Origin of the sequence: Cryobacterium sp. TMT2-42-4, from assembly GCF_004402645.1 — a bacterium.
GTDB lineage: Bacteria > Actinomycetota > Actinomycetes > Actinomycetales > Microbacteriaceae > Cryobacterium > Cryobacterium sandaracinum.
The window spans coordinates 1-165,255 of sequence record NZ_SOFT01000035.1; the positions used below are offsets into that span (position 1 = coordinate 1).

General features: G+C 67.8%; 157 protein-coding genes and 2 tRNA genes. 38 read left to right on the plus strand and 121 right to left on the minus strand.

What is annotated here, in order from left to right; translation table 11 throughout:
• Positions 1 to 136: 136 nt before the first annotated feature.
• The 5 genes from E3O18_RS11700 to E3O18_RS11720 all read right to left on the minus strand — a co-directional run bounded on the left by E3O18_RS11700 (position 137) and on the right by E3O18_RS11720 (position 4,085).
• Positions 137 to 1,039 (minus strand): tyrosine-type recombinase/integrase, encoded by a 903-nt coding sequence (locus E3O18_RS11700; protein WP_166784921.1) that lies wholly within the window; start codon positions 1,037 to 1,039, stop codon positions 137 to 139.
• A 119-nt stretch (positions 1,040 to 1,158) separates the two neighbouring features.
• Positions 1,159 to 1,512, minus strand: coding sequence for a helix-turn-helix domain-containing protein (locus E3O18_RS11705; protein WP_241976492.1), 354 nt, complete (start codon positions 1,510 to 1,512; stop codon positions 1,159 to 1,161).
• A 54-nt stretch (positions 1,513 to 1,566) separates the two neighbouring features.
• Positions 1,567 to 1,640, minus strand: a tRNA-Ile gene (locus E3O18_RS11710).
• A gap of 99 nt (positions 1,641 to 1,739) precedes the next feature.
• Positions 1,740 to 2,978 (minus strand): glycosyltransferase, encoded by a 1,239-nt coding sequence (locus E3O18_RS11715; protein WP_134394112.1) that lies wholly within the window; start codon positions 2,976 to 2,978, stop codon positions 1,740 to 1,742.
• A gap of 192 nt (positions 2,979 to 3,170) precedes the next feature.
• Positions 3,171 to 4,085, minus strand: coding sequence for a DMT family transporter (locus E3O18_RS11720; protein WP_134398439.1), 915 nt, complete (start codon positions 4,083 to 4,085; stop codon positions 3,171 to 3,173).
• Positions 4,086 to 4,125: 40 nt separating this feature from the next.
• Between E3O18_RS11720 and def (E3O18_RS11725) the strand changes: the two genes are divergently transcribed.
• Positions 4,126 to 4,692 (plus strand): peptide deformylase, encoded by a 567-nt coding sequence (gene def, locus E3O18_RS11725; RefSeq protein WP_134394114.1) that lies wholly within the window; start codon positions 4,126 to 4,128, stop codon positions 4,690 to 4,692.
• Between the two features lie 40 nt (positions 4,693 to 4,732).
• Here def (E3O18_RS11725) and E3O18_RS11730 read toward each other — a convergent pair whose 3' ends face one another.
• The 15 genes from E3O18_RS11730 to recO form a co-directional block, all read right to left on the minus strand.
• Positions 4,733 to 5,611, minus strand: a complete 879-nt coding sequence (locus tag E3O18_RS11730; RefSeq protein ID WP_134394115.1) for an ATP-binding protein — start codon at positions 5,609 to 5,611, stop codon at positions 4,733 to 4,735.
• Between the two features lie 88 nt (positions 5,612 to 5,699).
• Positions 5,700 to 5,772, minus strand: a tRNA-Asn gene (locus E3O18_RS11735).
• Positions 5,773 to 5,836: 64 nt separating this feature from the next.
• Positions 5,837 to 6,844 carry a D-isomer specific 2-hydroxyacid dehydrogenase family protein gene (locus E3O18_RS11740; RefSeq protein WP_134394116.1) on the minus strand — a complete coding sequence of 336 codons (1,008 nt, stop codon included), beginning with the start codon at positions 6,842 to 6,844 and terminating at the stop codon, positions 5,837 to 5,839.
• The gene (locus E3O18_RS11745; protein WP_134394117.1) at positions 6,828 to 7,739 is read right to left on the minus strand and encodes an ATP-binding cassette domain-containing protein; all 912 of its coding nucleotides are present in this window, start codon (positions 7,737 to 7,739) and stop codon (positions 6,828 to 6,830) included. The genes E3O18_RS11740 and E3O18_RS11745 overlap by 17 nt, the downstream gene beginning before the upstream one ends.
• A 4-nt stretch (positions 7,740 to 7,743) precedes the next feature.
• The gene (locus E3O18_RS11750) at positions 7,744 to 9,432 is read right to left on the minus strand and encodes an ABC transporter ATP-binding protein (RefSeq protein ID WP_134394118.1); all 1,689 of its coding nucleotides are present in this window, start codon (positions 9,430 to 9,432) and stop codon (positions 7,744 to 7,746) included.
• The gene (locus E3O18_RS11755) at positions 9,429 to 10,505 is read right to left on the minus strand and encodes an ABC transporter permease (RefSeq protein WP_134394119.1); all 1,077 of its coding nucleotides are present in this window, start codon (positions 10,503 to 10,505) and stop codon (positions 9,429 to 9,431) included. The genes E3O18_RS11750 and E3O18_RS11755 overlap by 4 nt, the downstream gene beginning before the upstream one ends.
• A gap of 1 nt (position 10,506) precedes the next feature.
• Complete coding sequence (locus tag E3O18_RS11760) at positions 10,507 to 11,586, minus strand: ABC transporter permease (RefSeq protein ID WP_241973423.1); 1,080 nt, start codon at positions 11,584 to 11,586, stop codon at positions 10,507 to 10,509.
• 119 nt (positions 11,587 to 11,705) lie between these two features.
• On the minus strand, positions 11,706 to 13,343 hold the full coding sequence (locus tag E3O18_RS11765) for an ABC transporter substrate-binding protein (protein WP_134418159.1): 1,638 nt from the start codon (positions 13,341 to 13,343) through the stop codon (positions 11,706 to 11,708).
• Positions 13,344 to 13,509: 166 nt separating this feature from the next.
• Positions 13,510 to 15,372 (minus strand): DNA primase, encoded by a 1,863-nt coding sequence (gene dnaG, locus E3O18_RS11770; RefSeq protein ID WP_134394122.1) that lies wholly within the window; start codon positions 15,370 to 15,372, stop codon positions 13,510 to 13,512.
• Positions 15,373 to 15,484: 112 nt separating this feature from the next.
• Positions 15,485 to 16,735, minus strand: a complete 1,251-nt coding sequence (locus E3O18_RS11775) for a deoxyguanosinetriphosphate triphosphohydrolase (RefSeq protein WP_241973424.1) — start codon at positions 16,733 to 16,735, stop codon at positions 15,485 to 15,487.
• A complete protein-coding gene (dusB, locus tag E3O18_RS11780) occupies positions 16,728 to 17,900 on the minus strand; it encodes a tRNA dihydrouridine synthase DusB (RefSeq protein WP_134394124.1) in 1,173 nt (390 codons plus the stop codon). Before dusB ends, E3O18_RS11775 begins: the two co-directional genes overlap by 8 nt.
• Before the next feature lie 45 nt (positions 17,901 to 17,945).
• On the minus strand, positions 17,946 to 18,071 hold the full coding sequence (locus E3O18_RS16805) for a hypothetical protein (RefSeq protein WP_255570036.1): 126 nt from the start codon (positions 18,069 to 18,071) through the stop codon (positions 17,946 to 17,948).
• Entirely contained in the window at positions 18,068 to 18,727 is a 660-nt protein-coding gene (locus tag E3O18_RS11785; RefSeq protein WP_134394125.1) for a DsbA family oxidoreductase, read from the minus strand. The genes E3O18_RS16805 and E3O18_RS11785 overlap by 4 nt, the downstream gene beginning before the upstream one ends.
• A 40-nt stretch (positions 18,728 to 18,767) precedes the next feature.
• A complete protein-coding gene (locus tag E3O18_RS11790) occupies positions 18,768 to 19,598 on the minus strand; it encodes an isoprenyl transferase (protein ID WP_134394126.1) in 831 nt (276 codons plus the stop codon).
• Positions 19,595 to 20,317 (minus strand): DNA repair protein RecO, encoded by a 723-nt coding sequence (recO, locus tag E3O18_RS11795; protein WP_134394127.1) that lies wholly within the window; start codon positions 20,315 to 20,317, stop codon positions 19,595 to 19,597. The genes E3O18_RS11790 and recO overlap by 4 nt, the downstream gene beginning before the upstream one ends.
• Before the next feature lie 78 nt (positions 20,318 to 20,395).
• Here recO and E3O18_RS11800 point away from each other — a divergent pair, with 78 nt between their 5' ends.
• Both E3O18_RS11800 and E3O18_RS11805 read left to right on the plus strand, forming a co-directional pair.
• Complete coding sequence (locus E3O18_RS11800; RefSeq protein ID WP_241973425.1) at positions 20,396 to 21,094, plus strand: TRIC cation channel family protein; 699 nt, start codon at positions 20,396 to 20,398, stop codon at positions 21,092 to 21,094.
• A gap of 110 nt (positions 21,095 to 21,204) precedes the next feature.
• Positions 21,205 to 21,945, plus strand: coding sequence for a hypothetical protein (locus E3O18_RS11805; RefSeq protein ID WP_174722036.1), 741 nt, complete (start codon positions 21,205 to 21,207; stop codon positions 21,943 to 21,945).
• Positions 21,946 to 22,082: 137 nt separating this feature from the next.
• Here E3O18_RS11805 and leuA read toward each other — a convergent pair whose 3' ends face one another.
• The 9 genes from leuA to hrcA all read right to left on the minus strand — a co-directional run bounded on the left by leuA (position 22,083) and on the right by hrcA (position 31,186).
• A complete protein-coding gene (gene leuA / locus E3O18_RS11810) occupies positions 22,083 to 23,855 on the minus strand; it encodes a 2-isopropylmalate synthase (RefSeq protein WP_134394128.1) in 1,773 nt (590 codons plus the stop codon).
• Between the two features lie 217 nt (positions 23,856 to 24,072).
• Positions 24,073 to 24,975 (minus strand): GTPase Era, encoded by a 903-nt coding sequence (gene era / locus E3O18_RS11815; protein ID WP_104099992.1) that lies wholly within the window; start codon positions 24,973 to 24,975, stop codon positions 24,073 to 24,075.
• The gene (locus E3O18_RS11820; protein ID WP_134394129.1) at positions 24,968 to 26,284 is read right to left on the minus strand and encodes a hemolysin family protein; all 1,317 of its coding nucleotides are present in this window, start codon (positions 26,282 to 26,284) and stop codon (positions 24,968 to 24,970) included. Before E3O18_RS11820 ends, era begins: the two co-directional genes overlap by 8 nt.
• Positions 26,281 to 26,748 (minus strand): rRNA maturation RNase YbeY, encoded by a 468-nt coding sequence (gene ybeY / locus E3O18_RS11825; protein WP_134394130.1) that lies wholly within the window; start codon positions 26,746 to 26,748, stop codon positions 26,281 to 26,283. The genes E3O18_RS11820 and ybeY overlap by 4 nt, the downstream gene beginning before the upstream one ends.
• The gene (locus E3O18_RS11830) at positions 26,745 to 27,761 is read right to left on the minus strand and encodes a PhoH family protein (protein ID WP_134394154.1); all 1,017 of its coding nucleotides are present in this window, start codon (positions 27,759 to 27,761) and stop codon (positions 26,745 to 26,747) included. The genes ybeY and E3O18_RS11830 overlap by 4 nt, the downstream gene beginning before the upstream one ends.
• Positions 27,762 to 27,810: 49 nt before the next feature.
• On the minus strand, positions 27,811 to 28,188 hold the full coding sequence (locus E3O18_RS11835) for an HIT domain-containing protein (RefSeq protein WP_134394131.1): 378 nt from the start codon (positions 28,186 to 28,188) through the stop codon (positions 27,811 to 27,813).
• Between the two features lie 22 nt (positions 28,189 to 28,210).
• Complete coding sequence (locus E3O18_RS11840) at positions 28,211 to 28,951, minus strand: 16S rRNA (uracil(1498)-N(3))-methyltransferase (RefSeq protein ID WP_134394132.1); 741 nt, start codon at positions 28,949 to 28,951, stop codon at positions 28,211 to 28,213.
• Between the two features lie 6 nt (positions 28,952 to 28,957).
• On the minus strand, positions 28,958 to 30,082 hold the full coding sequence (dnaJ, locus tag E3O18_RS11845; protein ID WP_134418160.1) for a molecular chaperone DnaJ: 1,125 nt from the start codon (positions 30,080 to 30,082) through the stop codon (positions 28,958 to 28,960).
• 66 nt (positions 30,083 to 30,148) lie between these two features.
• Complete coding sequence (gene hrcA / locus E3O18_RS11850; protein ID WP_134394134.1) at positions 30,149 to 31,186, minus strand: heat-inducible transcriptional repressor HrcA; 1,038 nt, start codon at positions 31,184 to 31,186, stop codon at positions 30,149 to 30,151.
• A gap of 167 nt (positions 31,187 to 31,353) precedes the next feature.
• Between hrcA and E3O18_RS11855 the strand changes: the two genes are divergently transcribed.
• Both E3O18_RS11855 and E3O18_RS11860 read left to right on the plus strand, forming a co-directional pair.
• A complete protein-coding gene (locus E3O18_RS11855; RefSeq protein WP_134394135.1) occupies positions 31,354 to 31,800 on the plus strand; it encodes a DUF4870 domain-containing protein in 447 nt (148 codons plus the stop codon).
• A gap of 36 nt (positions 31,801 to 31,836) precedes the next feature.
• On the plus strand, positions 31,837 to 32,214 hold the full coding sequence (locus E3O18_RS11860; RefSeq protein ID WP_241976493.1) for a DUF4870 domain-containing protein: 378 nt from the start codon (positions 31,837 to 31,839) through the stop codon (positions 32,212 to 32,214).
• 2 nt (positions 32,215 to 32,216) lie between these two features.
• On the opposite strand, the gene hemW is transcribed toward E3O18_RS11860, so the two are convergent.
• The 3 genes from hemW to lepA are packed head-to-tail and all read right to left on the minus strand — an operon-like array spanning position 32,217 to position 35,947.
• The gene (gene hemW / locus E3O18_RS11865) at positions 32,217 to 33,443 is read right to left on the minus strand and encodes a radical SAM family heme chaperone HemW (RefSeq protein WP_134394136.1); all 1,227 of its coding nucleotides are present in this window, start codon (positions 33,441 to 33,443) and stop codon (positions 32,217 to 32,219) included.
• A 4-nt stretch (positions 33,444 to 33,447) separates the two neighbouring features.
• A complete protein-coding gene (locus tag E3O18_RS11870) occupies positions 33,448 to 34,095 on the minus strand; it encodes a DUF1990 domain-containing protein (protein ID WP_134418162.1) in 648 nt (215 codons plus the stop codon).
• Positions 34,096 to 34,099: 4 nt separating this feature from the next.
• Positions 34,100 to 35,947, minus strand: coding sequence for a translation elongation factor 4 (gene lepA / locus E3O18_RS11875; protein ID WP_104100001.1), 1,848 nt, complete (start codon positions 35,945 to 35,947; stop codon positions 34,100 to 34,102).
• Between the two features lie 568 nt (positions 35,948 to 36,515).
• Between lepA and E3O18_RS11880 the strand changes: the two genes are divergently transcribed.
• Together E3O18_RS11880 and rpsT are read left to right on the plus strand one after the other, a co-directional pair.
• Positions 36,516 to 37,262 carry an alpha/beta fold hydrolase gene (locus E3O18_RS11880; protein ID WP_134394138.1) on the plus strand — a complete coding sequence of 249 codons (747 nt, stop codon included), beginning with the start codon at positions 36,516 to 36,518 and terminating at the stop codon, positions 37,260 to 37,262.
• Between the two features lie 118 nt (positions 37,263 to 37,380).
• Entirely contained in the window at positions 37,381 to 37,644 is a 264-nt protein-coding gene (gene rpsT / locus E3O18_RS11885) for a 30S ribosomal protein S20 (protein ID WP_104100003.1), read from the plus strand.
• A gap of 356 nt (positions 37,645 to 38,000) precedes the next feature.
• Here the strand turns inward: rpsT and holA are convergent, their stop codons facing one another.
• From holA to E3O18_RS11920, 7 genes are all read right to left on the minus strand, one after another.
• Positions 38,001 to 39,044: a DNA polymerase III subunit delta gene (gene holA / locus E3O18_RS11890; RefSeq protein WP_241973427.1), complete on the minus strand. Its 1,044-nt coding sequence runs from the start codon at positions 39,042 to 39,044 to the stop codon at positions 38,001 to 38,003.
• Between the two features lie 41 nt (positions 39,045 to 39,085).
• A complete protein-coding gene (locus E3O18_RS11895) occupies positions 39,086 to 39,796 on the minus strand; it encodes an MBL fold metallo-hydrolase (protein ID WP_134394140.1) in 711 nt (236 codons plus the stop codon).
• A complete protein-coding gene (locus E3O18_RS11900; protein ID WP_134394141.1) occupies positions 39,797 to 41,557 on the minus strand; it encodes a ComEC/Rec2 family competence protein in 1,761 nt (586 codons plus the stop codon).
• A gap of 352 nt (positions 41,558 to 41,909) precedes the next feature.
• Positions 41,910 to 42,629 (minus strand): helix-hairpin-helix domain-containing protein, encoded by a 720-nt coding sequence (locus E3O18_RS11905; protein ID WP_134418163.1) that lies wholly within the window; start codon positions 42,627 to 42,629, stop codon positions 41,910 to 41,912.
• 100 nt (positions 42,630 to 42,729) lie between these two features.
• Positions 42,730 to 45,312 (minus strand): leucine--tRNA ligase, encoded by a 2,583-nt coding sequence (leuS, locus tag E3O18_RS11910; protein ID WP_134394143.1) that lies wholly within the window; start codon positions 45,310 to 45,312, stop codon positions 42,730 to 42,732.
• A gap of 78 nt (positions 45,313 to 45,390) precedes the next feature.
• Positions 45,391 to 46,917 carry an anthranilate synthase component I family protein gene (locus tag E3O18_RS11915; RefSeq protein ID WP_134394144.1) on the minus strand — a complete coding sequence of 509 codons (1,527 nt, stop codon included), beginning with the start codon at positions 46,915 to 46,917 and terminating at the stop codon, positions 45,391 to 45,393.
• A 304-nt stretch (positions 46,918 to 47,221) separates the two neighbouring features.
• On the minus strand, positions 47,222 to 48,733 hold the full coding sequence (locus tag E3O18_RS11920) for a M20/M25/M40 family metallo-hydrolase (protein ID WP_134394145.1): 1,512 nt from the start codon (positions 48,731 to 48,733) through the stop codon (positions 47,222 to 47,224).
• 136 nt (positions 48,734 to 48,869) lie between these two features.
• Here E3O18_RS11920 and E3O18_RS11925 point away from each other — a divergent pair, with 136 nt between their 5' ends.
• Positions 48,870 to 49,526, plus strand: coding sequence for a DedA family protein (locus E3O18_RS11925; protein WP_134394146.1), 657 nt, complete (start codon positions 48,870 to 48,872; stop codon positions 49,524 to 49,526).
• Positions 49,527 to 49,567: 41 nt separating this feature from the next.
• On the opposite strand, the gene cydC is transcribed toward E3O18_RS11925, so the two are convergent.
• Genes cydC through E3O18_RS11945 form a run of 4 tightly spaced genes read right to left on the minus strand, consistent with a single transcriptional unit; the run spans position 49,568 to position 55,427 of the window.
• Entirely contained in the window at positions 49,568 to 51,325 is a 1,758-nt protein-coding gene (gene cydC, locus E3O18_RS11930) for a thiol reductant ABC exporter subunit CydC (RefSeq protein WP_134418164.1), read from the minus strand.
• Positions 51,318 to 52,982 carry a thiol reductant ABC exporter subunit CydD gene (gene cydD / locus E3O18_RS11935; protein WP_134396521.1) on the minus strand — a complete coding sequence of 555 codons (1,665 nt, stop codon included), beginning with the start codon at positions 52,980 to 52,982 and terminating at the stop codon, positions 51,318 to 51,320. The genes cydC and cydD overlap by 8 nt, the downstream gene beginning before the upstream one ends.
• Before the next feature lie 6 nt (positions 52,983 to 52,988).
• Positions 52,989 to 54,005, minus strand: a complete 1,017-nt coding sequence (gene cydB, locus E3O18_RS11940; protein ID WP_134396519.1) for a cytochrome d ubiquinol oxidase subunit II — start codon at positions 54,003 to 54,005, stop codon at positions 52,989 to 52,991.
• Between the two features lie 9 nt (positions 54,006 to 54,014).
• A complete protein-coding gene (locus E3O18_RS11945) occupies positions 54,015 to 55,427 on the minus strand; it encodes a cytochrome ubiquinol oxidase subunit I (RefSeq protein WP_134396517.1) in 1,413 nt (470 codons plus the stop codon).
• Between the two features lie 97 nt (positions 55,428 to 55,524).
• On the opposite strand from E3O18_RS11945, the gene E3O18_RS11950 reads away from it, so the two are divergent.
• Both E3O18_RS11950 and E3O18_RS11955 read left to right on the plus strand, forming a co-directional pair.
• Entirely contained in the window at positions 55,525 to 55,911 is a 387-nt protein-coding gene (locus E3O18_RS11950) for a BlaI/MecI/CopY family transcriptional regulator (protein ID WP_134396515.1), read from the plus strand.
• Between the two features lie 61 nt (positions 55,912 to 55,972).
• Positions 55,973 to 56,911 (plus strand): M56 family metallopeptidase, encoded by a 939-nt coding sequence (locus E3O18_RS11955; RefSeq protein ID WP_166784922.1) that lies wholly within the window; start codon positions 55,973 to 55,975, stop codon positions 56,909 to 56,911.
• Between the two features lie 138 nt (positions 56,912 to 57,049).
• On the opposite strand, the gene E3O18_RS11960 is transcribed toward E3O18_RS11955, so the two are convergent.
• The 5 genes from E3O18_RS11960 to E3O18_RS11980 form a co-directional block, all read right to left on the minus strand.
• Complete coding sequence (locus tag E3O18_RS11960; protein WP_134418165.1) at positions 57,050 to 57,976, minus strand: ABC transporter substrate-binding protein; 927 nt, start codon at positions 57,974 to 57,976, stop codon at positions 57,050 to 57,052.
• Positions 57,976 to 58,716 (minus strand): ABC transporter permease, encoded by a 741-nt coding sequence (locus E3O18_RS11965; protein ID WP_134418166.1) that lies wholly within the window; start codon positions 58,714 to 58,716, stop codon positions 57,976 to 57,978. The genes E3O18_RS11960 and E3O18_RS11965 overlap by 1 nt, the downstream gene beginning before the upstream one ends.
• Positions 58,713 to 59,399 carry an ABC transporter permease subunit gene (locus E3O18_RS11970; protein WP_134396508.1) on the minus strand — a complete coding sequence of 229 codons (687 nt, stop codon included), beginning with the start codon at positions 59,397 to 59,399 and terminating at the stop codon, positions 58,713 to 58,715. The genes E3O18_RS11965 and E3O18_RS11970 overlap by 4 nt, the downstream gene beginning before the upstream one ends.
• On the minus strand, positions 59,396 to 60,250 hold the full coding sequence (locus tag E3O18_RS11975) for an ATP-binding cassette domain-containing protein (protein ID WP_134398462.1): 855 nt from the start codon (positions 60,248 to 60,250) through the stop codon (positions 59,396 to 59,398). Before E3O18_RS11975 ends, E3O18_RS11970 begins: the two co-directional genes overlap by 4 nt.
• Before the next feature lie 99 nt (positions 60,251 to 60,349).
• Positions 60,350 to 61,003: a TetR/AcrR family transcriptional regulator gene (locus tag E3O18_RS11980; RefSeq protein WP_241973428.1), complete on the minus strand. Its 654-nt coding sequence runs from the start codon at positions 61,001 to 61,003 to the stop codon at positions 60,350 to 60,352.
• Positions 61,004 to 61,207: 204 nt separating this feature from the next.
• On the opposite strand from E3O18_RS11980, the gene E3O18_RS11985 reads away from it, so the two are divergent.
• Positions 61,208 to 62,236: a phosphatase domain-containing protein gene (locus E3O18_RS11985; protein ID WP_241976494.1), complete on the plus strand. Its 1,029-nt coding sequence runs from the start codon at positions 61,208 to 61,210 to the stop codon at positions 62,234 to 62,236.
• Positions 62,237 to 62,278: 42 nt separating this feature from the next.
• Here the strand turns inward: E3O18_RS11985 and E3O18_RS11990 are convergent, their stop codons facing one another.
• Genes E3O18_RS11990 through hisD form a run of 3 tightly spaced genes read right to left on the minus strand, consistent with a single transcriptional unit; the run spans position 62,279 to position 65,169 of the window.
• Positions 62,279 to 63,316 carry a quinone-dependent dihydroorotate dehydrogenase gene (locus tag E3O18_RS11990; protein ID WP_134396505.1) on the minus strand — a complete coding sequence of 346 codons (1,038 nt, stop codon included), beginning with the start codon at positions 63,314 to 63,316 and terminating at the stop codon, positions 62,279 to 62,281.
• An 8-nt stretch (positions 63,317 to 63,324) separates the two neighbouring features.
• Entirely contained in the window at positions 63,325 to 63,843 is a 519-nt protein-coding gene (gene nrdR, locus E3O18_RS11995) for a transcriptional regulator NrdR (protein WP_104100023.1), read from the minus strand.
• Positions 63,844 to 63,855: 12 nt separating this feature from the next.
• Positions 63,856 to 65,169: a histidinol dehydrogenase gene (hisD, locus tag E3O18_RS12000; protein ID WP_134396501.1), complete on the minus strand. Its 1,314-nt coding sequence runs from the start codon at positions 65,167 to 65,169 to the stop codon at positions 63,856 to 63,858.
• A gap of 72 nt (positions 65,170 to 65,241) precedes the next feature.
• Between hisD and E3O18_RS12005 the strand changes: the two genes are divergently transcribed.
• Positions 65,242 to 65,784 (plus strand): flavin reductase family protein, encoded by a 543-nt coding sequence (locus tag E3O18_RS12005; RefSeq protein ID WP_134396499.1) that lies wholly within the window; start codon positions 65,242 to 65,244, stop codon positions 65,782 to 65,784.
• On the opposite strand, the gene E3O18_RS12010 is transcribed toward E3O18_RS12005, so the two are convergent.
• Positions 65,781 to 66,563: a lysophospholipid acyltransferase family protein gene (locus tag E3O18_RS12010; RefSeq protein ID WP_134397072.1), complete on the minus strand. Its 783-nt coding sequence runs from the start codon at positions 66,561 to 66,563 to the stop codon at positions 65,781 to 65,783. The genes E3O18_RS12005 and E3O18_RS12010 overlap by 4 nt on opposite strands.
• Positions 66,564 to 66,873: 310 nt before the next feature.
• Between E3O18_RS12010 and E3O18_RS12015 the strand changes: the two genes are divergently transcribed.
• Positions 66,874 to 69,273: an excinuclease ABC subunit UvrA gene (locus tag E3O18_RS12015; protein ID WP_134418167.1), complete on the plus strand. Its 2,400-nt coding sequence runs from the start codon at positions 66,874 to 66,876 to the stop codon at positions 69,271 to 69,273.
• 231 nt (positions 69,274 to 69,504) lie between these two features.
• On the opposite strand, the gene dnaE is transcribed toward E3O18_RS12015, so the two are convergent.
• From dnaE to E3O18_RS12120, 21 genes are all read right to left on the minus strand, one after another.
• Positions 69,505 to 73,044, minus strand: a complete 3,540-nt coding sequence (dnaE, locus tag E3O18_RS12020) for a DNA polymerase III subunit alpha (RefSeq protein ID WP_166784539.1) — start codon at positions 73,042 to 73,044, stop codon at positions 69,505 to 69,507.
• A 35-nt stretch (positions 73,045 to 73,079) separates the two neighbouring features.
• The gene (locus tag E3O18_RS12025; RefSeq protein ID WP_134395432.1) at positions 73,080 to 74,000 is read right to left on the minus strand and encodes an RluA family pseudouridine synthase; all 921 of its coding nucleotides are present in this window, start codon (positions 73,998 to 74,000) and stop codon (positions 73,080 to 73,082) included.
• Positions 74,001 to 74,008: 8 nt separating this feature from the next.
• Positions 74,009 to 74,566, minus strand: coding sequence for a signal peptidase II (lspA, locus tag E3O18_RS12030; protein ID WP_241973256.1), 558 nt, complete (start codon positions 74,564 to 74,566; stop codon positions 74,009 to 74,011).
• Positions 74,556 to 75,176, minus strand: coding sequence for a DivIVA domain-containing protein (locus E3O18_RS12035; protein ID WP_134395433.1), 621 nt, complete (start codon positions 75,174 to 75,176; stop codon positions 74,556 to 74,558). Before E3O18_RS12035 ends, lspA begins: the two co-directional genes overlap by 11 nt.
• Before the next feature lie 144 nt (positions 75,177 to 75,320).
• On the minus strand, positions 75,321 to 75,617 hold the full coding sequence (locus E3O18_RS12040) for a YggT family protein (RefSeq protein ID WP_104099514.1): 297 nt from the start codon (positions 75,615 to 75,617) through the stop codon (positions 75,321 to 75,323).
• A gap of 8 nt (positions 75,618 to 75,625) precedes the next feature.
• Complete coding sequence (sepF, locus tag E3O18_RS12045) at positions 75,626 to 76,192, minus strand: cell division protein SepF (protein WP_134395434.1); 567 nt, start codon at positions 76,190 to 76,192, stop codon at positions 75,626 to 75,628.
• Between the two features lie 35 nt (positions 76,193 to 76,227).
• Positions 76,228 to 76,923: a YggS family pyridoxal phosphate-dependent enzyme gene (locus E3O18_RS12050; protein ID WP_134395435.1), complete on the minus strand. Its 696-nt coding sequence runs from the start codon at positions 76,921 to 76,923 to the stop codon at positions 76,228 to 76,230.
• 16 nt (positions 76,924 to 76,939) lie between these two features.
• On the minus strand, positions 76,940 to 78,124 hold the full coding sequence (gene ftsZ, locus E3O18_RS12055; RefSeq protein ID WP_134395436.1) for a cell division protein FtsZ: 1,185 nt from the start codon (positions 78,122 to 78,124) through the stop codon (positions 76,940 to 76,942).
• A gap of 141 nt (positions 78,125 to 78,265) precedes the next feature.
• Complete coding sequence (locus E3O18_RS12060; RefSeq protein ID WP_134395437.1) at positions 78,266 to 79,312, minus strand: FtsQ-type POTRA domain-containing protein; 1,047 nt, start codon at positions 79,310 to 79,312, stop codon at positions 78,266 to 78,268.
• A 13-nt stretch (positions 79,313 to 79,325) separates the two neighbouring features.
• Positions 79,326 to 80,723: a UDP-N-acetylmuramate--L-alanine ligase gene (gene murC, locus E3O18_RS12065; RefSeq protein WP_134395438.1), complete on the minus strand. Its 1,398-nt coding sequence runs from the start codon at positions 80,721 to 80,723 to the stop codon at positions 79,326 to 79,328.
• A gap of 87 nt (positions 80,724 to 80,810) precedes the next feature.
• Positions 80,811 to 81,881, minus strand: coding sequence for a UDP-N-acetylglucosamine--N-acetylmuramyl-(pentapeptide) pyrophosphoryl-undecaprenol N-acetylglucosamine transferase (locus E3O18_RS12070; protein WP_134395439.1), 1,071 nt, complete (start codon positions 81,879 to 81,881; stop codon positions 80,811 to 80,813).
• Positions 81,878 to 83,119, minus strand: a complete 1,242-nt coding sequence (gene ftsW, locus E3O18_RS12075) for a putative lipid II flippase FtsW (protein WP_134395440.1) — start codon at positions 83,117 to 83,119, stop codon at positions 81,878 to 81,880. Before ftsW ends, E3O18_RS12070 begins: the two co-directional genes overlap by 4 nt.
• Positions 83,088 to 84,659, minus strand: a complete 1,572-nt coding sequence (gene murD / locus E3O18_RS12080; protein ID WP_134395441.1) for a UDP-N-acetylmuramoyl-L-alanine--D-glutamate ligase — start codon at positions 84,657 to 84,659, stop codon at positions 83,088 to 83,090. The genes ftsW and murD overlap by 32 nt, the downstream gene beginning before the upstream one ends.
• Positions 84,641 to 85,735: a phospho-N-acetylmuramoyl-pentapeptide-transferase gene (gene mraY / locus E3O18_RS12085; protein ID WP_134395442.1), complete on the minus strand. Its 1,095-nt coding sequence runs from the start codon at positions 85,733 to 85,735 to the stop codon at positions 84,641 to 84,643. The genes murD and mraY overlap by 19 nt, the downstream gene beginning before the upstream one ends.
• Positions 85,732 to 87,144 (minus strand): UDP-N-acetylmuramoyl-tripeptide--D-alanyl-D-alanine ligase, encoded by a 1,413-nt coding sequence (murF, locus tag E3O18_RS12090; protein WP_134418169.1) that lies wholly within the window; start codon positions 87,142 to 87,144, stop codon positions 85,732 to 85,734. Before murF ends, mraY begins: the two co-directional genes overlap by 4 nt.
• On the minus strand, positions 87,145 to 88,689 hold the full coding sequence (locus E3O18_RS12095; protein WP_134395444.1) for a UDP-N-acetylmuramoyl-L-alanyl-D-glutamate--2,6-diaminopimelate ligase: 1,545 nt from the start codon (positions 88,687 to 88,689) through the stop codon (positions 87,145 to 87,147).
• 13 nt (positions 88,690 to 88,702) lie between these two features.
• Entirely contained in the window at positions 88,703 to 90,481 is a 1,779-nt protein-coding gene (locus tag E3O18_RS12100) for a penicillin-binding protein 2 (protein ID WP_241973257.1), read from the minus strand.
• 107 nt (positions 90,482 to 90,588) lie between these two features.
• On the minus strand, positions 90,589 to 91,191 hold the full coding sequence (locus E3O18_RS12105) for a hypothetical protein (protein WP_134395445.1): 603 nt from the start codon (positions 91,189 to 91,191) through the stop codon (positions 90,589 to 90,591).
• Complete coding sequence (rsmH, locus tag E3O18_RS12110; protein ID WP_134418170.1) at positions 91,188 to 92,141, minus strand: 16S rRNA (cytosine(1402)-N(4))-methyltransferase RsmH; 954 nt, start codon at positions 92,139 to 92,141, stop codon at positions 91,188 to 91,190. The genes E3O18_RS12105 and rsmH overlap by 4 nt, the downstream gene beginning before the upstream one ends.
• A 96-nt stretch (positions 92,142 to 92,237) precedes the next feature.
• Positions 92,238 to 92,669, minus strand: a complete 432-nt coding sequence (gene mraZ / locus E3O18_RS12115; RefSeq protein ID WP_104099528.1) for a division/cell wall cluster transcriptional repressor MraZ — start codon at positions 92,667 to 92,669, stop codon at positions 92,238 to 92,240.
• 264 nt (positions 92,670 to 92,933) lie between these two features.
• Positions 92,934 to 93,425, minus strand: a complete 492-nt coding sequence (locus E3O18_RS12120) for a DUF3040 domain-containing protein (protein WP_347232348.1) — start codon at positions 93,423 to 93,425, stop codon at positions 92,934 to 92,936.
• A 39-nt stretch (positions 93,426 to 93,464) separates the two neighbouring features.
• Here E3O18_RS12120 and E3O18_RS12125 point away from each other — a divergent pair, with 39 nt between their 5' ends.
• Positions 93,465 to 94,511, plus strand: coding sequence for a polyprenyl synthetase family protein (locus tag E3O18_RS12125; RefSeq protein WP_347232349.1), 1,047 nt, complete (start codon positions 93,465 to 93,467; stop codon positions 94,509 to 94,511).
• A gap of 13 nt (positions 94,512 to 94,524) precedes the next feature.
• On the opposite strand, the gene E3O18_RS12130 is transcribed toward E3O18_RS12125, so the two are convergent.
• Positions 94,525 to 94,869: an Rv2175c family DNA-binding protein gene (locus E3O18_RS12130; protein WP_134395449.1), complete on the minus strand. Its 345-nt coding sequence runs from the start codon at positions 94,867 to 94,869 to the stop codon at positions 94,525 to 94,527.
• A 190-nt stretch (positions 94,870 to 95,059) separates the two neighbouring features.
• Between E3O18_RS12130 and E3O18_RS12135 the strand changes: the two genes are divergently transcribed.
• Complete coding sequence (locus E3O18_RS12135; protein ID WP_241978180.1) at positions 95,060 to 96,328, plus strand: LysM domain-containing protein; 1,269 nt, start codon at positions 95,060 to 95,062, stop codon at positions 96,326 to 96,328.
• Between the two features lie 89 nt (positions 96,329 to 96,417).
• Entirely contained in the window at positions 96,418 to 98,367 is a 1,950-nt protein-coding gene (gene pknB, locus E3O18_RS12140) for a Stk1 family PASTA domain-containing Ser/Thr kinase (RefSeq protein WP_134418172.1), read from the plus strand.
• 74 nt (positions 98,368 to 98,441) lie between these two features.
• On the opposite strand, the gene E3O18_RS12145 is transcribed toward pknB, so the two are convergent.
• The 3 genes from E3O18_RS12145 to E3O18_RS12155 all read right to left on the minus strand — a co-directional run bounded on the left by E3O18_RS12145 (position 98,442) and on the right by E3O18_RS12155 (position 101,570).
• The gene (locus E3O18_RS12145) at positions 98,442 to 99,770 is read right to left on the minus strand and encodes a 3-deoxy-7-phosphoheptulonate synthase class II (RefSeq protein WP_134418185.1); all 1,329 of its coding nucleotides are present in this window, start codon (positions 99,768 to 99,770) and stop codon (positions 98,442 to 98,444) included.
• Between the two features lie 135 nt (positions 99,771 to 99,905).
• On the minus strand, positions 99,906 to 100,595 hold the full coding sequence (locus E3O18_RS12150) for a lysophospholipid acyltransferase family protein (RefSeq protein ID WP_134395452.1): 690 nt from the start codon (positions 100,593 to 100,595) through the stop codon (positions 99,906 to 99,908).
• 27 nt (positions 100,596 to 100,622) lie between these two features.
• The gene (locus tag E3O18_RS12155; protein ID WP_134395453.1) at positions 100,623 to 101,570 is read right to left on the minus strand and encodes an ROK family glucokinase; all 948 of its coding nucleotides are present in this window, start codon (positions 101,568 to 101,570) and stop codon (positions 100,623 to 100,625) included.
• Between the two features lie 175 nt (positions 101,571 to 101,745).
• On the opposite strand from E3O18_RS12155, the gene E3O18_RS12160 reads away from it, so the two are divergent.
• The gene (locus E3O18_RS12160) at positions 101,746 to 103,578 is read left to right on the plus strand and encodes an AMP-dependent synthetase/ligase (RefSeq protein ID WP_134395454.1); all 1,833 of its coding nucleotides are present in this window, start codon (positions 101,746 to 101,748) and stop codon (positions 103,576 to 103,578) included.
• A 250-nt stretch (positions 103,579 to 103,828) separates the two neighbouring features.
• On the opposite strand, the gene def (E3O18_RS12165) is transcribed toward E3O18_RS12160, so the two are convergent.
• The 3 genes from def (E3O18_RS12165) to E3O18_RS12175 are packed head-to-tail and all read right to left on the minus strand — an operon-like array spanning position 103,829 to position 109,062.
• A complete protein-coding gene (gene def, locus E3O18_RS12165; RefSeq protein WP_134395455.1) occupies positions 103,829 to 104,320 on the minus strand; it encodes a peptide deformylase in 492 nt (163 codons plus the stop codon).
• Between the two features lie 47 nt (positions 104,321 to 104,367).
• Complete coding sequence (locus E3O18_RS12170; RefSeq protein ID WP_241973260.1) at positions 104,368 to 105,621, minus strand: MinD/ParA family protein; 1,254 nt, start codon at positions 105,619 to 105,621, stop codon at positions 104,368 to 104,370.
• 36 nt (positions 105,622 to 105,657) lie between these two features.
• On the minus strand, positions 105,658 to 109,062 hold the full coding sequence (locus E3O18_RS12175; protein WP_134395456.1) for a pyruvate carboxylase: 3,405 nt from the start codon (positions 109,060 to 109,062) through the stop codon (positions 105,658 to 105,660).
• Positions 109,063 to 109,139: 77 nt separating this feature from the next.
• On the opposite strand from E3O18_RS12175, the gene E3O18_RS12180 reads away from it, so the two are divergent.
• The gene (locus tag E3O18_RS12180) at positions 109,140 to 109,946 is read left to right on the plus strand and encodes a ParA family protein (protein ID WP_134395457.1); all 807 of its coding nucleotides are present in this window, start codon (positions 109,140 to 109,142) and stop codon (positions 109,944 to 109,946) included.
• A 99-nt stretch (positions 109,947 to 110,045) separates the two neighbouring features.
• Here the strand turns inward: E3O18_RS12180 and E3O18_RS12185 are convergent, their stop codons facing one another.
• From E3O18_RS12185 to E3O18_RS12205, 5 genes are all read right to left on the minus strand, one after another.
• Positions 110,046 to 110,597: a MerR family transcriptional regulator gene (locus tag E3O18_RS12185; RefSeq protein WP_134395458.1), complete on the minus strand. Its 552-nt coding sequence runs from the start codon at positions 110,595 to 110,597 to the stop codon at positions 110,046 to 110,048.
• Between the two features lie 115 nt (positions 110,598 to 110,712).
• Positions 110,713 to 111,411, minus strand: coding sequence for a MerR family transcriptional regulator (locus tag E3O18_RS12190; protein WP_104171280.1), 699 nt, complete (start codon positions 111,409 to 111,411; stop codon positions 110,713 to 110,715).
• Positions 111,411 to 111,824, minus strand: a complete 414-nt coding sequence (locus E3O18_RS12195; protein ID WP_134395511.1) for an FHA domain-containing protein — start codon at positions 111,822 to 111,824, stop codon at positions 111,411 to 111,413. Before E3O18_RS12195 ends, E3O18_RS12190 begins: the two co-directional genes overlap by 1 nt.
• Before the next feature lie 67 nt (positions 111,825 to 111,891).
• On the minus strand, positions 111,892 to 112,527 hold the full coding sequence (locus E3O18_RS12200; protein ID WP_255570037.1) for a CDP-alcohol phosphatidyltransferase family protein: 636 nt from the start codon (positions 112,525 to 112,527) through the stop codon (positions 111,892 to 111,894).
• Between the two features lie 47 nt (positions 112,528 to 112,574).
• Positions 112,575 to 113,438, minus strand: coding sequence for a Ku protein (locus tag E3O18_RS12205; protein WP_134395459.1), 864 nt, complete (start codon positions 113,436 to 113,438; stop codon positions 112,575 to 112,577).
• A gap of 68 nt (positions 113,439 to 113,506) precedes the next feature.
• Here E3O18_RS12205 and E3O18_RS12210 point away from each other — a divergent pair, with 68 nt between their 5' ends.
• Positions 113,507 to 116,008 carry an ATP-dependent DNA ligase gene (locus E3O18_RS12210; RefSeq protein ID WP_134395460.1) on the plus strand — a complete coding sequence of 834 codons (2,502 nt, stop codon included), beginning with the start codon at positions 113,507 to 113,509 and terminating at the stop codon, positions 116,006 to 116,008.
• Between the two features lie 10 nt (positions 116,009 to 116,018).
• Here the strand turns inward: E3O18_RS12210 and E3O18_RS12215 are convergent, their stop codons facing one another.
• Both E3O18_RS12215 and E3O18_RS12220 read right to left on the minus strand, forming a co-directional pair.
• Complete coding sequence (locus E3O18_RS12215) at positions 116,019 to 116,465, minus strand: NUDIX hydrolase (RefSeq protein WP_134395461.1); 447 nt, start codon at positions 116,463 to 116,465, stop codon at positions 116,019 to 116,021.
• Positions 116,466 to 116,623: 158 nt separating this feature from the next.
• Positions 116,624 to 117,151, minus strand: coding sequence for an adenine phosphoribosyltransferase (locus E3O18_RS12220; RefSeq protein WP_104171284.1), 528 nt, complete (start codon positions 117,149 to 117,151; stop codon positions 116,624 to 116,626).
• A gap of 157 nt (positions 117,152 to 117,308) precedes the next feature.
• Here E3O18_RS12220 and idi point away from each other — a divergent pair, with 157 nt between their 5' ends.
• Genes idi through E3O18_RS12260 form a run of 8 tightly spaced genes read left to right on the plus strand, consistent with a single transcriptional unit; the run spans position 117,309 to position 123,422 of the window.
• Positions 117,309 to 117,848 (plus strand): isopentenyl-diphosphate Delta-isomerase, encoded by a 540-nt coding sequence (gene idi, locus E3O18_RS12225; RefSeq protein WP_134395462.1) that lies wholly within the window; start codon positions 117,309 to 117,311, stop codon positions 117,846 to 117,848.
• Positions 117,841 to 118,884 carry a polyprenyl synthetase family protein gene (locus E3O18_RS12230; RefSeq protein ID WP_134395463.1) on the plus strand — a complete coding sequence of 348 codons (1,044 nt, stop codon included), beginning with the start codon at positions 117,841 to 117,843 and terminating at the stop codon, positions 118,882 to 118,884. The genes idi and E3O18_RS12230 overlap by 8 nt, the downstream gene beginning before the upstream one ends.
• Positions 118,881 to 119,774 carry a squalene/phytoene synthase family protein gene (locus E3O18_RS12235; RefSeq protein WP_134395464.1) on the plus strand — a complete coding sequence of 298 codons (894 nt, stop codon included), beginning with the start codon at positions 118,881 to 118,883 and terminating at the stop codon, positions 119,772 to 119,774. Before E3O18_RS12230 ends, E3O18_RS12235 begins: the two co-directional genes overlap by 4 nt.
• Positions 119,771 to 121,375 carry a phytoene desaturase family protein gene (gene crtI / locus E3O18_RS12240; protein WP_134395465.1) on the plus strand — a complete coding sequence of 535 codons (1,605 nt, stop codon included), beginning with the start codon at positions 119,771 to 119,773 and terminating at the stop codon, positions 121,373 to 121,375. Before E3O18_RS12235 ends, crtI begins: the two co-directional genes overlap by 4 nt.
• Positions 121,376 to 121,405: 30 nt before the next feature.
• Positions 121,406 to 121,756, plus strand: a complete 351-nt coding sequence (locus E3O18_RS12245) for a lycopene cyclase domain-containing protein (protein ID WP_134395466.1) — start codon at positions 121,406 to 121,408, stop codon at positions 121,754 to 121,756.
• Positions 121,753 to 122,061 carry a lycopene cyclase domain-containing protein gene (locus E3O18_RS12250; protein WP_134395467.1) on the plus strand — a complete coding sequence of 103 codons (309 nt, stop codon included), beginning with the start codon at positions 121,753 to 121,755 and terminating at the stop codon, positions 122,059 to 122,061. The genes E3O18_RS12245 and E3O18_RS12250 overlap by 4 nt, the downstream gene beginning before the upstream one ends.
• On the plus strand, positions 122,054 to 122,956 hold the full coding sequence (locus tag E3O18_RS12255) for a prenyltransferase (protein ID WP_134418173.1): 903 nt from the start codon (positions 122,054 to 122,056) through the stop codon (positions 122,954 to 122,956). The genes E3O18_RS12250 and E3O18_RS12255 overlap by 8 nt, the downstream gene beginning before the upstream one ends.
• A 40-nt stretch (positions 122,957 to 122,996) precedes the next feature.
• Positions 122,997 to 123,422 (plus strand): RNA-binding S4 domain-containing protein, encoded by a 426-nt coding sequence (locus E3O18_RS12260; RefSeq protein ID WP_134395469.1) that lies wholly within the window; start codon positions 122,997 to 122,999, stop codon positions 123,420 to 123,422.
• Here E3O18_RS12260 and E3O18_RS12265 read toward each other — a convergent pair.
• Positions 123,394 to 124,833, minus strand: a complete 1,440-nt coding sequence (locus tag E3O18_RS12265; RefSeq protein WP_134395470.1) for a lipase maturation factor family protein — start codon at positions 124,831 to 124,833, stop codon at positions 123,394 to 123,396. The genes E3O18_RS12260 and E3O18_RS12265 overlap by 29 nt on opposite strands.
• Before the next feature lie 146 nt (positions 124,834 to 124,979).
• On the opposite strand from E3O18_RS12265, the gene E3O18_RS12270 reads away from it, so the two are divergent.
• From E3O18_RS12270 to E3O18_RS12295, 6 genes are all read left to right on the plus strand, one after another.
• Positions 124,980 to 126,056 (plus strand): LacI family DNA-binding transcriptional regulator, encoded by a 1,077-nt coding sequence (locus tag E3O18_RS12270; protein WP_241976497.1) that lies wholly within the window; start codon positions 124,980 to 124,982, stop codon positions 126,054 to 126,056.
• Positions 126,057 to 126,190: 134 nt separating this feature from the next.
• The gene (locus E3O18_RS12275) at positions 126,191 to 127,477 is read left to right on the plus strand and encodes an extracellular solute-binding protein (protein WP_134395514.1); all 1,287 of its coding nucleotides are present in this window, start codon (positions 126,191 to 126,193) and stop codon (positions 127,475 to 127,477) included.
• Between the two features lie 90 nt (positions 127,478 to 127,567).
• The gene (locus E3O18_RS12280; protein WP_241976499.1) at positions 127,568 to 128,437 is read left to right on the plus strand and encodes a sugar ABC transporter permease; all 870 of its coding nucleotides are present in this window, start codon (positions 127,568 to 127,570) and stop codon (positions 128,435 to 128,437) included.
• Positions 128,434 to 129,267: a carbohydrate ABC transporter permease gene (locus tag E3O18_RS12285; protein WP_134395472.1), complete on the plus strand. Its 834-nt coding sequence runs from the start codon at positions 128,434 to 128,436 to the stop codon at positions 129,265 to 129,267. The genes E3O18_RS12280 and E3O18_RS12285 overlap by 4 nt, the downstream gene beginning before the upstream one ends.
• A gap of 2 nt (positions 129,268 to 129,269) precedes the next feature.
• On the plus strand, positions 129,270 to 130,358 hold the full coding sequence (locus E3O18_RS12290; protein WP_134395473.1) for a glycosidase: 1,089 nt from the start codon (positions 129,270 to 129,272) through the stop codon (positions 130,356 to 130,358).
• 278 nt (positions 130,359 to 130,636) lie between these two features.
• Positions 130,637 to 131,773, plus strand: coding sequence for a DUF222 domain-containing protein (locus tag E3O18_RS12295; RefSeq protein ID WP_134418174.1), 1,137 nt, complete (start codon positions 130,637 to 130,639; stop codon positions 131,771 to 131,773).
• A 255-nt stretch (positions 131,774 to 132,028) separates the two neighbouring features.
• Here the strand turns inward: E3O18_RS12295 and csrA are convergent, their stop codons facing one another.
• The 32 genes from csrA to E3O18_RS12455 all read right to left on the minus strand — a co-directional run bounded on the left by csrA (position 132,029) and on the right by E3O18_RS12455 (position 159,800).
• On the minus strand, positions 132,029 to 132,289 hold the full coding sequence (gene csrA, locus E3O18_RS12300) for a carbon storage regulator CsrA (RefSeq protein WP_134395475.1): 261 nt from the start codon (positions 132,287 to 132,289) through the stop codon (positions 132,029 to 132,031).
• Positions 132,290 to 132,298: 9 nt separating this feature from the next.
• Complete coding sequence (locus E3O18_RS12305) at positions 132,299 to 133,321, minus strand: hypothetical protein (protein WP_134395476.1); 1,023 nt, start codon at positions 133,319 to 133,321, stop codon at positions 132,299 to 132,301.
• A complete protein-coding gene (locus tag E3O18_RS12310; RefSeq protein ID WP_134395477.1) occupies positions 133,296 to 135,347 on the minus strand; it encodes a flagellar biosynthesis protein FlhA in 2,052 nt (683 codons plus the stop codon). The genes E3O18_RS12305 and E3O18_RS12310 overlap by 26 nt, the downstream gene beginning before the upstream one ends.
• Positions 135,344 to 136,468 carry an EscU/YscU/HrcU family type III secretion system export apparatus switch protein gene (locus E3O18_RS12315; protein ID WP_134397828.1) on the minus strand — a complete coding sequence of 375 codons (1,125 nt, stop codon included), beginning with the start codon at positions 136,466 to 136,468 and terminating at the stop codon, positions 135,344 to 135,346. The genes E3O18_RS12310 and E3O18_RS12315 overlap by 4 nt, the downstream gene beginning before the upstream one ends.
• Positions 136,469 to 137,227, minus strand: coding sequence for a flagellar biosynthetic protein FliR (locus E3O18_RS12320; RefSeq protein WP_134395479.1), 759 nt, complete (start codon positions 137,225 to 137,227; stop codon positions 136,469 to 136,471).
• On the minus strand, positions 137,227 to 137,502 hold the full coding sequence (fliQ, locus tag E3O18_RS12325) for a flagellar biosynthesis protein FliQ (protein ID WP_104099307.1): 276 nt from the start codon (positions 137,500 to 137,502) through the stop codon (positions 137,227 to 137,229). Before fliQ ends, E3O18_RS12320 begins: the two co-directional genes overlap by 1 nt.
• Positions 137,502 to 138,296, minus strand: coding sequence for a flagellar type III secretion system pore protein FliP (gene fliP / locus E3O18_RS12330; protein WP_134395515.1), 795 nt, complete (start codon positions 138,294 to 138,296; stop codon positions 137,502 to 137,504). The genes fliQ and fliP overlap by 1 nt, the downstream gene beginning before the upstream one ends.
• A gap of 50 nt (positions 138,297 to 138,346) precedes the next feature.
• Positions 138,347 to 138,886 carry a flagellar biosynthetic protein FliO gene (locus E3O18_RS12335; RefSeq protein WP_134418176.1) on the minus strand — a complete coding sequence of 180 codons (540 nt, stop codon included), beginning with the start codon at positions 138,884 to 138,886 and terminating at the stop codon, positions 138,347 to 138,349.
• The gene (gene fliN / locus E3O18_RS12340) at positions 138,887 to 139,591 is read right to left on the minus strand and encodes a flagellar motor switch protein FliN (protein WP_134418177.1); all 705 of its coding nucleotides are present in this window, start codon (positions 139,589 to 139,591) and stop codon (positions 138,887 to 138,889) included.
• Positions 139,588 to 140,475, minus strand: a complete 888-nt coding sequence (locus E3O18_RS12345) for a flagellar motor switch protein FliM (protein ID WP_134395482.1) — start codon at positions 140,473 to 140,475, stop codon at positions 139,588 to 139,590. Before E3O18_RS12345 ends, fliN begins: the two co-directional genes overlap by 4 nt.
• A 61-nt stretch (positions 140,476 to 140,536) precedes the next feature.
• On the minus strand, positions 140,537 to 141,472 hold the full coding sequence (locus E3O18_RS12350; protein ID WP_134395483.1) for a flagellar motor protein MotB: 936 nt from the start codon (positions 141,470 to 141,472) through the stop codon (positions 140,537 to 140,539).
• Positions 141,469 to 142,317, minus strand: coding sequence for a MotA/TolQ/ExbB proton channel family protein (locus tag E3O18_RS12355; protein WP_134395484.1), 849 nt, complete (start codon positions 142,315 to 142,317; stop codon positions 141,469 to 141,471). Before E3O18_RS12355 ends, E3O18_RS12350 begins: the two co-directional genes overlap by 4 nt.
• Positions 142,317 to 142,628: a flagellar FlbD family protein gene (locus E3O18_RS12360; protein WP_134395485.1), complete on the minus strand. Its 312-nt coding sequence runs from the start codon at positions 142,626 to 142,628 to the stop codon at positions 142,317 to 142,319. Before E3O18_RS12360 ends, E3O18_RS12355 begins: the two co-directional genes overlap by 1 nt.
• A gap of 516 nt (positions 142,629 to 143,144) precedes the next feature.
• On the minus strand, positions 143,145 to 144,740 hold the full coding sequence (locus E3O18_RS12365) for an ABC-F family ATP-binding cassette domain-containing protein (protein ID WP_134395486.1): 1,596 nt from the start codon (positions 144,738 to 144,740) through the stop codon (positions 143,145 to 143,147).
• Between the two features lie 75 nt (positions 144,741 to 144,815).
• Positions 144,816 to 145,166 (minus strand): HPF/RaiA family ribosome-associated protein, encoded by a 351-nt coding sequence (locus E3O18_RS12370; protein ID WP_134395487.1) that lies wholly within the window; start codon positions 145,164 to 145,166, stop codon positions 144,816 to 144,818.
• Between the two features lie 93 nt (positions 145,167 to 145,259).
• Positions 145,260 to 146,432: a flagellar hook protein FlgE gene (locus E3O18_RS12375; RefSeq protein ID WP_134395488.1), complete on the minus strand. Its 1,173-nt coding sequence runs from the start codon at positions 146,430 to 146,432 to the stop codon at positions 145,260 to 145,262.
• 53 nt (positions 146,433 to 146,485) lie between these two features.
• A complete protein-coding gene (locus tag E3O18_RS12380; RefSeq protein ID WP_134395516.1) occupies positions 146,486 to 146,899 on the minus strand; it encodes a flagellar hook capping FlgD N-terminal domain-containing protein in 414 nt (137 codons plus the stop codon).
• Between the two features lie 97 nt (positions 146,900 to 146,996).
• A complete protein-coding gene (locus tag E3O18_RS12385; RefSeq protein ID WP_134418178.1) occupies positions 146,997 to 148,352 on the minus strand; it encodes a flagellar hook-length control protein FliK in 1,356 nt (451 codons plus the stop codon).
• Positions 148,349 to 149,038, minus strand: a complete 690-nt coding sequence (locus E3O18_RS12390; RefSeq protein WP_134395490.1) for a C40 family peptidase — start codon at positions 149,036 to 149,038, stop codon at positions 148,349 to 148,351. The genes E3O18_RS12385 and E3O18_RS12390 overlap by 4 nt, the downstream gene beginning before the upstream one ends.
• Positions 149,035 to 149,475 carry a hypothetical protein gene (locus E3O18_RS12395; protein ID WP_134395491.1) on the minus strand — a complete coding sequence of 147 codons (441 nt, stop codon included), beginning with the start codon at positions 149,473 to 149,475 and terminating at the stop codon, positions 149,035 to 149,037. Before E3O18_RS12395 ends, E3O18_RS12390 begins: the two co-directional genes overlap by 4 nt.
• Positions 149,475 to 150,806, minus strand: coding sequence for a FliI/YscN family ATPase (locus E3O18_RS12400; RefSeq protein WP_134395517.1), 1,332 nt, complete (start codon positions 150,804 to 150,806; stop codon positions 149,475 to 149,477). Before E3O18_RS12400 ends, E3O18_RS12395 begins: the two co-directional genes overlap by 1 nt.
• Before the next feature lie 2 nt (positions 150,807 to 150,808).
• On the minus strand, positions 150,809 to 151,453 hold the full coding sequence (locus E3O18_RS12405; RefSeq protein ID WP_134418179.1) for a FliH/SctL family protein: 645 nt from the start codon (positions 151,451 to 151,453) through the stop codon (positions 150,809 to 150,811).
• Positions 151,443 to 152,462 carry a flagellar motor switch protein FliG gene (gene fliG, locus E3O18_RS12410; RefSeq protein ID WP_134418180.1) on the minus strand — a complete coding sequence of 340 codons (1,020 nt, stop codon included), beginning with the start codon at positions 152,460 to 152,462 and terminating at the stop codon, positions 151,443 to 151,445. The genes E3O18_RS12405 and fliG overlap by 11 nt, the downstream gene beginning before the upstream one ends.
• The gene (fliF, locus tag E3O18_RS12415; RefSeq protein WP_134395494.1) at positions 152,459 to 154,054 is read right to left on the minus strand and encodes a flagellar basal-body MS-ring/collar protein FliF; all 1,596 of its coding nucleotides are present in this window, start codon (positions 154,052 to 154,054) and stop codon (positions 152,459 to 152,461) included. The genes fliG and fliF overlap by 4 nt, the downstream gene beginning before the upstream one ends.
• On the minus strand, positions 154,054 to 154,395 hold the full coding sequence (fliE, locus tag E3O18_RS12420) for a flagellar hook-basal body complex protein FliE (RefSeq protein ID WP_174722119.1): 342 nt from the start codon (positions 154,393 to 154,395) through the stop codon (positions 154,054 to 154,056). Before fliE ends, fliF begins: the two co-directional genes overlap by 1 nt.
• On the minus strand, positions 154,395 to 154,787 hold the full coding sequence (locus tag E3O18_RS12425) for a flagellar basal body rod C-terminal domain-containing protein (protein ID WP_104099363.1): 393 nt from the start codon (positions 154,785 to 154,787) through the stop codon (positions 154,395 to 154,397). Before E3O18_RS12425 ends, fliE begins: the two co-directional genes overlap by 1 nt.
• Positions 154,787 to 155,128 carry a flagellar basal body protein gene (locus E3O18_RS12430; RefSeq protein WP_134395495.1) on the minus strand — a complete coding sequence of 114 codons (342 nt, stop codon included), beginning with the start codon at positions 155,126 to 155,128 and terminating at the stop codon, positions 154,787 to 154,789. Before E3O18_RS12430 ends, E3O18_RS12425 begins: the two co-directional genes overlap by 1 nt.
• A 263-nt stretch (positions 155,129 to 155,391) precedes the next feature.
• Complete coding sequence (locus E3O18_RS12435; RefSeq protein ID WP_134395496.1) at positions 155,392 to 155,739, minus strand: hypothetical protein; 348 nt, start codon at positions 155,737 to 155,739, stop codon at positions 155,392 to 155,394.
• Positions 155,732 to 156,169 carry a flagellar export chaperone FliS gene (gene fliS, locus E3O18_RS12440; RefSeq protein WP_174722038.1) on the minus strand — a complete coding sequence of 146 codons (438 nt, stop codon included), beginning with the start codon at positions 156,167 to 156,169 and terminating at the stop codon, positions 155,732 to 155,734. The genes E3O18_RS12435 and fliS overlap by 8 nt, the downstream gene beginning before the upstream one ends.
• A gap of 2 nt (positions 156,170 to 156,171) precedes the next feature.
• Positions 156,172 to 157,554 carry a flagellar filament capping protein FliD gene (gene fliD, locus E3O18_RS12445; RefSeq protein ID WP_134395497.1) on the minus strand — a complete coding sequence of 461 codons (1,383 nt, stop codon included), beginning with the start codon at positions 157,552 to 157,554 and terminating at the stop codon, positions 156,172 to 156,174.
• Between the two features lie 155 nt (positions 157,555 to 157,709).
• Complete coding sequence (locus tag E3O18_RS12450; RefSeq protein ID WP_134395498.1) at positions 157,710 to 158,867, minus strand: flagellin; 1,158 nt, start codon at positions 158,865 to 158,867, stop codon at positions 157,710 to 157,712.
• 84 nt (positions 158,868 to 158,951) lie between these two features.
• A complete protein-coding gene (locus E3O18_RS12455; protein WP_134395499.1) occupies positions 158,952 to 159,800 on the minus strand; it encodes a sigma-70 family RNA polymerase sigma factor in 849 nt (282 codons plus the stop codon).
• Positions 159,801 to 160,241: 441 nt separating this feature from the next.
• Between E3O18_RS12455 and E3O18_RS12460 the strand changes: the two genes are divergently transcribed.
• From E3O18_RS12460 to E3O18_RS12480, 5 genes are all read left to right on the plus strand, one after another.
• Positions 160,242 to 160,727 (plus strand): flagellar protein FlgN, encoded by a 486-nt coding sequence (locus E3O18_RS12460; protein WP_134395500.1) that lies wholly within the window; start codon positions 160,242 to 160,244, stop codon positions 160,725 to 160,727.
• Positions 160,728 to 160,737: 10 nt separating this feature from the next.
• Positions 160,738 to 162,204, plus strand: coding sequence for a flagellar hook-associated protein FlgK (flgK, locus tag E3O18_RS12465; RefSeq protein WP_134418181.1), 1,467 nt, complete (start codon positions 160,738 to 160,740; stop codon positions 162,202 to 162,204).
• Positions 162,205 to 162,207: 3 nt separating this feature from the next.
• Positions 162,208 to 163,101 carry a flagellar hook-associated protein FlgL gene (gene flgL / locus E3O18_RS12470; RefSeq protein WP_134418183.1) on the plus strand — a complete coding sequence of 298 codons (894 nt, stop codon included), beginning with the start codon at positions 162,208 to 162,210 and terminating at the stop codon, positions 163,099 to 163,101.
• Positions 163,098 to 163,508 carry a flagellar assembly protein FliW gene (locus E3O18_RS12475; RefSeq protein ID WP_134395503.1) on the plus strand — a complete coding sequence of 137 codons (411 nt, stop codon included), beginning with the start codon at positions 163,098 to 163,100 and terminating at the stop codon, positions 163,506 to 163,508. The genes flgL and E3O18_RS12475 overlap by 4 nt, the downstream gene beginning before the upstream one ends.
• A 76-nt stretch (positions 163,509 to 163,584) precedes the next feature.
• Positions 163,585 to 164,217, plus strand: a complete 633-nt coding sequence (locus E3O18_RS12480; RefSeq protein ID WP_241978181.1) for an NUDIX domain-containing protein — start codon at positions 163,585 to 163,587, stop codon at positions 164,215 to 164,217.
• 118 nt (positions 164,218 to 164,335) lie between these two features.
• Here the strand turns inward: E3O18_RS12480 and E3O18_RS12485 are convergent, their stop codons facing one another.
• Positions 164,336 to 164,707, minus strand: coding sequence for a VOC family protein (locus tag E3O18_RS12485; protein WP_134418184.1), 372 nt, complete (start codon positions 164,705 to 164,707; stop codon positions 164,336 to 164,338).
• Positions 164,708 to 165,255 lie beyond the last annotated feature (548 nt).

Below are 165,255 nucleotides of genomic sequence, written 5' to 3' on the forward strand. Positions count from 1 at the left end.
CGCGCTTCGCGGCGGCGATCGGTCCGATCCCGGCAAGGATGAGTTTCCAATACTCGTCTTCGCGGTTGAGGTTTCTCTTGCGCCCACGTCTGGCCATCTTCACACTCCAAATCTTGGTGGAGTGTTGGGACGAGACCTAGAACTCGCCCGGAGTGATTTCCAGACCCTCGAGTCCAGCGTTCAGGAGTATCCCGCGGAACGAGCGCCTGACGTTGTACGGTGCGAGCGGCGTACCAACCCGCGAGAAAAAGAGCAGGTGCTCGGTGTCCTCCGGATCGAGTAGCGCCAAACGCTGGCGAATCACATCGGCCGCGAACTGCGGCACAGCGATGACCCTGTTCGACTCGTGTGTTTTGGGATGCTCTTGACGGTGCACGCCGGTGCCGTTGTGCACCACAAGCGTGCCGCTGATGTTCACCCACGGCGGATCCGCATCCATGTCGACGTCGCACTGCCGAAGCGCAAGCGCCTCGCCAATGCGCGTAGCAGTACCGAGCATCACCTCGATGATGTCTCGAACCTGCCCGTCTGACCGTGGCCCCATCCGGCCCTCCCCCATGCGCCATTCGCGTGCCGCGAGGCGGATGGCGGCTATCTGCTCCGTCGTCAGTGCCTTCGGGGTGTGTGGAGGCATCTTCATGCGTGAGGCCTCGTTCATGGGATTTCGCGGAATGATTTCCCGCCGTACCGCGAATGCCAAGATCATGCCAAGGATCGTACGGGAGTGCTTCGCTCGCGGATAAGCCATCTCGCGCTGCTTCTTCAAGAAGAGCTCGATGCGTCCGACGGTCACTTCGCGAACCGTGAAGTTCTCAAAATAGGGCAAGACGAGGAGACGCAGTTGACGCTGGTAGGTGTCCTTCGTCCCTTGGGAACGGTCGACATCGTTCATCACGTCGTCCATCCAGGCCGCAGCGAGGAGAGGGAACGGTGAGCCGGCCTGGAGCGAATCGCCGACGTCCCCGGCATGCATCCGAGCGGCCAATGCGACTTTGAGCGCTGCTTGCGCCGCGTTGCGGCTCGAGCGGGTCGCGCCCACCTGCCGTGACTGGCCGTCCCAGTCGCGGAAGACAGTCGTTGCCCGGTACCGGTCTGGACCGACCTTGGTCGTCTTAATAGCACCGAACGTGCTGATCGGAAGCCGTGGTCGTCCGACCATCAGTGCTCGCCACCTCGACTACTCAAGGATGATTCGGGCTCGTGGAGGCCGTCCAGCCATCGCCGCACGTCGGAGACTCGATAGCGGATCTCCCGTCCAACTCGAATGCCAGAAGGACCGCGCCCGTCGGTGCGCAGGTCATAGATGGCCTGCACCTGCACGCCGAGATACTCGGCGAGTTCACTTGTCGTCAGTACAGGCTCTAGACCGAGCCCGAAGAGTCGTTCAGTATCCATGATCAGCAGGTGCTCGAGGCCACTCCAGCTCAATCGAACCGGGTCGTGCACCTTCTTAGTGAGCGCCGGCATCAGGCGGTCACTTTCGAATAAACCATGGATAAACCATGTATACATCAAGTCTTGCCCTTTCAGTGAGGACAAGAAACCCTGATCAGATCTTAATTACAGTAGGGCGGCCGGGACTTGAACCCGGGACCGACGGATTATGAGTCCGCTGCTCTAACCAGCTGAGCTACCGCCCCAATCGACGCGACTGCTCTGACGAGTGGGCGACCGATTCTGTGGTGATCGGGTGGATCACCGGATCCAACGATACAGGTTCGAAAGGCGGGCTCGCCCGCCTACTCCGCGCCGCGGGCGGCCGCGTCGGAGGTGACCGCGTCGATAACCGGTTCCCCGCGATACAGGCACTCAAACGTGTTCAGGGTGCGGTTGATGTCGTGCATGCTGATGAGCCGGAGGGAGCTGTTTTTGAGCGCGATCAGGTCGTCGGGTGCGGCCGTCAGAACTGTTGTGAGCTTGTCGGCGAGGTCCTGAGCGTTACCGGGCTCGAACAGGTAGCCGTTCTGGCCATCGTGCACGAGGTGTGGGAGTGCCATGGCGTTGGCGGCCACGATCGGTAATCCAGACGCCATCGCCTCCATAGTCGCGATGCTCTGCAACTCCGCGATCGACGGCATCGCGAACACCGTCGAGCGGGTGTAGGCGGTCGCCAGTTCGGCATCCGTCACATAACCCGCGAACGTGACCCGACCACTAAGTCCGAGCGTCTGCGACAGATGTTCGAGGTTGCGCTTCTGGTCGCCCCCACCGACGATCTCCACCTGCACATCAAGGTCGGGCGACAGGAGTGCCACGGCCTGCAGCAACACGTCGATCTGTTTCTCACCCGTCACGCGGCCAACGAACAGAATGCGGTTTTCGGAGCGCGGCGCGAAACTGGACGAATAGTTGTGGGCGTCGATGCCGCAGGAGATCGCCAGCACACCCTCGAGGCCGGTATAGCGTTCCAGGAACTGAGCGGCCCGCAGCGTCGGGGTCGTGACGGCCTCAGCCCGACCAAAGGTGCGCCGGGCGGCCCGCCAGGCACCCTTGATGAGTCGGTCGTGCAGACCTTTGGGAACAAGGGTGAATTCCAGCATGTTCTCCGGCATGAAGTGATTCGTGCCGATGATGCGGATGCCCCGCTTCGCGGCCTCGATCGTGACGGCGCGGCCCACCATGATGTGCGACTGGAAATGCACGACATCCGGTTTGAATGTGTCGAGAATACGCCGGCTCTCCCTGGGGATGAACCACGGCAGCGCATACCGCAGCCAGTCGTGCGGGTACCAGCGCCAGCTCTTGAGACGGTGCACGACCATCGGCTGACCCTCGTGCACCTCGGTCCAGGTGCCGAACTTGCGTGACGCGGCCGGTGCCATGATCTGCACCTCGTGCCCGCGGGCCACCATCCCGGCGGCAAGACGCTCCGCGAACTTGGCCGCACCATTCACGTCGGGCGCGAAGGTATCCGCAGCGATCAGTATCCGGAGCGGCGACTTCGACACCGGCTCGATGCGGGTCGCCTCGCTCGGCATAACGGTCGAATCTGACAAAAGACACTGTCCCAACGTATGTGAGCCGGAGTTCGTCATCCGGCGATAATTCATGCTTTCGACAGCGCACACGCTGACGAGGTCTTGTAGAACCCTATTCTAAACCGTCCCGGCCACCGCGATACGGGTCGCGACGCGCCCGTGGGAACGCCGATCCCAGTGGCTCGGACCGTGTCAATCGTCGGCCAGTGGGTGAAACCGGGCCAACAGGAAGACCCCGACGATTGCGATGACACCCGCAACGAGGAAGGCGACCGTCGCCCACGGCGGCGCCTGCTCGATCTCGCCCAGGACGACGATGCCGATACCGACGGCGATCAGCGGATCGATCACTGTCAACCCGGCGATGACCAGATCCGGCGGTCCCGATGCATAGGCATTCTGAACGAAATAGGCGCCGAGCCCCGCCGCCAGCAGCAGCCCGACGAGGCAGGTCAGAGTCAGCCACTCGAAGTTGCCGTTCTGGGTGCGGTTGATGACGACCTTGGCCAGTGTGGCGACGAACCCGTAAAGGACTCCGGCGCCCACGATGTAGAATATCGCCTTGAACCGGGTGCGCAGTCGAACGAACAGGACCCCGAAGACGGACAGCACGACGCCGAGCACGACCAGGATCGTGATCAGGTTGCCATCCGTGACCGGCTTGTCTACCGCGGTGAAGGCGGCCACGGTGACGAAGAGGGCCACCCCGCCGACGCACATCGCGATTGCGATCTTGGAAGCTCGGTTGACGGGTACCCGGGTAATGCGGGAATTCAGGATCGACGTGATCACGAGGGCGACGGCGCCCAGCGGCTGAACCATGATGATGGGGGCGAACGCCAGGCTGGAGAGCTGGAACGCGATCGCCAAACCGAGCATAATCGTGCCGAACACCCAGGACGGTCGCCCCAGAAGCAACATCAGCTGGCGCGGGTTGAGCCCCCCGGTGACCTCCGCCGTCTTGGCCTCGACCTTGGTGACGCCCCGATGCTGGAATTGCGCTCCCAGGGACAGGAAGACCGCTCCGACCAGGGCGAGCGGTATACCGATGGCCTGACGAGGATTGATTGCGATTTCCGCAGTCAGGTCAGCCAGGGAGAGTGTCACTCGACGACTTTACCGAGAACCGGCCCGATATCCTTGCTGAATGGCCGTTCGCTCGATAGTTATTTCAGGAGACCCCGTTCTCCATTCCCCTGCCCTGCCAGTGACCGATTTCGGGAGTGTCCTGCGTGAACTCGTGCAGGACATGTTCGAGACCATGGATGCCGCGCCCGGCGTCGGTCTGGCGGCGCCGCAGGTCGGAGTGCCGCTGCGGCTCTTCACCTTCAACTACCTCGACGACGACGACCACCTCTGGCGTGGCGTGGCCATCAACCCGGAACTGTGGATCACCCCGGTTTCCGCGGGCGAGGCCGACGAGGACGAAGACGTCGAGGGCTGCCTGTCCTACCCGGGCGAGCGCTTTCCGCTGATGCGTTCTCCCTCCGCCATCCTGAGGGCGGTGGATCTCGAGCAGAAACCCTTCGAAATCCACGCCGAAGACTGGCTGGCCCGAATCTTCCAGCACGAGTACGACCACCTCGACGGCACCCTGTACGTGGATCGCCTCGAGCATTTCTACGCCAAGATCGCCTTCAAGGTGACCCGCAAGCGTGGCTGGGGCACGCCCGGGCTCGGCTGGATGCCCGGCGTCGACAACCTCGAAGATTGACCAGATAGGCCTGGCCTGATTCGCTGGCCCGGTGAAAGAGTCAGCCGCGGTCGAGGTCCACTCCATGGATGCCGTTGTGGAAGCGCAACGACGGGAAGATGGCCGAGACCGTGAACCCGACGCCGGGCACGGTCCCGGCGTTGAAAATGCCACCGAACATCGCGGTGCGCTCGCGCATCTGAGTGATGCCTGCCCCGGCTACGTTCGCACTCAGTGCCTTGAGGTCGTCGTCGATCGTGTACATCGTGCGCGCGGCGAAGTCGGCGGCGTCGGCACTGTCCCGGCGAGCCGCCGCACGGATGCCGTCATCGGCGACCAGCAGCTGCAGCCCGTCCTGAGTCCACGTGAACGTGACCCGAGCCTCCGTGCCTCGTCCGCCATGGGTGAGAGTGTTGGCCAGCGCGCTCTGCAGGATACGGAAGACGGCCAGTTCGGCGCCCTGCTTGAGCGGGAACCGCGCGCCTGACTCGGTGAAGACCACGGTGACGCCCGCGTCACGCATGACCCGGAACAGCTCGTTCGCCGACTGCAGGCCCGGTTGGGCGGCGGCGACAGATTCGCCCTCGCGCACGATCGTCAGCACGCGGCGCATGTCGGCCAGCGCCACCCGACCGTCGTCAACCAATGCCGTCGCCACCCGCACGGCGCTGGACGGGTCGCTCTCGGCCGTGTAGCGGGCACCTTCGGCACGGGTGATCAGCCGCGCAACGGACAGCACGGCCACGTCCTGCAGTTCCCGGATGATGCCGAGCCGGCCCTGTTGTTCGGCAAGAGACAGTTGCAGGTCAATGCGCATCCGCTCGGCCGCCGTGCGGTCGAAGACCACGCGCCGGGCCCGGACAAGGGTGACCAGCCAGAGGGCGAGCAACCCGACGACGAGCACGGACAGAACGGTGCTCACGGTGAGCCAGGACTCCACGGATGCCGCCTTTTCTGCGACCGCGTCGCACGGAAGTGAACGGGATACAAAAAAGGCCACCAGGGGTGGAGCCCTTGGTGGCCTTTCGCTCCCCGACTTGGACTCGAACCAAGAACCTGCGCATTAACAGTGCGCTGCTCTGCCAATTGAGCTATCGAGGAATGTTGCTGGAACAGCTCTGCTACTTTATCAAAAGTTGGCGATCTGCCAAATCGGCGTCAACCGTCAGTAACCGATTCGAGGGTCAACGACGCCGACGTACCGCCCATCCGCAAGGAAGGCAACCACATTCAGGCGAATCCGCTCGGCCAGGAGCGGGGCGGTCATCTCGGGCGTGTCGGCCGAATGCGGTGTGATCAGGCACCGCGCCTCGGCCCAGAGCGGATGCCCCTGCGGCAACGGCTCCGGATCGGTCACGTCGAGGGCAGCGCCGGCGATGGTTCCTGCGGCCAGCGCTGCCACCAGAGCGTCCGTATCGACGAGCGGGCCGCGGGCGATGTTGACGAGCACCGTTTCGGGCCGCATCAGCTCGAGTTCGGCCCGGCCGATCAGGTGGCGGGTGCCGCCCGTGAGCGCAGCCGCCACGACGACGACGTCGCTGGTCTGGAGAACGCCGGAGAGGGCGTCCGTCACCACCGTCTGAGCCGCACCGGGCACCGGCTCGGTGCTGCGGCGCACCACTGTGACGTGGGTGCCGAAAGGCTCGAGCAGGCGGATCAGCTCACGGGCGATCCCACCAGCACCGATGATGGTCACATTGAGGCCGTAGAGCGAGCGCCCCTCGGACAGCGTGCTCCAACCCTTGGCCCGGACGCGCTTCGGCAGCACCCGCAACAGCGCCAGGGTGAGAGCCAGGGCGTGTTCGGCGACGGGCTGCGCGTACGCGCCTTTCGCGCTGGTCCACAGAAGGTCCGGGCGGTCCAGGCCGGCCAGCACCCCGCTGAAGGCGTCGACGCCCGCCCAGGGGAGCTGCACCCACCCGATGCCGGGATACGCGTGCAGGGTGGCGCGCAGCTCGTCGGCCCTGCCGTAGTCCAGCCAGATCAGTCCGCGGGTCTCGCCGGAGAGCTCTGTCACGGTTCCCCCGGCAGCCTCGACCGCCCGGGAGAAGGCCGGTTCCGGCCGCGGCAGGATGGTGATCGGACCGGGGGCCGGCCGTCGGTGCGCCGGAAGGGGCGTGACCTCGTCGGCGAGAACGGCCTGGTGTTGCACGAATTCAGTTTTCGATGACATGTTCGTCGGATTCACTCTCGTAGTCGTAGTTGTCGTCGTCGTTCTCCTCGTCCGGCGCCTCCCCCATCAGAGCCGCAGCCAGGCCGGCGACATACGGGTGCCATGGGTCGTCGAACACCTCGTCGATCGTACCCAGCCCCACCAGCACGCCCTGGTGCAGCACGGCGATTCGGTCCGCGACCCGGCGAAGCACGCTGAGGTCGGAACTGATCACCATCGCCGAGAAGGCCCGCTCGCGCTGCAGCTCGCCGATCAGGTCGACCACGGCGTCCCGGACGGTGGCGTCGACGCCGGCCGTCGGCTCGTCCGCGATCAGGACCGACGGCCCGAATACCAGCGCCCGGGCCAGCGCCACCCGCTGACGTTGACCATTGCTCAGCTCGTAGGGGAATTTGGTGAGCACCGACAACGGAAGCCGCACCGCGTCGATCATGGTCGCCACTTGCTCGTCGAGGGTGTGCCGGTCGTAGCGCCGGTCTCGGTCGAGCACGGGCTCGGCCACGATCTCCGCCACCGTCAGAGTCGAGGGCAGCGTGTCGGCGGCATCCTGGGCGAGGTGCCCCACCCCGAAGGTGAGCCGGGCCAGCTTGCGCCGACGGATGCCACGGAGCCGGTACCCGAGCACCGTCGCCTCTCCCCCGGTGATCTCTGGTCGAACGTCGCCGGTGCCTCCGCCGCCGTGGCTGAACGCGGCGCCCGAGAGAACCCGGGCCAGCGTGCTCTTGCCCGAACCGCTCTGCCCGAGCAGTCCGAGCACCTCACCGGCCCCGATCTGCAGGGTAAGGCCACGCACGGCCGTGAATGCGCCGCTGGCACCGTGGGGCGGGTACTCGACCGTCAGGTCACTGGTGGAGATCGGACTGGTCGGACTTGTCGGTGCGGCGCCGCGGATCATGTGTCTATCCTGCCTCACGCAGCCGGCGCAGTCCCTCCCGGCGCAGGGCCTGCTCGGCCGGGTCCGGCACGGGCAGGGAGGCCAGGAGCCGCTGGGTGTAAGGATCCTTGGGTGCACCGAGAACCTCGGCGCTGGTGCCCTCCTCGACCAGTTTTCCGCGGTACAGCACCGCAATCCGGTCCGCGACGAGGTCGACGACAGCCAGGTCATGACTGATGAACAGCGCGGCAAAGCCGAACTCCCGCTGGAGATCGGCGAACAGCTCCAGCACCCGCGCCTGCACGGAGACGTCGAGAGCGCTGGTGGGCTCGTCGGCTATCAGCAGGGGCGGCTCCAGGGCGAGCGCCCGTGCCAGGCTCGCGCGCTGGCGCTGGCCGCCGCTCAGCTCGTGCGGGTAGCGGTCGCCGTAGGCACGCGGCAGCTGCACGGCCTCGAGGAGCTCGTTGACCCGCGGGCGGGCGTGGGCGGCGTTCTTCGCCCGACCGTGCACCACCAACGGTTCGGCGACGCAGTCGGCGATGGTCAGCAGCGGGTTGAAACTCGACGCCGGGTCTTGGAAGACGAACCCGATGTCGCTGCGGAACTTCCGGAACGCACGTTCCTTGAACCCGTTCATCTCGTGGCCCATCACGGTCAGGGAGCCACCGGTCACCCGGGTCAGGCCGGCGATGGCCCGCCCGATCGTGGTCTTGCCGGAACCGCTCTCCCCCACCAGACCGAGAACCTCACCGGGCCGGATCAGGAAGCTCACGCCGTCGACGGCGGTGAAACCGGACCGGCCGAGCCGGCCGGGGTATTCGATTCGGAGCTGGTCGGCGACGACGACCGGCGCCTGCTGCTCCCAGTCGGCCGCGCGGGCCGTGGCACGGGCGGCGGCGTGCACGACCCCCTGGCCCACGTGAGGCACGGCGGCGAGCAGCTTCTTCGTGTAGTCGTTCTGCGGCGAGCGGAAGAGGGTTTGGGCATCCGCCTCTTCGACGACCTTGCCCTGGTACATCACCGCGACTCGGTCGGCGAGGTCGGCGACCACGCCCATGTTGTGGGTGATGAGCACGATCGCCGTGCCGAATTCATCGCGGCAGCGGCGCAGTAAGTCTAGGATCTCGGCCTGCACGGTCACGTCGAGCGCCGTGGTCGGCTCGTCGGCGACGATCAGGCCGGGGTCGAGCACCAGGGCCATGGCGATCACGACGCGCTGCTTCTGGCCGCCGGAGAACTGGTGCGGGTAGTAGTCGACGCGGGTTTCCGCGTCAGGGATACCGACCCGCCCGAGGATCTCGATGGCCTTCTTGCGGGCTTCCTTGCGACTGAACTGGCCGTGCGCGCGGATGCCCTCCATGATTTGCCAACCCACCGTGAAGACGGGGTTCAGCGCGGTCGAGGGTTCTTGGAACACCATGGAGACGTCGGTGCCGCGAACCTGCCGCAGCTGGGCGGTGCTGAGCGCGATGACGTTGCTCTCGCTCGAGCCGTCTTTGCTGCTGAGGATGACGGCCCCGGAGGCGGTCGCCGTCTCCGGCAACAGCCCGAGGATGGTCTTGGCGGTGACGGTCTTGCCGCTCCCGCTCTCGCCGACGATGGCCAGGACCTCGCCGGGAGCGACCCGCAGGGTGACGCCGTCAACGGCCCGAACGGCTCCGGCGTCGGTCGCGAACGAGATGCCCAGATCGGTGATGGTGAGCACGTCGGTCATGGTCGGTCCTCGAGTCCTTCGGTGGGATGGGTTGCGGCGCCTTCCAGTCCGCCGAGCCCGCCGGGGCCGGCGACGAGGGTGCCGCCGGGAACGACCGAGGTCTGCGCGACGATCCCGGCCGACTGGCCGACTGCGCGGCGTCCGCGCAGGCGGGGATCGGCCAGGTCGTTGAGGCTTTCGCCGACCAGTGTGATGCCGAGCACGACGAGCACGATGGCCAGTCCGGGGAACAGTGACGTCCACCAGATACCACTGGTGACGTCCGAGAGGGCCTTGTTGAGGTCGTAGCCCCACTCGGAGGCGGCCGTCGGTTCAATGCCGAACCCGAGGAAGCCGAGGCCCGCGAGGGTCAGGATGGCCTCCGACGAATTCAGGGTGAAGATCAGCGGAAGGGTGCGGGTCGCATTGCGGAACACGTGCCGGAACATGATCCGGCCGCTGCCGGCACCCAGCACGCGTGCGGATTCCACGTAGGCCTCCGCCTTGATCCGCACCGTTTCGGCGCGGATCACCCGAAAGTACTGCGGAATAAAGACCACGGTGATTGAGATCGCCGCAGCCAGCACACCGCCGATCAGGTTGGATTTGCCCCCGGAGATGACGATCGACATCACGATGGCGAGAAGCAGCGACGGGAACGCGTAGACGGCGTCGGAGACGACCACCAGGATTCGGTCGAGCCAGCCGCCGAAATAGCCCGACACCAGCCCGAGGAACACCCCGGCGAAGATCGACAGCAGGACGGCCACTATGATCACGAACAGGGCGGTCTGGGCACCCCACAGCACCCGGGAGAGCACGTCGTAGCCGCTGACGGTGGTGCCCAGCGGATGCGCGCCCCCGGGCGGCTGCTGGGCTCCGAAGGCGCCGTCGGCGTCGCGCAGCTGGCTGAAGCCGTAGGGCGCGAGCACGGGGGCGAAAATGGCGGTCAGCACGAAGAGCGTGGTGATGATCAGGCCGGCGACCAGCATCCCGCGCTGGAGTCCGATGCTCTGCCTGAGCTGGTGCACGACGGGGAGGCGGGACCAGACGCTGCGCTTCTGCCGGGCGGAGATCGCGGTGGCGTCACTCATCTCAGTACCTCACTCTCGGGTCGATCAGTGCGGCGATGATATCGACGACGAAGTTGGAGAGGGCGACGATCACGGCGAGCAGGGCGACGATCCCCTGCACCGCCACGAAGTCCCGGGCCTTGAGGAACTCGGAGAGCATGAAGCCCAGGCCCTTCCATTCGAAGGTGGTCTCGGTCAGCACGGCGCCGCCGAGCAGCAGGGCGATCTGGAGGCCGATCACGGTGATGATCGGGATCAGGGCCGGCCGGTAGGCGTGCTTCCGCACCAGGCGGAACTCGCTCACCCCACGCGAGCGAGCGGCGTCGACGTAATCGGTGCCAAGGGTTCCGATCACGTTGGTGCGCACGAGGCGGAGGAAGACCCCCGCAGTGAGCAGCCCAAGCGTCAGCGCGGGGAGCACGGCATGCTCGAGCACGTCCCCGAGCACGGTCGGGTCCCCGGTCAGGATGGCGTCGATCGTGTACAGGCCGGTCTGGTTCGGCAACAGCTGCATCTGCAGCTCGGAACTGGTCGAGGCCCGCCCGGAGACGGGAAGCACGTCGAGGTAGACGGCGAAGACGAGTTTGAACAACAGCCCGGAGAAGAACACCGGCGTGGCGTAGCAGAGGATAGCGAAAACCCGGAGGAAGGCGTCCGCGGATTTGTCCCGCCAATAGGCGGCGACCATGCCCAGGGGAATCCCGACGATGAACGCGACGACCAGGGCGTAGAAGACGAGCTCGAACGTGGCCAGCCCATAGGTGACCAGGATCTCGGAGACGGGACGGTTGGTGCTGATGGTCGTGCCGAAGTTGCCGGTGAATACCTGGCCCAGGTACTCGATGTACTGCACGAAGATGGGCCGGTCGTAGCCGGCGGCCTGGATGCGCTCGGCCAGCTGCTCGGGCCCGAGACGCCCGCCGAGAGCGGCCGTGATCGGGTCACCGGTCGTGCGCATCAGCCAGAAGACCATGGACACGAGGATGAAGATGGTGGGAAAGATCAGCAGGAAGCGGATCAGGATGTACCGGCCGATCCCGCCGTCGGTTGCGGGACGTTTCTTGCGTCCCGTCGCGCGGGGCGACGGGGGGCGCGTGGTCACAGTGGTCATTCCTGCCTAACGATTGGACTGTGCGATTAGACCGTGACGGGGGCACCCAGCGCGCAAGCGGCTGGATGCCCCCGGGTTTCAAATTAGAGAAACTCTAACCGGTTGACGTACTAACCTTTGGCCAGCGCCGCGTAACGGAACTTGAACGACGCGTCGAGCGTGTCGCTGGTTCCGGTCACATCGGGGCCGGTGACGGCAACCTGGGCGCCCTGGAGCAGCGGCACGGTGGATAGCTGCGCGGCGACCTTGTCCTGGATCTCCTCGATCAGCTTGGTGCGCTCGGCGGGATCGGCGGTGACGGCCTGCTTCAGGATCAGGGCGTCGACCACCGTGTCGCTGTAGTGGTTCTTGAGGAAGCCGCCTTCGAGGAAGAACGGGGTCAGATAGTTGTCCGCGTCGGAGTAGTCCGGGAACCAACCGAGCTGGTAGACGGGGTAGACATCCGTCGTGCGGTCCTTCGAGTACTGAACCCACTCGGTGGTCTGCAGGTTGACGGTGAAGAGGCCCGAGGCTTCCAGCTGGTCCTTGACCAGGGCGTACTCGTCGCCGGACGACGGGCCGTAGTGGTCGTTACTGTACTGGAGATTGAGCTTTACCGGACCGGTCACACCGGCGGCCTTGAGGGTTGCCGCGGCCTTGTCGACGTCGGGGGCACCCTCACCGTCGCCGTAGAGGCCTTTGAGGGACTCGGTGGCGCCGGTCAGTCCGGCGGGAACGTAGGAGTACACCGGGGTGTATGTGCCCTTGTAGACCTGCTCGGCGATTTCGTCGCGGTCGACGAGGTCGGCCACGGCCTGGCGCACGGCAAGGGCCTTGGCCGGGTCGGCCTCGGCGGTCTTGGCACCGAACGGCTGGGTGTCGAAGTTGAAGACGATGTAGCGGAGTTCGCCGCCGGGGCCGTCGACGACCTTGACCTTGTCGTTGCCGCGCAGGTCCTCGATGTCGGTGGCCGACAGGCTACGGAACGCCACGTCGATATCGCCCTGCTGCACTTCGAGCTTCAGATTGGAGGCGTCGGCGTAGTACTTCACGTTGACGACGTCGGTCTTGGCCGCGCCCAGGAGACCCTCGTAGTCCGGGTTGGCCTTGTAGCCGACCAGGTTGTTGAAGTCGTAGCTGGTGATGACGTACTGGCCGGCGAACGCGTTGGCGTCGACGATGTCCTGGTCCGGCGTGAGCTTCGTGGCCGAGAAGGTGTCCTCGTCGACGATGGGGCCGGCCGGGCTGGACAGGATCTGCGGGAAGATCTGGTCGTCCGCCTGCTTCAGGGTGAAGACAACCGTGGTGTCATCGGGGGCCGCGACGCTGTCCAGATTATAGAGCAGCGAGGACGGGCCGTTGTCGTCTGCGATCGCCAACTGGCGATCGAAGGTGAACTTGACGTCGGAGGAGGTGAGCTCGTTGCCGTTGGCCCACTTCAGACCAGGCTTGAGGGTGACCGTGTACTCGGTGGGGCTGGTGAACGCGGCGGCCGTGGCGATGTCGGGCTCGACATCCGGGCTGCCGTAGGGCGTGTTCATCAGGAATGGGAAGACCTGGTTCTGCACCGCGAACGAGCCGTTGTCGTAGGAACCGGCCGGGTCGAGCGACGTGATCTTGTCGGTCGTGCCGATCGTGATGGCTTCGCCACCCGAGCTGGTCTCGTTGTCGGTTCCGACGGCGGAGCAACCCGCGAGGGTCAACGCGGTGACCGCGAAAACCGCTGCGGCGCTGAGCCCTCTCGCGCGTGAAGTGGATGAGAATGCCATAGCCGTGAGCCTCTTCCTCTAGAAAACCGATGCCGGGCGCAGGAATCGTGCGCGGCCAGCATTGCTGTAGGAAAAGAAGTAGCACAGAATGCGCGGTGTCCCGGCGCAATACGATGCATCTTTATCGAGCTGCAACCAAGGAGAAGCCGGGCGAGACGAGCCCGGTCTACTCCTCCCGGAGGTTGCGGCGCTCGGCCTCGACTCGCACCAGCTCTCGCTGGAGTGCCACGTAGACGTCGCGATTGGTCGCATCCGCGCGCTGGAGTCGGCCGAGCAGTTCGGCCTTCTGACGCAGCAGGTCCCGGTCGATCAGGGCCACAGTGATGTCGCGCACGTAGCGGCCGATTTCGCGTTCGGAGCGTTCGGGAAGGGAAGCCATCGCCAGCTCCTTGACCAGGTTTTCCAGCGTGGCCGGGACCTCGGCGACGATGCGGTCGAGCCAGTCGACGGCGTCGTGGTGGGGCGCGGTGGCCGCGATGGCGTCGCGCACCACCGCCAGGGAGGTGTTCACGAAGTTCGTCGCCGCGGCGCGCTGGATCAGATCCACCCCGACGACGGTAGGGCGCTGCAGCATGGCCATCAGGCCGTCGCGTTCCAGCCGGGTGACCGGGTCGGTCGCCAGGTCGATCATGGAGAACGGCTGCTCCCGCGGCGCCGGCTCGTTCTCCCCCGGCCGAGATCCCGGAGTGGCCGTAACGGTGCTCCGGGAGCGCGACAGGGCGGCGGAGACGGCCTTGCCGACCTCGCCGAGCTCCATGCCGAGCATGCGCGCCAGCTCGTGCGTGTAACCGGGTCGCAGGGTCGGGTCACGGATGTCGCCGACGATCGGCGCCGCGGCGCGAAGCGCGGCGACGCGACCCTCCACCGTGTCGAGGTTGTATTGGCCGAGCAACTGCCGGATCATGAACTCGAACATGGGCTTTTTCGAGTCGATCAGCCGGCGCACGGCGTCATCGCCGCGGTGCAGTCGCAGGTCGCAGGGGTCCAGTCCCTCGGGCGCGACGGCCACATACGTCTGGGCGGAGAAACGCTGCTCCTCGCTGAATGCGCGCACGGCGGCCTTCTGGCCGGCGGCATCCGGATCGAACGTGAACACGACCTCGCCGACCCCGCTGTCGTCGCCGAGCACGCGACGCAGCACCTTGATGTGGTCGACCCCGAAGGATGTGCCGCAGGTGGCGACCGCGGTCGTCACCCCGGCAAGGTGGCAGGCCATGACGTCGGTGTAGCCCTCCACGACGACGACCTGGTGGCCTCGGGAGATGTCGCGTTTGGCGAGGTCAAGCCCGTAGAGCACCTGGGACTTGTGGTAGATCGGCGTTTCGGGGGTATTCAGATATTTGGGTCCTTTGTCGTCGTCGAGGAGGCGACGCGCCCCGAAGCCGATGGTCTGCCCAGTGATGTCCCGGATCGGCCAGACCAGGCGGCCGCGGAACCGGTCGTACACGCCGCGGTCGCCGCTGGAGACGAGACCGGACAGCGTGAGTTCCTCGGTGGAGAACCCCTTGGCGCGCAGGTGGTTGGTGAGCTCGTCCCAGCTTTTCGGGGCGAAGCCGACCCCGAACCGGGCGGCCGCGAGGGAGTCGAAGCCGCGTTCGCCGAGGAAAGTACGCCCGACCAGGGCGCCGGGGCTGCCGAGGCGTTCCACGAAGAAGTCGGCCGCGGCCTGGTTGGCGGCGTACAGGCGGGCCCGATTGGTGTGGTCGGGAGCCTCGCCGGCGCCGCCCTCGTAGTGCAACTCGATACCGACCCGGCCGGCGAGCCGTTCGACGGCCTCACTGAAACTGACGTGGTCCATCTTCTGCAGAAAGGAGTAGACGTCGCCGCTCTCGCCGCAACCGAAGCAGTGGTAGAAACCGACCTGGGGGCGCACGTGGAAGCTTGGGCTGCGCTCGTCGTGAAAGGGGCACAGTCCCTTCATCGATCCCACGCCGGCGGACTTGAGACTCACGTAGTCGCCGACGATGTCGGCGATGTTGGTGCGGGCCTTGACCTCTTCGATGTCGTTTTGTCGAATCAGGCCTGCCATAGCTGAATGTTAGTCCTGCCCGTGTCGGTGTTCGGTGTGGTGTCGTCGTTCTGTGCGATGCTGTCCGTGCTGTCCGTGCTGTCCGTGCTGTCCGTGCTGTTGTTCGCGCAGGTCAGTGCTTTACCAGGCGTTCGTACCAGGCCAGCGCGGACTGGTCGGTCAGGCTGGCGACCTGGTCGACGACGACGCGTTTGCGGGCTGCGGCGTCGGCGGCCGCGTGCCAGTCCTCCCGGTATCCCGCGTCCAGGTGTTCGTCCCCCGTCGCGTGCAGCGTGCGCGCCAACAGGGTGAGCACCTGCCTCTGCTCCACGTAGATGGGCTTGCGGGTCTGTCGCGTCATCACGAAGGTCGCCACGATGCCCTTGAGCACGGCGATCTCCGCCTCGACCTCCCGCGGCACGACCACGTGGGCGCCGAACCGAATCAGGTCGCCTCCCGGGTTGGCGTCGCGGGTGGCGCGCACGGCGGCACCGCTGAAGCGGCCGATCAGCTGGCTGGTCAGGTTCTTCAGCAGGCCCTGGTCGCGGCGGCTGCCCGACCACGTCTCAAGCCAGGCGTTGAGCGAGTCGAGCCGGTCGAAGGCGTCGGCCAGGTCCCCCTCGGAGAGACCATCGCCGGTCCACTCGGTCATCGTGGCCAGAAGCGACTCGTGGTTGGTCCGGCTGCCGAGCTGGCCGACGTCGATGTAGCCGTTGACGACGGCGTCCTCGAAGTCGTGCACGGAATACGCGATGTCGTCGGAGAGGTCCATCACCTGCGCCTCGATGCAGCGCCGGCGCTCCGCGGCGCCGGAGCGCATCCACTCGAAGGCCTCCCTGTCATCCGGGTAGAAGCCGTACTTGGCGCGGCCGCTGGGATCGGCGACCGACGAGTCGGCCGGCCAGGGGTATTTGCAGCTCGCGTCGAGGCTCGCCCGGGTGAGATTGAGCCCATAGCTGCGGCCGTCGCGGCCGAAGACCTTGGGTTCGAGTCGGGTGAGCAGGCGGAGCGTCTGGGCATTGCCCTCGAAGCCGCCGATGTCCGCGGACCAGGTGTTGAGGGCCTTCTCGCCGTTGTGGCCGAAGGGCGGATGGCCGATGTCGTGCGCCAGGCAGGCGGTGTCGACGATGTCCGGGTCAAGGCCCAGCCGCAGAGCGAGTTCGCGCCCGACCTGGGCGACCTCAAGAGAATGGGTGAGTCGGTTGCGCGCGAAATCGAGGCCGGCGGCCGGGCTCAGCACCTGGGTCTTCGCTGCCAACCGGCGCAGTGCGCTCGAGTGCAAAAGCCGGGCCCGGTCGCGAGCGAAATCGCTGCGCCGGGAGCCGTGCTCCTCAGGCAGCCAGCGTTCCTCGTCGTGCCTGCTGTATCCGGTCTCGTTAGCCACCGCTTGTGTCCCCTTCACCTTCGGTCAGATTGGCGCGCTCCGCCGACACAAGCTCCTGGGAGTCGAGCCAGTGTTCAGGCAGTGAGGTTTTCTTCGGGCTGCCGGCCCGACCCCGGGGTCCCTCGGCGCCCTCGCCGGGATAGTCCTGATCGCCGTCGAGGGTGCCCAGCAGATCGTCGAGCTGCGCGAGCGAGACGACCGAGGCCAGGCTCGCCCGCAGGTCGCCGCCGACCGGGTAGCCTTTGAAATACCAGGCCACATGCTTACGGATGTCCCGACAGGCCCGCTCCTCGCTCTCGAAGAACTCGGTCAGGAGCACCGCGTGGCGGCGAAAGGCGTCGGCGACCTGGCCCAGGTTGGGCTGGATCCTGGCAGCCGGCGCGCCGGACTCGCCGCCGCGGAAGGCCGCGGCGAGGTCACCGAACAGCCAGGGGCGGCCCAAGCAGCCGCGCCCGACGACGACGCCGTCGCAGCCGGTCTCCGCGACCATGCGCAGGGCGTCCTCGGCGGACCAGATGTCGCCGTTGCCGAGCACGGGCACGCTGGTGACGGTTCTCTTGAGGGTCGCGATGGCAGACCAGTCGGCCTGGCCGGAGTAGTGCTCGGCTGCCGTTCGGGCATGCAGGGCGATGGCCGCGACACCGGCGCCCTCGGCCGCTTTGCCGGCCTCCAGATAGGTCAAATGGTCGGAGTCGATGCCCTTGCGCATCTTGACGGTAACCGGCACGTCACCGGCCGCGGTGACGGCACCCTCGACGATCTGGCGGAAGAGCCCGAGCTTCCAGGGCAGGGCGGCGCCGCCGCCCTTGCGGGTGACCTTGGGAACCGGGCAGCCGAAGTTGAGGTCGATGTGGTCGGCCCGGTCCTCGGCCACAAGCAGGGTGACTGCCTCGGCGACAGTCTTCGGGTCCACGCCGTACAGCTGGATTGAGCGGATTTTTTCGCTCGCGTGATGGTTGATCAGCCGCATCGACTCCGGCGTGCGTTCGACCAGCGCACGGGAGGTTATCATCTCGCTGACATAGAGGCCTGCGCCGTATTCACGGCACAGACGACGGAACGCCGTGTTGGTAATCCCGGCCATGGGAGCGAGAACGACGGGCACGTCGAGCGTGAGCGGGCCGATCGTGAGGTTCGCCGGGCTGGTCTGGGTTACGGAAGTCATCCGTTCAATTCTCCCCCACGCCGGGACGCCTACCTGACGACCCGGCTAGACGCCGCAGGAACCGCCGCCGCAGCATCCGCCGGCCGCGGTCTGGCCGAGAAGTTCGATCGTGGGAACGGACTCGGCCTCGGCGAGGGCGACCGGGGTGGTGGTGTCGGGTGCGTCGCTCATGTGTTCTTCTCCTCGGATTTTTCGGTCTGCGCCTGGCGGAGGGCCTGGGCGAAGGTGTCGGGGTCCTGGGCACCGGAGATCCCGTATTTGCCGTCGATGACGAAGAAGGGCACCCCCTGGATGCCGTAGGCGTTGGCCTGAGCGACGTCGGCCTTGACATCCGCGAGGAAGTCGTGGGCGGTCAGGGCGCGGATAACGTCGTCACGGTCCAGGCCGATTTCGGTGGCGAGGTCTGCGAGGTCGCCGATCCGGCCGACGTGGCGGCCGTCGACGAAATAGGCCTTCAACAGTCGTTCCTTCATGTCAAGCTGGCGGCCGTGCGCCTTCGCGTAGTGCAGCAGCTCGTGCGAGATGACAGTGTTGGTCTGATGCACGGAGTCGTAGTCGTAGTGCAGCCCGACGCTCTCGGCAATGCCGGTGACGCGCTCGAGCATCTGCTCGACCTCGGCGACCGGCAGGCCCTTGCGCTGGCTGAGGTAGTCGACGGGGCTGCCGTCGAAGTCGACCGGGGTATCCGGGGCGAGTTCAAAGCTGTGATATTCAACCTCGACGTTCCCGTCGAACAGGGCCGCCCCGGCCTCGAACTTGCGCTTTCCGATGTAGCACCAGGGGCACTGAACGTCGGACCAGATGTCTACTTTGATGGTTTCACTCACTGTGGGGTCAACCGATGGTGCCCCACGTTGTATTCCCGGCCTAGACGGTCGGTGCGTCCACGGCGCCGCCGTAGCGGCGGTTACGGGCTGCGTAGAGCTCGATTGCCCGCCACAGGTCTTCACGGCCGAAGTCCGGCCAGAGAGTGTCCAAAAACACCATCTCCGCGTAGGCGCTCTGCCAGAGCAGGAAGTTGCTGGTGCGCTGCTCCCCCGAACTACGCACGAACAGGTCAACGTCGGGGAGGTCCGCGGTGTACAGATACCGCTGGATCGATTTCTCGGTGATCCCGGCGGGCTTCAACCTGCCTGCGGCCACGTCCTCAGCCAGCGCGCGCACGGCATCCGCGATCTCGGTGCGCCCGCCGTAGTTCACGCACATGGTGAGGGTGAGCACGTCGTTTCCGGTGGTCAGCCGTTCGGCGAACTGCAGTTCCTTGATGACGGATGCCCACAGCCGGGGCTTGCGTCCGGCCCACCGCACGCGCACCCCCCATTCGTTGAGCTGATCGCGCCGGCGGTGCAGAACGTCCCGGTTGAATCCCATCAGGAAGCGAACCTCGTCGGGTGACCGCTTCCAGTTCTCGGTGGAGAACGCGTAGACGCTCAGGTGTTTGACGCCGATCTGGATGGCCCCGGCGACGACGTCGAGAAGCGCGGCCTCCCCCGCCTTGTGGCCTTCCACCCGAGGCAGCCCGCGCGCGTTCGCCCACCGGCCGTTGCCGTCCATCACGACCGCCACGTGCTCGGGAACGGCCTTCGTCGGCAGGGCGGGCGGGTACAGGCCCGTCCAGTCCAAGGGTTTGAACGGCACCGCATCCTTGTGGGTCAGGGGCTTCTGGCCGAAGGGATTGAGGAAGGGCGCAGGGGTCATCGACTCACGTGTTCCAACGATCGAAGGCCGCGTCCGAGGTGCCACTGAGTGTAGGCGGCGACGACCCCGGTGGCCTGGGCTCTGGTTTGGGGCGGGGTGGATTTGGTGTGCTCCCAGTCGCCGGTCAGGAGGGAGCCGAGCAGGGTGATGGTGGCCGGATCGAGCCTCGGCGAACCAGGCGCTGCGCAATCGTCGCAGACGATCCCGCCAGCCTGCACAACCATCGCGGAGTGGGATCCCCGGGCTCCGCACCGTGCGCAGTCCTGGAAACTGGGTGCCCAGCCGGCCATCGACAGTGCTCGGAGCAGATAGGAGTCCAGGGTGAGGCCCGCGCCGTGCTCACGGCGGGAGAGCGACCGGAGGGCACCCACGAGCAGCAGGTATTGCTGCAGCGAACCCTCCGCCTCGGTGAGTTTGTCGGCGGTTTCGACCATGGCGCTGGCCGCCGTGTAGCTCGGGTAGTCGGCCGTGATCAGGGCTCCGTAAGAAGCGATGGACTCCGCCTGCGTGATGACGTCGAGGCTCCGCCCCTCCCAGAGCTGCACGTCGGCGACCATGAACGGTTCGAGCCGGGCCCCGAATTTCGACGCGGTGCGGCGCACACCCTTGGCGACCGCGCGCACCTTCCCGTGCTGGCGCGTGAGCATGGTGACGATGCGGTCGGCTTCGCCCAGTTTCTGGGTGCGCAGCACGACGACATCATCACGGTAGACAGGCACCCTTGGATTCTCCCACCTGGCGGGAGCGCGGGGTCGTCAAGCGCGCCGATACCCACCGTTTCAGTGGTTTCATTAGGGGTGCCCTCCACCTCATTCTTCATTCCGCTCTGGCTCGACCTCACGGCCGTGGCCATCGGCGCCGTGCAGGGCGCCATGTTCGCCGGCCGTTTCACCGACCGCCGCTTCGACCTGCTCGGCATCGCGCTGATCGGCGTCACCGTGGGGCTCGGCGGCGGTTTGCTCCGCGATATCCTGCTGGGCGGCGTGCCGGCCGCGCTGCAGAGCAACTGGTACCTGCCGGTGTGCGCGGGGGCGGCTCTGCTCGGCATGCTGCTGCAGAGCCTGTTCAACCGGCTCGGCCCGTTCATCATCGCCCTCGACGCCGTGACCATCGGGCTGTTCGGCGCCCTCGGCACGAGCAAGGCACTCGCCGTCGGCCTGCCGGAGATCCCCGCCCTGTTCGTCGGGGTCGTCACGGCGGTGGGTGGGTCGGCCCTGCGGGACATGATGTTGAACGTGCCGATCGCCGTAATGCATGTCGGTTCGTTCTACGCCGTCGCGGCCGGGGTCGGCAGCGGCCTGCTCGTGGTGCTCTTCATGCTGCAGGTGCCCATCACCATCGCCGGGATCGCCTGCGTCGTGGTGACGACGGTCATCCGGATCCTCGCCGCGCGGTACGGCTGGAGCCTGCCGCAGCAGCGCGCGATCGGCAGTTGGCCCCGGTGGCGGCGCGACAATATCGTCGCCTTCCGGCGGCGCAGGAACCGCGGGGACTGAGGCACCGAACGGGCCCGAAACTGGTCCACAAACGACGGATTCCGCTCTCGCCTTTCATTGCCTCCCGGGTCAGACTGGTGAGAAGTTTTCACGTCGTTTGGAGGAACCTCATGAACATGATGAAGGGCACCGTGCCCGATTCGATGCCGGATTTGGTGCCGGTCCTGTCCCGAGGCAAGCACAGAAACCCGCGTTCCGGCGCCTGTTTCATGGAGTTCGCCTCCTATCTCGCCGGAGAGGCCTGGAGTGACCACCCGGCCTGCACTCATCCGTTACTCGCCTCCGCCGCTCGGATGGTGAACGACTGCACGTCGGACACTGCCCGGGCCCGCCTGGTCCCGCTGATCCCGTCGGTGATCGGTTTGCGCGGGGACAACGCACGGGTGCGCCTGCTGATCGCTCTGCGGGCGGCCACATCCGCCCTCCCGGTCACGAGTGCGGACCACCAACGGGCTCTTGCCGTGGGGATCCTCAACTGCGAACGGCACCTGACCGAGGCCAGCGGCACCATTCCCGACGACGTCGCCCTGCGCATCCGCAATTCGTTTGACGCGGCACCGGAGACCGAACGGTGGGCCCGAGAATTCATCGCCTCGATGGGATCCTGGTCTCGGAGCAAGTTCACGGACCGCACGGCGGAGACCATCATCCGGGTGTCCGTGCAGGGCGTCGCGGAAGCGTGCGTTCCCGACCCGGACGGTCAGCTCTACGACCTGCTCGCCGGCGCGATCGACGACTGCACGATGGTGTTGACCCCCGCGGTCAAGCCACGCGCTGCCAGGGTGACTGCCGACCCGACTCACGTCACTCCGACGCACCGGACGAAGACGAAGGACACGGCGCGGGTCTAGGGCCGGTTTGACAGCACGCAGCCGGGAATCGACGCTCCGGCCGAGCGCCCTCCTCCCCGGGGAAGGCACTCGGCCGGGCTGACGATTCTCTGCTCACGCGCCGACGGAGTCCACGTGCCGGCCGAGGCTACCCGAGGTCAGACGGTCGCGTCCGCCAGAGACCGCTTGCCGGCCTCGGCGCGGATGCCGCGGTTGACCGCCGACACCACCGACTTGAGCGAGGCGGTCGAGATGTCCGCGTCGATGCCGACGCCCCAGAACCGCGTGCCGTTGACGTCGAGTTCGACGTAGGCCGCGGCGAGGGCGTCGCCGCCAGCCGACATGGCGTGCTCGACGAAGTCGTAGAGGGTGATGGCGATGCCGCGTTCGGCCATCACGCCGAGGAACGCCGCGATCGGGCCGTTGCCCGCGCCGACGGCGCTGGACACGGTCGTGTCGTCGCGCAGGTCGACGGACAGTTCGACCGAACCGGAGAGGTCGCTCGAGGTGCGCGTGGCGTGCAGCTCGAATCGACCCCACTTGGCGTCGGGCGTGGTGTGGCTGGCCGGTAGGTACTCGTCGTTGAAGATTTCCCAGATCTGCTCACTGGTGACCTCGCCGCCCTCCTGGTCGGTCTTGGACTGCACGACGCCGGAGAATTCGATCTGCAGCTTGCGCGGCAGGTCCAGGGCGTGGTCGGTCTTGAGCAGGTAGGCCACGCCGCCCTTGCCGGACTGGGAGTTGACCCGGATCACGGCTTCGTAGCTGCGTCCGAGGTCCTTCGGGTCGATCGGCAGGTACGGGACCGCCCAGAGCAGGTCGTCGACGCCGCAGTCCTGCGTGGCGGCATCCACTGCCATGGCCTCGAAGCCCTTCTTGATGGCGTCCTGGTGCGAGCCGCTGAACGCGGTGAAGACCAGGTCGCCGGCCCAGGGACTGCGCTCGGGCACGGGCAGCTGGTTGCAGTACTCCGCGGTGCGCTTGACCTCGTCGATGTTGCTGAAGTCGATCTGCGGGTCGATGCCCTGGGTGAACAGGTTGACGCCCAACGCCACCAGGTCGACGTTGCCGGTGCGCTCCCCGTTGCCGAACAGACAGCCTTCGATGCGGTCGGCGCCGGCCAGGTAACCCAGTTCCGCGGCCGCGATGGCTGTGCCGCGGTCGTTGTGCGGGTGCAGGGAGATGAGCACGTTCTCGCGGTGGGCGAGGTGGCGGGACATCCACTCGATGGAGTCGGCATAGACGTTGGGTGTGGCCATCTCGACGGTCGCGGGCAGATTGATGATGACCTTGCGCTCCGGCGTAGGCTCGAGGACCTCCAGTACCTGGTTGCAGACGTCGACGGCGAATCCCAGCTCGGTACCGGTGTAACTCTCCGGGGAGTACTCGTAGTAGACCATGGTGCCGGGGACGGATGCCTCGGCGGCGCGGCAGAGACGCGCGCCGGCCAACGCGATGTCGACAATGCCCTGCTTGTCTTCGCGGAACACGACCTTGCGTTGCAGCACGCTGGTGGAGTTGTAGAGGTGGACGATGGCCTGCCTGGCGCCCGCGATCGACTCGTAGGTGCGCCGGATCAGGTGCTCGCGCGCCTGGGTGAGCACCTGGATGGTCACGTCGTCTGGAATGGCATTTCCGTCGATCAGGCTGCGCACGAAGTCGAAGTCGGTCTGGCTGGCCGACGGGAAGCCGACCTCGATCTCCTTGTAGCCCATCCGCACGAGCATGTCGAACATGATGCGCTTGCGCTCCGGGCTCATCGGATCGATCAGCGCCTGGTTGCCATCCCGCAGGTCGACGGCGCACCAGCGCGGGGCCGCGGTGATGTGCTTGTCCGGCCAGGTGCGGTCGGGCAACTCGATCGTGAACTGCTCCTGATACGGGCGATACTTGTGGATCGGCATCTGGGATGCGGTCTGATTGTTTTTCATGATCTGGGATCTCCTCGCGAGTGGTGGGTAGCCAACGACGAACTCCGCGACGAGGGAGGCCTCAGATTAGGACTCGTCGCGGCAGCGAAGAAGCAGCTCACCGAAAAACATAAATGCAGGCTACCACCCTCGGCTGCACCCTTGGCAGCGGATCGGGTCACGCCACCCGATCCGCTGCCGAGGATGCTGGCGGTTCGGGCTGCAGGCGGAACGACGGCTAGAAACCGAGGCGGCCCAGCTGTTTCGGGTCGCGCTGCCACTCCTTGGCGACCTTGACCCGGAGCGAGAGGAAGACCCGCTTTCCCACCAGCGGTTCGATCTGTTTGCGGGCGCGCACACCAACATCCTTCAACCGGCTGCCGGATTTGCCGATGATGATGCCCTTCTGGCTGTCGCGCTCGACGAACAGGTTCGCGTAGATCTCGACCAGTTCCTGGTCGTCGCGCTCGATGATGTCGTCAATGGTCACGGCGATCGAGTGCGGCAGTTCGTCGGTGACGCCCTCGAGCGCCGCCTCCCGGATGTACTCCGAGATGCGCGACTCGAGGCTCTCGTCGGTGACCGCGTCGGCCGGGTAGAGCGGGGCATCCGACAAGGGCAGCAGGCGCAGCAGCTCCGCGCTGAGGATATCGAGCTGGATGCGGCTGGTCGCCGAGATCGGCACGATCGCCTCCCAGTCACGCAGCTGTGACACGGCGAGGAGCTGGTTGGCGACACTGGTCTTGGAGGACATGTCGATCTTGGTCACGATGGCCACCTTGCGGGCCCGCGGAAAGTTGTCCAGCTGCTCGTTGATGAACCGGTCGCCCGGGCCGATCGGCTCGTTGGCCGGAATGCAGAGGCCCACCACGTCCACGCCGGACAGCGTCGACTGCACGAGGCTGTTCAGTCGTTCGCCCAGCAGGGTGCGCGGCTTGTGGATACCCGGGGTGTCGACCAGAATCAGCTGGCCGTTCTTCTGGTGCACGATGCCGCGGATGGCGCGCCGGGTGGTCTGCGGCTTCGACGACGTGATCGCGACCTTCTCCCCGACCAGCGCGTTCGTCAGCGTGGACTTGCCCACGTTGGGGCGTCCCACGAACGACACGAACCCCGCTCGGAATCCTTCTACTTCAGTCATGACCGTTCACTCTCTCATCGTCCGACACTCCGAGGAATGCGTTCTGCGCGTCTATCAGCGCTTGATCTCGTTCAACCAGCACGGTGCTGATTCGTTTGCGGCGGCCCTCGGTGCGTTCGGCGGTGAGGACCAACCCGCTCGCCCTGGCGACCGAACCCGCCACCGGCAAGCGCCCGAGGGCCTTGGCCAGCAGGCCACCCACCGAATCGACCTCGTCGTCGTCCAGTTCCAGGTCGAACAGTTCGCCCAGCTCGTCGACCGGAAGCCGCGCGCTCACCCGAAAGCGACCGTCGCCGAGGACCTCGACCTCCACGACGTCGCGGTCGTACTCGTCGGAGATGTCTCCCACGAGTTCCTCGATCAGGTCTTCCAGGGTGACCAATCCGGCGATTCCACCATACTCGTCGACCACCATCGCGAGGTGATTTGACTCGAGCTGCATCTGGCGGAGCAGCGCGTCGGCTTTCTTCGACTCGGGCACGAAGACGGCAGGTCGCTCGAGCTCCCGCACCGTGAGGCTCTCCACATTCGGCGGCCGCTCGTAAACGAGCCGAGCCACATCGCGCAGGTACAGGATGCCCGTGACGTCATCCACTTCGCCGTCGATGACCGGAACCCGGGAGAATCCCTTACTCAGGAACAGGCCCATCGCCGCGCCGATCGATGAGTCCGCTTCGATGGTGACCATGTCGGTGCGCGGAATCATCACCTCGCGCACGACGGTCTCGTTGAACTCGAAGATCGAGTGGATCAGTTCCCGGTCGTCCTCCTCGAGGACGTCGAGCTCGGTGGCCTCGTCGACCATGCTGAGCAGCTGGTCCTCCGACGTGAACGTGGCCAGCCGGGTGCGCCCGGGGGTGACCCGGTTGCCGAGGGCGACAAGCGCGTTGGCGATGGGGCCGAGGAGCACTCGGAGGAAGTGCACCAGCGGGGCGATCGCGGAGAGCAACTCCACGGGGTGGGCCCGGCCCACGCTGCGCGGGCTGGCGCCGACGAGCACGAAGGAGACCGCGGTCATCAGCAGGGACGACAGCAGCAGTGCCAGCCACAGCTCCTCGATCGTGGTCGCGAAGACGAGGGTCACCAGCACGGCCGCCGTGGTCTCGGCGATGATCCGTACAAAACTGATCGTGTTCAGGTGCGCCCCGGTGTCGGCGGCGATCGCCGTCAAAGGGCGCTTGGCACGGGACTTCTCGGCCAGGTCGAGAATGTCGGCCCGGGATTGGCTCGTGACGGCGGAGTCCACCGCGGCCATCAGGCCGCCGAAGGCGACCAACAGGATGGCCGCCGTGAGAAACCACCCGATCATCGGTCGCGGAGGCGTTCCTGCAGGGCGAAGCCGATCAGGATGTCTCGCTGGATGCCGAACATTTCCTTCTCCTCGGCGGGTTCCACGTGGTCGAATCCGAGCAGGTGCAGCACGCCGTGCGTGGTGAGCAGCAGGAGTTCCTCGAGGGTGCTGTGCCCGGCTGTCTCGGCCTGGCCCTGGGCCACCTGCGGGCAGAGCACGATGTCGCCGAGCAGCCCCGGCGGGGTCTCGGCGTCTTCGGTGCCTGGGCGCAACTCGTCCATCGGGAAGCTGAGCACGTCGGTGGGGCCCGGCTCATCCATCCATTGCACGTGCAGCTGCTCCATCGCACCCTCGTCGACGAGGACGATCGCCAGTTCGGCGTCAGAGTGCACGTGCATGGAGTCCAGAGCGTAGGCGGCCAGACGCAGGATGGCGGCCTCATCGACCGGGATAGTCGATTCGTTGTTGATTTCGATGCTCAAGAGGATCTCCGTTTCGGAAGGCGGTCGCGGGGAGTGCTGGGGCGGCCGGGTCCGCGACCTGCGAATTCCCGCGCCTGATCGCTTTCGTAGCGCTCGGCCTGCTTCTGCGCGTCGTACGCGGTCCAGGCGTCGACGATCCGGCCGACCAGCGAGTGCCGCACGACGTCGGCACTGGTCAGACGTACGAAACGGATGTCGTCGACCCCGTGGAGCACCCGGCTCACCAAGCGCAGCCCGCTCGAGCCCGCCGGCAGATCAATCTGGGTGATGTCCCCGGTCACGACCATTTTCGAGCCGAACCCCAACCGGGTGAGGAACATCTTCATCTGTTCGGGGGTGGTGTTCTGCGCCTCATCGAGCACGACAAAGGAGGAGTTGAGCGTGCGGCCGCGCATATAGGCGAGCGGGGCCACCTCGATGGTTCCGGCTGCGAGCAGTTTGGGCACGAGTTCCGGGTCCATCATCTCGTTCAGGGCGTCGTACAGGGGGCGCAGATACGGGTCGATCTTCTCGGTGAGGCTGCCCGGCAGGAAGCCGAGTCGTTCCCCGGCCTCGACGGCCGGGCGGGTGAGGATGATCCGTTCGACCTCCTTGCGCTGCAGCGCCTGCACGGCCTTGGCCATTGCGAGGTAGGTCTTGCCGGTTCCGGCCGGCCCGATCCCGAACACGATGGTGTCGGTGTCGATGGCGTCCACGTATTCCTTCTGTCCGATGGTCTTGGGGCGGATGCTCTTGCCGCGGGAGCTGAGGATGGCCGGGCCCAGACGTTCGGAAGGGCTCGTGGAGCTGTCCTCGTCGAGCATCCGTGAGGAGGTGCTCACCTCGGATTCGACGAGGTCACGCCCGCCGCGCACCATGAGCAGGAGCTCCTCGATCAGGCGACGCGCCGCCTCGACATGCGCGGTCTCACCGATCAGGGTCACCTCGTTGCCGCGCACGTGCACGCTGACGCGGGGGTGTTCCTTCTCGACGGCGGCGAGCAGACGGTCGTCGGCGCCGAGCAGGCGCACCATGGCGATGCCGTCGACCGTGATGTGCACCTCGGCCTGGCCGGGCCCGGGCTCACCGGAAACCAAGCGTTCCCTCCCCGAGGGTTCCGCCGGCGGCCTGCGGGGCGAGCAGGTGTGCGTGGACGTGGAAAACGGTCTGCCCGACGCTGGCACCGGTGTTGAACACGAGCCGGAACTGGCCGTTGGACAGCCGGGCCGCCACAGCGTCCGCCACCTCGATGAGTTCGGTCAGCAGCCCGGGGTCTCCGGCCGCGAGCTCGACCACGTTGCTGTACTCGGAGGTTTTCGGCGTGATGACGACATGCACGGGCGCCTGCGGGGCGATGTCGGTGAAGGCGATGATCCGTTCGGTTTCGGCGACGATGGTCGCCGGGATCTCGCGCGCGGCGATGCGAGTGAAGATGGACGGTTCTTGGCCGGTGGAAGACATATCTCTATCTTAAGCTCACGCGCTACCAGCGGCCGAGCGTCACGTTCAGGATGGAGAGAGCGGCCGGGCCGGCGGTGGAGGTGCGCAGCACATTGTCGCCCAGGCGCACCCGGGTGGCGCCTGCCTGCTCGAGCAGGGTCAGCTCGGCCGGGGAGATGCCGCCCTCGGGTCCGACGACGAGCAGGATATCCCGGTCGTCGGTCGGCGCCGCCTGCGAGGTCAGCCGTTCGCTCGCCGTGGGCTCCAGCAGCAGCATCCGGGTGGTGCCAGCCAGCTCGGCCAGCATTTTGGTGCTCGCCAGTGCCCCGACCGTGGGCAGCCACGCGCGAATCGACTGTTTCGAGGCCTCGCGCACAATGCTGGACCAGCGATCCTGGCCCTTCTTGATTTTCGCACCCTCCCAGCGCGTCACGGAGCGGGATGCGGCCCACGGGATCACCCCATCGATGCCGAGCTCCGTGGCCGCCTGCACGGCCAGTTCGTCCCGGTCTCCCTTGGCGAGAGCCTGGACCAGACGGATGCGCGGCGTCAGCAGCGCGCTCACGGTCACCGTCTCGACGCGCAGGGTCAGCAGCCTCGCATCTGCGTCAACAACGGTGGCGGCCAGCATGAGCCCGGCCCCGTTCCCGATCTGCAGGTGCTCGCCCGGGCGCATCCGGCTGACGGTGACCGCGTGCCGGGCCTCCGCGCCGCCGATGCCGACGACCGCCCCCGGCACGCACTCGGCGACGTGGAGCGCCTCATCGATGAAGAAGTGTGCCATCGACGCCTAGCCGCGAAACCGATCGCGCAGCTTGGCGAAAAGTCCCTGCTGGAAGGCGCTGAGGGCAGGAGCCGGCGCCTTGTGGCGGGCCGCAAAGGCCTCAATCAGCTCCCGCTCCTTGTGGTCGAGACGGGTCGGCGTGACCACGTGCACGACGACCTTCAGGTCGCCCCGTCCGTTCCCGCGCAGGCGGCTGACGCCGCGGTCCTTGACCGTGATGATCTCGGCGCTCTGCGTGCCCGGCCTAAGCTCGACCTCGATGTCGCCGTCGAGCGCCTTGACGGTCGCGGACCTGCCGAGGATGGCATCCGTCATCGGCACCTCGAGGGTGCAGAGCAGGTCGTCGCCGTCACGGCTGAACACGTCGTGGTGGCGCACCTTCATCTCGAGGTAGAGGTCCCCGTTGGGACCGCCGGCCGGACCGGCCTCGCCGCTGCCGGGCATCTGCAGGCGCAGGCCCGTGTCGACCCCCGCCGGGATGTCGACGGGGACCGTGCGACGCGCTCGCACACGGCCCTGGCCCTGGCAGGTGACGCAGGGAGTGGCAATGATCGTACCGTAGCCGCGGCAGGAACCGCAGGGGCTGCTCGTCATGACATTGCCGAGCAGCGACCGCACGGCGCGCTGGATGGTGCCGGTGCCGTGGCAGATGTCGCAGGTGACGGGCGCGGTGCCCGGCTGGCAGCACGTGCCGTTGCAGGTCGCGCACGTGATGGCCGTGTCGACCTCGAGCTCCCGGTGCGTGCCGAAGATGATCTCATCGAGGTCGAGGTCGACCCGGATCAGGGCGTCCTGGCCGCGCTCTCGGCGCGACCGAGGCCCGCGGCTGGACCCCCCGCCGCCGAAGAAGGTCTCGAAGATGTCGCCGAAGTTGCCGAAGTTGCCGAAGTTGCCGTCGAAACCGGCAGCTCCGCCGCCCGAGCGGCCGTTGCCGCCACGGTCGTAGTTGTCGCGTTGCTTGACGTCGCTGAGCACGTCGTAGGCGTGCGTGACGGATTTGAAACGCTCGGATGCATCCGCGCCCGGGTTCACGTCGGGGTGCAGCTGCCGGGCCAGCCTGCGGTAGGCCTTCTTGATCTCGTCGGTCGAGGCGTCGCGGGCGACGCCGAGTACTTCGTAATGGTCAGCCAAAGCTGGCTCTCCTAGGTCTGTTCTGAAATGTGGTGTCCCGCCGGTTTCTGGGCCGAGGGGAACTGGTCAATTCTCGCCGAGAAGGCGTGAAAGGTAGCGGGCGACCGCGCGGACGGCCGCCATGTTGTTCGAGTAGTCCATCCGAGTGGGGCCGAGCACGCCGAGGCGCGCCAGGTTGCCGCCCTGCGAGGAGTAGCCGCTGGTGAGAACGGACGTCTCGGCCAGACCGAACGGGGCATTCTCCCGGCCGATACTGACGGACACGCCGTGCTGGTCGGAGGCCATCTCGCCGAACAGCCGCAGAAGCACGACCTGTTCCTCAATGGCCTCGAGCACCGGGAAAATGCTGCCGGTGAAGTCTTCCTCAGTGCGCACGAGGTTGGCGGCGCCGGCCATCACGAGCCGGTCCTGCCTGTTCGCGCCGACCTGGTCGCGCAGGGTGCCGGTGATCAGATCCACCGCCTCCTGTTGCTCGAGCGGGCCGAGGCCGGAGCCGGCGGTGAGGGAGCTGCCGGTGAGGGTGCTGGCGGCCTCGCTCATGCCGAGCCCGACCAGGGCAGAATTCAACCGGGTGCGCAGGTCGATCAGAACGGGTTCAGCCAGTGGCCGGGGCAGGTCGACGACGCGTTGCTCGACCCGTCCGGCATCCGTGATCAGAACCGACAGGAGGCGAGTCTCGGACAGGGGCACCAGTTCGATGTGGCGCACCTTCGCGCGGGACAGCGACGGATACTGCACCAGGGCGACCTGATGGGTGAGCTGCGAGAGCAGCCGCACGCTGCGGGCCAGCACCTCGTCGAGGTCGGCCGACTGACCGAGGAACGTCTCGATGGCTTGGCGCTGCGCCGCCGAGAGCGGGCGCAGATCGGCGAGGTGGTCGACGAACAGGCGGTAGCCCTTGTCGGTGGGGATGCGGCCCGACGAGGTGTGCGGAGCCGCGATCAACTCTTCCTCTTCGAGCAGGGCCATGTCGTTGCGGATCGTGGCCGCCGACACCCCGAAGGAATGCCGGTCGACGATAGATTTAGAACCGACGGGTTCGCGGGAGGCGACGTAGTCCTGAACGATCACACGCAGGACTTCGAGACTGCGATCGGACACCATGGCGCTCGCCTCCTCCCAGCGTCGCGAGTGCAGCACCGATTGGCACTCGCGGTATGTGACTGCCAATCATACCGCGACCGGCTGGGCTTACCCATTGCTCCCCAATGTTAGGGCGCAGTAACTTAGGCATGTAGCACCTCTTCCCCGGTGCACTGAAAGGCATGATCATGAGTAATTTCACTGGTCCCGGACCCGATGATCCGTACCAGGGCCAACGGCCACCGCAACCGCCCTACCAGCCTGCCGCCCCCGGACCGTCGGCACCCCTGACGCAGGCGGATGACCGCCAGTGGGCGTCCCTCGCTCATCTGGGCGGGATCCTCATGTTCGTGCCGTCCCTGGTGCTGTGGCTGCTGTTCAAGGACCGCGGACCTCTGACCAGCGTCGAGGCGAAGGAAGCGATCAACTTTCAGATCACGCTTCTGATCGGCTATTTCGCGATCAACTTTTTTGCGACGGTCATCGGCTTCCTCACGTTCGGCATCGGCGGCGTCATCGGCGGTCTCGCCTGGGTGCTGTACATCCTCGGTGTTGTCTTCTCGGTGCTCGGCTACCTCCAGGCGAAGGACGGCCACCACTACCGGTACCCGTTCGCTGTGCGCCTGATCAAGTAGCCCGGCGCACTCGGTTTTTCTTTAGAAGGAGCACCAATGACCAATTCCACCCCACCGCCGCCCGCCAACCCGTACCAGGCTCCCACCCCGATGAACCCGGCCGACGAAAAACTGTGGGCCACCCTCGTGCACGTCGGCGGCATTCTGTTCTATTTCGTGCCGGCTCTGATCGGCTACATCGTGCTCAAGGACCGCGGCCCGTTCATCCGGGCGCACACTGCGACCGCACTGAACTTCCAGCTCACGCTCCTGATCGCCTACGCGGTCGGCGGCGCCCTGACGATCATCCTCGTCGGCTACCTCGTACTCCTGGCTGCCTTCGTTCTGATGGTCGTGTTCGGCATCATGGCCGCTTTAGCCGCGAACCGGGGGGAGTACTACACGTATCCGCTGTCGATCAAGTTCGTGAACTGAGTTCAGTCGGCGAGCAGGCGGCGTACGACGGCATCCGCCAGTAGGCGTCCTCTGAGGGTCAGTTCGATCGAACCGCAGAGGGCGGCTTTCGCGTCGATGAGTTCGTCGGAGATGAGTCCGGCCACCTCGTGGCGCCCGAGCGGGCTGAGCGAGTCGATGACGACGCCCTCGCGGATTCGGGTCAGCAGGAGCACCCGCTCCACCTCCTGAGTGGCCGCATCGAGGGTCTCCCGCCCGGCGGCCGGTGAGTCGCCGGCGCGAATCCGATCCCCGTAGGCCGACGGATGCTTGACGTTCCACCAGCGCACCCCACCGATGTGGCTGTGGGCTCCGGGCCCCACACCCCACCAGTCCTGGCTGCGCCAGTAGGCGAGGTTGTGGCGCGAGCGGTGCGCGTCATCCGTCGCCCAGTTGCTGACCTCGTACCAGCCGTAGCCGGCCGAGGACAGTAGGTCGTCGGCCAGCTCGTAGAACTCGGCCTGAACGTCGTCGTCGACAGGGGCCAGTTCGCCGCGCTTGATCTGGCGGGCCAGCTTGGTGCCCTCCTCAACGATAAGCGAGTAGGCGCTGACGTGGGTGGGAGCCTGCCGGATGGCGTGCTCGAGGCTGGTGCGCCAATCGCTGAGGGTCTCCCCCGGTGTGCCGTAGATCAGGTCGAGGGACACGTCGAGGCCGGCCTCGCGCGCCCACTGGACCACGAGCGGCACCCGCTCGGGGTCGTGGGTGCGCTCGAGGGTGGCCAGGACGCTCGGCACCGCGGACTGCATGCCGAAGGACACCCGGGTGAAGCCGGACCCGGCGAGGCGGCCGAGATAGGCGGCGTCGACGGAGTCGGGGTTCGCCTCGGTGGTCACCTCGGCGCCGGGTGCGATCCCCCAGGTGGAGCGCACGGCCTCCAGCATCCGCACCAGGTCGTCGGCCGGGAGCAGGGTGGGGGTGCCGCCGCCGAAGAAGACGGTCGCCGCCTGGCGGGCCGGCACGCCCGACTGAGTCAGGATCCGGCCGGCCGACTGGACCTCGGTGATCGCCTGACCGGCATAGTCATGCTGGCTTGCGCCGCGCAACTCGGTGGCGGTATAGGTGTTGAAGTCGCAGTAGCCGCAGCGGACCCGGCAGAACGGCACGTGCAGGTAGACGCCGAAATCGCGCTGGGCTGCTCCCACGGCGGCCGAGGCCGGCAGCAGGCCGTCGCGGGGCGCGGGGTCGCCGACGGGAAGGGCACTGCCCATGCGGTTAGACCGCGCCGATCGGATGCAGCGCGCGTAGGTACCGTGCGGTGATTTTTGCCTGTTGCCGCCGCACGAACGGCCAGCCCAGCCGGTAGAACCAGGTGCTGGGGCGGGAGAAGGCGCGGATGGTGAGCCAGACCGAGTCGTCCTCGCGTCTGTCGATGATGAACGATTCCTCGCCGCTGGCCGGGTGCCCGGCCATAGTGCCGTAGGCGAAGCCGAGGCGGTCGGGTTCGTCGATCACGTAGACCACGCGCACGGGGGCGTCGATGGTTAAGGGGCCTAACTTGGTCGTTAGGTGCGCGGACATGCCGTTGACGATGTAGGGCGTGCCGTCCGCGGCGAAGACGGCCTCGTCCGGCTCTGACTTCTGGTCGCGGGCGGCCTGGCCGTCGGCGTCGAAGACGAGTCCCGTGTACTGCTGGCCGGTGCCGTCCAGCAGGTCGGTGACGGTCATCCCGCTCCCCCGCTGCACGCCCCAGGTCATCAGCGACTTCGAGGCCAGCTGGAAGCGCTCCTCACCGCTGCCGAGGCGCACGGTGCGTTCGAGGGGCCGGTAGCCCTTGGGTGGGAACCGGAGCAGGTCCGGGGCGAGGGTGCCGCCGATGGACGCGTAGGTGACGGCGGTATCGGTGAAGGTGGCGCGGCGCATCCGTCTACTTCTTCTTCGGGGGCTCGTCACCGGACAGGGCGGCGATGAACGCCTCCTGGGGAACCTCGACCCGGCCGACCATCTTCATGCGCTTCTTTCCCTCCTTCTGCTTCTCCAGCAGCTTGCGCTTGCGGGAGATGTCGCCGCCGTAGCACTTGGCGAGAACATCCTTGCGGATGGCACTGATGGACTCGCGGGCGATGATGCGGGCGCCGATCGCGGCCTGGATGGGCACGTCGAACTGCTGGCGCGGGATGAGCTTGCGCAGTCTTCCCGTCATCAGCACGCCGTAGTCGTAGGCCTTGTCGCGGTGCACAATCGCGCTGAACGCGTCGACCTGTTCGCCCTGCAGCAGGATGTCGACCTTGACCAGGTCGGCCTCCTGAGAGCCGATGGGTTCATAGTCGAGCGAGCCGTAGCCGGCCGTGCGGCTCTTGAGATTGTCGAAGAAGTCGAACACGATCTCACCGAGCGGCATCGTGTAGCGGATCTCGACCCGGTCTTCGCCGAGGTAGTCCATGCCGAGCAGGGTGCCGCGGCGGCTCTGGCAGAGTTCCATGATCACGCCGACGTAGTCCTTGGGTGCGAGGATGGCCGCCTTCACGATCGGCTCCTCGACCTTGGCGATCTTCCCGTTCGGGAACTCGCTCGGGTTGGTGACCGTGACGGACTTCTTGTCGTCGGTGGTGACCTCGTAGATCACGCTGGGCGCCGTGGTGATCAGGTCGAGGCCGAACTCCCGGTCGAGCCGCTCGGTGATGATTTCCAGGTGCAGCAACCCGAGGAAACCACAGCGGAAACCGAAACCGAGGGCGACGGATGTCTCGGGCTCGTACACGAGGGACGCGTCGGAGAGCTTGAGCTTGTCGAGGGCCTCGCGGAGGGCCGGGTAGTCGCTGCCGTCGATCGGGTAGAGGCCCGAGAAGACCATGGGCTTCGGCTCGGTGTAGCCCGGCAGGGCGACGGTGGCGGGGCGGAGCGCGGTGGTCACCGTATCGCCGACCTTCGACTGGCGCACATCCTTCACGCCCGTGATCAGGTAGCCGACCTCGCCGACGCCGAGGCCCTTGCTGGTGGTGGGCTCGGGCGAGGTGACGCCGATCTCGAGGATCTCGTGCGTGGCACGGGTCGACATCATCTGGATCTTCTCGCGCGGGCCCAGCTTGCCGTCGATCATGCGCACATAGGTGACGACGCCGCGGTAGCTGTCGTAGACCGAGTCGAAGATCATCGCGCGGGCCGGGGCGGCCGGGTCGCCGACCGGGGCAGGGATGAGGCGGGTGGCGCGGTCGAGGAGTTCGGCGACGCCGACGCCGGTCTTGCCGGAGACCCGGAGCACGTCGTCGGGACTGCCACCGATCAGGCTGGCGAGCTCCTTCGCGTACTTGTCGGGGTCGGCGGCCGGCAGGTCGATCTTGTTCAGCACCGGGATGATGGTGAGGTCGTTCTCCAGCGCAAGGTAAAGGTTGGCGAGGGTCTGCGCCTCAATCCCTTGGGCGGCGTCGACGAGGAGGATTGCTCCCTCGCACGCGGCCAGGCTGCGAGACACCTCGTAGGTGAAGTCCACGTGGCCGGGGGTGTCGATCATGTTCAGGGCGTAGGTCTGCCCGTCGAGTTCCCACGGCATCCGCACGGCCTGGCTTTTGATGGTGATGCCGCGCTCGCGCTCGATGTCCATCCGGTCAAGGTATTGGGCGCGCATCGAACGGTCGTCGACGACGCCGGTGATCTGCAGCATCCGGTCGGCCAGCGTGGACTTGCCGTGGTCGATGTGAGCGATGATGCAGAAGTTGCGGATGAACTCGGGCGGGGTGGCGGCCGGTTCAAGCGCCGTGAGGGGTCTCGGTGACATGGTCTGGCAATTCTCCCATAGGTGGCTGGGTCCCGGTTTCGCCGCTGCCCCGCATCGTTCCAGGCTTGCGCTCGGGCACGGGCCGCGCCCGGCGGCTCGCAGCGAACCACTGCCGTGAACCACCTCGACGCAGATTCTCCCGAAAGCGAGCTTTTTCGACCAGTTTGGGAGCGTGTCGGCCAGAATCTCCGTCGAATTCGTTCGGGCTCGGGGCAGGGTCGGGGCGCGCAGTGAATGCCCGAACCGCGGAGGCGCTGCTGCAGAGGCGGCGGTGTGCCGTGGCTCTTCGGCGGGTAGTGTGGCCAACTCAGGAGATCCGACCGGGCAGGGCCCGACATCCGCACCGGTTCCGCACTGGTCCGCGGTGGCCCGGCCACCCGTGCGTTGGATGTCCTGAGTTGGCCACAGACGCAGCGCCCGGCCGAGCGCTCAGCCACGGAAGAGCCAAAAAAAGTCACCGCGAACCGGGTGCTGTCACTGTTGTCCTGGTGCGGCCAGCCCCTGGTGTCTATCATCGGCATCGGCAGCGCCGTCACCCTCCAGTGCGGCTGCTCACCAGGAGGAATGAATGACACCCGCCGTCCCGGTCCTTTTCGTGCATGGGATCCGCACGTCGGGCACCATGTGGCGGCGACAGCTGTCCATGCTGGGCGAGGCCGGGCATCCGGCACTCGCGATCGATCTGCCGGGGCACGGCTCCCGCATGGACGAAACGTTCACCGTTGCGGGTGCACTGGCCGCCATCGACGAGGGTGTCGCTGCTCTGGGGGGCCGGGTGCTGCTGGTCGGCCTCTCCCTCGGCGGCTACTACGCCATCGAGTACGCCGCGCGCCACCCGCAGAAGGTGGCCGGGCTGGTCGCCGCGGGAAGCTGCGCGCTTCCGGCCGGCTGGCTACTGGACGCCTACCGGGGCCTGGCCCGGCTGATCCGCCGACTGCCCGATCAGGGACTGTGGCTCCACACCACACTCGTGCGGGTGCTCCTTCCATCGGAAGGGGCAGCCGACACGCTCGCCGGCGGTGTGCCGCTGACGGTGATGGATGCCGGGCTCGGCGCCACCGGCAGCCTCCGCCCGCTGGACAGCCTGGCTCGCTATCCCGGCCCGGTGTGGCTGGTCAACGGTTCTCTGGATCAGTTCCGGCTGCATGAGCGCCGCTTCCTCGCCGCCTGCCGGGACGGGCGCCTCGTGATCGTCCCCCGGGCGTCGCACCTCGTCAGCCTGGCCCAACCGGAACGCTTCGCCGCGGTGCTGAGCGGCATTCTCACGGAGGTTGCGATCGACCGGCCCGGGCCGATTGTCGACCTGAACGGATAACTGGTATCGTTGGCCGTTGACTTGCGTGTTGGGTCCCACCCCACACGATTTTTGTCGCACGGCGCCCTCTACCGCCAAGCGGCCCATCCGAACAAGAATCTAACGAAAGCGTATAAACGTGGCAAACATCAAGTCGCAGATCAAGCGTATCGGCACCAACAAAAAGGCCCAGGAGCGCAACAAGTCGGTCAAGAGCGAGTTCAAGCGCGCTGTCCGCGCGACTCGCCTGGCGATCGCCTCGGGCGACAAGGACAAGGCTGTCGCCAGCCTCGCCGTTGCTTCGAAGAAGCTCGACAAGGCCGTCAGCAAGGGCGTCATCCACCAGAACCAGGCCGCGAACAAGAAGTCCGCGATCGCCAAGTCGGTCAACGCCCTCGTCTAGTCTGCGCCTGACCGGGATCAGGACCGTTCACCGGCCCTGACCTGCGTACACAACAGCCCCTGCCATCTCGGTGGGGGCTTTCGTGTGTCCGGGCAAGGGGTCGGACCCTCGGGGACCGGTCATCTGGAATTCATCGCGGCCTGGCCCGGTCAGGCGCCCCAGCATCGCCCTGACGGCGGTCCTGGCAGCCGTCGTCGATCCGCCGCTCGTCGCGCTGATCGTGTCGTGCGCGCCGAGCCCGCCCCGGCCCACACACCTCACTTCGGGCATCAGCTGGCGCGCACCACGGTGACCGACCCCTCCCTGGAGCGCAGTTCACCGTCGAGGGTGAGTACGCGCGCGAAAGCCGGGTCTGGTCAGCTCTCACCGCGGCGGGCGATCACACCGATGAGCCGCTCGAGGGCAAAGACGGGGTCGCGCTCGGCACCCTTCACCGCGGCATCCGTTTCGGCCAGCGCCACGACGCAGCGGGCGAGACCCTCGTCCGACCAGCTGCGCAGGTCACGTTGGGCCCGCTCGACCTGCCAGGGGGCGAGGCCGAACTGGGAGGCAAGCTGGGCCGAGCCGCCGCGCACCCCGCAGAGCTTCGCCATGGTGCGGATCTTCATGGCGAACGCGGCCACCACCGGGACCGGGTCGGCGCCGGAGGACAGGGCGTGGCGCAGGATGACGAGCGCCTCCCCTTGATGCCCTGCGATAGCGGCATCGGCTACCTTGAACGCGTTGGCCTCGACCCTGCCGCCGTAGTAGCGGTCCACGGTCGTCTCGGTCACTTCGGTGCCGACATCGGCGATGAGCTGCTGGCAGGCCGCGGAGAGTTCGGCGAGATCGCCGGAGAACGCGGCGACCAGGGACCGCAACGCGCTGGGAGTGACCCGCTTGCCGGCCGTCTTGAATTCCGCGGAGGCGAAGTCGTGCCGGTCGGAGTCTTTCTTCAGCTCGGTGCAGACGACCTCGACGGCGCCGCCGACGCCCGAACGGATGGTGTCGAGCAGCTTCTTGCCGCGCACGCCGCCGCCGTGCCGGAGCACGACGTAGGTGTCCTCGGCCGGGTTCTGCAGGTAGTCCAGGGCCTCCGCGAGGAACGTGTCGCTGCACTTCTCGACGGAGCTGACGCGGATCAGCCGCGGTTCGCCGAAGAGGGACGGGCTGGCCATGGTGAGCAGTTCGCCGGGCGCATAGCTGTCGGCCTGCACGTCGCTGATCTCCAGGCTGGGGTCTTCGAGTTTGAGGAAGTCCCGCAGCTGGCGGATCGCGCGTTCGGCCAGGAACACCTCGGTTCCGGAGACCAGGATGATCGGCGCCGGCCGCACCTGGTGCCAGGCCAGCTGCGGGATGGCGACCGATTTCGGCACAGCGCGGGGCGCGGTCCGGCCGGATGAAGCGGTTCGTGCGGCCACTCGGGGTTCCTTCGGTTGAGGCTGTGCGGAATCCATTAAGACTATCCGGGGTCGGTGTCCGCCACGGTCTCGCTCTGCACGGTCTCGCTCCAGACCGTCAGCGCACCACCCCCTGGCCCCGGGGCGATCACCAGCAGTCCCTGCTGGTCGGTGCGGAGGGCCAGCGTGCCCGCGGCCGCAAGAATGTCCAGGACCGTGTCGGTGGGATGGCCGTAGCCGTTCTCCCTGCCTACCGAGATCAGCCCCACCGTGGCCCGGAGATCGGCATAGAGCTCCGGGCTTTGGTCTCCCGACCCGTGGTGGGCGACCTTGACGACATCCACCTCCCCGGGGCTGGAGCTGCGCCGGAGCGCGTCCTGGGATTCCTCGCCGAGATCTCCGAGAAACAAGGAACGGATGCCGCGACCGTCGAATCCGATCGTCACGCTCCCCTCGTTTCCGGTCTGCATCACCGCCGAGCCCCGCACCGGCCAGAGGATCTCCCAGCGCAACTCCCCGAGGGTGCCCGTGTCGCCGCGGGCAGCGCCCCGCAACTCGGCTCCGCCCGCGGCGAGGGCATCGTGCAGTCGCTCATCGTCTGCGTTCTCCGGGATGCCGACCAGCGCCGTGTCGACGCGGCCGATCACGGCGGCGACCCCGCCGATGTGGTCCAGGTCGTAGTGGGTCAGCACGAGAATGTCGATTCGGTCGATCCCCAGCGTGTCGAGGCAGTCGGCGAGCAGGTCCGGGTCGGGCCCCGCGTCGACGAGCACCTACCGGTCGCGGTCGCGCACGACGACCGCATCACCCTGCCCGATGTCGCAGGCCGCGATCTGCCAGTCCGCGGGGAAGGCCACGGCCCGGCCGACGCCCGCCCCGATCAGGCTGCCCGCGTAGCTTCCGGCGGCCAGAACCAGCACCGCGATCGCCGCGATCGGCCAGCGCGCCCGAACCTGTCCCCGGCCCCGCATCACCAGCGCCACCGCGGCCACCGTCAGTAGAACGGTCACGAGAACACCGACCGGGCCGCCCAGCCAGGGTAGGCGGCTGCCGGGCAGCTCTGCGGACGTTCGGGCGATCGCCGCGATCCAGGCGGCCGGCAGCCAGGCCAGGTAGAGCACTCCCCCGGCAACACCGGGCAGCCAGGGCAAGAGCAGGCACGCGATCAGACCGATGACGGTGGCGGCCGGGGCTGCCGGACCGGCCAGCAGATTCGCGGGCACCCCGTAGAGCGGGAGGGTGGGAGTGAGCAGCACGAGCACCGGCTGACAGGCCAGCTGCGCGGCCAGCGGGATGGCGATCACGGCGGCGAGCCAGGTGGGCAGCCACCGATGCAGCATCCGGGTCAGCGGTCCGGCCAGGACGAGTAGGCCGGCCGTGGCCAGAACCGACAGGGCGAACCCGTAACTGCGGGCCAGCCATGGGTCGGCCGCCAGCAGTAGGATCACGACAAGTGCGAGCAACGGCACTCCTCGGCCCGGCCGACCGAAGGCAATCCCGAGCAGCAGGATCGTCGCCATCAAAGCAGCACGCAGCACACTGGGTTCGGGCGTCACGAGCACCACGAACCCGAGCAGGGTGAGAAGCGAGATCGCGATCCGGATGCCGCGGCGCAGTCCCAGAAACCCGGTCAGCAGCATGACTCCCGCGATCACCACGGCGCAGTTCGCTCCGGACACGGCGGTGAGGTGGCTGAGCGAACTCGTCTTCATGGCCGCGTCGAGGTCTGCCTCGACCGAGCTCGTGTCACCGATGGCCAGGCCGGGCAGCAGGTCACCGCCGTCGCCGGGAAGATCGCCCGCGGCGGTCGTGAACAGGGTGCGCAGTTCCCCGGCCCAGCCGAGCCACCAGGGCGGTGCCACGAGGAGCTCGGGCGGACCCCGCCCGAACACCAGGGCGGATGCCGCGTCTCCGGCCGCCGTGAGCCGGAGGGTGGCGTCCAGCCGCACGACACTGCCGATCTGAAGCGCGGTCGCCTGTTCGCTCGCCGTCTCTGCGAACACGACCACCGGAACCGACAGTCCTCGCGCAGCACCCTTCCGGGCGACCTCGCCCTGCTCGATCCCGGTCAGGGTGCCGCGGAAGCGCACCCGGGCGGACGCTCCGGAGTCAGAGCCAGCCGGGCCGAAGAGTGCGGGAGCACCGAACGACTGGGTCTGCACCGGGATCGACGCCACCGTGAGGAGCACGGTCACTGACTCCTGCCGGGCGGCGCTCTCCCGCACGGTTTCCGGCAGCCGCCCGGGCGCAGCGACCGTGACCGCGGATGCCATCAGCGCGGCCGCAGCGCAACAGACCAGGCCGACACCCCAGGCCGGCGCTCCCCGGGCGCGGAACAGCCGACGCGCCACAACCAGGCCTACGCCCAGGGCGGCGGCCCACAACGCGGCCTGCGCGCCGGGTGCCCACCCGGGGAAGGCGATGAGCAGCCAGGCCGCCAGCCACGCGGTCGCCGCCGGGATAACCAGGCGCAGGTCGAGCCCGGTCATGTCGTGATCCGGGCGGCGAGCCACGGTGTCGCGTGTGAAATCCATACCGGGAGGCTAGGCGCGCCCGCGGCTCCCCCCCGGTGGCCACCGGAATCTGTGCCCGGTTGACGCGGGATTGGGGGTGGGGAGGCGTGCCCGGTGACCTCGCCGCCGGTCCGCGGCGACGGAGCTGCTCGTCAAAAACGACACGCGTCAGCCCGCGAGCAGGCCGCCGACAGCGCCCATTGCTGCCAGTCGGTCGGTTCCTAGCCGTCATGGGTCGGAGAAGACCGTGCACGCTATCGAGTGCAGGCCAGGTGCGGTCGCCGGCTCGATCGGAGCACCCTCCGTCACGCACCGGATACGCTCTCCGCACCGATGCGTCAGGACTTCAGGCACCCTCCGTTCACGGCCACTCTCACACGGTGATCAGGGCGCTGAGCCCCTCGAACGTCTTCTCACCGATACCGGTGACATTGCGCAGGTCCTCGACGGCCGCGAACGGCCCGTTGGCGTCGCGGAAATCCAGAATGCGCTGGGCCATGGCCGGGCCGATGCGCGGCAGGGTGTCGAGGTCGGCCAGGGTTGCCGTATTGAGGTTGACCAGGACCGCCGGGCCGCCGCCGCCTGGGTCTGATGCGCCGCCGAGGGATGCACCGCTGCCCGGCGGTGGTCCAGCGGGGACTTCGCCGAGCTGGGGCAGGTAGAGCTGCTCGCCGTCGCTGAGCTTGCGAGCGAGGTTGGTGCCGGCCGGATCGGCGGTCTCGGTCAGCCCGCCGGCGGCGGCCACGGCATCCATCACCCGGGCGCCGGTGGAGAGTTCGAAGAGACCGGGACGCCGCACGGCGCCGAGCACATGAACGAAGATGAGGGCGCCGGATGCCGAGGCTACCCCCGAGGAACTCGGGGCCGGGCCGCTGTCGGCACCACCGGAACCCGAACCCGCGGTCGGGTGCGCCGGGGACACCACCTGGTGCCCGGCCTGCTGACCGAGCGCGGACACGACCACCGCGGTGGCCAACGCCAATATCAGCAGCACGACGGCTGCACCCACCCCGATGCGCACGCGCGCCGGGGCGCGCCCCGGCGCGCTCGGGGCCAGGCGGTGAAGTGCCGCGACTACCGGGTCAGGCTCCATCCCGGCAGGCTAGGCCAACGGGTGCCGGTCCCCCAGCGGACGGCCGCACCCTGTGGGCGGCGCCGCGAGGTGCCGCCCTGGGGAGGCGAGGCAGGGGGTGCTACTGACCGCGGGTGACGATGCTGACGAGTTTCGGCGCGCGCACGATCACGTTCATGATCTCGCGGTCACCGATCCGGCGGATGACCTCGGCCGAGGTACGTGCGAGACGTTCCAGCTCGTCGCCGGAGATCTTCGGGGACACCTCGATGCGGTCGCGCACCTTGCCGTCGACCTGCACGACGGCCGTGACCGACTCCTCTACGAGCAGGGTTCGGTCGGCCTTGCGCCACTGCACGAGGGCGACACACGGCTCATGGCCGAGGAGCTGCCACATGTCCTCGGCCGCGTACGGAGCAAACAGGTTGAGCACCATGGCGGTGACCTCCGCGGCCTCGCGCACCGCGGCATCCGCGGGGCCGACGCCGGTGTCGATCGCCTTGCGGGTGGCGTTGACGAGTTCCATCAGTCGGGCGACGACCACGTTGAACTTGAACGATTCGACCAGGCCGGGCGCATCGGCCAGGAAACGGTGGGTGACCCGGCGGAGACCGGCGTCGCCGGACCTCCAATCGATGTCGGGCGTACTCGTGACGTCGCGGGCGACGCGCCAAGCGCGGGCCAGAAACTTGGCGGAGCCGACCGGCGAGACATCCGCCCAGTCGATGTCGTCTTCCGGCGGTCCGGCGAAGGCCATGGTGAGCCGTACCGCGTCGACGCCGAACTGGTCGACCTCCTCGGTGAAGTAGACCAGGTTGCCCTTGCTCTTGGACATCTTGGCCCCGTCAAGGATGACCATGCCCTGGTTCAGCAGGGCCGTGAACGGCTCGGTGAAGCTGACATAGCCGAGGTCGAAAAGCACCTTGGTCATGAAGCGCGCGTAGAGCAGGTGCAGGATGGCATGCTCGACGCCACCGACGTACTGGTCGACGGGCGCCCACTTCTCGGCTTCCTTCGGGTCGAACGCCTTCGTGTCGTCGGTGGGGTTCAGGAAGCGCAGGAAGTACCAGGAGCTGTCGACGAAGGTGTCCATGGTGTCCGCGTCGCGGCGTGCGGGGGTGCCGTCGATCGGGTTGGGCACGTTGACCCAGTCGGTCGCGCCGCCCAGCGGCGACGTGCCCTTGGGCTTGAGGTCGAGGCCGTCGGTGGGCGGCAGCAACACGGGAAGCTGGTCTTCCGGCACGGGGATCTCGGCGCCGTCCTGGCCGTGGATGATCGGGATGGGCGTGCCCCAGTAGCGCTGACGGGAGATGAGCCAGTCACGCAGACGGTAGTTCTTGGCGGCGCGGCCGGTACCGTCGGCGGCGAGCTGCTCGATCATGCGCTTGATCGCGGTGTTCTTGCTGAGACCGTTGAGCGCGCCCGAGTTGATCAGGCGGCCTTCCCCGGTCAGTGCGATGCCGGTGCGAGTCGGGTCGAGGGAGGTAAGCTCCGGGGTGCCGTCGATCATGTCCTGCGTGATCACGGGGATCATGCCGGTGACCGCGGCGGTTGTGTCCACGACCACGATCACGGGCAGGTCGAAACGGCGGGCGAAGTCGAGGTCGCGCTGGTCGTGGGCCGGCACCGCCATCACGGCACCGTGGCCGTAGTCGGCGAGCACGTAGTCCGCGGCCCAGATCGGCAGGCGTTCGCCGTTGGCCGGATTGACCGCGTAGCGCTCGAGAAACACGCCGGTCTTCTCCCGGTCGGTGGCCTGACGCTCGATCTCGGTGCTGTTCTGAACCTGGACCAGGTATTCCTGAAACCGTTCCTTGACGGTGGGCGAGGCATCCGCGACCAGCTCGGCGGCGAGGTCCGCGTCGGGGGCGACGACCATGAAGGTCGCGCCGTAGAGGGTGTCGGGGCGGGTCGTGAAGACGCTGATGGGCTCTTTGCGGCCTTCGATCACGAAGTCGACGTCGGCGCCGATGGAGCGGCCGATCCAGTTGCGCTGCATGTTCAGCACCTTCGCCGGCCAGGTGCCCTCGAGCTGGTTCAGGTCGTCGAGCAGGCGGTCCGCATAGTCGGTGATCTTGAAGTACCACTGGGTGAGCTTCTTCTTGACCACCACGGCTCCGCTGCGCTCCGAGGTGCCGTCGGCGAGGACCTGCTCGTTGGCGAGGACGGTCTGGTCTACCGGGTCCCAGTTCACCCAGCTGTCCTTGCGGTAGGCGAGGCCCTTCCTGTACAGCTGCAGGAACAGCCACTGGTTCCACTTGTAGTATTCGGGGTCGCTGGTGTGCAGCTCGCGGGACCAGTCGAAGGATGCCGCGTAGAGCTTCATGCTCTTCTTCTGCTGCGCAATGTTGTCGTAGGTCCAGCCGCGCGGGTCGATGCCGCGCTTGATCGCGGCGTTCTCCGCGGGTAGCCCGAAGGAGTCCCAACCGATGGGGTGTAGCACGTTGAAGCCCTGCTGACGCCAGTACCGGGCGACGATGTCGCCGAGGGCATAGACCTCGGCGTGGCCCATGTGCAGGTCGCCGGAGGGATACGGGAACATGTCGAGCACGTACTTGCGCGGTCGAACGTCGTCGGGATCGTTCGTGCGGAAGGGGTCGAGCTCTTCCCAGATCGGCTGCCACTTCGCCTGGATGGCGGCGAAATCGTAAACTTTTTCTTCGCTGTCCTGGCCGGTGCGGGTGTGGTCGTACTCGTGTGCCACGTGACTCTCTTCGTTGCAGTGGGGATTGCGCCAGCAGGCACCGGGCCGCGCGGAGGCGGCGTCCAAGCTCTTAGGTTACTAAACCTGGCCCTGGCCCGTGGCGGCGCTGGATCGAGGAACGCCGAGGACGGCCAGGAGCGCCGCCGCTTTCAGCCGGGTTTCCTCGATCTCCTCCAGCGGATCGGACAGCGCCGTGATGCCGCCGCCCGTGCCGATGGAGGCCCCGTCCGGGCTGAGCACGATGCTGCGGATGACCATGGCCAGGTCGACCGCGCCGTTTCGCCCCAGATAGCCGAAGGCCCCGGCGTAGAGCCCGCGCGGTCCGCACTCGAGGGCGTCGAGGATGGTCATCGCACTGATCTTCGGTGCCCCGGTCATGGACCCGGCGGGGAAGCAGGACGCCACGGCATCCACCCCGGTCAGTCCCGCGGCCAGGCGCGCCTCGACCGTACTGACCAGCTGGTGCACGTGCGCGTAACTCTCCACGGCGAGCAAGTTCGTGACCTGCACGCTGCCGAGCTCGGCGATCCGCCCGAGGTCGTTGCGCATCAGGTCGACGATCATCAGGTTCTCGGCACGCTCTTTGCCGCTGCCCTCGAGCTCGTCGCGGAGCTCGCGGTCCCGGTCGGCCATCCGGGAGCGCGCCCGAGTGCCCTTGATCGGCTTCGTGGTGATCAGGCCGCCCGGGGTCACGGTCAGGAACTGTTCCGGGGAGGCGCTGAGCAGGGCGGTGTCCCCGAAACGCAGCAGCCCGCCGTGGTGGCTGGGGCTGCCGGCGCGCAACGCCAGGTAGGCCTCGACCGGATGCGGCCGCACGTCGACCAGGATCTCGTTGGTGAGGCAGAGCTGGTAGGCGTCACCGGCCCGGATGAACGCCTGGCATTCCTCGATCAGCTCGGCGTAGCGGTGCACGTCGTGCCGCCACCGGGCTACGCCGGCAGCGGCAACGGGGCCGGCAGCGGAGCCGGCAGGCCACGTGACCGGCCGGTTCGCGGATGCCGCGGGTGGCTGCTCCGACGCGGCGAGAGCATCGAGCACGGCATCGGCCCACGCCTGCGGGGCATCCGTCGCGTCGCCGGAAGCGCGGCGAGCGAGCGCCCTGACCGTTCGTGCCGCATGATCGAACACCAGCACGTGGTGCACCTCGAGCAGGGCGGCATCCGGGTAGCGGGAGTCGTGCACGGGCGTGCCGAGGGTCTGGGCACCGAGTTCGTATCCGAGCCAGCCCACCCAGCCCAGCCGAAAGCCGCCGGCATCGTCGGCGCCGGTATCGTCGGTGCCGGTATCGTCGGTGCCGGTATCTTCGGTGGCATCGTCGTGGAAGCCGGCCTGCTCCGCGCGCAGGAACTCGAAGATCGTCCCGGGTGAAGGGTGACCCGGCACGAACGGATCGCCGGCGACCGAGACCGTCACGGTCCCCTCGGGCACCGAGGCGGTAACAAACCGGGACCCGGGCGACGCGGACCCAAGATAGCTGAGGCCGGTTTCGGCGCCGTTGCCCGCATCCAACCAGAACGCGTACGGGCTGTTGCGGTAAAGGGTGTCGAAGACGCGGGCCGGATCCCACCACTCGGGCAGGAGGATGCTCTGAGTCGGCCCGGTCACACTTCCAGCCTAGGTGCCGGGATTCTCCCCGAAGTGCAGCGATCTGCCGCCCCGGCCGAACGTATGCCGAACTCAGTGCCATGTCTCGAACGAATTCGACGGAGATTCTGCGGAAAAAACGGCTCTTCCCGTATGGCAGCTCCTGATCCGGGCAAAATCTCGGCCCCCCTGCTCTATCCGTCGACTTCGTTCGGACCCACTCGTCGGGGTGCCGGGACCGCACCCCCGACCCCACCGGGGACGCAGTGGGGAGGCCGCCCGCGGGCTGCCTCCCCACCTTTCTCCGTCAGGTGCCGCAGCGTGACTACTTCACAGCGAGGCTGCCCTTGAACTGGAGCCCCGTCGAGCCGGAGCCGCCGCCCCTGGTCGTGCCGTTGACCGCGGAGGTGGTCTCGCCGAACGTCATCGTCGTGTGGGCGATGGCATCGGCCATCTGCTCCAGCACCTCCGCATTGATGTTCGTGATGTCGTCGCATGCGGCGTGGTAACAGGCGTCGTACGGTGCGCCGGCGACGCCACCATAAGTGACCGCCTCGGCCTCCGTCATCAGGTCTTCCGCACCGGTGAACAGCCCGCCGGCGGGAATGCCGTTCTCGATGAACCCGAAGTAGTCGGACCGACCGTCGAACTCGGTGGGTTCTGTGGCCAGCCCCTGCGAGGCGAAGTAGTCCAGGAAGACCTTCTCGACCAGCGCCGACCCGTTCGGGCCGGTGGTGCCGAAGGACGAGCCGTCACCGTCGTAGACGAAGCGCACAAAGTTCGGCGATGCGACCATGTCGAAGTTCAGGTTGACGGCGTGCGCCTTGATCTGGCGTTTCGTCAGCTGTGAAACGTAGTACTCGGAACCGACCAGTCCATCTTCCTCGCTGCCCCAAAACGCGAACCGCACCCGGTTGGTGGGTGCGTTGCCGGAGGCGGCGAGCTGGATGGCGGTTTCCAGGATGGCGGCGCTGCCGCTGCCGTTGTCGTTGATTCCCGCGCCCTCGGCAACGGAGTCGAGGTGCGCTCCGGCCACGACCGTGCGGTCCGCGCGACCGGCCGAATCGGCCAGGATGTTGAAGGATTCGGTGACGGTGACCTCAGCATCCACGGCCAGCCGCACGGTCGGGGCAGGCTGCCCGGCCAGAGCCGCGCCGAGCACGAAGGTCGTTCCGATGACCGGAACTGCGGTCTGCGGGGCGTCCAGAGTGCCGTTGACGATACCGAGGCGATCATCGGCGTTTCCCTGGTTGAAGATGATCACGCCGGCGGCGCCGGCCGCGATCGCATTGTCGGCCTTGACCCGGAAGGTGCAGGTGCCGCGTTGGATCAGAGCGACGTTCCCGGCCGTGAAGCCCGCGAAGTCTGCGGCTTCACAGCCGCTGGTCGAGGCCCGGTCGCCGACCAGGTTGATGTCGACCGCCTGTACCGCCGCCGAGACCGTGCCGGAGCCGGAGTAGCTCATCGTGGCAAAGTCGGTGCCGCCGGCGTAGGTGGTGGGGGTGGGCGTGAACTGCGCGAACGACTCCGCATTCAGCACGAACTGCTCATAGGAGTAGGCCTGACGGATCGGCATGTAGCCCGCGGCCGTGAGCTGCTCTTCGACGTAGACGGCGGATGCCTCGTACCCCGGCGTGCCGGACGCACGCGTGCCGCCGTTGGCATCCGCGATCTTCTGGAGCTCCTCCAGGTGGTCGATGATGCCGGCTGCCGTCACGGCTTCGCGCAGCGCGCCGGTGTCCGTTCCGTTGTCGGCGTAGGCGGGTAGCCCGACGCTGACCGACAGGGCCACGGCCGTGCCGACGGCGGCGAGACGAATATTCCGATTCTGTTTCATGAGGGTCCCTCAGACTGGATCGAACGTGGGCCGGTCGTCGTTGAGCGGCCCTGGGGCGACGCTAGCGTATCCCCCAGTCGCGGGGCAAGGGCAGGTCCCCAGCCCCGCTGCGGGCGCACGGCTTAGGCTGTGAGACGTGAACGATATCCTCAGCTGGATCCTGGATACGGTTTCCAGCGTGGATCCGGTGCTGCGCACCCTCCTGGCCGGACTCGGCATGCTTTTGGAGACATCCGTTCTCGTCGGCCTGGTCGTGCCGGGCGATTCCATCGTGATCGTGGCGAGCACGGCGGTGAGCAACACGGCCGAGTTCCTGGGGCTCGTCGCCGCGGTGATCGTCGGAGCCCTGATCGGCGAGAGCATCGGCTTCGCGCTCGGCCGCCACTTCGGGCCGTGGATCCGGATGAGCCGCCTCGGGCGCCGGCTCGGGGAACGCAACTGGGCCCGGGCCGAGATCTACCTGGCACGGCGTGGCGGCATTGCCGTGTTCCTGTCGCGGTTCCTGCCCGTGCTGCACTCGCTGATCCCGCTGACCGTGGGGATGAGCCCGATGCCCTACCGCACCTTCATGAAGTGGACCGTGCCCGCCTGCGTGATCTGGGCGGTGGCCTACGTGTCGATCGGTTCGGCCGCCGCCGAAGGCTACCGCGAGCTCTCCGACCGGCTCCACTTCGCCGGGTACCTCTTCGTCGGTGCGATCGCGGCCTTCGTGCTGCTCGTGTTCCTGGTCAAACGGTGGTTGCACCGCCGCGAGGAGCGACACATGGAGCAGCCGGAGCCTCCGGTCGTCTGACCCCACGTTCGGTCGGGCGACCCCTCGTTCGGCTGTCGGGTTCAGCCGGCAGGGCCGGGCACGACGACCCTCGCGGTGATCAGGTCGTCCGGCACCGGCGTGTGCGAGATGAGCAGCACCGCACGGCCGTCCTCCGCGGCCGTGACCAGGATGTCCCGCACGAGCATGTCGCCCTGCGCCTCGTCGACGTTGGCGGTAGGTTCGTCGACGATGAGCACCGGGAAATCCGCCAGCAACGCGCGCGCCAGCGCGATTCGCTGGGCCTGACCGCCAGAGACCAGGGCACCCCGCTCGCCGACCCGGGCGTCGAGGCCCCCCCGCTGGGCGGCCCACTCCCCCAGCCCGACCCGGGCGAGCACGGCCTCGAGATCGTCGTCGGTGGCCGTCGCGCGGGCGAAGAGCAGGTTCTGACGGATGCTGTCGTCGAAGAGCCAGGGACGCTGTTCGCACAGTCCCACCCGGCGGCGCACCTCGGCCGGGGCCAGCGTGCGCGCCTCGACGCCGTCGAGCCGGTACGAGCCCGTGTAGTCGAGGAAGCGCACCAGGGTCTGGGCCAGGGTGGTCTTGCCGGCGCCGCTCGGCCCTGCCAGGTGCACACGGTCTCCCGGCGCCAGGCGCAGGGTGATGCCCGTGACCGCCGGGGTAGCGGAACCGGGCCAGCGGGCACCCACGTCGGTGAGTTCGAGCACCGGGCGGGCGCTGACGCTCGTGGTGGACATCGCATCCGCCGGCGCATCCGTCGGCTCGGTCACCGACTCCGCCGGGATCTCCGCGGGGACGCTGGTCGGCACCGCCGTCGCCACCCGCGCGGCGCTGGAGCGCACCTGGCGCCAGACGCCGAGCGCGAGCGGGATCATTCCGAACACCTCGAACACCGCCATGGGCACGAGCACGACCACAACGAAGCCCGGTCCGCTGAGGCCAGCCGGCCCGGAGAGGGCCGGAATGCCGACCCGGAGCGCGGCGACCGTCGCCAGACCCGCGAACAGTGACAGCACGGCTCCCTGCACGCCCACGCCCAGCGACCGGCGCAGGGAGGCCCGGCGCAGCCGGTCGTCGGCCGCCGCAAGGGTGGCCAGGCGGGCGTCGAGGGCCCCGAAGGCGCTCAGCACGTCGAGGTTCTCCACCACCTCGAGCACCTCGCCGGCGAGGGCTCCGCGGAGGGGTGCAAGCTGGCGTTCCGACCGGGCGGACAGCGCACTGGAGGTGACGGTGGCGAGCAGACCGGCAACGAGGAGCGCCAGCGCCAGCGTGACACCGGCGGCGGGGAGAACCAGCCAGACCCCGACCACGCTCACGCTCACGAGGATCCCCGCCGTGGCCAGAGGCTGCACCACCCGCAGCGGGAAGTCCTGCAGGTCGTCGACGTCGCGCACGAGGCGACTGAGCAGGTCGCCGCGGCTCGTGCCTCCGAGGCCGGCCGGGGAGAGCGGCAGGATCCGGGAGAAGATGCCCACGCGCAGGTCAGCCAGCTGGCGGAATGCGGCGTCGTGGCTGGCCAGACGCTCGAGGTAGCGGAACGCAGACCGGCCGAGGGCGAACGCACGCACCCCGACGACCGCCATTGAAAGGAACATGACCGGCGGTTGCTCGGCGGCTCGGGTGATCAGCCACGCCGACGACGCCAGGAGGGCCACCGCGAAGACCGCGCTCAGCACGCCCGCGGCCAGGCCGGGGGCGAACCGGCGGGCGATCGGCTGGGCCAGGCGCAGCACGGCGCGCACCTCGGCCCGGCCGGCCGGCCGGGGGCCGGCGATCCTGCTCGCGCTCCCGCTCGCGCTGGGTCGGGAATCAGACATGGGCCACCTCGTTCAGGGCAACGATCTGGTCGGCGGCGTCCCGCAGCGCGGGCCGGTGGCTGACCACGATCACGATCCGCCCCTCGGTCGTGAGCCGGCGCAGGCCAGCGACGAGGGAGGCCTCCGCCGCCTCGTCCAGCGCCGAACTGGGCTCGTCGAGAACGACCACGGCGCAGTCGTGGCTCTCGGCGCGGTAGATGGCGCGGGCCGCTGCGACCCGCTGGGCCTGTCCGCCGGAGAGTCCCTCGCCGGCGATGCCGAGCATGGTGGCCGGCTCCAGATCGCCCACTCCGGCGCACTCCAGCGACCGGGCCACGGTGTCCCGATCGACGGACGCGTCACCGAGCGCGAGATTGTCGGCGATCGTTCCCTGGAACAGTCCCGGCCGTTGCCCGGCCCACGCCAGCCACGGGCGCGGTGTGCCCGGGGTCTGCTCCGCACCGTTCAGCAGGATCCGCCCGTCGAAGGGGACGAATCCCTGCAGTGCGGCCACCAGCGTGGATTTTCCGGTGCCGCTCGGGCCCACGACCACGGTGAGTTCGCCGGGGCGGAAGACGGCGCTGAAGTCGTGCACGGGGGCATCCGTGCCCCGCTGGATCGTGACGTGCTCGAATCGGAGCGTGCCGGTATCCGCGGGGCCCGCTCCGGTGGGCGCGCCAGACGGGACAGTCGAGGCAGCCGGGATCGCCGCGTCCCGGAGCCCGGCACCGTCGTCGAGAATGGCGAAGACCTCCTCGGCGGCCGCCAGACCGTCGGCCGCGGCGTGGAACTGGGTGCCGACCTGCCGTACGGGGAGAAAAGCCTCCGGGGCCAGCAGCAGCACGAACAGGCCGACGCCGAGGGCGAGGCTTCCGTCGACCAGGCGCAGCCCGATGGAAACGGCGACGAGGGCCACCGACAGGCTGGCCGCCAGTTCGAGCACGAACCCGCTGAGGAAGGAGACCCGCAGCACCTTCATGGTGCGGGCGCGGTAGTCCTCGGTGATGGTGCGCACCCGGGCGAACTGGCGTCGCTCCCGACCGTAGATCTTAAGCGTGCCGAGCCCGCCGACGAGGTCGAGGAACCCCGTCGACAGCCGCTGCAGGGACTCCCATTGCTGCCGCTGCACGGACTGGGTGGCCTGGCCGATCAGCACCATGAAGACGGGGATGAATGGCAGCACGACGATGACTGTGATGCCGCTGGGCAGGTCCTGCCAGAGCATCACCAGGATCAGCAGGGGCGTGCTGATCGCCGCCAGCAAAAGCTGGGGCAGGTAGCGGGCGAAGTAGTTGTCCAGCGCGTCCAGCCCCTGGGTGGCCAGGGTGGAGACACCGGCGCTGGCCCGGCCGCTGAGCCAATCCGGGCCGCGCTCGGCGACGCGGTCGAGCACCTGGCGGCGCAGCTGACTCTTGACCTGGGCTGCCCCGCGGGTGGCGGCCACCTCGAGGAGCCACGCCAGCGCCGCCCGCACCACGATCACGCCCGCAAGGGCGGCCATGGTGAAGGCCAGCGAATTCGGAGAGGCCCCGGTTAACGCGAGGGTGATGCTCTGGCTCAGCAGCCAGGAGAACGCGATGACCGTGACGGTCTGCGCCAGTCCGAGCAGGGCACCCACCGACAGGAACCACCGAGCGGCTGACGCGTAGCGGAGGAGCCGAGGATCGAAGGGGCGCATTTAAGTTCAGTGTACGGCGGACTCTACGTCGGCCGACACGGTCGCGCGGCTGACCCGCTTGCGCAGAACCCAGTAGGTCCAGCCCTGGTATAGGAAGATGACGGGCATGGCGAACAGGGCGGTCCAGCTCATCACCTGCAGTGTGTACGGCGTCGAGGAGGCGTTCTCGATGGTCAGGCTGTTGGCTGCACCGTTGCTCGCCGGCATCACGTCGGGGAACAGGGACGCGAAGAGCGTCAGCACCGCGAGGGCGATCGTCGCGGCCATCAGCGTGAAGGCCCAGCCTTCGGCGCCCCGCAGGTTCGCCAGGAACGCCCCGATCAGGGCGACCGCGGCGAGGGCGGCGAAGGCGCCGGTGGCCAGGCTGCCGAAGGCGAGGGTAGTCCAGACCAGGAATGAGGCGGCTATCACGATGGTGGCGACCCCGGCCTTGACGGCGAGCTTCTGAGCGCGCTGACGGATGTCCCCCTCGGTCTTGAGGGAGATGAACACCACGCCGTGGGTGAAGAACAGAAGCAGCGTGGTGAGACCGCCGAGGAGGGCGTAGGGGTTGAGCAGGTCGAAGAAGGAGCCGATGTAGTTGTGGCCGGCGTCCAGTGGAACGCCCTGCACGATGTTGGAGAAGGCGACGCCCCAGAGCAGGGCGGGAACGGCGGACCCGATCACGATCATGAGGTCGAAGCGTTTCTTCCAGGCCGCTTCCGGGCGTTGGTGCCGGTATTCGAATGACACCCCGCGCAGGATGAGGGCAAGCAGGATCACCAGCAGGGCCAGGTAGAACCCGCTGAACAGGGTGGCGTACCACTCCGGGAAAGCGGCGAACAGTGCTGCACCGGCCACGATCAGCCAGGTTTCGTTGAGGTCCCAGATCGGCCCGATGGTGTTGATGATGACCCGGCGGTCGAGGTCGTCCGTGCCCAGGAAGGGCAGCGACATGCCGACGCCGAAGTCGAAGCCGTCCAGAACGAAGTAGCCGATGAAGAGTGCACCGATGATCCAGAACCAGAGAATGTTGAGATCCATCATGCGCTCCTAGTAGACCGTGACCTGTGGCGTGACCTTGCCGGACACCGGGTCGGGTTCCGCCAGTGAGGCAGGTCCCGTCCGCACGGCCTGCAGGATCAACTTGAATTCGACGACGGCGAGGGCGCCGTAGATCAGCGTGAAGGCGATCAGCGAGATCAGGATCTCGACGCCGCTGACATTGGGTGACACGCCGTCCTGGGTGCGCAGGAGTCCGAACACCAGCCAGGGCTGCCGGCCCATCTCGGTGAAGATCCAGCCGACGCTCATGGCGAGAAGCGAGAACGGGAAGCTCCAGATGGCGATCTTCCAGACCCAGCTGGCCTGGGGGCTGCGCCCGCCGCGGGTCAGCCAGAGGCCGACGACGGCAACCAGGATGTGGGCGATGCCGAGACCGATCATCCAGCGGAAGGCCCAGTAGGTGATCCAGATGGTCGGGGTGTAGTCGCCGGGGCCGTACAGGGTCACATACTGCGCCTGCAGGTTGTCGATGCCTTCGACCGTGCCGTTGAGGGTGTGGGTCGACAGGAACGACAAAAGGTATGGGATACGAATCGAGAACAGTTCGCTGACGCCGTCGGGGGTGCCGAGGGTGAAGATCGAGAAGGATGCCTCGGCGCCCGTCGCTGTCTTGTACATCGCCTCGGCCGCCGCCATCTTCATGGGCTGGGCCGCGGTCATGGCCAGGCTCAGCGAGTCGCCGAAGAAGGTGGTGAGCGCTCCGGAGACAACCATCATCCACATGCCCAGCTTGAGCGCGGGACGCATGGATTCCACGTGCTGCTTGCGCAGCAGGTGCCAGGCGGCCACCGAGATGACGAGCCCCGACGACACCATGAAGCAGGCGAAGATCGTGTGTGGGAAGGAGGCCACAGCGATCGGGTTGGTCAGAAGCTCGCCGATACTGGTGAGCTCGGCCCGGCCGCGCTCCTCGTTGATGCGGAACGCGATCGGGTTTTGCATGAACGCGTTCGCCGCGAGGATGAAGTAGGCCGAGGCGATCGAACCGGCCGTGGTCAGCCAGATGGTGGCGAGGTGCAGGCCGCGGGGCAGCTTGTCCCAGCCGAAGATCCACAGTCCGATGAACGTGGCCTCCAGGAAGAAGGCGATGATGCCCTCGAAGGCGAGCGGGGCGCCGAAGACGTCACCAACGAAGCGGGAGTAGTCCGACCAGTTCATTCCGAACTGGAACTCCTGCACGATTCCGGTAACGACGCCCATGGCGAAGTTGATCAGGAAGATCTTGCCGAAGAAGTGGGTCAGTTGGAGGTACTTGGCCTTGTCGGTGCGCACCCAGGCGGTCTGGAAAAGGGCGACCGTGAACGCCAGCCCGATCGTGAGCGGTACGAAGAGGAAGTGGTAGACGGTAGTCAGACCGAATTGCCATCTCGACAGGAGTAACGGATCCAGCCACTCGTTCATGCGCCCTCCAGCGTCATCGGGTTTTTCTACAGTCTGTAGAACATTACTCTTCTACGAGACGTAGAAGAGTTGATTGCCGCCCGCTAGACTCCCCAGTATGGGGAGCTTGGGAGTGCTGGAACGGCTGCTGATGGATGTCCTGTGGGACACCGCAACGCCTCTGCCTGCCAACGACCTCCGAGATCGGCTGCTCACCCCGACGGCCGCCACCACGAGGCGCACACCACTCGCCACCACGACAGTGCTCACGGTGCTTTCCCGCCTGGAGACCAAGGGCTTCGTCACCCGCGACCGAGACACCCGGCCGCACCGCTACCGGGCCGTGTCGACCCGGGCGGAACATACCGCGGAGCTGATGCACGAGGTGCTCGGCTCTGCTCCCGACCGGCAGGCGGCCCTCGCCCGGTTCATCGGGGATGTCACCCCTCAGGAGGCCGACGTTTTGCGCCTGCTCCTCGGCACCGCACCTCTCGGTCGCGAGTGACCGGCATCCAGTCCCCACTCCAGTCCCTGCTCCAATCAGCACGCGTCGGAGCGGCCGAGTCGTGTTCGTCACGGCCGTAGCGCTTCTGATCGTGGCCGTGCTGCTCGCCGGTCCGGTCCCGATCTGGCTTGCCACCGCCGGCTGGCCGGCCCGCTCCCCCGCGGTCGCCCTAGTGTTGTGGCAGTCCATCGCCCTGGCCGGAGGGCTCTCGATGCTCGGCTCGCTGCTCAGCTTCGGGCTGATCCCGTTCGGCGAGAACCTGTTCGAGGGCATCCGCGCACTGGCGGGCCATCTCTTCACCGGCACACTGCCGGCCGGCACGTCGTTCGGCTCGGTACTCCTGCTGTGCGCGGCGCTGATCCTCGGCAGCCATCTGCTGCTCAACCTCGCCGCGACCTTCTCCCGCGCGGGGCGCCAGCACCGCAGGCACCGGCACCTGATCGGACTACTCAGCGACCCTCTGCCGAACCATTCCGGCACGCGTGTGATCGAACACGACGCCCCGGTCGCGTACTGCCTGCCCGGCGCGACCCGGTCGGCGACCGTGCTTTCTCGCGGCCTTCTGCAATTGCTGAATGCCGACCAGTTGCGCGCGGTGATCGCACACGAGCGCGCCCACCTGGTGCAGCAGCACCACCTCGTGCTGCTCGCCTTCAAGTCCTGGCACAGCGCATTGCCGTGGTTCCCGATCGCGAACCGCGCCGAGAACGCGGTCGCCCTGCTGGTCGAGATGCTCGCCGACGACCAGGCCCGGCGGGTGGTGGACGACCGAACGTTGGCCACCGCGATCGCACTGGTCGGGTCGGCACACCAGGTGGACCCGCTGGGAACGGATGTCGAACTCGCCGACGGCCCGGACCATCCGTTCGACCTGGTGACACCCCGCGTTCGCCGCCTGATCACCCCACCGGCGCCGCTGACGCCCTCCGCCGTGCTTTTCGTCGCGGCCGGCGCCGGGGCACTCCTGTTGCTGCCGACGCTGCTCCTCTCCCTCGCCTGAGCCCGCGACTGCCCCTGCCCCTGCCCCTGACGAATTCGACGGAGATTCTCGGCCCCAGAGCCCGTTTTGCTCCAAAACCGGCCCGTAGGCGCAGAATCTCCGTCGAATTGGTCAGGCAGTGCCCGAGTCAGCTGGTGCCTAGAAGAGGTTCGCTTGTTCGAGCCAAGCGGCAGCGATTTTCTCGGCCGAGAGCTGGTCGTTCACGCTCTCGGAGTTGAGGCCCACCAGGTCCTCGGCGGTCAGAGCGGCACTGACGGCGTTGAGCACGTCGGCGGCCTTCCCGCCGACCTTGTCGGACACCACGGGCACGACGTTGTCCGCGAAGAACAGGCCGTCCGGGTCGTCGAGGGCGACGAGGCTGTCCGACTTGATGTTCGGGCTGGCCGTGTAGACGTTCGTGATCTGAATGTCGTTGTCGACGAGAGCTTTGATCGTGAGCGGGCCGCCACCATCCTCAATGGGCGTGAAGCCGGCGATGGGGATGCCGTACTTCTCTGTCAGGGTCGTCGGTCCGTAGGGGCGGGTCTGGAGTTCGGACGGTCCGCCGACGGTGATCGGCTCGGTGACATCGGCGAGCGACGCGATGTCGGTCAGGCTGTACTCGTCGGCGAAGGCCTGCGTGACGGTCCAGGAGTTCTGGTCCGTGGCCGAGGCCATGTCGAGCACGCTCAGCCCCTCGGGCAGCTCGTCCTGCAGCTGCGCGTAGGTCTCGTCGGCGGTGCCTCCGGCGGCATCCGCATTCAGGGCCTGCAGCAGGCTGCCGGTGTACTCGGGGAAGACGTCGATGGCACCGGATTCGATCTCGGGCAGGTAGACCTCGCGCTGACCGATCTTGAACTGGCGGTCGACCGTGAAGCCGTTCCCCTCCAACGCCAGGGCGTAGATTTCGGCGATGATCTCGTTCGAGTAGTAGTCCTGCGAACCGACGACCAGGGTGGTGGACCCCTCGTCGGCGTTACTTCCGCTGTCCAGCGGGTCACCGGACGCACACCCTGCAAGGGCTACGACGGCCCCAACCGCGACCGCGGCGACAGCCGCGAGCCGGCCTCTGTGAGCTGTGAACATTAGTGGGTTCCTTTCGTGATGGCGGGATCCATCCCCGGGACAGGTCGGGCTGACCTGCCACGGTCGACTGGGGGACGTCCGGACGCGACGCCTCTGGGAACGACAAGTCGCTGAACAACAGTGAATATTCCCTCGAGGACGAGGGCAACCAGGATCACGAGCAGTGACCCGCCCAGCATCTCCGCGTAGTCGCGGGTTTTCAACCCGGCGAACAGGAACCGGCCGAGGCCGATATCCGCCACATAGGCAGCCAGGGTCGCCGTGGCGACGACCTGCAGGGTGGCCGAACGGATGCCCGCGATCAGCAACGGCAACCCCAAGGGGATCTCGACCGTGCCCACGATCTGGCTCTCCGACATCCCGACCGACCGGGCGGAGTCGATGACGGACCGGTCAATGGCCTCGAAGCCGGCGTAGGCACCCGCGAGGATCGGCGGGATCGCCAGGACCGTGAGCGCGACGTACGGCGCACCGAGCCCAATCCCGACCCACAGCGCGACCAGGGTCAACAGGCCGAGGGTCGGAATGGCCCGCAGCCCGCCGGAGGTGGCCACAGCGAAGCTACGTCCCCGACCCGTATGCCCGATCAGGAAACCAACCGGAATCGCGATCACGGAGGCCATCAGGACCGCCACGAGGGTGAACACCAGGTGTTCGATCGTCCGCGCCGGAATGCCGCCCGGCCCGGCGAAATTGGCCGGGTCGAGGATCCAGTTCACCGCGTCAACGAACAGGTTCATGCTGACGCCTCCGTGAGCCGGGCCACCCGGACGGCCCTCCGGTCGGTCGCCGCCAGGCGGGTCCAGGGCAGCAGAACCCACCCGAGCAGCACGAGGGAGCCGTCCAGCAGCAGCGCCAGCGCCACGGTCAGCACGATTCCGGCGATGATTTCGGCCTGGATACCGCGCTGAAAGCCATCCGTGAACAGGCTGCCGAGGCTCTGCGCGCCAATCACGGCCCCCACCGTGGCGAGGCTGACCGTGCTGACGGCCACGACCCGCAGGCCGGCCAGGAGCACCGGCCCGGCCAGCGGCAGCTCAACCTGCCAGAAGATGCTCCAGCCGGAATACCCCACGGCGACAGCGGACTGGCGCACATCCTGGTCCACGGATGCCAGCCCGTCGGCCACCACGCGTACCATCAACGCGACGCCGTAGATCGTCAGGGCGATGATCAGATTGAGCGGCGAGCGAAGGCTGGTGCCGACGATGGCCGGGATCACGAAGAACAGCGGCAGGGACGGGATGGCGTAGAGCAGCCCACTGGCCGTCAGGATCACGCCGCGGCCGGCACGGTACCGGTTCGCGAGCCAGCCCAGCGGCACGGCGATCAGGAAGCTGAGAAGGATCGGCGGCACGCTGAGGATCAGGTGGTCCAGGGTGCGATCCCAGAGCAGGTCGAGATTCGACCAGATCCAGGTCACCGCGGAGCCTGGGAATCCGGGGAGTGCGCGGTCTTCCCCGGCGCCACGAGCACACCGGCCAGGCGGCCCTCACTGTCGAGCAGCAGGTCGGAGTCGCCGCGGCGTTCTAGATGCAGGGCACGCTTGCCGCGATCCGCTCCGACGAAGCTGGCCACGAAGTCGTCGGCCGGGTTCGCCAGGATCTCGGCCGGCGCCCCCACCTGGGCGATCCGTCCGCCGTCACGCAGGATGACGACCTGGTCACCGAGGAGGAACGCCTCCTCGATATCGTGGGTGACGAACACGACCGTTTTGCCGAGCTCGCTCTGCAGCCGGATCAGTTCTTGCTGGAGCTCGGCCCTCACGATCGGGTCGACGGCGCCGAACGGCTCGTCCATCAGCAGAATGTTTGGGTTGACCGCGAGCCCGCGCGCCACCCCGACCCGCTGCTGCTGCCCGCCGGAGAGCTGGCTGGGGTACCGGTCCGCCAGGGTCTGGTCCAGGCCCACCGTGTCAAGCAGGGTGAGGGCGTCGGCGCGGGCCTTCTTTCTCGGCACCCCGCGCAGCAACGGAACGGTCGCGACGTTGTCGATCACCGTGCGGTGCGGGAGCAAGCCGGAGTTTTGCATCACATAGCCGATGCCGCGCCGCAGTGGCACCGGCTCGAGCTGGGCGATGTCGGCCCCGTCGATCTCGATCGTGCCGCGGCTCGGGTCAACCATCCGATTGATCATGCGCAGCAGGGTGGTCTTGCCCGAGCCGGATGAGCCGACGAGCACCGTCGTCTGGTGCGACGGGAGCGTCAGGCTGAAATCGTCAACGGCAAGTGTGCCGTCCGGGAACTGCTTGCTCACCGAGCGGAACTCGATCATGAAAATGGCTCATTTCTCGACCGAAGTCGACACAACGCGGGACGCAGGTACACCACCCAACCATCACACGGCGCCGCGAGCCAACGGATCGCGGAATTCCTAGCGAACGCTCGGCCCGTAGTATCCGGCGAGGTAGTCATGCGTGACCACGCGGCACTCTTCGATGAACCGCTCATCGCCCTGCGGGTCGGAGCGGAACGCCCGCGACAGGATCGAGTCGCCCATCTCGACGGCGACCTCGAGCCGGAAGATCAGTTCGTCGCCGCCCTCGAGGCCGAACTCCTCGACCAGCATGCCGGCCACCCGGCGGGCGAAGTATCCCGCGTCGGGGGCTTCGACGACAGGCACACCCTGCCGGTCGTCGAAATGCATGATGCGAAACCCCGGCTCAGAGCGGTACAGGTCGACGAAGGCCGTGATGGCCACGTCGACGGCCTGCCACCAGCCCTGGGGAGCGTTCGTCTTCAGCTGCTCCGCAACTCGGCTCCGGAATCGCAGCACCGCGCGCTCGCGCAGCGCCTGCAGCACCGCGACGCGATCGGGGTAGTACCGGTACACAGTCCCGATCGACGCGCCTGCGCGCTCGGCCACCATGGCGGTCGTGATGCGGTCGAACCCGACCTCGTCCACGACAACCGCGGCGGCGTCGAGCAGACCGGACAGTCGTGCCGTGCTGCGCTGTTGGATCGGCTCGATGCGGGCCTGCTGGGCCGGCACAAAAGGATCCCCACCGAAAAGGTCACTGAGTGACACTTGTCCTCCTTGAGAGTAATTCACTAATACTAGGCGGCAATGTGCCCCGCGGTGGGACGTGACGGCGTGTCTCGCCCGACTGGGCAGAAATATCCCTCGGATGTCCGGGCGACCCGACTTCGATGCCGGGTAGCGTCCTGCGCATGCCAGACTAGGGACGTGCCGACATATCCGCGAATCCCGCCCACGGGCACGCCAGCGAAGATGATGCATCGCGCAGCCCGCATCGAGGACTGGCTGCACTTCAAGCGCGAACGCCACGCCCGCAAACGCGGCTACCTGCCCACGGTCATCCCCTATGCCGGCTACGGCTCGACCGAGTGGGTGCGCATCCTGTGCCGGGTGCTTCTGGCCAAACCGGCCAAGCCCGGCTCCAAGCTGGCACGCCGCCACTGGCACGCCGACCGCCGCGAGGCCGGAATTCGCGGCTGGCACAGCTTCACCAGCGTTCCGGTCAACGACGTGACGGTGACCATCGAGATCAACGGCTTCTCCCACCGGGTGCAGGCCGACCGCGGGGGCGTGGTCGACACCGTCATTCCGGTCACGCTCACCCCGGGCTGGCAGATGGCCCGGCTGCACACCGACGACACGGCAGCGCCGGTCGAGGCCCCGCTCTTCATCGTGGCCCCGACGGTACGCCGCGGGATCCTCTCCGACGTCGATGACACGGTCATGGTGACCACCCTTCCCCGCCCGCTGCTCGCCGCCTGGAACACCTTCGTGCTCGACGAGCACGCCCGAGTTCCCACGCCGGGCATGGCGGTCCTCCTCGACCGCCTCGCCGCGGTCAACGAGGGCGCCCCGATGATCTACCTGTCGACCGGGGCCTGGAACGTCGCCCCGACCCTGACCCGGTTCCTGAACCGCAACCTGTACCCGTCGGGGGCTCTCCTGCTCACTGACTGGGGTCCCACCCACGACCGCTGGTTCCGGAGCGGCCAGGACCACAAGCGGGCCAACCTGCGCCGTCTGGCCCAGGAATTCCCGGAGATCCGCTGGATTCTGTTCGGCGACGACGGCCAGCACGATGAGGCCATCTACAGCGAGTTCCAGCGAGACTTCCCCGACAATGTCGAGGCCGTCGCGATCCGCCAGCTCTCCCCCAGCCAGGCCGTTCTGGCCGGTCGCCGGGCGAAGGATGCCGCGCCCGCGCCCCGCGATCCCCGCTGGGTGTACGGGCCGGACGGCTCGGCCCTCGCCCGGCAGCTCGCGGACAGCGCTCTGATCTAGGCGCGACGGCGTGTTTTGGGCTCGGCGGCCTGTCTCCGTTGGCTACAGTTCTGCGGCGAGGATGCGGTCGAGGCCACGGTTGATCTGGCGAGCCCAGAGCGGCCCTCGATAGAGGAACCCGGTGTAGCCCTGAACGAGCGTCGCACCCGCGGCGAGGCGCTCGGCCACGTCGTTCGCGGTCTCTACACCGCCGACCGAGATCACGCACAGCTCCCGGGGCACAGCGGCCCGGATCACGCGCAGCACGGCCAGGGACCGCGCCTGGAGTGGGGCACCGGAGAGACCGCCGGCGCCGGCAGCCTCGACGGTTGCGGCATCCGTTTTCAGTCCGGCGCGGGCAATCGTGGTGTTCGTGGCGATGATGCCGTCGAGACCCAACTCCACCACGAGTTCGGCGATCCGGGTCACTTCATCATCGGCGAGGTCGGGGGCGATTTTCACCAGCAGGGGCGTGGCGCCGGCCTCGGTCTTGACCGCCCGAAGCAGCGGGGCGAGTTGGTCGAGTTCCTGCAGTCCGCGTAGCCCGGGCGTGTTGGGCGAGCTGACGTTCACGACGAGATAGTCAGCCAGGGGCGCGAGCAGCGCGGCACTGACCAGGTAGTCGGCGGTGGCGTCCTCGACCGCGGTGACGCGGCTCTTGCCGATGTTGATGCCGAGGACCGGGCGACCGGCAGCGGAGCGAACGTGCGCGAGGCGCACCCGGGCGGCGCGGGCACCGGCGTTGTTGAAGCCCATCCGGTTGACGACCGCGCGATCGGGGATCAAGCGAAACAGGCGCGGTTTCGGGTTGCCGGGCTGGGGAACGGCGGTGATGGTGCCGACCTCCACGTGCCCGAACCCGAGCTGGCCGAGCCCGAGCACGGCTTCACCGTCTTTGTCGAAGCCGGCGGCCACACCGAACGGCGACTGGAATCGCAGACCCAGGGTCTGGACACCGAGGTCGGTGCGCGGGCGCGTTAAGCGGTGCACGACCCGGCCGACACCGAACGCGGGCAGCGCCCGGATCACGGTGAAGGCGAGGTGATGGGCTCGTTCGGGGTCGAGGCGGGTCAGGAACAGCGAGAAGATCAGCGGGTACACGGTGCCGCCTACGACTCGGACGGGTGTGCGGCGCCCGCGCCGCTGCCCTGCTCGGGGCGGGAGCCGTGTTCGGTGCGGGATCCGTGTTCGGTGCGCAGCCGGGCGATCGCGGTCTCGAAATCCTCGAGCGAATCGAATGCCTGGTAGACACTCGCGAAGCGGAGATAGGCCACCTCATCAAGTTCGCGCAGCGGCGGCAGGATCGCGAGGCCGACCTCGTTCGCCTTCACCTGCGACGCGCCGGTCTGCCGGATGGTCTCCTCCACCCGCTGGGCAAGCATGGCCAGGTCGGAATCCGTTACCGGACGACCTTGGCAGGCCTTGCGCACGCCGGCCACGATCTTGTCGCGGCTGAACGGTTCGACGACCCCGCTGCGCTTGACGATGTTCAGGCTGGCGGTCTCGGTGGTGCTGAACCTCCGGCCGCATTCGGGGCACTGTCGACGCCGACGAATGGAAAGTCCGTCGTCGCTCGTGCGCGAGTCGATGACTCGGGAGTCCGGGTGGCGGCAGAACGGGCAGAACATCGTGGGCTCAGCTTACAGCGCCGTCGTGAAACGGGCCGTGACGGCGTCGCCGTGCGCGGGCAGCGCCTCCGCCGCGGACAGGGCCGCGATGTGGTCCGCGACCTCGCGCAGTGCCTCCCGGCTGTACGTGACGACCTGCTGGGGGCGCAGGAAGGTGTAGGCGCCGAGTCCGGAGGCGAACCGGGCCTGGCCTCCCGTCGGCAGCACGTGGTTCGAGCCAGCCACGTAGTCGCCGAGGCTCACGGGCGAATGAGGGCCGAGGAAGATGGCGCCGGCGTTCTCGATCAGCGCGAGCACGGCATCCGGGTCGCTCGTCTGGATCTCGAGGTGCTCGGGACCGAACGCGTTGCTGAACGCGGCCGCGGCGTCGAGGTCGTCCACGAGCACGATCCCCGACTGGCGCCCGTTCAGGGACGCGGTGACACGGATGCTGTGGGTCGTGCTCTGCATCAGGTCGACCAGGTGCAGTGCGACGGCGTCGGCGAGCTCGGCCGAATCGGTGACCAGCATGGCGGCGGCCAGCTCGTCGTGCTCGGCCTGGCTGACCAGGTCGGCCGCGACGACGCCGGGGTCGGCGGACGCATCCGCGATGACCAGGATGTCGGTAGGGCCGGCCTCGGAGTCGATGCCGGTCACTCCGCGCACGAGCCGCTTGGCGGCGGCCACATAGACGTTGCCGGGGCCGGTGACCAGCTGCACCGGATCCAGGCCGAGCCCGGGAACACCGTAGGCGAAGGCGCCGACCGCGCCGGCCCCGCCCATGGCGTAGATTTCGTCGATGCCGAGCAGGCCCGCCACGGCGAGGATGGTGGGGTGCACGCGTCCGTCGAAGTCGCTCTGCGGCGGCGACGCCAGCGCGATCGAGGAGACGCCGGCGATCTGGGCCGGAACCACGTTCATCACGACGCTCGAGGGGTAGACGGCTTTGCCGCCGGGAACGTACAGGCCGACCCGGTTGATCGGCTGCCAGCGCTGCGTGATGGTGGCGCCGTCGGCGATCGTGGTGGTCACCTGCGGCGGCACCTGGGCCGCGCTGGCGATGCGCACGCGACGGATGGTCTCCTCGATGGCCGTGCGCACCGTCGGGTCGAGCCCGGCCAGGGCCTCGGTGACGTGGGACGCGGGAACCCGCACATGGGACGGACGCACCCGGTCGAGGCGTTCCGCCTGGTCGCGGAGGGCATCCTCGCCTCTGGCCCGCACATCGTCGATCAATTCGGCTGCGACGTCGCTGGCCGCGGTCACGTCGGTGAGCGCACGCGGGACGGCTGCAAGCAATTCCGCCGGAGTGGGCCGGGTCCCTCGGAGGTCAATAGTCTGGATCATCGCGTTCCAGCCTAGCCATCAACTCCCGTCCACCGGGAATAGGCTCAATGGCGAGGAGATTGATTCAGTCACATGAGCGACACCGAAGTACCCCAGCCCGCCACCGTACCGCTGGCCGATGATCCCAATGCACCGCTGGATCTGGCCGCCTTCAAACATTCCTTCCGGCGTCACGCCGCCGGTGTCGCGGTGATCACCGCGCTGCGCCCGGACGGCGCCCCGGTGGGATTCACGGCCACCTCGCTGGCGTCGCTGTCGTCGGTTCCGCCGCTGGCCACATTCAACATGGCCCGGTCAGCCAGCACCTGGCCGGCGATCGCCGAGAGCGACCGGGTCGTCATCCACATCCTCGGGGCGCACAATCGTGCCGTCGCCGAGGTGATGTCGGGCCCTGCGAACCAGCGCTTCGTCGGCGACCACTGGCAGCCCGGACCCCACGGCCTGCCCGTGCTGAAGGGCGTCACCTCGTGGATGATCGGGCGAATCATCGAACGCACACTGGTGCACAACAGCGCCGTCGTGGTCGTGAAGATCGAGGAAGGCGGCATGGGCGAGAACGACGAGGCTCTGCTGTACTACGAGCGCACCTACCGCGTGCCCGGCGCCCCGGCCTAGCCTTGTGACGGGGCTGCGCCGGCCTCGTCGCGCCGCCGGCGCCGCTCGGCCTCGGCCACGGCGGCCTCCTCCGGCGTGGGCGCGGTGCCGCCCAGGTGCCGCGGCTGCCACCACTGGCCGGCGCCGTCCACCGGATAGGCTTTCTGCAGGTTGTCGACGAGAACCTGCAGGGTGTCGTGGAGTGCCAACGTCATCGGCTGCGTGCCCTCCCCCGCCGCGACCGTGAACGGCTCGCCGACGGCGAAGTGGATGGGCACGTCGAACACCTCGCGCAGGGCCGGCTTGTGGTTCTTCGTGAGCACGCGGTGCCCGCCCCAGACCGCGATCGGGATCACGGGGACCCCGGCCTCGGCGGCCATCCGGATGGCACCCGACTTCAACTCGCGCACGGTGAAGGAGGCGTTCACGCCGCCTTCCGGGAACACGCCGAGCAGTTCGCCCGCCCGCAGCGCGGCCACGGCTTGGCCGTAAGCCTCCGCCCCTGCCTTCATGTCGACCGAGATATGACGCATGCCGCGCAGCAACACGCCCACGAGCTTCTGGTCGAACGCGCCCTTCTTGGCCATGAAACGGATGTGCCTTCGGTTCTTGTGCCACAGCATCCACTCGACCAGGGCGAAGTCCATGTAGCCGAAGTGCGTGATCGCCATCACCGCCCCGCCGGTGTCCGGAAGATTCTTCAGACCGGTCACGGATGGCTTCAGCCGCAGCAGGCCGAACACGGCCCGCCCGGCCAGAATCGCCGTGGTGTACAGAGGTTCCCGAGTGCCTGTGCTCATACCTCAAGGCTACGACCTGCGTGCGGGTTTCCGCGTCCGTCCCACGAGCCGTTCGGGACCCGGCTCGCACGCGCGGCGCACCCCGTGGACGTGGGCTCACGTTCTCACGCTCGCCCGGCTCCGGATACCTGCGCCGCAAACTTCCACCCCGTCTGTGTCATCGGTTATCGAGCTTGCACACGGCCTCGACCGCACTGACACTGGAATCATCCACGGCGGAACCGCAACAACCGGCCTTGAAGCTGGTTGACTCGACCAGGCGACGACCACCGAGACCACGTGGGCGGCCCGGCCACCAGAGGGAGACACGATGAGCACTGACCTGAGCAGCGCCGCGAGCACGACCATGCCCGCGCCGCCCGCGGCCGACAGCCACGACCGGATCCGGGTGCGGGGCGCGCGCGTGAACAACCTCAGGGACGTCAGCCTCGACATCCCGAAGCGGCGGCTGACGGTGTTCACCGGCGTTTCCGGCTCGGGCAAGAGCTCACTAGTGTTCGGCACGATCGCCGCCGAGTCGCAGCGGTTGATCAACGAGACCTACAGTGCGTTCGTGCAGGGATTCATGCCGGCCCTGGCGCGCCCCGAGGTGGACGTGCTGGATGGTCTGACCACGGCCATCATCGTCGACCAGGAGCGAATGGGGGCCAACTCCCGTTCCACGGTCGGGACCGCCACCGACGCCAACGCGCTGCTGCGCATCCTCTTCAGCCGGCTCGGTCAGCCCCACATCGGATCGCCCCAGGCGTTCTCGTTCAACGTCGCCTCGATCAGTGGGGCCGGGGCGGTCACGCTCGAGCGCGGCGGAAAGACCGTGAAGGAGCGGCGCAGCTTCAGCATCACCGGCGGCATGTGCCCGCGCTGCGAGGGCATGGGCACCGTCAACGACATCGATCGCTCGGCGCTATACGACGATTCCCAGTCGCTCAACGAGGGCGCGCTCACGATCCCTGGCTACACGATGGACGGCTGGTACGGCCGCATCTTCCGCGGCTGCGGCTGGTTCGACCCGGACAAGCCAATTCATCGGTACAGCACGAAGGAACTGGACGACCTGCTCTACAAGGAGCCGACCAAGATCAAGGTCGACGGGATCAACCTGACGTATCAGGGCCTCATCCCGCAGATTCAGAAGTCGTTCCTGTCCAAGGATGTCTCCGCTTTGCAGCCGCATATCCGCGCGTTCGTGGAGCGTGCGGTCACGTTCGCCACCTGCCCCGAGTGCGGCGGCACCCGACTCAGCGAGGCGGCTCGCTCGTCGAAGATCTCCGGAGTGAGCATCGCCGACGCCTGTGCCTGGCAGATCAGCGACCTGGCCGGGTGGGTTCGCGGCCAGAGCGAGCCATCGGTGGCCCCGCTCACGCAGGCGTTGCGCCAGATCCTCGACTCGTTCGTGGAGATCGGGTTGGGTTACCTGTCGCTCGACCGGCCGGCCGGAACTTTGTCGGGCGGGGAGGCCCAGCGCACCAAGATGATCCGGCACCTGGGCTCCTCACTCACCGACGTCACCTACGTCTTCGACGAGCCCACCATCGGGCTGCATCCCCATGACATCGAGCGCATGAACACACTGCTGCTGCAGCTGCGGGACAAGGGCAACACGGTGCTCGTCGTGGAGCATAAGCCGGAGACGATCGTGATCGCCGACCACGTCGTCGATCTCGGACCCGGCGCCGGCGCGGCGGGCGGCACCGTCTGCTTCGAGGGCACCGTGGAGGGTCTCCGCACCAGCGGCACCCTTACTGGCCGCCACTTCGACTATCGCGCAGCACTCAAGCCCGCAGTGCGCACCCCCACGGGCACGCTGGAGATTCGCGGCGCGACAAAGAACAACCTGAAGGATGTGGACGTGGATATCCCGCTCGGCGTGCTCGTCGTGCTGACGGGGGTCGCGGGCTCCGGAAAGAGCTCGCTCGTGCACGGGTCGATCCCCACTGGCGCGGGCGTGGTGTCCATCGATCAGGGCAGCATCCGCGGTTCCCGCAGAAGCAATCCGGCGACGTACACGGGAATGCTCGACCCGATCCGAAAGGCCTTCGCGAAGGCCAACGGCGTGAAGCCCGCGCTGTTCAGCTCCAACTCCGAGGGTGCCTGCCCCAACTGCAACGGTGCCGGCGTCGTCTACACCGACCTGGCCATGATGGCGGGCGTCGCCACCACCTGCGAGGTCTGCGCGGGGAAGCGGTTCGAGGCATCCGTTTTGGAGTACCGCCTCGGCGGCCGCGATATCAGTGAGGTGCTCGCGATGTCGGTGACGGCGGCCCGGGAGTTCTTCGGCGCCGGAGCGGCGCGCACGCCGGCCGCCCACGCCATCCTGGGCGGGCTTACCGACGTTGGGCTCGGCTATCTCAGCCTCGGCCAGCCGCTCACGACGCTCTCGGGGGGCGAGCGCCAGCGGCTCAAGCTGGCCACCCACCTGGCTGAGCAGGGCGGCGTCTACGTGCTCGACGAGCCGACCACCGGACTCCACCTCGCCGACGTCGAGCAGTTGCTCGGCCTGCTCGACCGAATCGTGGACTCCGGCAAGTCGGTCATCGTCGTCGAGCATCTCCAGGCCGTGATGGCTCATGCCGACTGGATCATCGACCTCGGACCCGGCGCCGGTCACGACGGCGGCCGGATCGTCTTCGAGGGCTCACCGGCCGACCTGGTCGCCGACCGCTCCACCCTCACCGGCCAGCACCTCGCGGCCTACGTCGGCAGAGCCTGACGGCAGCGCACTTCACGGCGCTGCCAGTCAGGTCTGTCCCGAACGAATTCGACGGAGATTCTGGCCGAATCGGCCCCATTCCACCCCGAGAAAGCGGTTTCACACGAGAATCTCCGTCGAATTGGTTCGACACCGGGCACTTCGCGTCACCGGTGAGGATCAGCTTCCACGAGGTGCCGTCAGCTCTGACTTGCCGAGGGCGACACCAGCGGTCGGCTCGGACTCGTTCTCTTAGGTCAGGCAGTTCGGCCCGAGCAGGCTCTTGAGCTCCCCGAACAGGTCGGCGCTGATCTTCACATGATGGGGCAGCTCGAACACTCGGGCCGTGTGGCCCTTCACCAGCTTGATCCGCACCTCGGAGCTGCCGATGTGGCGGGTGATGACTTCACCCAGCGCCGTCACGGTGTCGGTTGTGGCCCGGGATTCCGCCAGCGTGACCGTCAGCGTGCCGGTTTCCGAGGCCAAGCCGAGCTCGGGCGCGAAAATGCTGTACGCGTGCAGATTCATGCCGTCGTCGCGCAGGCTCACCCGGCCCCGCACGACCACGACCGAGTCGCTGACCAGGTCGGACGAGAACTCCTGATAGGCCTTGCCCATGAACATCACGGCGATCTCCCCACCGAAATCCTCGACCTGGATGATGCCGTATTGGTTGCCCGACTTCTTCGCGATCCGGTGCTGCACGCTGGTGATCAGCCCGGCGATGGTGACGGTGTCGGCATCCTGCGTCTGCTCCGATCCCACCAGGTCCACGATGGTCGTGCTGGCGTGCTTGGCCAGCGGGAGCTCGAGCCCGGCCAGCGGATGGTCGGAGACGTAGAGCCCGAGCATGTCGCGTTCGAGCGCGAGCTTCTCCTTCTTACTCCATTCGGGACGGTCGGGAACCTGCTCGCTCTCTTGCGGGTCGTCGAAGAGGCTGTCGAAGTCGAAGCCGACCATGCCGTGTTGCTCGTCGCGCTTGATCTTGACAGCGGATTCGACCGCGGCTTCGTGGATCTCGAACATGGCCCGGCGGGTCGCGCCGAGCGAGTCGAATGCGCCGGCCTTGATCAAAGACTCGACCGTGCGCTTGTTCGCCACCGGGATCGGCACCTTGCGCAGGAAGTCGTGGAACGACTCAAACGCGCCCTTCTCGGTGCGTGCGGCGCGGATCGCGTCGACCACGTTGAATCCCACGTTGCGCACCGCGCCGAGCCCGAAACGGATGTCCGTGCCCACGGCCGCGAAGTACCCGATCGATTCATTCACGTCGGGCGGTAGAACCTGGATGCCCATCCGGCGGCACTCGTTCAGGTACAGCGCGAGCTTGTCGCGGGAGTCGCCGACGCTGGTCAGCAGCGCGGCCATGTACTCCGCCGGGTACTTCGCCTTGAGGTACGCGGTCCAGTACGAGAGCACCCCGTAGGCGGCCGAGTGCGCCTTGTTGAAGGCGTAGTCGGAAAACGGGAGCAGGATGTCCCAGACGGTCTTCACCGCCTCCATGGAGTAGCCGTTGGCGACCATGCCGCCGGAGAAGCCCTCGAACTGCTTGTCCAGCTCCGACTTCTTCTTCTTGCCCATCGCGCGGCGCAGCAGGTCGGCCTGGCCCAGGGAGAACCCGGCCAGCTTCTGCGCGATCGACATGACCTGCTCCTGATACACGATCAGGCCGTAGGTGGTGCCGATGACGTCGGCCAGCGCCTCCTCGAGCTCCGGGTGGATCGGGATGATCTCCTGCTGGCCGGTCTTCCGCAGCGCATAGTTGGTGTGCGAGTTGGCGCCCATGGGGCCGGGCCGGTACAGGGCGATGACGGCCGAGATGTCTTCGAAGTTGTCGGGCTTCATCAGGCGTAGCAGCGACCGCATGGGCCCGCCGTCGAGCTGGAACACCCCGAGCGTGTCACCGCGGGCGAGCAGCTCGTAGGCGGCCGGGTCTTCCAGGCCCATTTCTTCGAGCACGGGCCGGTGTCCACGGTTCACGGCGATGTTGTCGAGGGTGTCGTCGATGATGGTGAGGTTACGCAGCCCCAGGAAGTCCATCTTGATCAGGCCGAGGGCCTCGGAGGCCGGGTAGTCGAATTGGGTGACGACCTGGCCATCCGCTTCACGCTTCATGATCGGGATGATGTCGATCAGCGGGTCGGAGCTCATGATCACCCCGGCGGCGTGCACGCCCCACTGACGCTTGAGATTCTCCAGGCCGAGGGCGGTGTCGAAGACGGTCCGGGCCTCGGGGTCGGACTCGATCACGGCGCGGAAATCGGCGGCCTCGCGGTAGCGCGCGTGGTCCTTGTCGAACATGCCGGTCAGGGGCACGTCCTTGCCCATGATCGCCGGCGGCATGGCCTTGGTGAGCTTGTCCCCCATGCCGAAGGGGAAGCCGAGCACCCGGGACGCATCCTTGAGGGCCTGCTTGGCCTTGATCGTGCCGTAGGTGACAATCTGGGCGACGCGCTCCTCGCCGTACTTCTCGGTCACGTAGTGGATGACCTCGCCGCGACGGCGCTCGTCGAAGTCCACGTCGAAGTCGGGCATGGAGACGCGGTCAGGGTTCAGGAACCGTTCGAAGATCAGCCCGTGCACGAGCGGGTCCAGGTCGGTGATGCCCATGGCGTAGGCGACCATCGAACCGGCGCCCGACCCGCGGCCGGGACCTACCCGGATGCCCTGCTGTCTGGCCCACATGATGAAGTCGGCCACGACGAGGAAGTACCCGGGGAAGCCCATCTGGATGATGATGCCGATCTCGTAGTCGGCTCGTTTGCGCACCTCGTCCGGGATGCCGTTCGGGTAGCGCTTGGCCAGCCCGATCTCGTTCTCCTTGACGAACCAGCTCTCCTCGTTCTCCCCCTCCGGGCAGGGGAACCGGGGCATGTAGTTGGCCTTGGTGTTGAACTCCACCTGGCAGCGTTCGGCGATCAGCAGCGTGTTGTCGCAGGATTCCGGGTGGTCGCGGAAGAGATGCCGCATTTGCGCGGCGGTCTTCAGGTAGAACTCGTTCGAGTCGAACTTGAAGCGGTTCGGGTCGTCGAGGGTCGAGGCCGACTGCACGCAGAGCAGGGCCGCATGGGCGGTCGCGTCGTGGGCGTGGGTGTAGTGCAGGTCGTTGCTGGCCACGAGCGGCAGTTTGAGTTCGCCGGCGAGTTTGAGCAGGTCGGTCATGGTGCGGCGCTCGATGTCGATGCCGTGGTCCATGATCTCGCAGAAGAAGTTCTCCTTGCCGAAGATGTCCTGGAATTCCCCGGCCGCCTTCTTCGCCTCGTCGTACTGGCCGAGGCGCAGGCGGGTCTGCACTTCGCCGCCCACGCACCCGGTCGTGCCGATCAGCCCGTCCGAGAACTCGGCGAGCAGTTCCCGGTCCATCCGGGGCTTGAAGTAGTACCCCTCCAGGCTGGCCTTGGACGACAGCCGGAACAGGTTGTGCATTCCGGCCGTGGTCTCCGAGAGCAGCGTCATGTGCGTGTACGAACCGGCGCCACCGACGTCGTCACGGTTCTGACCGCTGGTTCCCCAGCGCACCCGGGTCTTGTCCCGCCGGTTGGTTCCGGGGGTGATGTACGCCTCGGTGCCGATGATCGGCTTGATGCCGGCCTCGGTCGCGGTTCGCCAGAAATCGAACGCACCGAACACGTTGCCGTGGTCGGTGATGGCGACCGCCGGCATCCCCTGCTCGATCGCCGCGTTGATCAGCGGTTTGACCCGCGCCGCGCCGTCGAGCATCGAGTACTCGCTATGCACGTGCAGGTGCACGAAGGAATCTGTCGATCCACCCGACTTATTCTGAGAGGACAAAACGGCTCCGAGGTGTTGGAATTGGGCGCTACGCGTCAGGCGTCGCGCAGCACGTCGAGGGCGTGCGCGAGGTCGGCCGGGTAGTCGGTGGTGAAGGTGACCCACTCCCGAGTGTCCGGGTGGTGGAACGCCAGCTGCTTGGCGTGCAGCCACTGGCGGGTCAGACCGAGGCGCGCCGTGATCGAGGGATCCGCGCCGTACATGGCGTCACCCACGCACGGATGTCGCTGGGCGGCCATGTGCACCCGGATCTGATGTGTGCGCCCCGTCTCCAGGTGCACCTCCACCAGTGACGCCGAGGGGAAGGCCTCGAGCGTCTCGTAGTGCGTAACGGAATCCTTGCCGCCGGCGATGACCGCGAACTTCCAGTCCGACCGAGGGTGGCGCCCGATCGGCGCGTCGATCGTGCCGGTGCTCGGATCGGGGTGGCCCTGAACGACGGAGTGGTAGATCTTCTCGACCTCGCGGTCGTGGAAGGCGCGCTTGAGCGCCGTATACGCGGTCTCCGACTTGGCGACGACCATCAGACCGCTGGTACCCACGTCGAGGCGGTGCACGATCCCGGCCCGCTCGCTGGCCCCGGAGGTGGCGATGCGGTAGCCGGCCGCGGAGAGCGCGCCGACCACGGTGGGACCGGTCCAGCCCACACTCGGATGCGCGGCCACCCCGGACGGCTTGTTGATGACCACGATGCTCTCGTCGTCGTGCACGATCGTGAGATCCGGCACCGGGATGGGCACGATCGCCAGGGCCTCCTTGGGCTGCCAGGACACCTCCAGCCACGCTCCATTGTGCAACCGGTCGGATTTACCGGCCACGACCCCGTCCAACGTGACTCCGCCGGCCTCGCAGACTTCGGCCGCGAAGCTGCGTGAGAAGCCGAGGAGCTTGGCGATGCCGGCGTCGACGCGGACTCCGGCGAGTCCGTCCGGGAGAGGAAGGGAGCGTGTTTCCATGGCGAGAATCAGGATGCTATCTGGGTGGGGGTGGATTCGGACGGGTCCGAGGCGTCGGTGCGGCGACCGTCGAGGCCGATTCCGCGAATGGTCAGGTACATGAAGATGATCATGCTCGACACGATCGCCATATCCGCCACGTTGTAAATGGCGGGGATAAGCCAGGGCGTGGAGATGAAATCGATCACGTGACCCAGGCCGAAGGACGGCTCCCTCAGCAGCCGGTCGGTCAGGTTGCCGAGCACGCCGCCGAGCAGGAGCCCGAAGACGACAGACCAGGCCAAAGAGCGGATGCGCCCGGCGAACCAGACCATGAGGATCACCACGGCCACGGCGATGATCGAGAAGATCCACGTCATGCCGGCTGCCAGGGAAAAGGCAGCGCCCGGGTTCCGGACGAAGTGCATTTGCAGCACGTCTCCCAGAACCCGGACGATGTCACCCTCGGTCAGTCTGCTGACGATGAGGTACTTACTGATCTGATCCAGAGCGTAAATTCCCAGGGCCACGACGGCCAGGAGGATCAACGCACCGGGGCGCTTCTTCGTTCGAACCTTAGGCGCCAAAGCTCTGGAAGCTCGACTTCGAGGCGTTGCTCGACTCGACCGGCGACGTGGCGTCGAGGTCGCGCAGCTGGGTCTCGATGTAGCTCTTCAGCTTCTGGCGGTACTCGCGCTCGAACGTGCGCAGATCGTCGATCTTGGTCTCGAGGACGGAGCGCTCCTGGTCGAGAATGCTGAGTTGCGCGCGCTGCTTAGCTTCGGCCTCGGCAACGAGACGGGCTGCGGTGGCGTGGCCTTCGGCGATGAGTGCGTCGCGCTTCTCGGCACCCTCCTTGACATGCTCCTCGTGTAGGCGACGAGCCAGCTGGAGGAGGTTGGTCGTGCCGGCGGTCTCGTCGATGGGCCCGGCGACAACCGGTGAGGCCACGACAGCGGGAGCCACGACGGGCTCCGCGACGGCCTCGGGCGCCGGTGCGACCTCGGCTGCGGCAGCAGGCTCCGCTGCGCCGCCAGAGCTGACGCGAGCCTTGAGCTCCTCGTTCTCTGCAGTCAGTCGGCGAAGTTCAACGACGACCTCGTCGAGGAAGTCATCGACCTCGTCCTGATCGTATCCTTCGCGGAACTTAGTCGACTGGAACCGCTTGTTGACTACATCTTCCGGAGTTAGCGCCATGGCTTTCCACCCTTAAAACTCGAGTTGCGAACATTGTGTTTGCGTTCAACCAACGCTATCAAGGTCCGACGCGTAGTCGGACCGCGTCAGCCCGGCACGCCGTCGGACCAGAATACATGCCCAGTCCGGGGCGCGAGGTAGCGGTCAGCGCATGAGCCCGGTGATCGACATGCCGACGATGACGCAGAGCATGGTGATGCTCCAGCCGAAGTCGAAGGCGATCGGGCCGACCCGAAGCGGCGGCAGGAGCCGGCGGAAGAACTTGATCGGCGGGTCGGTCAGGGAATAGGCCAACTCGATCACGACGAGCAGGGGGCCTTGCGGCCGCCAGGACCGGTTGACACTGCGTACGAGGTCGATGATGAACCGACCCCACATCACGAAGAAGTAGAGCAGGAGGGCGTAGTAGGCGATCGCACCGATCAGGCTGACGGCAAACACGGCGGTAACTACGACTGCGCGAAGAAGGACGCCTCGGCATCGGAGTCCTCCGCGGCATTGTCGCCGGACACGACAACGTGGGACGGGGAGAGCAGGAAGACCTTCGCCGTGACGCGCTCGATCTTCCCGTACAGCCCCTGGGACAGTCCGCTGGCAAAGTCGATGAGGCGGCGCGCATCGGCGTCGCTCATCTGAGACAGGTTGATGATGACCGGGATTCCATCGCGGAAGGACTCCGCGATCACCTGAGCGTCCTTATACTGGCGCGGGTGGACGGTGAGGATTTCATTCATGTCTGAGGCAGCCACATTCTTCGGAGCGGAGGTCTTGCGCAGCGGTGTCACCGATGCGCGACCGGCCGAGGCGGATGCGCCGGCGGTGTGTGACGACGACGCGGTCGACGCGGCGTGCGAGGAATTGGGGGTGGAGTGCGGAGCAGCGGACTTTGATGCCGCAGCACCGGTCGCCGTCGAGTGAGTGGCCGTCGATGCGGGCGCAGTAGCGGGCGCCTCGTACTCGAGTTCCTCGTCTGCCAGACCCAGGTAAACCATGGTTTTCTTGAGCGGGTTGGACATCTCGACCTCCGTGTTGGTGATTCTTCTTGTCCAGATTAACCGGATACCGGGCGTTTCCCGGTGATTGCTGTGCCAATTCGAAGGTGTGTCGCCCCTTCGATGATCGCCTCCGCATAGTCCTGGGACATGCCCATGGACAAGGATTTCGCGTTCGGCGCGATCTGCTGAATCTGCTCACCCAGTTCGCGAACCCGGGCGAAGGATGGGCGCGGTTCTGCACCGAGCGGGGCCACCGCCATCAGCCCGATCAGCCGGAGTCCGGCCGTGGAGAGCACGTGTTCGACGAGTTTGGGCAGCTCCCCCGGAGCGACTCCGCCGCGAGACGGGTCAACCGTGAGGTTCACCTGCACGAAGCAGTCGACGACCGAATCCTCCGACGCCAATGCATCGACAAGCGATGCTCGATCCACGGAGTGGATGACGTCGGCGTAGGCCCGCACCTGCCGGGCCTTCTTCCCCTGCACCTGGCCCACGAAATGCCAGGTGAGGTCGAGGTGGAGGAGATCGGCGGCCTTGGCCTGGGCTTCCTGGTGGCGGCTTTCCCCGAAGTTGCGCACGCCGAGGGCGGCGAGTTCCTGGAGCAGCGAGACGGGCTGGAACTTGGTCACGACGATGGTCGTGAGCTCCGCCGGGTCGCGCCCGGCGGCGGCAGCCGCGGCGACGATCCCACCCTGAACGGCGGTCAATCGTTCCGCGAGGCCACCGGCCCCGGGCCTGACCGAGTCACTCATCTGGCTGCCTGCGGCACTACTTGAGGAAGTCCGGGATGTCCAGGTCGTCCGGGTCTTCCTCGAAGGCCGGGTCGGCCACGGCCGCACCCGGCTCGACGCCGGACCAGACCGACGAGGCTGCGGCATCCGTGTAGGGAGCCGAGTCGGTCGCGCCGACCGCCGCAGCGCCCGCCGTGCCCACACCCGCGCCGGCCGCGACGCCGGCGGCGACCAGGTCCGCGCGGCGCACCTCGACCGCCTTGGCACCGGGCTCACCGCCGTCGAATCCGGCAGCGATGACGGTGACCCGCACCTCGTCGCCCAGGGTGTCGTCGATGACCGCACCGAAGATGATGTTGGCTTCCGGGTGCACGGCTTCCTGCACGAGGCGAGCGGCGTCGTTGATCTCGAAAATTCCGAGGTTGGAGCCACCCTGGATCGAGAGCAGCACGCCATGGGCACCGTCGATCGAGGCCTCGAGCAGCGGGGACGCAACGGCGAGTTCGGCCGCCTTGATGGCTCGGTCCGCGCCGCGGGACGAGCCGATACCCATCAGCGCGGAGCCGGCACCCTGCATGACCGACTTGACGTCGGCGAAGTCGAGGTTGATCAGGCCGGGGGTGGTGATCAGGTCGGTGATGCCCTGCACGCCGGCGAGGAGCACCTGGTCAGCCGTGGCGAAGGCCTCGAGCATGCTGATGCCGCGGTCGCTGATCTCCAGCAGACGGTCGTTCGGCACGACGATGAGGGTGTCGACCTCATTCTTGAGGGAGGCGACGCCGGCCTCGGCCTGAGCCTGGCGGCGCTTGCCCTCGAAGCCGAAGGGCTTGGTGACGACACCGATGGTGAGCGCGCCGATGGACTTGGCGATGCGGGCGACGACCGGCGCACCGCCGGTGCCCGTGCCACCACCCTCGCCGGCCGTGACGAAGACCATGTCCGCGCCGGCCAGAGCCTCTTCGATTTCTTCGGCGTGGTCTTCGGCGGCGCGGCGGCCGACCTCAGGGTCGGCGCCGGCGCCCAGGCCTCGGGTGAGATCGCGGCCCACGTCGAGTTTGACGTCGGCGTCGCTCATCAGCAGCGCCTGGGCATCCGTGTTAATGGCGATGAACTCGACTCCGCGGAGGCCAAGCTCGATCATGCGGTTGACGGCGTTGACACCGCCGCCACCGATTCCAACAACCTTGATGACTGCGAGGTAGTTCTGATTTGTTGTTGACACGTCCGGCCTCCGGTGGAACCCTAAACCTCTTGTCGAAGTTTAAAGTTATGCTGAGTATGCAATTCCTGTTTAGAAAGTTATGCGCCAGTCGATCAGGCTCGGGGAGGCGCGCCCGCGTGTCGCGAAGATCCAACCAACATCTCAGCGGAGAACGGCGCTGTCCGGGGAGGACACGTCGTACTCACCGACGCTGCCGATCGGGTGGCTCACGATCAGGGCAGCGAGCACGACCGCCTTGAAGTCCGACTTCTCCGCACTCCCCCACACGACGCGCGCGCCGCCCACGAGCGTGAGGGTGACGTCGTCCGTGGTGGCGGCGGTGACGGTGTCGAGGGTGGAACGGATGTCTGCCGGCAGGGCCGCGATCACGGCCGCCGCCGCCCGGAAGCCGGCACTGCCGACCCCGGCCCGCGCATCGATCGTGGCGTACCCGGCGGGGCGCTCCGCGCCGCTCTGGATCACTACGCCGGCCGCGTCGACCAGGTCGAACCCGGACTCGGTCACGAGGGCGCCGACGGGCTCCCGCTCGACAATACGCACGACGAGGGTGTTCGGCGGACGGCTCTCGGTGACGTAGCTCTGGATCAGGGTGAAGGCGGACAGCTCCTGTTTCACCTCGGCGAAGTCCACGAGCGGCAGCGGTGTACCCAGCTGGCCGTCGAGGGCGGACTGGATCTGCTCGGCCGGCACCCGGTTCGCCCCGACGACCTCAATGGTGCGCAGCGCCATCAGGGGCGAGAAGGTGCCGACGAGCACGAAGGCGACGAGCGCGGCGAGGGTGCCGAGCGCCGCCAGCCAGACGTTGCGCCGCCGGCGGGAGCGCCAGGTGAAGCGGCGCACCTCCTCCCGCTCATAGAGTTTGCGGGCACGACGGGCGGCCCGGAGCTTGCGTCTGGCCCCGGCCGGAGTCAGCGCAGAGTCGCGGAGCTCCGTGGGTGCGGGCGCGGAGGAAGGGGAAGAGTCCGGCGCCCGCAGCCGGGACACGGGTGCGATCGGGTCGGCGGGAAGCGTGATCGGCTCGGTGTCCGCGTGGTCGCTGTGACCGCTCGACTGGCGTCCTCCCGGCTTGGGACGGCCTGTCTTCGCTGCGGCAGGCTTCGCCCCCGCGCTGTTCGCGGCGGTCGCCTTCGGCCCGGCGGCCCGCTCAGCGCCGGCCGGAGGACGGTCGTAGCCCTCGGGCCGCTTCATGCTCGTCGGCGGGTCATCCGCGCGCCTGCGTGAGCGAGGCGAGCAGCTGGGGAACGATCCGATAGACGTCGCCGCAGCCGAGGGTGACGACGAAGTCGCCGTCCCGGGCGATCGAGGCGACGTAGTCGGCGGCCTCCTGCCAGTCGGGCACGTAGACGACCTTGCCGGCATCCGTGAACCGGTCGGAAACGAGGGCGCCGGTCACGCCGGGCTCCGGGTCCTCCCGGGCGCCGTACACGCCGAGGACGACGGTCTGGTCCGCCTTCTCCTCGAGCGTCTGGGCGAATTCCTGGGCGAACAGCCGAGTGCGACTGTAGAGATGCGGCTGATGCACGGCGATGATCCGACCGCCGCCGACCACCGTGCGGGCGGCGGACAGCGCCGCGGCCACCTCGGTGGGGTGGTGGGCGTAGTCGTCGTAGACGCTGACCCCACCCACGGTGCCGTGCAATTCGAAGCGGCGCTCGGTGCCGCCAAATTCCGAGACGGCGGCCAGGGACGCCTCCGGGGCGAAACCGAGGCCGACGAGCACCGCGAAGGCGCCGGCGGCGTTGATGGCGTTGTGCCGGCCCGGGATTCGGAGGGTGGCGAAGTAGTCGCTTCCGGCCCAGGCCACGCCGAAACGCACCGGTCCGTCGGTGACGACCGAGTGCACGCGCACGTCGGCCGCGGCGTCCTCGCCGAAGGTGATGACCCGTTTGCCGGCGAGCTTGCCCGTCACGCTGACCGCGCCGGCGTCGTCGGAGGAGATGACCACGAACTCGGTCGCGTTCTGTGCGAATTCGACGAACGCGGCCTCGAAGGCCTCAAGCGAACCGTAGTGGTCGAGGTGGTCAGGGTCGACGTTGGTGACCAGGGCGACGGCCGTGTTGTAGAGCAGGAACGAGCCGTCCGACTCGTCGGCTTCGACCACGAAGAGGTCGTCGGTGCCCGCGCCGGCCGACACGCCGAGCGATTCAATCACACCGCCATTGACGAAGCTGGGATGCGTGCCCAGGCCGAGCAGGCCGGTCACAATCATGCCGGTCGAGGTGGTCTTGCCGTGGGCGCCCGCGACGGCGACGAGTCGGTGCTTCTCGATCAGCCAGGCCAGCGCCTGGGAGCGGTGCAGCACGGGCAGGCCGCGTTCGTTCGCCAGCACGTATTCCGGGTTGTCCTGCCAGAGTGCCCCCGTGACGACGAGGCTGTCGGCTTCGCCGACATTCTCCGCGGCGTGGCCAATCGCGATGTGCGCTCCCAGCTCGCGCAGGGCGAGCACGTTGTCGGACTCGCGCACATCCGAGCCGGTCACGGTATGCCCGGCGGCGAGGAACAGCCGGGCGATCCCGCTCATCCCGGAGCCGCCGATGCCCACGAAATGCACCGTGCCGAGGTCACGGGGAATGGTGAGGTTCAGGTCGGGCTTGATCACGGTTGCGGGCTCTTCTCAGTCGGAGACGAATGCTGGTGTGCGTTCGGTGCTGGTGTTCTGGTGCTGAAACAACGTTAGCCGCTGTGACTACGCGAGGGCGGCGTGGATGAAGTCGGTCATTCGCGCCGAGCCGTCGAGTCCCCCGACGGATGCCGCCGCGACGCCCATCCGGCGCACGCGCTCCCGGTCGGTGAGCACGGGAACGAGCTCGTGCTGCACCCAGTTCGGCAGGAAGTCCGCATCGTCGACGAGGATCCCGCCGCCGGCGCCCACGACGTCGGCCGCGTTGAAGCGCTGCTCGCCGTTGCCGACGGGGTAGGGCACGTAGACGGCCGGGATGCCGAGGGCGCTGAGTTCGCACACGGTTCCGGCACCGGCCCGGGACACCGCGAAGTCCGCCGCGGACAGCGCCAGGTCCATCCGGTCGCAGTAGGAGATCAGACGGTAGTGGTGCAGACCTGGGTCTGTCACCTCCGACTTCTCGCCGGTGATGTGCAGCACCTGCCAACCGGCCATGATCAGACCGGGAGCCGAGGAAGCGATGGTGTTGTTCAGGCGCCGAGCGCCCAGGGATCCGCCGGTGACCAGCAGGGTGGGGCGGTCGGCGTCGAGGCCGAAGAACGTCAGGGCCTCCGGGCGCGCCTGAGCCCGGTCAAGCTCGGCGATCTCGGGTCGCAGCGGCATCCCGACGACGTGCGGGTGGCGGATCCGGGTGCCGGGAAAGGCCACCGCGACGTGGCGGGTGAACCAGGCGCCGAGCCGGTTGGCCAGCCCGGCCCGGAAATTGGCCTCGTGGATGACGATCGGCACCCCCGCCCGGCGCGCCGCGAAGTAGGCCGGAGTCGAGACGTAGCCGCCGAACCCGACGACGACGTCGACCGTGCGGAACCGGATCAGATCGGCCACATCGCCAATGGCCTGGTTCAGCCGTGGCAAAAAGGTGAGGGCCTGTCGGTTCGGCCGGCGTGGGAAAGGCAGTCGGGGAACGAAGACGAGCTCGTAGCCGCGGGCCGGCACCAGGCGGGCCTCGAGGCCCTCCTGGGTGCCGAGAACGATGACCGTCGCATCCGGTTCCCGGCTCATAATGGTGTCGGCGACGGCCAGCAACGGGTTCACGTGGCCGGCGGTTCCGCCCCCGGCCAGCAGATAGGTGGTCACTGTCGGGCTCCTGACGTGTCGGGTGACATGGAGCTGCGTCGTGGCGGCTCCGCCTGGTCGCCCCGGGTGAATGAGAGCACGATGCCGATCGCGCCGAGGGTCGTGAGCAGGGCGGTGCCTCCGGCGGAGACCAGCGGGAGCGGAACACCCAGCACCGGGAACACGCCCAGGACCACGCCGATGTTGACGAAGGCCTGGCCGATCAGCCAGACGAGCACGGCGGCCGTCGACACGCGGGCCTGCAGGCTCGTGCTGGTGCGCATGATGCGCAGGAACGCGAAGGCCAGCAGGATGAACATGAATAGGACGACGATGGCCCCGATCAGTCCGAGTTCCTCGCCGACGATGGCGAAAATGTAGTCGTTGTCGGCCGCCGGCAGCCAGGACCACTTGGCCTTGGAGTTGCCGAGCCCGACGCCGAAGATCCCGCCGTTGGCGAGTGCCCAGGTGCCGTGCAGCGGCTGCCAGCAGGGTGCCGAGATGGGGCCATCGAGCTCTTCGCAGCCGGCTCCCATGAAGCTCAGGATGCGGGTCATCCGGTTTGTGCTCGTCAACGCCATCAGAACCGCGAGCACGACCCCGGCGCCGAGAGGCACTGCCAGGAGGCGCAGTCGCACGCCGGCGAAGAACAGGGCTCCGAAGAGGATACCGGCCATGATCAGGACGGTTCCGAGGTCACCGCCGATGAGCACGAGCAGCACGGCGCCGCCGCCCACGCCGAAGACCGGAATGTACACGTGGCGCCAGTCGTCGAGCCGGTTCTCCTTCTGCGACAGGATCATGCCCAGCCAGACGACGAGGGCGAGTTTGATCGCCTCGGAGGGCTGGAACTGGACTCCGCCGACGGACAGCCAGTTGGTGTTGCCGGCCACCTCGACGCCCAGCGGCGTGAACACGACCAGGCATTGCAGGAGGCAGGCGACGATGAGCATCGGCCAGGCCACACGCTGCCAGAACTTCAGCGGCAGGTGGCTGATCATCAGCATCACTGGAACGCCGATCAGCGCGAATCCCCCCTGGCGCAACACGGTGCCGAAGAAGCCGGTGTTCTCCAGGTAGGAGTCGACCGAGGAAGAGGACAGCACCATGACCAAGCCGAACACGACGAGGAACAGTGTCGTGCCGAGCAGCAGAAAATAGCTCGCGGACTCGGACTTGAACACCCGGCCGAAATGAATCCGGGTGGAGGCGACGGGCTCGGCCTCCCTAGGCGCCGGGGTTCGAGGCGGAGTCTTCATCCGCCTCACCTCCCAGGTGCTCCCGTACGGCTTCTGCGAACAACCGGCCCCGCTGGGCGTAGTCGGTGAACTGGTCCATCGACGCCGCGGCCGGAGCCAGCAGCACGACATCGCCGGTTTCTGCGAGACCGGCCGCGAGGCGGACCGCCCCGGGCATCACCTGACCAGTGTCGTCGGCGTCGATCTCGAACACCGGCAGCTCCGGCGCGTGTCGCGCGAATGCGTCCCGTAACACGGAGCGGTCGGCTCCGATGATCACGGCCCCGCGCAGGTGGCCGACGTGCCGGGCCACCAGATCATCGACGTCGACGTCCTTGAGCAGGCCGCCGACCAGCCAGACGACGGTCTCGAAAGCGCTGAGCGAAGCATCCGCCGCATGCGGGTTGGTCGCCTTCGAGTCGTCGATCCAGCGGATGCCGGCAAACTCGGCCACGATCTCGATCCGGTGCGCGTCGAGGTGGAAACCCGCCAGGGCGTCGTGGATGACACCGGGCGCGACACCGAAGGACCGGGCCAGGGCGCTGGCGGCGAGGATGTCGGCGAGCAGGTGCGGCGCGCTGAGCCCGCGGGCCCGGAGTTCCGGCGCGGTGGTGATCTCGATGGCGGTCTCGAACCGGTCCTCGTGGAACGCGCGGTCGCAGAGGATGCCCTCGACAATGCCGAAGTCGCTGGGCCCGGGGGCGCCGAGACCGAAGCCGATCGCCCGGGCGCCCTCCTGCACGTCGGCGTCCTCGACCATGCGGATGGTCGCGGCATCCGCCTTGTTGTAGACGCAGGCCACCCGGGTATTGGCGTAGACGGTGGCTTTCGCATCGCGGTACGCCTCGGCCGAACCGTGCCAGTCGAGGTGGTCGTCGGCGATGTTGAGGCAGACGCTGGAGAACGGCAGGAGGGCGCCGGGACCGGTGCGGGGCAGGTGGTGAAGCTGGTAGCTGGAGAGTTCGACCACGAGCACGTCCCAGCCCTGCGGGTCGCGTACGGCGTCGAGGACGGGCACACCGATGTTGCCGCAGGGTGCGACGCGCAGGCCGGCGGCGGCGAGCATGGTGGCCGTCAGCTGCACGGTGGTGGTCTTGCCGTTGGTGCCGGTGACGAGGATCCACTCGGCTGCGGGCCCGACCTTGTCCCGCAGGCGCCAGGCCAGCTCGATGTCTCCCCAGACCGGGACCCCGGCCTCAGCGGCCCAGAGCAGCAGAGCGTGGTCGGGATGGTAGCCGGGCGAGGCGATCAGAACCTCCGGGCGGTGCCGGGTCAGTTCGTCCGGCACGATGCCGGGCGCCGCCTGCACCAGTTGCGCCCCGATCACGTCGAGCAGGCGGATGGTATCGGCGGGAGCATCGCCGGCCACAACGAGCACATCGGCTCCCAGCTCGGCGAGGGTATCGGCGGCCGCGAAACCCGTGACGCCCAGACCGAGCACGGCCACGCGCAGGCCGGACCAGTCGGCGTGCCAGCTCGTGAGGGCGTCAAGGCGTGCGGCATCCGCTGCAGTGGGCTCGGCGTCGTCCGAGTGTCGACCGGTCACTCGGCGGTCAGCCATTCGAGGTAGAAGGTGCCGACGCCGGCGGCCACGAGCAGCCCGCCGATGATCCAGAAACGCACCACCACGGTGACCTCGGCCCACCCCTTGAGCTCGAAGTGGTGATGGATGGGGCTCATCAGGAAGATGCGCTGGCCGCGGGTCACCTTGAAGTAGGCGCGCTGCACGATCACCGACCCGGCCTCGATCACGAACAGGCCGCCGATCAGCACGAGCAGCAGTTCGGTGCGGCTCAGAATGGCCAGGGCGGCGAGGGCGCCGCCGATGCCGAGCGAACCGGTGTCGCCCAGGAAGATCTTGGCCGGCGAGGTGTTCCACCAGAGGAAGCCGATCAGGCCGCCGACGATGGCCGCGGAGACGATGGCCAGGTCGAGCGGGTCCCGAACGTCGTAGGCGCGGTAGAGGTCGGAGATATCCGCGCCCCCGAAGCGGGCCTGGTTGGACTGCCAGAAGCCGATCACGATGAACGCGCCGATCGACAGGATCGACGACCCGGTGGCGAGCCCGTCGAGGCCGTCGGTGACGTTGACGCCGTTGGACGTGGCCGTCACGATCAGACAGATCCACAGCACGAACAGGGAGATGCCGATGATGCTGCCCAATTGCATGAAGTCCAGCGGCAGATCTCGTAGGAACGAGATCTGGGTCGACGCCGGCGTGACGCCGTTGGCGTTCGGAAACTGGATGGCCAGGATGGCGAACGTGCCGGCCACGAGAACCTGGCCGGTGATCTTGGCCCAACCACCGAGCCCGAGGCTGCGCTGGTTGCGCGTTTTCAGGAAGTCGTCGACGAAGCCGACCATGCCGAGGCCCACCATCATGAACAGCACCAGCAGCGGCGACGCCGTGACCGGGGACCCGGTCAGCCACATTGCCGAGAAATAGCTGACCACGGCGCCGAGGATGATGATGATGCCACCCATGGTGGCCGTGCCGCGCTTGGCGTGGTGGCTCTGCGGGCCGTCGTCGCGGATGAACTGTCCCCAGCCCAGCTTCTTGAACAGCCGGATGAACAGCGGCGTCAGCGACAGGGTAAAGACGAGGGAGAAGGCTCCGGCCATCAAAAGTGCTCTCACGAGAACCACTCTCCCAGACGGTCGCCCAAAAATCTCAGGCCGGCGGAATTGGAGGATTTCACCAGCACGGTGTCCCCCGGTTGCACCGTGGCGCAGAGCAGGTCGAAGGCATCGTCGGCATTCTCGACGAAGGCCGACTCCCCGTCCCAGGATCCCTCGTTGATGGTGCTGATGTGCATGCGCCGGGCGCCCCGCCCGACGACGATGAGCTGGGAGATGTTGAGGCGCACGGCGAGCAGCCCGACCCGGTCGTGCTCCTCACCAGCCAGTTCGCCCAGCTCGCTCATCTCGCCGAGAACCGCGATGGTGCGCCGGCCGGGAACACCGATCTGGGCGAGGGTCTTGAGTGCCGCCGTCATGGAGTCCGGGCTGGCGTTGTAGGCGTCGTTGATGACGGTCACCCCGTCCCGGCCGCCCATGACCTGCATGCGCCAACGTTCGGCGGTCTGCACGGATTCGAGGGCGGAGACGATGTCGTCGATCGGGACCCCCAGGATCTCGGCGGCGGCGGCGGCGGCCAGGGCGTTCATGACATGGTGTTCGCCGAGCACCTGGAACGCCACCGGGCGGGACTGGCCCGAGGCCAGGTGCAGCGTGAACGTCGTTCCGGACGCGGAGGCGTGCACCGCGGTCGCGCGCACTCCCTCCTCGCCGTACTGACCGAACCAGACGATCCGGGCCCGGGTGGAGGCGGCCATACCGGCGACGCGCGGGTCGTCGGTATTCAGCACCGCGACATCCGTCGCCAGCAGCTCGGTGACCATTTCGGTCTTCGCGCGGACCGTGGCCTCGATACCTCCGAATTCGCCGGCGTGGGCGAGGCCGACCTTGAGCACGATCCCGATGTCGGGACGGGCCATCCGGATGAGCCGGGCGATCTCGCCGACACCGCTCGCGCCCATCTCCGCCACCAGGAAACGGGTGTCGCGGGTCAGTTCGAGCATGGTCAGCGGCGCGCCGACCTCGTTGTTGAAAGATGCGCGGGCCGCGACGGTGGGGCCGACACGTTCGAGCACGGCGCGGAGCAGGTTCTTCGTCGTGGTCTTGCCGTTGGATCCGGTGACGGCGACGATCTTGAGGTTGCCGGCTTCCCGCACGCGGGCCACGACGTCGGTGGCGAGGGCGCCGAGGGCGAGCACGGCGTCCGGCACGACGATCTGCGCGACGGGGAGATCAAGGTGTCGTTCGACGATCAGCAGGGTGGCGCCGCGATCGACGGCGGCCGGAGCGAAGAGGTGACCGTCGGTCACCTCACCGGGCTTGGCCACGAAGATGGAGCCGGGAACGGTGTCGCGCGAGTCGGTGTGCACAATTCCGTCGGTCACCGAGTCGATGCCCCGAGAAGTTCCGTCCAGGTGGAGCGTTCCGTCGACGGCCAGGGCGATCTGGCCCAGGGTCAGCGCGATCATCTACAGCCACCCCGCATCGCGCAGCGCCTGGCGGGAATCGTCCCGGGCGGAGTACGGAATCTTCACGCCGGCAACCTCGTGATAATTTTCATGGCCTGGTCCCGCATACAAAATCGCGTCGCCTTCTTTCGCTAGGGAGAGCGCCGTCCGGAACGCCGTTCGGGGGTCGGGCACCTCATAGAACTCGCCGCCGGGCACAGCCTCCCTGGCGGCAGTGAGAAGCGTGGCACGGATGGCCGCGGGGTCTTCGAACCGAGGGTGGAAGTCGGTGATGACAACGACATCCGCCCCGCGGGCCGCGATGGCACCCATATCGGCCCGTTTGGTGGTGTCGCGGTCGCCGTCCGCGCCGAAAACCATGATCAGGCGACCGGTCGTGAACTTGCGAATGGCCGCGAGGGTGTTCAGGAACGCGTCCGGGCTGTGCCCGTAGTCGATGTAGACGAGCGGACCGGTGTCCCCGGAGATGCGCTCGGCGCGCCCGGGGATATAGACGTCGATTCCGCCGTCACGATCGAGGGAATGGGCGATCGCCTCCAGGTCGTAGCCGGATTCGACCAACATCAGGATGGCCAGGGCCGCGTTGGCGGCCATGAACCAGCCAACCAGGGGAACCCGGGTCTGCAGGCGGCGCCCCTCGGGACCCTCGAGCAGGAACTCGGTGTACAGCGCGCTCTCGGAGACGATGGACATGTGCCAGTCGGCGGCGACATCCGGGTTGCTGCTCAGGGTGGTGACGGGGATCCGGCACTCGTCGACGATCCGGCGGCCCCAGTCGGAGTCGACCGTGATGACGCCCCGCCGGGAGCGGTCAGGCTGGAACAGCTCGAGTTTGGCCTGGAAGTACTCGTCGAGGCCCGCGTAGTCGTCGAGGTGGTCGTGACTCAGATTCGTGAACCCGGCGACGTCGAAGACGAGCCCGTCCACGCGGTGGCGGGTCAGCGCCTGGGCGGACACCTCGATCGCAACGGCGCGCACCTCGGCCTCTCGCATGCGGGAGAGGAGGGCGTGCAGCTCGGTTGCCTCCGGGGTCGTCAGCGAGCTCACCACGGCGAGGTCGCCGATGCGGCGCTCGGCCGTCGAAGTGAGCCCGGCCACGACGCCCAGTTGGTTCAGCAGGGCGAAGAGGAGGTAGACCACGCTGGTCTTGCCGTTGGTTCCGGTGACGGAGAAGAGCGTGGCCGGATTGGCGTCGGTGCGGTAGATCCAGGCGGCGACGGCACCGAGCGCGGCGCGCGCGTCCGGGGTCACCAGGATCGGCAGGCCGCTGTCGGCGGCCAGTACCGCCCCGGCCTCATCGGTCAAAATCGCGACCGCGCCGGACTCGCGGGCGCCGGCGGCGTAGGACGCGCCATGACTCGCCCGCCCGGGAACGCCGACATAGAGGTCTCCGGGCTGAACGGTTCGGGAGCTCAGGCTCACGCCGGTGACCTCGAGGCCATCGACATCGCCGTGCACGTACAGTTCGAATTCATCGACCAGTCCCGACAACGATCTGGGGACCGGATGCTGAGGACGGAGAGCCGAGGGTGCCAATTCGGTCACGGGGCTCGCTTTCTTACCAGGTACCGGGAAGGGCAGGCGCGGTGGCGCCCGAGGGGACTGCCCGGTACTTCTTCAGCACCTGACTCATGACCTCTTGAAAGATCGGAGCAGATGCCGCGGAAGAGTTCAGTTTAACAGGATCGGCGAGGCTGACCGAAACGACATACTGCGGATCGTCGCCCGGAGCGAAGCCGGAGACCGACACCAAATACCCCTTGGTGTACCCACCCTGACCATCGGGCATCTGCGCTGTCCCGGTCTTCGCGCCCACCCGGTAGCCCGGAATCTCCCACGTCTTGGCCAGCCAGGCTTTCTGGTAGACCATCTCGAGGATGTCTGCGGTCTCCCGGGCGGCGGCGGCCGACACGACCGGGGTGCCGACCGCTTCGGGCACGTCGGTCATGCTGCCGTCAGCGTGGCGGCAGCCTGCGACCAGCTGCACGGGCATCCGCACGCCGTTGTTGGCCAGGGTCTGGTAGATGCTGGAGACCTGAATGGCCGTGGTGGTGAGCCCCTGACCGAACATGGTCGCGTACTTGGTCTGGTTGTCCCAATCTTCGAAGGGGCGAAGGGTGCCGGATTCCTCGGCGAGGAATCCGGACTCCGAGGCCGAGCCCACACCGAACTTACTCATATAGTCGTAGCGCTGCTGGTCACTGATCAACTCGCCGAACTTCGACATGCCCGTGTTCGATGACTCGATCATCACGCCCGTGAGGGTGAGGTTCAGGTCGGCGTGGTTGGAGCTATCGTTCACGTTGGCCCCGTTGGGCGGCAGGTACCGGTACGGCGCGACGACCCGGCTCAGCGGGGTGGCGGCCCCCGCGTCGAGAACGGATGCCGTGGTCAGCGCCTTGTACGTAGAACCGGGCTCGAAGGGGGCGGTGAAGGCCCGGGAGCCGCGGTCCTCAGCGTCGGGGGTGCCGTTGACGTTGTTGGGGTCGACCGACGGGTAGTCGGCGACCGCGACGAGCTTCCCGGTCTTCACCTCCTGCACCACCACGTTGCCCCAGGCCGCGCCTGTGGCGACGGCCTGTTCGGCCAGCACCTGCTGCACGAACCATTGCAGGTCGGAGTCGATGGTCGTGACGACATCGCCGCCGTCCTTAGCCCGGGCCGTGGTGACGGTGCTCTGGGGCAGGCGCACGCCATCCGCACCCTTCTCATAGGTCTCCGTGCCGTTGGTGCTCGCGAGGCAGGCGTCCTGCCCGAGCTCGATGCCGGCCTGGGCCTCACCCCCGGAGGAGACGAATCCGACCAGGTTGCCGGCCACGGCGCCGTCCGGGTAGACCCGGCCCGGGTTCTTCTCGGCGTACATCCACGGGATGTCGAGCTGGTCGATGGCCCGAAACACCGAGACGTCCACGGCCCGCACGACGACGGCGTAGTCGGAGTCCTTGTCGGCGGCCAGGGAGCCGGAGATGATCCGGAGGATCTCGTCGCCGGTCTGCCCGGTGAGGGCGCCCACCTCCGCGGCCGCCTGGGCGACCGTCACGGTCACGTCGCCATCGTCGGTGGTGCGGTCGAATTCCGCTGCGTTCCGCGGGGACAGGGTGATGTTGTACCGCATGACCGTGCCGGCCAGGACGACCCCGTTCGTGTCGACGATGTCTCCGCGGGCTCCATAGACGGGCTGCTCGACCGACCGGTTGCCCAGCGAGTCGGCGCTGAGCGTCTCGGCGCGCACGACCTGGATGTCGACGAGCCTGACCACGAACACGGCCACGAACACGAGCAGGATCAGGATCGTCGCGGCACTGCGCCGCCTGCTGGACCGAGAGCTGCTCGCCACCTCTGATTCCTTACTGCGGCCGGGGCCGCGGGTTGGGCGCGTTTGGGAACGCAACTAACGGGAGGTCGGGCGGGACGTCCCTCGCGAGACGGGCGAGGCGGGGCGGGCTAGCGGGTCGTGGGCGTCGGCAGAGCGTTGGGTTCGGCTGCCGGGGCAACCGGGGCGACCGCCGCGGGGACCTCGGCCGGTGAACCGCCGAGGCTGGCTCCCTGGCCGCTGTTCTGCGGCAGTTCCGTGATCAAAGGTACGCCGGCCAGGAGTGAGTTCGGCACCAGACTCGCCGTCCCGGCCTGGCTTCCGCTGGCCGAGGCCGGGGCGCCGAGCACGGCGCCGTCGGACAGTTGCAGGAACAACGGATTGGAGTTGGTGACCATGCCGAGCGCTTCCGCGTTCGCGGCCAGGCTCTGCGGGGAGGACACCCGCACGAGGTCCTCGGTCACGCTCTCCGCCGTGCGTCCGAGTTCGACCTGGCTGGCCTGCAGCCGGGACACCTCGTAGGCGGACTGGGAGATCCCGACGCTCAGCAGCAACTGGGCGATCACGATGACCGCCACGCCGGTGACGGCCGATAGGGCGTAGACGATTTTCGGCCGCGCGTGTCGCTGGCTGCGCGGCGACACGATCTGGATGTGGCGAGGCTCCGACACCGGAGCGGCGTCGGGGGTGCTCTCCCAGGCGGGTCGTAGGACGCGTGCGAGATTGTCACTCATGCGGCTCTCCTCAGTCGCTCGGCGGCGCGAAGGCGAACCGGCGTTGCGCGCGGGTTTCTCGCCTTTTCCTCGTTCGAGGCCAGTTCGGCGCCTCGGATCAGAAGTTTGAACAGTGGTTTGTGTTCGGGAAGCTCAATCGGCAATCCGGCAGGGGCGGTGGAGCCGGATGCCTTCGCCAGGGTCTTCTTCACAATCCGGTCCTCGAGGGACTGGTAGGCCATGACGACGATGCGCCCACCGACCGCGACCGAATCGAGCGCTGCGGGAATGGCGCGCTCGAGCACGGCGAGTTCCTGGTTGACCTCGATGCGCAGCGCCTGGAAGACCCGCTTCGCGGGGTGTCCGGCGCGCTGAACGACGACCGGTGTGACGGCGGTGATCACGGAGACCAGCTGGGCCGACCGCACGAACGGGGTGGTCTCCCTGGCCTCGACGATGGCCTTGGCGTAGCGTGCCGCCAGCTTCTCCTCGCCGTACTCGTGGAAGATTCGGCGCAGGTCCTGCTCGCTGTACGTGGCCAGGATGCGCTCGGCCGTCAGCGAGCTGGTGTTGTCCATGCGCATGTCCAGCGGCGCATCCTTGGAATAGGAGAAACCACGCTCGACCCGGTCGAGCTGGAGCGAGGACACGCCGAGGTCGAAGAGCACGCCGGACACCTCGCGGATGCCGAGGCCGGCCAGCGCGTCCTGGATACCGTCGTAGACGGTGTGCACGAGGTGAACCCGGTCGCGGAACGGCTTCAGCCGCTCCTCGGCGATCGCGAGGGCGTCGAGATCCCGGTCGAGTCCGACCAGGACGAGCCCGGGGAATCGCTGCAGGAACGCCTCGGCGTGCCCGCCCATGCCAAGAGTGGCGTCGACGAGCACGGCGCCGGGTTGTTCCAGTGCCGGTGCGAGCAGCTCGACGCAGCGGTCGAGCAGAACTGGGGTGTGGATGTCGTTGATGGCCATAGTCCCGGGTGGATCCTGATTCCTGATCCCCATCCATTCGTCTCTGCCACCGGGGAAGTGTGTCAGGCAGAACGGCTGGGAGTCAGGCGTCAGGAGCTAGATGAGTCCCGGAATCACCTCCTCCGTGATGTTGGCGAATGGTTCTTCCTGTTCGGAGAGGTACGCGTCCCAGGCGGCGGTGTCCCAGATCTCGACCCGGTTGCCGGCGCCGATCACGGTGAGGTCCCGATCGAGCCCGGCCCAGGCGCGTAGGTTCGCGGGGATGGTCACCCGGTTCTGCTTGTCGGGCTGCTCTGCGCTCGCGCCGGAGAACATCATGCGACTGAAGGAGCGCCCGCTCTGGTCCGTGAGCGGCGCCTGGGAGATCTTCGCGTAGTACGCCTCGAACTCCCGGGTCGTGAACACGTAGAGGCAGTTCTCCTGGCCTCGGGTCATGACGATCCCGGGAGACAGCTCGTCCCTGAATTTCGCGGGAAGGATGATGCGGCCTTTTTCGTCGAGCTTGGGGGCGTACGTGCCAAAGAACATTCATCTCCCCCTCTCATCCGGTCACGGTCCAGATCTTGCTCCACTTTACTCCACTTTGATCCACTAAACAGAATAAACGCTTAAATATTGGAGAAATTTTCCCCGCTAATCCGCATGAACACGGGGAAGAGCAGGGTGGAGGGATATTCAACAACGGGATTCACTTCGCGCCATTTTCAGGCACAAAAAAAGGGCCGATCGGATGATCGGCCCTGTCTGCGAGGTGCGGTGGAGCGAAAGTGCGGTGGACAGGTGGTGAGGAGGTTACTGCTGGCCGTCCTGGCGGCGATCCCAGCGTTCGTTCATCCGATCCATGAAACCGCGCTGAGACGACCGCTGCTGCTGGTTCGGACGGGAGCGCGGAGCGGCTGCGGACATCCGCCGGGCGGACTTGCTGGGCGTGGTCGCGATCAACACCCCGGCGAACATGATAATGAAGCCGAGGACGCCGAGCCAGAGCTGCTGGATAGCCACGCCGGCGATGAGAGCACCGATGCCGGCAACCGCGGCCAGAACCCCGATGGAAATCGAGCGGTAGTCGGGCCGGAGGCTGCTGCCGCCGACGGTCGCCACGAAGTCGGCGTCATTGTGGTACAGGCCGCGCTCCATCTCTTCGAGGAGTCGCTGCTCTTGTTCCGAAAGCGGCATCTCATTCCTCCTGTTTGGGATCGCGCTGTGCTCCACCGATTCTAACCCCGCCGTGATGGCTAGGCTAGGCAAGTGGCGCAAAGCAATCATCTGATCGATCTGGTTCATTCTCGCATCGACGAATTCCTCGAAACCCGTTTACCAATTGTGACTACCATCAGCCCCGATCTCACGCCGCTGGTGGAGTTCTCACGGCAGTTTCTCAGCGGTGGCAAACGCTTCCGTGCGCTGTTCTGCTACTGGGGCTGGCAGAGCGTCGGCACAAGCGGATCCGCTGGTGCGAACGGGGATTCCGACCCCGCCCTGACCGCGCTGGTGCCGGTCATCTCCGCGGCGGCGGCCCTGGAAATCTTTCATGCGGCAGCGCTCGTCCACGACGACATCATCGATAATTCGGACACCCGGCGCGGCGCGGCCTCCGCCCACAAACTGTTCGAGGGCATGCACGGCCAAAGCGGCTGGGCAGGCAGCCAGGTTGCGTTCGGCCGGGCCGCCGGAATCCTTCTCGGCGACCTCCTGCTGGGCTGGAGCGATGAGCTGCTCGACGAGGGGCTCGCGGCAGCCCCCGACGCGTCGGCCGCGGTCCGGGCACGGATAGAATTCAACCGGATGCGCACCGAGGTCACCGTGGGCCAGTACCTCGACATCTTCGAAGAACGCGCCTGGCTCACCCAGCCCGAATCGGAGCTCTTCGACCGGGCGCTGCGGGTCATCGTCTTCAAGTCGGCCAAGTACAGCGTGCAGGCGCCGCTCGTGATCGGCGCAGCCCTGGCCGGCGCCGGCCCGGATCACCTCGACGCCCTGCGTGCCTTCGGACTGCCGCTCGGCATCGCATTCCAACTTCGGGACGACCTGCTCGGGGTGTTCGGCGACGCCTCCGTCACCGGCAAACCGAGCGGCGACGACCTCCGCGAGGGCAAACGCACCGTACTGGTCGCTCTGGCGCGGGAGAACCTGACGGACACGGCCCGCGATGACCTGGACGCGCTCCTCGGCGACCCCCTGCTGACGGAAGCACAGATCGGGATGTTGCAGCGCACCATCGTGGACAGCGGCGCCGTCGAGCGGATCGAGGCGCTGATCGACTCGAACGTCGCCGAGGCCCTCGCAGCTCTCGAGGGGTCACCGATCAGCGACGCGGTCACGACGCGGCTGATGGAGCTGGCCGAGACGGTGACCCGCCGCGCGTTCTAGGAGCACTGAAAAGTCAGGCGAGCGCCTGGGCGACCCGGCGCACTTCGGCCTTACGGCCGGCGAGCAGTGCCTGGACCGGGGGGACGCCGAGGCTGCCGTCGACCTCAAGGAGCCAGCGCATCGCCTGCTCGTCACTGAAGCCGTCGTCGGAGAGCACGATCAGGGTGCCGCGCAGCTCGGGCAGCGGGGCACCGTCCCTGATGAACGCGGCGGGAACCTGCAAGGGGCCGTTGTCACGGCGCATGGCGAGCAGCTGCTTGTCGTCGATCAGCTGACGCACGCGGCTCTGGCTGACGCCGAGCACCCGGACGAGGTCGGGGATGGACAGCCACTCTTGATCTGAGAACGATTCGGTCACCCATCCAGCCTCCCATGATTCGACAGGCCGGACAAACTCTCAGGGCGCAAACGCGCGTGTTGTTGCCCAGAATGGGGGCCAACCTGCTTGACTGATTAATACTGTGCCAGCACCGCTGTCGCATGCAATCGACGGGAGCGGAATGTCGGCACCAGCCAGCAGGAACAGTCCAGCCAGCAGCACCAGCAACGTGAATTCTTCGACGCCCGGCGAGGGCCGCCACCGGCACGCCACCGAACGACGGGGTCTGGGCGTCCTGGTCACCGTCCCGCTCGTGCTGATCAGCACGATCGCGATCAGCCTGAACCTGGCGTCGCCGGCGGAAGCCGCCACCATCGCGAAGAAGACGCTGAAGAGCAAGAGCATCCTACCGGCCGCGGTGCCCGCCGACCCAGGCCGGCAGAGTATCGCCGCCGCCGCGGCGCCGAGCCAGTACCAGGTCGTCGACGGCGACACCGTGAGCAGCGTGGCCGGACGATTCGGTCTCTCCACCGCATCCGTGCTCGCCCTCAACGGCCTTGGCTGGTCCGCGCTGATCTTCCCGGGCCAGATGCTGACCCTGGCCGGCCTGGCGCAGCCGTCCGCTCCGGCTCCGGCGCCCGTCGCCGCCGAAATCTCGCGGTACCTGATCCAGAGCGGGGACACGCTTTCCGGCGTTGCCGCCGCGCACGGGCTCTCCCTCGGGGTCCTGCTCCGCGTGAACGGGCTCGACGCGGGCAGCATCATCTTCCCCGGACAGGCCGTCGTGCTGCCGCCGGGCGAGGGTGCCGCGCCGGTCTCGGCCGTGCCGGCCGCAGCCGTCGCCCCGCTGAATGTTTCCGGCACGCACACGATCGCCGCCGGCGAGACCATCGGAGCCCTCGCGGCCGCGGCGGGCGTCTCGGTGCAATCCGTGCTCGACGCCAACGGCCTCGGCTGGACCAGCATCATCTACCCCGGCCAGGTCCTGTCGATCCCGTCCGGCTCCGTTCCCACGGCGCCGGCGATGGAATCGGCGATCCTCATCGAGGAGGCCGTCCCTGCGCCGTCTGCAGCGCCCGGCGAGGTCACGCCGCTCAGCGATGACATGCGCCGGCACGCCGAAATCATCATCGCGAGCGGTCGCCGCGCGGGTGCCGGCGACTCCGCAATCGTGATCGCCCTGGCCGCCGCGGCCCAGGAATCCGGGCTGCGCAACGTGCAGTACGGCGACCGCGACTCCCTCGGCCTCTTCCAGCAACGCCCCAGTTTCGGCTGGGGAACGCCCGAGCAGGTGCTCGACCCGGAGCGGGCCAGCCTCGCCTTCTTCGGCGGCCCCGTGAACCCCAACCCCGGCATCACGCGCGGACTGCTCGACATCCCCGGCTGGGAGTCGATGACCGTGACCGAGGCCGCGCAGACCGTGCAGATCTCGGCTCACCCCAACCACTACGCGAAGTGGGAAACATCGGCCCGGGCCTGGCTGGCCGATCTCGGCTGACCTGCAGCTCGCATCCGCTCAGGCGTGAAAACCCTGACTTGCGAGTGTTCCGGCACAGGGAACGGCTTCGCAATCCCTAGACTCGACTAGTGAGCGATACCCCTGCCGATCCCATGGTCGGCCGTCTGATAGACGGCCGCTATCAGGTGCGCTCCCGGATCGCCCGCGGTGGCATGGCCACCGTGTACCTCGCGACCGACCTGCGCCTCGAACGCCGGGTCGCCATCAAGATCATGCACGGGCATCTCGCCGACGACAACACGTTCAAGGCCCGGTTCGTGCAGGAGGCCCGCTCGGCCGCCCGGCTCGCGCACCCGAACGTGGTCAACGTCTACGACCAGGGCCAGGATGCCGATATGGCCTATCTGGTCATGGAATACCTGCCCGGCATCACTCTGCGCGACCTACTCAAGGACTACGGCCGGCTCACCAGTGAGCAGACGATGGACATCCTCGAGGCGGTGCTCTCGGGCCTCGCCGCCGCGCACAAAGCGGGAATCGTGCATCGCGATCTCAAACCGGAGAACGTTCTCCTGGCCGACGACGGCCGCATCAAGATCGGCGACTTCGGGCTCGCCCGGGCCGTCAACAACAACACGGCCACCGGGCAGGCCCTGCTCGGCACGATCGCCTACCTCTCCCCCGAACTCGTCACGCGGGGCATCGCGGATGCCCGCAGCGACATCTACGCGCTCGGCATCATGACCTACGAGATGCTTACCGGCGAGCAGCCCTATGTGGGCGAAGCGCCCATGCAGATCGCCTACCAGCATGCGAACGACACCGTACCCATGCCGAGCGCGCGGATACCCGCGATTCCGCACGAGCTCGACGAACTGGTGCTCTGGGCCACCGCCCGCGACCCGGAGCAGCGCCCCCGGGACGCACGTGTCATGCTCGATCAGCTGCTCGACCTCGACAAGCTCGTGCGCCCGGCTCCCCCGGCGACCGGACAATCCGCGACCATGGTGCTGCCCGGCGGCGTGACCGCAGCGGTGGCCGACGCGGACACCCAGATCCTCGGCGGTGCCCCGCTCGCCCCGGCGGTGGCCGGCGTGGCCACGGCGGCTACTGCCTCGGCACCCGCCACCACCATTCTCCTGGCCGACAAGGCCCGCACCCGCAAGTTCCGCGGTTTCTGGCTCTTCGCGCTGGTGCTCATGCTGACAGCCCTTGCCGGCGGAACCGGCTGGTTCTTCGGCAACGGCCCCGGCTCGGAGGTGCCGATTCCCGCCCTCGTCTCGGTGTCCCCCGACGACGCCACCGCCCAGCTCACCGGACTCGGGCTGGAGGCGGAGCTCGGCACCGAGTTCAGCGGCACCATCCCCGCCGGCCTCGTCTCCAGCACCAACCCGGATTCGGGCACCCGCGTGGCGAAGGGCAGCACGGTGACGCTGCGTGTATCCCAGGGCCCGCAGCCGATCGTGCTGCCCGTGCTGGCGGGATTGACGGCCGATGCTGCGACCTCCGCCGTCACGGAGCTGAAGGCAGGCATCGGGGCGACCGATTCTCTCTTCGACGACACCGTGGAATCGGGCCTGGTCATCTCCGCGAGCCGCGAAACCGACGCCGGGGACGTCTCCCAGGGGGGGGACTACTTCGTGGGCATGAACGTCAATCTGGTCCTCTCACTCGGCCCCGTACCGGACGTGTCCGGCAAATCCGTCACGGAAGCCACCGCGATCCTGGCGGAGAAGGGGCTGCTCGTCACCCCCGGCGACGAGGTCTACAGTGAGTCGATCGCCGAGGGCGACGTCGTGAGCGCGGCCCCCGTGAACGAGGGTCCCGTACGCACCGGCGACACCTATGCACTCACCACCTCCCTCGGCCCGGCACCCGTCACGGTGCCCAACATCGTCGGCCTCCCGTGGAACGAGGGCAAGCAGGTGCTCACCGACCTGGGATTCAAGCTGAGCTACAATCTCGGCGCGGATGCCATCGCACCGCTCCTGAGCGTCGCTTCGACGAATCCCGAAGCCGGCACCGACGCGCCCAAGAACAGCACCATCACCCTCAAGCCGACGAACCCTTTCGGCTAGACAGCCGTCACGGCCGGGCGGCCGAACCCGCCGGTTCCCCTGCCGGACCGGGCACCCGGGGCCGCGGGGACCGGTCAGCGAGCGGCGAGCTCCTCGGCGACCAGGAAGGCGAGCTCGAGCGACTGCATGTGATTCAGGCGCGGGTCGCAGAGCGACTCGTAGCGGGTCGCCAGCGCGGCCTCGTCGATGTGCTCGGAACCACCCAGGCACTCCGTGACGTCGTCGCCGGTAAGTTCGACGTGAACGCCGCCCGGGTGTGTACCGACGCTGCGGTGCGCCTCGAAGAAGCCGCGCACCTCGTCGACGACGTCGTCGAAACGACGGGTCTTGTACCCGGTGGGCGTGGTCACACCGTTGCCGTGCATCGGGTCGGTGACCCAGAGCGGCTTGGCCTCAGTGGCCTTGATCGCCTCCAGCAGCGGCGGCAAGGCGATGCGCACCTTTCCCGCACCCATCCGGGTGATGAACGTGAGACGACCGGGTTCGCGGTTCGGGTCAAGCTTGTCGACCAGGCGCAGCATGTCGTCGGTTGACGTGCTCGGACCGAGCTTGACCCCGATCGGGTTGCGCACCCGGGAGAGGAAGTCGACGTGCGCGCCGTCAAGGTCACGGGTGCGCTCCCCGATCCAGATGAAGTGCGCGGACGTGTTGTACGGCGTGCCCGTGCGGGAATCGATCCGGGTCATCGGACGCTCATAGTCCATCAGCAGACCCTCGTGGCTGGTGTAGAACTCCGTCCGACGCATGGCCTCAAAGTCGGCGCCGCACGCGATCATGAACTTGATCGCGCGGTCGATCTCCTTGGCCACCTTCTCGTAGCGCTGGTTGGCCGGGTTTGCGGCGAAGCCCTGGTTCCAGCTGTGCACCTGGCGCAGGTCGGCGAAACCGCCCTGCGTGAAGGCACGGATCAGATTGAGGGTGGAGGCGGCGGTGTGGTAGCCCTTGACTAGGCGGGCCGGGTCGGCCTCGCGCGAATCGGGGGTGAAATCGTAGCCATTGACGATATCGCCGCGGTAGGCCGGCAGGGTGACGCCACCCCGGGTCTCGAAATCGCTGGAGCGTGGCTTGGCGAACTGGCCGGCCATCCGGCCCATCTTGATCACGGGCATCGACGCGCCGTACGTCAACACGACGGCCATCTGCAGCACGGTCTTGACCCGGTTGCGGATCTGCTCCGCGGTGGCGCCGCTGAACGTCTCGGCGCAGTCGCCGCCCTGCAGCAGGAAGGCATGGCCGCTGGCGGCCTCGGCGAGCCGGTTCCGTAGAATGTCGACCTCGCCGGCGAAGACCAGCGGCGGCTGCGTGGATAGTTCGGCAGATGCCGCGGCAACCGCATCCGCGTCGGGCCAGGTCGGCTGCTGCTTGATCGGGAGGGTGCGCCAATAGTCCAGGCCGGCAACCACAGATCGGTCTGCGAGCACGACTGGTTCGGTGGGGTCTACCACGGGACTATTCCTTTTTTGTCTGGTCCGGCGAAAAAAAATTGTGGGCCGGGCTATCGGGTCGGGGTCTCTCGGCCCCTGGGCAACCGTCTGATTCTATCGGGTCAGGCTGGCCCGCTTTTCTTTCACGCTGGTCGCGTAGACGTCCACATACTCCTGCCGGCTGAGGGCCTGCAGCTCGTACATCAGCTCGTCAGTCACGGACCGGAGCACGAACCGGTCGCTTTCCATGCCGTCGAAGCGGCTGAAGTCGAGGGGTTCGCCGATCACGATGCCGATCCGGCGCACCTTCGGGATGCGGGTGCCCGTCGGCATGGCCTTCTCAGTGTCGATCATGGCCACGGGGATGACCGGGACCTCGGCCTCGAGCACCATCCGTGCCACGCCGGTGCGGCCCCGGTACATCTTCGCGTCCGGACTGCGGGTGCCCTCAGGGTAGATGCCGAGTACGCCGCCGGCACCCAGGACGCGCAGGCCGGTGTTGAGGGAATCCTCGGATGCCTTGCCACCCGACCGGTCGATCGGCAGCTGGCCGGTGGCCTTGAAGAACTGTCGTGTCGCCCAGCCCTTGAGCCCCTTACCCGTGAAGTACTCGCTCTTGGCGAGGAAGACGACCCGCCGCGGCACGACCAGCGGCAGAAACACCGAGTCGATGAACGACAGGTGATTGCTCGCGAGGATGACACCGCCCTCCTTGGGGATGTTCTCGAGCCCGACCACCCAGGGCCGGAAGATAGCCAGCAGCAGAGGGCCGATGACAATGTTTTTCATGAGCCAGTAGAACATCGTTGCTCCCTCGGTAACCCGGAAAGCCTACTGCGCGAAAACGTGTTTCCGCGCCAGGTCGGCGGCACCGACGACACCGGCGTCGTTGACGAGCTGCGCGATGGCGAATTCGGCCTCCGGGTGGAAGCCCCTGGCCGGCAGATTTTCGAGGTACGCGGCCCGGATGGGCTCGAGCAACAGTTCACCGGCAGCGGCGACGCCCCCGCCGAAGACGAAGATCTGCGGGTCGAGCACGGCCGCCAGACTTGCGCAGGCCTGCCCGAGCGAGCCGCCCACCTGCCGCAGGGCGGCCAGAGCGCCGTTGTCACCGTCCTGGATCAGCCGGCCGACCTCTTTGCCGGTCAGCTTGCCCTTGCGCTCACGGGCGGCCGCGAGGCCGAGGCCGATTCCGCCGGCATCCGCCAGCTCGGTGGCAATTCGAAGCAGGGCGCGACCCGAACCGTACTGTTCGATGCAGCCGTGGGCGCCGCAGCCGCAGAGGCGACCGCCGGGCACCACGCGCAGATGCCCGAGCTCGGCGGCACAGCCGAAGCCACCGCGGAAGAGACGGTTGTCGGCGACGATAGCTCCGCCCACGCCGGTGCCGATGGTGAGGGTGACCATGTCGGTGTAGCCCCGGCCGGCGCCGAAGGTGAATTCCGCCCAGCCCGCGGCGTTCGCGTCGTTCTCGATCAGGATGGGCAGGTCGAGCCGCGCCTCGAGAGTGGCCCGAAGCGGCTCGTGGCGCCAGTTGACGTTGGGCCCGTAGTAAACGGTGGACTGGGCGGCGTCGATGAAGCCGGCCGCGGCGATCCCGGCGGCGACGACCACCTCGCCCTTCGAGAGCTCCGTGATCATGTCGACGACGGCGTCTTCGATCCCGCGAGGATCGCTCGCGGTGGTCGGGCGTCGATCCGAGCGGATGATCGTTCCGGATTCGTCGACCAGGGCCGCGGCGATTTTGGTGCCGCCGATGTCGATACCAATGGCGTGCACAGCGGACTTCTTTCGTCGATGGATAAAATGGGGCGCTCTGCGAGGCGAGACAACGAAGCCGGTGCGTCCCCCTAGAGTGTAGTGAATCAAGACACGGCCAGGCGAAACGGCTGCTTCCACGAAGTGACGTGGATAGAGTGGGGCAAATCGCCCGCCCGGTACCAGAGGAGTTACCGTGAAACAGTACGATCTGCCCGCCATCGTTCCCGCAGACCCACAAGCCAATGTCACCGATCTCCTGGTCGAACGCCTCACGGCGACGCCCGGCTCCGTGTTGTTCTCACTGCCGAGAAACGGAGCCTGGTCCCCCGTCACCACCACGGAGTTTCATGCCCAGGTCGTCGCCCTGGCCAAGGGGCTCGTCGCGGCAGGAATCCAGCCCGGAGACAAAATCGGCTTGATGTGCAAGACCCGGTATGAGTGGACGCTGATCGACTTCGCCACCTGGTTCGCCGGTGCCGTGCTGGTCCCCGTTTACGAGACCAGCTCCCCGATCCAGATCCAGTGGATCCTGGGCGACTCCGACGCCGCGGCGGTGATCGTCGAGACCGCCGAGCACTTTTCCCGCTTTGACGAGGTGCACCCCGAGCTCGGCAGCGTGCAGAAGGTCTGGCAGATCGACCTCGGTGACCTCGACAAGCTCGCGGCCTCCGGGGTCGACGTGCCGGATGCCGAAATCGAGCGGCGTCGCTCGCTCGCCGTGGGTTCGGACATCGCCACCCTGATCTACACCTCGGGTTCCACCGGCCGTCCCAAGGGCTGCGTGCTCACCCACTCCAACTTCGTCGAGACGTCGCGCAACTCGGCGGTGGCGCTGAAAGAGGTGCTCACCGACGCGAACGGCGCTTCCACGCTGCTGTTCATCACCACCGCGCACGTTTTCGCCCGGTTCATCTCGGTTCTCTGCGTGCACGCCGGTGTGCGCGTCGGACACCAGCCCGATACCCGGAAGCTGCTCGAATCGCTCGGCACCTTCAAACCCACTTTCCTGCTCGCCGTGCCGCGGGTGTTCGAGAAGGTCTACAACTCCGCCGAGCAGAAGGCGCTGACCGCGGGCCGAGGCAAGATCTTCGAGACGGCCGCCCAGGTTGCCGTCGACCACTCGGTGCTGGTCGATCAGGGCAAGAGCGTTCCGCTGATGCTCAAGCTCAAGTTCACGCTCTTCGACCGTCTGGTGTACAGCAAGCTGCGCGCGGCCATGGGTGGCAACGTGAAGTACGCCGTCTCCGGTTCGGCTCCACTCGGCATGCACCTGGGTCACTTCTACCACAGCCTCGGCATCAAGATCCTGGAGGGCTACGGCCTCACCGAGACGACCGCGCCGACCACCGTGGGTCTGGCCACCAAGTTCAAGATCGGCACCGTAGGCCCGCCGCTTCCCGGCGTCTCGGTGCGCGTCCTGGACGACGGCGAAATCGAGGTCAAAGGCGTCAACGTCTTTAAGGAGTACTGGAAGAATCCCGTGGCCACCGCGGCCGCCTTCCACGACGGATGGCTCCGCACCGGTGACATCGGCGCCATGGACGGCGACGGCTTCCTCACCATCACCGGGCGCAAGAAGGAGATCATCGTCACGGCCGGCGGCAAGAACGTCGCTCCGGCTGCGCTGGAAGACCCGATCCGGTCCAACCCGCTGATCGGCCAGGTGGTCGTCGTCGGCGATCGCAAGCCGTTCATCGCCGCCCTGGTCACGCTCGACCCCGACATGCTCGCGGTCTGGTTGAACAACAACGGCGAGGACGCGGGGATGACGCTGGCCGAGGCATCCGTCAACGCGAAGGTTCTCGCCGAGGTGCAGCGCGCCATCGACCACGCCAACGACCACGTGTCGCGGGCGGAGTCGATCCGCAAATTCACGGTGCTGACGACCGAGCTTACCGAAGCCGCCGGGTACCTGACCCCGAAGCTGAGCATCAAACGGGACATCATCCTGCGCGACTACGCGGATCAGATCGAGGCTATGTACCTGGGCGCCCCGGTGACCGGGACGAACCCGATCAGCAGCTAGCAGTCCCCGCGACAATCGAAACAGGTCCCGTCGTCAAAGTGGCGACGGGACCTGTTTCGCGTCGTCCGGCCGCCTGGGTCGGGACCAGCAGCTCAGGGATCCCCGGCACCGTGCCCGGCGTCGAACCAATTCGACGGAGATTCTGCCGCAGAACTGCCTTTTCTGCACGTTGGGGGGCGTTTCCAGCAAAACTTCGTCAAATTCGTGTGGGGCGGAGACCTTTGAAAGCCTCGTACCCGAACGACTGGGGTCAGAACCAGCTCGACTCGCGGACCTCTTTCATGGCGGCCCGCCGGTTCTCCTTATCGAGGCGGTCCAGGTAGAGCAAACCGTCGAGGTGGTCGGTCTCGTGCTGCAGGGCCTGGGCCATGATCCCGGTTCCGGAGAGTTCGACCGCCGTGCCGTCGAGGTCCATGCCGGTCACCCGGGCGAACGGGTACCGCTTCGTGGGATACCAGAGGCCCGGCACCGACAGGCAGCCCTCGTCGACGAGCTCGGGCTCCCCCGAGACCTCCACGAGGACCGGGTTCAGGATGTACCCGATCTCGCCATCGACGTTGAAGCTGAATGCGCGCAGATTCACGCCGATCTGGGAGGCCGCGACGCCGGCCCGGCCGGGCAGTCGCACGCTGTCGACCAGGTCCTCGATCAGGCTCCGCACCCGGGCGTCGATCGTGCCGATCGGGTCGGAGACGGTTTTGAGGACGGGATCTCCGAAGAGACGGATCTGGCGCTCGGGCAAAGGTGACTCCAAGTCATGGATGCGGGGGTACGGGGTACCGGATCGGTTTAGACGCCGCGGTCGGCCGGCAGACCCTCCACGACGACGGCCGCGAGGGTGCGGGCCGCGAGCCGGGTGATGGGCTTCAGATCGTCGAAGGATATGACGCTGCCCGCGGCGAGCTGCGGGTCCCAGGGGATGCGCACGATCTCCCGCACCCGGGAGCGGAAATGCGATTCGATCTCTTCCAGCTTCACCAGATTCGTGCCCTGTGTCGCCGTGTTGAGAGCGACGACCGCGTTGCGAACCAGGTCGCCGTAGCCGTTGGCTTCCAACCAGGTCAACGTTTCGGACGCCAGACGGGCCTCGTCGATGCTGCCCCCGGAGACGATGACGATCGAATCGGCCCGCTGCAGCGTGGCACGCATGACGGAGTGCACGATTCCGGTGCCGCAGTCCGTGAGCATGATCGAGTAGTACCGCGCCGCCAGGTCGGCGACGACGTTGTAGTCGTTCTCGTCGAAGGCCTCGGAGAGGAGCGGGTCGGTATCGGATGCGAGGATGTCGAGCCGGGTCGCGTCGCGGGAGACCAGCGACGAGAAATCGGTATAGCCGCCGATCGACGCGGCCTTCGTGACCACGTCACGCACGGTGGACCGGGTCTGTTTCGTGACCCGCTCAGAGAGGGTGCCCCGGTCGGGGTTCGCGTCGACGGCGATGATGCGGTCTTCGCGGGCATCGGCCAGGGCCATGCCGATCAGTGCGGTGACGGTCGTCTTGCCGACCCCGCCCTTGCGGGTGAGGATCGGCACGAAGCGGGTGCCGCCCTCGAAATCCTTGCGGATGCGCTCGTCGAGTTGTTTGGAAGCGCGCACCGTGGCCGAGTCGCCGAGGTTTACCAGATGCAGGGTCGCCGAGTAGACGAAACTGTTCCAGGCTCCTCGGGGCGGCGGTTTGGTGCGACGGTTGACGGCAAGCAGCCGGTCGGGCGTGAGCATGGCGGCGGACTCGGGCGCCGATCCGCCGGCGGGGCGCAGACTCTCCCGGCGGGTGTGCGGAACGGCGTCGCTCGCGGCCGGGCCGGAGAGGGCGCGGACCGCCCCCGTGACGGCTGTGGACAACCGATCGGCGCGCGCCACGGCCGGGGTGCTGACCTCGATCGTGTGCGTAGCCGGGCGTTTCAGGTTCTCCGGCAGGGCCGCCGCCAGGTTCACGATCGTGTGCGGCAGTAGTTCGCTGTGGTACTCGTCTCCCGGCTCGGCGAGAGGCTCGATGGAGGCGTCCGGACCGGACGCCTCGGCGCCTGTGCGCTTATCTGACAAAAAGATCAGTCCCTTCGTCGATAGATCGCACCAAGCCTAGCGTGGACGCACCACCACCAGCAGATCGCCCGCGTCGACCTGCTGGGTTCGCGGCACGGCCACCCGTTCGATGTTTCCCGCGATGGGCGAGGTGATCGCGGCCTCCATCTTCATGGCCTCGATCGAGGCGACGGCCTGCCCGGCCTCGACGGTGTCGCCCTCCTCGACCTGGAGGGTGACCACCCCGGAGAACGGCGCGGCGATCTGGCCCGGCCGGTTGGCATCCGCTTTTTCGGCGACCTTGGTGCTGACCGTGATGTTGCGGTCCCGCACGAACACGGGTCGGAGCTGACCGTTCAGCGTGGTCATGACGGTGCGCATGCCCTTGTCATCGGCCTCGCCGATGGCCTCGAGCCCGACGTAGAGGCGCACGCCCTTGTCGATCTCCACCGCGTGCTCGATGCCCTGCTGGAGACCGTTGAGATAGTCCACCGTGTCGAGCACGGACAGGTCCCCGAAGAGTTCCCGGATCTGCTCGAATTGGCGCGTGGGCGCCGGGAAGAGCAGCTGGTTCAGCATCATTCGGCAGGTGAGGCCGTCGCTGCTCAAGGCCGCGCGTTCCTCCTGGGTGAGCTCGGTGATTCCGACGCGGACGTTGCGCCCGGCGAGAACCTTGCTGCGGAAGGGCTCGGGCCAGCCGCCGGGCAGGTCGCCCAGCTCCCCCGCCATGAATCCGATCACGGAGTCGGGCACGTCGTAATTGCCCGGGTTCTCGGCGAAGTCGGCCGGGTCGGCACGCACGGCGGCGAGGTAGAGGGCGAGGTCGCCGACCACCTTGGAGGACGGCGTCACCTTCGGCACCCGGCCGAGGATGTCGTTGGCCGCGGCGTACATGTCCTCGATCAGTTCGAAGTCGTCGGCGAGGCCGAGCGCGACCGCTTGCGTGCGCAGGTTGGACAGCTGGCCGCCGGGGATCTCGTGCTTGTAGACCCGGCCGGTGGGCGCGCGCAGACCGGATTCGAAGGGATGGTAGACCCGGCGTACATCTTCCCAATACGGCTCGAGGTCGCAGACGGCCTGTAGGGAAATGCCGGTGTCGCGTTCGGTGTGGGCGAGCGCGGCGACGAGGGACGACGCCGACGGCTGGCTGGTGGTGCCGGCCATCGGAGCGCTGGCCACGTCGACCGCGTCGGCGCCGGCGCGGCTGGCCGCGAGCAGCGTGGCGAGCTGGCCGCCCGGAGTGTCGTGCGTGTGCACGTGCACCGGGAGGTCGAAGCGTGACCGGAGGGCGGAGACGAGCTTCTCGGCCGCGGCGGGGCGCAGCAGGCCGGCCATGTCCTTGATCGCGAGGATGTGCGCGCCGGACTCCACGATCTGTTCCGCGAGCCGGAGGTAATAGTCCAGGGTGTAAAGCTTCTCGGCCGGGTCGAGTAAATCGCCCGTGTAACAGAGTGCGACCTCGGCGATGGAGGAGCCCGTCGCCAGCACGGCGTCGATGGCTGGGCGCATCTGCGAGACGTCGTTGAGTGCGTCGAAGATGCGGAAGATGTCGACGCCTGTCTTGGCGGCCTCGCGCACGAACGCATCGGTCACCTCGGTCGGGTACGGGGTGTAGCCGACCGTGTTGCGGCCGCGAAGCAGCATCTGCACGTTGATGTTCGGCAGGGCCTCTCGCAGCGACGCCAGTCGTTCCCAAGGGTCTTCGCCGAGGAAGCGCAGCGCCACGTCATAGGTGGCGCCGCCCCAGGCCTCGATCGACAGCAACTCCGGGGTCATCCGGGCCACATACGGGGCCACGGCGACGAGGTCGCGGGTGCGCACCCGGGTTGCCAACAGTGATTGGTGGGCGTCGCGGAAGGTGGTGTCCGTCACGGCCAGGGCGGTCTGGGCGCGCAGGTCCGCGGCGAAGCCGGCCGGGCCGAGCAGCTGGAGCCGTTGGCGAGAGCCGGCCGGAGCAGGTTCGGACAGGTCGAGCTTCGGCAGCTTCTCGGCCGGGTTCAGCAGGGTCAGCGGCACCCCGTTGGGCTTGTTGACGGTCACGTCGGCGAGCCAATTCAGGATCTTCGTGCCGCGGTCCTTGGAGGCGCGGCCGCGCAGCAGCTCGGGGCGCTCGTCGATGAAGGAGGTGCTCAGGTTGCCGGACGCGAAGTCGGGGTCGTCGAGCACGGCCTGCAGGAACGAGATGTTCGTGGACACGCCACGGATACGGAACTCGGCCAGGGCGCGCTTGGACCGGGTCACGGCGGACGGGAAGTCCCGGCCCCGGCAGGTGAGCTTGGCGAGCATCGAGTCGAAGTGCGGGCTGATCTGGGCACCGGGGTTGATCGTGCCGCCGTCGAGCCGGATGCCGGCGCCGCCGGGCGAGCGATAAGTGGTGATCTTGCCGGTGTCCGGGCGGAATCCCATGGTCGGGTCCTCGGTGGTGATCCGGCACTGCAGGGCCGCCCCCCGCAACACGATCTTGTCCTGCGTGAGTTCGAGCTCGCGGAGCGTCTGGCCCGCGGCGATGCGGATCTGGGACTGCACGAGGTCGACATCCGTCACCTCTTCGGTCACGGTGTGCTCGACCTGGATGCGCGGATTCATCTCGATGAACACGTGCTCGCCGGCGCGTTCGCCGACCGTGTCAAGCAGGAACTCGACCGTGCCCGCGTTCACGTAGCCGATCGAGCGGGCGAAGGCGACCGCATCGGCGTACAGACGCTGGCGGATCTCGTCGGAGAGGTTCGGCGCCGGGGCGATCTCAATGACCTTCTGATGGCGGCGCTGCACGGAGCAGTCGCGTTCGAACAGGTGCACGGTCTCGCCGGACGCATCGGCCAGGATCTGCACCTCGATGTGACGCGGCCGCAGCACGGCCTGCTCGAGGAACATGGTCGGGTCGCCGAACGCGCTGTTGGCCTCTCGCATGGCTTCCTCAAGGGAGCCGCGGAGATCGCTCAGCTGAGCCACCCGGCGCATGCCGCGGCCGCCGCCGCCGGCGACGGCCTTGGCGAAGATCGGGAAGCCGATATCGTCGGCCGCGGCGATCAGCTCGTCGACGTCGCGTGAGGGCGCGCTGGACCCCAGCACCGGAACGCCCGCCGCGATGGCGTGCTCCTTCGCGGTGACCTTGTTGCCGGCCATCTCGAGCACGTGCTCGCCCGGGCCGATGAAGGTGATGCCCGCCCGGCGGGCCGCCAGGGCCAGCTCGGGGTTTTCCGAAAGGAAACCGTAACCGGGGTAGATGGCGTCGGCGCCGCTCTCCCTGGCCACTCGGATGATCTCGCTCACCGTGAGATAGGCGCGCACCGGGTGTCCCGGTTCGCCGATCTGGTACGCCTCGTCGGCCTTCAGACGGTGCAGCGAGTTGCGGTCCTCGAAGGGGAACACCGCCACGGTTTTGGCACCCAGCTCATAAGCCGCCCGAAAAGCCCGGATCGCGATTTCCCCGCGGTTGGCAACAAGAATTTTCGTGAACATGCAGACCTTTCAAGCGTGACGTCGCGCACAGCTGACGGTTAGGTTCTCCAAGACTAGTGAAGGTAACGTGTCTACTTGTGCACGTACTAAGCGTTAGCTCCCTCAAGGGAGGAGTAGGCAAGACCACGGTGACCCTGGGTCTGGCGTCTGCTGCCTTCGCCCGCGGCGTGCGAACCCTGGTGGTGGACATCGACCCGCAGTCGGATGTGTCAACCGGAATGGACATCGAGGTCACCGGCCACCTCAACATCGCCGATGTGCTCGCCTCGCCCAAGGAGAAGGTCGTTCGTGCCGCCATCGTTCCCAGCGGCTGGACGCGCGGCCGCCCCGGCACCGTCGACGTGATGATCGGCAGCCCGTCGGCCATCAATTTCGACGGGCCGCACCCGAGCATCCGCGACATCTGGAAGCTCGAAGAGGCACTCTCCACGGTCGAAAAGGACTACGACCTGGTACTGATCGACTGTGCTCCGTCGCTGAACGCCCTTACCCGCACCGCGTGGGCGGCCAGCGACCGCGTTGCCGTGGTCACCGAACCCGGCCTATTCTCCGTCGCCGCGGCCGACCGGGCGCTGCGCGCGATCGAAGAGATCCGCCGCGGACTCAGCCCCCGGCTGCAGCCGCTCGGTATCATCGTCAACCGTGCCCGCGTGGCGTCTCTCGAGCACCAGTTCCGGATCAAGGAACTCCGCGACATGTTCGGCCCACTCGTACTCAGCCCGCAACTGCCGGAACGCACCTCGCTACAGCAGGCGCAGGGCGCCGCGAAGCCGCTGCACACCTGGCCCGGCGACAGCGCCCAGGAGATGGCGCGCTACTTCGATCAGTTGCTCGAACGCGTGCTGCGCACGGCCCGCATCGGCGAGTACGCGGAACAGCACTAGCCAGGGAACACCAGCCAGGGAGCGTTAGCCGGACAACGTTCACCGGATGGGCAGCCGCACAGTGTTTGCCGGTCGTGTCGACTGCGTGAAAACGTTCCGCTAGGAGACCTTGCGGCTGCCCCGGCGAACGGACAGCTCGTCCGACGGGTCGATCGGAAGGGTCTCCAGTTCGACCAGGCTCGTCTCGACCTCGCGCAGCACCTTGCCCACGGCGATGCCGAACACGCCCTGACCGCGGCTGACGAGGTCGATGACCTCGTCGTCGGAGGTGCACAGGTAGACGCTGGCGCCGTCGCTCATCAAGGTGGTCTGGGCGAGGTCGCTGACCCCCGACTCGCGCAGTTGGTTCACCGCGGTGCGGATCTGCTGCAGAGAGATGCCGGTGTCGAGGAGTCGCTTGACCAGTTTCAGAACCAGGATGTCCCGGAAGCCGTAGAGACGTTGGGAACCCGAGCCGGCAGCACCGCGCACGGTGGGCTGGACCAGGTCGGTGCGGGCCCAGTAGTCGAGCTGACGGTAGCTGATTCCGGCGGCACGGGCCGCCACGGCGCCACGGTAGCCAAGGTTGTCGTCGAGCTCGGGCATTCCGTCGGTGAAGAGAAGGCCGAGTCCGTAGCGCGAGGCATCGTCACGCTGATTCAGCTCGCTCATACGATGGCCTCTCGGAGGTGGGTCTGCGATACGGATGATCGCTGCATCCACGCTACCGAGGGGGACCGTCCTGATCAACGACATCCGGTCGAGTAAATTGGCGTGTCGGGCTCCACTATTTGGTCAAGCGCCCCAGGGCCGAACGGATCAGACTGCCGCGGATCACTTCGAGCTGGCCGGCGATCTCGACCGCCATTTCGGCGGCCTTAGCCCGGCTCGATGCGTCTTTACGGCGGGAGAGCGGCACGAGGGCACTCTCGATCAGGCCGAGCTCGCGTTCGGCCGCGCCGCGGAATCCGCGCAGGTGGCGGGGCTCGATGCCGCTGCGCTGCAGTTCGACCAGGGCCCGCAGCACGCTGAGCGCGTCGTCGCCGTAGAAGTCGGCCGGCAGGATGATCGATGCGGAAACGGCGTCGTGCAGCAGCATCGCGGAGGCCCCTGCTTCGCGCAGCAGTTCGTCGCGGTCCAGCCGGCGGGCGGTCGACAGCATCGACGGTCCCGGCGTCACCCCGCCGGGCAGGGTCGGCGAGAGGCCCGCGTCGAGGTCGGCCAGGTAGCCCCGGATGACCTTGAGCGGGAGGTAGTGATCGCGCTGCATGGAGAGGACCAGGCGCAGCCGGTCCAGGTCACCGGCACAGAATTTGCGGTAGCCCGACTCCGTACGCGCCGGCGCAACCAGTCTCTGTTCCTCCAGGAACCGAAGTTTGGACGGAGTCAGTTCCGGGAATTCCGGCGTGAGCCGGGCAAGCACCTGTCCGATGCTGAGCAGTGACGTCGCGCCCGGCGCTCTGGCCTGGGCTGCGGACGCGGGCACTACTCGCTCGCCTGAAGCTTGAGGTCGTGCCGCGAGGCGTAGAACGTCAGCCGGAACTTACCGACCTGGACTTCGGCGCCGTCGTGCAACAGCGCGGTGTCGATGCGGACCCCGTCGAAATAGGTGCCGTTGAGGGACACCAGGTCTTTCACGTCGAACTTGGTTTCGTGGCGCAGGAACTCCGCGTGCCGACGGGATACCGTGACGTCGTCGAGGAAGATGTCCGCATTGGGGTGACGGCCCACAGTGGTCACGTCCGCGTCCAACAGGAAACGAGCGCCGGCGTTCGGGCCGCGCCGAACGACGAGCAGCGCCGAGCCGGAGGGCAGAGCCGCGATGGCTTCCTGTTCTTCGGCCGTGACGTCACCGTCGAGCGATGCCAGCTGGGCCGCGAATTCCTGCCCGAACGTCATCGTCGTGTCGGTATTGGAATAGTTATCGGGCGCGGCCTTGCGCTGGGGTTCATTCGTCTTTTTGGAATCAATCACCGTACACCTCCTGGTCCTCCAGCGTATCGGATGGAACGGGCTGAATCGCCCGCGGAATGCGAATCACCCGGACGGTCTCGACGGCGTAGATTATGCCTGCCCACCAGTAAAGAAAAGCTCCCCAGATGCCAAAGGCCCAGCCCACCGGGAGCGACCACCAGGACACCGCGGGGAAGGCCTCTCCCAGCATGATCATCGGCAGGGCGTAGAAGAGGCAGAAGGTGGCGACCTTGCCGAGCTGGTGGACGGGCAGAGGCCCGAATCCGAAATTCGCGAGGATGACGCCGAGTCCGAGCAGGAACACGTCCCGTCCTACGATGACCAGGACGATCCACCAGGGCACCAGGTCGCGCCAGGCCAGTCCGAGAAGGGCTGCGAAGATGTACAGCCGGTCGGCGGCCGGGTCGAGCAGCTGGCCGAGCCGCGTGATCTGGCCGAATCTCCGGGCCAGGTAGCCGTCGAGGAAATCGGTGAGGCTGGCGACCATCAGCACCAGAAGCGCCCAGGCATCCTCTCCCCGCACCAGCACGACCAGAAAGACTGGCACCAGCGCCAGGCGCAGCATGCTGAGCAGATTGGGCAGGGTGATCACCTTCGAGCTGACGCCGGTTCCCTCTGCCCCTGTCACAATCACCGAGTCTACCGACGCGGCGGCCGAACCGGAATGCGGCCTCGTCAGTTTCCCGACACCCGTTTTCGCGCCTTGTCGGCGCGTTTCTCGGATTTATCCGACGCGTCCGGCTTCGCCTGGCCGCGGCTGCGCTCCACGCTACGGCGGAGGGCCTCCATCAGGTCGAGCACCTCTCCCCCGCCTTCCTCGCCCTCTCGGGGTTCCCGGCCGACGGTGAGCTCGGTGTCGACGGCTTCGCCCGCGGCGAGCTTCACTTCGAGCAGTTCGCGGAGCTGGTCCTGATAGTCGTCCCGGAAATCCTGCGGCGAGAACTCGGCGGCGAAGGAGTCGACCAGTGCGGCCGAGAGCTCGAGCTCCTGGGCGGAGATGCGCACCGACTCCTGGAGCACCGGGAATTCAACGGCCCGCACCTCGTCGCCCCACAGCAGCGACTGCAGCAGCAGCACGTCCCCGCGCACCCGGAGGGCACCGAGTCGGGTCTTCTGCCGCAGCGCGAACCGCACGATCGCGGTGCGGTCGGTGGCGTCGAGCGCACGCCGCAGTAGAACGTAGGCCTTGGGCGAGCCGGAGGGTTCGAGAAAATAGCTGCGCTCGAACATGATCGGGTCGAGCTGTTCGCTCGGCACGAACTCGACGACCTCGATCTCGCGGCTTCTCTCGGCCGGCAGCGTGCGCAGGTCCTCGTCGGTGATGACAACCGTCTTGTCGCCGCTGTCCCAGGCCTTGTCGATGTGCGCGTAGTCGACGACCCGTCCGCAGCGCTCGCACCGTCGCTGGTAACGGATGCGCCCGCCATCGGCGTCGTGCACCTGGTGCAGGGCGACGTCGTGGTCCTCGGTGGCGCTGTAGACCTTGACGGGCACATTGACCAGCCCGAAGGTGATCGCGCCCTTCCAGATCGATCTCATCCCTCCAGTACACACCCGGTGCGCCGAGAGGGCTAGGCGCCCTGTGGCCCCGGGAGCATGCTGGAGCCATGAACGAGCGGCCGCCCTCCCCCTATTCCCGCCAGGTCGTCACCGTCGGCGGACACCGGATCACACTCACGCATCTCGACAAGGTGCTCTACGCGGAGTCGGGAACCACGAAGGCCGACGTTCTCGGCTACTACGCGTTCATCGCCGACGTGATGATCCCGCACACCGCGAATCGCCCGGCGACCCGGAAGAGGTGGGTACACGGTGTGGGCACCCGGGACGCACCCGGACACGTGTTCTTCCAGAAGAACCTGGACCAGGCGACGCCGAGCTGGGTGAAACGCCGACCGATCCAGCATTCGAACCACGTGAGCGAGTACCCGCTGGTCAACGACCTCGCGACGCTGACCTGGCTCGGCCAGATCTCGGCGCTGGAGATCCACGTTCCGCAGTGGCAGTTCGGCCGGGGTGGACGCCCACGCAACCCGGACCGGCTGGTGATCGACCTGGACCCCGGCGACGGGGTCACCCTCGCCGAGTGTGCGGAGGTCGCCCGTCTGGCCCGGGCCATCCTGAGGGACATGGGCCTGGACCCCCTGCCGGTCACCAGCGGGTCGAAGGGCATCCACCTCTACGCACCGCTGGACCTCACGCACACCTCGGACCAGGTCTCCCAGGTCGCACACGAGCTGGCTCGGGCGCTCGAGGCCGACCATCCGGACCTCATCGTCAGCGATATGAAGAAGGCACTGCGACCGGGGCGGGTTTTCGTGGACTGGAGCCAGAACAGCGCCCACAAGACGACCATCACCCCGTATTCGTTGCGCGGAACGCTGCATCCGATGGTGGCCATGCCGCGCACCTGGCGGGAACTGGCCTCCCCCGGGCTCGCACAGATCGACTACAAGCAGGCGATGCACCGGGTGCAGCGTAGCGGGGACCCGCTGGCCGCGCTGCTCGAGGCACATTCCGGCCGGGGCACCACGGATGCCGGGGGTGCCGGTGACGAGGCCGATAAAGGCTCCGGGGCGGGGGTCGGTGCGCTGGCCGTCTACCTCGGCAAACGAGACGCTTCCCGCACTTCGGAGCCGATGCCGACGGGTGCGCCTTACGCATCCGCGGGTCGGTCATTCGTCATTCAGGAGCACCACGCCCGCAACCTGCACTATGACTTTCGGCTCGAGCACGACGGGGTGCTGACGTCGTGGGCGCTGCCGCGCGGGGTGCCGACCGATCCGGCGAAGAATCGGCTCGCCGTGCGCACCGAGGACCATCCTCTCGAATACGCCACGTTCGAGGGTGATATCCCGGCCGGCCAATACGGGGCCGGCACCATGAGCATCTGGGACCACGGCAGCTACGAGCTGGAGAAGTGGCGGGATGACGAGGTGATCGCCGTGCTGCACGGCGAACCGGGCGGCAGGCTCGGTGGCACGCGGCGCTTCGCCCTGATCCGCACGAAGGGCACGGACGGGGCCGACCGGAACTGGCTGATCCACCTGATCAAGACACGGCCGGCCCGGCGGGCCGGGGACGTGGGCACCGGGGTGGGCGCGACGGCCAAAACGGGCGGCCGGTCCGCACGCCGCACACGGTACGGGCCCATGCTGGCCACGCCCGGTTCCATCGCCGACCTCTCCGAGGACGACGAGTGGACCTACGAAATGAAGTGGGACGGCATCCGTGCGCTCGCCTATCTCGGAGCCGCCGGCCTTGGCGCGGACGTGCGCTTGGTCACCCGGAACGGCAACGACATCACGCACGCGTACCCGGAGCTGGTGCGCGCGTTGCCGGGGGCGGTTTCGGCCGACTTTGCGGTGCTCGACGGGGAGATCGTCGCGATGGACGCGGGCGGTCGGCCGAACTTCGGGCTGCTGCAGACGCGGCTGGGGCTGACCGGTCGCCGACAGATCGAGGCGGCCGAGGCATCCACCCCGGTGCGGTTTCTGGCTTTCGACGTGCTCGAACGTGACGGGGAGCCGCTACTCGAGCTGACGTACACGGCCCGGCGCCGCGTGCTCGAGGAGATTGTCACCGGGTCCGGTGCGGTGCAGGTGCCGCCGGTCTTCGCGGGCGACTCCGCCCAGGCCGTGGCGACCAGCAGCGAGCTCGGCTTCGAGGGGATCGTCGCCAAGACCCGGGATGGGCGCTACGAGGCCGGTCGGCGGTCCCGATCGTGGATCAAGATCAAGCACCATCACACCCAGGAGGCGGTGATCGGCGGGTGGCGACCGGGCAACGGGCGCCGAGCCGACACCGTGGGCTCCCTGCTGCTGGGGATTCCGGACGGAGACACGCTGACCTATATCGGCCGGGTCGGCACCGGGTTCCGGGACGCAGAGCTCGAGGACCTGCGGGCGCGACTGGATGCCATCGCTGCGGTGGACAACCCCTTCACCGGCATCCCGCCTGCCGGCGCCCGCGATGCGCGGTGGGTGCGCCCGGTGCTGGTGGGCGAGGTGGAATTCTCCGAATGGACCGGCACGGGGCGACTGCGCCACCCGGTCTGGCGCGGCTGGCGGCCGGATAAGTCACCGGGCGAGGTGGTGCGGGTTTCATGACGGTGCGGGTTCAGAGGCGGGCGAGCAGTGCCGGCCAGCTGGTGGCGAAGCCCGGATGCAGCGGCAGCGCGTCGACCTGGTGGGTCGGTACCCAGCGCAGCGCGATGCTCTCCTGGTCGCTGATCACGGGTTCGAAGCGCTCCGTGGCGCGCACCACGACCGTCGTGTACGACCAGAAACCGAGGTCGAGCACGGAGCTGAACTGCACGGAGACCAGGCCCGGTGGCACGCCGGCCTCTTCGCCGGCCTCCCGCAGAGCCGCCTCGAGCGCACTCTCGTGTTCGTGGCGCGCCCCACCGGGCAGCCCCCAGGTGTCACCCTGGTGGCTCCAAAGCGCGCGGTGCTGCAGCAGCACCCCCAGCTCCTCGTGGTGTACGAGCAGGCCGGCCGCCCCGAAAAGCCCCCAAAACTTGCGGCCGTCGGGCCCGTACACCCACCCGTCACCGTTTGCGCTCATGGCTCAAGCATGCGCCACGGTCCCGTGAATCCGCACCGTGTCGAGTCGCGTTCGACTCGCGGCACAGGTTATGGATGGTGGCGAACGGTAGAACGTGCGCCGGCTTCCAGAGGGTGCGCCACGACGAGCGAGCCCCGCCGGCTGGATACCTGGGCGGGCTAGAGGGCGACGATGGCGTGCACGGGGGCGTCGCCGAGGCGCGTTCGGCCGACCAGCTCGGTCAGCTCCAGCACGACGCCGACGCCGGTCAGGCGGTAGCCGGCGCGCTCGATGAGGCGGGCGGTCGCGGCGATCGTGCCGCCGGTGGCCAGCACGTCGTCGACGACCAGCACGCGGGCACCCGGCGCGAGCTGGCCGATCTCGAGCTCGAGGCAGGCCGAGCCGTACTCGAGGTCGTACTCCTCGCTCAGCACCGATCCGGGGAGCTTGCCGCCTTTGCGCACGACGAGCACGGCGACATCCGCCGCGTAGCCGATCGCCGCGGCCAGCAGGAAGCCGCGGGCCTCAATGCCGGCCACCGCGTCGAATTCACCCTGGAACCGGCCGGCGAGCTCGTCGATCAGCGCTCGAAAAGCGGCGGCGTCGGCGAACACCGGGTTGAGGTCGCGGAAGAGGATGCCCACTTGCGGGAAATCCTGGTACGAGGCGAGAAGGGCGTTCACATGGTCTGCAGCGGGGGTGGGCACCCCACGAGTTTAAGCGTTCGGCCGACGGATGCCGTGCGGGCCTCCCGACGCCCCGCAATGGACCGTTCGGACGGGGCCCCGTGCTAGCCTCGAATTTAGCTAATCAGGTTAGGTATTTTTTCCGGTATCGTGACTGAATCACCCGAAGGGATGGCTAATGCGGCCGGTCGAAGTGCTCGAAGAACTCGTGGTCCTGCTGGACGAGTCCGGCCGCGAAATCGGCACGGCCCCGAAGCTCAGTGTGCACGACACGGACACCGCGCTCCACCTCGCTTTCTCCTGTCATGTGCTCAATCCGGCGGGCGAGGTTCTCGTCACCCGACGCGCCCTGTCGAAGAGGACCTGGCCGGGCGTCTGGACCAACTCCTTCTGCGGCCATCCGCTCCCGGGCGAGGAATTTCCCGCTGCCATCGAGCGGCGCGCGCTGTTCGAGCTCGGACTCTCGATTGCGAACCTGACCGTCACCCTGCCTGACTTCCGCTACCGCGCCGTCGACAGCAGCGGCATCGTCGAGAACGAGATCTGCCCCGTCTACCTGGCCCGCACCACCGGCGACCCCGTACCCAACCCGAACGAGGTCATGGAATTTGCCTGGGTGGAGCCGGCCGCCTTGCAGCGCTCGGTGCGGGACGCCCCGTGGGCGTTCAGCCCCTGGTTGGGGCTACAGCTCCAGGAATTGACCAGTTTCGATGCATGAAATCCAGACGCTCGGGGTAGGGATGGAGTTGCAGCGCTTTTTCGCTGCCGCGCGCCTGCGCGCCAGCGACTACGGCGAACACTATGTCGCGCTCTGGGACTCTCTCGAGCAGGCCAGCAGCGGCGGCAAGCGTGTGCGCCCCGCACTGGTGCTGGCCGCGTTCACCGGCCTCGGCGGCACCGACCTCACCCTGGCCACTCCGGTCGCGGTCAGCTTCGAACTGTTGCACACGGCCTTCGTTATCCACGACGACGTGATCGACCACGACCTCGCCCGCCGCGGCGTGGCCAACATCGCCGGGCAGTTCACCGAGCGCGCCCTCGCCCACGGAGCCGGCGACCAGGCCGGGGCGTGGGCCGCGACGGCCGCGATCCTGGCCGGCGATCTGGCGCTGAGCGAGGCCCACCGCGCCCTCGCGATGCTGCCGGTCGAGCTCGAACTGCGCGGCCGCCTGCTCGACCTGCTCGATCGAGCGGTGTTCGTCTCCGCTGCCGGGGAACTGGCGGACGTCACCAACGCCGCGTCGAAGCATCCGCTCACGGTGGCCCAGGTCATCTCCACCCTGGAGCAGAAGACGGCGGTCTACTCGTTCGAGGCTCCCCTGCAGGCCGGCGCCATTCTGGCCGGCGGCTCGGCCGAGGCGATCGACGTGCTCGGCGCCTACGGCCGCCTGATCGGCGTGGCCTTCCAGCTGACCGACGACGTCCTTGGGGTCTTCGGTAACCCGGAGAAGACCGGCAAAAGCGTGCTCACCGACCTGCGGGAAGGCAAGCAGACGACCCTGATCGCCCACGCGGGCACCACCCGCGGCTGGCCAGAGATCGCCCCCTTCATCGGCAAGGCCGACCTCACCGAGGTGGAAGCGGACACCGTGCGCGACCTGCTTCGTGACTGCGGCGCCCTGCAGGCAACGGATGAGCTGGCCACCGACCACTGCAATCGCGCCGTGGCCGCGCTCGACACGGCCGCCGTACCGGCGCCCCTGCGCGAGCTGCTCACCACCCTGGCAGGCACGGCCGTGAATCGCAGCCGATGAAACGTGACAGCCCCGCCGACCATACTGGCATCGCGAAGTACAACGCCGCGGCCCGGGCCAGCTCCGCCACGGTCATCGGCCACTATTCCACCTCGTTCGGCCTCGCGGCCCGTCTCCTCGAGCCGCGCGTGCGCAGCCAGGTGCGCACCATCTACGCCCTGGTACGGGTCGCCGATGAGATCGTGGACGGTGCCGCAAGCCAGGCCGGCGTGAACGTGGACGGCCAGCGCGACCTGCTGGACGCGCTCGAACGGGAGACCAGCCAGGCGATGGGGTCGGGCTTCAGCACCAATTTGGTCGTGCACGCCTTCGCGGCGACCGCCCGGGAAGCCGGAATCGACACCAGCCTGACCACACCCTTCTTCGCCTCGATGCGCCGGGACCTCGACCCGTCGCCGTTCGACGCGGCCGGAGTGGCCGAGTACATCTACGGTTCGGCCGAGGTGATCGGGCTGATGTGTCTGCGCTGCTTCGTGCAGGACACGCCGCGCACGACCGATGAGCTCCAGGTTCTCGAGGCCGGTGCCCGGAGCCTCGGCGCGGCCTTCCAAAAGGTCAACTTCCTGCGCGACCTCGCCGCAGATCGGGACGCCCTCGGCCGCAACTACTTTCCCGGTGTGAACCTGCTGACCATGACCGAAACACAGAAGAACGAACTCCTCGACGACATGGACGCCGACCTCGACGCGGCGGCCCGCGTGTTGCCCATGCTCCCGGTGGGGAGCCGCCGCGCGGTCACCGCTGCACACCACCTCTTCGCCCGCTTGTCGGCGAAGCTGCGAGTCACCCCCGCGCGAGCACTGATGAGCGCCCGGGTACGGGTGCCGGATCCGGAGAAAATCATGATTGCACTCACCGCGTCGTTCGGACCGGGAGCGTGGAAGCGATGAGCGCACCGACCAGGCGCACCGTTGTCATCGGCGGCGGCATCGCCGGACTGGCCAGCGCCGCGCTGCTGGCCCGGGACGGCCACCAGGTCACCCTGCTCGAGGCGCAGGCCACCCTCGGCGGCCGCGCCGGGTTCTGGGACGTCGACGGCTTCCGGTTCGAGACCGGCCCGTCCTGGTACCTGATGCCGCAGGTGTTCGACCACTTCTACCGTCTGTTCGGCACATCCTCCGCGGAACAGCTCGACCTGACCCGCCTCGACCCGGGTTACCGGGTCTTCTTCGAGGGCACGACACAGCCGGTGGATATCGCGGCCGAGCGGGCCGACAACATCCGTCTGTTCGAAAGCCTCGAACCCGGTGCGGGCGCGGCCCTCGACCGCTATCTCGTCTCGGCCAAAGAGACATATGACATGGCAGTCAAACGGTTCCTGTACACGAGCTTCGCCTCCTTCACACCCCTGCTGGTTCCGGATGTCCTGAAGCGGCTCGGTCGGTTGGGCCGATTGCTGCTGCAGCCGTTGGACAAGTTCGTGGCCGGCTATGTTAAGGACCACCGGTTGCGCCAGATCCTCGGCTACCCGGCCGTGTTTCTCGGCTCCTCCCCCGACCAGACCCCGTCGATGTACCACCTGATGAGCCACCTCGACATGGCCGACGGCGTGCTCTACCCGCAGGGTGGGTTCACCCGGCTGATCGACAGCATCGCCGACATCGCGAAAGCTCAGGGCGTGACCGTGATCACCGAGGCGACCGTGACGGCGATCCACACCACCCCGGGCGCCGCGACCGCCGTCGCCGGGGTCAGCTATCGCACGGGTGACGGCACCAGTGTCACCCTCGAGGCCGACACGGTCGTCTCGGCCGCCGACCTGCACCACACGGAAACCGAGCTGCTCCCGGCATCCGCGCAGACTTATCCCGAGCGCTGGTGGCAGAAGCGCGTCTCCGGTCCGGGCGCCGTGCTCGTGATGCTCGGCATCAAGGGAGACCTGCCCGAGCTGAAACATCACAGCCTGTTCTTTACCAGGGACTGGGCCGAGAACTTCGGCCGTATCTTCGGCAAGAAGACCAGCGTGCCCTCGCCGGCCTCCTTCTACGCCTGTATGCCCAGTGCCACCGACCCGGGAGTCGCCCCTGAGGGATACACGAACATGTTCCTGCTGGTGCCGATCCCCGCCGACCCGGGCCTCGGCCACGGCGGGATCAACGGCCAAGGCTCCGCCGCGATCGAGAAGATCGCGGATGACACCGTCAGACAGCTCAGCGACTGGGCCGGAATTCCCGACCTGGCGGAGCGGATCGTGGTGCGCCGCACGGTGGGACCCGGCGACTTCGCCGACGATCTCAACTCCTGGCGTGGCGGGGCCCTCGGCCCGGCGCACACCCTGCGGCAGAGCGCATTCCTGCGCGGCTCCAACGCCTCCGCGAAGGTCGGCGGTCTGTTCTACGCCGGCGGCACCACCATCCCGGGCATCGGACTTCCGATGTGCTTGATCAGCGCTGAAATTCTCCTCAAGCGGATCAACTCGGACACGAGCACGGGACCGCTGCCGGAACCGCTGCCGAACTCCGTGCGGGCGCCGCTGCCGGAAGCCCAGTGACTCCGGCAGCACAGTGAATCCGGTAACGCTGTGACGTTCGGGTATCTGCTGACCCTGCTTCTCAGCCTGGGGGCGATGGTGCTGCTCGACCGTCGCTTCCGGCTGTTCTTCTGGCGGGACCCGGTGCGAGCGGCCATCGTGCTCGGCGCCGGGCTGGTGTACTTCCTCGTCTGGGACCTGTTCGGAATCGGACTGGGCATCTTCTACCGGGGCGAGACGACCCTGATGACCGGTCTGCAGCTGGCCCCGGAGCTGCCCGTGGAGGAGTTCTTCTTCCTCACCTTCCTCTGCTACCTCACCATGAACGCCGTTCAAGGGGCGCGCCTGCTGCTCGCCGCCCGGGCCGAACGGACCGGCGTCGACGAGGGGAGCGACGGATGACCTACCTGCTCCTGAACACCGTCTTCCTACTGCTCGCCGCGGCGGTATTCCTCGCGGCCGCGCGCCGTGGCCGGCTCTCCCGGCACAGGATCCGTGCCGCCGGGATCGCCGTGGCCGCCGTGCTCGTGCTCACGGCCGTTTTCGACAGCATTATGATCGGGGTCGGACTGGTCGACTACGATCCCAGCCGCATCTTCGGAGTGCGGATCGGCCTGGCCCCGATCGAAGACTTCGCCTATCCCGTTGCGGCAGCACTCCTGCTGCCCGCCCTCTGGGCCCTGCTGGAAAGAAAACCGAATGGCTGAAACCCGCACCCCGCCGCTCTGGAAGACCCGGCAGGTGCTGCTCTCGTCGCGGCCGCTGAGCTGGATCAACACGGCGTTCCCGTTTGCCGCCGCGTATGTGGTGGCGACCGGCCGGGTGGACGCCCTACTGCTGGTGGGTACCCTGTTCTTCCTCATTCCGTACAACTTGCTGATGTACGGAATCAACGACGTCTTCGACTACGAGTCCGACCTGCGCAACCCGCGCAAGGGCGGCGTCGAGGGAGCCATGCTGGACCCGGTCCTTCACCGCACGGTGCTCGTCTCCGGGATCGTGACGGCTGTGCCCATTCTGGTGGCGATGCTCGTCTTGGCCGGCGCGGAGCATCCGTGGTCGTGGTTCATTCTGGCCGTGAGCCTGTTCGCGGTCGCCGCGTACTCCGTTCCGGGACTGCGGTTCAAGGAGCGCCCGATCGTGGACTCGATCACCTCGAGCACCCACTTCGTCAGCCCCGCCGTCTACGGTCTCGTGGTGGCCGGCGCCGTCGTGACGCCCGGCCTGGTTGCCCTACTCGCCGCGTTCTTCCTCTGGGGCATGGCCAGCCACGCGTTCGGCGCGGTGCAGGACGTCGTGCCCGACCGGGAAGGCGGCATCGCCTCGGTCGCGACCGCGCTCGGCGCCGCGCGGACCGTGCGCCTCGCGATCGCTTTCTGGGCCCTGGCCGGGCTGCTCATGCTTGTGACAGGCTGGCCCGGGCTGCTGGCCTCGGTGCTCGCGGTGCCCTACATTCTGGCGGCCTGGCCATTCCGGTCGGTGTCGGACGAGCGGTCTGAGACCGCGAACGCCGGTTGGAAGCGTTTTCTCTGGCTCAACTTTTTGACCGGATTCCTGGTGACCATGCTGCTGATCGCCTGGGTGCTGCTCGGGCCTTTCTAGGGTGCGGGCCGTTCGGGCCTGGGGGCCGTAGAGTCGAGGGATGGAGCCTCTGACCACCGCCCGTGTCGACAGCTGGACCTGGGCCGTGCGGATGTTCAAGACCCGTTCCCAGGCCACGGCCGCCTGCCGAGCCGGTCACGTCAAGGTGAACGGTGAGCGGGCCAAGTCCGCGCAGACCGTGCGGATCGGCGACGAGGTGCGGGTGCGCATCAGCGGTTTCGACCGAATCCTGGTCGTGGCGAAGATCATGGTCAAACGGGTCAGCGCGCCAGTCGCGGCGGAGTGCTTCGTCGACCAGACTCCCCCGCCGCCCCCGCGCGAGGAGGTGGCGCTCCTCCCGATGCGGGACCGCGGCGCCGGCCGTCCCACCAAGCGCGAACGCCGCGAGATCGACAAGCTCCGGGCGCCCGAGGTGCTGCCGCCGAGCCCCGACGACGTCAGGCACGGTACCTCCAGGTCAGGGTGATGGGGGCCACGAGCAGGCCGACCTCCGAGCGCACCCACCACTCCCGGGTCTCGCGGCGTTCGTCCGGAGTGGAGTAGCGGTAGCGGTAGACCCGGGCGCGCACGTAGCGCGGCGGGGCCTGCGGGAACGGGTTGACCCGCACCATCCGCAGCGTGGGTCGGTCGCCCTCGAGGAGGCGGGCCAGGAACATCTCGAACCAGCGGGTGCCCGGGTCGCCGAGCGCCAGGAACCACATCAGCCAGTCCAGGCGCAGGTGGTACGGCGCGAACTGGGGGGGCCGGTGTCCGGGGTCGCCGGGCTTGCCGCGGAACTCGTAGGCGCGCCAGCCCGACTCGTCGGTCGGGTCGACGGCGTCGCTGCCCTCGACGACCACCTCGTGGCGCTGCCGGGTGACCGTGCCGAACGCACCGTAGGCGTTCACCAGGTGGTACCGGTTGAAGCTCGCATTCATCAGTTGCCGGCGGGCGAACAGGTTGCGAAGCGGCCAGTAGCTGAGCACCAGAAGCAGGGCCGTGGCCAGGCTGACCACGATCATGAACCAGAGCGGGCCATCCGGTGCGGCCTCCCCGGCCGGCAGCCACGGCAGCACCGCGCGCAGCGTGGCGTCGTCGACGGCAGAGAAGGCCAGCACGATGGTGATCCAGTTCAGCCAGGCGAAGTTGCCGGTGAGCACGAGCCAGAACTGGCTCAGGATCACGATCAGGGCCGCGACGGATGCGACGGGCTGGGGTGCAAAGAGGAAGAACGGCACGACCAGCTGCGCGAAGTGGTTGCCGATCACCTCCCCACGGTGGAACCACGGGGGCAGGTGATGTGCGAACCAACTGAGCGGGTTCGGCATCGGCTGCGTCTCATGGTGGTAATAGAGGGCGGTCAGGTCTCGCCACTCCCGGCCGCCGCGGATCTTAATCAGGCCGGCGCCGAATTCCAGCCGGAAGAGCAGCCAGCGGCAGAACAGGATCACGAAGAGCGGAGGGGCCACCTGCTCGGAGCCGAGGAAAGCCACCACGAAACCGGCCTCCAGCAGCAGGCTCTCCCAGCCGAACGAGTAGAAGGATTGGCCGACGTTGACGATCGACAGGTAGCCCACGAAAAGCAGGAGGAAAGCGACCATCGGCAGCCAGGGCGGCCCGAGCTGCGGCAGGCCGGCCACGAGCGCGGCCGCCACGGCGGCGCCGGACCAGGCCAGGGAACGCAGCATCCGGTCGGAGTAATGCCAGTGGAAGATACTCGGCGACTCGCTGAACCTCACGTGGGCCACAAAACGGGCCACCGGGAGCAGGCCATGGTCGCCGAGCAGCGCGGGGAATTGGTTGACGGCCGAAACGAAGGCGATCAGGTAGCAGGCAGCCACCCCGCGCTGCAGCACCTGCCGCGCGATCTCATATTCTCCGGCACCGAACCAGTCCATTTGCGCACAATCTAGGCCTTCCCCGGCCCGGGTTCAATCGGACCGGCTGTAATCGGAGCCGTCCCCTTGACGGGGGGAACTAAACCGGTCTAGTCTTTCTAAACCGGTTCAGGTTGGGTCGGCTGTCAATGAGGAGGCCCTGAAGCGTGCCTGCGCATACTCCTGCCATCACCACCGCTCAGTCCGCCCCGACGTCGGTCGCGAACTCCCCCAAGGTCACCATCGAGGTGGTCGCCAAGCGGGCCGGCGTCAGCAAGGGCCTCGTCTCCTTCGCCCTCAACAACCGGCCCGGTGTCGCCCCCGAGACCCGGGTGCGCATCCTTCAGGTCGCCAAGGAGCTGGGCTGGAAGCCGTCCCTCCGCGCCCGGTCACTCTCCACGCAGCGGTCCTACGCGCTCGGCCTCGTGATCGCCCGCAACCCGGACGTGATTGCCTCCGACCCGTTCTTCCCCTCCTTCATCGCGGGCGTCGAGAGCATCCTTGCCCCGGAGGGTCGCGCCCTCGTGCTCAGCGTCGTTCCCGACGAGGAGACCGAGTTGAAGACCTACCGCTCGCTCGTGGCGGACGGGCGCGTCGACGGGGTCTTCCTCAGCGACCTCCGCCACGGCGACCCGCGCATCCCGCTCCTCGCCGAGCTGGGTCTGCCGGCGGTCACGCTCGGACGCCCCGACGGGCCCAGCCCCTTCCCCGCGGTGACCGTGGACGACACACCGGGTGTGATGGCATCCGTCGCTCACCTCGCCACCCTCGGCCACCGCCGCATTGCGCACGTCGCGGGCAGCCCGACGCTGCTACACGGCAGCCGCCGGCGCGCGGCCTTTGCCGCCGCTCTGCGCGAGGCGGGCCTGCCGGAGGGGCAGACCGTCGAGACCGATTTCTCCGTGGGCGCCGGGTCAGATGCCACTCGGCGCCTCCTGACCCAGGACACACCCCCGACTGCGATCGTCTACGCCAACGACCCGATGGCCATCGCCGGTCTCGGCATGGCGCACGAGCTGGGCGTGCGGGTCCCCGACGACCTCTCGATCACGGGCTACGACGACATCGACTTCTGCCGTTACGTGTACCCGCCCCTGACCACCGTCAGCGCAGCACCGATGGTGTGGGGCCGTGCGGCGGCGAGCACGCTTTTGGCCCTGATGGAGAACGGCTCGGCGGACGACGTGGATCTCCCGGCGGCCCGGCTCGTGGTGCGCGGGTCGACCGCCCCGCCCCACGGCTGACCCAGAGCCGCCGACCCAGACCGGCCGACCCAGAGCGCTGACACACAGGGCTGACACACAGGGCTGACACAGGTTCACCGCAGCAAGGCTGCTGCGGTTTTTGAGAAATGGAGCACCACATGCACAGCAATGGAATGGCCAGGCGGATTCTCACCGTCACGGCGGCATCCGCCGCAGTGGCCCTGGCACTGAGCGCTTGCGCGTCCGGGGGGACGACGGGTGACGCGGCGACCAACCGCGGGCCGATCACGATCTGGTACTCGAACAACGAAACCGAGATCGCCTGGGGCAAGCAGATGGTGGAGGCCTGGAACGCCGAGAACCCGGATGAAAAGGTGAAGGCGCAGGAAATCCCGGCCGGTAAGAGCAGCGAGGAGGTCATCGGTGCCGCCATCACGGCCGGCAACGCCCCCTGCCTCGTATTCAACACGGCCCCGGTCGCCGTGCCGCAGTTCGAGAAGCAGGGTGGTCTCGTCGACCTCTCCAGCTTCGAGGACGGCGCCGCCTACATCGAGGCACGCAGCGGCGACACGGCCGAGCAATACCAGGGCGCCGACGCGAAGTACTTCCAGATGCCGTGGAAGTCCAACCCCGTCATGATCTTCTACAACAAGGACATGTTCACCGCCGCCGGACTTGACGCCGAGAACCCCCAGTTGGCCACCTACGACGAATTCCTGGCGACCTCGCGCACCCTCGTCGAGAGCGGCGCCGCGCCGAACGCCATCTACCCTGCCCCGACCAGCCAGTTCTTCCAGAGCTGGTTCGACTTCTACCCGCTCTACGCCGCCGAAACCGGTGGCACGCAGCTGATCGAAGACGGTGAGGCCACCTTCAACGACGAGGACGGCGCGAAGGTCGCGGAGTTCTGGAAGACCCTGTACGCCGAGGGTCTCGCCGGCAAAGAGCAGTACCAGGGCGACTCGTTCGCCGATGGCCAGGCCGCGATGTCCATCGTCGGCCCGTGGGCCGTGTCGGTGTACAAGGACGCCGTGAACTGGGGTGCGGTTCCCGTTCCCACCAGCGAGGGCACTCCGGCCGAGGAAACCTACACGTTCAGTGACGCGAAGAACGTCGGAATGTTCACGGCCTGCGAGAACCAGGCCACCGCCTGGGATGTGCTGAAATTCGCCACCAGCGAGGAACAGGACGGACAGCTTCTCGAGCTGACCGGCCAGATGCCGCTCCGCGAGGACCTCCCCACGGTGTACCCGGAGTACTTCGCGGCCAACCCGGCCTACGAGCAGTTCGGCGACCAGGCATCCCGCATGGTCGAGGTTCCCAACGTCTCCAGCTCGGTCGCCGCCTGGCAGGCCTTCCGTGACGCGTACACGAAGTCGGTTATCACCGGCGAGGGTGAGATCCCCGCGGCCCTCGACTCCGCCGCCGAGAAGATCAACACCCTGATCTCCAAGCCGTAACGGATGTCCCAGTCAACCGCGAGTCGGACCGTCGCCGGGAGGAGCACAACTCCTCCCGGCGGGGGCCCCCGCCGGCGCAAACACCCCCTTCTGGGCAAGAACCCATTCGGGCTTTTGCTCAGCGCCCCCTACCTCATCTTCGTTCTGGCCGTCTTCGCCTACCCGCTGGTCTTCGCCTTCTGGATGTCGTTCCACGACTACTTCTTCGCAGCACCCGGCGCCACTGTGGACCGGCCATTCGTCGGCCTGGACAATTTTCGGGAAGTGCTGGCCGACCCGGCCATCATCCGTTCCTTCGGCAACGTGGGAGTCTTCCTGCTGATCAACGTGCCGTTGACGGTCATTCTCTCGCTCATGCTCGCCACCGCCCTGAACAAGGCGGTGCGGTTCCGTACCTTCCTGCGCGTTGCCTACTACGTGCCCTATGTGACCGCGAGCGTCGCCGTTGTCGGCGTCTGGATCTTCCTGTTCAGCGGCAACGGCCTCGTGAACCAGATTCTCGGGCCGCTCGCGCCCGATCCGGCGTGGCTGATCAACGAGGACTGGGCCATGCCCACCATCGCGATCTTCGTGACCTGGAAAGGCCTCGGATTCTTCATCCTGCTCTACCTGGCCGCCCTGCAGAACGTGTCGGAGGAACTGTACGAGGCCGCTTCGACGGATGGCGCGGGCAGGATCCGAAGTTTCTTCTCGGTCACCGTGCCGGGCGTACGCCCGGCGACTGTGCTCGTGCTGCTGCTCTCGACGGTCACCGGCGCCAACCTCTTCACCGAGCCGTACCTGCTCACCGGCGGCGGCGGCCCGAACGGTGCATCCTCGTCACCCGTGCTGATGATGTACCAGCGCGGGATCGAACAGGGGTCGCCCGACACGGCGGCAGCGATCGGCGTCATCCTCGTGATCGGAGTTCTCGTCCTCGCGTTCATCCAGCGCAAGCTTGCAGGCGGTGACGAATCATGAGCCGCGGGCAGAACACCCTGCGGGGTGTGGTGCTCACGATCGGGGCGCTTGTGTTCCTGTTCCCCTTCTACTACATGGTCATCGGCTCGCTCCAGAAGAAACCGGACCCGACTGTCGCCGGCGCGTTCCCGAACCCCGCCAACCTGACGCTCGACAACTACGGTGACATCAACAGCCGGATCAACCTGCTGCAGGGGCTGCTCAACTCGGGGATCTTCACGGGTGGCGTCATTCTCTGCACCGTTGTTTTCGGTGTTCTGGTGGGCTACGCCCTCGCCCAGCTGCAGTGGCGCGGACGCGGAGTCACCTTCGCTCTCGCACTGCTCGTGCAGGTCGTGCCGTTCCAACTGTTGATGATCCCGCTCTACGTGATGATCGCCCGGGACTACGGACTGGCCGACAACTATCTGGGCATGATCCTGCCGTTCGCCATCAACTCGACGGCCGTGATCATCTTCCGGCAGTACTTCCTGCAGATTCCGAAGGATCTGTTCGATGCCGCCCGCATCGACGGCGCCGGCGAACTGCGAATCCTGCGGCGGATCGCCCTGCCACTGGTGCGGCCGGCCCTGCTGACCGTCGTGCTGCTGACCTTCATCGGACCGTGGAACGAATTCCTCTGGCCGTTCCTGATCACTAAGGAGGCATCCCTCCAGCCTCTCGCCGTGTCACTCGCCAACTACCTCAGCAATATCGCCGCCACAGCGGCGAACCCGTTCGGGGCGGTTCTCGCCGGGGCCTGCGTCCTGGCCGCCCCTGCTGTGATCCTGTTCATCCTCTTCCAACGGCACTTCGTGTCGAACAATATCGGCTCCGGCGTGAAAGGTTAGAAATGCCCAACCCCACCGAATTCCCCTACACCCTAACCCGAATGGGCGTCATCATGACGCCTGAAGCGGGCAACGACCTCGAGGCCGAGGGGGTGCTGAACCCCGGCACCGGGCACTCTGCCGACGGAACTCTGTACCTGCTCCCCCGACTGGTCGCCACCGGAAACGTCTCCCGTGTCGGACTCGCAAAGGTCATCATCACCGACGGCATTCCCACGGGCGTCGAACGCGAGGGTGTCGTTCTTGCGCCGGACCGCGGCTGGGAGCGCGGCGCGAACAACGCCGGCGTGGAAGATCCCAGGATCACCTTCGTCCCCCGGCTCGGACTACACGTGATGACCTACGTCGCCTACGGCCCGCTCGGCCCGCGCACGGCCGTTGCCGTGTCCTCGGACCTGCGCGAGTGGCGCCGGCTCGGTCCGGCGCTGTTCGCCTTCGACGACACGCTGGACATGGACCTGAACCTGTTCCACAACAAGGACACCGTGTTCTTCCCGGAGCCGGTCGCCGGCCCGCATGGAGTCGAGTGCTTCGCCGTGCTCCACCGTCCGATGTGGGACCTGGGCGAGGTCAAGCCGGGTGAGGGCATCCGTGTTCCCGCCGGCGTCACCGACACCCGGCAGAGTATCTGGATCAGCTATCTGCCGGTCGCGGATGTGCTCGCCGACATCACGAAGCTCACCTTCTGGAGCGGCCACCGTTTCCTGGCCGGGCCGGAATTCGCGTTCGAAGAGCTGAAGATCGGCGGCGGCCCCGCCCCGTTGCGGGTGCCGGAGGGTTGGCTGCTGATGCACCACGGGGTCACCGGAACCATCAACGGCGCGTTCTCGCAGCAGCAGAAGGTGAACTACTCGGCCGGAGCAATGATTCTCGACGCGGATGACCCGACCATCGTGCTGATGCGCACCTCGGAGCCGCTGCTCAAGGCGGAGACGCCCGACGAGATCAGCGGCATCGTGCCGAACGTGGTGTTCCCGACCGCGATCGAGGAGATCGAGGGGCAGCTGTTCGTGTTCTACGGCATGGCCGACTCGAAGATCGGCGTGGCGCGCCTGGATCGCCTGGGCTCGTCGGCGCGCTCGAGCGCTTGAGCGCTTGTCCGTTGGTGGCGTTCTCGCCGGGGCTCAGCCCCGGGAGGCCGCCTTCGGTTTTCCTGGCGCAGGGTGTGGCAGCAGGCGCACGGTAGGACATGCGCCGAGAACCGGCACCCGCGCGCGTCCGGCCTCCGAGGCGAACTCGCGCCGGTGGCCGAGACCAGGGCTGACCCCCCGGAAACGGACTGGACACGTCTTCGAAGTTCGTACCCAATATAGACCAAAATAAGTGACGGACTCTCGACTACGTGTGCTAATTGAGGTATCCTCGTACCATGAGGAACCTCGCGGAAGACCTCTGGCAGGCGGCCGATGCCGTGGCCCTGCTGGGCTCCTCGAGCGCCGACTATGAGGCCCTGCCCGACGCCGCCGTGCTGGCCGGTCAGAAGAAGATCGCAGCGGCCCGCAGGCTGCTTGACACCCGCGCCGCGTTGATGGCCGCAACCATCGCCCGCCGGTCCCGCCCGGAGCTCGGCCACTCGGGGCTGGCCGCGCAGCAGGGGTTCCTCTCGCCGGAGGCCCTCATCCAGAACTGGACCGGCTCCTCGAAGGGCGATGCGTACAAGCTCGTCGCGGTCGGCACGATGATGGCCGACACCGAGGCGGCCGACAAGCTGGTCGACGCGACGCTCTCGACGCTCTCGACGCCCGACGCGGATGCTGTCGAGGTCGCTGAGTTCGTCGCGAGGGTGCCGTGGCAGGCGCCGATCGCCCGGGCCGTGACCGCCGGCACCCTCTCCGTCGACGCGGCCGAGTCGATCCGGGCCGGACTCGGCCAGATCGACGCCCCGGTCACCGCGGAGAAGCTCGCGGCGGCCCTCGCGGCGCTCCTCACCGAGGCGTCAACGGTGAATGCCGACGAGGTCTTCAAACGGGCCCGCCGGATGCGCGACCGGCTCGACGAGGCCGGCATCGCCGCCCGCGAGAAGCAAACCCACGACGACCGCTACCTGAAGATCTACCGCCTGGGCGAAGAAGATGCAGGACGACCCCCGCAGCACCGACCAGATCGCCGCGGACTCTCTGCTGCAGCTGCTGAAGATCGCCGGCGAGGCCGGCCCCGGCCGGGTCTGCGGTGGTCGCGACCCTCGGTGCGGGTCATCGTGACCGAAAAGGCGCTCACGGCGGTCCCGGGCGAAGAGACGGGAACGACCGAACCCGCCGCTCACGGGCAGATCGAGGGCAACCCGGTGCCGATCTCGCAGGAAACCATCGACCGACTGCTCTGCGACACCGGCACCCGCGGCATCAAGTTCGACGCGGAAGCCCAGATCATCGACGTCGGCCGCGACGAACGACTCTTCACCGAGGCACAGCGGACCGCAATGGGGTACGTGACGGCGGATGCCTCTGGGGCGGCTGCGACCGGTCACCGGCCTGGTCCGAGGCCCACCACATCAACGAGTGGCTGAAGGACACCGGGAACACCAACCTCGCCAACGGAGCACTGCTCTGCCACCCGCACCACCTGCTGCTACACAACCAGCACTGGAAGATCACCCGCACCGGAAACCAGTACTGGCTCCGACCACCGGTCGAGAACGACCCGAAGCAGACACTGATCGCACTGCCGAGCAAGCGAGTGGGGCTGCAGGGCGTGGCTCTGGTCCCGGCTCTTGACAGGCTGGACCACCGCGACGGGGGCGGGTGCGGCTGGGTGCGGCGCGCTACTCGGCGGGCGGCGCGGTGGGGAGGAGGGCGAGCGTGGCCTTGAGGCGAGCCTCGCCGTCGGCGTCGCCCTGACTCGCGAGACTCGCCGCGATGTTCGCCTCGGTCACGGCGCGAAGCACCTCGTCCCGCTGGATGCGCACGCCCCGGGGAGCGTCAACGCCGATCCGGATGCTGTCACCGCGCACGTCGAGAACGGTGATGACGATGTCGTCACCAATGAGGATCTTCTCCCCCTGTTTGCGTGTTAGAACCAGCACCCGACCAGCCTAGCTTGACCGGTCGGGCCGGCCCGCGAGTCGTCGCCGCATTCCGGCCACGGTGCTGGCCGCGGCCGGAGTGCCGTCGACCCAGCCGATGGGGATGTGAAGCTCATCGACGGTCTCAGGCGAGACGGTGTCGTCATAGCCCGTCACCGCGATCGCGTCGACGTGGACGCTCTGGGCAACCTCGGCCGCCCACCGGGCGGTGTCTGCGGGCTTGCGGCCGGCATCGACGACCAGCCAGACCTGCTCGGCACCGAGCGCGGCCACCAATGCGGCGTAGTTGTCCGCCGTGGCCGGGTCGGCACCGAGACCGAAGGCCAGAATTCCGGTCTGTCCGAGCTTGACTCCCCTGGCCCGTGCCTCCAGCGCCGTGCGCCGGTCGAGGATCCGCGCGAGCCCGGCCGCGGCAGGCGCTCCGACGTCGATCGTGCCGGCCACGAGGACCTCAGCCGAACCGTGCGCGACGGCCAGCTCCCGCGCAATCCGCAACGCGGCATCCCGCCACCCGACGACGAGAACGAGGTTTCCGACACCCGGCAGCGGCCGCGGCACCGCCGCTTCGGCGGACGCCTGCTCGCTCTCTCTCAGCCGGGCGTCCCTGCGCCTGCCGCCCTCCTGGGCGGCCGCCGGCGCGGGAATGGGCGGCACCGGCGGGTGGGGTTCCTGGGTGGCGAAAGTGAGTTCGTCCATCAGGCGGGCGAAGCCGTCCGTCGCGGTCGACAGGGGCGGGGAGGAGACGGGTGCCGCGGCGCGGTGCAGGCCCGCTTCCACCGCGTCGGCATCGTCAAGAAGCGCGGCGATGCCGAGCCGGGCCTGCACGTCGAGCCGGGAGTGGGCCGCGCGCCGCCGCCGCTGCGGCACCTCGACCGTGACCTCGATGTGCCGGCGGGCGAAGAAGCCCTTGATGCCGCCGACGGTGACCCGTTCGGCGGCCACGATGCGCGCATCCGCCCCGTGCTCGGCAAGGATGCGTGCCTTCAGCTGCTGGAGGGATGAACCCTCAAGCAGAAATCGACTCGGTTCCACGTACCACTCCCACCGTTTCGATGGCCACGTTCGCCGAGGTGACCTCCTGATAGGACAACACGGAGATGCCGCCGGACTGCGCCGACACCAGTCGACGGATGGCCGGGCGCAGCGCCGGCGCGCAGACCAGCACCGCGGAGAGTCCGGCCGCTTCGACGTTGCCCAGCGCCTCCTTCAGCGAGCCGAGAATGGCGTCGACCCGGTTTGGCTCCAACAGGATCTGGGTGCCCTGGTCGGAGGGACGCATCCCCTCCAGCATGGACTGCTCCAGGGCGGGTTCGATCATGATCACCCGGAGCAGCCCGTCGTCGAGATACTGCGCTGTGAGAGCCGGGCCCAGCGCCTGACGGGCCGTCTCGATCAGGCCCTCCGGGTCATTCGACACCTTGGCGCGCAGGGAGAGGGACTCATAGATGCGGGGCAGGTCGTTGATCGGGATCTGCTCCGCGAGCAGACCCTGCAGCACACGCTGCACCTCGGCGAGGGAGAGCAGCCCGGGGATCAGATCCTCCACGGCGGACGGATTGACCAGCCGCACCCCCTCGGTGAGCACCCGCACGTCCTCGCGGGTGAGGAGCCTCGCCGCGTTGCCGGTGATGATCGAGGACAGGTGGGTGATGAGCACCGACACCCGGTCGATGACCGTGGCCCCGGTCATCTCCGCGCTGTGCCGCATCTCGCTGGGCACCCACTTGCCGGTGAGGCCGAACACGGGCTCCACCGTGGCCTGGCCCGGCAGCGAGTCGAGGGCGTCGCCGAGGGCGAGCACCTTGCCGGCCGGGGCGACCCCGCGGCCGGCCTCCACGCCGGCGATCCGGATCGAATAGGTGGAGGAGGGCAGGTCCATGCTGTCGCGGGTGCGCACGGGCGGCACCACCACGCCGAGGTCGATGGCAACCTTGCGGCGCAGGGCACGCACGCGAGCCAGGAGATCGTCCTGGGCTCCGGAGACAAGGTCGACGAGGTCAGGGGCCAACAGGATCTCCAGGGCGTGCACCCGCATGGTTTCAATCAGGTCTTCGGGTGTGTCGGAGCGGGGCGCCATCGCCTCGGCGGCGACACCGGCATCCCGGCCCGCCTGGTCGCGGCTCTCCCCTGCCTTGATCCGGCGGGCGAAGAGGATCAGCCCCAGCCCGATCACCACGAACGGGATGATCGGCATGCCCGGGATCAGGGCCATCAGGAGGGCCGCGCAGCCCGCGATCATCAGTGCGTTGCGGGACTGGGTGAGCTGGCCGGAGGCTGCCTCGCCGATGTCGGACTCCGCGTTGGAGCGGGTCACGATCATGCCTGTCGAGACCGCCATCAGCAGGGCCGGGATCTGCGTCACGAGGCCGTCGCCGATGGTGAGCAGGGAGTAGGTGCTCATGGCTTCGGTGACGGACAGTCCGCGCGAAATCATGCCGATCGCGATGCCGCCGATCAGGTTGATGATGATGATGACGATGCCGGCGATCGCGTCACCCTTGACGAATTTCGACGCGCCATCCATGGCACCGTAGAAGTCCGCCTCGGCGGAGACCTCGGCCCGGCGTTCCCTGGCCTGCACGTCGGTGATCAGGCCGGCATTCAGGTCGGCGTCAATGGCCATCTGCTTGCCGGGCATGGCATCGAGGGTGAACCGCGCACCGACTTCGGCGACGCGTTCGGCACCCTTGGTGACCACCACGAATTGGATCACGACGAGGATCAGGAAGATCACAGCGCCGATGATGAGCGACCCTCCTACGGCGACGTCGCCAAACGCGGCAATCACCTGCCCGGCGTAGCCGTCGCCGAGTACGAGCCGGGTCGAGGCCACGTTCAGGCCCAGCCGGAACAGGGTGGCGACGAGCAACAGCGACGGGAAAACGGAGAAATCGAGGGGCTTTTTGACAAACATTGTGGTCAGCAGAGTGACCAGCGCCAGGAGGATGTTGACGATGATCAGCACGTCGAGCAGCACGGCGGGCACCGGCACGACGAGTAGCAGGATGATCCCGACCACCCCGACCGGCACCGCGAGTTTGGCGAGATTGCTGTTCATCGGTGGCCTCCGGCCGTCAGGACGCGATCGTCGAGGGTGTGCACGCGGGAACCATGGCCGGCGCGTCCGCCGGCTCCAGAGCCGCGGGACTTCAGTGCGAGAACGAAGGCGAGCACCTGCGCGACGGCGTTGTAGAGCTCCACCGGGATCTCGTCACCCAACTGGCAGGCGCTGTGCAGGGCACGGGTGAGCGGGATGTCCCGCACGATGGGGACCCGGTCGGTCTCCGCCTGTTCCCGGATGCGCGCCGCGATCACTCCCGCTCCCGTGGCAACGACCCGGGGGGCGGACTTGCCCGGCTCGTAGCGGAGGGCGACGGCGAAGTGGGTGGGGTTGACCAGCACGACGTCGGACGTGGCGACGGCGGCGATCATGCGGTTGCGACTCATGGCGAGCTGCCGGGCCCGACGCTGCGACTTGACCATCGGGTCACCCTCGGAGCTCTTGTTCTCGTCGGTGACCTCCTTCTTCGTCATGCGGGTGCGCTTGCGATTGCGCTTCATCACGACGAACACGTCCGCGGCGGCGAGTACCAGGCCGGCGATGACCGCCGACTGCACGAGAGCAGTCGCGCCGTCACCGGCCGCTCCGATCAGCACGGAGACGGGCAGTCCCCCGGCCGTCATCAGGATGGGCGCGAGTCCCTGCACCACGAGCACCAGCACGAGACCCACGGCGATGGTCTTGAGCAGCGCCTTGACGCCCTGCCACACGGCCTGGCCGCCGAAGGTGCGGCCGAGGCCGGTCACCAGGTTGAACTGCTCGTATTTTCCGGCGACCTTCTTGAAGTGCACGCCGCCCTGCGCCACAGCGCCCACGAGGACGACGACGAACACCGTCGCGAGCATCGGGGTGAGGATGGTTCCCATCGAGGCCAGCGAGTCCACCAGCATCTGCACGGCGAGGTCCGGCTGCGGGTTGGCGACGAGGCTGCGAATACGGATCATCTGGTCGGTTCCGGCGTCCGCAGCCAGACCGATGGTGACGGGGGTCATGGCGGCGGCCGCGCCGATGCCGATCCACGCGGTCAAGTCCTGGGACTTGGAGAGCTGGCCCTTGGACCGCACCTCGCGCATCCGTTTGTCGGTGGCTTGTTCGGTCTTCTCACCGGAGTCGGACAGCTATCTCACCCCCAGCATGGTGGTGACGGCGTCGTCGGTCAGCGACGCGACGATGCGCGGCAGGGCCACGAACCCGGCGGCGCCCAGCGTGAACGTGATCAAAATCTTGAGCGGGAACCCGAGCGCGAACGCGTTGAGGGCCGGGGCCACCCGGGTGAGCAGGCCCAGTCCGGCGTCGGCGAGAAACAGAACGACGATCAGCGGTCCGGCGATCTGCACGGCGGAGAGCAGCATTTGGCCGACCGCGACTGTCACGGTCTGCATCGGCACCGCGAGGTCGATGCCGCCCCCGATCGGCAGGGCCGAAAACGTGCGCGTGATGCCGCCAAGGATCAGCTGGTAGCCGCCGGAGGCGAACAGGAGCGCCAGCGCGGTCATCTGGTACAGCCGCGTGAACTGGGCACCGTTGACCATGGCCTGCGGGTCGAAACCCTGGGCCAGCTGGAAGCCGCCGAACATATCGATCAGGTTGCCGGCGGACTGGATGGCGGAGAAGACCACGAGCACCAGGAAGCCGAGCACGCCGCCGACCACGATCTCGAGGAGCAGGGCGACGAAGAAACCGCCGGTGTCGGGCGAGACCCAGCCCGGCGTGACCCGCGGCGAGACCGCCAGGGCCAGGCCGAGGGCGAGCATCCCCTTGATCCGCAGGGGGAACGCGTTGTAGGAGAACGGGGGCGCCACGACGAGGAACGCCACCATGCGCACGCCCGCGAGCATGGTGGCTTCGATCCAGGCGAAGTCAAGGGTGATGTTCATCAGCCACCACCGATGAGGCCGGGGATCTTGGCGAAGAGCATCTCGGTGAAGGACACCATCTCGGAGATCATCCAGTGCCCGGAAATGATCAGTGCCACCGCCACGGCGATGGCCTTAGGCACGAACGACAGCGTCACCTCCTGGATCTGGGTGATCGACTGCAGCAGGGAAATGGCGAAACCGACGACTAGGGCGGTAATCAGGATCGGAGCGGACAGCTTGCCGGCGATCAGGATGCCCTGCAGCCCGATATCGAGGACGGCGTTGGTGTCCATCAGCCACCCCGGTAACTGGAGACGAGGGTCGTGATGATCAGACCCCAGCCGTCGACGAGCACGAACAGGAGGATCTTGAACGGCAGCGAGATCATCACCGGCGGCAGCATCATCATGCCCATCGACATCAGCGCGGCGGACACGACGAGGTCGATCACCAGGAACGGCACGAAGATGACGAACCCGATGATGAACGCGGCACGTAGCTCGGAGATCATGAACGCCGGGATCAGCGTGAGCAGCGACACGGCCTCGCGGGTCTCCGGGTTCGGCTGGTCGGCGGCCCGGGTCATCAGGGCGAGGTCCTCCTCCCGGGTGTGAGCGAGCATGAACGTGCGCAGCGGCTTCGAACCGAGTGGGACGGCGTCGTCGAAGGACATGGTGCCGTTCAGGTACGGCTGCAGGGCGCCGTCGTTGATGTCGGTGAGGATCGGCGACATGATGAACAGCGACAGGAACAGGGCCAGGCCGGCCAGTACCTGGTTCGGCGGGATCGACGGCAGCGCGAGCGCGTTGCGGGTCATCGCGAGCACAACGAAGATCTTCGTGAAGCTGGTCATCATCAGCAGCAGGGCCGGCGCGATCGAGAGCAGGGTGATCCCGATCAGGGTCACGATCGCCGAGGACGGCTCGCCGTTCGGGCCGTTGATCTGCACGTTGAGCCCGCCGCCGCCCGGTTCCGTGGGGGTGACCGGGTCGGTCGGCGTGACCGGGTCGGTCGGGGCGGCATGGCCCGCCGGCGCCACGAGCAGCACGAATGCCACGACGATCACGAGCACGAGGGCCGCCATCATCAGGTACCGGGCGATGTCCCGGTTTCGATCCGGGCGCACGATTGCGAGCGTCACCGGCCCTGCCGGAGGGCGGCAGCGGTCTGCTGCCAGGTGGCGGGAGACAGGATCGACCCGCCGATCCGGCCCGGAGTGGCGCGGTCCCGGCGCGGCCGGAGGATGAGCGGCGGCGTGAGTTCCTCGCCGTCGTGAGGGGCGCCGGCGTGCGCGGCGTGCGTTGCCTGGTCGAGCTCGCGGGCGAAGTCGGCCGCGGGGTGGTGCCCTCGACGTCCGGGAAGGGTGGCGGCCAAGGCGGCGGTGAGGGGCGCCGGGAGGGGCGCCGCGAGGGGCGCCGCGGCATCCGTCGGCGCCTGACCGTCGTGCAGCACGCTGACCGACTGCTCGGTCACGCCAAGCACGAACCGGCGGCCCTCGATGTCGACGACGACGACGGATGCCTTCTGGCCGACGCCCTGCCGGCCCACCACGGTGACCAGGTTCGGGGTGCGGCCACCGAGGGTGCCCTTCGTCAGCTTGCGCTGGAGCACCCAGAGCAGCCCCAGCACGGCGGCCAGGGACAGCGCCACCCGGAGCGCGACCAGGATGGTGTCCACCTAGGTCAGGCTTTCGGCCACATCGAGGATCTGGGTGATCCGCACCGCGTAGTCCTGGTCCACGACCACGATCTCGCCGTGCGCGATCAGCCGGCCGTTGAGCAGGATGTCCGCGGGAGCCCCGGCGGACCGGTCGAGTTCGATGACGGCGCCCGGTTCGAGCGAGAGCACGTCGCGCACCGACATGCGGGTACGCCCGATTTCCACGGTCAACGCCATCTGCACGCTGTTGATCCGGCCGAGCTTGCCGGACACGGACTGGCTGGAGCTGGCCGCACCGGTGGAGACGCCGTTGTCACGCAGTCGCACGGCGAACCAGCCGGTGATCTGGCCGTCGCCGGTCAGCTCGAAGACGCTGGTGGCGGGATCCGCGAACAGGGCCGTGGCGTCGTCGGACCGGGTGTCCCCCAGGACCCCGATCCCGAAGACGCCGGACGCGCTCTCCAACGCCGGGCGCAGGACGTCCTGACGGGAGATCAGCGAGGAATCGAGGCCGGACGCGGAGTCGAGCGCGGCCGGGTCCGCAAGCACGACGGCGAGATCCGCGGAGGTGACGCCGACGAAGGAGGCGACCGCGGCGGTGCCGAGCCGGCCGGCGAGAGCGGCACCGGAGCAGAGCTCGGCCCGGAGCCGCGTCACGGTGGGGAGCACGTCCAGCAGGGCCTCGACGGCCGCCGTCTGCACGGCGATGGGGATGACGGTCATGGGGTGGACTCCTCGGTGTCGATGACGATGCAGGCCAGCCGGGAGCCGTTGGAACCGACGGCGGCGCGGGCGAGCGTGTGGCCGTCGACGACCACGTCGAGCGGGCGGTGCTGGGGGTGCGGGAGGGGCAGCACATCATTCACGGCGAGACCCAGCACGACGCTGGGCAGAACCAGCGCGGGCGTCAGCTGCAAGGAGACATCCACCGGGACCTGGGCCAGCTGGGCGCGCAGCAGGTCGGCCGGATCGGCACTTCCGGCCTCCGGAGCCGACTCGACGAGTTGAGGCAACAGTGCCTCCGCCGGAAGGGCGACCGTGGCGGCGCAGGACGCGTCGCCGATGCGCATCGTGAAGCTGGCGACGATCATCAGGTCGGCGGTGGCTGCGGCCTGGGCGAACTGGGAGTTGTACTGGATGCCGCCGACGGTGATCGTGTGCACGAGCAGGGAACCCAGCGAGTACCGCAGGTCCTCGAGGGCGTCGTCCATGAGCCGGCGCACCAGGGCCAGCTCGATCTGGGTGAACGCCCGTTCCGGCGGCATGGTGACCGCGGTTCCGCCCAACATGTGGCTCACCCAGGACAGGGCCGCGGAGGTCGGGAACTGCACGACGGCTTTCGCGGAGATGCCACTCACCGGGCAGAGCACCATGGCGGTCGTGGCAGGCAGCGACGACGCGTATTCGTCGTAGGTGCGCATGAGCACGTGGTCGCATTTCACCTGGGACATGACGCGCACCTTGGCGGTGAGCTGGGTGCCCCACTGGCGCGCGAAGGTTTCGAAGGCGAGTTCGAGCACCCGGGAGTGCTCGCGTGCGAGCGTTGTCGGGCGACGAAAGTCGTACACCTCGACCGTGCGCTTCGCCGAAGCGGGCACACCAATCACTGCTTGTTCCTGGACCGTCACGGTGAGGACTATCGGTCAGGGAAAACGGATGGTTAGCAGCTCAGTGTGCTTTTTCCGCGTCTTTGTCGACTTCGGTTCCCGCGGTCTTCGTGGTTTTCGCCTTCTTCGTGGTTCCCACGGTTTCCGTGGTTCCCGTGTCTGCAGCAGGTTCCGTGCCGACGACGGTGAAACCCGAGACGATGTCGGGGATCAGCGTGCGCACCGCCTCCGGCTGGCTGGAGAGGAGCACCACGTCGACCCGTCGGTTCTGCGCCTGGGCCGCCAGATCGGCGCCCTCCGCGGCCGGCCGGGCCGAGCCGTAGCCGACGGCGGAGATCCGTTCCTGACCCACGCCGCCGAACTCGACCAGGCGGCGGAGCACGGCGGTCGCCCGGCCGGCGGACAGCTCCCAGTCGGTGGGGTAGTTGGTGGTGACGCCGTGCCGGTCGGCGTGGCCCTCCACTTTGACCTCGCGGGTGTTGGCGGAGAGGATCGGCGCCACCGCGTCGAGGACCTGCACGGCCTGGCGGCTCAGGTTGGCGAGGTTGGGTTCGAAAAACGCCTCGGAGCCGATCAGTCCGATGACCAGACCGCGCTCGTCAATGGTGAACTGCACTTCCTGGGCCACGCCCTGGGCATCCACTGCGGCCTGCAGGGCGTCCTTTACCGCGGTGAGGTCCGTGACCTCTGCCGCCGCGAGGTCGATGTCGGTGAACCCGGTCACCTCGGACTGGGCGACCTTGTCCGTGGTCACGACCACACCCTTGGCCGTGTCGACCTTGCCGACGTCGGTGGCCCCGAACCCGGTCGCGAGCGAGTTCTTCAGCTGCAGGAACTTCTCCTGGTCGACGGAGGACATCGCGAACAGCACGATGAACATGCACATCAGCACGGTGACCATGTCCATGTACGACGCCATCCACCGCTCGTCGACGTGTTCGACGTGCTCCTCCTCGAGGCCCCGCCGGCGGCTCCGCCCGCGGCCGTGCCCGCTCATGCGGCCTTCGGCAGAGACGTGTCCGCCTTGTCCGCCTTGGGGCCCTTGCCGGGTTTGCCCGGTTTGCCCGCTTTGCCTGGTTTGCCTGCCCTGGCGGAGGCCGGCGCGGGCACCATGGCGCGCAGTCTCTCGCCGAGGAGCCGAGGCTGACTGCCTGCCTGCACGGCCAGCGCACCCTCCAGGAGCAGGGTCATCCGTTCGACTTCGATGTCGCTGAGGCGCTTGAGCCGGCTGCCGATCGGCAGCCAGAGGAAGTTGGCCGTGAGCAGGCCCCACAGGGTCGCGACGAACGCGGCCGCGATCATCGGGCCGAGGGTGGACGGGGTGTCGAGGTTCTCGAGCACGTGCGTGAGCGAGACGACGGTTCCGATGATGCCGACCGTGGGCGCGTAGCCGCCGAGGCTGGTGAAGAACTTGGCAGCGTTGCGGCTCTCCTTGGTGGCGGTCGCGAGCTCGTCTTCCAGCAGGATGCGCAGCTCATCGCCGTCGGTACCGTCGGCGATGTTCTGCAGGGCGCCACGCAGGAACGGGTCGGCGACGTTATCAGCCTCCTGCTCGAGGGCGAGCAGACCGGAACTGCGGGCCTTCTCGGCGAGGCCGACCACCTGGTCGATGACCTGCTGCGGCGGGGTGGTCTTGCCGATGAAGGCTGCGGGCACGGCTTTGAACGCCGAAATTGCGTCCCTGATCGTGCCGCCGGCGATGCCGACAGCGATGGTGGCGCCGAAGACGAGAATCATCGGTGCCGGCAGAAGGATCGAGTGCAAGCTGCTGCCCTCGAGGGTGATCATGGCGAAGAGTGAGCCGAAGGCGATGGCGATGCCGACCAGGGTTGCCGGATCCATCAGAGCCTCCGCGGGCGGGCGGGAACCGTGCTGCCCGGTTCGATGATTTCCTCGATCAAGTGCGGCCCCTCGACGATTTCGAGCGAACGGATGCCCGGCCGATAGTCGGCGTCCGACGTCAGGTAGGCCAGCGAGATCACATGGGCCCGGAACCGGGCGATCTTCTCGATGACGTCGTCGAGGGTCTCCGTGACGATGAACTTGGCGCCGTCGACCATGACCAGGGTCGTGTCGGGGCTCGCGTGGATGCGCTCGATCAGGTCCGGGTTGATCGCGAACTGGCTGTTGTTCAGCCGCGTCACAACGATCATGGTGTCCACCCTGGGTTCAGAACGGTTCCAGCAACCGTTACGCCTCACTGTCGGCCGCCCGCCCGGGCGCGTTAGCTGCCGGCCGCATCGAGCCCATGACCTGACCTGGAAAGCCGGACGACCACATCCGTCGCGGCGCGCGCAGGTGTGGCTTTCCTGACCGTCGTAGTGCACGCGCGGCCTCCGCCTCGAACGAATTCGACGCAGATTGTAGCCACAACGCTGCGAAACCCTGAATATCGCGCTCCACCCCGAAAATCTCCGTCGAATGGGTTCGGGTCGAACGGAACGGGAGGTCGATGTCCGAACCGCACGAGCATTGCGGTACATCCGTCGCCGATTGTGGCCAACTCAGGAGATCCGTCTGGCCGAGCCGGAAATCCGGTCTGCTTCCGCACAGGTCCGCGGCGGACGGTCAACCCGGCCGCCGGATGTCCTGAGTTGACCGCACGCACGGGCTCCGCCGGGACGGCACCGACGGAGGAGTGCGGAGAGCCAGAATCTCCGTCGAATTGGTTACGCCGCGCGCACCAGGATCTCGCCGGGCGCGGCCGTTTCGCTGCCGAAAATCAGGTGCCGGGTGGCGATCTTGTCGGTGAAGAACCGGTCGTGGCTGACCACCACCACGGCCCCCGGAAAGTGGATGAGGGCGCGCTCCATCACCTGGGTGCTGGCCATGTCGAGGTGGTTCGTCGGTTCGTCGAGCAGGAGCACGGCGGCCCCGGACAGCAAGCACTGTGCCATGGCGACGCGGGCCCGCTGCCCGCCGGAGAGGTTGCCGATCTTCTGCTTGAGGTCGGCCTCGGAGAATTGAAACATCGCGAGGAACCGGTTGACCGACTTGCGGGTCGCTGTGAAGGCGAGACTGCCCGGCATCGCGTTCACGGAGTGGCTGACGGTGTCATCGTCGTCAAGGCCGTCGAGCACCTGGTTGTAGGAGACCACGGCGGCGCCGGAGGCCCAGGCCATCTCGCCGGAATCGGCCTTCTCCTCCCCCGCCAGTACCCGGAGCAGGGTGGTCTTGCCGCTGCCGTTGGAGCCCAGGACCACGATGCGGTTGCCGCGCCGGATCTCGAAGGTGAGATCGGTGAACAGCGCCTTCTCGCCGTAGGACTTGCTGAGTGACTCGATGCGGCAGAGTGAGTCCTTCACATGCAGCCCACCGTAGATCTCGGTGATGATCGTGTCGACGGGCCGCGGGCTGCGGGTCTTCTTGATGTGCGCGAGTTGGCTGTCGAGGGTGCGGCTGGCAGCCTTTGCGGCCTCGCGGCGGTCGCTGATCCCCTCCGCCTCGAAAGCGAGCAGTTCCGACTCGTGCAGGAACTGCTGCTCGAGGGTTTTCAGGCGAAACTGCTTCTGCACCACGTAGTCGCCGAAGTTGCCGGGGTACTCGTGCAGGTGGTAGTTCTCGACCTCGATGATGCGGGTGACGACTCCGTCAAGGAACCGGCGGTCGTGCGAGACGATGATGGCCGCACCGCGGAATGAGCGGAACCAGGCCTCGAGCCACTCGACGCCGGCGACGTCCAGGTAGTTGGTTGGTTCGTCCAGGAGCAGCACGTCGGGCCGCTCGAGCAGGATCTTCGCCAGCGCCGCCCGGTTGCGCCAACCGCCAGACAACAAATCGATGGCGCAGACGCGGTGGGCCTCGTCGAACCCGAGGGTGGTCAGCGCGGCATCGATACGCCGCGGGTAGTCCCAACCATCGAGGCGGTCCATGTCTTCGAACAGCGCCGCCTGGCGGTGGATCAGCCGGTCGAGTTCGGCGCTCTGCGCGGAATCCGCCGCGATCTGGGCGTCGATCGACGCGAGCTCGGCCTCGAGGGCCTTGATCGGGGCGAACAGGCCGTCGAGCACCTCGGTGATCGTGGAATCGCCGTTCAGTTCGGAGAACTGGGAGAAATAGCCCACCCGGGTGCCGGCCTCGAGGGTGACGGTGCCGGCATCCGCGCTCACCTGGCCGAGGACCAGCTTGAGAATCGTCGACTTACCTGACCCGTTGCGGCCGATCAGTCCCACCCGGTCGCCTGGTTCCAGTCGGAAGAAGGTCTCACGCAGAATCTGGGTGTTCTCGAAACGGATGCTGACGTCGTTCAGCCTGATCAGGCTCACTGTGGCCGTCCTCTCGGGTTCGGTTCAGCCCCCGGGCGAGGCGGACGGCCAACTTTACCGTGTCGGACAGGCGGTTCAGGGCGTGTGGTCGTCACCCATGGCGGATGCGCCCTTGTGGTCGTCCATGCGACCGAACGTGGTCTCGAGCACGCTGGCCAGCTTGTGCAGCGCACCGCTGACGGCCCCGGCCATCGTGGCGGAATGGTCGGTTGCCGCGAGGGGGTTACCCCCGGCGGGACGCACCTCGAGCAGGCAACGGATGTCGTCGGTCGTCGCCCTGCCTGCGCTCTCGTCGCTGAGGTGGACCTCGACCCGCGTCAACCGGGAGCTGAATCGGGCGAGAACAGTTTCGACCGAGGACTCCACCTCCGCCACGACTGCGTCCGTACCCGCGATGTTGTTGTCGGTGTTGACCAGGATTTGCATCTTTGCTCCTCAGTTGAAACGTCGGTCACTCCAGTATGGCGCGCAAAAATGTGCGGCCTGACGCCCCGCCGACGCTGCTTATCGGCGTAGGTGCTACCGCTTCAGGTTGGTGAGCTCCTGAAGCACCTCGTCGGAGGTGGTGATGATGCGCGCATTCGCCTGGAAGCCGCGCTGGGCGACGATCAGGTTGGTGAACTCCTGCGACAGGTCGACGTTGGACATTTCGAGGGTGCCGCCGCTGAGCGAGCCGAGGCCGCCGTCACCGGGGGCGCCGAGAGCCGCCTGGCCCGAGTTGAAGGTGGCGCGGTAGGCCGAGGAACCGGACTTCTCGAGGCCGCCCGGGTTGGTGAAGGTGGCCAGGGCGATGCGGGCGATGGCTGTCTGGCTGCCGTTGCTGAACAGGCCCACCAGGGTTCCGTCCTTGCCGAGGGTGAAGGACTGGAGGGAACCCGCCGTGGAACCGTCCTGGCTGCTGATCGTGGCCGTGCTCAGGCCCGCCTGCCCGGTCAGGGCGGTCAGATTCACTGTGACGTCGTTCACGATGAACGGACCGGTTGGCGTGAGCACACCTTCTGCGTCGAGGGTCAAGGCCGCGGAGCCGGTACCCACCGCGTCGGTGCCGCTCGCGGTCCAGCCGGTGGTCGTACGCGTGAAGGTGACCGACAGGGTACGGGCGGCACCCAGCGCGTCGTAGACCTTGACGTCGCGCACGATGTCGGAGCCTGCCGCCGCATCCGCCGGCAGGTTTCCGACCATGGTGACGCCACCGGTTGCCTTCGCCGGGATCATGGCCTGCAGCGGCAGGGTGATGTTGCCCACCGGGCCACCCTCGTTGATCTGCCCGTTGGCGCCGTTCCAGCCCTGCACGATCGCACCGTCCGGGGAGACCAGGCGACCCTCGGCGTCGAAGTCGAAGGCTCCCGCACGGCTGTAGAGCGTCTCGCCAGCCAGTTGGGTGACGAAGAACCCGTCGCCGGAGATCGCCATGTCGGTGGCCCGCCCGGTGGACTGCGCGGAGCCCTGGGAGAAGTTCGTGGCGATCCCGGCCACCTGCACGCCGAGCCCGACCTGGGCCGGGTTCGTGCCGCCCACCTGCTCCTGGGGGCCGCCCGCACCCTGCTTCAGCTGCGAAAGGGTGTCCTGGAACTGTACGGCCGACGCCTTGAACGCGGTGGTGTTGACGTTGGCGATGTTGTTGCCGGTGACGTCGAGCATGGTCTGGTGCGAGCGGAGGCCGGAGATGCCGGAGTACAGGGAGCGAAGCATGGGGTGCTGCCTTTCGGTGGGAAACGAGAACGAGAACGGATGTGAGGTGCGGGTCAGGCGGAGAGGCCGGGGGTGGTGCCGGCGGCGCTCGCGCCCGAGGTGACGCCGGTCACCAGGTCGAGGGCGACGAGGGTCCCGTCGACGGTGACCTGGGGAACGGCCCCGGCGTAGGAGACGCTCGAGGCGGTACCGGTGCCCACGGTGCCGTCGGCCCGCGTGAAGGTGACGTCCTGTCCGACCAGGGCCGCTGCGGCAACGCGCATCTGCAGGGAGAAGTTCTCGTCGGCGGTCGTTGAGAGCGCCGCGAGCTTCTCCATCATGGCCAGCTGCGTGGTCTGAGAGATCATCTGGTTGGTGTCCATGGGCGAACTGGGATCCTGGTTACGCAGCTGGGTGACCAGCAACGACATGAACGCCTCGGAATCCAGGGTCTGTTTCGGGGCGCGCACGGGGGCGGTCGAGTACATCCCGGCCGGGGCGGCTACTGCCAACGCGTCGATGGTCAAAGGGTCTCTCTTCTGGGATGGTGGGGTCTGTGTCGGTGGGGTCTGGAGTGGTAGCAGGTCAGGCGAGAACGTCGATGGTGGTGTGTGATCCGGCGGCGCGCAGGGAAGACAGTCTGAGGTCGGCGGCACGGTCGGCGGCACGGCCGGCCGCACGGTCGCCTCGGGTCGCCCTGTCGTCTTCGGCCGGCCGCTCCTGGCGGGCGTCGGGTCCGCCCTGTCGGGAGGCCGAGGGGTCCGAGGCGCGGGCGTCGGCCGACAGGGTGAGCTGGGCGTTCAGCCCGCCCCCCGACAGGTCCCGGCGCAGGTCGGGCAGGATGGTCCGGAGCGCCTCTCGGGCCAGGTCCGTGGGCGCGAACAGCTCGACCCGGATGTGCTCCCCACGCACGTGGGCCCGCACGGTGACCGGGCCCAGATTGTCGGGTCTCACGCTGATGGTCATCACGTGCTCGCCGTTGGCGGCGCCCACCAGGGTGAACAGGGGTCGGGACACCTGGCCGGCCAGTGGCGCGGGCGGTGCTGCCGGAGCCGGGGCGCCGGGCGGCACAGGGGGGGCGGCGGCCGGGGTTGCCGCCGTGGCCGTGGTGCCGGGAGGCACGAGCAAGGCGGTGGGCGCCGGGGCTTCGGCCTGGTTCGGGTTCACGGTGGCCGCACGGTCACCGGCGCCGGATGTCCCTGCGACCGCGCCGAGGCCGGTGGGCGCCGTGAGGCCCGTGGGCGCCGTGCCGGCGACGGTCGCTCCGGCGGAAGATGCCGTCCCGGCGGCCGGTGGCACCGGCATCGGGGCAGCGAGAGCCTCGGCCGGAAGCGCACTCCCGCCAGCGGCGTTCGCTGCGGTGAACGTGTCGGAGTCTGCGGCGGACGTCTCCGTGGAGTCGGCTTCGGAGTCGGAGTCGGTGGCAGCAATGGTGGAAGCGGCGGCGGCAGTGGCGGCGGTCGGGATGGTCACGGCCTCGGTCCCGACGGAGTCGGCGAGGGCAGCACTGTCGGCTCCGGTGGCTTTCGCCCCGGTGGCTGTCGCACCGGTCGGCAGTGGCGGGAGGCTGATTCCGGCGGGAGGCAGGATAGCACTCGGCTGCTGGTGCTCCGGGGCCGCCGCCGCGCCGCTCAGGGCGTCCCTCAGATCAGTGGCCGGTCCGGGGACCGGTTCGGCGGTGCGCTCCGAGGTCGGCTCGGGAACCCGGGACGAGGTTGGCGCGGATCCCGGCGGAGACGCGGTCGCGGAGGTGTGCGGAGGTGCGAGGGTGCCCTGCAGCACGGACGCGAACGAGCCGGCGCCCGGGCGGGCACCCAGCGGGCCACGCGATCCCGAGGGGGAGGCGGCGGACGAGGCGGATGAGGGCGCGGTGGATGAGGACGCGGATGCCAGCGCCCCGGTGTGGGGCGCCGGCGCCAGTCGGACGGACGTGGCGCTCATCGGGAGGCTCCGTTCATGAATGAGGCTAGTGCGGCGCTGAGCTGGCTGCCGGCGCCTGACGACGCAGAGGCCGTGCTTGAGGACGCCAGGCTCGCGGTGGCGGCCGGGGCATCCGGAATCACACGGCGGATGGTGTCGATCTCAGAGTCGTCCATGTAGGCCTCGACCAGAGAGACCGTGCGGCCCTCGTAGGGCGCGTGGATGACCTTGTTGTCGCCGGCGTAAATCAGGATGTGCTCGCCGCCGCCGGTGACGATCAGGTCACCGGGCTTGGCCTCGGCGAGGGAACCGACCTCGGTTCCGATCGTCATCTGGCCCGACACGAGGCGCGGCACGTCTATGCCCATTTCGGCATACACGGTCTGCACCAACCCGGAACAGTCCATGCCGCTGGCGTCTTCACCGCCGAAGACGTAGGGCACGCCTAGGTACTTCTTCGCGGCGTCGACCACGTCGGTGCCGGTGGCACCACCCGGGTTCGGTGCCACCGGGCGGACCGCGGCGGCGCCCGACGCCGACGCGAGGGCGTCGGCGAACGTGTTCGCCGAGGTGCTCGCGCCCGCACCGGCGGTGGTGCTGCCGGCTGCGGCGGTGGCCTGGGCCTTGTGGGCGTTCGCCCCGGCCGAGAGCTGTACGAGTGTCGCCTGGATCTCGCTGACCCGGCTCATCGCCGCGATCATGGTCATCGCGGGTCACCGCCCGCGCCCCGGTTGCGGTGCCAGCCGGTCGACGCAATCTCGTCGAGAATGGTCTGTTCGCGGTGCAGGTCATCGGCCGCGACCTGGGCTCCGTGCCGGCGCTCGAGCTTCTCCAACCGCACCGTATCGGCACGGGTCGCGTCGAAGGCGACCTGCGCCTCGCCGACGGCAACCTGGTAGTTGCGGGCGAGGGCCTCCATGTCGGCCAACATGCTGTGCGCCGAGGCGCGGGCGGAGGCGATCGCCGACAGCGTGTCAGCCCCGCTGGCCAGACTCGGCGTGTGCTGCAGGGTGGCCCTGGCCGCGGCCCGGCGAGCCGCGTTCGCCTGAACGACGGCGTTGGCCTGGGCCAGGTCGCCGGCGGCCTGGTCCTGCTGCAGGTGCCGCAGCCGGAGGAGCCCGGCCAAAGCGAATGTGCGTTTCATCAGAGGGCCCCCAGCGTTCGAGTCAGTGTCGTGAGTTGGTCCCAAGCGAGCGGGGCCGAGGTCTGGTCGTCCATGCGCTGCTGGAGGAACGCGTTGATGGCACCCTCGTTGTCGACGGCGGCGTCGACCAGCGGGTTCGTGCCCCGCCGGTACGCGCCGACGTCGAGCAGGTCCTGCGCGGTGCGGCGTGCGGCAAGCACCCGGCGCAACAGGCCGGCGACCTGGTTCTGCTCGGGGCTGTTGACCCGGGAGGCGACGCGGGAGATCGAGGAGAGAGCGTCGACAGCGGGGAAATGGCCGAGGACGGCTAGTTTGCGGTCGAGTACGACGTGTCCGTCGAGGATCGAGCGGGCGGCATCCGCAATCGGTTCATTGTGGTCGTCGCCGTCGACGAGCACCGTGTAGACGCCCGTGATCGAGCCGGTTTCGTCGGTGCCGGCCCGCTCGAGCAGGCGGGCGAGCAGGGAGAAGGTCGAGGGCGGATAACCACGGGTGGCGGGGGGTTCGCCGACCGAGAGGCCGATCTCGCGCTGGGCCATCGCCACCCGGGTGAGTGAATCCATCATCAGCATCACGTCGGCTCCGTCGTCACGGAACGACTCGGCGATCCGGGTGGCCAGGAAGGCGGCGCGCAGCCGCATCATGGCCGGTTCGTCGGAGGTGGACACGACCACTATCGAACGGGCGAGCCCCTCGGGGCCGAGGTCGTCTTCAAGGAATTCGCGCACCTCGCGGCCGCGCTCCCCCACCAGGGCGATGACCGAGACCTCCGCGTCGGTGCCGCGGGCGATCATCGAAAGCAGCGAGGACTTGCCGACGCCGGAGCCGGCGAACAGGCCCATCCGCTGCCCCTTCCCGACGGTGGTGAGGGTGTCGAGCACGCGCACACCCAATTGGAGCGGCGTCTGGATGCGGGAGCGGGCCATCGCGGAGGGGCTGTCGTGGTCGAGGCCGACGAACCGGGCACCGGAGATCGGACCCTTGCCGTCGATGGGCCGGCCGAGGCCGTCGATGACGCGCCCGAACAGGCCGGCGCCGGTGGGCACGAGGTGCGGGGTTCCGTCCGAGCGCACGGGCGCGCCAATCCGAATACCGGTCATCCGGCCCAGCGGCATGCACCGGATGCCGCCCTGCGTCGTGGCGACCACCTCGGCGTCGATCTCCCCACCGTCGCCGACCGTGACCAGATCGCCGATCGCGGAATTGAGCCCGCGCACCTCCAGACCGAGACCGACGATCGACGAGACGACGCCCACCCGCTGGGGCCGGGCGGCGTCGAGGGCGGAGCGGATCTTTCCCGCGCGCGGACGCCAGGCGGGGGCCTGCGCCAGGGTCACGACCGGGCTCCGGTGAGCGCGGCCTTCGCGCGGGTCAGCGCGGTGCCGATCCGGGCGTCGAGGAATCCATCGGGGAACTCGGCGATCGCGTCGCCGCGGGAGAGGTCGGCGTCGGCCGTGAAGTCCACGCCCGCATCCGCGCGGGTGATCAGGTCGATCAGAGCAAGGTCGGCGGGGTTCATCCGCACGGAGTGCGGGCGACCGGTCTCGCGTGTGCCGGTCGCTCCGGTCGCTCCGGTCGCGAGGGCGCGGGCCAGTGCGGCCCGCGCCGAGGCGTCGGCGTCGCCGAGTGAGTAGCCGAGGATCGCCTCGGCCAGTTCCAGCGCGGTCGCGACAAGGGTGTCCTCCGCCTCCTGGATCACCGGAACGGTGCGCTCGTTCAGCGCGACGGCGGCGGCACCCAGCAGGGCGACCGCCCGGTCGATCCGCGCCTGGCCGATGGCACCGGCGGCGGCCTGCTCGGCGTCGAGCCGCGCGATCCGGCCGTCCACCTCGGCGGCAGCCGCCCGGAGTCCCGCGGTGTAGCCGGCGGCGTGCCCCCGGGCCCGGGAGGCGTCGTCGCCGGCGTCCCGCTCGCCCTGCAGGCTGGGGAAGGTCACGGCGGAGAAGTTCGACCGGGCGGTCGCTGCGTCAAACAACATAGTCGTCCTCCTCGGCACGCTGCACGGTGATGCTCCCCTGCGCCTCGAGGTCGCGGATGGCCCGCACGATCGTGGCGCGCGCTTCCTCGACCTGCGACACCCGCACGGGCGCCATGGCTTTGACCTCGTCGTCGAGGATCTCCCGATTGCGCTCAGACAGGTTGGTGCGAATGATCGAGACGACAGCGTCCGCGGAGCCCTTCATGGCGATGGCGAGGATGCCCGCGTCGATGCCGCGGAGCACCTGCTGCACGTCTCGGTTTTCGAGTTTGACGATGTCGGCGAAGGTTAGCATCCGTGACCGGACCTCTTCGGCCAGGGCCGGATCGCGCGCATCGAGGGCTTCGAGAAGGGCGCGTTCGGTGGCCACATCGGCCCGATTGATGATCTCGACGAGCGGCTGGATGCCGCCGACGATCTCCACCGAGTCGCGGGAGGAGGCGACGGCGCCAACCCGGGCCTTGAGGGTCTCGGTGACCACGCGCACGGCCTCGGGGGTGGCCGTGCCCATGCCGGCGATACACTGCGCCACCTCCGCGCGCAGGTCGGCGTCGAGGCCGCCGAGAACGGCGGAGGCATGACCGGGGCGCAGGTGCGCGAGCACGAGCGCGATGGTCTGGGGCAGTTCGCCGTCAAGCAGGGTGAGGATCTGCAGCGGCTCGGCGGCGTCGAGAAACTCGAAGGCCTTGCCGGCCATCGACGAGGCCACCTTGACCATGACGCCGGCCGCTCGTTCCGCGCCGAAGGATGCCTCAAGCAGTCCGATCGCGTAGGCGTGACCGCCCCGCCGGGTGCGGGCACCCTTGACGGTGAGTTCGTGGAACTCCAGAACGGTGGTTTCGGTCACTTCCGGGTCGACCCGGCGCAACTGCACCATCTCCGCGGCGATATCGGCCGCCTCGGCCTCGGTGAACTGTTTCATCACTTCGGTTGCGCGCTGGTGCTCCATGCTCATCAACACCACGGCGACCTTCTGGGTGCCGGTCAGGGCCGGCTGGGCGTCGATCATGCGGGCTGCCGGTCATCCATCAGACCGCGGAGGTATTCCGCGGTCTTCGCGGGGTCACGCTGAGCGAGTGCGTCGATCTCCACCCGCATCCGGTCGGAGGTCGGCGGCAGGTAGGCCACGGTCGGGGTGGGGTCGATCATGATCGGCGCGATCGGGGCACTCAGCGGGAACGGCATCTCCGGCGCGGACAGCGCGGGCCGGACCTCCATCATTTCGTCAAGTTCGATGGACTCGCGGCTCTGGCGGCGCGAACGACGCGCATAAAGGATGAGCCCCAGCACGAAAGTGATGACAATCCCCGCGGTGACGATGGCGATGCGCATGATCTCTGCGAACCGGTCGGCGGCGGCCGCGGCTTCGGCCGCCGCGAGGGCCGCGGCGGCATCCTCTGCCGCGCCGCCGTTGAAGCTGACGACCTCGACGGTGACCGCGTCGCCGCGCTGCGCGTCGATGCCGGCGGCCGAGGCAACCAGTGAGGTGACGTCGGCGACGTTGAGCTGGCCCACGACGTCGGCGTTCACGGCCACCGAGACCGTCTGCCGGTTGATCTCCCCCGCCGGGATGGTGCGGGTCTCGGTGACTTTGTTGACCGCGTTGTTCTTGGTGGTGTCCTCAGAGGTGAAGGTTCCATCGCCCTCGGTGCCCGCCGGGACGGCGATGTTGTCCGGGCCGAGGACGCCGGCCGCGGAGCCGCCGGATCCCGTGTACGACTCGGTTTTGACGGCCTCGTTGAGGGCCGGGGCATCCGTCGGGGTGGTGAACGATTCCTCGACCCGCTGGGCCGACTGGTAGCTCATGTCGGCGGCCACGACGACGGTGGCGTTGCCGGGCCCGACGACCTTGTCCAGCATGGCCTGCACGGCCCCCCGCACGCGGTCCTCGTAGGCGCCGGCCTGCTGGTCGGCGGATCCGGTCGCTCCCACGCCGACCGCCGAGAGCACGACACCCGTGGAGTCGATGACGGCCACGTCGGTGGGTGCCATCCCGGCGATGGAGGCCGAGGTGAGGTGCACGATGGACTGCACCTGGTCGGCGTTCAGGGTGCTACCGGTGGCCGTCTCCACGAAGACGGATGCCGTGGGGTCGCTCTGCTCCGACGCGAACACGGTCTCTTCGGGGATCGCCAGGCGCACTGAGGCGTTCTTGACGCCCTTCATGGCCTTGACGGTGTTGGCGAGTTCGCCCTCGAGCGCCCGCTTGTAGGTGACCGACTGCTGAAACTCGCTGGAGGTGACACCCATGGTGTCGAGCAGCCCGTAGCCGCCCGTGCTGGAGGACGGCAGGCCGGCCGCGGCGGCCTTGAGGCGCTCGTCGTAGACGTTCTGCTGCGGCACCAGGATCGTCGCGCCACCGTCGCTGAGCTCGTAGGCGACGCCGTCGGTGCGCAGCTGCTCGACGATGGTATTCGCGTCGGAACCGCTCAGCCCGGAGAACAGGGGCGTGAAGGCCGGCTTGGTGGCCCACATGCTCAGGGCGGCGATGCCCAGGGCAAGCACGGCGACGCCGATGATGGCGACCGTGCGCTGGGCGACGGAAAAGGACCGGATGCTCTGGCCGAGGCGTGCGAAGGCCGACGTGATCGGGCGCGGCATCAGGCCTGCATCCTCATGATCTCGTTGAACGCGTCGACACCCTTATTGCGCACGGCGGCCACGAGTTCGAGGGTGACCTGGGCGCGGGTCGAGGCCAGGGTGGCCGAGTGGATGTCGGTCAGGTTTCCGGTCACGGCCTGTACCGCAAGGCTGTTGGAGGTGGCCTGCAGCTGCTGCAGATTGTCGACGGCGCCGACCAGGGCGCTGCCGAAGGCCGAACCGTCGGTGCCCTGGCTCCCCGGAGTTCCCTGCACACCCTGCACACCCTGCATGCCCTGCACGCCGGTGAGGTATCCCGTGCCGGTCACGGACTGGATCGGGTTGATCGAACCGATGGTCATCAGGAGCGTCCAATCTGGAGTGCGGCTTCGTAGGTCGTCTTGGCACGGTCGACGACGGCGGCGTTGGCCTGGTAGCCGCGCTGCGCCATGATCAGCGCGCCCATCTGCTCGGCCATGTCGACGTCCGGGCGGCGCACGTAGCCGGCCTCGTCGGCGAGTGGATTGCTCGGGTCGAAGGTCAGGATTCCCTCGGCGTCGCCGAGTGCCGTCCCGGCCGCATAGGCGCCGGTGGTGCCCTGGCCGGCCTGGGCGACGATGTAGCGCGCCTGGAAGGCGTCACCGTCGGTGGCGGTGACCGTGTTGGCGTTGGCGATGTTGTCCGCAACGGCGTCGAGCCATTTGCGGTGCAGGGTGAGACCGCTGCCGGCAATCCCGATGGCGTCCAGGGTCATCAGCTGGTCCGCATCGCGGAGCGCATGGCCGTGAACGGTCCGTTGACGGCCTGCGCCGCGAACTGGTACCGCAGCACGGTGTCGATGTTGGAGAGGGTCTCGGTGTCGAGGTTGACGTTGTTGCCGTCGAGGCGGGTGGGCTCGAGGGAGCTGGCGGTGGTGGCGACGGTGCTGCCGCTGCCGGCCTGCACAGACTGCGCCAGGGCATCCTCGAACGCCACACGCTTGGCGTGGTAGTTCGGCGTGTTCACGTTCGCGATGTTGTTCGCGATGGTGCGCTGGCGCAGGGCCAGCCCGTCCAGCGCGCTGGAGAGCGCCGTCATGGTCACGGATTCAAGCACGGATACCCGATTCGTCGGCAAAACGAGGGCGGCCGATCCGTGGCCTGTGGTCGAGCAATCCCTGCTCGCTCCTAGCTATCGGCCGGTGGCCGAGGCGCGTAAGGAGTTGTCGCGGAACTTCTTTCCTCACCTTTTCGAGCGGAACCCCGCAACTGTCGTCGAAACGGACAACTGTTGCCCGTGCGCGGGCAACAAATGTCCGCGCGGGCAACAGTTGGCCCGCATCGGCGGTAGCCGGCAACGGGCGCGAGGTGGGCGGGCAGTCAGCCGGCTATGTCGAGGTAGACGGCCTGGTCGGTGTGCTGGGCCGAGATGATGGTGCGCACGGCGGCGAGGTGCACGCCGGCGGAGCGCCGGGCATCCTCGATCTCGCTGATCAGTTCGAGCTGGCCGGAGAGCAGGCGCCGGGCGCGCGTCTCGAGGTCGGCGGGCAACTGGCCCAGGTGTTCGGGCGCACGCCACTGCACGCCGGTGGAGAAGCGCTCCCCCGGGCCGGCCAGCACGGCGTCGCGGGCCCCCGAGCCGAGGCTCGACTCGAGCTGGTCGAGCACGTCCAGCCACTCCTGGCGGTCGCTGGCGGATTCGTGGGTGTCGAGCAGAACCCTAGGCAAGTCCGTACTCCCCACCGGCACGCGCTGCGCTCTGGGCCGGTAGCAGCTCGGCCGCTTCGTGCCAGGTCTGCCGCAGCGGCTCGAGCAGGGCGATGGCCTCCCGGGTGCGGGCGACATCCCGATGGATGTTGGCGCTCATCAACGCGTTGGACACGTAGGTGTAGAGGGCGAACAAACCCTCGCCGCCCTCCCAGGCATCGACGTTGAGCGAGGTCGACAGTTCGGAGACGATCGCCTGGGCGTGCAGGAGGTGCTCCGAGGCGACGGCCCAGTCCTCGATGTTCTGGGCGATCTCGGCGCGGCCGAGGTCGAGCAGCAACCGGTCGTAGAGCATCGTCAGCAGGCGCACCGGCGTGGCCGAGAGCACCGCTTCGCGGTTCAACTGTGCGCGCCGGGCCTGTGCCCCACCCATCATGCTCATAACAGCCATCATCATCCTGTGCTCGAGGTCGGTAGCCCGGCAACCTGGGCGCTCAGCCACGAGGACTGTGCTTTCAGGGCGCTGAGCTGGGTTTCCAGTGCGGTGTAGGTGCTCTGCAGGGTCGCCCGGCGGGTGGCCAGGCTGCGGTCCCAGTCGGCGATGCGGTCGCCGAGGTTCTTGACCGTGGACTGCTGACCGGTGATCTTCGCGGTGATCTGACCGTCGTATTTGTCCGAGGCCGATGACGCCGCTGCTGCGACGCGGGTCGCGATCTCTTGCACTGCTGCTTTGACGGTCACCGGGTCCTTGGCGAGGGCCGCGGCGAACTTGGCCGCGTCGAACTCCATGGTGCCGGATCGGGTGATGCTGATGCCGTACTCCGACGGCGAGTGCCCGTTGATCGGTGCCGAGGCGGCTGTGAGAATGCGCTGCTTCACGTCGCGCACGGTGCTGTCGCTGGTGAAGATGCCGGCCGACAACACGGCGGCCCCCGACGCGTTGGTGCTGTTGACGACCGCGGACTTGGTGGAGATCAGGGCGAAGACGCCGTTCAGGGAGCTGACCAGACCCGAGGCCAGGGAGCCGATCTGCGCGTCGTCACGTGCGACTGTGATGGTGACGGGGTCAACGGAGACGGCGGATACCGTGATCGCGACGCCGGGCAGCAGGTTCGCGAACGTGTTGGTGGCCGAGGTGATCGTCTGGGCTGCGGCGGTGCCGGCCCACAGGGTGACGCTGGCGTCCTGGGCGGTGCGGATGACGGCGGCACCCGCGGCGGCCAGCAGGTCGGGCGCGGTGTTCGCCGTGACCTCGGCGGCGGTGCCCTGATAGACCGTGAAGGCTTTGGCCGCACCGGAGTCATTCCCGGTGAACTGGAGCCGGTACTGGGCGACGCCGCCGGCATCCACTCCGGACGCGACCTTCGTGGCGGTAACCCCGGTGCCGGCGGCGTTGATGGCCGTGGCGACGGCGTCGAGAGAGGTCGAGCTGGCGGAGATCTCGGTCGTGACACCGCCGGAGACGATGGTCAGCACGGTCGGGTCGGCGGGCCAGGCGGTCATGGCCGCGGAGACGCCGACCTGGCTGCGAGCGAGGTCGGTGACGACGACGTCGAGTTGGCCGGCGCTGGCGTTGGCCGAGACCACCGTCGTGACGGTGGGCGAGGTACTGGTTGCCGAATAAAGGTCGAGGGCGGCCGGCTTCGCGGCCTTGCCTGCCAGATCGGCCAGGCCGGCGATCTGGGTGTTGAGGCCCTGCAGCGCCGAGATCAGGTTCTGCGACGAGGAGACTTTGGCCTTCAGCAGCGTCTGCGGAACGGCTTCGACCTGCATCAGGGAGTTGATCAGGGAGGTGGTGTCGAGCCCGGAGACGAGTCCGTCGATGGCGTTCGTCATGTCTTTCCCTCCTTACGTTTCTGCGATCAAGCCGGATGGTGCGGGTGTATACGTGAATGGCTGGTGGCGGCCGAGGGATGAGGTCCAGTTCATCTCTTAGGTCACCACCAGCCATGGTTCACCGTGCGGTTTCCCGAAAGGTTCAGCTCACCGCTTTAGCGGAGGAGTGACAACACGCCCTGGTTGGACTGGTTGGCCTGCGCGAGCATGGCGGTACCGGCCTGCGAGAGGATGCTGGAACGGGTGTACTTGACCATTTCCTCGGCCATGTCGGTGTCGCGGATGCGCGATCCGGCAGCGGTGAGGTTCTCCTTCGAGACGGCCAGGTTCTTGATGACGCTCTCGAACCGGTTCTGGTCGGCACCGAGCGAAGCGCGGGCCGTGGAGACCGTCTTGATTTGAGTGTCGATCAGGGTGATCGCAGCGGCAGCGCTCGACGCGCTGGAGAAGTCCAGGCCTGAAGAAATGGCTGGACCAACAGAATTGGCGCCAAGAGTGGAAGCAGCGACACTACCACCGGTAAGCGATTTGACGTTCAGTGCGCCGTTCGAGTCGACCGAGGCCACCATGCTGCCTTTGAACTTCGAATCAGCATTGAGTGCGGCGGCGAGGTTCGTGTTCACGTCCTTAACCGTGGCTCCGCCGATGCCCGTAAAGGCAGCGGTCGTGACACCGGTCGTCGAGCCGTCGCCGTTAGTGACAGTGAAGGTCTGCGCTGCGTTGGCTGCGGTGGCCGCGGCAGTGGCATCCGCCGCGTCCGCGAACGACGTACCTCGGTTTGTCGAGCCGATGGAAGCCGCGATCATCTTGACGTTGGCGCCGCTGAGGCTGACCGAAATCTGGCTGCTCGCCCCGCTGTTTGCGCCGACCTGGAAGCTCAGCGACGGCTTGGTACCGTCAAGGAGTTGTGTGCCGTTGAAGTTTGTGCCCTCGCTGATGCGAGTTAGTTCCTTTGTGAGAGCGTCGACCTCGGTCTTGATCGCGCCGCGCGAGTCGGCGTTGTTCGAGTCGTTACCGGCCTGAACGGCGAGGTCACGAACGCGCTGCAGAATCGACTGCACCTCGTTCAGGGAACCTTCCGCGGTCTGGATGACCGAGATGCCGTCCTGGGCGTTGCGGCTGGCGACCGTGAGGCCACCGACCTGCGACTTGAGGCCCTCGGAGATGGCCAGGCCGGCCGCGTCATCCGCTGCGCGGTTGATGCGGAGGCCGCTGGACAGCTTCTCCAGGGACTTGGACATGTCGTTCTGCGTGGCGGCCAGGTTGCGGTACGTGTTGTTGGCCGCGAGGTTGGTGTTGATCTGCATACCCATGATGAAATCCTCCGTGATTGGGTGGTGTACGTCTGGCCATCCATGGCCTGACACAGTGAGCTATCGGCCTCTGCTGAGACCGCGTTAGCCGTTGATCGAAAAAAATTCCCGGGTGTCTGATTCGGTCGACCCGGCGGCGTACGCCACCCCGCTCGCGGTGGCGAGGCCGAACATGGCCTGGTCGGCGAGCCGGGCGAGGTAGGCGCTTCGGCGGGCCGGCGCGATGCGGGACTCGGGCACGTATTCCGCCTCGGCGTCGTCGGCGTAGTGCGTGCCCAGGCCGTCGCGGAGCAGACGGATGGCCTCCGCACGCTGCTGAGACACCGCCGAGTGGGTGATCCCCAGCTCGGCAGCGATCTCCTTGACCGAGCGGTCGTCGAAGTAGACCTGCTGCACGATCACGCGCATCTTCTCCGGCAGTGCCGCGATGGCGGCGTGCAGGTAGGCCAGGCGCTCGGCGGAGAGCAGCGAGTCGCCGGGGAGTTCGGTGCCGGAGACCAGGAACTCGGCGGTCGCGTCGTCGAGGGTCGACACGGTGCGCTCCGAGTCGGCCAGGCCGGCGATCGCGGTCTCCCGGTCCACGCCGAGGGCGGCGGCGACCTCGTCGACGGATGCCGCGCGGCCGAGGGCGCCGGCCAGCGTCTGCTGAACGGCACGGGTCTCCTTGATGCGGCGGCGGGCCATCCGGGTGGCCCAGTCGTTGGAGCGCATCTCGTCGGCGAAGGCGCCGATGATGCGGCGCCGTGCGAACGCTCCGAACGGAACACCGAGGTCGGCGTTGAAGGCATCCGCCGAGGTGATCAGGGCGAGAGCTCCGGCCGAGGCCAGGTCGTCGCGGGAAAGGTGCCGGGCCTTGGCCCAGGTTTCGGAAACGAGGTAGCCGACGAGCGGGAGGTTGTCGATCACCAACTGATTGCGTTCTGCCCGATTCACACGGAACTCCCTGAGTGCTTGATACCTGAATTGTCCCGAACGATCAGGCAAGGGCCTGGTCGAACGAGTGGCCGGGTAGGCACGGGGACGTTGCGAGAAAGCGAGAATGTGACGCAGGGGTTCGGGGCCCAGGCCGCAGAACTTCTGGCCGTGGTTAAAACGTAAAGGCGCGGTGGGTGGCCGAATGCGCAACGGCGCCCCCACAACGGGGCCAGGCACCCCCACATCGGGGCGGATCACCCCGAAATGGGGGTCAGGCATCCGGTGTCCGCCGGAATCATGTCCTCCCTTTAGTGGACACCTTCAGTCTCGGCTGGCAGTCTGAATCCACACCGTGGCTAACCGGGGTCCGTCACCTGCCGATAGTCGTGGTAACAAGCCGTTGAGCTGCGCGAATCCGCGCGGACCGGCCGCACCAGACGACAGGCAGTTGGAGGAGACGTGGGCGCCAATGAACTATCAGCGTTGCTGTGGCGCGAGCGGGAGCTCCTCGAACTGCTCGTCTTCAAACTCGACGAGGAACAGCTGCTGCTGACCAACGGCAAGACCCGCTGGCTGCAGCAGGGCACCCGTGAGGTCGAGCAGGTGCTCGGCCACGTTCGGGATGCCGGCCTCGCCCGCTCGGTCGAGGTTGCCGCCGTCGCCTGTGACTGGGGAACGGCCGAAGACGCCACCCTGCGCGAGCTCGTCGCTCACGCCCCCGCCGGCCCGTGGTCCGAGATCATGGCCGCACACCTCAAGGCGATGGGTGAACTGACCACCCAGATCAGGGAACTGCGCGACGCCAACGAGCAGCTGCTGCGCTCCGCCGCCCGCTCCGGCCAGGAGACCCTCGCCGACGTGCGCGCGAACACCCAGACGTATGACGCCACCGGGGCCGCCGGTGCGCGCCCCACCGGCTCCCGACTTTTCGACCAGATTCTGTGAGGATGCCGCGATGAGCACCTTCGGAGGCCTCAACACCGCCTACACCGGCCTGGTCGCCGCCCGGCAGGGTCTCGACGTCGTGGGCCAGAACATCGCCAACGCGAACACGGAGGGGTACACCCGGCAGCGGGTGACGACCTCCGCGGTGGACGCCTCGACCCGTGTGGGCCTGATGAACTCCGGGGTGCGCCCCGGCCAGGGTGTCAGCGTCGACGGAATTGCCCGCCTCGGCAGCGCGTCGCTGGACGCCCAGGTGCGCGGCACCGCCGCGGTCGCCGGATACTCCGCAGTGCGGGCGAACGCGCTGAGCGCCGTCGAGGCCTCGCTGAAGGAGCCCGGCGAGAACGGGCTCTCCGCCCAGTTGCAGGAGTTCTGGGCCGGCTGGCACGACGTGGCCAACGCCGCCGGCGAGACCGCGCCCGCCGGGGTGCTGCTGGCCCAGGCCGGCGCCGTCACCACCCAGATCAGGCAGGGCTACCAGGCTGTCGCCGCAAAGTGGTCGTCCGAGCGCGAGAGCGTGGACACGATGGTCGCCGAGATCAACGGCGCGGCCGGCCAGGTGGCCGAGCTGAACGCCCGCATCCGTCAGTCGATTGCGGGCGGCGGAAACGCCAACGAGCTGATCGACCAGCGCAGCGGTCTCATTACGACCCTGGCCGCCCTCACCGGCGGCACCGTCGTCAACCGCACCGACGGCACCGTCGACGTGCTCGTGGGCGGAAACGCGCTGGTCACCGGCGACACCGCCCGCCCGCTCGTCGCCCGCGGCGTTCGCACCCTCGACGGCCCGAACGGCCTCACCAGCCCGGTCGGCATCACCGACCCGGTACGGGTGGAGTGGGCCGACCGCGCCGGCACGATCGCCATCGATGGCGGCGAACTGGCCGGTGCGCTCTCCCTGCTCACTCGAGCGGATGCCGCCGGCACTGGCGGCGCCCTCGCCGAAGCCGCGGCGGCATACGACTCCTTCGCCACGGGCCTGGCCGCGAAGGTCAACGCGATCTACTCCACCGGCGACAACTCAACCCGCCGGGGCGACTTCTTCGGCTCGGCGGGCACGGGACCGGCCGCGCTGGGCCTGTTCGTCCTGCCGACGAACGCCGCCGAGCTCTCAACCGGGCTCACCGCGAACGGCGCCCTCGACGGCTCTATGGCGGACAGGATCGCCCAGCTCGGCGCCGGCACGGCCGTGGACGCTGCCGGCGACCCGGTGCGGTCCCCCAGCACCGACTGGTCGAACGTTGTCACCTCGCTGGCCGTGACCACGAAGAACGAGCTGCGCCAGGCATCCCTCGCCGACCTCACCTCGACCGCCGCGGTGGGCGCTCAGCTCTCGAACTCCTCCGTCGATCTCGACGAGGAGAACGTCAACCTGCTTATGTTCCAGCACGCCTACCAGGGCGCCGCCCGGGTGCTGACCGCCGTGGACGAAATGCTCGACACCCTGATCAACCGCACCGGACTGGTGGGAAGGTAACCCATGATCGCCCGCGTCACCTCCCAGACCCAGATGCGCTCCGCGCAGACCAATCTGCAGGCCAACCTCGCCCGGATGGCGCAGTTGCAGGAGCAGGCCACCTCGCTGAAGGCCATCGCCCGCCCCTCCGACGACCCCGCTCGGGCCGCCGATTCCCTCACCGTGCGCGCCGAGCAGCGCGCGGTCACGCAGTACGCCCGCAACGCCGACAACGGCGACGGCTGGCTCACCACCGCCAGCACGGCACTGGCCGAGGCCACGAACCTGCTGAACCAGGTGCGCGACCTGACCGTGCAGGGTGCCAACGACGGCGCCCTCTCCCCCGCCGCGAAGGAGGCCATCGCGGCCCGCCTCGACGGCCTCACCCAGAACCTACTCGCGCAGGCGAACGCCGACTACCTGGGCCGCAGCGTCTTCGCCGGGAATTCGGATGCCGGGCTCGCCTTCCGGGCCGACCCCGACTTCACCTTCACGGGCACCGCGACCGCGAGCGTCGACCGCCGTATCGGCGCGGACACCACCGTGAGGGTCGACGCCGACGGCGCCGCCATCTTCGGCACGGGTACAGACTCGGTCTTCGCCCTGATCGGCGTCATCGCCAACGACCTGCGCACCGGGCGCACGAATGCCCGCACCCACCTGGCCGCCGTAGACTCTCGAATGAAAGCCGTGCTCACGGCGCAGACCGACGTCGGTGTGCGCCAGGCCCAGATCCAGAAAGCCGGGGAAGCACTCGTGCAGCACAAAGGAAATCTCGAGGCCCAGCGGGCCGGAATCGAGGATATCGACCTCGGCCAGGCCATCCTGGACCTGAAACTGCAGGAGGTCACCTACCAGGCGGCCCTGTCGGTCACCGCACGGGTGCTCCAGCCGACGCTGATGGACTTCCTTCGATGAGCGCCGTTTCGACCGCCGGCACCGTGACCGCCGCCCTGAGCTTCGTGTCCCCGCCGCCCGGGCTGGACCCGCTGACCGAGTTCAGCCTGACCGAGATTCCCGGCGCCGACGGCCTGTTCTCGCTGCAGTCCGCAGAGGACCAGCGAACCCGTCTGTTCGTGCTCGACGCATCCGTCTACCTGCCCGACTACTCCCCCGTGATCAGCGACGAGCACGCGGCAGCGCTCGACCTGACCGGGCCGGATGACGCGCTGCTGCTCGTGGTGACGAACCCCGGCGAGGACGGAACGACCGTGAACCTGATGGCGCCGATCGTCGTCAATGCCGCCACCGGTCGTTCGGCGCAGATCATCCTCGACGGCCAGGACTGGCCGCTCCGCGCCGAGCTGGGTGCCCGCTCGGCCTGACCGGACGGCTCACCCTGCCGGCTTGGCGACCGACTGGCTGCACTGCCGGGTGTCGCCCGGCGGATAGCCTTCGGATATGACCCAGGGCATCGATCTGCATTCCGGCGCACACCACCTCCCCGCAGCACTCGACGTTGAGACGCTCCTGGCCGGCTGGATGCCGGTCGACCCGGCCCAGGCCCGGTTGCGAAGCGAATATATCGGCTTCGTGCGGGCGGGCCGCGGTTCTGCGCTCGACCGCGACGGCGGCGCCGAGCATCTGACCGCGAGTTGCTTCGTCTTCACTCCGGACCTGAGTCGCGTGCTGCTCTGCTTCCATAAAAAGGGCCGGTTCTGGGTGCAACTCGGCGGGCACATCGAGGCATCCGACCTCTCCGTGGCCGCGGCCGCCCTGCGCGAGGCCCGCGAAGAAAGCGGCATCGCCGAACTCAGTCCTCTCAGCGGCCGATTCGTCGCCGGGACCAGCGACCCGTTGCCGGTCGACCTGCACCGGCACGCGCTCAGTTCACGGTTCGAGCGCTGCACCACGCACTGGGACATCGGCTTCGCGGCCGTCGCACAGGCCGATGCGATGCCCGTGACGAGCCACGAGAGCGAAGCCGTCGCCTGGTGGCCGACGGATGCCCTGCCGCAGCAGGTCCCGCAGGATTTCGGCGACCGCCTTGCCGTGGTGCTTCGCGAATTGGCACACCGGCTGGGCCCGCACTGAGTACGCGCCGGGCACGCGCCGGGCACGCGCCGAGCACGCGCCGAGCCTGACGGCCGAGTGAGGGACCGGGCGGCGCCTCCGCGCCGCCCGGGATCGGTGAGTGGGGTGACTGGGGTGGCTAGATCGTCTGCGAGATGCAGATGAAGTTGCCTTCGGAGTCGCGGAACCAGGCCGATTTCATGTCGTCGGCCGTGACGACCCCGTGCACCGTCTTCATGTCGGGGATGTCGAATTCCTCGAAGACGACTCCGCGTTCGCGGAGCGTGTTCATCTCGGCGTCGAGGTCATCCGTGATCCAGCCCATCTGGATGTTCTGGGCCGTGCCGGCGTTACTGGTCTCGTAGATCTCGAAGACCGATCCCGACCCGACGCGGTACACGAGGACTCCCTCATGGGTTTCGTCGGGGTCGAGGCCGAGCGCGTCGTGGTAGAACGACTGGGCTCGTTTGAGGACCGCCGCCGGTAACACGGTGTGCAGTTCTTTCAGCATTGTGAAACGCCTCCTTGGTGGTGCAGGTGATTCGTGGCGTGTGGAGGGGTAGACGTCGAAGCCGCCGCGTATCGGGCATCCCGTGCCGCACTGGATGTCGATCAGGGCGTGCTTCCGAGGTGGAGTGCAGACTGTCGGTGAAGCGGTGAGCGCGAATCGTGGCCGGAACTCCTCGCCCAGCAGAGGTAAGTTGACCACCCCGGCGGGCGTTGACTTTTCGCTTTTTCCGCCTTAAACATACGCCGAAGGCCCGCCCGAGTGAAGAGCCGTTTCCGACGGCCAGCTCCGGTGGTCGGCCCGGTGGTCGAGCTTGTCGAGACCCGGTGCACCGACGTCCGGAGGTTCGCCGGGCATCCGTCGCGGTCGAATTCGCTAACTGCGGAGATTCTCCCGACACGCCGCTTCGGCAGGCGCCGCACCGGGCGTTTACCGAAAAATTGCCGCGTCTACGTGACGACGGATGCGTGCCGCCGGCCCAGTAGCGGATGCCCGCAGCGGGCCCAGGGCGCGTTGCTCTGCTCCTCCACAATGCGGGTGTGATCAGGTTA

Excerpts from the sequence above, each read along its gene's own strand:
- E3O18_RS11705 (WP_241976492.1), bottom strand. The coding sequence starts at position 1,512 with ATGTATACATGGTTTATCCATGGTTTATTCGAAAGTGACCGCCTGATG.
- E3O18_RS11715 (WP_134394112.1), bottom strand. The coding sequence starts at position 2,978 with ATGCCGAGCGAGGCGACCCGCATCGAGCCGGTGTCGAAGTCGCCGCTC.
- def (WP_134394114.1), top strand. The coding sequence starts at position 4,126 with ATGGCCGTTCGCTCGATAGTTATTTCAGGAGACCCCGTTCTCCATTCC.
- E3O18_RS11740 (WP_134394116.1), bottom strand. The coding sequence starts at position 6,844 with ATGTCATCGAAAACTGAATTCGTGCAACACCAGGCCGTTCTCGCCGAC.
- E3O18_RS11745 (WP_134394117.1), bottom strand. The coding sequence starts at position 7,739 with ATGATCCGCGGCGCCGCACCGACAAGTCCGACCAGTCCGATCTCCACC.
- E3O18_RS11750 (WP_134394118.1), bottom strand. The coding sequence starts at position 9,432 with ATGACCGACGTGCTCACCATCACCGATCTGGGCATCTCGTTCGCGACC.
- E3O18_RS11755 (WP_134394119.1), bottom strand. The coding sequence starts at position 10,505 with ATGAGTGACGCCACCGCGATCTCCGCCCGGCAGAAGCGCAGCGTCTGG.
- E3O18_RS11765 (WP_134418159.1), bottom strand. The coding sequence starts at position 13,343 with ATGGCATTCTCATCCACTTCACGCGCGAGAGGGCTCAGCGCCGCAGCG.
- dnaG (WP_134394122.1), bottom strand. The coding sequence starts at position 15,372 with ATGGCAGGCCTGATTCGACAAAACGACATCGAAGAGGTCAAGGCCCGC.
- dusB (WP_134394124.1), bottom strand. The coding sequence starts at position 17,900 with ATGACTTCCGTAACCCAGACCAGCCCGGCGAACCTCACGATCGGCCCG.
- E3O18_RS16805 (WP_255570036.1), bottom strand. The coding sequence starts at position 18,071 with ATGAGCGACGCACCCGACACCACCACCCCGGTCGCCCTCGCCGAGGCC.
- E3O18_RS11790 (WP_134394126.1), bottom strand. The coding sequence starts at position 19,598 with ATGACCCCTGCGCCCTTCCTCAATCCCTTCGGCCAGAAGCCCCTGACC.
- E3O18_RS11805 (WP_174722036.1), top strand. The coding sequence starts at position 21,205 with ATGAACATGATGAAGGGCACCGTGCCCGATTCGATGCCGGATTTGGTG.
- leuA (WP_134394128.1), bottom strand. The coding sequence starts at position 23,855 with ATGAAAAACAATCAGACCGCATCCCAGATGCCGATCCACAAGTATCGC.
- era (WP_104099992.1), bottom strand. The coding sequence starts at position 24,975 with ATGACTGAAGTAGAAGGATTCCGAGCGGGGTTCGTGTCGTTCGTGGGA.
- E3O18_RS11820 (WP_134394129.1), bottom strand. The coding sequence starts at position 26,284 with ATGATCGGGTGGTTTCTCACGGCGGCCATCCTGTTGGTCGCCTTCGGC.
- E3O18_RS11830 (WP_134394154.1), bottom strand. The coding sequence starts at position 27,761 with ATGGTGCGCCTGCTCGGCGCCGACGACCGTCTGCTCGCCGCCGTCGAG.
- E3O18_RS11835 (WP_134394131.1), bottom strand. The coding sequence starts at position 28,188 with ATGTCTTCCACCGGCCAAGAACCGTCCATCTTCACTCGCATCGCCGCG.
- E3O18_RS11840 (WP_134394132.1), bottom strand. The coding sequence starts at position 28,951 with ATGGCACACTTCTTCATCGATGAGGCGCTCCACGTCGCCGAGTGCGTG.
- hrcA (WP_134394134.1), bottom strand. The coding sequence starts at position 31,186 with ATGGTGTCCGATCGCAGTCTCGAAGTCCTGCGTGTGATCGTTCAGGAC.
- E3O18_RS11855 (WP_134394135.1), top strand. The coding sequence starts at position 31,354 with ATGAGTAATTTCACTGGTCCCGGACCCGATGATCCGTACCAGGGCCAA.
- E3O18_RS11860 (WP_241976493.1), top strand. The coding sequence starts at position 31,837 with ATGACCAATTCCACCCCACCGCCGCCCGCCAACCCGTACCAGGCTCCC.
- hemW (WP_134394136.1), bottom strand. The coding sequence starts at position 33,443 with ATGGGCAGTGCCCTTCCCGTCGGCGACCCCGCGCCCCGCGACGGCCTG.
- E3O18_RS11870 (WP_134418162.1), bottom strand. The coding sequence starts at position 34,095 with ATGCGCCGCGCCACCTTCACCGATACCGCCGTCACCTACGCGTCCATC.
- lepA (WP_104100001.1), bottom strand. The coding sequence starts at position 35,947 with ATGTCACCGAGACCCCTCACGGCGCTTGAACCGGCCGCCACCCCGCCC.
- E3O18_RS11880 (WP_134394138.1), top strand. The coding sequence starts at position 36,516 with ATGACACCCGCCGTCCCGGTCCTTTTCGTGCATGGGATCCGCACGTCG.
- E3O18_RS11900 (WP_134394141.1), bottom strand. The coding sequence starts at position 41,557 with ATGGATTTCACACGCGACACCGTGGCTCGCCGCCCGGATCACGACATG.
- E3O18_RS11905 (WP_134418163.1), bottom strand. The coding sequence starts at position 42,629 with ATGGAGCCTGACCCGGTAGTCGCGGCACTTCACCGCCTGGCCCCGAGC.
- E3O18_RS11920 (WP_134394145.1), bottom strand. The coding sequence starts at position 48,733 with ATGAAACAGAATCGGAATATTCGTCTCGCCGCCGTCGGCACGGCCGTG.
- cydC (WP_134418164.1), bottom strand. The coding sequence starts at position 51,325 with ATGTCTGATTCCCGACCCAGCGCGAGCGGGAGCGCGAGCAGGATCGCC.
- cydD (WP_134396521.1), bottom strand. The coding sequence starts at position 52,982 with ATGCGCCCCTTCGATCCTCGGCTCCTCCGCTACGCGTCAGCCGCTCGG.
- cydB (WP_134396519.1), bottom strand. The coding sequence starts at position 54,005 with ATGGATCTCAACATTCTCTGGTTCTGGATCATCGGTGCACTCTTCATC.
- E3O18_RS11945 (WP_134396517.1), bottom strand. The coding sequence starts at position 55,427 with ATGAACGAGTGGCTGGATCCGTTACTCCTGTCGAGATGGCAATTCGGT.
- E3O18_RS11950 (WP_134396515.1), top strand. The coding sequence starts at position 55,525 with ATGGGGAGCTTGGGAGTGCTGGAACGGCTGCTGATGGATGTCCTGTGG.
- E3O18_RS11960 (WP_134418165.1), bottom strand. The coding sequence starts at position 57,976 with ATGTTCACAGCTCACAGAGGCCGGCTCGCGGCTGTCGCCGCGGTCGCG.
- E3O18_RS11965 (WP_134418166.1), bottom strand. The coding sequence starts at position 58,716 with ATGAACCTGTTCGTTGACGCGGTGAACTGGATCCTCGACCCGGCCAAT.
- E3O18_RS11975 (WP_134398462.1), bottom strand. The coding sequence starts at position 60,250 with ATGATCGAGTTCCGCTCGGTGAGCAAGCAGTTCCCGGACGGCACACTT.
- E3O18_RS11985 (WP_241976494.1), top strand. The coding sequence starts at position 61,208 with ATGATGCATCGCGCAGCCCGCATCGAGGACTGGCTGCACTTCAAGCGC.
- nrdR (WP_104100023.1), bottom strand. The coding sequence starts at position 63,843 with ATGTTCTGCCCGTTCTGCCGCCACCCGGACTCCCGAGTCATCGACTCG.
- hisD (WP_134396501.1), bottom strand. The coding sequence starts at position 65,169 with ATGATCCAGACTATTGACCTCCGAGGGACCCGGCCCACTCCGGCGGAA.
- E3O18_RS12005 (WP_134396499.1), top strand. The coding sequence starts at position 65,242 with ATGAGCGACACCGAAGTACCCCAGCCCGCCACCGTACCGCTGGCCGAT.
- E3O18_RS12010 (WP_134397072.1), bottom strand. The coding sequence starts at position 66,563 with ATGAGCACAGGCACTCGGGAACCTCTGTACACCACGGCGATTCTGGCC.
- E3O18_RS12015 (WP_134418167.1), top strand. The coding sequence starts at position 66,874 with ATGAGCACTGACCTGAGCAGCGCCGCGAGCACGACCATGCCCGCGCCG.
- E3O18_RS12025 (WP_134395432.1), bottom strand. The coding sequence starts at position 74,000 with ATGGAAACACGCTCCCTTCCTCTCCCGGACGGACTCGCCGGAGTCCGC.
- E3O18_RS12035 (WP_134395433.1), bottom strand. The coding sequence starts at position 75,176 with ATGGCGCTAACTCCGGAAGATGTAGTCAACAAGCGGTTCCAGTCGACT.
- sepF (WP_134395434.1), bottom strand. The coding sequence starts at position 76,192 with ATGTCCAACCCGCTCAAGAAAACCATGGTTTACCTGGGTCTGGCAGAC.
- E3O18_RS12050 (WP_134395435.1), bottom strand. The coding sequence starts at position 76,923 with ATGAGTGACTCGGTCAGGCCCGGGGCCGGTGGCCTCGCGGAACGATTG.
- E3O18_RS12060 (WP_134395437.1), bottom strand. The coding sequence starts at position 79,312 with ATGAAGCGGCCCGAGGGCTACGACCGTCCTCCGGCCGGCGCTGAGCGG.
- ftsW (WP_134395440.1), bottom strand. The coding sequence starts at position 83,119 with ATGAAGACTCCGCCTCGAACCCCGGCGCCTAGGGAGGCCGAGCCCGTC.
- murD (WP_134395441.1), bottom strand. The coding sequence starts at position 84,659 with ATGGCTGACCGCCGAGTGACCGGTCGACACTCGGACGACGCCGAGCCC.
- murF (WP_134418169.1), bottom strand. The coding sequence starts at position 87,144 with ATGATCGCGCTGACCCTGGGCCAGATCGCCCTGGCCGTCGACGGAACG.
- E3O18_RS12105 (WP_134395445.1), bottom strand. The coding sequence starts at position 91,191 with ATGAGTGACAATCTCGCACGCGTCCTACGACCCGCCTGGGAGAGCACC.
- rsmH (WP_134418170.1), bottom strand. The coding sequence starts at position 92,141 with ATGGCCATCAACGACATCCACACCCCAGTTCTGCTCGACCGCTGCGTC.
- mraZ (WP_104099528.1), bottom strand. The coding sequence starts at position 92,669 with ATGTTCTTTGGCACGTACGCCCCCAAGCTCGACGAAAAAGGCCGCATC.
- E3O18_RS12120 (WP_347232348.1), bottom strand. The coding sequence starts at position 93,425 with ATGAACCAGATCGATCAGATGATTGCTTTGCGCCACTTGCCTAGCCTA.
- E3O18_RS12150 (WP_134395452.1), bottom strand. The coding sequence starts at position 100,595 with ATGTTCTACTGGCTCATGAAAAACATTGTCATCGGCCCTCTGCTGCTG.
- E3O18_RS12175 (WP_134395456.1), bottom strand. The coding sequence starts at position 109,062 with ATGTTCACGAAAATTCTTGTTGCCAACCGCGGGGAAATCGCGATCCGG.
- E3O18_RS12185 (WP_134395458.1), bottom strand. The coding sequence starts at position 110,597 with ATGAGCGAGCTGAATCAGCGTGACGATGCCTCGCGCTACGGACTCGGC.
- E3O18_RS12195 (WP_134395511.1), bottom strand. The coding sequence starts at position 111,824 with ATGACGTTCGGGCAGGAATTCGCGGCCCAGCTGGCATCGCTCGACGGT.
- E3O18_RS12205 (WP_134395459.1), bottom strand. The coding sequence starts at position 113,438 with ATGAGATCGATCTGGAAGGGCGCGATCACCTTCGGGCTGGTCAATGTG.
- E3O18_RS12210 (WP_134395460.1), top strand. The coding sequence starts at position 113,507 with ATGAACGAGCGGCCGCCCTCCCCCTATTCCCGCCAGGTCGTCACCGTC.
- E3O18_RS12215 (WP_134395461.1), bottom strand. The coding sequence starts at position 116,465 with ATGAGCGCAAACGGTGACGGGTGGGTGTACGGGCCCGACGGCCGCAAG.
- idi (WP_134395462.1), top strand. The coding sequence starts at position 117,309 with ATGCGGCCGGTCGAAGTGCTCGAAGAACTCGTGGTCCTGCTGGACGAG.
- E3O18_RS12230 (WP_134395463.1), top strand. The coding sequence starts at position 117,841 with ATGCATGAAATCCAGACGCTCGGGGTAGGGATGGAGTTGCAGCGCTTT.
- E3O18_RS12235 (WP_134395464.1), top strand. The coding sequence starts at position 118,881 with ATGAAACGTGACAGCCCCGCCGACCATACTGGCATCGCGAAGTACAAC.
- crtI (WP_134395465.1), top strand. The coding sequence starts at position 119,771 with ATGAGCGCACCGACCAGGCGCACCGTTGTCATCGGCGGCGGCATCGCC.
- E3O18_RS12250 (WP_134395467.1), top strand. The coding sequence starts at position 121,753 with ATGACCTACCTGCTCCTGAACACCGTCTTCCTACTGCTCGCCGCGGCG.
- E3O18_RS12255 (WP_134418173.1), top strand. The coding sequence starts at position 122,054 with ATGGCTGAAACCCGCACCCCGCCGCTCTGGAAGACCCGGCAGGTGCTG.
- E3O18_RS12260 (WP_134395469.1), top strand. The coding sequence starts at position 122,997 with ATGGAGCCTCTGACCACCGCCCGTGTCGACAGCTGGACCTGGGCCGTG.
- E3O18_RS12265 (WP_134395470.1), bottom strand. The coding sequence starts at position 124,833 with ATGGACTGGTTCGGTGCCGGAGAATATGAGATCGCGCGGCAGGTGCTG.
- E3O18_RS12275 (WP_134395514.1), top strand. The coding sequence starts at position 126,191 with ATGGCCAGGCGGATTCTCACCGTCACGGCGGCATCCGCCGCAGTGGCC.
- E3O18_RS12285 (WP_134395472.1), top strand. The coding sequence starts at position 128,434 with ATGAGCCGCGGGCAGAACACCCTGCGGGGTGTGGTGCTCACGATCGGG.
- E3O18_RS12290 (WP_134395473.1), top strand. The coding sequence starts at position 129,270 with ATGCCCAACCCCACCGAATTCCCCTACACCCTAACCCGAATGGGCGTC.
- E3O18_RS12295 (WP_134418174.1), top strand. The coding sequence starts at position 130,637 with ATGAGGAACCTCGCGGAAGACCTCTGGCAGGCGGCCGATGCCGTGGCC.
- E3O18_RS12310 (WP_134395477.1), bottom strand. The coding sequence starts at position 135,347 with ATGAACAGCAATCTCGCCAAACTCGCGGTGCCGGTCGGGGTGGTCGGG.
- E3O18_RS12320 (WP_134395479.1), bottom strand. The coding sequence starts at position 137,227 with ATGAACATCACCCTTGACTTCGCCTGGATCGAAGCCACCATGCTCGCG.
- fliQ (WP_104099307.1), bottom strand. The coding sequence starts at position 137,502 with ATGGACACCAACGCCGTCCTCGATATCGGGCTGCAGGGCATCCTGATC.
- fliP (WP_134395515.1), bottom strand. The coding sequence starts at position 138,296 with ATGATGGCGGCCCTCGTGCTCGTGATCGTCGTGGCATTCGTGCTGCTC.
- fliN (WP_134418177.1), bottom strand. The coding sequence starts at position 139,591 with ATGACCGTCATCCCCATCGCCGTGCAGACGGCGGCCGTCGAGGCCCTG.
- E3O18_RS12350 (WP_134395483.1), bottom strand. The coding sequence starts at position 141,472 with ATGAGCGGGCACGGCCGCGGGCGGAGCCGCCGGCGGGGCCTCGAGGAG.
- E3O18_RS12355 (WP_134395484.1), bottom strand. The coding sequence starts at position 142,317 with ATGGATCCGGCAACCCTGGTCGGCATCGCCATCGCCTTCGGCTCACTC.
- E3O18_RS12360 (WP_134395485.1), bottom strand. The coding sequence starts at position 142,628 with ATGATCGTTGTGACGCGGCTGAACAACAGCCAGTTCGCGATCAACCCG.
- E3O18_RS12370 (WP_134395487.1), bottom strand. The coding sequence starts at position 145,166 with ATGCAAATCCTGGTCAACACCGACAACAACATCGCGGGTACGGACGCA.
- E3O18_RS12375 (WP_134395488.1), bottom strand. The coding sequence starts at position 146,432 with ATGCTTCGCTCCCTGTACTCCGGCATCTCCGGCCTCCGCTCGCACCAG.
- E3O18_RS12380 (WP_134395516.1), bottom strand. The coding sequence starts at position 146,899 with ATGTACTCGACCGCCCCCGTGCGCGCCCCGAAACAGACCCTGGATTCC.
- E3O18_RS12385 (WP_134418178.1), bottom strand. The coding sequence starts at position 148,352 with ATGAGCGCCACGTCCGTCCGACTGGCGCCGGCGCCCCACACCGGGGCG.
- E3O18_RS12390 (WP_134395490.1), bottom strand. The coding sequence starts at position 149,038 with ATGACCATGATCGCGGCGATGAGCCGGGTCAGCGAGATCCAGGCGACA.
- E3O18_RS12395 (WP_134395491.1), bottom strand. The coding sequence starts at position 149,475 with ATGAAACGCACATTCGCTTTGGCCGGGCTCCTCCGGCTGCGGCACCTG.
- E3O18_RS12405 (WP_134418179.1), bottom strand. The coding sequence starts at position 151,453 with ATGTTGTTTGACGCAGCGACCGCCCGGTCGAACTTCTCCGCCGTGACC.
- fliG (WP_134418180.1), bottom strand. The coding sequence starts at position 152,462 with ATGATCGACGCCCAGCCGGCCCTGACCGGCACCCAGAAGGTCGCCGTG.
- fliF (WP_134395494.1), bottom strand. The coding sequence starts at position 154,054 with ATGCCGCGCCCGATCACGTCGGCCTTCGCACGCCTCGGCCAGAGCATC.
- fliE (WP_174722119.1), bottom strand. The coding sequence starts at position 154,395 with ATGACCATCGGTTCGATCAACCCGATCCAGTCCGTGACCGGCACGGGA.
- E3O18_RS12425 (WP_104099363.1), bottom strand. The coding sequence starts at position 154,787 with ATGACCCTGGACGCCATCGGGATTGCCGGCAGCGGTCTCACCCTGCAC.
- fliS (WP_174722038.1), bottom strand. The coding sequence starts at position 156,169 with ATGGCTGTTATGAGCATGATGGGTGGGGCACAGGCCCGGCGCGCACAG.
- fliD (WP_134395497.1), bottom strand. The coding sequence starts at position 157,554 with ATGACGAACGCCATCGACGGACTCGTCTCCGGGCTCGACACCACCTCC.
- E3O18_RS12450 (WP_134395498.1), bottom strand. The coding sequence starts at position 158,867 with ATGGGTATGCAGATCAACACCAACCTCGCGGCCAACAACACGTACCGC.
- flgK (WP_134418181.1), top strand. The coding sequence starts at position 160,738 with ATGAGCACCTTCGGAGGCCTCAACACCGCCTACACCGGCCTGGTCGCC.
- flgL (WP_134418183.1), top strand. The coding sequence starts at position 162,208 with ATGATCGCCCGCGTCACCTCCCAGACCCAGATGCGCTCCGCGCAGACC.
- E3O18_RS12475 (WP_134395503.1), top strand. The coding sequence starts at position 163,098 with ATGAGCGCCGTTTCGACCGCCGGCACCGTGACCGCCGCCCTGAGCTTC.
- E3O18_RS12480 (WP_241978181.1), top strand. The coding sequence starts at position 163,585 with ATGACCCAGGGCATCGATCTGCATTCCGGCGCACACCACCTCCCCGCA.
- E3O18_RS12485 (WP_134418184.1), bottom strand. The coding sequence starts at position 164,707 with ATGCTGAAAGAACTGCACACCGTGTTACCGGCGGCGGTCCTCAAACGA.